This window comes from Sulfitobacter sp. 1A13496 (genome assembly GCF_043557225.1).
GTDB lineage: Bacteria > Pseudomonadota > Alphaproteobacteria > Rhodobacterales > Rhodobacteraceae > Sulfitobacter > Sulfitobacter faviae.
The window spans coordinates 57672-271497 of sequence record NZ_JBIFFP010000005.1 but is presented as its reverse complement, the minus strand read 5'-3'; the positions used below and the strand labels follow the sequence as shown (position 1 = coordinate 271497).

The window sequence follows — 213826 nt, the reverse complement described above, 5'->3', positions numbered from 1 at the left end:
GCGCGAGCAAAACACCTGGTCCCATCCCGAACCCAGCCGTTAAGTGCCGTAGCGCCGATGGTACTGCGTCTTAAGACGTGGGAGAGTAGGTCATCGCCAAACCTAATAAGTTCCTAGACTACAGTATCTCTCTACGATGATCAGAATAACAAAACCGCCGCAGCTCAATGCTGCGGCGGTTTTGCGTTGGAAGGGGGGTAATCTCCCGACCAGCAAGAACCATATGACGCCCGGTTACCGGGGCCTGCAGCTGGCATCCGCTTGACGCTGCCCGAAGCCCTGTCACAGTAGCGGCGACAGTCGACGTTGGGAGGCGGGGCATGGATATTGAGACGCTCTTTGGCTTGGAGGGAAAGACCGCTTTGATCACCGGCGGGGCCACAGGCATCGGGCGGATGGCGGCGGAGGCTTTGGTGCGGGCCGGGGCGCGGGTCCTTTTGGCCAGCCGGAACGGAGAGGGCTGCGCGGCGGTGGCCGATGAGCTGAATGCGCTTGGCGCGCGGGGCAGCGCCGAAGGGTTCGCGGGCGATGTGGGGACTGAGGCTGGCGTGGATGCGCTCGTGGCTGAGGTTCAGGCGCGTAGCGATCGGCTGCATATCTTGATGAACAACGCGGGCGTGACTTGGGGTGCGCCCTTGGGGCAGTTCCCTTACCGGGCTTGGGATAAGGTCATGGGCGTCAACGCCGCCGGGCTTTTCGATCTTACGCAAAAGCTGTTGCCGCTTCTCAGCGCCGGGGCCACGGCGGATGATCCCGCGCGGATCGTCAACGTCGGGTCGGTCATGGGGGAGCGCGAGATGGGCGACGGCGCCTATAGCTATGCCGCGTCCAAAGCGGCGGTCATTCATTTGAGTAAAATCCTCGCCAAGGAATTGGCGGGGGAAGGGATCACCGTGAACGCACTGGCGCCGGGGCCCTTCGTTTCGCGCATGACGGCATTCGCCACGGGCGATGAGAAGACGCGGGCCGCGGTGGGGCAGGATGTCCCGCTTGGCCGTGTTGGGCGGGATGAAGATATCGCGGGCTGCATGTTGTTTCTTTGCGGACGCGGCGGCGCCTATGTCACCGGGGCCGTGATCCCGGTCAGCGGCGGCATCAATGTGATGTCGGGACCGAATATTTTTGAAAAGGCACTGTGATGCCGAACGATAGACCCCGAACGGAGACCCCATATGCGTGACGACAGCCATCTACCCCAAGCCCTGCGCGGCCTGCGCCTGCCGCTGGTCGCCTCGCCGATGTTTATTCTCTCGGGGCCCGAGCTGGTCATCGCGCAGTGCAAGGCCGGGATCGTCGGGTCTTTCCCGGCGCTGAACGCGCGGGAGGCGGAGGGTGAGCCGCCCTTGTTGGATGCTTGGCTGACCCAGATCACCGAAGCCTTGGACAAGCACAATCAAGAGAACCCCGACCGGCCCGCAGCCCCTTTCGCGGTGAACCAGATCGTGCATCGGTCGAACGCACGTTTGGAGCGTGATCTTGAGATTTGCGTCAAACATAAGGTGCCGATTTGGATCACCTCGCTCGGCGCGCGTGTCGAGGTGAACGAGGCCGCACATTCCTGTGGCGGGGTGACGCTGCATGACGTGATCAACAACCGTTTCGCGCGCAAGGCGATCGAAAAGGGCGCGGATGGGCTGATTGCCGTGGCGGCGGGGGCCGGGGGCCATGCGGGGCCGCAGTCGCCCTTCGCGTTGATCCGTGAAATCCGCGAATGGTTCGAGGGGCCGCTTTTGCTGTCGGGCGCTTTGGCCACGGGCGAGGGGCTTTTGGCAGCTCGCGCCATGGGGGCCGATCTGGGCTATATGGGCTCGGCCTTCATCGCCACGCGAGAGGCGAACGCCGTGCCGGGGTACAAGGATATGATCGTCTCGGGCGGGGCGGATGACATTGTGACATCGTCGCTCTTCACCGGGGTGTCGGGCAACTATCTGCGCCCATCGATCGAGGCGGCGGGGCTCGACCCGGACAATCTGCCATCGGCGGATGCCTCTTCGATGAATTTCGGCTCGGGCTCGTCCAAGCCCAAGGCGTGGAAGGAAATTTGGGGCGCGGGGCAGGGGATTGGCGCTGTCAAAGAGATTGGTGGCGCGGCCGACCTGGTGGACCGTATTGAGGCGGAGTATCGCGCCGCTGGCGCAAGGTTGGCAGCGGAGTTCGCACAGTGAGCACGGATACCCAAACCCTGAATGAGGACGCCGTTTGCCGCTGGTTGGAGGCGAACCTGCCGGGTTTCGCCGGGCCGCTGGAAGTCACGAAGTTTCAGGCCGGGCAATCCAATCCGACATTCCTGCTTTCGACCCCGGCGCATGACTATGTGCTGCGCCGCAAACCCCCGGGGGTGCTGTTGAAATCGGCCCATGCGGTGGATCGGGAGTTTCGGGTGCAGAAGGCTTTGGCGGGCAGTCAGGTGCCTGTCGTGCGGATGCATTTATTCTGTGAGGATGAGAGCGTCATCGGCTCGATGTTCTATGTCATGGACCATGTCCCGGGGCGCAACTTCAACGACCCCACGCTGCCGGAGCTTACCCCGGCAGAGCGCGGCGCGGTCATGGATGAGATGAATGGCGTGCTGGCCGCGCTGCATGAGGTCGATATCGACGCGGCGGGGCTGTCAGACTATGGCCCGCCGGGTAACTATTTCGAGCGGCAGGTGGCGCGCTGGTCGAAACAATACCGCGCGTCGGAGACCGAGCCGCAGCCGGATATGGATAGGCTGATGCAGCGCCTCAGCGCCGAGCTGCCCGAGGACGACGGGCAGCGCACGTTGGTGCATGGTGATTACCGGATCGACAATATGATCTTCGACACCCATGGCACCGCTTGCCGCGCGGTCTTGGATTGGGAGTTGTCGACCATTGGCCACCCCTTTGCCGATCTCGCCGCTGTCATCATGCAGTGGCAGATGCCCGTAGGGGCTGAGGGGCGCGGCTTGGCCGGGGTGGACCGCAAGGCGCTTGGCCTGCCCACCGATGCCGAATTCATCGCCGCCTATTGCCGCAGGCGCGGGCTGAAGGGCATCGACAACTTCGGCTATTACCTCGCCTTTTGCTTTTTCCGCATGGCGGCGATCATCCAAGGTGTGTTGAAACGCGCTTTGGAGGGCAATGCCTCAAACCCTGAATACGGGTTGAAATTAGGGCAATATGTCCCGGTTTTTGCGCGTCACGGGCTGGAAGCGCTGGATCGCGACCGCTGAGCGGGCGGCGGGGCGTTTGGCGCTTGAGCTTTGCGGTGAAAACCTGTTGCTAGGGCCGAAACACCCCCGGCCCGAAAGGATGACCCATGACCAATGCTGCGCGGCAATTGCTTGATCTGTTGGATATCGAACAGCTTGAGGTCGATCTGTTTCGGGGCACGGGGGCTGGCGGTGAGACCTCGATGCGAATTTTCGGCGGTCACGTCATCGCGCAGGCGCTGATGGCGGCTTACCGGACGGTACCAGACCGGGCGTGTCATTCGCTCCATGCCTATTTCATCCGGCCCGGCGACCCGAAAATTCCGGTAATCTATCAGGTCGACCGCGCCCGCGACGGGGGCAGTTTCACGACCCGGCGTGTGGTGGCGATCCAGCATGGCAAGCAGATCCTGAACCTCTCCGCCTCTTTTCAGGTCGAAGAAGAGGGGTTCGATTGGCAGCATGAGATGCCGCAGGTTTCGGCCCCTGAGAACTGGCCCGACCGGCCTGAATTGCGCGAGGCTTTTGCCGAGAAGCTGCCCGAGAAATACCGTGGGGACTTCCTGCGCGAGCGCCCCATTGAGATCCGTGAGGTCGAGCCGCGCGATTTCATGACGCCGGAAAAAGTGAGCGACCGCAACTATCTGTGGTTCCGCATGGGGGCCGCCGAAGGGCAAAACCCGGTGATGCAGCACGCGTTGCTTGCCTATGCCTCGGACATGAACCTGCTCGGCTCCTCTCTGCGGCCTCATGGTCTGACGTGGTTTCAGGGCAAGGTGATGACGGCCAGCCTTGACCACGCCATGTGGTTTCACGCGCCGATCCGCTTTGACGAATGGCATCTCTATGCGCTCGACGCGCCGTTCACCGGCGGCGCGCGGGGGTTCAATCGTGGGATGATCTACAATCAAAACGGGCAGTTGGTGGCCAGCGTGGCGCAGGAGGGGCTGCTGCGCCCGATTCGGCCCAAGGGGGAGAGCTAGGGGCCGCTAGCTGTCTTTCGCCGCCCCAAAGCGCCGGTTCAGCTTGCGCATTCCGCCGATCCAGCGGTCATAATCCTGCGCCTTGCCCTGCATATAGTCGCGCACCTGCGGATGCGGCAGCACCAGAAAGACCTCATCGCGGATCGCCTGCACGCAGGCTTCGGCCACCGGCTCAGGCTCCAACATGCCGTCAATCGCGGCGACATGATCTTCAAACCCGCGCATCATCTCGGTCCGGACCGCCTGCGGGCAGAGCACAGAGACCTTGATCCCGTCATCGCCATAGCTCATCGCCAGCCATTCAGCGAGGCCGACGGCGGCGTGTTTCGTCACCCCATAGGGCGCCGCGCCGACCTGATTGAGCAGCCCCGCCGCCGAGGCGGTGTTGAGCAGATAGCCACCCCCGCGCGCCCGCATCAGCGGCACCAGATGCCGCGCTGCGCGCACATGGCTCATCACGTTGATCTCCCAAATGCGCTGCCAGTCGGCATCTGGCACCTCGACGCCGCCCTCGACCGAGATACCGGCGTTAGAGCAGAAAAGATCAATCGGCCCGATATCACGCTCGACGCTGTCGATCAGCGCGGCGATCTCCGCCTCGCGCGCGACATCGACGCGGAAGGCCGTGCCGCCGACCTCAGCCGCCGTCTCCTCGGCCCCCGCGCTGTCGATGTCCACGCAGATGATACGCGCAGGCGCTTCCCTAGCAAAGCGCAGCGCCAAGGCCCGCCCGATGCCGTTGGCGGCCCCGGTGATGACGATGACGCGGCCCGCGAGATCCATATCAGCTGTCGCTGCCAGAGCCGCGCGCGTTCGACGCCTGAAAGGCCTTCACCTCGGCCCGGGCGATCACCTGATGGTGCACCTCATCCGGCCCATCGGCAAAGCGCAGCGCGCGCTGCCACGTGTACATGCCCGAAAGCGGGCTCCACTGGCTCATCCCCGTCGCCCCATGCACCTGCATAGAGGCGTCGATGATCTCGCAGGCCTTTTCCGGCACCAGCGCCTTGATCATGCTGACCCAGATGCGGGCCTCTTTATTGCCCAAAACATCCATCGCCTTGGCCGCTTTCAACACCATCAGCCGCATGGCTTCGATGTCGATCCGTGCGCGGCTGATCGTTTCCATGTTCTTGCCGAGGTCGATGATCTTCTTGCCAAAAGCCTCGCGCCCGAGCCCGCGTTCGATCATCAGGTCCAGCGCCTTTTCCGCCGCACCAATAGAGCGCATGCAGTGGTGAATCCGCCCCGGTCCCAAGCGAACTTGACTGATCTCGAACCCACGCCCTTCGCCCCAAAGCACGTTTTCGCGCGGCACGCGCACATCGGTGAAACGGATATGCATATGCCCATGCGGCGCGTCGTCATGGCCGAAGACATGCATCGGCCCGAGGATCTCCACCCCCGGCATGTCCATCGGCACGAGAATTTGGCTCTGCTGGCGGAAAGTCTCGGCCTCGGGCGAGGTTTTCACCATGACAATCATGATCTTGCAGCGCGGATCGCCGGCGCCGGAGATATAGAACTTTTCGCCGTTGATCACCCACTCGTCCCCATCCAGCACCGCGCTGGTGGAGATATTGCGCGCGTCCGAGGAGGCGACATCCGGCTCCGTCATGGCAAAGGCCGAGCGGATCTCGCCCGCCAGCAAGGGCTTCAGCCAGCGCTCTTTCTGCTCGGGCGTGCCGACACGCTCCAACACCTCCATATTGCCGGTATCCGGGGCGGAGCAGTTCAGGCTCTCCGGCGCCAGCGGGCTTTTGCCCAATTCGGCGGCGATATAGGCGTAATCGAGGTTCGCCAGCCCTTCACCGGTTTCGGCATTGGGCAGGAAGAAGTTCCACAATCCCGCCTCCCGCGCTTTTTGCTTGGCCCCGTCGAGCAATTCCAACTGACCGGGCGCATAAGACCAGCGGTCGGCGCGGCCTTCGCCAAGGCGAAAGAACTCTTCGGTGATCGGATCGACATTCTCGCGGATGTGCTTGATGACCGCCGCCAGCAGTGGCTTGGCCTTCTCCGACATTTCGAGATTGTTCATATCCAAGGTCTGATCGATCATCCTATGCTCCCGGTGATGATGGTTCGCGGTTCTGCCCGGTTCCTCCACGGGCGGCCCTTTGGGGCGAGCCTATGCAATCGCCGCGGCCTTGCCAATCGCGGGCAGGGGGCGGCAGGCTTTACGCCACGTCATTAAGCCGTTGTAACCCGCGCGCAGGCGCTTAAGTTCAGCCTATGACAGATGCATTGATCAAAGACGTTCTCACCCGCACCCGCCGCATTGCGGTGGTCGGTGTTTCCCCCAATCCGGCGCGGCCCAGCCACTATGTCGCTGAATACCTTGCGCAAAAAGGGTATGACGTGGTGCCGGTAAACCCGGTGCACGCGGGCAAGGAAGTCTTTGGCAAGACCATCGTCGCCACTCTGGCCGAGATCGACCCGCCGGTGCAAATGGTCGATATTTTCCGCCGCTCCGAGGATGTGCCCCCCGTCGTGGACGAAGCGCTGGAGGCTTTCCCCGAGCTTGAGACCATCTGGATGCAAATGGGCATCACCAATGCCGAAGCGGCGGCGAAGACCGAAGCACGCGGCGTGGATGTGATCCAAGACCGCTGCCCCAAGGTGGAAATCCCACGCCTGCTGGGCTGATTATTTCCGCGCGGCCTTTTCGGCGATGCCGGAGGTCGATTGCCGCCGCGCCAACTCATCCAGCACATCGCTCAGCGGCACATCCCGCACGGCCAGCATCACCAAAAGGTGATAGAGCACATCAGCGGCTTCCGAGGTCAGACCTTTGCGGTCATCCTTCACCGCCTCAATGATTGCCTCGACCGCCTCTTCGCCGAACTTTTCAGCGCATTTCTCTGGCCCCTTGGCCAGTAGTTGCGCGGTCCAACTGCTTGACGGATCAGCGCTTTTGCGGCTCAGGATGGTGGCGTATAGGTCATCAAGCGTCATGAAAGCCTCATTGGAATGCCAGCGGCGGCCATATGCTGTTTGGCCTCCTGCACTGTATATTCGCCAAAGTGAAAGATGGAGGCGGCCAGCACCGCCGAAGCGCCACCTTCGATCACCCCATCGACAAGGTGATCCAAATTGCCGACCCCACCGGAGGCGATCACCGGCACAGACACGGCATCGGAAATGGCGCGGGTCAGCGGCAGGTTGAACCCCTGTTTGGTGCCATCACGGTCCATCGAGGTCAGCAGGATTTCACCTGCGCCCTTGGCGGCCACGGTGCGGGCGAATTCCACGGCATCGATGCCCGTGGGCTTGCGCCCGCCATGGGTGAAAATCTCCCATTTGCCGGGGCTTACGGTCTTGGCGTCAATCGCGCAGACGATGCACTGGCTGCCAAAGTGATCCGCCGCCTCGGCGATTACATCGGGGTTTGCCACAGCGGCGGAGTTGAAACTGACCTTGTCGGCCCCCGCCAACAGCAAGGCCCGCACATCCGCCACGGTCCGCACGCCGCCGCCCACGGTCAGCGGGATATAGCAATGCTCGGCGGTGCGGGTGACCAGATCGAACATCGTGCCGCGGTTCTCATGGGTGGCGTGGATGTCGAGAAAGCAAAGCTCGTCCGCCCCCGCCGCATCATAGGCAATCGCGGCATCCACCGGGTCGCCCGCATCACGCAGGCCGACGAAGTTCACACCCTTCACCACGCGGCCATCGGCCACGTCGAGACAAGGGATGATGCGGGTCTTCAGCATGGCTCAGCCCTTCAACATCTTCATGGCTTCGGCCAGATCAATCGCGCCATCATAAAGCGCGCGCCCCGAGATCGCGCCCTCAATGACCCCGGTGTCCCGCAACGCGCCCAAGTCTTCGAGCGATGACACCCCGCCCGAGGCAATCACCGGGATCGAAACGGCCCGCGCCAGATCGGCTGTCGCTTCCACATTCGGCCCGCCCATCGCGCCATCGCGCATGATGTCAGTGTAGATGATTGCGGCCACGCCCGCGTCCTCAAAGGATTTCGCAAGGTCGGTGGCCATCACATCGGTCTCCGTCGCCCAACCCTTGGTCGCGACCTTTCCATTCCGCGCGTCGATCCCCACGGCAACTTGCCCGTGAAAGGCGCGCGCCGCCTCGCGGACCAGTTCGGGGTTCTCAACCGCGACGGTGCCCAGAATGACCCGCGCGAGCCCCTTATCCAACCAGCCCTCGATCGTCGCCATATCTCGAATGCCCCCGCCCAATTGCGCAGGCACTTTGCAGGCTTTCAAAATCGCCTCCACCGGGGCGGCGTTCACCGGGGTCCCGGCAAAAGCGCCATTGAGGTCAACGAGATGCAGCCAATCACAGCCCGCTTCGACAAAGCTAAGCGCCTGTGCGGCGGGATCGTCGTTAAAAACGGTGGCACGGTCCATGTCGCCATGCACAAGGCGCACGGCCTGACCGTCTTTGAGATCGATAGCGGGGTAAAGGATCATGGCCGGGCCCTTGTTAGAGAAGTCGCTTTCCTTTTGCACGTCGCCAGGGATTTTGCAACGCGACCCTAGGTCAGTCTTGCCCGAAAGAGAGTTGTGGCTAACACTAAAGCCAGATCGGGAGGAGAGATCATGAAACAGCTTTTTGCAGCGGCCCTTCTGGGCCTTGGCCTGACCGGTGCCGCCCATGCCGCGGACCCGGCAATCGGTACGTGGCAAACCCAAGTGGATGACGGCGCCTACGCCCACGTGAAAATGGCCCCCTGCGGCGGGGCGATCTGCGGGAAAATCGCGCGGACCTTCGACGACAGCGGCGAATACAAATCCCCCAATATCGGCAAGACTCTTGTTATCGACATGAAGCCTCAGGGCGGCGGCAAATACGCCGGTAAGGTTTGGCGCCCGTCAAACGGCAAAATTTACATCGGGAAGATGAACGTCTCAGGCAACTCGCTGAAACTCTCGGGCTGCGTCGCGGGTGGGCTGATCTGCTCGAAACAGACCTGGGCGCGCATCAAGTAAGGGCCGTGCATCTCTGCGAAGGTTTGAAGGCGCGGGGCTAGTCCTTCGCGCCTTCATTGCGTTTTGCGCGAGGAAAGCGCAGCGCAGAGGTATTTGTAAAAGGATGAAGTTGAAGAGGAACTTTCTTCATCTTCATCCTTTCTTAAATACCTTCCGACGTTTCAACAGGCGCGGCGCGGGTTAAGGCGCCCAAGTCAGGAAGTTCGAGATCAGCCGCAGGCCGGTGGTTTGGCTTTTCTCCGGGTGAAACTGCATGCCCAGCATCGTTTCGCGGCCGATAATCGCCGTGACTTCGCCGCCGTATTCGACATGGGCCAGACGTTCGGCGGGGTTAGCGACGGCCATGTGGTAGCTGTGCACGAAATAGGTGTGATCACCGGTTTTCAGCCCGTCGAAGACCGCGTGGTCGTGATCGATCACCAAGTCGTTCCAGCCCATATGGGGGACTTTGAGCTTCGGGTCTTTCGGGGTGATCTGGGTCACCTCGCCACCGATCCAGCCCAAACCGGGGGTGTCTTCATATTCGCGGCCCATGCTGGCCATCAGTTGCATGCCGACGCAGATTCCGAGGAAGGGGCGGCCCTTTTCCTCGACTGCCTCGACCATGGCGTCATAGAGGCCGCCGGCCCCTTTCAGGGCGGCCATACAGGCCGGGAAAGCGCCATCGCCGGGCAGGACCAGACGGTCGGCGCGGGCCACAACCTCGGCATCCGAGGTCACGATGATTTCGCCTGCGTCATGCTCGCGTGCCATACGTTCGAAGGCTTTATGCGCGGAGTGCAGATTGCCGGATTCGTAGTCGATGATCGCTGTCAGCATTGGCTTACAAGGCACCCTTGGTCGAGGGGATGGCGTCCGCTTTGCGCGGGTCGGTCTCGACCGCTTCGCGCAGGGCGCGGGCGACGGATTTGAAAGCGGCTTCGGCGATGTGGTGGCTGTTGAACCCGTGGAGCGCGTCGACATGTAGGGTGATGCCGCCATGGGTGCTGAGCGCTTGGAAGAACTCGCGGACCAGTTCGGTGTCGAACTTGCCGATGCTGCTGGTGGGGAAATCCACGTTCCAAATCAGAAAGGGCCGCGCGGAGAGGTCGAGCGCGCAGCGGATTTGTGCGTCGTCCATCGCCAGCAGGCAGGAGCCGTAGCGGCGGATGCCGCGTTTGTCGCCGAGTGCTTGGGTCAGTGCTTGGCCCAGCGTGATGCCCACATCTTCGACGGTGTGGTGATCGTCGATGTGCAGATCGCCCTTGGCACGCACCTTGATGTCGATCAGCGAGTGGCGCGAGAGTTGGTCGAGCATATGGTCAAAAAAGCCGACGCCGGTTTCATTGTCATAGCTGCCGGTGCCGTCGAGGTTGATCTCGACCGTGATGTCGGTTTCGGCAGTGGTGCGGGTCAGGGTGCTGCGACGCATGGGGCATCTCCGAAGGCAATTGCTGCGCCCTTATAGCAGGGCCTGCCGCCGCGCCAAGCCCAAGCGGTGAAACGCCTTTGAGCAGGGACAGCGCGATCGGGGATTGCGGGGGCAGGGCCCATATGTCAGCTTGAACCAAATCCCAGAAAGAGGCGCGACATGACCACCTGCGTATTCATCCAGATCCGCTGCCGACCGGGCACGACCTATCGTGTGGCCGAAGAGATCGCCCTGCGCGAAATCCATTCCGAACTTTATTCCACCTCAGGCGAATATGATCTTTTGATGAAGCTTTATATTCCCAAGGGCGAAGATGTGGGCGTCTACATCAATGATAATCTGTTGGACATCGAAGGCATTGAGCGGTCTTTGACCACGATGACCTTCAAGGTCTTTTGAGGTGGCGCGCCAGCTCATCCTGACAGCAGCCCTCTGTTCTGTTTTGTCGATCGCCGCGCTCGTGGCCTTTCCCGGCACGGCCACGGCGGGTACGCGGGTCTATGAGGGGCGCGAAGCCGCGGCCCTGCGCTGCGCCAATACGCTGGCGCTGACGGCCGTGGCACTTTCCGCGGCGGAGTTGATTGGCGAGGGGGAGAAGAATGTGATGCTGGGCGTGACCGTGCGCATTCTCGACCGCCATGTTGAGGGGACCTGGGCGCAGAAACGCGCTGCGATGGAGGTGATGCGCGACCGGCGCAGCGTGCCTGACACGCTTGAGGATTACCGCCGCATCGCCGAACGCTGTTTGGTGCAATTCCCCATCAACTGAATGCGAAAACCCGCCCATGAGGCGGGTTTTTCTTGAGGCGATTGCCTTGTCGTCAATGGGCGGCGGAGACCGAGGGTTTCTCGGTCGGTGGGGTGTCGAGCTTGACCTTCTGCCGCATCGCCACGCGGCGAATGGCGCGGTCGAATGTCTTTCTGACCCGCTGAGTGCGGCTGGCATTGGGCTGGATCGGGCCACCGACAGAAAGCATCACCGTCATCGGGCTGTTGTCGTCATGGCGCAGGTCCATGCCGTCCAGCTCCCCTTGGATGAGCACCTCGATCTCGGGCCAAGCGGGCAGGCTGTCACCTGTCACGATGCACAGAAGCGTGCCAGATCCGTTATGGGTCATCAGCAGTTGGGGGCAATCGACCACGCGCGCGATGGCCTCGGCCGCAGCGGCGATGGCGCGGGCGAATTCGGCGGTGTTGCAGGTCGCGTAAAGCTCATCGATATGTTCGATCTTGGCCGCGAAGACTTGACAGATATCAAGGTGTTGGCGTGAAAGCTGCGACAGGTAATTGCCCAAGGAGAAGGGCAGCACCAATTGATCGACCCCATTGATATGCACAGGATCGGCCAGCGCAAAATCGTGGACACCGGGCTCGCCCGCGTCTTTCAAATGCTGCGGATCAAGGCGCGGGGCGCGCTGGGTGTTCTCCAACATCCGCTCGGCGATATGCACGCGGGTTGCAATGTCCTTCACGTCAAAAGGTTTGGTCACATAGTCGTTGGCCCCGGCGGCAAAGGCGCTTTCGATCGCAGTCGCGTCGGCGCGTGAGGTCACCATCAGGATCGGCGTGTCTTGATAGGCTTCCAGCTTGCGAATGCGGCGGCATAGTGTGATGCCATCCATCTCGGGCATCTCGATGTCCAGGAGAAGGCATTCGAAATGTTCTTTGGTGGTTTCAAGCAGTTCCAGAGCGGCAGCGCCGGAGGCGGCCAATGTCAAATGGGGGTAATCGGCTTCGCGGAAAACAACGGGCAGCAATTCGCGGATAAATGGGTCATCGTCGACAGCAAGAATTTTCATTTTTGGCACCTCTTTCGTGGGGCAGACGGGCAGTCCGGGTGTCTTTATAATCTGTTCATATCTAGTCGTATAAACCCGGCGAAATTGTGACGCTTCTGCACCAATACCTTGTGCCGTTGCATAAATTATTAACCATATTTTGAAGCCTCGCGAAACCATTGAATTGGCGAAGAGAGATGGCCGTGGCCCCTTGCTTTCCCGCATTGCGGGAGGCGATTGGGCAAGAATTGTGCAGGCTTTCAGGCGCTATTGGGCGCGTGAGGGTGCGAAATCGGGGCGAGAATTTGCTGTTCTTGTGATCGCGCGAATTTCGCGCTGCGACTCGCTGGTCGAAAATGAGCGGTCGGGGGAACTTTATCGGCTGTGGTGCGTAACGCCCAGTTGACGCTTTGCCCGTCGCGCGCTCAACTGCGGCGCGATACGTGAAGAGGATGAGTTAAATGCGTTTGCCCGATGATGTTTTGGCGGAATTCTTGTTGCCCACGCGAGAGCTTAGGGAGGATTTGCCTTTCTTCACCAAAGTGCTGGGCATGCGGCTTGAGACGATCTTTCCCGCGGATGATCCTTCGGTGGCCAGTTTTTCGGGCCATGGGGTGCGGGTGAGGCTTGAGCGGGGGGCGGATGTGGCGCCGGGGCATCTGCGCCTGCTCACCGATGCGCCCGACAGCATCGCAGAGGGCCAGCGGGAACTCACTGCGCCCAATGGCACGAAGATCGAGATCCTGCCGCGCAGCCCCCGCGTGGACCAGCCCCAGACGCAGCATGAGTTTGCCGTGCGGCGGCTGGCGGATGAGGCCCCTTGGGTGATTGGTCGCGCAGGGATGCACTACCGCGATTTGATCCCCTCGCGCCTCGGCGGCTCGATCATCGCCAGCCATATTCGCATCCCCGACGGCGGCCCGGTGCCGGATATGGTGCATTACCATACCGTGGGCTTCCAGCTGATCTATTGCTACCGGGGCTGGGTCGATATCCTCTACGAGGATCAGGGCGACGTGATGCGCCTGCACGCGGGCGACTGCGTGACCCAGCCCCCGGGCATCCGCCACCGCGTGGTCGAGGCCTCGCCCTCGATCGAGGTAATCGAGATCGGCGTGCCTGCGGAACATGTCACCACCATCGACCACGAGATGACCCTGCCCAACGGCAAAGGCGATCCGGCGCGCGAATGGGACGGCCAGACCTTCGTGCATCACGTGAAGGAAGGCGCCGAGTGGCAGCCCTTCCGCATCCCCGGCTTCGTCGCGCGCGACACCGGGATCACCAAGGGCACCAAGGGCGTGGCCGGCATTCAGGTGGCCCGTTTCGACGGCGGCACGCCGCCGCCCGCGAAGCACGACGCCGACATTCACTTCAGCTTCGTCATGGAAGGCAGCATGACCCTGAACGCCGAAGGGCAGGAGCCGCGCAAACTGGAGGCAGGCGATGCCTTCGTCATCCCGCCGGGCATGGTGGCGCAATATAGCGATTGCTCGCCCGACCTCGAATTGCTCGAAGCCGGGCTGCGCGGCGATTTCTCGACGACGCTTTTAGCCTAGGCGCGCGGCCACTTCGGCCTGCACCTTCTCGGCTGCGGCCTCTTTCACGGGGCCGTAGCCGCGGATTTCCATCGGCGCGGAAAGCACCGCCAGCGCCGCATCATGGGGCAGGGCGGGGGCCTTTGCCATGACCTCCTCGTACCAGCCGATCAGGGCGACCTCGAGCTTGCGGTCGGCGCCGTAGCTGAACGGGTCGGCCCATGTGCCGCGCAGCGGTTTCATCGCCGCCAGAAGGTCAAAGGCACGGCCCATCCAGGGGCCGAACTTGCGCTTGTTGGGGCGTCCGCGGCCATCCGTGCCAGTGGGCCAAGCGGGCGGGGCGAGGTGATAATTCACCTTGTAGTCGCCCTCGAAAGTATCGGCGATGCGCTCCTCGAAACCGCCTTGACGGTGCAGGCGCGCGACCTCGTATTCGTCCTTATAGGCCATCAATTTGAACAGCGATTTCGCCGCCGCGCGCATCAGGTCGTCGGAGCCTTCGGGCAGCTTGCCCGCCAGCGCGTCGAGCTTCTCCTTGTAGCGCTGGGCGTAGGCTTCGTTCTGGTAGTCGGTGAGGAACTCCATCCGCCGCGCGATCAGGCTTTCGACACTGTCGTCGGGCGCAGGCGCGGGGGCGAAATGCGCCTCGATCGCCTGCGGATTGCCCGCCATGACCCGGCCAAAGCCAAAGGCGGCGCGGTTCTTGTCCGGAACAACACCGTTCAATTCGATCGCCTGCTCAAGTGCTGTGAGCGAGACCGGCACCAGCCCCTTCTGCCAAGCGAAACCGAGCATCATCACATTAGCAAAGACCGCGTCGCCCATCAGTTTCTCGGCCATTGCGTTGGCGTCGAAGGCGGCAAGGTTGTCGGCCCCCACGGCCTGCGCGATCACCGCCTCGCGGTCGTCGATGCGCAACTCGGCGTCGCGGTTCAGAACCAGATCGCCCGTGGGCATTTCGGCACGGTTCAGCACGATCCGGGTGCCGCGCCGGTAGTGGGCCGAGGCCTTGGGCGCGGAACTCACGACCATGTCGCAGCCGATCACCGCGTCGGCGCCGCCCTGATCGATGCGCACCTGATGCACCTCCTCGGGGCGTTTCGCCAGACGAACATAGCCCAACACCGTGCCGAACTTCTGCGCGAAACCGGTGAAGTCGAGCACGCTAGAGCCCAGCCCCTCGAGATGCGCGGCCATGGTGATGAGCGCGCCCACGGTCACCACGCCGGTGCCGCCGACGCCGGTCACCAGCAGGTTGAACGGCTGGTCGAGCTTGGGCAATTCCGGCATAGGAAGCTGCGCCGACAGCCCCGCCACGTCCAGCCCCGCACCCGAGCGTTTGCGGCGGCTGCCACCCTCGACGGTGACGAAGGAGGGGCAGAAGCCGTTAAGGCAGGAGTAATCCTTGTTGCAGGTGGACTGGTTGATCTGCCGCTTGGTGCCGAACTCGGTCTTCTTGGGCTCGACGCTCAGGCAGTTCGACTCGAGGCTGCAATCGCCACAGCCCTCGCAGACTAGATCGTTGATCATCACGAATTTCTTCGGGTCGTCCATCAGCCCGCGCTTGCGCTTGCGGCGCTTCTCGGTGGCGCAGGTCTGTTCGTAGATCAGCACGGTGACGCCCGGAATCTCGCGAAGCTCGCGCTGCACGCGGTCCAGATCGCCGCGGTGGTCGAATGTGGTGCCATCCGGGAAGTCGCCCTTGAGCAGCAGTTCGGGCCGGTCCGAGACCAGCGCGATGCGTTCCACCCCTTCGGCGCGGCAGGCCTGCGCGATGGCGGCGACGGAGACGGGGCCGTCCACCGGCTGGCCGCCGGTCATCGCCACCGCGTCGTTGTAAAGAATCTTGTAGGTGATGTTGGTCTTCGCCGCGACCGCCTGCCGGATCGCCAGCGAGCCGGAGTGATACCACGTGCCCTCGCCAAGGTTTTGGAAGACGTGCTTGTTCCCGTTGAACATCGAAGTCGCGATCCACGGCACGCCCTCGCCGCCCATCTGGGCGAAACCGGCCGTCTCTCGGTCCATCCACGAGGCCATGACATGGCAGCCGATGCCGGAGTTCGCCTTAGACCCCTCGGGCAGCTTGGTGGAGGAGTTATGCGGGCAGCCCGAACAGAAATAGGGGGTGCGGGTGGCACCCTCGACGTTCAGCAGCACGGGGGGCTGGTCGGTCAAGGCGCGGGCTTTTTCGAGCAGCTTCTCTTCGGGGAAGAAGGCATCGAGACGTGCTGCGATGATCGGCACCAGCTTCAGCGGCGACAGCTCCCCTGTCCAGGGCACCAGTTCCTCGAGGTTCTCGTCATGTTTGCCGACCATCCGCGCGGGCTTGGAGCCGGGCCAGTCGTAGAAGGCCTCCTTGAACTGGCTTTCGATGATGCCGCGTTTCTCTTCGATCACGAGCACTTCGCGCTTGCCCTTCACGAAGTCGAGCGCGTCGTCCAGCGCCAGCGGCCAGACCATGCCGATCTTGTAGATGTCGATGCCGAGACGACGGCAGGCGGCCTCGTCGAGGCCCAGAAGCCGGAGTGCCTCCATCGTGTCGAGATGGCCCTTGCCGGTGGTGACGATTCCGAAGGAGGCGTCCTGCGTCTCGTAAATATGCCGATCGATCGGGTTGGCGCGCATGAAGGCCTGTACGGCGTCGAGCTTGTGATGCAGCCGCGTCTCGATCTCGGGGGAGGGGAGATCGCCCAAGCGCACATGCAGCCCGCCCGGGGGCGCGGTGTAGTCAGGCTGCTTGAACACCCGGTCCGGGGTCAGCTCGACCGAGGCGCCGCTCTCCACGGTTTCCGAGATCGCCTTGAAGCCGACCCATGTGCCCGAGAAACGCGACAGCGCGATGCCGTATTCGCCGAAAGCTTGGTATTCGGCGACGGAAGCGGGGTTCAGCGTCGGCATGAACCACGACATGAAGCCCACGTCGGATTGATGCGGCATGGACGAGGAAACGCAACCATGGTCATCGCCTGCCACCACCAGCACACCGCCCTTGGGCGCGGAGCCATAGGCGTTGCCGTGTTTCAGCGCGTCGCCTGAGCGGTCCACCCCCGGCCCCTTGCCGTACCACATGGAAAAGACGCCTTCGACCTCCGCCTGCGGGTCGAGATGCGCCTGCTGCGCGCCCAAGACCGCGGTGGCGCCGAGGTCTTCGTTCGCCGCCGGAAGGAACTTCACGCCCGCCTCGGCCACGCGGTCCTTGATGCGCCAGTATTCCAGATCGAGCCCGCCCAGAGGCGAGCCACGGTAGCCTGAGACGAAACCGGCGGTATTTAACCCAGCCGCGCGATCACGCCGGGCCTGATCCAGCATAATGCGCACCAGCGCCTGCGTCCCGGTCAGGAACACGCGACCTTCGGTCTGATCATAGCGGTCATCAAGTTTATAAGTGGTAAATTCGCGCGGTTGTTCTGTCATGGGGGTCTCCTCATTGGGAAGTATACCGCAGGATGCGCGAATTTTTGCACCAGTTTTACTGGCTTTGCCCCGGATGCCTGAATAAATTATCCGAACGAAATTCATATAATGAAAGATTTATCCGATGACTGAAATGGACGCCACGGACCGGCAGCTTGTGTTTCTACTCCAACAGGATTCGCGCCTGCCCAACGCACAACTGGCAGAAAAGCTGAACATTTCTGCCTCCGCCTGCTGGCGGCGGGTCAAGGCGTTGGAGCAGGCGGGGGTGATCAAACGTTACGCCGCCGTGGTCGACCCCAAGGCGATGGGGCTGGCCTTCGAGGCAATGGTGCATGTGCATCTGACCCGGCATGATGCCTCGGCCCTCGCCAGTTTCATCCGGGCGATCCAAAGCCGGACGGAGGTGACAGAGTGTTTCGCCACCACGGGCCAAGCGGATTATCACCTGCGCGTGCTGTGCCGCGATATCGACGCCTATAACGCCTTTTTGGAGAGCTTTCTGTTCCTGCATCCGGCGGTGAATTCGGCCACGACGAATGTGATCCTGCGGCAGATCAAAGCCGACGCGCCGATTACTGGTTGAGGCGATCAGGGCAGCGTTTTCTGCGTTGGACATTTGCCGCATGCGTGCTTCATAAAGCAGCAGAGATCACACCCGAAGGAGAGACCCATGATGAGAACCCGTGCCGCCGTTGCCGTGGAAGCCGGCAAACCGCTTGAAATCATGGAGGTGAACCTCGAAGGCCCGAAACGGGGCGAGGTCTTGGTCGAGATCAAGGCGACCGGCCTGTGCCATACCGATGAGTTCACCCGCTCGGGCGACGATCCCGAAGGCATCTTCCCCGCCATCCTCGGCCACGAGGGGGCGGGCGTGGTGCTGGAAGTGGGCGAGGGCGTCACCACGCTGGAGCCGGGCGATCACGTCATCCCGCTCTACACGCCAGAATGCCGGGAGTGTGAATATTGCCTCAGCGGCAAAACCAACCTCTGTCAGGCGATCCGCGTGACCCAAGGCCAAGGCAAGCTGCCCGATGGCACGACCCGCTTCTCCATGCTGGATGGCACGCCGATCCACCACTACATGGGCTGTTCGACCTTCGCCAACCACACCGTGGTGCCCGAAATCGCGCTGGCCAAAGTGCGCAAGGACGCGCCTTTTGACAAGATTTGCTACATCGGCTGTGGCGTCACCACCGGCATCGGCGCGGTGATCAACACCGCCAAGGTTGAGCTTGGCGCGCGCTGCGTGGTCTTCGGGCTGGGCGGCATCGGTCTGAACGTCATTCAGGGCCTGCGCATGGCCGGGGCGGATCAGATTGTCGGCGTTGACCTTAACGACGACAAGGAAGAGGCCGCGCGCTATTTCGGGATGACCGATTTCGTGAACCCCTCGAAAGTCGACGGCGATCTGGTGGGGCATCTGGTTGAACTGACCAAGGGCGGCGCCGATTACTCTTTTGACGCCACCGGCAACACCAAAGTCATGCGCGACGCGCTGGAATGCGCGCATAAGGGCTGGGGTGAGAGCATCATCATCGGCGTGGCGCCTGCCGGGGCCGAGATTTCGACGCGGCCTTTCCAACTGGTCACCGGTCGGGTCTGGCGCGGCACCGCCTTTGGCGGGGCCAAGGGGCGGACGGATGTGCCCAAGATCGTCGATTGGTACATGAACGGCAAGATTGAGATCGACCCGATGATCACCCACAAACTGACTTTGGATCAGATCAACGAAGGCTTCGATCTGATGCACAAGGGTGAATCGATCCGCGCAGTCGTCGAGTTTTAAGCGTTGGGCTGGAGGGCCGCGCGTTCTCCAGCCTAGACCTCTGCCGCGAGGGCGAGGAACAGGTCGACATCCATATAGGTCTCGACATGATCGGCCAGCGCGTCCAGCGCCTCTTCCACGCCGGTTTCAAAATCCAGCGATGAGGTGACGCCGAAGCCGCCAAGATAGGCGCGGCGGAAGGCATCCGAGCTGAAAATCCCGTGCATATAGCAGCCCTGCACCCGGCCCGAAGGGGAGGCCGCGCCCTCGGGCGTGCCGTCGAAAGTCAGCCACGCGCGGGCGCAATCGGGGCCGGTGGACTCTCCGATATGGATCTCATAGCCGGTGAGGGCGGTGCCGCTCGCCGGGTGCTGGCCGGACTTTTCCGCCAGATGTTTCAGCGGAGCCATCGTGGTTTCGACGTCCAAATGCCCCAGCCCCGCCACCCGCGCCGCCGGGCCTTCGATCCCCTCGGGATCGGTGATGGTCTTGCCCAGCATCTGATAGCCACCGCAAAGGCCCAGCACATGGCCGCCGCGCCGGATATGGGCGGCAAGGTCGATGTCCCACCCCTCGGCCCGGAAGGCTTCGAGGTCGGAGATCGTGGATTTACTGCCGACCATGAGCACCAGATCGGCCTCGGCGGGGAGGGGGCTGCCAGGCATGATCATCCGCAGGTCAACGCCCGGCTCAGCCGCCAGCGGGTCGAGGTCATCGAAATTTGCGATCCGGGGCAGGCGTGGCACGGCGATAACACAGCCCGACCCGCCCGAGCGGGCGCGGGCGGGCAGGTCCATCACGTCTTCGGCGGGCAGACGGTGGGCGGCGTCGAACCACGGGATCACCCCAAGGCTCGGCCAGCCGGTACGCGCGGCGATGTCATCGCGCCCCGCGTCAAAGAGGCTGCGGTCGCCCCGGAATTTGTTCACGGCAAAGCCGCGGATCAGCGCGTTGTCTTCGGCGTCGAGCACGGCCTGTGTGCCGACGATCTGCGCGATCACCCCGCCGCGGTCGATGTCGCCCATCAGCACCACCGACACCCCGGCGGCGCGGGCAAAGCCCATATTGGCGATGTCGCCCGCCCGCAGGTTCGTCTCAGCCGGAGAGCCCGCGCCCTCGATCACGATCAGGTCGCAGCTTTCAGCCAAACGGTGAAAGGATTGCAGCACCGCGGGCATCAGGCTGGCTTTGTTGCGGCCAAATTCCCGCGCCTCTTGCTGGCCTGCGATTCTACCCTGCACCACCACCTGCGCGCCGGTGGCGCTCTGGGGTTTCAGCAGCACCGGGTTCATATCCGTATGCGGGGCCACGCCCGCCGCGCGGGCCTGCAACGCCTGCGCGCGGCCAATCTCGCCCCCGTCTTCGGTGACGGCGGCGTTGTTGGACATGTTCTGCGGTTTGAAAGGGCGCACACGCAGGCCACGCCGGGTGCAGGCACGGATCAATCCGGCGACGATCATCGACTTGCCGACATTGCTGCCGGTGCCTTGGATCATGATGGCTTTGGTCATGTCTGCTTGCCCTTGGTTTCGCGCAAATTGGCGCAAATCAGGGGCAGGGGAAAGCCCATCGCCGAGGGGCAGACACAAAAAAACGCAGCCCGAAGGCTGCGTCAATTGCGCCGCTTGGCGAATATGTCTTAGGCGGCTTCGGCCTGAAGCGCGGCATTGCGGCGCTCGGATTCTTCACGCGACAGGGCGACGGAGGTCCGCACGCCTTTGCCGACGAATTCCATCAAACCTTCGACGACCCGCTCGTTGGGGTCGATACCGGCACAGCTCAGAACCTCGCGGCCATCGCGCGAGCGGGCCCAGCGGGCGATCTGTTCAGGGCCGTTGCCATATTTCTTGTCATCGGCAATTGCGTCATCCAAAGCAGCTAGCACCACAGCAGCAAAGAGCTTGCGTGCGCGGTTGCCTTGCTCGTTGTTGAAAGCGGTGCCATCAACGAAATCTTTCATCTCGTCGTCCTTTCGATTATTCTTGCTCTTGTCATTCGGGCGTGGAGGCCCTTATGACGGATATCTTTTGATTCGGATACCTCTATTTAGCATATCTCCCATGCAGCTTGCGCATATCTAGTTGGTGTGGCAGCAGAGAATAACGCCTGCTTGCAGGGGACCATCCCTCCCGATATAGACCCGAACATCATATCATCAACCTTATGTCGTGGTTTTGTCACATGCCCAAGATTAACGGAAACGAGATCCGCCCCGGAAACGTCCTTGAACATAACGGTGGCCTCTGGGCGGCTGTGAAGGTCGATCACGTGAAGCCCGGCAAGGGCGGCGCCTTTGCCCAAGTCGAGATGCGCAACCTGCGCAACGGCTCCAAATTGAACGAACGCTTCCGTTCCGCCGACAAGGTCGAGCGCGTGCGTTTGGAGCAAAAAGACCAGCAATTTCTGTATGAAGACGACGGTATGCTGGTGGTGATGGACACTGAAACCTATGAGCAGGTGCAGCTGCCTGCCGAGCTTTTGGGTGAACGTCGCCCCTTCTTGCAGGACGGCATGATGATCGTGGTCGAATATCACGAGGAAGAGGCGCTGAACGCCTCGCTGCCGCAGAAGGTGACCTGCAAAGTTGCCGAGACTGAGCCGGTGGTGAAGGGCCAGACAGCGGCGAATTCCTTCAAGCCTGCCGTGCTCGACAACGGTGTGAAGATCACCGTGCCGCCCTTCGTGGGCCAAGACGAAGACATCGTCGTGAACACGGAAACCATGGAATATGTCGAACGCGCCTGACGCGACGTCATCTTTGGTAAAGTAGATCAGCCCCGGTTTTGCCGGGGCTTTTTGTTTCGTGGGGGCCTTTCAGCGGCGCGCGGTGTTCAGGTCGCGGGGCCGGGCCAAGTGACCTCTGCACCTTCGGCCTGCATCGGGCCTTTGGCGCGGTCGAACCGCAGATGCGCCAAAGCCTGACCGCCCGCTTGGGTGTAGAGCGTGCCCGCGGGTTTGCCCTCTGCCGTGATTGCCGTGCCGGGGGCGGCGCTGCCGCTGACCTCGACCCGGGTCAGCCCTTTGCGCAACTCGGTCTTGTGTTTCATCCGGGCGGTCACCTCTTGGCCGACATAGCAGCCTTTGCGGAAATCCAACCCGTTGATCCGATCAAACCCCGCCTCAAGGATAAAGGTATCGGGGGTAAGTTCGATCCCCGTCTCAGGGATCAGATGCGCCACGCGCAGAGCGTCCCAATCGGTCGCGTCCTCGGTTTGCGGCATGTCGCGATAGGCCCGCCAGCCCATCTCAGGATGCCGCGGATCGGCTAAGGCGTCGTCGGGCGCAGGCCCGGTGCCGCGGTGCAGGTGCAGATCGCTGGGGGTGATCGTTACCTTGGCGCGCAGTTTGTACATCGACAGCCGCTGGGTCAGCATATCGCCAAGGCTTTCATCCACGTCCAGCAGAACGTCTTCGCCCTCGGCGATCAGAAAGAAGTCGGCCATATATTTGCCCTGCGGCGTCAGCAGGGCGGCATAGACCGGGTCTTGGTCCAGTTTGCCGACGTCATTGGTCACGATTCCTTGCAGAAAGTCGCGGGTGTCGGGGCCGGAGAGGCGCAGAATGCGGCGCGGGGTCATGCGGGTGTCCTTTGATTGCTGGCCATGACATATAACCTGTCAAAGCCACCCAAAAGGGGCAACCATGCGCGCGCCGATCTCTGTCGTCATTCCCACCCTCAACGCGGCCACGGCGCTGCCCGCTTGCCTCGCCGCGCTTGTCGAGGGCTTGCAGGCCGGGCTGATCCGCGAGGTGATCCTAAGCGATGGCGGCTCCACGGATGGCACGCGTGCGCTGGCCGAAGGCTGGGGGGCTGAGGTCGTCTCGGGCGCGCCCTCGCGGGGCGGTCAGTTGCGGCGTGGGTGTGATGCGGCGCAGGGCGCATGGCTCTTGGTGCTGCACGCCGACACGGTGCTGGCCCCGGGGTGGAGCGATGCGGTGCAGGATCACATGGCGCACAGGGCCGAAGGCGCGGGGTGGTTCCGCCTGCGCTTCGATCAGCGCGGTTTGGCGCCGCGTTTGGTGGCGGGCTGGGCGAACCTGCGCAGCGCTCTTGGCCTGCCCTATGGCGATCAGGGGTTGCTGTTGCCCCGCGCGCTTTATGACGTGGTGGGCGGCTATCCCGATCAACCGCTGATGGAGGATGTGGCGCTGGCCCGCGCCCTGCGCGGCCGCCTGACCCAACTGGATGGGGTCGCCGTGACCAGTGCCGAGAAATACCGCCGTCAGGGCTGGCTGCGGCGCGGGGGGCGCAACCTCTGGACGCTGGCGCGCTATGCGATGGGGGCCAGCCCCGAGGCGCTTGCCGAAAGCTACCGGCGTTCGTGAAAGGGGCGCGGGTTTCCCCACGCCCCGCGCATTCAGTTAAAGAACGCCGCGCCGATCCGCTGGAGCAGATTGGGCTGGCGCGCCCTTTCGCGGCGTTTCTTCGCGGAGAGGGCGCTGAGACCGCGGGCATCCGATACGGTCTTTCCGTCGCGATATTGCAGGCGGTAGAGATCGGCATAGATGCCGCCGCGCTCCATCAACTCGTCATGGGTGCCCTCGTCGGTGACGCGGCCCCGGTCCATCACCACGATCTTATCCGCGCTGCGGATGGTCGACAGTCGGTGCGCGATGACGATGGTGGTGCGCCCCTTGGCGAGGCGATCAAGCGCGTCCTGCACGACCTGTTCCGATTGCGCATCCAAGGCGCTGGTGGCCTCATCCAGCAGTAGGATCGGCGTGTCGCGCAGCAGGGCGCGGGCGATCACCACGCGCTGGCGCTGCCCGCCCGACAGGGCTGAGCCGCGTGGGCCGACGCGGGTTTCCAGCCCCTGTTCCAACTGCGGCAGGAAGTCCGCCACATGGGCGGCTTTCAGCACACGGTCGAGCTCTTCATCGGTGACATTCTCGCGGCCCAGCACGATGTTTTCGCGCAGGGTTTCATCGAACAAAAGCGCTTCCTGTGTCACGACAGAGAAGAGGCCGCGCAGGTCCGGTATGGTCATTGCACTGGTGTCGACCCCGCCGATCCGCACGCTGCCGCTTTGCGGGTCCACCAGCCGGGTGAGCAGGTTGAAGATGGTCGATTTCCCAGCCCCCGAGGCCCCGACCAGCGCGGTGGTCTGGCCCGCTTTCGCAGTCAGGTCCAAGCCGTTCAACACCTTCGTGTCACCATAGGAGAGCGAGACATCCGTCAGGGTCACATCGGGCGGGCCATCGGGCGCGGCCTGCGCTTTGTCGGGGCTGCGCAGGTGCAGGGGCGCATCGAGCAATTCCTTGATACGTTCCAGCGCGGCGGCAGCCATCTGCCATAGGCCGCTGATCGCCCCGAGACGCCGCAGGGGGGAGAACATGAACCCCAGCGAGGTGAAGAAGGTCATGAACTCACCAATGGTCTTATTGCCCGCGATGATCTCGGACCCGCCGTAGACGATCACGGCCATGAAGCCGATGCCCGACATGATGTCGATCATCGCCGGGATCGCGGAGTTGCCAAAGGCGGCACGGACTTCGGTGCGAATAAAGGTGCGCGTCAACTCGCGGTATTGCTGGGCTTGGTAGTCTTCCAGCGCGTTGAGCTTGATCTGCACGATGCCGTGAAAAACCTCGTCCAACCGGGTCGAGAGGCTGGCCCCGATATCCCGCGCCTCGCGCGAGCGGGCGCGGACGAAACGCTGGGCGATGGCGGCGGGCAGCACCATCAGCGGCACGCCGACCATCGCCAAAAGTGCCCAAATCGGGTCAATCGCGATGGCCACGCCCATGAGGATCACCAGCCCCACCAGATCGCGCCCCGCGCCGGTGATTACCGCGCGCCAGACATCGCTGACCGCATTCACATCCGATTGCACGCGCTGGACAAGAAAGCCGGGCGGGTGGCTTTGGTGAAAGGCACCGTCTTGCTGCATCATCCGGTCGAGCAGGTCGATGCGCAGGTCCGCCGCCGTGCGCTGTGCCACGCGGGTCAGCAGCACCTTTTGCACCACCGTGGCGAGCGCCCGCAGCGCAAAGATCGCCACCAGCACCAGCCCGACCCAAACCAGCGCCCCGCGGTCACCACCGACGAAGACGCGGTCGAACATCGGCTCCATCAGTTTGGCCAGCACGCCCAAGGTGGAGCCTTCGATGATCATGAAGATCACCGCGATGGCCATCAGACCGGTGTGTTTCTTTAGATAGTCCCGCCAAAGCCAGCGCATCAACTGCGCGGAGGTGTAACTGTCATCATTCATACCGGTGCCTGATCCTTTTGGGCAGTCGGATCCCGTGTACGAAAGCCGCGCAGGCAGGGCAAGCCGTCGCGCAGGTCGGGCAAGGCGGGCAGGGGGTGGCCTGCGCGCGTGGAAGGGTGGCGCGGGGGCGCACCTTACCTAAGGTCCGATCGCGTGTTGACCCCGGCCTGCCGGGCAGTAAGCTGCGCCCGACCGTCCCCCGGTCACGCATTTTCAAAACGGCAGCCAATATCATGACAAAGCAGAATAAACTCGCCCCCGGTCGTTCGTACCTCGCCATTCCCGGCCCCTCGGTCATGCCCGACGCGGTGCTGAGCGCGATGCACCGCGCGGCTCCCAATATCTATGAGGGCGAGTTGGTCGAGATGATGCCTGCGCTGGCCGCTGACCTGAAGCGCGTGGCGCGTACAGATCGTCATGTGGCGATGTATATCAGCAACGGCCACGGCGCTTGGGAAGCCGCGCTGAGCAATGTCATAGCCCCCGGTGACCGGGTCTTGGTGCTGGCCACGGGGCGTTTCGGCCATGGCTGGGCCGAAATGGCAACGGGGCTGGGGGCGGAGGTGGATATCCTCGATTTTGGCCGCAACGCGCCTGTCGATCTCGCGCAGGTGGCCGAGCGTTTGAAGGCCGACAGCGGCCACCAGATCAAGGCGGTGATGGCTGTCCATGTGGACACCTCAAGCTCGGTCCGCAACGATGTGCCGGGCCTGCGCCGCCTGTTGGATGAGGCGGCCCACCCCGGACTCTTGATGGCCGATTGCATCGCGTCACTGGGCTGTGAGCGCTTTGAGATGGACGCTTGGGGTGTTGATGTCATGGTCACCGCCTCGCAAAAGGGGCTGATGGTACCGCCGGGCATGGCCTTCGTCTTCTTCAACGACCGAGCTGAGGAAGCCCGTGCGCGTCTGCCCCGCGTGAGCCGCTATTGGGACTGGTCGCCACGCGCCCATGCGCAGGAGTTTTATCAATACCACGGCGGCACGGCACCGACGCATCACCTCTACGGCCTGCGCGCCGCCCTCGACATCATCCATGAAGAGGGGATCGAGCAGGTCTGGCAGCGCCATGAAACGCTGGCCCGCGCGGTCTGGGCGGCCTGTGAGGCGTGGTCGGCTGAGGGCAGCCTGCGGTTCAACATCGAAGACCGCGCCCTGCGCAGCCATGCCGTCACCGCGCTGCGGCTGCAAGCGCCCCATGCGACCGAGTTGCGCGATTGGGTGCAGGGCAATCTCGGCCTGACACTGGGCGTGGGGCTGGGCATGGCCCTGCCGGGGGAGCCCGCGTGGCACGGGTTCTTCCGCCTTGGCCATATGGGCCATGTGAACGGCCATATGATCATGGGGCTGCTTGGCGGGATCGAAGCCGGGCTTTCCGCGCTGAAAATCGACCACGGCCCGGGCGCCTTGCAGGCCGCGGCGGAGGTGATCGGCGGGGCTTAAGCCCCGCGCGCGTCCGCTAAGGCGTCGGGCAAGGCGGCGGCGAAGTGATCCAGCTCTTCCGCCGTGCTGCAACTGATGCGGATGCAGCGGTTCTGCGGCGCAGCGAAGGGCATCCGCACGAAGATCCCCCGCGCCACCAGCGCGTCGAGAACCGCCTTCGCGAAAGCGCCATCGCGGCCACAGTCAACGGCGACGAAATTGGCGGCAGAGGGGAGGGTGCTGAGCCCGTTTTCTTCGGCGATTTGGGCGATCCGGCGGCGCGCCTCGGCAATCTTGGTCTGAACCTCCTTCAGGTAGCTCTGATCCTGCACCGCCGCCAAAGCCCCCGCCTGCGCCGCGCGGTTCAGGCCAAAGTGATTGCGGACCTTGTGAAAGGCGGTGATCAACTCGGGCGCGGCTATGGCATAGCCGATCCGCGCCCCGGCAAGGCCGTAGGCTTTGGAGAAGGTCCGCATCCGGATCACCCGCGGGTCATCGGCGGAAAGCGCGGGCGCGGTGCCCTCGGGGGCGCATTCGATATAGGCTTCATCCAGCAACAGCAGGCTGCCTTGGGGCAGGTCGTCCAACGCGCGCGCCAGTGTCGCGCCCTCATGCCATGTGCCCATCGGGTTGTCGGGGTTGGCGAGGTAGACGAGCTTGGCATCCACTTCCGCCGCCTTGGCGAAGAGCGCTGCCGGGTCTTCGTGATCGTCGCGGTAGGGCACTTTGTGCAGCACGCCGCCAAAGCCTGCGACATGGTAGTTGAAGGTAGGGTAGGCTCCTTCGGAGGTCACCACCGCGTCGCCTTCGCCCACCAGTAGGCGGACGAGATAGCCCAGCAACCCGTCGATGCCTTCGCCGACGATGACGTTTTCGGGGGTGACGCCATGCAACTCGGCCAGTGCCGCGCGCAACTCCACGCTTTCTGAATCGCCGTATTTCCACATCTCGGTCTCCGCCATGGCCGCGATGGCGCGGGGCGAGGGGCCAAAGACGTTTTCATTGGCGCCAAGCCGCGCTTTGAAGGGGCGGCCGAGGACACGCTCCTGCGCTTCGGGGCCCACGAAGGGGACATTGGCGGGCAGGCGTTGGGCGAGGGGGGTAAGGCGTGTATATGTCATGCGCAAAGGTGTAGGGGCGGGCCCGTGAGAGGGCAAGTGCCGCAGCACCTGCCGCCACGTTTTGCTGGTGCCGCGCGATGATCTGCGCTGAACTGCGCCAAACATTCAGGAGAACAGCCATGCCCCGCGTCACCACCCGGATCGAAGACCATATCGCCCATGTGACCCTCACCCGCGCCGACAAGATGAACGCGGTGGATGATGAGATGATCGAGGCGATCATCGCGGCAGGGCAGGAGGTTGCGGCCTCGGATGCCCGGGTGGTGCTGCTCTCGGGCGAGGGCAAAGGCTTTTGCGCGGGCATTGATATCGGCGGGCTCTCGGGGATGCTGGGGCAGGATGTCGAGGCGTTGATCATGCCCCGCAGCCATGGCGAAGGCACGACGAACAAATGGCAAGAGGTGTCGATGGTTTGGCACCGTTTGGAAATCCCGGTGATCGCGGCGCTGCATGGGGTGGTCTTCGGCGCCGGGATGCAGCTGGCGCTTGGGGCGGATATTCGGATTGCCGCGCCGGATACGAAGCTCGCGGTGATGGAGATGAAATGGGGCATCGTGCCGGATATGGGCGGAATGGTGTTGCTGCCGCGGCTGGTGCGATCGGACGTGTTGCGCCGGTTGACCTATACCGCCGCGCCCGTGGATGCCGCGCAGGCGGAGCGTTGGGGGCTGGTGACGGAAGTCGCCGAAGACCCGCAGGCGGCGGCGCTGGAACTGGCGCAGGTGATCGCGGGCAAGGGGCCGAATGCGATCCGCACGGCGAAGCGGTTGATCGGATATGCGGAGACGGGGGCGTTGGATGCGGATGTGCTTTTGGCCGAGTCGCGTGAGCAGGCGGCGCTGTTGGGCAAGACCGAGCAGATGGAGGTGATCGCGGCGGAGTTCGGCAAACGGCCCGCGGTGTTCAAGTAAGCCGGCTTGCGAACCGGTCACGTTGAACGAAACAGCCCGGAATCAAGGCAGCAGGCCGCCGGGCAGCGCCAGACCGCCCGGACGGGCTGGCGCTTTTGCTAACGCAGTACATTCCTGCGAACTTGGCATAAACGTGGAGAGATAAACTGCCCCCTTTGCAGCGCCATCCCGCGGTCTGGCGCTGCCCGGCTTGTTGGTCTCAGCCCAGTTCCGCCAGCCGGTCCAAAGCGGCCTGCAATTGGTCCGCCTCTTCCTGACGCGCCGCGAGGTTTGCCTGCGCTTCGGCCACGACCTCTTCCGGCGCGGAGGCGGCGAACTTGGGGTTGTTCAAACGCCCCTTCAGCCCACCGATCTCCTTACCCAGCTTGTCGAGCGATTTCTGCAGACGCGCCTTCTCAGCATCGATGTCGATGAGACCGGCCAAGGGCAGGCCGAAGCTCGCCCCCGGGGCGGCGATCGAGACGGTGCCTTTCGGGAAGCTGTCGGCTTTCTCAAGGCTCTCGACCCGCGCCAGGCGCTTGATCATCACCTCGTTGCGGTCCCAAGCGCCTTGTGCTGCCTCGTCCATCTCGGTCACCAGCATCGGCACCTTCAGCCCGGCGGGCACATGCATCTGTTGACGCGCGGAGCGGATGCTCTCAATGAGGCCGATGACCCAGTTTAGCTCCCGGTCCGCGTCGGCATCGAGCAGATCGGCGGTCGTGTAGGCGGGCCAATCGGTGAGGGCCAGAAGTTTATCGCGCTTGGCGGTGGTCTGCCAGAGCTCCTCGGTGATGAAGGGCATGATCGGGTGCAGCAGGATCAGGCATTGCTCCAGCACCCAGGCCATGGTGGCGCGGGTTTCCGCAGCCTCGGGCGCGTCGTCCTGCAACAGAGGCTTCGACAGCTCGACGTACCAGTCGCAGACCTTGCCCCAAACAAAGGCATAAAGCGCATTGGCCGCGTCGTTGAAGCGGAAGTTGCCAAGTGCGGCGTCAACCTCCTCGCGCACGCGGGCGGTCTCGCCCACGATCCATTTGTTCAGCGTGGCGGTGGGCCGCGGCATCCCGGCGGGCATCGCGTCGAAGACGCCGTTCATCTCGGCAAAGCGATGCGCGTTCCACAGCTTGGTGCCAAAGTTGCGATAGCCCGCGATGCGCTGCGTCGAGAGCTTCAAGTCGCGGCCCATCGCCGCCATCGAGGTCAGGGTAAAGCGCACCGCGTCGGCGCCGTAGTCGTCGATCAGCTCCAGCGGGTCGAGCACGTTGCCCAAGCTCTTCGACATCTTCTTGCCCTTCTCGTCGCGCACTAGCGCGTGGACATAAACGGTGTCGAAGGGTTTTTGATCGACCACGGCATATTGCATCATCATCATCCGGGCGACCCAGAAGAAGATGATGTCGAAACCGGTGACCAACACGGAAGTGGGGAAGTATTTCTCAAGCTCAGCCGTTTGCTCGGGCCAGCCCAGCGTGCCGATGGGCCAGAGGCCGGAAGAGAACCATGTGTCGAGCACGTCGGGATCGCGAAAGACAGGTATCTTGCTTTTCTTTTTCTGCCAGTCGTAGAGCCTATCTTGCCCGGCTAGGTTAATTACAGCACCTTCAAATAGTTTCTCTGCTTCTTCGCGAGCTTCGTTGAAACCCTGTACGATCACAATGTCCAAACCATAGTAGTTGGACATCTTTTCTACGGCTTCTGATTCTGAGGAAGCACAGAAGCGTTCGTATTCGTCGAAGGCAAAAACTCGATTGCCTTCTTCGTCAGTCTTAGCTTTGGGCCCGTACCACACCGGGATCTGATGCCCCCACCAAAGCTGGCGCGAGATGCACCAAGGCTCGATGTTCTCCAGCCAGTGGAAGTACACTTTGCGGTCCTGCTCGGGCAGGATGGTGACTTCGCCCGAGCGCACCGCATCAATGGCAGGCTGCACGATCTTGTCGGTGGCGACGAACCACTGGTCGGTCAGCATCGGCTCGATCACCACCTTGGAGCGGTCGCCGAAGGGCTGCATGATCTTCTTGGCTTCAACCAGCGGCACAAGGTTCTCTTCCTCGGCGCGCATCTCGCCGCCTTCGCCGGGCTCGACGGGGGCCTTCTTGGCGGCGCGGCCAAGGCGGGGATCGGTCGCCTCGGTCATCACGGCAAGGCCCTCGGCGGTCACGTCCTGAACCACGCGCTTGCGGGCCTCGAAACGATCCAAGCCGCGGTAGGCGTCCGGCACGAGGTTGATCTCGGTCGCGTCCTCGGGCGCGGCTTCGGAACCATCGGCGATGGCCTGCGCGCGCGCGGCGGCTTCATCGTAGGGCAGGCCATCGGCGCGCATCCGGCCTTGGGTGTCCATCAGCGCGTAAAGCGGGATGCCGTTACGCTTGGCCACACCGTAGTCGTTGAAGTCATGCGCGCCGGTGATCTTCACCGCGCCCGAGCCGAAATTCTTGTCGGGGTATTCATCGGTGATGATCGGAATGAGGCGGCGTTGCTCTTTCGGGCCAACGGGAATTTCGCAGAGTTTCCCGATGATTGAGGCATAACGCTCATCCGATGGATGAACCGCGACCGCGCCGTCGCCCAGCATGGTTTCGGGCCGGGTGGTGGCGATGGAGATGTAATCGCGCTCTTCCTCAAAGAGCACGTTGCCGTCCTCGTCCTTCTCCACATAAGTGTAGGTCTCACCCCTCGCCAGCGGGTATTTGAAGTGCCACATGTGGCCGTCGACCTCGGTGCTCTCGACCTCGAGGTCAGAGATCGCGGTCTCGAAATGCGGATCCCAGTTGACCAGCCGCTTGCCGCGGTAGATCAGCCCCTTGTTGTACATGCCCACGAAGACCTTGATCACGGCATCGTGGAAGTTGCCTTCCTCGCCCTCGGGGGCACCCGGCGCGCCGGACATGGTGAAGGCGTTGCGCGACCAGTCGCAAGAGGCGCCCAAACGGCGCAGCTGGTCGATGATCGTGCCGCCGGATTTCTGCTTCTGCTCCCAGACCTTGGCGGTAAACGCCTCGCGGCCCAAGTCGCGACGGCCCGGCTGGCCGGTGGCGGCCAATTCGCGCTCCACCACCATCTGCGTGGCGATGCCCGCGTGGTCTTGTCCCGGCTGCCACAGCGTGTCGAACCCCTGCATCCGGTGCCAGCGCACGAGGATGTCCTGCAGCGTGTTGTTGAAGGCATGGCCCATGTGCAGCGAGCCTGTGACATTCGGCGGCGGGATCATCACCGAGAAATGCTCATCCCGCTGCGCATTCGCGCCCGCTTTGAACGCGCCCTTGGTCTCCCAATCGGCGTAGATGCGGCTTTCCGCCTCGGCGGCGTTGAAGGTCTTTTCGAGTGCCATGGTCATGATCCCTTTTGTTGCGCCCCGTTTAGCGCTCTGGCGCGGTAAGGGAAAGACCCCTGACAGGGGGGGAGGCGCGGGGGCAGGGCTCAGCCGCTGCGGTCGATCTTGGTGCTGAGGTGGATCAGGCTCTCGCTCCCCTTGACGCCGCGTGTCTCGCCGATGCGGTCAAGGGTCTCGTCCAACTCCTGCGTGGTCTGCGCCGCGATCTGCACCAGCAGGTCAAAGCGGCCCGAGGTGGTGTGCACCACCTGCACCGCCGGAAGGCTGCGCAGCCGCGCCAATACGGCGGGGCCAGCACGCAGCTCGATATTGACCAGAGCCGTGGCATGCAGCGGCGCGCGGGCCGCTTCGCCCAAACGCAGCGTATAGCCGAGGATGGCGCCGCCGCGTTCCAACCGTTCCAGCCGGGCCTGAACGGTGGTGCGGGCAAGGCCAAGGCCGCGCGCCAGATCGGCGACCGGCTGGCGGGCGTTGGATTGCAGCGCCGCGATCAAAGCGCGGTCGGTATCGTCAAGTTGTGCTGTCATGTCGTCACTTCGCCCAAAGTTCGCGCCACTTTAGGCGGTATGACACGATGAATCGACCAAAATCCGCGCTTCACTGGGGAAAAGCAGTGAAGAGGCCCCTATGCAGCATATCGCCCCCCTTTCCGACAGTCCCGCCGCCTATTTGGCGAAACACAGCCCCGATAAGCCGGTGTTGTTTCTGGCCCCTTCGGTGCTGCAAGCCACCGCGCGGCGGTTTCAGGCGGATTTCGACGGGCTGGTAACCTATGCGGTCAAGGCCAACGACCGGGCCGAGGTGCTGTCGAACCTTGTCGCGGCGGGGATCACCACCTTCGATGTCGCCTCTCCGGCTGAGATGGCGGCGGTGCGGGCGGTCTGTCCGCAGGCGGTTTTGCATTACAATAACCCCGTGCGCTCGGCTTCCGAGGTCAAGGCAGGGATCGCGGCGGGGGTCTATAGCTGGTCGATCGATGACATGTCGGAATTGGCCAAGCTGCGCGACGTGCCGCGCGATAATGAGGTGGCGGTGCGCTTCGCCTTGCCGGTGAAGGGCGCGGCCTATGACTTCGGCTCGAAATTCGGCGCGGCCCCTGAAGAGGCGGCGGCGCTCCTGCGCGCTGTGGTCGAGATGGGGTTCACGCCGTCGATGTGTTTCCACCCCGGCACGCAGTGCAACGATCCGCACGCTTGGGCGCAATATGTCCATGCGGCGGCGGATATTCTGCGCATGGCCGGTGTTTCGATCGACCGGTTGAACATCGGCGGGGGCTTCGCCGTGGACCGTGGATTTGACGCGCCAGACCACCGAGCCGTCTTTGCCGCCGTCAAAACGGCGCTGGATGACAGTTTTGGCGCGGATGCCCCTGTGCTGCTTTGTGAGCCGGGCCGGGCGATGGTGGCCGATGCCGCCGTGCTGGCCACCCGCATCAAAGGGATACGCAATGACGGGCGCACCGTCTTTCTGAACGACGGCATCTATGGCGGGCTGCCCGATCTGCGCGATATGGGTCTTTCGGGATTGGTCGATGTGATCGGCCCCAATGGCATGCGGCGTCAGGGGGCGACCAAGCCGCGCGTGGTTTTCGGCCCGACCTGCGATTCGCTGGACCGTCTGCCCGATGGCCTGCCGCTGCCCGAGGATGCGCAGACCGGGGATTACCTCCTGTTCGGGGGCATGGGTGCCTATTCCATCGCCATGTCGACTGCCTTCAACGGCTATGGGTTGGCGGGGGTGACACTGGTCTCAAGCCTTGAAGGCGCGCTTACCCGCAAGGCGGCCTGAGCCTCTGGACACTGGCGGCGCGCCCGCTACTGTTGCGCTGGAACAGGCAGGGCAGCAGGGGCGGCGTCAGATGGAAAAGTTCGGGAAAAGCCAGCCGGTCAAACGGGTGGAAGACCACCGCTTCCTGACCGGAAAGGGCCGCTATGTCGATGATATCGCCCCCGCCGAGGCGCTGCATGGCGTCTTTTTCCGCGCGCCCGTGGCCCATGGGGTGATCACTGAGTTGGATGTGACGGACGCCCGCGCGGCGGATGGCGTGCATCTGGTGCTGACCTGCGCCGATCTGGAAGCGGCGGGGATGAATATCGCTCTGCCCCATACGGTCGTCGACAACCGCGATGGTAGCAAAGGGGCGGCGCCGCTGCGCCCGATGCTGGCCAAGGACCGCGTGCGCTATGTGGGCGAGCCGGTGGCGCTGGTGGTGGCCGAGAGTTTGCAACAGGCCCGCGACGCGGCGGAGATGATCCTTTTCGAGGCCGACGATCTGCCTGCCAAAATGGATGTCGCCCCGGGCGGTGAGCCCCTGCACGCAGAGGCCCCCGACAACCGCGCCTTTGACTGGCATATGGGCGATGAGGCCAAGGTTGAGGCGGCTTTTGCCAAGGCCGCCCATCGCGTCAAGCTGGAGGTCGGGGACAACCGCATCATCGTCAACTCCATGGAGCCGCGGGGCTGCTATGCCGAATGGACCGAGGGCCGGTTGCATGTGGCGCTGGGCGGGCAGGGCGTCTGGGCGCACAAGGGGTTTCTGACCAAAGCCTTTGGCCTGCCCGAAGACGCGGTGCGCGTCACCAATCCCGATGTCGGCGGCGGTTTCGGCATGAAGGCGATGACCTACCCGGAGTATTTCTGCGTGGCCCAAGCCGCGCGGGCGCTGGGCCGTCCGGTGCGCTGGATGTCAGAGCGAACCGAAGCCATGCTCACCGACAACGGCGGGCGCGATCTGGTGTCTTGGGCCGAGTTTGCCTTTGACGAAAACCACAAGATCACCGCCTACCGCGTCGACACGCGCTGCAACCTTGGGGCTTATAACAGCCAGTTCGGCCAGCCGATCCAGTCGCAGCTCTTCTCCAAGGTCTTGATGGGCGTCTATGACGTGCAAGACACCTATCTGCATGTCGAAGGGTTCTACACCAACACCGTGCAAGTCGACGCCTATCGCGGGGCCGGGCGGCCCGAGGCGATCTATGTGCTGGAGCGGCTGATGGACCGCGCGGCGCGAGAGTTGGGCGTCGATCCGTGGGAGTTACGGCGGATCAACTTCATCAAGCCTGAGCAATTCCCCTATACCACTGCCACGGGCGAGCTTTACGACGTGGGCGATTTCGCGCGGCTGCTGGCCCGGGTGGGGCAAGAGGCCGACGGCGACGGTTTTGCCGCGCGCCGGGCGGCGGATGCCAAGCGCGGCCTGCTGCGGGGGCAGGGGCTGTGTTACTATATCGAGAGTATTTTGGGCGACCCCTCCGAAGGGGCCAAAGTGGTTTTCGAGGGCGATGGCCGGGTGACGATCTATGTCGGCACCCAAAGCAATGGGCAGGGGCATGAGACGGTCTATGCGCAGTTCCTCTCGGACCAGACTGGCATCCCCGCCGAGCGGATCGACGTGGTGCAGGGCGACAGTGATCTGATCAAGAAGGGTGGCGGCACCGGCGGCTCGCGCTCGGTCACCACGCAGAACACGGCGACCTTGGCCACCGTGGCGAAGATCACCGAAGTCTTCACCGGCTTTCTGGCCGAGAGTTGGGCGTTGCCGCTGCGGATATCACCTTTGACGACGAACGCTTTCGCGCGGAAGGGTCGAACATCAGCCCGACCATGCTGGAGGTGGCCGAGATGGCCCGCGCCAAGGGCCGCGACGATCTGCTGAGCCACCACGAACGCGCCAGCCTGCCGGGGCGCAGCTATCCCAACGGGGCGCATGTGGCCGAGGTGGTGATCGACCCCGAGACGGGGGTCGTGACGCTGGACCGCTACACCGTGGTCGATGATTTCGGCAATCTGATTAACCCGATGCTGGCCGAGGGGCAGGTCCATGGCGGCGTGGCCCAGGGCATTGGCCAAGCGGTGCAGGAGCGGGTGGTCTATGACGAGGACGGCCAGCTTTTGACCGCCACCTTCATGGACTACGCCATGCCCCGCGCGGCGGACCTGCCGATGATCTCTTTCACCTCCGAACCGGTGCCCTCCACGGCCAATGTCATGGGCATGAAGGGCTGCGGAGAGGCGGGCACCGTTGGTGCCTTGGCAGCGGTGTCGAATGCGGTGCAAGATGCCCTGTGGGAACGCGGCGTGCGGCAGGCGGATATGCCGTTCACCCCGCACCGGGTCTGGGAGATGCTGCAAGGTGCCGCAATCGCAGCCGAGTAAAACCCTGTTCCAACGGCTTTTCGGGCGGTTCTGGCGGCGGCCTGAAAGCGACTTCGGCCCGCGCCGGGGGGCTGTGACCCATGTCATCATCCTTGATGGGACCATGTCCTCGCTCGAACTGGGGCGCGAGACCAACGCGGGCATCGCCTATGGCCTCTGCCGCGAGATGGGCAGCGCCCTGTCGATCTATTACGAGCCGGGGCTGCAATGGCGCGATTGGCGCAGCGCGTTGGATGTGATCCTTGGGCGCGGGATCAACCGGCAAATTCGGCGCGCCTATGGCTATCTCGCCTCGCGCTACCGACCCGGAGATCGAATTTTCCTGCTGGGCTATTCGCGCGGCGGCTATGCGGTACGCTCCCTCGCCGGGGTGATCGACCGGGTGGGGCTCCTGCGCGCCGAAGTGGCGACAGAGCGTAACATCCGCGATGTTTACCGCCATTATGAGGCGCACCATCTGAGCAAGGCGGGCGAACTCTTTGCCCGGGCCAACTGCCACCCCGAGGTCGAGATCGAGGCGATTGGCGTTTGGGACACGGTCAAATCGCTGGGCCTCAACGCGCCGCTGTTCTGGCGGTTTTCGCAGCCGCTGCATATGTTCCACAACCACGACCTGAGCCGCAACGTGAAGAACGGCTTTCAGGCGCTGGCCCTGAACGAGACCCGCGTCGCCTATGCCCCGGTGCTATGGACCACGCCCGCGGGCTATGACGGGCGGCTTGAGCAGGTCTGGTTCCCCGGCACCCATGGCGACGTGGGTGGCCAGTTGGGCGGGCATGAGGCCGCGCGCCCCTTGGCCAATATCCCGCTGGTCTGGCTGCTGTCGCGGATGGAGGAAAGCGGCCTGCCGCTGCCCGCAGGCTGGGCTACACGCTTCGATCAAGACCCCGCCGCGCCCTCCATCGGGCGCTGGCGCGGCTATGGCAAGATGCTGGTGACCCGCCGACGCCGGGTGGTGGGCGCGGATCCGTCCGAGCGGCTGCACGAAAGCGTGGAGCAGCGCCGCGAACAAGCCGCGCCGCAACCGGGGCTGCTGGCCCGGATGCAGGGGGTGATTTCCAGCCTCTAACCGGGGTCGCGGTCCGAAGGGTGGTCGATGCCATCGCTATAGGGCAGCGGCTCCATCTCCCAAGGCAAGACCTCTTCGATCGCACCAAGGTTCACGCCGCATTCATCGGGGTTCGAGCGGCGGCGGTGGTGGGTGTAGATGCCGCAGGTCTTACAGAAATAGTGCTTTGCGGTATGCGTGCCCCAAGTGTAGAGCGTGAGGTTCTCGGCCCCTTTTAACACGGTCACCGTCCCGGCCAGCGCCGTCACCGTGGCGGCGGCACGGCGGCGACAGAAGGAACAGGTGCAGCGCGCGGCCGAGGCCAGACCGCGCGGAAACAGCGCTTCGATCACCACGGCCCCGCAGTGGCACGAGGCGCGGCGGGTTTCGGAGGTTTCGGTCATTTGCGTCTCACTTTCGGAATGCGGCTTTCGCTCAGGTCATAATCGGCGGCGGCATGGGGCGGATGGCCATGGGTCTGCCGCCAAAAGGCAAAACCGCCCCGCCGCAGCCAGAGCGGCAGGGTCAACACAAGCCCCGCGATGAACCCGCCCGCATGGGCCCAGTAGGCCACCCCGCCAGTGCCGGGCGTGGCCCCGATCCCGCCGATGAATTGCATGCCGAACCACAGGCCCAGCATGATCCACGCCGGGATCGCGAAGATGCGGAAAAACACGATGAAGATCACCAGAATGTCGACCTTGGCACGGGGGAAGAGCAGCAGGTAGCCCCCCATAACCCCCGCAATCGCGCCCGAGGCACCGACCATTGGCACCCACGACAACGGCTCTGTCACAACTTGGCCCAGACCCGCGGCGATGCCACAGGCAAGGTAGAACAGCAGATAGCGCCCGTGGCCCATCTCATCCTCGACATTGTCGCCGAATATCCACAAAAACAGCATGTTACCCGCCAGATGCATCCAGCCGCCATGCAGGAATTGCGAGGTGATGAGGCCGAAATACCCCTCCCCATGGCTCAGCCGCGCGGGCAGCAAGGCGTAGCTGTAGTAAAACTCGGCCAAGGCGCGCTCATCCGCCATCAGCGACAGGGAGGACAGGAACACCCCGATGTTGAGCGCCATCAGCGCATAGGTGACGAAGGGCGTGCGGCCCGAGGGGTTGTGATCGCGGATCGGGAACATGCGGGCCAGCCTTTGCCAAGTCGTCCGCAGCGTCAAGCGGCGCGGGGGATCGTCATGACCTTAGCTGCGCCCGCGGGGGCTTCTGTCAAGCAGAACCGAGCAAATCCCGCGCGATCCGCTCAAAAATTCCGGCGCCCACCGGGATCAGATCATCGGGGAAATCGTAATCAGGGTTGTGCAGGGCGGCATAGCCCTCGCCGGGGCCGAGGCAGAGCATCGCGGCCTTGGCATCGCGCCCGAACAGGCCGAAATCCTCGGAGGCGCGCATCGGCAGGTTTTTCTGCCCATGCGACACGCCGAGCGCGTCCATCGCCGCGGCGGCGATCGCGTAGGCTTCGGGGTGATTGATGGAGGCGGCGAAATGGTCGGATTCCGCGAAAGCTGCCGTCAGACCATGGGCCTCGGTCACGCGCGCGACTTCGGCGTGCAGGGCCGCTTCGATCTCGGCCAGCGCATCGTCGCGGGTGCTGCGCAGGGTGGCGTAGAGCGCCGCTTCGCCCGGGGCGACGCCAAAGGTCGGCTCACCCATGCGCAGATGGGTGAGGGTGACGAGGCGGAAGTGATCATCAAGCGCCCCGCCGGGGCCGAGCGCTTGCAGCGCCGGGATCAACTCGGCCAGCGCAGGTGCGGGCGAGGTGCCGTCTTCGGGGCTGGCGGCATGGGCGGTCTTGCCGTGTAGGGTGACGGAGATGCCTTTCGAGGCGCAGTTGATCAGCGCGGGCGCGGTGTCGACATGGCCAAAGGGGCGGCCCGGCTCGACATGGATGGCAAAGGCGTAATCGGCGGCGATCTCGGCATAGGTGGGATCGTTCACCACCGCCCGCGCGCCGCTGCCATCCTCCTCGGCCGGTTGGAACATCAGCACCACGCGGCCCTTTGCGACGGGGCGGCGCGCGATCATCCGACCGAGCGCCAAGAGCATGGTCATATGACCGTCGTGGCCGCAGACGTGGGACTTGCCCGGCACCTTAGAGACCCAAGGAATGTCATGTTCCTCGGGGATCGGCAGGGCGTCGAGTTCCGCGCGGAAGAGTACCGTGGGGCCGGGCGCGTCGCTGTCGAAAACCGCCGCTACCCCATGCCCGCCAAGGCCGGTGAGGATGCGCGTAGGGGCGAGATTTTCCAGTTCCGCCGCGATGGTCCGGGCGGTTTCCACTTCCTCGCCCGAGATCTCGGGGTATTGGTGGAGCGCCCTGCGAAACTGCGTCAACTCTTCGATATCGCGGTTCGTCAGCATGGCGCTCCCCCTATTTGCGAGCCCGTTCAGGCCATCATCCCCAAGAGCTGTGCATTGCCGCCCGAGGCGGTGGTGTCAACACAGACATGGCGCTCGGCGCGGACGCGCGCGGTGTCGGGCTTGCCGCGCAGAAGCGGGATGATCGCCCCCTCGCGGGCCGCCAGCGCCTTGTCGATCTGCCGCGCGGTTTCTTCATCGCCCCACCAGAGCACACCGCCATAGGCCGGGCCGGTGGTGAGCGCTTCGGGGTCGATCCGGCCTGTCGCCTCGACCGCAACGCCGCCGAGGGCGCGCACGGCTTTGGCTTGCGCCGCCGCCGTCTCGGCCCCCGGTCCCATGCAGAGAAGCGCAGGACGGGGCAGTGTGGACAGGCGGTTGCTCTCGCCGGTGGGGCCGGGCATCGACTGGGTCTCCAGCACGGTCGGCTGATGCGCGGGCAGGGCGAGCAGGCTCTGCTGCGCGCTGTCCCATGTGCCCGAAGCTTGCTGATGATCCGGGGCGGCGAAACGCGGCAGGTAGTTCGGCCCACCCGCCTTCGGCCCGGTGCCCGAAAGCCCCTCGCCGCCGAAGGGCTGGCTGCCGACGATGGCGCCGATCTGGTTGCGATTGACGTAGATGTTGCCCGCCTCGATCCGCTCGGACACATGCTGCACCCGGTCGTCGATCCGCGTGTGCAGGCCGAAGGTGAGGCCGTAGCCGGTGGCGTTGATCGCGTCGATCACCGCGTCGAGCTCATGGCTCTTGAAGGTTGCCACATGCAGTACCGGGCCGAAGATTTCCCGCTTCATGTCGCTGATCCCGTTCACCCGCAGGATCGCGGGGCCGACGAAGGTGCCGCCTTCGGGTGCTATCAATTCGGCGATCAAACGGCCTTCCGCGCGGGCGGCCTCGACATGATCGACGATGGTTTGGCGCGCAGCATCGTCGATGACGGGGCCGACGTCGGTCGACAGATGCCACGGATCGCCCATGCGCAGCGCCTGCATTGCGCCCTTGAGCATGGTGATCAGGTCCTCGGCGATGTCCTCTTGCACGTATAGGCAACGCACGGCGGAGCAGCGCTGGCCCGCGGATTGGAAGGCGCTTTCGACGATGGCCTGCACGGCCTGCTCGGGCAGGGCAGTGCTGTCGACGATCATGGCGTTGAGGCCACCGGTCTCGGCAATCAGCGGGGTGCCGGGGGCGCAGTGTTCGGCCATATTGGCGCGGATGCGCAGGGCGGTGGCGGTTGAGCCGGTGAAGGCCACGCCGTTGACGCGGGCGTCGCCGGTGAGCGCGGCGCCCACCTCGCCGCCGCCCGGCAGCAGTTGCAGCGCTGCGCGCGGCACGCCGGCCTCGTGCAGCACCTTGACGGCAAGCTGTGCGATCAGCGGGGTTTGTTCCGCCGGTTTGGCCAGTACGGCATTGCCTGCGGCCAGTGCTGCCGTGACCTGCCCGCAGAAGATGGCGAGCGGGAAGTTCCACGGCGAGATGCAGGTGAAGATGCCCGCGGGCGGCTCGTTGGTGGCCTGACCGGCGTAGTAGCGCAGGAAGTCCACCGCCTCACGCAGCTCGGCCACGCAATCGGGCAGACCCTTGCCAGCCTCGCGAGCGAGGATGGCAAAAATTTCGCCGTAGCGGTCCTCGAGCATGTCGGCGGCGCGGAGAAGCGTGGCGCGGCGGGTGCTGAGAGGCGTGTCCCAAGGCGCAGCGTTGTCGAGCGCCGTGGCCACATCGGCCTCCGAGGCCGGGCGCACCGTGCCGGGGGAGGTGCCCCCGGTGGGATTGGCGACGGTTTCAGCCGCCTCCGGCGCAGCTTCGCCCGCCAGCAGCGGTGCGGCTTCCCATGTGGCGTCCGCAAAGGGCGCACGGGCTTCTTCGATCGCAGCGAGGGTTGGGGTATGCGCAAGATCGAAGCCCCGCGCATTGGCGCGCTGCGGCTGGAACACCTCCGGCCCTTTCGGGATCGTTGGGGCATTGTCGTTCAACTGATCGAAGGGATCGGCGGCCACGACTTCTGGCGGCACGTCCTCGTCTACGATCTGGTTCACGAAGCTGGAGTTCGCCCCGTTCTCCAAGAGACGCCGGACGAGATAGGCCAGCAGATCACGGTGCGCACCCACGGGGGCGTAGATGCGGCAGCGGGTGCCGTGCTGGCGCATGACGATGTCATGCAGCGTCTCGCCCATGCCGTGCAGGCGTTGGAACTCGTAGGCCTCGGGATCGTCGGCCATATGCAGCACCGCGGCGACGGTATGGGCGTTATGGGTGGCGAACTGCGGGTAGATGCGGTCGGTCATGCCCAGCAGTTTGCGGGCGTTGGCGATATAGCTCACATCCGTCGCGGCCTTGCGGGTGAAGACGGGGAAGCCGTCGATCCCCTCGACCTGCGCTTGCTTGATCTCGGTGTCCCAATAGGCGCCTTTCACCAGCCGCACCATGATGCGGCGGTCATGACGCTGCGCCATGTCGTAAAGCGTGTCGATCACCACGCCCGCGCGGGGGCCGTAGGCCTGCACGACCACGCCGAAACCGTGCCAGCCGGCCAAGGCAGGCTCGCCCATCACCGTGTCGATCACCTCGAGCGAGAGTGCCAAACGGTCGGCCTCCTCGGCGTCGATATTGAGGCCCATTCCGGCGGATTTCGCCAAGAGCGCCAGCGCCCGGAGGCGCGGCACCAGATCGCGCATTACGGCCTCTTCCTGCGCCAGCTCGTAGCGCGGGTGCAGGGCCGAGAGCTTGACCGAAATGCCGGGGTTCTTGCGGATGTCGTCATGGGTACAGGCATCTGCAATGGCCGAGATCGCGCGGGAGTAGCTGAGGTGATAGCGCTTGGCATCGGCCTCGGTCCGTGCGGCTTCGCCCAGCATGTCGTAGCTGTAGGTGAAGCCCTTCTTCTCCATACCCTTGGCGCGTTTCATCGCCGCCTGAATGTCTTCGCCCAAAACGAACTGGCGGCCCATCTCGCGCATGGCGCGGCTGACGGCGGTGCGGATCACCGGCTCGCCCAGACGTTTGATCGCCGCGCGCAGGTGGCGCACCGGGCCGGGCTGGTCGTCGTCGAGCACGCGGCCCGTCAGCATCAGCGCCCATGTCGACGCGTTGACGAGGCTTGAGGTCGAATGCCCCATGTGGCGGCCCCAGTCCGACGGCGCGATCTTGTCCTCGATCAGCGCGTCGATCGTCTCGGCATCTGGCACGCGCAAGAGCGCCTCGGCGAGACACATGAGCGCCACGCCTTCCTCGGTGCTGAGCCCGTATTCGGCGAGGAAGACTTCCATCATGCCGGGGGCCGAGGTGCCGCGGATGTCACGCACCAGACCCGCCGCATCGGCGGTGATCTTGGCGCGGTCCTCGGGCGAAAGATCGGCCTGTGCCTTGAGCTCGGTCAGCAGCGCGTCAGGCTCGGCATAGGTGCGCGCGTCGATGGTTTGGCGAAGGGCGGGGGCGTGATCGAGGGCCATGGCAAGCTCCAGTTGATGTTTCGACCAGAATACCGCATGTTGAGAAGGCTAATCGACCTAATATGTATTGTATCATGGTCGTTATGAAAAAATTAGATGGGTATCGCATGTCAAATGAACTTTTCAATCTGGACCGGTTCGACAGCGCGATTCTATCGGTGTTGGCCGAGGACGGGCGTATCAGCATCACCGATCTTGCCCGCCGCATCGGCCTGTCGAAATCCCCCACCCAAGCGCGTCTGCGCCGGTTGGAGGAAAGTGGCGTGATCCTTGGCTATCGCGCCCTTTTGGACCCGATCCGGCTGGGGCTGGATCACGTCGCCTTTGTCGAGGTGCGCCTGAACGACACGCGCGAGGCGGCCTTGCGGGCCTTTAACCTTGCCGTGGCCAAGGTGCCCGAGATCGAGCAGGCCCATATGATCGCGAGCCATTTCGACTATCTGATCAAGGTGCGCACGCGGAACATGTCGGAATATCGCCGCTTTCTGGGGGAGGTCATCTCAACCCTGCCGCATGTGGCCAGCACCTCGACCTATGTGGCGATGGAGGCGGTGAAGGAAACCATGCTGGCCGATACGGCCTGAAGCATCGTGCCAGAACCATGGGGCCGGGGGCATTCGCCCATTTACACCGCCCGCGTGATGCTTATTGTGCGCCCCGATGCGGGCGTGATGGAATGGTAGACATACCAGACTTAAAATCTGTTGGGGCGTAGCCCCGTGTGGGTTCGAGTCCCACCGCCCGCACCACTGTTTTCAAAGACTTAGCTTGCCTTCGCCAGCGTCGCAGGCTCTGCCAATTGCGTGGCGCCGGGGATGAAGACGGTAAAGGTCGTCCCCTGACCGAGCGTGCTTTTGACCGTGATGTCGCCACCATGGGCAAGGGCCAGTTTCTTGCAGATCGCGAGCCCCAGCCCGGTGCCGCCTTCGGCGCGGTCATCGGCATCTTCGATCTGGGTGAAAGCCTCGAAAATGCGGTCTAGATCCTGCGCGGCGATGCCAACGCCATTGTCTTCGACCTCGAAAACAAACCCGCCCGCGTGCAGGCGCGCACGCAGATAGATGTCCCGCGCCTTGGAGAATTTCAGCGCATTGCCGACGATATGGCCCAACAGTTGCAGGCTGCGGCGGCGGTCAGCGGTGACGGTGAGCGGCGGGGTGTCGATATGCAGCGTGGCCGTCTTATCATGCGCGGCGCCGTGGTGCTCTTCGACCACTTCCTCCAATAGCGTGCGGGTGTCGAAGGCGGTCTTGTCGAGCGCGAGGTCGTTTAACTCCATATTCGTATAGTCGAGGATGTCGTTGATAATGGTCAACAATTGCCCGCCCGCGAATTTGATGCGCTGGCCGTAGAGTTCCGCCTGATCGCCCATCTTGGAGAAATGCTCGGTCTCCGGTTTTTCATCCGGGCCGAGCTTGGCGAGGTTGTGGCGTTTGAGTTCCGACAGGAAGCTGGCGTAGCCGATGACGATGGTCAGCGGGGTGCGCAATTCGTGGCTCAGCACGCTCATGAATTCCGATTTCGCCCGGCTGGCGCTTTCGGCGGCATCGCGGGCCTGACGGAGTTCTTCGATGCTTTCGTTGCGGGTGCGGTTTTCGACGACGTAGCTGAAAAGAGCGGCCAGCGCGATGATGGCCGCGGTACCGGCCACGATCAGCGCGATTAATTTGTACTCGACGGGGTTGGCATAGAGCGGCTGTGCGGCGACCGGGGTGACCTGAAAGGCAGCCATGCCCGTGAAATGGAGCAGGATGATCGCCAGCGCCAAAAGCGCGGTCATCCACAGCACGCTGCTCTTGCCCCCACGGCCCGCTGCGCCAAGCGCGAGGGTTGCAAGGACAACCGCGATGATGACGGAGGCGGTCAGATAGCCCATGTCCCAATGGATCGCACCCTGCACGCGATAGGCTACCATGCCGGTATAATGCATGGCCGAAATCGCCAGCCCAAAGATCGTCCCGCCCAGAACCGTGGCCCGCCGGGATTTGAGCAGCCCGGCGATGACGACGCCCAGAATCGAGCCGACGATGGCGATGATCAGCGATAGGAAGGTGAGCGAGAAATGGAACGTCGCCGGCGCGTCGAGCTGATAGGCGAGGATTGCGATGAAATGGGTGCACCAGATCGTCACCCCCGCTGTCATCGCGGTCAGATAGCACCAGATCAACGCTTGGCGACGCGGCTGTTCAAGCACATGCCGATAGAGCCGAGCCACCACCCAGCTGCCGAAGATACAAAGAAGTGCCGCAAGCAGCACGAGCCCGAGGTCGTGATCGTGATGAATTGTATGGGCGACCCGGAACATCTTTATCCTATCTGATATTAACACTTGGTTAATTGCTGTCGGAATAGGGCGAAAATAAGTCTCTCGCAAGTTCACACTGTGCCTACATTTTTTAACTCCGTGGTAAGACCTTGCCGCTAATCCTCCCCCAAGGTCGGCAGTGGGGCGGGATGAGGCAGAGGTGGCAGATGGCATGTTCAGGGAAAGGAGGGCGATCGTTTAACCTCTTACGGCGCATGGTTTTTTGCCTGCGGGGTTATGTTGCTCGGATGCTGGGCTCCGCTGTGCGGTGCGGCGCGTCGGGACCCAACGGGCCGCGTGAGAGGGTGAGCATGTCAGCCGGGAATACCGCTGCTGTAGAGGACAGCCTTACCTCGGGGCAGCTCCCGCTGATCTCCATCGTTTTCGCGGCAGAGCGGCGCATGTTTAGGCAGAACCTTGATGGCCGACCCAAAGCCGGGCTTCGCGGGGCGCTTATGCCCTCTCTTGGCCCCGCGGGCGGGAAGGGGACGGCGGGCAATCGCCTCTTATCCCCGGTCAAGGCCGATATGGCCGAAATCGACGTGGTCTTCACTCCCGATGGGCGCGTTTGCCGCGCCAATGAGGCGGCCTGCGGTGTCACCTATGGGCTGGGGGATTGTCTGATCGGGCAACATATCAGCGATCTGTTCGGGCCGCGGCTTTGCGATGGGGCTGAGATCGGCACGCTTTGGGCGCAGGCGCTTGAGGGGCTGGCCCCGCAGGGCGGCTTTCAAATGCACCCGGGGGAGGAGACGGCCCGCATTGTCCACGGATGGCTCACGGCGGAGCGGGATCCCGAAGGGCGGGGGCATGGCCTCCGGTTTCGGGGTGTCGAAGCGGCGGCGAATGGCGTGGGGCCAGTGCGCGCGGTCTCAGGCGGAAAGCGCGCGCGGCGCGGTTAGCCGAGCGCCTTCGCCGTAGAACGAAACAGCGGCGCATAACCCGCGCCGCTGTTCCTAGATTTCTGATCAGTCGCGCTTACCGGCGAAACGTTCGGCCCAGCTTTCCCGGTCCTCATCGCTGATCTTAGCAAAAAGCACCTCGGGCACTTCAAAGCCGCGGCCGGGGGCAAGCTTGCCCAAGGCCGCGGGCACATCGTCGGGCCAGGGCATGTCGTCGACCTTCATCGCCGCCAGCATCGAGGCCGAGGCCGTGGGGATGAAGGGTGCCGAAAGCACGGCGTAGAGCGGGATCAGGTTCAACGCCAGCCGCACCTGCGCCGCCGCGCGGTCGGGGTCAGTCTTGAAGGTGGTCCAAGGCGCTTGGGCTTGCAGATATTCGTTGCCCGCCGCCCAGATGCCGCGCAGTTCGGCGGCGGATTTGCGGACCTCCATCGCCTCCATCAGCGTCTCGTAACGGGCGACGCGGGCGGTGATGTCTTCGATCAGCGTCTGCTCCGCCTCGCCGTATTCACCGGCCTCGGGCACCGCTTCGCCGAATTTGGAGCGGCAGAACTTGGTGATCCGGCTGACGAAATTGCCCAGCACGTCGGCCAAGTCTTTGTTCACCGAGGCTTGGAAGTTCTCCCAAGTGAATTCGGCATCCGAGGTCTCGGGCGCATGGCTCAAGAGCCACCAGCGCCAGTAATCCGCCGGCAGGATTTCCAACGCCTGATCCATGAAGACGCCACGCCCGCGCGAGGTGGAGAACTGACCGCCGTCATAATTGAGGTAATTGAAGGACTTGATGTAATCCACCAGCTTCCACGGCTCGCCCGAGCCCTTGATCGTGGCGGGGAAGCTGAGCGTGTGGAAGGGGACATTGTCCTTGCCCATGAACTGGGTGTAGCGCACGTCTTCGGCGCCCTTGTCGGTACGCCACCAGCTTTCCCAATCGGTCCCCTTGCCCGCATCGACCCATTCCTGCGCGCAGGCGATGTATTCGATGGGCGCGTCGAACCAGACGTAGAAGACCTTGCCTTCCATGCCCGGCCAATCCTGATCGCCGCGTTTCACCGGCACGCCCCAGCTGAGGTCGCGGGTGATGCCACGGTCTTGCAGCCCGTCGCCGTCATGCAGCCATTTCTTGGCGATGGAGGTGGTCAGCACGGGCCAGTCGGTCTTGCTGTCGATCCAAGCGTCGAGCTCGTCCTTGAGTTGGCTTTGCTTGAGGAACAGGTGTTTCGTCTCGCGCATCTCCAGATCAGTAGCGCCCGAGATGGTCGAGCGTGGGTTGATCAGGTCCTCGGGGTCGAGCTGTTTGGTGCAGTTGTCGCATTGATCGCCGCGCGCATCCTCGAAACCGCAGTTGGGGCAGGTGCCCTCGACATAGCGGTCGGGCAGGAAGCGCCCGTCGGTCGGCGAATAAATCTGCCGTTGGGAGACCTCTTCGATCAGCCCCTGATCCGCCAAGGCACCGGCAAAATGCTGCGTGAGCTTGCGGTTCTGCGTGCTGGACGAGCGGCCAAAGTGATCGAAGGAGAGGCCGAACCCTTCGGCGATGCGAGCCTGTGTTTCATACATCTCGGCGCAATATTCATCGACCGGCTTGCCCGCTTTCGCGGCGGCAAGCTCGGCGGGGGTGCCGTGCTCGTCCGTAGCGCAGAGGAACAGAACATCCTGCCCCCGGCCACGCTGATAGCGCGCGTAGAGGTCCGCAGGCAGCTGGCTGCCCACGAGGTTACCCAGATGTTTGATCCCGTTGATGTAAGGAATGGCGGAGGTGATGAGGTGGCGTGTCATATAAATATTCCCGTGCTTGGCGCAGCCTTATCGCAAGGGCTGCGCCAGTTCCAGCAAAAGACGGGACCGGTCAGTCGCGGTCCCGCGCGCGGCCCAAGAGCCGCCCGATGAGAAAGCTGGTCCGTGGCGCGTAGACGTAGGGCGTCCGCTCGACCAAGGTGGGGCGCGCGCGCATCCGGGCAAGGCCAAAGACCACCAGCCCCCCATGCGCCGCCGCGATCATCGCGAAAAGCGCCGCCGCGCCGAAATTGTCGATCAGGACCGAGGCGAGATAGGGCGCGCCGATGGCGCCCAGAGCGAAAAAGAACATCAGGGCGGCGGAAAGCTCTACCCGCTCGTCGGAACTGGCAAAGTCGTGGGCATGGGCGGCAGAGACCGAATAGATCGGAAAGGTCGTGGCGCCGAAGAGCCCGGCCGAGAGCATGATCCCCGCCGTGCCATAGCCCGCGCCCATCACGGTGACCACACAGCCGCCCATCGCGGCGACCGAGAGCCAGATCAGCACCCAGCGGCGGTCGAACTTATCGGCCAGCATCCCCATGGGATATTGCGCAAGCGCACCGCCCAGCACGAAGGCGGCAAGGAACCACGCGATCTGCGGCGCGCTGAGGCCGACTTCTTGGCCGTAGATCGGCCCGACCATCCGGAAAGACGCGCTGGAGACGGCGGCCACGATGACCCCCGCCGCCGCCAGTGGCGAGCGGTCAAAGGCGAGGCGCGGGCGCAGCCGTGGCTGGCTGGGCGTTTCGGGCGGGCGGACCTTGGTCAGCGTCAGCGGCAAGAGGGCGGCACAGCAGCCGATGGCCAGCAGGTTGTAAGAGACGTAAGACGCCGGGGCGAGTACGCCCACGATCAACTGCGCGGCGAGAGAGCCGCTCATGTCCACCACCCTGTAGATGCCCATGGTGCGCCCGCGCGTCTCATTGGTGACCTTGGCCTGCATCCATGCCTCGATCACCGTATAGCAGCCCGCCACGCACATGCCTGACGCGACACGCATCAGCCCCCATGCCTAGGGGTCCACCACCATCATATGCGCCATCAGGCCGATTGATCCGGCGGCGGTGAAGGCCGCAAAGGCGCGGCTGTGGCCGACGCTGCCCATCAACCGAGGCGCCCACCAGCAGCCGATGAAGAACCCCAGAAAATGGGCCGAGCCGAGCATACCGATTTCCTGTCGGCTGAACCCAAGCTGCGCGCCCGACAGCACGTCGATCGGCCCCACACCTCCGGTGGAGAGTTGCAGAAGGATGACCGAGAAGAACAGGGCGGCGAAGGATATGAGCAGGCGCATGGGCGCAGATTGCGTCCATTGCTGCCCAAACGGAAGGCCGAAAGCACCGGGACCGCGCTTTTGTCGGGGTGCTAGGATCGGCGCGGGGCAATTGCCCTTGCGAAGGCCGGGCAGGCGGCTAGGTTGCGGGCAAATCACAAGCGAGGACCACAAGATGAAGATGAAAAAGCTCGGCTCTAGCGATATCGAGGTCTCGCATTTCTGTTTGGGCTCCATGACATGGGGCACCCAGAACACCGCCGAGGAGGGCCATGCGCAGATCGACCGCGCGCTGGAGGCCGGGATCAACTTCATCGACACTGCCGAGATGTACCCCGTGAACCCGATCAGCGCCGAGACGATTGGCCGGACGGAAGAGATCATCGGCCAGTGGTTCGCCCGCGACAAGCGCCGGGACGAGGTGGTTCTGGCCAGCAAACACTCCGGCGAAGGGATGCAGCACGCCCGCGACGGCGCGCCGATTTCCTCCGACACGATCCCGGGCGCCATCGAAGGCTCGCTGAAGCGCTTGCAGACGGATCACATCGACCTTTACCAATTCCACTGGCCGAACCGCGGCAGCTATATGTTCCGCAAGAATTGGCACTACGACCCGTCGAGCCAGAACCGGGCCGAGACCATTGCGCATATGGAAGACACGCTCGGCGCGCTGCAACGTGAGGTCGAACGCGGGACGATCCGCGCCTTTGGCCTCAGCAACGAAAGCGCTTGGGGGCTGACCCAATGGGCCGCCGTGGCCGAACGTGTGGGCGGGCCGCGCCCGATCTCGGTGCAGAACGAATATTCGCTGATGTGCCGACTGGCCGATACCGATGTGTCCGAGACCTGCGTCAATGAGCAGATCGATATGCTGGCCTTCTCTCCGCTGGCCGCGGGGTTGCTGACCGGGAAATATCAGGGCGGGAAGATCCCCGCCGGGTCGCGTCTGTCGCTGAACGAAGATCTGGGCGGTCGGGTCACCCCCCGCGCCTTTGAGGCGGTCGCGGCCTATCTCGATGTGGCCGAGAAACATGGGCTCGACCCGGTGCAGATGGCGCTGGCATGGTGTGCGACACGGCCCTTCATGGGCTCGGTCATCTTTGGCGCGACCAGTCTTGAGCAGCTTGACGTGGCGCTTGGAGGGGCGGAGCTGAGCTTGAGCGATGAGGTGATGGCCGACCTCGACGCGGCGCATAAAGCCCATCCGATGCCCTATTGATGGGCCGCCTTGGGATGCATTTGGCGCGGCGGGGGGCCATGTTGCTGCTCTTGGTTGCCCTCGCGGCGTGTAGCGGCGGCGAGGCGCCGCCCGCACAAAGCGGGTTTCGCGATGCGGAGGCTTTGATCGGGGCCACCAGCCGCTATGACGCGGCACGTTTTGGCGGCGATTGGCAGGTCCGGGCGGCATTCCCCGGTGACGCCGATCTGCAAGCCGTGACCTTCGCGCCGCAAGGGCCGACCCTGATCGAACAGCGCCAGATCTGCGACAGCGCCGGATGCCGCAACACCCGCACCCTTTGGGCGCTGAGCGCAGAAGGGCCGGGCCGTTACACGATGCGCGCCGCCGTCGGCGGGGCCGAGCGGCCTTTCTGGGTGCTCTGGGTCGACGAAGGCTTCCGCACAGCGGTCATCGGCAGCCCCGATGGCGGATATGGCTGGATCCTTGACCGTCAGGCGACAGGCGGGGCGGACCGGATCGCCGCAGCACAGGAGATCTTGGCCTTCAACGGCTATGACCTCGGGGCCCTAAAGATGAGGCCCTAAGGCACTGGCCCTGCCGCCCGCCTTCGGCCTATAGGCTGTTATGGACAGTGCTTTCGCCCCCGATCTGTGGATCCTCGTCACCCTTGCCGCCGCCGTCTTTCAGACCGGGCGCTTCATGCTGCAAAAGCATCTGGCGACCGATACGCTCTCGGCAGGCGGGGCGACGTTTTCGCGGTTTCTCTATTCCGCGCCCTTCGTGGCGCTGTTGCTCCTGCTTTATCTGGCGCTAAGCGGGCAGGGGCTGCCGCCGCTTGGGGCGGGCTTCTGGCTGTACGGGCTGATGGGCGGCACGGCGCAGATCATGGCGACGGTCTGCGTGGTGCTGTTGTTCAAGCAGCGCAATTTCGCAGTGGGCATCACTTTCAAGAAGACCGAGGTGATCCAGACCGTTCTGATGGGCTGGATCGTGCTGGGCGAGGGCGTCTCGGGCGCGGGCTTTGCGGCCATCGCCCTTGGCGTGCTGGGGCTGCTGTTGCTGTCCGGCGGGGCCGAGGCGCGGGGGCTGCAACTCGGCGATCTGCGCAACCGTGCGGCGGGGCTGGGCATCGCCTCGGGCTTTCTCTTCGCGATCTCGGCAGTCTGTTATCGCGGCGCTTCGCTCGCCGTGGCCTCGGGCGATCCGCTGTTGCGTGCGGGCGTGACGCTGGCGGCGGTGGTGCTGATGCAGACGCTGATCATGGCCCTTTGGCTGCGCCTGCGCGAACCGGGGCAGATGCGCCGGGTCTGGGCCGCGCGGCGGGTGGCGGTTTGGATCGGGCTGACTTCGATGGGCGGGTCGCTCTGTTGGTTCATCGCCTTCACCCTGCAAAACGCGGCCTATGTGAAGGCCTTGGGGCAGGTCGAACTGATGCTGAGCATCGCGGCCACGACCCTGTTCTTCCGCGAGCGGATTTCGCGCCGGGAGTGGGCGGGCATGTCGGTGCTGGCGGTCTCGATCTTGATGCTGGTTTTGGTGACCTAACCCGACATCGGGCGGCCATGCAGGCGCAGGAACAGGCTTTCTTCGTCGTTGTTCTTGAAAAACGGGACCGAGGCGGGCGGGCTGGTGTCGCGCGCGCGCGCGGCGACCTCGGCCAATACGACTTCGGTGATGAAGGGCATGTCGAAAGACCGCGCCCGGCTCAGCGGCACCCATTGCAGATGTGACAGCTCATCACAGGCGGCGTCGAAATCATCGGGGTCGCTGGCGATGTTGTCGGCATCCACTAGAAAGAAACGCGCGTCGAAGCGGCGCGGGCGGCCCGGCGGTGTCAGGGCGCGAAACACGAATTGCAGGGCAGAGGCATCGGGCAGGTGGCCCGTGGCGGCAAAGCTCTGCCAGTCGGACGGCACACCCCCCTTCCACGCGCCCTTGCGGCCCAGCACCAGACCGGTTTCTTCCCATAGTTCACGAATGGCAGCGACGGCGATGGCATGGGCGAGCGTCGGCTCGGCATCATCACAAAGCCTGCCGTGGCAAAGCGCGTTCACCGGGGCGGCAAGGGGTACATGGGCATCGCCCGCGTCCACCGCCCCGCCGGGAAAGACGAATTTATTCGGCATGAAGGCCGCCTTGGCCCCGCGTTGCCCCATCAGGATATGCGGGGTCTCATGGCGGTCACGCAGCACGATCACCGTGGCGGCGTTGCGGATTTTGGTCTTGTCGATGGTCATGCGGCGATGCTCCGGCAGTCAGGGGCCGAAGGGCGGGCCGCCTTAGTTTGACCGGCCGAAGCCGCCCATCCTTTTGGCCCATTGAAAGCCGATCATGGCCCCCTTCAGTCTGGGCAGAAGGTAAAGCGACAGCGCCGTGCAGCCAACCGCAAAAATGGTGAACAGGGTCAGAGGTTCGGGCCGCCAGACCACATAGGCGATGTGCAGCCCCGGTGCCAAAAGGTGACCGACCAGCAGAATGGTCAGATAGGCCGGGCCGTCATCGGCGCGGTGGTGGTGGAACTCCTGACGGCAAACCGCGCAGTCGTCGTTCACTTTCAGATAGCCATGCAGCAGCTCTCCGCCCCCGCAGGAGGGGCATTTGCCACGCCAGCCGCGCAGCATGGCAGGCAAGCGGGGCCGCTCTTCGCTGGCGTCGGTCTCTGCGGTGTCGGGGGACAATTGCTGGGTCTGTGACATGGGGCGATCCTCTGGTTGAGGGATAGATGCAGTCTGGGGCGTGAAATGAAAAGACCGGAGGTTGCCGTTGCGGCGCCATGTCGCGCAGGGCGGGGCTTTGCCGATTTTTCCGAAAAAAGTTTGAAAACCTGCGACGGAAGTTTCTCGCCCCGCCGTTTGACCCTGTGATCGCGGCGCAAAAGCGTGAGACGATCTTTAAAAAACGAGGAGTATCAAGATGACCATTCGTACCAATATGAAGATCGCAGCCCTCAGCGGATTGTTGGCCGTGGGTGCCGTGGCCGCCACCGCGCAGCCAAACGGGCAGGACCGGTTTCAGCAGCTTGACGCAGATGGCAACGGTGCGATCACGCAGGCAGAGTTTCAGGCCCATGCCGAAGCGCGTTTTGCCAAGGTTGATGCCGATGGCGACGGTTTCGTGACCGGCGAAGAGCTGAAGGCCGCGGGCGATGCACGCCGCGCCGATCGCGCCGCCAAGATGGTTGAGCGTTTCGACACCGATGGCAACGGCAGCCTCGACGCTTCCGAATTGGAAGCCATGGGCGACAAACACGGTGGCAAGCGCGGCGGCAAAGAGGGCGGCAAGCACGGTCATAAGGGCGGTGATAAGGGCGCCCGCATGATCGAGCGTATGGACGCCAATGACGACGGCAAACTCTCGATGGAAGAGATGACACAGCGCCACGATCCGGCCAAGATGTTCGAGCGTCTGGACAAAGACGGTAACGGCAGCGTCAGCGCCGAAGAGTTCGAAGCGGCGAAAATGCATGGCAAGCGGCACCACAAGGGCCACAAAAAGCACCATGACAAGCCGCAGCAGGACTAAATGAAGCTTTGGGCGCGCTTGATCATGGCGCGCCCGGACCTTAGCCATGGACGGGATGCAGGATTTGCCCAACGCGCAGCAAGATGCGGATGCCGAGTTGTTGCAACGCTATGCCAATGGCGATGCGGCGGCGGCGCGGTTGCTGACCGCGCGGCTGGTGCCGCGCCTCCACGGCCATGCGCTGCGGGTGCTCGGTGACCGGGCCGAGGCCGAGGATGTGGCCCAAGAGGCGATGCTGCGGCTCTGGCGTCAGGCGCCGAAGTGGCGCAGGGGCGAGGCCAAGGTGACCACTTGGCTCTACCGTGTCGTGGCCAACCTCTGCACCGACCGGCTCCGCCGCCGTGGGGCGGGCGTGGCCGGGCTCGATGATGTGGCAGAACCTGCCGATCCGACCCCCGGTGCCGCGCAGCAGATGCAGCAGGCCGCCCGTGTGGACGCGCTGCAAAAGGCGCTGGCCACTTTGCCCGACCGCCAGCGCCAAGCGGTGGTATTGCGCCATATCGACGGTATGGCCAATCCCGAGATCGCAGAGGTGCTGGGCATCGGGGTCGAAGCGGTGGAAAGCCTGACCGCGCGGGGCAAACGGGCATTGGCCGCGCAACTGTCGGCACAACGGGACGCATTGGGGTTTGAAAATGAGTGACGTCGACGATCTGGAAGATTTCTTTGCCGCGGCCCGGGCCAATCCGCCACAGGTCTCGGCCGATTTGCAGGCCCGCGTTCTGGCCGATGCCGAAGCGCATATGCCCAAAGCACCGCGCCAGCCGTGGCATCAAGCGCTCTGGCAACTCTTGGGCGGTGCGGCGGGGCTGAGCGGTCTTGCCACTGCCGCGGCTGTCGGGGTTTGGGTCGGAGTGGCACCGCCCGAGGGCATGCCGGATTTGGCCGGGCAGTTCGTGACCGGCACATGGGAGACCGAGACTTCGGACCTCACGGCGGCTGACACAGGCAGCGAATTCGGTGGATTTGGCTGGGACATGGAGGAAAGTTGAGATGACACAGGATCCCACAACACGGCGCAGGCGCCTCATGCGATTGGCGCTTGGTCTGTCGCTGGCGTTGAACGTGATGATCCTCGGCGCGCTTGGCGGGGCGATGTGGCGTCATGGCGGGCCCGGGCCGCGTGGCGCTGGCGATTTGCCGGGGCTGCGCAGCTATGCCTCGCCCTACGTACAGACACTGCCGCCCGAGACGCGGCACGAACTGCACAGCAAAATGCGCGCCAGCGGCAAGGCGCATCACCTCGACCGGGAAGCGCGGCGCGCGCTTTACGACGAAATGCTTGCTGCGCTTCGGGCCGAGCCCTTTCAGGCGGATGTGGCCGCCGCGGTGCTCGCCGCCCAAGGGGAGGCTGCCGCGGGTGTTCAGCAGGTCGCCCATGACGCTTGGTTGGCCGAGGTCAGCGCGATGGATGCCGCCGCCCGTCAAGACTATGCCGACAAGCTGCAACAGCGGCTGGAAGCGGGGCCGCCCCGCAAGAAAGGCAAACGGGAACGCTGAGCGGCCCGGTGCCCGGTCTTGCCCTTTGCCGGACGGCGGGCTAGGCCGAGGGCGAATGACCCCGGCAGGGGGCGGCGTTAACCGGCCCCTTGCCCCTTAGAAAGCCCGGCCCATGACCGACACCTCTCAGATGATGCACAGCGACGCGGAGACCGTGCTGGCCACGGCCAAGGCGTCACCCGCGCGGCGGGCGGTGGGGCTGTTGTCACTGGCAGGGCTGGGGCTGCTGCTGATCTATTCCGCGCTGACCCGCTCGCCTGATCCGGTCTGGCAGAGCGTTCTGGTGCTGGTGGGATTTGGCTTTATCGCGATTGCCGAGGTGATGCGCCGCGCCACCGCCAGTGCGGTGGAACTGACCGAAGAGGCGCTGCGCGATGCCGATGGCCGGGTGATCGTCCGCATGGACGAGATCGCGCGCATCGATCAGGGCGCTTTCGCGGTCAAACCCTCGAACGGTTTCCTGCTCAAGACCAACCGCCGCGTGGCGCGGGGCTGGCGCTTGGGCCTGTGGTGGAGCCTTGGCCGCCGGATCGGCGTGGGCGGCATGACCCCGGCCAATGAAACCAAGCTGATTGCCGAGATCATCCGCGCCAAACTGGCCGAGCGTGAGGCCGCTTAACCGTCTGACCAGACCGTGCGTGGCGCATAGCGCGGGCGGGTGAAGACGAAGTTGTGAATGTCGCGCCGCTCCAACCCGGTTTTGAACAGCGGCTCGAAGTCGCGCCAAGTCTCGACCAGCGTGACGCGTTCGTTGTTGGGCATGACGGGCAGTTTGTCATGCCAATTGCGCACATCGTCGCTGGTCAACGGCTCAACCGTGCCGCGTACCTGCGACCAATCGGCCTGATAGCGGTTGTTTTCCGCGTCATACCAAAGCGAGCTGACCCGTATCGCGGTTTGCCCGGTGCCCCGGGTGAGATACTCGAACAGTTCTTGCATCCCTTGGAGATAGTCCGCGTCAATCGCCTGCGTCTCGCGCGAGATGGCATCGCCCACGGTGTAGGCCGCCGTCTGGTTGAGGTTGTACATCCGGAAGGTGTCAAAGGTCGAATACATGGCCAGATAGGCCCAGAACATCAGCGGCAACATGATCACCGTCTCAACGGCGATGGAGCCGTCCTCGCGCCCTTTGAACCGGGCCAGCAAACTGCGGAAAACGCGCATCAATTCGGCTCCTGTACAAAGGCTGCGCTTGAGACCATGGAAACACGGCCCGCGCCGTCTTTCTCAAGGGCATAGCCAAGGCCGGTGGTCGGAAAGAAGGGCTCAAACCGTGCGCAGGCGCGCAGCAGCATCAACTGATGCTCGACCCCAAGGGTCCAGCCGCGCACCGGTCTGGGGTCTTCGGAAGTGTCGACGCAATCGGGCGACTGGTCGAAGCTGGCGAAATTGCGCGGGTCCACGCGGATCATCTCAAGGCGCAGGGTCTCTTCGCAGTCATCCAAGAAGATCGCGGCCTCGCAGATTTTGTCCTTGATGGTCTGATGCGTCATCGGGGTATTGGTGTTCAGCCGGATGTAGCGCACCGTCATGTCGAGCCCCCGGTCAAGGAACATGTGGCGGATGGCGTAAAAGCTCATCTCGACAGACATGAGCAGGCAGCCGAAGAGCAGCGGCGACAGGATGGCGAATTCCATCAACATGGCCGAGCCATCCTCATCGCCGCGAAACCGGCGCCATGCCTTGATGCAGCGCTGTATCATTGCGTCAGCCTCAACTGGTTGATCTGGCGGGCGATGGCCTCGAATGCGCTGACGATTTCCACCCCTTCGACGCGGAAGAAATGGCTGTCGGAGGAGGCGCAGTTCTTCATTACCGATGCGCCATGGTCGGTCACTTCAAAGCCGATCGACCAGATTACGATGCCCTTGGCCTTGGCCGCGTCGCAGATGTTGTCGAGCAGGGTATCGGCCTGCGATGCGCTGTATTTCGTCCAGTACCAGCGGTGACGCTCGCTTGAGCGGACATTACGGTTCAGCCACCAGTAGAAGGGGTAGTCGCTCCAGTGGCGGTAGTGGTCCCGGTTGGCATAGACTTGGCGGTTGATCCGACGGGTGGTCACGTTCACCCCATCGGTCATCAGGATCACCGTTTTCAGCGTGTCGATATCGCCGTAATCAGCCGGGCGCCCTTGGAAGGCCGCATCGCCGCCGATGGCTTGATTGATCGCGCGGAAGGACGGGTCGAGCAGAGCCACGCCCCATTTCATGCCCAGATGAATGGCGGTGTTCGCGCGGGGCTGGAAATTGGAGATCCGGGCTTTCAGCGCGGCGGCGTTCTGCGAATAGGGCGCGACTTCTTCGTAATCCTGCTTCGGGCAGCCGGGGTTGTAGATGTTGTCATAACGGCCGGTGTTGTCGCGGTGATAACCGTTCCAGCTATAGCCCGCCTCGAAGTGCTGCATATGCTCATAGCTGCGGGTCTGGCTGATGGCGGTGAGGTCAAACTCGCTGTCGTCGAAATCAACGCAATGGGAGAAAGAATGCAGCTGGGTGACGTTCAACTCATCCATGATGTCCTTCCCGACGTTGACCTGCGCGGTATAGGGCACGACGGAGATCGAGATCAGGTCCGCGTTCTCGGGCTTCAGCACGGTGTCGATGAAGGCGTCGCTCGCGTCATGGAGGTTGGCCATCTTGCCATTCTCCCGCATGGAGCCCGAGATATCGAGCACCATAGAAATCTCGACCTTGTTCACCTTTTCCTCCGCCGTGGATCTGGCAGGGACATGCAGCCGGTCTTGGCCGAATTTACTCATGAACATCGTGTTGAGCGTGCGCGAGGCATCGACGGTGACGCGGCGGTAGTTCAAGCCTTCGTCGACCGTTACGCTGGATACATATTCGGCCAGCCCCGCCTTGTCGAAATAATCGCGGGCCACGGCCTCGGGGCTGAGCGTCTGGTCGAGGTCCGCCGCCGCCAACACGGCGCGGTCGGCCACGGCCTGCACCCTTGCGCGTTCGCGCTCATGGCGCATCAGGTCCACGCCGATGCCCCCCATGAGGATCATCAGCAAAATCATCAGAATGGCAAAGACCGTGACCAGCCCGTCTTCTTCGCGCGCGAAGCGGCGCAGCAGCGCGGGCAGGGACTGCGAGGGATTTTCCGAACTGTGAGTGCTATCGCGCATCGTCATCAACCTCTCTTCCTGTGGCGTCCTGCGGGCGCCAAAGGGAATGGGCGGCATTTGCCTTGCCCTGTTGTGCTGCGGGAAAGTGTCCAGAGTTTGGCGCGTCTGGGGCAATAGGCGGCGCTTGGGGCCGGTTTTCGGGGGCGTTTTGGGCCGATTTCCACCGGGCGGGGAGGGTGGCGCGGGCCGCCCCTACCCACAGTTGATAAAGTTTCGCAAATCGCGAGGAATTGGGTCGCGCCCCGCCATGAGGCGTCCTACGGTGCGACTGCATGCCCCTAGGGCAGCCAGATGAGTCGCGCCCGCAAACAAAGGAACCGCGACTGGACAAGAAGAGGAGAGACCGATGAATCCAGCCAATGAGCCGAGTTTCCGCGACAGTGTGGACCTGATGTTCAATCGCGCGGTCGCGCTGATGGATTTGCCGCCCGGTCTCGAAGAAAAAATTCGCGTTTGCAATGCCACCTACACGGTGCGTTTCGGCGTGCGTCTGCGGGGCCGGATGCATACGTTCACCGGCTACCGTTCGGTCCATTCCGAACATATGGAGCCTGTGAAGGGCGGTATCCGCTATTCCATGGCCGTGAACCAGAACGAGGTCGAAGCGCTGGCCGCGCTGATGACCTATAAATGCGCGCTGGTAGAGGCGCCCTTTGGCGGCTCCAAAGGCGGGCTGTGCATTGATCCGCGTGAATATGATGAACATGAGCTTGAACTGATCACCCGGCGTTTCGCCTATGAGCTCATCAAGCGCGACATGATCCACCCCGCGCAGAACGTGCCCGCCCCCGACATGGGCACCGGCGAGCGTGAGATGGCTTGGATCGCGGACCAGTACAAACGCATGAACACCACCGACATCAACGGTGTGGCCTGTGTCACCGGCAAGCCGATCAACGCGGGCGGCATCCAAGGCCGGACCGAGGCGACAGGCCGGGGTGTGCAATATGCGCTTCAAGCCTTCTTCCGCGACCCCGAGGGGCTGAAGAAAGCGGGCCTTTCCGGCAAGCTCGACGGCAAGCGGGTCATTATTCAGGGTCTCGGCAACGTGGGCTATCACGCCGCCAAGTTCCTCAGCGAAGAAGATGGCGCGAAGATTACCGCGATCATCGAACGCGACGGCGCGCTGCACAGCGAAGACGGGCTGAACGTCGAAGCCGTGCACAAGTGGATCGAAAAGCATGGCACCATCAAAGGCTATGCCGATGCGAAGTTCGAAGAGGATGGCGCCAAGTTTTTGGAAGCGGACTGCGATATCCTGATCCCCGCCGCGCTGGAGGGGGTGATCAACCTCACCAATGCCGAACGTATCAAGGCACCATTGATCATCGAGGCCGCGAACGGTCCGGTGACCGCCGGGGCCGATGAGGTGCTGCGCAAGAAGGGCACGGTGATCGTGCCTGATATGTATGCCAACGCGGGCGGTGTGACGGTCTCTTACTTCGAGTGGGTCAAGAACCTCAGCCACATCCGCTTTGGCCGCATGCAGCGCCGTGCCGAGGAATCGCGTCACCAACTGGTGGTGGATGAGCTTGAGCGGCTGAGCGCGGATAAGGACCTCGGCTGGACGCTGAGCCCCGACTTCAAAGAGAAGTATTTGCGCGGTGCGGGGGAGTTGGAACTGGTCCGTTCCGGTCTCGATGACACGATGCGCACGGCCTATGAGGCGATGGCCCACGTTTGGCACAGCCGCGACGATGTCGATGATCTGCGCACGGCGGCCTATCTCGTCTCGATCGAAAAGGTCGCGGCGAGCTATCACGCCAAGGGGCTTTGAGGGGCGTATCGCCTCTCTTGAAGTGACCGAAAAAGGGGCGTCCTGCGCCCCTTTTTGCCGCCTGCGGGCGTAGGGGCCGGGGGAAGCGTTTTCGGTCATTGATACTTGCGCCCCAAGTTGCTTGACTGCGCCAAGACCGGGGGAGGCGAATGATGCGATTTTCAGGACTGCGGGTATTGCGCGAAGGCTTGACCGGCAATCGGGGTTGGACGGCGCAATGGCGCGATCCAGAGCCGCAGGCGGAATATGACGCGGTGATCATCGGCGGCGGCGGGCATGGGCTGAGCACGGCTTACTACCTCGCCAAGAACCACGGCATGACGAATATCGCGGTGCTCGAAAAAGGCTATCTCGGCGGGGGAAACGTGGGGCGCAACACGACCGTGGTGCGCGGCAATTACTTTCTGCCCGGCAATTCCGAGTTCTACAGCCATTCGCTCAAACTCTGGGAGGGGCTGTCGGAAGAGTTGAACTATAACGTGATGTTCAGCCAGCGCGGCGTGATCACCTTGTTTCACTCAGACGCGCAGCGCGATGCCTCGGCCCGGCGCGGCAATGCGATGATCAATCAGGGCGACGATGCGGAATTGCTTGACCGCGAGGGTCTGCGCAAACTGCTGCCCTATCTGGACTATGACAACGGGCGCTTTCCGATCCACGGCGGGTTGCTGCACCGACGCGGCGGTACGGCGCGCCATGATGCGGTGGCGTGGGGCTATGCGCGCGGCGCGGACCAGCGCGGCGTCGATCTGATCCAGCAATGCGAAGTCACCGGCATCGACATCGAGAACGGCCGCGTGCGCGGCGTGCAGACCACGCGCGGGGCGATCCGTGCCAAGAAGGTGGCGATCGTCACGGCGGGGCGCTCGGGCCAAGTCGCCGCCATGGCGGGGATGCGCCTGCCGATCGAGAGCCATGTTTTGCAGGCTTTCGTCTCCGAAGGGTTAAAGCCCGTGATCGACCATGTGATCAGCTTTGGCATGGGGCACTTCTATATCAGCCAGTCCGACAAGGGCGGGTTGGTCTTTGGTGGCGATCTGGACTTCTATGCCTCCTACGCGCAGCGCGGCAACCTGCCGATGATGGAGCATGTGATGGAGGCGGGGATGACCCTGATGCCGATGATCGGCAAGGCCCGCGTGCTGCGCTCTTGGGGTGGGATCATGGACATGACACCCGATGGCAGCCCGATCATCGACAAGACCGAGACGGAGGGTTTGTTCGTCGATTGCGGCTGGTGCTACGGCGGCTTCAAGGCGGTGCCCGCCTCGGGCCATGCGCTGGCGCATCTGATGGCCACCGGGCAGCCCCATGAGACGGCGGCGGGCTTCAGGCTCGACCGGTTCCGTTCGGGCGAAGGCCTGATGGATGAAGAGGCCACCGGGTCTCAGCACAACTTGCACTGAGGGAGGGCCAATATGCGGATCGAATGCCCCATCTGCGGCAGCCGGGATCGGCGGGAGTTCTATTATCGCGGCGATGCCATCGCCTTGGCCCGGCCTGCGCCCGATGCCTCGGATGAGGACTGGGACGCCTATCTGCACCTGCGCGACAACCCGGCGGGAGAGACCCGCGACCTGTGGCAGCATGAGACCGGCTGCGGCGCCTGGCTCGTCGTCACCCGCGATACGGTGACCCATGCGGTGCGGGCCGTGGAATTGGCATCGGATGTGAAAAGGGCCATGGCATGAGGATTGCAGGGCGCGGATTGATCGACCGGGAGACGCCGGTCAGCTTTACCTTCGACGGGCGGCGCTACGACGGCTTTGCGGGCGATACGGTCGCCTCGGCCATGCTGGCGAACGGGCAGCGGCTGATGGGGCGGTCGTTCAAATACCACCGCCCGCGCGGGGTGCTGAGCGCAGGCAGCGAAGAGCCGAACGCGTTGGTGACTACCGGCGTCGGCCCCGCGTCAGAGCCCAATGTCCGCGCCACCATGCAAGAGATTTACGAAGGTTTGCAGGTGCGCAGCCAGAACGCTTGGCCGAGCCTCGATCTCGACCTCATGGCGGTGAACGATCTGGCGTCGCCGTTCCTCGGGGCGGGGTTCTATTACAAGACCTTCATGTGGCCGCGCAATTTTTGGCGGCGCGTCTATGAGCCGGTGATCCGCCGCGCGGCGGGTCTGGGGCTGCTGAGCGGCCAGCCCAATGCGGACGCCTATGAGAAAGCCTATGCCTTTTGCGATCTTTTGGTGATCGGTGCAGGCCCGACGGGTCTGATGGCGGCGCTGGTGGCGGCGCGGGCGGGGGCGGATGTGATCCTTGCCGATGAATATGCGCTGATGGGCGGGCGGCTGAATGCCGAGAACGAGCGTGTCGATGGTGAGCCGGGCCATGTATGGGCGGCGGGCGTGGTCGCGGAACTCGCGGCGATGGACAATGTGCGGCTGATGCCCCGCACGACGGTGACCGGCGCCTATGACGGCGGGATGTTCGGCGCGTTGGAACGGGTCAACCAACACCGCGCGCGGCGGGGTGAGGGCGCGCCGCTTGAGTGTTTCTGGCGCATCGCAGCCAAGCAATCCATCCTCGCGGCAGGTGCTTTGGAGCGTCCCGTGGCCTTCGCCAACAACGACCGCCCGGGCATCATGACCTCGGGCGCCGTGCGAGCCTACCTCAACCGTTGGGGCGTGGCCCCGGGTAAGCAAGTCGCGGTCTTTGGCAACAACGACGACGCGCACCGCACCGCGCGCGATCTGGCCGCGGCAGGCGTGCATGTGGCCGCACTGATCGACAGCCGCGAGGGCGTCAGAATTGAAAACGCGGATTTCCCGGTGCTGAGCGCGGCGGTGGTCTGCAACACCTCGGGCGGCAAGGAGCTGGAGGCGGTGTCGATCCGCACGGCCGGGGGCGTACATAAGATACAGGCCGACTGTCTGGCCATGTCGGGCGGTTGGAACCCATCGCTGCATCTCACCTGCCATATGAACGGGCGACCGACATGGTCGCCGGAGATCCATGCTTTTGTGCCCACCCCCGGCGCGGTGCCGGGGATGCATGTGGCGGGGGCCTGTAACGGCAGCTTCTCGACCCACGGCTGCCTTGCGGCAGGTGTGGCGGCGGCAGGGGACGCGCTGGCGGCTTTGGGCCGCAAGCCGGAGCCCATCGATCTGCCGCAGGCCGATGACGCGCCCTACCGCCTTGCCCCGCTTTGGGCGGTGCCGGGCAAGGGCCGGGCGTGGCTGGATTTCCAGAACGATGTCTGCGTGAAGGATGTGCAGCAGGCGGCGGCAGAGAGTTTCCGCTCGGTCGAGCATATGAAGCGCTACACGACCCAAGGCATGGCCCCCGATCAGGGCAAGAACTCCAACGTGGCGGCGCTGGCGGTGCTGGCCGATGCCACCGGGCGCGGCATTGCCGAGACGGGCACGACCACCTTCCGCCCGCCCTATACCCCGGTTGCGATTGCAGCGATGGGCGCGGGCGGGCAGGGCAAGGGCTTTGCGCCCGAACGGCTGACCACCAGCCACGCGGCCAGCCTTGCCATGAACGCCCCGATGGTGGAGGCGGGGCTGTGGTATCGCCCCAGCTATTTTCCGCGCGGGCAGGAGCGAAACTGGCGTCAGTCCTGTGACCGCGAGGTCGGCTTTGTCCGCAAGACGGTGGGCATCTGCGATGTCTCGACCCTAGGCAAGATCGACATTCAGGGGCCGGATGCGGCCAAGCTGCTCGATCTGGTTTACACGAACAAGTTCAGCACCTTAAAGGTCGGTAAGGTGCGCTATGGGCTGATGCTGCGCGAAGACGGTTTCGTCATGGACGATGGCACCTGCGCGCGTTTGGGTGAGACGCATTACCTGATGACCACCACCACTGGCGCTGCCGGTGAGGTCATGCGCCATCTGGAATTCGTCACGCAATGTCTGCATCCCGAATGGCAGGTGCATCTGTCTTCGGTCACCGAACAATGGGCGCAATTCGCCGTGGCGGGGCCGAAGTCTCGTGAATTGCTGAACGGGCTGCTGGCGCAGCCGATCGACAATGACAGCTTCCCCTTCATGGCCTGCGGCGATGTGCGGCTCGGCGGGGTCGCGGCGCGGCTGTTCCGCATCTCCTTCTCGGGCGAACATGCCTATGAGATCGCCGTGCCCGCGCGCTATGGCGCGGCGCTGTTCGACCTGCTGGTCGCGCGGGCCGAGGCGTTGCAGGGCGGCGCCTATGGGATGGAGGCGCTCAACATGCTGCGGTTGGAAAAGGGCCATATCACCCATGCAGAGATCGACGGCCGCGCCACGGCAGAGGATATCGGCATGGGGAGGATGCTGTCGGATGCCAAGGACTGTATCGGCAAGACCATGTCCGAACGCCCCGGCCTGCGCGACCCAAACCGCGCGCAACTGGTCGGGCTGCGGCCCGTCGGCGCGGTGAAACAACTCACCGCAGGGGCGTTTCTGTTCGAGGCCGGGGCCGAGGCCAGCCGCGAGAATGCGCAAGGCCATACGACCTCGGTCGGCTTTTCGCCGGATGTTGGCACTTTTATCGGGCTGGGCTTTGTCACCCGGGGCCGCGCACGGCATGGGGAGGTGATGCGCATGGTTGACCATCTGCGCGAAATCGAGGCGGAGGTGGAGATCTGCGCCCCGGTCTTTGTGGAACCTGAAGGAGGGCGCGCCCGTGGTTGAAGTGAAAGCGCAAACACCGTTCGGCGATCTGCTCCCGCTGCACATCGGTGAGATCACGGTGGCGGCCCGCGATCTGGGCCAGTTGACCGTGCTGGGCGTGTTTGATCCGGCGGCCCTCACCAAGGCGCTGGAGACGGCTCATGGGGTTGCCCTGCCGGAGCCGCTTCAGAACACCGCCAAGGGCGATGTCCAATGCTTGTGGTTTGGCCGGGAAGAGGCGCTGCTTGTCGGGCCCGTACCGGATGAGGCGCTCGCGAAACATGCAGCCCTTGTCGATGTCTCGGACGGATGGGCAGTGGCGGAGTTGCAGGGGCCGGGGGCCGAAGATGTGCTGGCGCGGCTGGCCCCGTTGGACCTGCGCGCGGCGGCGTTCAAGCCCGGTCAGACCCTGCGCAGCGCATTGCGCGACATGCCCGCCGCGATCACCCGCACCGACACCGGCTTTTTGTTGATGGTCTATCGGTCGATGGCCGCCACTTTGGTGCAGGAGTTGCGCCGCGCTATGGAAGCGGTGGCATCGCGGCGCTAGGTTGTGCGGCAGGGGCCCGAATCCCCGTTAGGCAAACAACGGAGCATAGACATGAACAAAACGATATTCGCCGCATTGGCCGCGATCAGCATGGCGGTCTCGGGCCCGGCGCTGGCGGCCTCGAAGAAAGAGACGAGCTGCATGCATCAGGCCGCCGTGGTCGCCGCCGTGCAGCAGGCCCGCCTCGACCGCGTAAAAGAGCGCCAAGTCCCCGCCGCCGTGAAGGCCAAGGCGACATGGCCCGAGAGCTTTAACACCGCGATCCCGCTGGTGACCCCTTGGGTCTACGAGATGAAGATGCGCGACGTGAAAAAGAACGATCTCGCCGCCGCTTGGAAAGAAATGTGCCTCGCCCAATAGGCTGACCAACGCCGTGTCGGGCAGGGGGCGCTGCCCGGCAAGAGGGGCGTTTTACCGCCCGCTGCCGCTCTGCCTCCTCTGGACTCTGAACTGCCCCAGCCGGTATATGAAGCCATGAGCCTGCCCCCCGGATTTTTGGAAGAACTGCGTGACCGCGCCAGCCTGTCTCAGGTGGTGGGGCGCAAGGTTGTTTGGGACAACCGAAAGTCCAATCAGGGAAAGGGCGACATGTGGGCGCCGTGCCCCTTCCATCAGGAAAAATCCGCCAGCTTTCACGTCGATGATCGCAAAGGGTTCTACTACTGCTTTGGCTGCCACGCGAAGGGGGATGCGATCTCTTTCGTGCGCGAGACCGAGAATGTGAGCTTCATGGAAGCGGTGGAGATCATCGCCCGCGAAGTCGGCATGACGATCCCCAAGCAAGACCCCCGCGCGCAGGCCAAGGCCGACAAGCGCACGCAATTGGCCGAGGTAATGGAGCAAGCGGTGCAATGGTTCCGCCTGCAACTGCGCACCGGGGCGGCGGGGGCGGCGCGCGATTATCTGGCCAAGCGCGGGTTGTCGGAACAGGCGCAGGCCCATTGGGAGATTGGTTTCGCCCCGAACAGTTGGCAGGGGCTTTGGGATGCGCTCAAGTCAAAGGGCGTGGCGGATGAGTTGATCCTCGGCGCGGGGCTGGCGAAACCCTCCTCCAAGGGCGGCAAGCCCTATGACACGTTCCGGGGGCGCATCATGTTCCCGATCCGCGATGCGCAGGGTCGGGCGATTGCCTTCGGCGGTCGCGCGATGGACCCCGAGGATAAGGCGAAATACCTCAACTCGCCCGAGACCGAACTCTTTGACAAGGGCCGCAGCCTTTACAACGTCAAACACGCCCGCGCCGCCGCAGGGCGGGGGCAGCCGCTGATCGTGGCCGAAGGCTATATGGATGTGATCGCCCTGCATGGGGCGGGGTTCGAAGGGGCCGTGGCCCCCTTGGGCACCGCGATCACTGAGAACCAATTGCAGATGTTGTGGCGGATCGCGCCTGAGCCGATCATCACTCTGGATGGCGACGCGGCGGGCCAACGCGCCGCGCTGCGCCTGATCGATCTGGCCCTACCGCTGTTGGAGGCCGGGCAGAGCCTGCGTTTCGCGGTCATGCCCGAGGGGCAGGATCCTGACGATCTGCTGCGCGCGCAGGGGGCGGGGGCCTTGCAAAAGCTCTTGGACAATGCCCTGCCCATGGTGCGCCTGCTGTGGCAGCGTGAGACCGAGGGCAAGGTTTTCGACAGCCCCGAACGCAAAGCGGCGCTGGACAAAAGCCTGCGCGAAAAGATCAAACTGATCCGCGACCCGTCGATCCGCAGCCACTATGGGCAAGAGATCAAGGATCTGCGGTGGGAGCTGTTCCGTCCGCAAAAGAAACGGCCCGAATTCCGCCCCGTCGGGGGCAAAGCGCCGGGCAAGGGCAAAGGCGGGAAGGGCGCTGCTTGGGGCGCGCCGCTGGCCCCGCTGGCCAGCACCAAAGCCTCGGCCCTCGTGGCGATGAGCGATGAGCAGGTGGGCATGCATCTGCGCGAGGCGGTGATCCTTGTGGCCCTCGTCGATTGCCCGCAGTTGATTGAGACCTTCGAGACCGGGTTGGAGGCGATGCGCTGCGATGACCCTGATCACGCGCGGCTGCGCGATCTGCTGCTGCGCTTTGGCCATGCGGGCGAAGAGATGCTGCGCGAGGAGATTTCCTATTCCCTCGGCTGGGAGACACTTGAAAATATGAAGGGGCAACGCCACGTTGCCATCACGCCCTGCATCCGCAATCCTGGCAATGTGGACATGACCCGCCTGACCGTGGCCGAGGAACTGGCCAAACTGGATGCTGCCCGTGGGCTGAACGAAGAGATCGCCGAAGCCGTCGAAGACCTCAGCGGCCCGGCGGATGAGGGGGTCACCTGGCGTTTGAGCGAAGCGGCCCGTGCCGCCGATCTTGCCCGCCGCAGCGCACAGGAAGAAAGCAACGGGGAATTCGACGTGGGCGACAACGGCATGACGATGGACCGCGATGAGCGCAGCGCATTGGACGCGCTGTTGGGAACGATTAAATATGACAAGTCAAAGGGCCGCGGATAAGCATCGGCGTGGCCCATTTGCAGGACTTTTTGAAAATGCTGGGCAACGGGTTTAAGAATCACCCATAACCCCGCATGATTCGGAAAACCGAATCGTCTGCGGATGATTCGCGCTGACGCGCTGAAGGAGCATGAGATGGCTGCCAAAGATACGAATGACGACGCAAAGAGCAACGATTCAGAGGCCGGCCACTCGCTCGACATGAGCCAAGCCGCCGTGAAGAAGATGATCGGTGAGGCCCGCGAGAAGGGCTATATCACCTACGATCAGCTCAACACGGTCCTGCCGCCCGATCAGGTCAGCTCGGAACAGATCGAAGACGTGATGTCGATGCTCTCGGAAATGGGCATCAACATCATCGAAGACGAGGAAGCCGAAGAGGAAGAGAACAAAGGCTCGACCGAGGTTGCGACCACTGAGTCCAACCGCGATGTGGCGCTGTCCTCCGGCACTTCCGAGAAGCTTGACCGCACCGATGACCCGGTGCGCATGTACCTGCGCGAAATGGGCAGTGTCGAACTGCTGAGCCGCGAGGGCGAGATCGCCATCGCCAAGCGCATCGAGGCTGGCCGCAACACGATGATCGCCGGGCTTTGCGAAAGCCCGCTGACCTTCCAGGCCATCACCATCTGGCGTGACGAACTTCTCTCCGAAGACATTCTGCTGCGCGATGTGATCGACCTTGAAGCCACCTTTGGCACGCAGATGGGCGATGAGGAGGAGACCTCTCCGGTCGTCGCCCCCGCCGCCGGGGGCGAGACCAAGACCGAAGAATCCAAGCCCGAGTATGACGCCGACGGCAATCCGATCTCGTCGGATGACGACGACGACGAGGACGAACAGGCCAACATGAGCCTTGCGGCCATGGAAGCGGCGCTGAAACCGCAGGTTCTGGAAGCGCTCGACATCATCGCGGATGACTATGAAAAGCTCAGCGCGATGCAGGACAGCCGCATCTCGGCCACGCTGAACGAAGACGGCTCTTTCACCAAGGAACAGGAAGAGACCTATCAGAAGCTGCGGTCGGAAATCGTGCTTTTGGTGAACGACCTGCACCTGCACAACAATCGTATCGAAGCGCTGATCGACCAGCTTTACGGCATCAACCGCCGCATCATGCAGATCGACAGCGCCATGGTGAAGCTCGCCGACCAGGCGCGCATCAACCGCAAGGAATTCGTCGACAACTACCGCGGCTATGAGCTTGATCCCAACTGGATGGAGCGGATGGCCGAGAAGTCCGGTCGTGGCTGGCAGATGTTCATCGAACGCTCCTCCGAAAAGGTCGAAGAACTGCGCGCCGACATGGCGCAGGTCGGCCAATACGTCGGCCTAGATATCTCGGAATTCCGCCGCATCGTGCAGCAGGTCCAGAAGGGTGAGAAAGAAGCCCGTCAGGCCAAGAAGGAAATGGTCGAGGCGAACCTGCGCCTCGTGATCTCCATCGCCAAAAAGTACACGAACCGTGGCCTGCAATTCCTTGATCTCATTCAGGAAGGCAACATCGGCCTGATGAAGGCCGTGGATAAGTTCGAGTATCGCCGCGGCTACAAGTTCTCCACCTACGCGACATGGTGGATCCGTCAGGCGATCACCCGCTCGATTGCTGACCAAGCACGCACCATCCGCATTCCGGTGCATATGATCGAGACGATCAACAAACTGGTCCGGACCGGGCGCCAGATGCTGCACGAGATTGGCCGCGAGCCGACGCCCGAGGAACTGGCCGAGAAGCTGCAAATGCCGCTCGAAAAGGTCCGCAAGGTGATGAAGATCGCCAAGGAGCCGATCAGCCTTGAGACGCCCATCGGCGACGAGGAAGACAGCCAGCTGGGTGACTTCATCGAGGACAAGAATGCCGTGCTGCCGCTCGACAGCGCCATTCAGGAAAACCTCAAGGAGACCACGACGCGGGTACTGTCCTCGCTCACGCCCCGCGAGGAACGTGTGCTACGGATGCGTTTCGGTATCGGCATGAACACCGATCACACGCTCGAAGAGGTCGGCCAGCAATTCTCGGTCACGCGCGAACGTATTCGCCAGATCGAAGCCAAGGCACTGCGCAAGCTCAAACATCCGAGCCGCTCGCGCAAGCTGCGCAGCTTCCTTGATCAATAACCCAAAACGCGGCCCCGGTGGCCGCGTTTTCTTTTGCGGGGCGGGTCTTTGACCTGCCGCCCGCGCCGCTTACATCAAGGGGGTATCCCAAGAAGGTTCCCATGATGCGCAAAACTGTCCTTACCCTTCTTTGTCTTATGCTGCCGCTGCAAGCCGCCGCACAGGCCTACCGGGCCGAGAACCGGCTGATCGTCGTGCCCCTCACCGCGCAGGAGTTCGAGGTGATCGAAGACCACGGCGCAGGCGCGCGTCACATTTGGTGCGCCGCGGCGGAGTTTGCGCAGGACGTGCTGGGCCTTCCGCGCGGGGAGCGGCTTTATATCAAAACCCCCCGCGGCCCGTCGGTGAGCGGTGTGGGCCGTACCGGCGTCGTTTACACCACCAATCCTGAGCGGGCGAGCGGCGACAGGGGGCAGTCCTATTCCGTCACGATCAACCACGCGGGAGAGAACCTGCCCAGCCATCATGCCCGGCAGTTCTGTCTGGATCGCATAATTGAGTTGCGGGATTTCTGAGCCGGGGAAGCCGTTGTTTTCACGCGGTGGCAGGCTTATTCTGCGGGTATTGTTACGACGGATTTTTCTCATGCGTTTTCTGCTCGCCAGCTTGTTTCTGACCCTCGGCACCAGCCAAGCCCTTGCCCACTGCCACCAGCGCAGCGCCACGGTTCTAACCTGCACGATTGACCAAGGGGCAAAGCAGTTGGAGGTCTGCCTCGACGGGGAAGAGGTGATCTACCGCTTCGGCCCGGCTGACGCGCCCGGTCTGACCCTGAGCGCTCCGATCACGGAGGTGGCGCATCAGCCTTGGCCGGGCATAGGTCGCGCCATTTGGGAAAGCACGACCTTTCGGAATGGCAATTTTACCTATGAGGTCCATAGCTCTTTCGACAAACTCGATCAGATCAGCGATGGCGGGGTAACGGTGCGCGAGAATGGGCGCGAGATCGCCTCGCTTTCCTGCGACAGGGGGTCAGCGGAACTGGGCCTCTTTGCCATAAGCGACGCGAAAGAAGCCGCAGGCCAATGTTGGGACGCAGAGGCGCAGCACTGGGGAGCCTGCTGAGATGCAGACAGTCTTTACCATTCAAACCCGCGGTCAGGCGCTCTACGAGTTCACGGAGGACGTGGCCCGCTGGATTGCGGGGCAGGGGGACGGGCTGCTGACGCTCTTGGTGCAGCACACCTCGGCCTCTCTGCTGATCCAAGAGAACGCCGACGCGGATGTGCAGCGCGACCTCTTGGCCTATTTCGCCCGGCTGGTGCCGCCCGCCGATGCGCCAGAAATGCGCTATCTCACGCATCTGATGGAAGGGCCGGATGATATGCCCGCGCATATCAAGGCGTCGGTCCTGCCGGTCAGCCTTAGCATCCCCGTCGAGCGGGGGCGGATGATGCTGGGCACGTGGCAAGGCATTTACCTGTTCGAGCATCGCGACGCCCCGCATCAGCGGCGCATCGCGGCGCAATTCCGGCCGACTGACGCCGGACCGGGCAGGGGTCACCCTGTCGGCATCAGGTGAATTTCACGCACCGCGGCCCGCGCAGGCGCTTCGAGCGCATGCATCACCGCATCTGCCACATCCTCAGGCTGCAACTTGTCGGGTTTGGCCTCATCGAAAAAGGCGGTGTCGACCATGCCGGGTGAGACCACCATGCAGCGGCCACCCCATTCGGCCATCTCATCCGCCAAGTTACCTGCGTAGCCGTGGATAAACCACTTGGTCGCCCCGTAGATCGAGCCTTGGATATGACGCCGCCCGGCGGCAGAGCCAGTGACGACATATTGCCCCGTGGTCTTGCGTAGATGCGGCATGGCGGCATTGGCGGTGTAGAGCGCGCCCATGATGTTCAGGTCCACCATCGCCTTCCAATCCTGCGGGTCGCCATTCTCCGTCCCCGCGGGGCTGGTGCCGCGACCGGCATTGGCGAAGGCGGCGTCAACTTGTCCGAAGTGGTCGGCCAGTTTGTCGATTGCCTGTTTCTGCCCGTCGTAATCTGTGGCGTCGCCCACTAGCACCAACGCCTGATCGCCGATCTCATCAGCGAGGGCGTTCAATTTCTCTTCGCTCCGGGCAAAGAGGCCGATGTTCCAGCCCGCTTTCGCGGCGGCGCGGGCGGTGGCGGCGCCGATCCCGCTGGAGGCGCCGGTCAGGAAAAGTGTCTTGGTCATGGTATGCTCCGTTTATAGCCTTCGCTGACCAACGCAGGGGCATGGCGTCGGGTCCATGACACATTTTTGAACGCAAGATATAGCTGTGGAAATCTTCTCTACCCAAAACCTCGCGGCTCCCCTATAAGTTTTGACAAGAGGGCCGCGCGCCCCACAAGTGAGGCAGGATGAAGAGGGGGACGGCCGATGCGCTGCCCGTTTTGCGGAAATATCGACACCCAAGTGAAAGACAGCCGCCCGGCCGAGGATCACGTCTCGATCCGGCGCAGACGGTTCTGCCCGGCCTGCGGGGGCCGCTTCACCACCTACGAACGGGTGCAACTGCGCGACCTTGTGGTCATCAAAACCTCCGGCAAGCGCGAGGATTTTGACCGCGACAAGCTGGAACGCTCGATCCGTATCTCCATGCAGAAACGCCCCATTGATCCCGAACGTATCGATCAGATGATCTCGGGCATCGTGCGCCGGTTGGAAAGCATGGGCGAGACCGACATCAGCTCGAAACATATCGGTGAGATCGTGATGGAGGCGCTGGCCCGGATCGACACCGTGGCCTATGTGCGTTTCGCCTCTGTTTACAAGAACTTCCAAGCCGCGGACGATTTCGACAAATTCGTTCAGGAACTGCGGCCCGACGCCCTGCCGGAAGAGTGACCGGCGAGAGGGTGAGCGACGCGCGGTATATGGCGCTGGCGCTGTCCTTGGGGCGGCGCGGGCAGGGCAACGTCTGGCCCAACCCGGCGGTGGGCTGTGTCATCGTGCAAGGCACGCGGATCGTCGGGCGCGGTTGGACCCAGCCGGGCGGGCGTCCCCATGCCGAGCCGCAAGCGCTGGCGCAGGCGGGTGCGGCGGCGCGGGGGGCGACGGTCTATGTCACGCTTGAACCCTGCTCCCACCACGGCAAAACGCCGCCCTGTGCGCAGGCGCTGATCGACGAAGGCGTGGCCCGCGTGGTGATTGCGACGCAGGATGACGACGCGCGGGTCAACGGGCGCGGCATCGCGATGTTGCGAGATGCCGGGATCGAGGTCTCGGTCGGGCTGCACGAAGACGCGGCCCGCGCGGATAACGCCGGTTTCTTCTGCCGCACCGATCTGGGCCGCCCGATGCTCACGCTGAAGCTGGCCAATTCCTTTGACGGGCGCATCGCCACCGGCACGGGCGAAAGCCAGTGGATCACCGACGCCCCCGCGCGGCGGCTGACCCATGCCATGCGCAGCCGCCATGACGCGGTGATGGTCGGGGCAGGCACCGCCCGGAAGGACGACCCGAGCCTGACGGTGCGTGGTCTCGGGCTTGCCCAGCAACCGGCGCGCGTCGTCGTCTCCCGCAGGCTCGACCTGCCGTTGATGGGGCAACTGGCGCGCACGGCGGCTGAGGTGCCTTTGATCCTCTGCCACGGTGCGGATGCCGATCCGGCTTTGGTCAAAGCTTGGGCGGATCTGGGGGCGACACTGCTGCCCTGTGCCGCACGCGGGGCGCAGTTGGACCCGCAGGATGTGATGCGGCAATTGGCGGCGCATGGCCTCACAAGGATTTTCTGCGAGGGGGGAAGCGCCTTGGCCGCTTCGCTTATCGAGGCGGATTTGGTCGACCGGCTGGTGGGGTTCACCGCCGGGCTGGTGATCGGGGCCGAAGGTCTGCCCGGCATCGGGGCGCTTGGCCTGTCGCGGCTGGCCGAGGCGCCGCGCTTCGCGCTGCAATCCAGTCAGCAGATTGGGCCGGACCTGCTGCACATTTGGCGTCGCAACGCAGCCGATTGAGCGCTACCGCCGCCAGAGGTGGCTCTGGCTGGCAAAGACCCCTTGGAGTTTCGACAGCATTCGGTTGCCCAGGCCGGCGCGGGGCAGGCGGCCCGTGGCCAGCCGTTCGACGACCACCTCAACGGGGCAGGGCAAGCCGCTGACCGGGTCGCGGTAGCGCGGGTAATCGATGAGCGCGGCATGAACGAGCCCTTCGAGCGTCGGTGTCGCGCGGCGGCGGGGCGGGACATCGCCCCGGTCTTCGGTCAGCCCCCAGCCCGCGTAGAAGGGCGCGCCCAAGGTCACCACCGGCACCCGGCGTAGGAGGGCTTCGAACCCCAGGAGGGAGGTCATGGTCCAAACCGCGTCGACTTGGCCCAGAAGCGCCACCGGGTCGGCCCGGTGCAGGATCAGATCGGCCTCGCGCGCCTCGGTTGGGCCTTTGCGCAGGCCCGCTTCGACATCAGGGTGGGGTTTGTAGAGGATCACGGCATCCGGGTTTGCGGCGCGTGCGGCGGCCAGCAGGGCCGCGTTGCTGCACACATCGCCCGTGCCGGTGAGGATGGAGGCGTCGTCTTCGACCTGTCCCGGGACGAGGATGCGCCGCCCCGGCGGCAGGTCGGGCGCGGCACCGCCGAGGTTGTATTTGCTGAGGCCCGCCCCGGTAAGCGCCGCGATCAGCGCGCGGGCGCGGGCCAGTTGATCGGGGCGCAAGTCTGCGCGTTTCGCGATCCATTTCTCCAACCGGCTCGGCCCTTGGGGATCGTAGTAGATGCCCAGATCGTCGCAGACCAGCGACAGGGGCGGGACCAGTTCGGCCCCCAGCCCACGCGAGCGCAGAAACCCGTCCTCGACCCGCAGCGCATCTTGGGGCGCGGCCTCGGCCTTGCTGGCCCAGACCATGGCGCGGCGGGGCGGCTTGGGGGTTTCTGCGGGGCCTTTGCGAAAGCGAAGGGGCATGGTCGTTCCGAAGAACTGTTGCAGCGGGCGGCGCTTCCACAGGCGCATGCCCCATGCGTCCCAGCCGCGATGATCCTCTCGCCACGCGCGGGCCTGCGCGGCAAGGGCGGTAAGGGCCGTCTCGAAACTGCCGAGTTCGTCGCGATAGGGGTCGTACCAGGTCGGATAGAGGATCATCGCGGCGGCGAAGAGTTGCGCGCGGCTGAGGCGGCGCTGGCGGCGTTGGACGGGGAACTCATCATCCGTCAGCCCCCAACCGGCATAGAAGGGCTGGCCGAAGACACGCGGCCTGTGGCCGGCAAAGATCGCCTCGAACCCCAATTGCGATGAGACGGTGTAGACACCCACCGCCCCTTCGAACAGCGCCCAAGGGCTGATGGGATCGGTCAGCAGGGTGATCCGCTCGTTGGTATCCTCGGGGCCGTAATGCCCGGCGCGGAAGCCCTGTGCCGTCTCGGGGTGGCTCTTGATGATGACCCGCGCGCCGGGGTGTTCCTCTTGCGCGAAGACGAGCATTTCCAGAAACCGTGCACGATCCGCGCCCGAGGCGGTGACCGAGGCGTCGCCGCGAGTCTGGTCGATCACCAACACATAGCCCGGCTCCGGCGCGGGCATGTCGGGGTCAAAGCCCGCATATTTCGTCAGATGCGCCTCGGCCATCTGCGCAATGCCGCCCCGGGCGCGGTCCAGAAGGGCGGTATCGTCCAGCGGGTGATGGGCGAGCAGTTCTTCGAGGTCCGAGGGCTGGGCAGGGTCGAAATGCGCCCCCCGGCTGTCGATCAGCAGGCCCAAGGGCGGCTCGCCCGCGCGTCCGGGGTGGAGCGAGCGCAGCCATGCGTCCTCCACCCTGACCACAGGCACGCCGCGTTTTGCGGCCACGGCCAGCCCCCGGTGCGCGGTGGGGGAGTTGCCCCAGACCGCCACGGCGTCATCGGGGCCGGGCAGGCCAAGGCGCAGGGAATGGCCCGAGAGTTGCAGGATGCGCCGGACCCGGCGCTGCGTCAGAAACCCGCCGTTATATACGAAAAGCCGCCGGCTCCTTTCGGGACCGGCGGCAGGGTATTGGTATGGGTCAGCTTCGAATGCCACCGGGGTGGCTCATTCGGTCAGCGAGGTGATACTATCCGCCGAACCTGCCGTGCCGGTGATGGCCGAGATCACCTTGCTCCACTGGGTGAAGGGCGCTTCGGTCACATAGATCGTGTCGCCGTCGCGGATCACGAAATCGCGTGCCATGAACATGCCGTTGGGCTGGGTCAGATCGGTGACATAGACCATGCGCTGTGCGCCGGTCAGATCGCTGCGGCCCAGCACCTGTTCGGCGACCTCTTCCGGCTCGTTGCGGAAGACGAAGACGCCGGTGGGGTCCGCCGAGATCGGACTTAGGCCGCCAACCTGCGCGATACCTTCCAAAAGCGAGAGGTTTTGGGATTCAAAGGGCACGCGGGCCTGTCCGCCAGTGGCGCCAAGCGCGGTGAAAGAACGTGTGTCTTCCTCGACCAGAATCCGGTCGCCCGGACGCAGGGCGATGTCGAGCTCGGGGTGGTCATAGAGGTCTTGGAACCAAATCTTACCGCGCTGCCCGCCGCGGATCACGGTGACCTGCGCGATTTCGGGGATGATGGTCACACCGCCCGCGCGCGCCAGCATGGCGGCCAACGTGCGGGTCGGCCGTTCGATCGGGTAGACGCCCTGCGCCCCGATGGAACCGATGAGCGAGACGGTCGAGCCGTCACCGGCGGCGCGACGCACTTCGACCTGCGGGTCGGGGGTCTGTTCGCCCAGCTTGTTGGTGATGATGCGCCGGATCGCCTCGGGCGTGTTGCCCGCGGCGCGGATGCGACCTGCGTAGGGGATAAAGATAAAGCCCGCGCCGTCGACCTGCACCTCTTCCAGCATGGTGGCCGGGGCGCCTTCGACGCCGAGAAGCGGATCGTCCACGTTCTCATAAACCGTGATGCCAAGGATGTCGCCCGGCTGGATCGTGTCGGAACCGACCCGGCCCGCGTTCTTGAAGCTTTCCGAAAAGCCAAGCGCCGGGGCCACAGCGGTGGCGCGGGTCACACGGTCATTCACGCTGACGACAAAGGCATCGCCTTCGCGCTGAACGGAGCCTGCGTAGATTTGCCGTTTGTTCGGCCCGACCTGCGGCAAACCACATGATGAGACGACGGCCACCGCCGCCAGCGCTGCGATGGGGCGCGCCCACCGGAAAGATACGGATTTCACTGCCCGGTCTCCTCGACCTGAAATATCTGCCTCGAAATCGCCAATTGTCTTGACGTATTACTTTGCAACTTAGCGCAGCCTAGCGAAAAAATCTACAGGGCGGAATGGGTTAACTCAGGTGACGACCCGCAACTGTTGCCGAGGGGCCGCGGTGCCCTGTTCCAGCGCATCATAGGGATCCTCGGTGGCGAGCATCATATCGACCACTTGGCGCAGCAATTGCCGCCGCCCGCGTGCGGCATAGAAACCGCCGGGAACCTGAGAGGTTTCAAGCAGATAGCGGCGATAATCCTTATAGGCGCGGTTGTCGGGGCGGTTGGCGGTGGCAAAGAATTCCGGCAGCGGCTGGTCCGAGACAAACTCAGGCTGGGAGTAGACCGCGCGGCCAAAGACCTTGAGGGGGATGCCGCGCCAAAGCACCTGTTGCCCGGCGGTAGAATTCACCGTGACAGCACTGCGAGTGTCATTGAGAAGCTGTGCCAGCTTGCCGCCGCGCACGAAATGCACACGGTCGGAAACCCCATGCGCGCGGGCCAGCCGTTTGACATCGCGCCGCACCGGCACGCGGCCATCCTCCAGCGGATGCGCCTTGATGACGAGGTGGTGATGCTGCGGCGCGCCCTTGGCAAAGCCTTCGATCACCAGTTCAAGGAAATCGGCCATTGTGTTGAAGGGCGAGTGTTTCTGGAAAGAGGAGTCATGCTCCAGTTGTAGCAGCGCCAGATGATAGGGAAACCCGCCCAGCCGGATTTTGAGCGTGGACAGCAGGCGGTCAGCGGCCAGCACCGGCATGAGCAAAAGCCGCTTGAGGTAGAGGCGGAATTCCTTGGTCACAGGCAGGCTGCGATGCGGTTTGAAATTGCGGTATTCGCCATTTCGGAACATCACGAACCAATGGTAAAGTGCGCCGTAAAAGATATGGTGTCGCATGTCGCCCCAATGGCCGGGGGGCAGGGGCGCTTCCATGTCTGAGCGGGCGAGGGCGGCCTGCATTTGGGGAATGGTCATCTCCATCAGCCGCGAGTTGCCGTTCGATCCGCCGCGCTCATAGGTGACCCAATAGGGCCGCATATAACCTTCCTCGAAGACATGGACGGTGATGCCACGGCGCTTGGCCTCGGCCACCGCTTCGGCGTGGATGGGACGGGTGTCGCCGTAAAGCACGATGTCGGTGACCTGCTTGTCGTCCAGCAGGCTGGCGAAGACGCGCGGCCAATCCTCGGCCCCGCCGCGAAAGGGGATGTAGGTCGACGGGTGAAACCAAAAGGCCCGGTCGCCCGCGTTGAAGCCCACCCGCCAGACCTCGGCCCCCGCACGGCGCAGCATCTTGCCCAGACTGTTAAAGAAAGGGCCATGCGGTCCTTGCAGGAACAAGAAGGTTCTGGTCGGGGCGGCGGTCACGGTCATTCTGGTCCTTCGGTGGGTCTTTGCCCCCCTTAACCACCATATAATAGGGGCGACAATGTGGCGTCACCCGCTCTTGCCTGTGGCGGTGACCGGGTTTACCACTGCGCGGAACCAGCAAAGGAGCCTACCCCATGTTCACCGGCATTATCACAGACGTTGGCACCGTGACCAAGCTGGAGCAGGAAGGCGACCTGCGCGCGCGCATCCAGACCGGCTATGACACCAGCGTCATTGACATGGGCGCCTCCATCGCCAGCGACGGCGTCTGCCTGACCGTCGTGGGGCTGGGCGAGGATTGGTATGAGGTGCAGATCAGCGCCGAGACCGTGGCTAAGACAAACCTCGGCCAGCACTGGCGCGAGGGCAAACGCGTGAACCTTGAACGCGCCTTGAAGGTGGGTGACGAGTTGGGCGGGCATATCGTCTCCGGCCATGTCGATGGCGTGGCCGAGATCATCGAGATGAAAGACGAGGGCGACAGTACCCGCGTGACCCTGCGCGCGCCTGAGGAACTGGCGCGGTTCATCGCGCCGAAAGGATCGGTGGCGCTGAATGGCACCTCGCTGACGGTGAATGATGTCGACGGTTGCGATTTCGGCATCAACTTCATCCCGCATACCAAGGAGGTGACGACGTGGGGCGATGCAGGCGTCGGCGATCTGGTGAACCTCGAAATCGACACGCTGGCCCGTTACGTGGCGCGTTTGAACGAGATGTGACGCCGCGCCCTTCGGGGCGCGCTCTGGCCAAGCGGCGCGGGTCAGGCTAAGAGCCGGGCAACAGATAGATGGAAGCAGCGGATGCAATTTGACAAACCCGGACCGGTCGAGACAGGGCTGAGCGATGCGATCTCGCCCATCGAAGAGATCATCGAAGACGCCCGTCAAGGTCGCATGTTCATTCTGGTGGATCATGAGGACCGCGAGAACGAAGGTGATCTGGTGATCCCGGCTGAGTTTGCCGATGCTGCGGCGATCAATTTCATGGCGACCCATGGGCGTGGGCTGATCTGTCTGCCGATGACGGCGGAGCGGGTCGATCACCTTGGCCTGCCGATGATGGCGGTGAACAATTCCTCGCGGCATGAGACGGCCTTTACCGTCAGCATCGAAGCGCGGGAGGGGGTCAGCACCGGCATCTCTGCCGCCGACCGTGCGCTGACCGTGGCCGTGGCGATCTCGGAACAATCCGGTTCGGCGGATATCGCCACCCCCGGCCATGTCTTCCCCCTGCGCGCCCGCGATGGTGGCGTGCTGGTGCGGGCGGGCCATACCGAAGCCGCGGTCGATATTTCGCGCCTCGCGGGGCTGCACCCTTCGGGCGTGATCTGCGAGATCATGAAGGACGACGGCGAAATGGCCCGTCTGCCCGATCTGGTGAAATTCGCCGCCGCGCATGGGCTCAAGATCGGGACGATCAGCGATCTCATCACCTACCGCCACAAGCATGACAATCTGTTGGTGGAGCGCGACAGCCGCACCGTAACTTCGGCCTATGGCGGCGACTGGCAGATGCGGGTGTTCTCCGACCAGATCACCGGCACCGACCATGTGGTGCTGACCAAGGGCGACATCTCAACCCCCGAGCCGGTGCTGATCCGCACCCATGCGATCAACGCGCTGGAAGATATTCTCGGCCTCGGCCCAAGTCCGGCGGATGAGTTGCCGCGTGCCATGCAGATCATCGCCGAAGAGGGGCGGGGGGCCGTGGTGCTCTTCCGCGATCCTTACCCGCGCCTCAAACTCGACCCAGAGGATGACGACCGCCCGCGCACGATCAAACGCACTGGGCTTGGCGCGCAGATCCTCTCGACAATGGGGCTGCATGAACTGGTCCTGCTGACCGACAATCCCGACACGCGCTATCTGGGCCTCGACGCCTATGCGTTGGAAATCGTGGGCACCCGGCCCATCACTACGGAGTAATCGCCATGGCATCCGCCGAAGAGCATACCATCCTGCCGCGTCCCAGCTTCGACGAACCGGTGAAGCTGCTGATCGTCGTCTCGCCCTATTACTCGGACATCGCGAATGGCCTGTTGACCGGCGCCAAGGCCGAGTTGGAGGCTGCGGGCGCCAGTTATGAGGTGATCGAAATGCCCGGCGCGCTGGAGATTCCCACCGCCATCGGCATTTCCGACCGGGGCAGCAATTTCGACGGCTATGTCGCGCTTGGCTGCGTGATCCGTGGCGAGACCACGCATTACGAGACCGTCTGCAACGACAGCAGCCGCGCCTTGCAACTGCTTGGCTTGCAAGGGCTTTGCATCGGCAATGGCATTCTGACGGTCGAGAACAAACAGCAGGCCGAGGTGCGCGCCGATCCCGAAGGGCAAAACAAAGGCGGCGGCGCGGCCGCTGCGGCCTTGCATCTTATCGCGCTCGCTCGTAAATGGGGCCGCCAGAGCAAGGGCATCGGGTTCAAGCCATTCGGGCAGGACACTTTGATGGCCGGCGACACGGATGGATCAAACATCGCATGACCAGCAACGGGCCTTCGGGCAACCAGAAACGTAAGATGAAGTCGGCCTCGCGGCTCTATGCCGTGCAGGCGCTGTTCCAGATGGAGCATTCCGCGCAGACGGTCGATGTCGTGCGTCACGAATTCATCGACCACCGTTTCGGTGCCGTCTATGAGGGCGACGAGATGCAGGAGGGGGATGTTGATCACTTCTCTCGCGTGCTCGAAGATGCGGTGAACTATCAAGCGCCGATCGACCAGATGGCCAACCGCGCCATCGTCGCCAAATGGGCCATTGCCCGGATCGACCCGACCCTGCGCGCGCTGTTCCGCGCCGCCGGGGCCGAGTTCCGCCATGACGACACGCCGCCGCGCGTGGTGATCAAGGAATATGTCGACGTGGCTCATGCCTTCTTCCCCGATGGGCGCGAGCCGAGCTTTGTCAACGCCGTGCTTGACCATATGGCCCGCGAGGCGCGCCCCGAAGCGTTCTAAACGCGCGGGAAAGTGGCCCCGAGGGGGCCATCTATCGCATCAATGTCTTGGGAAAGTGACGGGAACCGCGCCTGCCGCTGCTGTTTTATATTCCCGAGGACCTGTATGTACAGGTGGGCGCCAGGTAACCGAACCAAGGCTCGGACAGAGCCAGCTCCCTCGGATTTGCTTAAGGCCACTGGAATGTAACGTTCACGAACAGGGCAGAACCCGTCGACCCCCGATGTAGGGGCCAAGTGGGGCTGCGGCAAGGGGGCGGAAGTGGATTTGCAAAACTTCTCTGCCCCGCTCAATCTTCGGCGGGGATAAAGCCATAGCGGCGCAATTCTTCGGGCAGCAGCACATAGATTTCATCGGGTGGCGTGACCAGCGCGTGCTGCATCACCAGCGGATCAATGCCCATATCATCCAGGTATCGCATCACCTCACCTTGGCCGCGCTGGATGTCTTCCACAGCGACAAAGGCGGGCAGAATCGTGCTTTCGCCAAAGTAATGCTGATGCACCCCGACCGAGGCGCTCTCGGGCACCGTCCGTGTCGCGCCGGCGGCCAGGAGATAGGGGCAGGCGGAATAGCAGATGTCACCCTCCCGCAGCGCGGTGTTCAGCCCTTTGCGCCGAAGATAGCGGCCCAGTTCCAAAGCGTCGCGGACCGATCCGCCGGGGGAATTGAGATAGATTTCCTCGGGCGCGGGGGTCAGTTCGCTCAACTGTTTGACGATCCGCTCCGCATCGCCCGCGTCGATGGCCCCTTCCAGCAGCGCCGCCCGCCCGCCGGAGACGGGGGTGAGCACTAGCCTGTCGGGAAGGGCGGTCTCGGGCATCGGCTGGCCGGGGGTCGGCGCGCGTTCGGGGCGGAACCGACGGGTCTGGTCGCCGGGGCGGATCGGCTCGGTCAGTTCCGGGGCGCGCGGGCCGAAGCCCGGCAGGCGCAGCCCTTCCCCTAGGTCTCCCCAGAACAGCAGCACCGCAAGGCCAAGTTGAAAGATCAGCACGCCGATCAGCACCCGCCCGACAATCGGCTTCCGGTGGGGGGCCTCGGCTTCCGGTGGGGTCTCCTCGCTCATGTGCTTTTGATCGATGTGACGGGGCCGGGGGCCGGTTCTTCGGGCGCATCCGCGGCGGGCGGCGCTTCGGCGGCGGGGCGTTTGTGGGCGGGGCTTTCCTGCATCGCCACATCGACATCACGCACGGCAGCAAGCGCGGCACGCAGTTCTGCAAGGGTCAGCGTGTCTTCGACGGCAGCCCCCTCACGGCCCGAGCGGATCGCCCCTTGGGTGATGGCGAGGATCAACACCAGCACGGCGGGCAACAGGTCAATCGCGATGGCCCCGGCCCAAGAGGGCACGAAATTGCGCGCATAGAGGATCACCGCATCGGCGCTGGAGATCGGCGTATAGGTCGTGTCGGCGGCGGGCGGCATGGCCTGCACATCCTGCGCCGCGCGCTCCAATGTCGCTGCACGCTGGGCCAGCACCTCCAGAACCGAGGTTATCGTCGCCCCTTGCGCGCCACGTTGCTCTTCGTTGCTGCCGTCAAGCTCAGGCAGCACGACGGAGGCCGACAAATCCTGCGCCGCGCGTTCCACCAGCGGGGCCACGGAAAGCTGCCGCAGCCGGGTGATCAGCCCTGCAAGCCGCACGGCTTGTTCGGAAAACTCAACCGAGCGCGCCTGGACCGGGCCGGGCTCTACCGTCAGGGCGCGCATGCGGCTGAGGATCTGGTTCCCCTCGGCAAAGGCGTCATTCACCAGCGGGGTCTGGGTGGCGATCTGCGCCTCCAGCGCGCCCAGTTCCGCCGATTTCTGCCGTAGCACCCGGAACACCGCGCCGCGCCCGGCAAGGCCCGACAGGCTGCCTGCCGCCTCTTGCTCGCTCAGGTCTTCGAAGCTCTGTCTGACCCGCGCCACGTCCCGCTCAAGCCCCTGAGCTGACAGGGCAATCTCATGCGTGCGCTCCAACGCGCCTTGGTAGTCTTGCACCGTCTCGGCCAGGTGCTGTTCGACCGCCGCCGATCCGGCAAGCGCGGCGGCGTTCAGCCAGCTCGACATCGCGATGATCGCGACGGAACCGAGCCCCATGGCCCCCAAAAGCCCCATCCGCGCGCGTGTGGTGCGCACAGCGGGGAAAAGCCGCAGCAGATAGGACCAGAAGACAAAGATACCCACCGAGACCGCCACCGAATAGGCGATCGCGGCAAAGGCCGACATGGCGCCATTGTCATCCAGCAGCGACGAGACGCCAAGATAGGTGTAAATGCCCGAGGCCACGGCCAAAACGCCAAGCGCCGTGCCCGAGAATGTATCGAGCCATGTCAGGTGGCCCTCCAATTCACGGGCGTAACGCACCCCGCGCGCCTGCGTCTCACTCATCGGTTCGCGTTGTGCCATGGGCCTCCCTCGCTTTGCTGGAGTGAAGATAGGGGGTCACGGGGGAATTACCAAACTTTCCGGTGCTGCCCCTTGTGGATGTTCATCAAATGTTCATATTTGTCGCCATGATGGAGAATGACATACGACAACTCCAACCCGGCCAATTATTGGCGCGGGGGGTGATGCGGCATCTGGCCGATCTTGGGTTCGCCTCGGTCGAGGAACTTGTGCCGACGCGCGGTTTGCGGGTCGACGTGATGGCGCTCGGCCCCAAGGGGGAGATTTGGATCGTCGAATGCAAATCCAGTCGCGCCGATTTCATGGGCGACGCAAAATGGGAGGGCTATTTGGAATGGGCCGACCGGTTCTTTTGGGCCGTGGACAGTGATTTCCCGGTAGAACTGCTGCCCAAGGAAAGCGGCCTCATCATCGGTGACGCCTATGGGGCCGAGATTGTGAGGATGTGCGATGAGACCAAGCTTGCGCCCGCCCGGCGCAAGGTGATGGTGCAGAAATTCGCGACCCATGCCGCCCGGCGCCTGCATCGCCTACGCGATCCCGACATGGCGCCGAACTGGTCTTGAAAGGGGGGGGAGTGAGGTTGTTCGCCCATATCCCTAAGGCGGGGCGAACCCGCGTTTGGGCGGCTTAGCGCCCTTTTTTGCCCGCGCGGTTCGCGGCGGCCATGATCTCTTCCGCGATTTCGCGGGCTTCTTCCGGGGTGAAATCCATCGGAATTTCAACGCCGCCGCCTTCGACGAAAAGGCGGACCATGCCCTTGTCTGTCGGGCCGATTTGCAGGTTTGCTTCGATGTCGCGTTCGGTGTCGATGCCCATGGGAGCCTCCGGTTTGGTGGGGCTTATCGCTAGCGCGGCATGGGCGAAAAGGCAAGATATCTTGGCGGGTTGCGGCGCAGGGCAGAGGGGGCGCGTTGGCCTTAGGTGACGGATGCGTCATCACCGTTCTGGAAGAGAGTGTGGTGCCGTTCTGGCGGATCGGGAGATTGCCGCGACGCGCAGCTTGGAGATCGAGGGTGAAATCGCCGCGTCATCCACCCGCGTTTCCCGCATGAGTGCCGATGACACAGGGCGCGCGAAAAATCTGACGGAAACCGGCATTTCTTATGACTTTGAGGTCTTGCATTCCTCCGCCACGGGCGCTAAATCCGCCCCAGTGCCGCCTTAGCTCAGTTGGTTAGAGCGCTTGATTGTGGATCAAGAGGTCCCTGGTTCGAGACCAGGAGGTGGTACCACCCCCCCAATTCATTCTATCTGCGCCTTGGGGCGAACGGCTGGATTGCGCGGCGCGTCGCATGATGCTGCCAGCGCGCTGGCACCCTAACCCATCGTAAATTTTAGATTTTCTGGAACGTTCTGTCCGAGCTTTCGTTGTGACCATAGCAAATAACGAAGAGGAGAGAGACATGAAAACGCTTACAGCCAGCACCCTTGCCCTGACACTCGCAGGCACCGCCGTTCTCGCTGAAACGCATATGACCGACTATTCCAACGTCGACAGCATGCAGATGAACGAAATGCGCGGCGATCTGATCCGCTCGCGCGATATCACTGGTGGGGAGATCTACACCCTCAACGAAGCCGGCGACGAATGGAGCCCCAACACGGCCTATAATGAAATTGGCGCCGACTGGAACGAAATTGGTGAGATCGAAGACATCGTTCTGTCGAAGAACGGCCAGATGGTCGGCATCGTGGCCGAAGTCGGTGGTTTCCTCGATATCGGTGACAAACACGTCATGATCTCGACACCCGATGTGAACCTCGTAGCCGTCGATGACCAAACCTACGCCTATGTCACGCGTCTGAGCGAAGAAGAGCTCGAAGCGCTGCCCGGCGTTGATGAAGGCTTCTGGGACTAATTTAAGCGGTTGACGCTTAAGCTAAATTCTCAGACCCCGGCGTGGAGCTTTCCGCGCCGGGGTTCTTTGTGAATGGGCTTAGGCCAGCTTCATCACGATGCAGGTGGTGGAGCCTGTGGCGTAGAGTTTGCCATCTTCGACGCCGCGAATCTCTCCATGCGCGACACCGGTCGAACGGCCCACATGGTCGGTCGCCCCGATACAGTCGATCTTCATCCCCAGGGGCAGGCCGCGCAGGATATTAATTTTGTATTCCAAAGTGGTATAGACCGAGCCGCGGGGGATTTTCGTCATCACCGCGCAGGCCATCGCTGAATCGAGCAGCGTGCCGTACCAACCGCCGTGCACCGTGCCCATTGGGTTGGTCATGGCAAAGCTCGGCGCGCCGCGAAAGACGATGCGGCCCTCTTCGACCGAATGCAGCGCATAGCCCATGGTTTGGCCGATGGGCGGGCCGGGGTTGGTGCCGTCGAGAATGGCCTGCATGAACTCCAGCCCCGAAAGCTTGAGCGCGTCGGATTGGGACAAAAGGTCGGCAGGGCTTTGGGCGATGCGGGGCATGGTCTTCTCCGGCAAGTAAGTTTCGCCGGAGGATACGCTCGCGCGGGGCAGGGGCAAGCCCCCCTTGCCAGAGAGGCGGCGCTTACGCGACGTCCGAGAGATCGACCTGCTGGCTCACACCGATGGCGCGGCAGACATCGCGGGTGAGTTCCGCGCGGTTGAGCGTGTAAAAGTGCAGCGCATCCACGCCTTCATCGATCAACTCGCTGCACAGTTCGGTGCACATGGCTTGGGCCAGCAGATCGTGCCGGTCATCGCGGATCGCGGCCTCATAGGCTTGGTCGACCCATTCTGGGACCGGCGTGCCGCATTTGACGGCGAATTTACGGGCCGAGGTCCAGTTCACCACCGGCAGGATGCCCGGCGTGATCGGCTTGTCGATGCCTGCTTTAACACAGGCATCGCGGAAACGTAGGAAGGTCTCCGCCTCAAAGAAGAACTGGGTCAGCGCCTCATCCGCGCCTGCGTCGAACTTGCGCTTGAGCCAGTCGATATTCGCCTGCTGGTCCGCCGCTTCGGGGTGCGGGTCGGGGTAGGCGCCGACGCGGATGGTGAATTTGCCGGTTTTCGCCAGCGCCTCGATTAGCTCGCAGCTGTCGGCGAAGCCTTCGGGATGCGGCACGAACTTGTCAGTGCCCGCTTGTGGGTCACCGCGCAGGGCGACGATGTCTTTGATGCCCGCCTCGGCGAATTTATCGGCCACGTCCAGCGTTTCCGCCCGGCTGGCGCCAACGCAGGTCAGATGGCCCGCGACGGGCAGGCCCGAGGTGCGGTGCAGCACATGGGCCGAATCATGCGTCAGATCGCGGGTGGTACCGCCCGCGCCATAGGTGACGGAAAAGAAACGCGGTGCCAGCGGGGCCAATGCCTGCGCCGCATCCCACAGTTTGAACGCCGCGCCGACGGTGCGGGGCGGGAAGACTTCGAAGGAAACGGCAGGCGTGGTCATTGAGAGATCCTTTTGGCGGTTTCACGTCTTGTCTCACATCTAAGCTTGTGAGACAAACTCATAACATTCATCTTGAACATGAGTAATGCCTCAAATGCACATTGAGTTCCGTCACCTGCGCACAATCCAGGCCATCCACGAGGCGGGCGGCTTGGCCCGCGCGGCGGATCAGATGAATATCACGCAATCGGCGTTAAGTCATCAGGTGAAGGGGTTGGAGGATCAGGCGGGGGTCGAACTCTTTGTGCGGCGTTCGAAACCGTTGAAGTTGTCGCCCGCCGGGCAGCGGCTGTTGAAGCTTGCGCAGCAGGTCTTGCCGCAGGTCGAAGCCTTGCAGGACGAGTTTTCGGGCCTGCGGGCGGGCAGCACGGGGCGGATGCATATCGCGATCGAATGTCACGCCTGTTTTGAGTGGCTCTTCCCTGTGTTGGAGCAGTTCCGCCGCCATTGGCCGGATGTGGATGTCGATATCCGCCCCGGTCTCGCTTTTGACGCGCTGCCCGCGCTTTTGCGGGAAGAGGTTGATTTGGTGGTCTCCTCGGACCCTGAGGAATTGCCGGGCGTCGAATTTGTCGAACTTTTTGATTACAATCCGGTTTTTGTGGCCTCGCAGAACCACCCTTTGGCGGAAAAGTCCTTTGTCGAGGCGGCTGATTTTCGCGGGGAGACATTGATTACCTATCCGGTGGAACGGACCCGGCTGGACGTGTTCAGCCAGTTGTTGATCCCCGCCAAGGTCGAGCCTGCGACGATCCGGCAGGTAGAGCTGACGGCGGTGATCCTGTTGCTGGTGGCATCCAACCGCGGGGTCTCGGTCCTGCCGGATTGGGTGGTGCGGGAGGTGAAATATTCCTCCGATTACGTCACGCGGCCTTTGACGGCCGAGGGGATCACACGGCGGCTTTATGCAGCGGTGCGGCGGGATGATCTGGGCAAGCCGTTCATGGATGAGTTGCTAAAGCTGGCCGGGCAGGAGGCGCGGAAGTTGCAGCGGGCCTGAGCGGGGTGCCGAGGGCCAGCGCCTGCCCGTGGGTGGGCGATCTGACCGTGGTTCATGCCGCTTTATGGTTTAGCCATGACGCACGGTCGCGAAGTCGTGCCAAGCCTTTCTAAATCGCCTACCCGGGGACGGGCAGGCGATGGCCCGGCCTCTGCGGCTTGGCTCCGGGCGGGTGGGTGAACGCGCCGTTCCACAAGGCGGAACGACGCATTCCAAAGCTTACTTCACCTTAACGATAGCCTTGCCGGTGTTCCCGCCGTTCAGCATGTCGATGAAGGCCTGCGGTGCATTCTCCAGCCCTTCGGTGATGTCCTCTTTCACCTTCACGCGGCCATCGGCGACCATTGGCGCCACTTCGCGCTGGAACTTCGGCATCTGGTCCCAGTGGTTTGAGATGATGAAGCCGCGCACGGTGAGGAAGTTCACCAAAATCGTGCGCCACAGCCGCGGCGCGGTGAGGCCAGCGCCTTCGGCATCGGCACCCAGCCCACCTGCGTTATACCAAGCGATCATGCCGCATAGCGGGATGCGGCCATGCGGGTTCATCAATGGCAGCACCGCATCCAGTACTTTGCCGCCGACGTTTTCGTAATAGATATCAATGCCATCCGGTGCGGCCTCTTTCAGGGCGGTGCGCAGGGATTTGGCATCGTCATAGGCGCGGTGATCAAGGCAGACGTCAAAGCCGAAATCGCGGGTGGCGATCTCGCATTTCTCGGCGCCGCCTGCGATGCCCACAGTGCGCAGCCCTTTGGCCTTGGCCAATTGCCCCACGATCGAGCCGACGGGGCCGGTGGCTGCGGCCACGACGAGGGTCTCGCCCTCTTTCGGTTGGCCGATGTCGTTCAAACCGTACCAGCCGGTCAGGCCGGGCATGCCCAGCACGCCGAGGGAGGCGGTGATCGGCACGCCTTCGGCATCGACCTTCTGACATTGTTTCGCCGGGGCGACGCCATGCGTGGCCCAGCCGAAGGCGCCAAAGGCAAAGTCGCCTTCGGCAAAGCTGGGGTCATTAGAGGCGATCACTTTGCCCACACTGCCACCTTCCATCAGTCCGCCGATGGGCACAGGTTCGGCATAGGATTTCGCGTCGTCCATCCGGCCCCGCATATAGGGGTCGAGCGACATGTAATGCACTTCGACCAGAATTTCGCCGTCGCCCGGCTGGGGGATATCTGCGCTTTCAAGGCGGAAGTTGTCGGGCGTCGGCGCGCCATCGGGGCGGCTGGCGAGGACGATTCTCTGCATCTGGTCGGACATGGGGTTTCCTTCGTGCTGATTGCTACAGCGTCCAAGGTGTTACCTCGCGCCCCGAATGCAACCCGTGAGGTGCGCAAGAATCAATAAGCGGTGCAGGTTTCTGCCCCCTTGGCAATTGCGCTCTTGCGCCCTATACGTCCCGCCTTATCCATCAAAGGGCGCGAACAATGATCGGCAGTGCGAATCTCAACATCATGATCAAGGCGGCACGCAAAGCGGGGCGTGCATTGGTCAAGGATTTCCGCGAGGTCGAGAACCTTCAGGTCTCGGTTAAGGGCGCGGGCGATTTCGTGACCAAGGCCGACATCGGCGCCGAGAAGATCATCAAAGACGACCTGATGGGCGCGCGCCCGACCTATGGCTGGCTGGCCGAAGAGGGGGGCGAGGAAGAGGGCCAAGACCCGACCCGTCGCTGGATCGTCGACCCGCTGGATGGCACAACCAACTTTCTGCACGGTTTGCCGCATTGGGCGATCTCCATCGCGTTGGAGCATAAGGGCGAGATCGTCGCCGGTGTGGTCTTTGACCCCGCCAAGGACGAGATGTTCTTTGCCGAGAAGGGCACCGGCGCTTGGATGAACGAAGGCCGCCTGCGGGTTTCTGGCCGTCACCGCATGATCGAGTCGATCTTTGCCACGGGTCTGCCTTTCGGGGGGCGTGCCGATCTGCCTGAAACGCTCAAGGATTTGGGCCGCTTGCTGCCCGTCTGCGCCGGTGTGCGCCGCTGGGGCGCGGCATCGCTCGATCTCGCCTATGTCGCCTCGGGCCGTTACGATGGCTTCTGGGAACGTCGTCTGAAGCCGTGGGATGTGGCCGCGGGCATGTTGATCGTCAAAGAGGCCGGTGGCCTTGTCGAGCCGATCCGGCCTGAGCGCAACATCTTGCAACATGGTGAGATCATCTGCGCGAACGAGCCGATCTATTCGACCTTTGCCAAGACGATCCGCGGCTGATCACTCGATCGCGACCGTCTGGCGCAATGCGCCGGTCAGCTGGTCAAAGATCAGGATCTCATCCGCATCCGTCACCACCGCATACCAGCCGCGGCCTTGCGTGAACGCTTGGGCGCTGCTGCCATCGGGCAGGGTGATGCTGCGCGGCATGGTCGGGCCCTGATCGCTCAGGCGGGTGACAAGCACGAAGATCAGCACTAGAACCCCGCCAATCATCACGACGGTCATGACCGTCACCATCCGCCGCAGAAACCGCAGGTTTGCCGGTTCATCAGGGTTGTCCGTGTCCATGTCTCACCGCCGCATTGATTTCATTCTGAACGATAGCCCGCCCGCCCGTCTTGATAAGGCGCTGGCCCGCGATGTGCCAGAGGAAGCGAACCTGTCGCGCACCCGTTTGGGCCGTTTGATCACCGAGGGCGCCGTCACGCTGGACGGTGTGGTGGTCGAAGACCCCCGCGCCAAAGTGGCCGAAGGGCAGGCGGTGCAGATCACGGTCGAAGAGGCGGCGGAAAGCCACATCTTGCCCGAAGACATCCCCCTTTCGGTGGTCTTTGAGGATGACGACCTGATCGTGATCGACAAACCCGCGGGCATGGTGGTGCACCCCGCGCCGGGCTCGCCCTCCGGCACCCTGGTCAACGCATTGCTGGCGCATTGCGGCGATGATCTCTCTGGCGTGGGCGGAATGAAACGGCCCGGCATCGTGCACCGGATTGATAAGGATACCACCGGCCTGCTCGTCGTCGCGAAGTCTGATGCGGCGCATCACGGGCTGGCGGCGCAGTTCGAGAAACATACCGTCGAGCGTTATTACCAGACCCTCGTTTACGGCGTGCCGGATGCCAATGACCCGCGCCTGCGGGGCGTCAAAGGCGCGTCTTTCGAGGCGGGGAATATCCTGCGGATGACCACCCAACTGGCGCGGCACAAGACTGACCGCCAGCGGCAGGCGGTGCTGTTTCAGGGCGGGCGGCACGCGGTGACCCGCGCCCGCACGGTTGAGCGTTTTGGCACCCCGCCCGTACTGGCGCTGCTGGAATGCTGGCTTGAGACGGGGCGCACGCACCAAATCCGCGTGCATATGTCCCACGCGGGCCATGGTTTGGTGGGGGATGCGACCTATGGCGGGCGGCGCAAGCTGGCCAAGACGGCCTTGCCTGAGGCCACCGCCGAAGCAATCCGCGCCTTCCCTCGGCAAGCACTGCACGCCGCCGTTCTGGGGTTCGAACATCCAGTAACCGGTGAAAACCTGCGTTTCGAAGCACCCCTGCCGCCCGATATGGCCGCCCTGCTGGACCTGCTGCGCGACGGCCCCACCGCCCCATCGGCGTGACCCCGCCACCCGGCGGAACCGCCTAAGGATCGGTTACGTTTTGTTCACAGAAACTGTGCAGTCATGAACAAAAGCGTGAATGCTTCTGTCTTGAAAGCACGAAGGGGGCCGCCCATATTGCATGTTAAGCGAAATAACATAGGCCCCAATTAAACTGGGGAAAGGGACAAGACATGGCAAATTATGCAAATCTGCCCGCACCAACGCCCGAAGGCGGGCTGAACCGCTATATGCAAGAGATCCGCAAGTTCCCGCTGCTGGAGCCTGAGGAAGAATACATGTTGGCCAAACGCTGGGTCGAAGAACAAGACACCGAAGCCGCGCATAAGATGGTCACCTCTCACCTGCGCCTCGCGGCGAAGATCGCGATGGGGTACCGGGGCTATGGGCTGCCGCAGTCCGAGGTGATCTCGGAAGCGAACGTCGGCCTGATGCAGGCGGTGAAACGTTTCGATCCTGAGAAGGGCTTCCGCCTTGCCACCTATGCGATGTGGTGGATTCGCGCCTCGATTCAGGAATATATCCTGCGGTCGTGGTCGCTGGTTAAGCTCGGCACGACCTCAGGTCAGAAAAAGCTGTTCTTCAACCTGCGTAAGGCCAAGAACAAGATCGGCGCGCTGGAAGAGGGCGATTTGCGCCCTGAAAACGTGAAGGAGATCGCGACCCAGCTTGGCGTGACCGAGGATGAGGTCGTCTCCATGAACCGGCGGATGTCGGGCGGGGATGCCTCGCTCAACGCGACTGTCGGGTCCGAAGGCGAAGGCACGATGCAGTGGCAAGATTGGTTGGAGGATGAAGACGCCGACCAAGCCGGCGACTATGCCGAGCGTGACGAGCTGGAGACCCGGCGTGAGATGCTGGCAGAGGCTTTGGACGTGCTGAACGAGCGCGAGAAGGACATTCTGACCCAGCGTCGCCTGTCGGATGAGACGGTCACGCTCGAAGATCTCTCGGCGCAATACGATGTCAGCCGCGAGCGGATTCGCCAGATCGAAGTGCGCGCCTTCGAGAAGCTGCAAAAGCGGATGCGCGACTTGGCGAAGGAAAAGGGCATGTTGGCGGCCAGCTAACGGCTGATCCCGATGATGCAGAGGGCCCCGCTTCTTTGGAGCGGGGCTTTTTTTTATTAAATTCGGGGTTCGACAAGCTGGCTTTCGAGCCTTGCGAGTTCTTCGAAACAGGCGGCGATCGTGCCCGACTGCATCGCCCGGGCAGCGGCTTGCAGCACCGCCCGCAGATGCACGATCTGAGGTTCCGGCGCGGTGTCGAAATCTCGCAGGGACCATCTGATCAGCCGCCAATAGGCCGCGCGAAAGGCGTCGCTGAGGATCGGGTTCTCGATCATCTCCGATAGGGCGTTCAAAAGCCGGGCGCGGATGTCGAAGAAGGCCTCGGCATTGTTCAGCGGGGCGAGGTCCATCATGCCCATAATCCCGGCGAGTGACATGAAGTGCGCCGTTGGGGCGGGGGAGGGCGGTGCACATTTGGCGGCAGCTTCGATAATCACCACAGCCGCGCGAATGTCATCCGCGCGCATGGGCGCGTCCAAAGGGGTCACAACAGACCCCACGCCGGATTTCACGGCGATCATGCGTTCATAGGCCAAACGTTGCAACGCTTGCCGGATGGGCGTGCGGGACACACCGAAACGCTGGGCGAGGGCCACCTCATGCAGCATGCCGTCGGCGATGTTCCGGTTCAGGCAGATGTCCGTCCGAAGCGCTTCTGCAATCGCGGCGCTGGATTTGACTTGGGTAGACATTGCCCGGCATCCTTCGTCTGTACGATTTTACCTATTTAACATGTATACAGGTGCTCCTGCCGTTACTCAAATTCTATGGGTGTTTTTATGTCTCGTGATGTGCCTGTTTTCGATCCTGAAGCGACCTCGATACGCGCCGTTATCCCCACGCCCCGCGGCGGGTATCTGGCGATGACGGGCTTTCCGGGGCTGTTGACCCATGTGGATGGCAGCGCTTACCTCGATCCTCAACAGATGCGGGAAACCTTGGAAGGCCTGCGCGCGGCTGGGGCGCGGGAGTTGCTTGTTCTTACCGAGGAGGCCGAGCTTCCTGACAGAACTTTTCCTCTGATTTCAAAGACTTCACAGTCTCTTGGTTTAAGGCTCTCCTTCGCGCCGATCGAAGATTTCAGCGTCCCCTGCAACAGATTCGTAACCGAATGGCCTGCACACCGGGTGCGTTTCGAGGCGGCGCTAGAGGCGGGAGAGACGGTTGCCCTTTCCTGCCAATACGGCGCGGGGCGCAGTGGGCTGATCGCGGCGTGGTTGCTGATCGGGGCCGGAATGCCCGCCGCGGAAGCCATCGCCTTGGTGCGCAGTCATTTCCCCGAAGCGATCGAAAACCAGCTTCAGGAGAACTGGCTGCTAGAGGTCGAAAAGGAGAGGTAGACCTCCCTTTCGCATAGGAAATGTGAAAAAAGTTTGGCGAATTATACGTTTGCACCATTGTCGGCAAGTTCTTGCCCCATTTCTGCCACAATTGAGCCCGACAACATGTATACAGGTTGGGTAAAAGCGGCACCTCAGAGAACGCAAAGGCCCATAGAAAGGGAAGATAAGCAACCAGACGATTAGGAAGAGGATCAGATATGCCAAGCCGCTCCACCGCGCCAGAAACACTCGGCCCCATCACGTCCCTCAATGCAGGTGATATTCTCCGCCGCAAACGCAGCTATGATCCCGTCACCGTTGGTCACCCGTCCGATGAATGCCCCGTCACACTTACCATCTGCGACGCCCGATTTCACAGTGTACAGTATGCCCGCGACTTTGGCCGGGTCGAGGCGATGGTTGAAGTGACCTATACCTGCCATCCCGCCGCCATGCCGCAAAGGGTCTACCTGCGCACCATCGTTCCGCTGCGCCCTGCCGGCCAGCGACAAGAGCTTCGCCGACGGCTTATTCAAAGCGCCGTCACCCTGTCCACCCTGCTAAACTGCTTGAATGGAGGAGATACGACCCTGCGTGCTGCTTGACTCACAGCCCAATGCCTAGCAACTGCACCCCCTTTTGGGGGTGTTCTTTTATTTGCGCGACCCCATCAAATGACCCTTGGGGCGGGGGCCATATCCCGGGTGAAGCCGTGACAAGCTGCCGCTGCGCCCCATATCTATGAAGTGAACCGCATGAGGAGGACGCAACATGGCAGGTGGATGGACACGCGATGGCGCGGTGAGCGAGCAGATCGAAGCCTCCATTTCCGACGAATTGGCGCGGCTAAAAGCGCGCCGCGCGCCAGTGGGCGAGAGCGGCACCCATTGCGCGGAATGCGAAGAGCCGATTCCAGAGGCGCGGCGCATGGCGCTGCCGGGGGTAAAGCTTTGTATCGACTGCGTGCGGGAACGAGACGGGCAGGCGCAGATGCGCGGCGGAATTAATCGGCGAGGCTCGAAAGACAGCCAGTTGAAGTGACCTCAAGGCCGTTCTGCCCGCCGTCTGCGGCGAAGGGAGCGCCAGCGCCGAAATAGCCGCACATCCATCGCCGCCACCATGAGGCCAAGCGGCAGTATCCAGAATCCGAGGATCGGCAAGAACCCGAGGATGCCGCCGCATATGAGCAGCAGGCCGAGCGCAAATCTAAATCCGGGCGGCACCCGCCGCTGAATCCAGACGAAGAAGGGTGCGAACCTTTCTTTCATGCGCTCGGCGCGGGACATCAGTCCTCCATCGCTTCCAATTCGTCGATCATGTCAGAGATCATCGACAGGCCCTTGTCCCAGAATGCCGGGTCGCTGGCATCAAGGCTAAAGGGGGCGAGCAGTTCTTTGTGGTGCTTCGATCCGCCCGCTTTCAGCATGTCGAAATACTTCTCTTCAAAGCCCTCTTCACCTTCCGCGTAGACGGCGTAGAGCGCGTTCACGAGGCCGTCGCCAAAGGCATAGGCATAGACGTAGAAGGGCGAATGCACGAAATGCGGGATATAGGCCCAGAAGGTCTCGTAGCCTTCCATGTACTCGAACGCCGGCCCGAGGCTCTCGGCCTGAACGCTCATCCATAGCGCGTTGATGTCGTCGGGCGTCAACTCCCCGCCGCGGCGCGCCTCGTGCAATTTGCACTCGAAGTCATAAAAGGCGATCTGGCGCACGACCGTGTTGATCATGTCCTCGACCTTGCCCGCCAGCAGCACCTTGCGCTCGGCCTGGGTCTGGGCCTTGTCGAGCATCTTGCGGAACGTCAGCATCTCGCCGAATACTGAGGCGGTCTCGGCCAATGTCAGCGGGGTGGAGGAGAGCATTTCGCCCTGATCGGCGGCCAGCACCTGGTGCACACCGTGGCCCAGCTCATGCGCCAGCGTCATCACGTCGCGCGGTTTGCCGAGGTAGTTCAGCATGACGTAAGGGTGCACGTCCGTCACCGTGGGATGCGCGAAGGCCCCGGGCGCTTTGCCGGGTTTCACGCCTGCGTCGATCCAGCCCTTGGTGAAGAAGGGCTTGGCCAGTTCGCCCATGCGCGGATCGAAGGCGTTGTAGGCCTCCATCACGGTCGCTTCGGCCTGCGCCCAGTCGACGACCTTGGGGTCTTCCATCGGCAGCGGCGCGTTGCGGTCCCAGACCTGCATGACGTCAAGGCCCAGCCACTTGCGCTTGAGCTCGTAATACCGGTGGCTCAGCTTCGGATAGGCTTCGACCACCGCGTTGCGCAGGGCCTCGACGACCTCGGGCTCGACGTGGTTGCTGAGGTGACGGCCTGTCTGCGGCGTCTCCATGCCGCGCCAGCGGTCGATCACTTCTTTCTCTTTCACCTGTGTGTTGTGCACGCGGGCGAAGGTGCGGATGTTGCGGCCCAGCACATTGGCCAACTCCCGCGCACCCGCCTCGCGCTTGGCGCGGTCGGGGTCGGTTAGCAGGTTCAGCGTGCCTTCGATGTTCAACGTCTCGCCATCGACCTCGAACTCCAGCCCGGCGATGGTCTCGTCGAACATGCGCTCCCATGCGTCGCCGACGACGCCGAGGTCGTGCAGGAACTTTTCCATCTCGTCCGACAGCTGGTAGGGCTTCATCGCGCGGATGCGGTCGAAGACGGGCTTGTAGCGCGCAAGATCGGGGTTCTCATCCAGCAGTTTGGCGAGGTGATCGTCGGGCAGCTTGTTGAGCTCCAGCGTGAAGAACACCAGCGGCGTGGTGTAATCGGTGATTTTCTCCTGCATGTCGGACATGAACTTGGCCCGGCCCGCGTCGGTGGTCTGCTGGTAGTAGCGCAGACCGGCGAAGGACATGATGCGCCCGGCGACCTGATTGATTTTCTCGTTGCGCAGCACGCAGTCGAGCAGACCCTTGGCATCCAGCGTGGCCAGATTGCCTTCGTAATCGGCGGCGAAGCTAGCGCAGGCTTCCTCCAGCCAGTCGAGGTCGCGTTTCAATTCGGGCGCGTCCTCACTGGTGTAGAGATCGCTCAGATCCCATTCCGGCAGATCGCCAAGGTCTTTGCCCCCGGCGCTGGTGTTGGCATCGTGAAGCGAGAAGGGAAGCTGAAACATCGGTGTACCTCATTTGCGTTTCGTCACATCTATGCCTCCGGGCGGGCCGGAACAACCTATCCGTAGATGCGCAGCATTTCTTTCAGATCGTCGAGGGTGTTGGCCTCTTGCAGCGGCTTGTCCTTGCGCCAGCGCAGCATCCGGGGAAAGCGCAGGGCGACGCCGGATTTGTGGCGCGGGCTGGGCTGGATGCCCTCGAAGGCGATTTCGAAAACATGGTGCGGGGTGACTTGGCGCACGGGGCCGAAACGTTGCTGCGTGTTTTTGCGCACCCATGCGGTGATCTGGCGGAACTCGGCGTCGGTGAGGCCGGAGTAGGCCTTGGTGAAGGGCACCAGATCGTTGCCGTTCCAGACCGCGAAGGTGAAATCGGTAAAGAGGTTCGCGCGGCGGCCCGAGCCCGATTGCGCGTAGATCATCACCGCGTCGATGGTCAGCGGGTCGAGCTTCCATTTCCACCAGTCGCCCTTCTTGCGGCCCGAAAGATAGGGGCTGTCCGCGCGTTTCAGCATCAGCCCCTCGGCCTGCGCCTCGCGCGCCGTTTCGCGCAGGCTGGCGAGTTGATCCCAGTCGGTGAATTGGTGTTGGGGAGAGAGACGCACGGGTGCGTCTTCGGGCAAATCGGCGGCGGCTTCTTCCAGCAGCGCACGGCGCTCGGCAAAGGGGCGGTGACGGATGTCTTCGCCCCGCCATTCCAGCAGGTCGTAGGCATGCAGGACGACAGGAGCCTCCTTAAGCAGCTTCTTCGGCACCGTCTTGCGTCCGATGCGGGCTTGCAAGGCATTGAAGGAGGAGGGGAATTCCGCGCCGGGCTGCCAAACCAGCAATTCGCCATCGAGCACCGTGCCCGGCGGCAGGTGATCGGCGGCGCGGGCCAGTTCGGGGAAACGGTCGGTCATCAACTCCTCGCCGCGCGACCAGACGAAATAGTCGCCATCGCGCAGGATGAGCTGGCCGCGGATGCCGTCCCATTTCCATTCCGCGCGCCAGTCTTCGGGATCGCCTAAGCCCTCCGGCCCGTCCTCAAGCGCGTAGGCGAGGTAGAAGGGGTAGGGGCGCGAGGCGTCGGCGCTGGCGTCCTCCGCCTCGATCAGGCTGTGCCATGTCACGTCGTCGGGGTGCCAGTTGCCCATCAGGCGGTGCGCCATCTCCGCCTCGGGCCGCCCGGTGGCGCGCGAGAGCGCCCGGGTCATCAGCTTCTGGCTGATGCCGATGCGAAAGCCGCCGGTGATGAGCTTGTTGAACAAAAACCGCTCGGTGCCGCCGAGTTGTCGCCAAGCGGAAAGGACAAATTCCTTGCGTGCCGCATCGTCGACGTCTTTCAGCCCGCGCAGGGCGTTGATCCATGAGGTGAGTGTGCCGGTGTCCTCGCTTTCCACCGGTGGCAGGACCAGCGCGATGGTCTCGGCCAGATCGCCGACGATGGCGTAGCTGTCCTCAGAGAGCCACAGCGGCACGCCGGATGCCTCAGAAGCCCATTCGCGCAGGCGGGTCGTGGTCACGGCGCGTTTCGGGCGGCGGCCCGAGAAGAGCGCCACGGTCCAGAGGCGGTCATCCTCGGCGGCCGTGGTGAAATACTCGGCCAGGGCGGCCACTTTGACCGTGGTCTTGGTGGTCTGGTCGACGGCGTTGAAAAGCGCGGCAAAATCCTTCATTCGCTGTCGCCCCCGTCACCTTCGAACTGGGTGGGCACGACTTCGGCGTTCCAGCCCTGATCGTTCAGGTATCGCGTGAAGATATCCGTGTAACCATGCGTGACATATATATTTTCTGCGCCTGTTTCGCGGATCGCCCAAAGCAGCCCATGCCAATCCGCATGGTCCGAGATGACAAAGCCTCGATCCCCCGCGCGCCGCCTGCGCACCCCGCGCAGCGCCATCCAGCCAGAGGCAAAGGCGCTCTCCTGCGCGCCGAACCGCCGCGCCCATTGGCTGCCAAGCGCGGAAGGCGGGGCCAGCACCAGCGCGCCGGGATGCTCCTTGGGGTTAAGTTCGTGCGTGACCAGCGTGGTCTCGGGCAGCGCGATGCCTTGGCCGCGCAGCACCTCGTTGGTGTTCTCCACCGCCGTATGGGTCAGGATCGGCCCGAGCTCGGGGTCGAGCATCGACAGAAGCCTCTGAGCCTTGCCCAGTGAATAGGCGCCGAGGAAGGCAGTCTTTCCCGCCGCCTTGCAACCCGCCCACCAGTCGTTGATCTGCGCTGCCACCTCGGCCTGGGGCGCCCAACGGAAGACCGGCAGGCCGAAGGTGCTCTCAGTAATGAAATGGTGGCAGCGGACCGGCTCGAAAGCTTCGGACATGCCATCGTCGATCACCTTGTAGTCACCCGAGGCGACCCAGACCTCGCCACCGACCTCAACCCGGATCTGCGCGCTGCCGGGGACATGGCCCGCGGGGTGGAAAGAGACCGTGGCCCCGCCGATCTGGCGCGTCTCGCCATAGGCGATGCCCTCGATGGCGATCTCGCCCAACCGGTGGCGCATTACGGGGAGCGCGGCATGGGTGGCCAGATAGCTGCCCATCCCGTCGCGGGCGTGGTCGGCGTGGCCATGGGTGATCAGCGCCCGGGCGACGGGGCGCCAGGGGTCGATGTAGAAGTCACCGGTAGCGCAGTAGATGCCGTTTTCGGTGAAGCTGAGGACGGGTTCGCGTGTCATCACAAGCAATCTAGGCGGCGCGGGCGGATTGCACAGGAAAATGACGCGGGCGCGGGGTTAACCGGTAATATTGCCCAGATAGAGCTTTTCCAGCCCGTCGAAGATCGGCTTGCGCAACTCTGGCCTCTCCAACAGCACCTCATGCTCACCGCCCGGCACGATCTCCAGCCGCCCGCCTTTCCACTGCGCCATGCGCTTGTGGACGCGGTCGGTGGCGACGATACGCTCGTTGCTGCCAAGGTAGGTGATGCAGGGAATGTTGGGCGCCGAGCGTCCGGCGAGGTGTTTGGTCTCGGCCAGTGCCTCGCGCAGCCAGACGAAGCTCGGGCCGCCGAGGCTCAGCTCCGGATGGGCGGCCAGTTGATCGCGCATCATGTCGTACATCTGCGGATCGGTGGTCAGCAGGTTGTCCTCGAAAGGGGCGATGGCGGGATAGGCTTCGATCTTGGTGCCCGGGGGCAGGCGGTGGCCCTGTCCGACCCGGGGCATGAACTGCGCCAAGGACCACGCCAGCGCGCGCAGATGCGGGACAACATAGATGCCCCACATCGGGCCGGTGAAAGCGACGGCCTGCACCGGCAGGCCTTCCATCACGGCACGCAGGCCGATGCAGCCGCCCATGGAGTGGGCCAGCAGGAAATAGGGGCGCGGCAGGTTCAGGCTGCGCGCGGCGCGCAGCATGGCGGCGACGTCTTTCTGATAGTCGCTGAAAACATCCACATGGCCGACGCGCGCGTCCGGTAAAAGCCGGTCCGACAGTCCCTGACCGCGCCAGTCAATCGCCATGGTGGCAAGGCCGCGCTGCGCGAAATCGGCGGCGCAAAGCCCGTATTTTTCGGTATATTCGGTCCGCCCGGGAAAGAGCAGCACCGTGCCCCGCGCGCCTGCGCAGGGCCAATGACCCAGCCTGATCCGCTTGCCATCCGATGTCTCGGCCCAATGGGCTTGGCCCCCATCGGGGCCGGGGGCGATATCGGTGTAAAGCGGGGCCGGGTCCAGGTGCATCAACCGAGAACAGCGGCGAGCTTCATCGCCATGCCCATGTCGCCGTCGATCTTGAGCTTGCCGGTCATGAATGCGGATGTGGGGTTGGTGTCGCCTTCGAGGATGGACTGGAAGGTTTCGGCATCCGCGCTCAGCGTCACGTCGGCCTCTTCGTCCGCCGCGCGCGCGCCGTTTTCGTCCATCATCACGGTGCCTTCACCTTCGATGTCGAACTTGGCCGTGCCGTCAAAATCGCTGCCGGCCAGCTTTTCGTTCAGCACCACTACCGCTTCGTTCACAATATCGCTCATCGCTCGCCCTTTTTTGGCATTTGGCCCCGCTACGTCTGGAATTGCGGCGGCAGCCTGTTACATTCAGTTTTGTTATGCGCATCATACCCGTCAACCTCAAACATACCGTTGCGGCAGTTGGTAGCTTTGTGTTGCTTGCGGGCATGGCCGTGGCCGAGAAGGCCCCGCCCGAGCTGATGCAAAAGCTGCGCGAGGCCCCAGCGGAGGAGGCCCCCAGAATCGCCCATGAGATCGAGGCGCATTGGCAGCGCTCCGGTTCGGCTGCGATGGATTTGCTGCTGACACGGGGACGGGAGGCGATGGCGGATGGCGATGCACGTTTGGCGATCGAGCATTTGACCGCGCTGACCGATCACGCCCCCGGTTTCGCCGAAGGGTTTCATGCGCGGGCGCAGGCCTATTACGGGGCCGACCTCTATGGTCCTGCGTTGGATGATCTGGAGCGGACGCTGGCGCTGAACCCCGACAATTACAACGCGATCTTCGGCCTTGCCGTGATGATCCAGGAGTTCGGAGATCTGGGCCGTGCGGCCGCACTTTACCGCAAGACGCTCGCCCTCAACCCGCATCACGAAGACGCCCGCGCGGCCCTTGAAGGGCTGCGCCGGGACGGCATCGGGCGCGAGCTTTAATTCAAGGATAGACAGGTGGCAGGCAACAAGCGCGTCGTGGCCGTTCTCGGCCCGACAAATACCGGCAAGACGACCTATGCAATCGAACGGATGCTGGCCCATCGGACCGGGGTGATCGGCCTGCCGCTGCGGCTTTTGGCGCGTGAGGTCTATGACCGGATCGTCAAGGCGCGCGGCCCCTCGGTGGTGGCGCTGGTCACGGGCGAAGAGCGGATCGTGCCGCCGCGCACGCAGTATTGGGTGTGCACTGTCGAGGCGATGCCGCAGGAGATGGGCGCGGATTTCGTGGCCATCGACGAGATCCAGCTTTGCGCCGATCCCGAGCGTGGCCATGTCTTTACCGACCGCCTGCTGCGCGCGCGGGGCCTGCATGAGACGCTGTTCATGGGGGCCGACACCATGCGCGGCACCATCGCGGCGCTGGTTCCGGGCGTCGATTTCATGCGCCGCGACCGGATGAGCGAATTGATCTATGCAGGTCAGAAAAAGATAAGCCGGATGAAACCCCGCAGCGCAATCGTCGGCTTTTCTGTTGAGAATGTATATGCCATCGCCGAGCTGATCCGCCGCCAGAAGGGCGGTGCGGCGGTGGTGATGGGCGCACTCTCTCCGCGCACGCGCAATGCGCAGGTGGCGATGTATCAAAACGGAGAGGTCGACTATCTGGTTGCCACCGATGCCATCGGCATGGGGTTGAACCTTGATGTCGATCATGTGGCCTTCTCGGCGCTCAGTAAGTTTGACGGGCGTCGGATGCGGCCCTTGGCCCCGAATGAACTGGCACAGATCGCTGGCCGGGCAGGGCGCGGGTTCAAATCCGGGACTTTTGGCACCACCGGGGACGCGCCTGCGCTGGACGAACACGTTGCCCGCGCGATCATGGATCACAACTTTACCCCGCAGAACAAGATCAACTGGCGCAACCACGCTTTGCAATTCGGCAGCATCGATCGTCTGATCAAGACCTTGGAAATGCCGCCCGAAGATGAGCGGCTGGTCAGGGCGCGGGAATCCGACGATCTGCGCGCGCTCAAGGCGCTGGCGCAGGTGGATGAGGTTTTTGCCCGGGCCACGGATGGCGCTTCGGTGCGGCTCCTGTGGGATGTGTGCCGGATTCCCGATTTCCGCGGCATCAGTCATGCGGAACATGCGGGGCTCTTGGAGACCATTTTCAACGATCTGCACCAGCGCGGATATATCCCCGATGATTGGCTCGCACGACAAATCAAACGAATTGATCGAACCGATGGCGACATTGATGCGTTGTCCAAACGACTCGCGTTTATTCGCACATGGACCTACGTTGCGCAGCGCAAGGGCTGGACAAAGGACGAAAGCCATTGGCGCGACACGACGCGTGTCGTAGAAGACCGCTTGTCGGACGCTCTGCACGAGCGTTTGACTCAAAGATTTGTAGATCGGCGCACGAGTGTATTGCTGCGCCGGCTTGGACAGAAGGAAGCCATGGTGGCCGATGTAAACGAGACCGGTGAAGTCACCGTTGAAGGTGAATTTGTAGGCAAGCTGGACGGGTTCCGCTTTCGGGTGGACAAGGGCGCGGGTGCGGCTGAAGACAAAACGGTGAAAACCGCCGCATTGCAGGCCTTGGCTCCGCAGTTCCATCTGCGCGCCGACCGGTTCTACAACGCCCCGGACACCGAGATTGACTTCACCGAACAGGGCGGCCTCATGTGGGGCAGCGCCGCGGTGGGCAAACTGACCGCTGGCAGCGACGCGCTGAAGCCGCAGGTCGAAGTCTTTGTCGATGATATCGCCGGGCCTGAAGTGGCCGAGAAGGTGAAACGCCGCCTCCAGCACTTCATCGACCGCAAGGTCGCGGCCCTGTTCGAGCCGTTGCTGGGGCTGAGCAAGGATGACACGCTGACCGGGCTGGCCCGTGGCTTTGCTTTCCAACTGGTTGAGAATTTCGGCATTCTGCCCCGCGCCCAAGTGGCCGAGGATGTGAAGGCGCTGGATCAAGACGCCCGCGGTGCGCTGCGCAAACATGGCATCCGGTTCGGCCAGTTCACCATCTTCATGCCGCTGATGCTCAAACCCGCGCCGACACGTCTGCGTCTGGTGCTGTGGTCGCTGGCCAAAGGGTTGAACGAATTCCCTGAATCGCCCCCTCCCGGTCTGGTGACCATCCCGGTCGAGGCCGAAGCACCCGCCGGGGCCGACACCATGTCGGGCTACCGCAACGCAGGCAAACGCGCGATTCGCATCGACATGCTGGAACGTCTCGCCGATATGCTGCGTGCCGAAGATTCCCGTGGCGGGTTTGAAGCCAAGCCTGACATGCTTTCGATCACCGGCATGACGCTTGAGCAATTCGCCGACCTGATGGAGGGCCTTGGCTATAAGGCCGAGAAGGATGAGCGGACTAAGGTGAAACCCGTTGATGTGGTGATGCCCAAAGACGGCAGCCACGACGCGATGGCCTCTTCCGCCGATACCGTAGTGCCCGAGAAACTCGACAGCGATCTTCCCGGTGACGATGCGGCGGACAAGCCGATCATGGATGTCGCTGCCGAGGAACCTGCGGGCGGTATCATCGAGACTCCTTCAGATGAGACCAACCCCGACGACCGCCCCGCAGATGTGGCGCAGATGCCCGACGACGGCATCGCACCTATCGCGGACGTGGCATCGGAAGACCCCGAGGTCGACACCAACATCCCCGAAGTGCCAGCGGAAGAAATCCCGCAGGGCACCGCGCCCGATGCCGATGTCGCCGGGCCGGAGATGGAGACCTATTACATCTTCACATGGGCCCGCAGCCCGCGCGGCAATGGCGGTAGCAACCGTCGCGGCGGGGACCGCAATCAAGGGCAAGGCAAGCCGCGTGGCAAGCCTGCCAAAGGCAAAGGGCGCAAGCCCGGCGGGGACAAGGGCGGCAAGTCGCAGAACTTCTCCGCCCGTCCTCCGCGCAAGGAAAAGCAGATCGACCCTGACAACCCCTTTGCCGCAGCACTTATGGGGCTGAAGGACGACAAGTAAGTGGAGGCGGGCGCGAAACTGCGGCTGGACAAATGGCTGTGGCACGCCCGCTTTTTCAAAACACGTTCGCTCGCTGCCGCGCAGGTGGCGGGCGGCGCCGTTCGGATCAACGGCATGCCGACGCAGAAACGCGCCAGCAATGTCGGCCCCGGCGATGTGCTGACTTTTCCGCAGGGTGACCATGTGCGGGTGATCCGCATCGAGGCGATCGGCCATCGCCGCGGCCCGGCCCCCGAAGCGCAGACGCTCTACACCGATCTGTCCCCGCCGCAGCCCAAATCAAAGGACAGACAGCCCGAAAATCCCGGTTTTGAGGGAAAGGGCCGCCCGACCAAGCGCGACCGCAGGCAGCTTGATCTTTCTAAGGCGCGCCACCTTGAATGATCCCGCGCCCCGGTTTAGCTAGTCCCTCACATATCCAGCCAGAGTTTCCGCATGACCTATATCGTGAATGACGCCTGCATCGCTTGCAAATACACCGACTGTGTCGAAGTCTGCCCGGTGGACTGCTTCTATGAAGGCGAGAACATGCTGGTGATCCACCCCGATGAATGCATCGATTGCGGCGTTTGCGAGCCTGAGTGCCCCGCCGATGCAATCCGCCCGGACACCGAACCGGACATGGAAAAATGGGTGGAGTTCAACCGCAAGTATTCCGAACTTTGGCCCGTCATCATCACCAAGAAAGACCCGTTGCCCGAAGCAGAGGAGATGGACGGCAAAGAGGGCAAGATGGAGCTCTTCTCCGAAAAACCGGGCGAGGGCGGCTAAGGCACGGCGATTCGCGCTTTGTTGCGCCTCTGTGACCTCAACTTTAAGTGTTAACCCGCTGAATTGACCGGGAAACCGCCGAGGCTGGCTTGGGGGCGCTTCCGAAAGGCGTGATTCTGTGCTATAGTGTCTTCAAGCTGTAACACACGAGCCTGAAAATGTTTCGACCCTGCTGCCAAGGTTGACCTCACATTTCTAACTCAAACGCACCCGAACGCAGACCGCTCAGGCTGCGCTTCGCATGCGTTTTACGTGCTGTTCAGGTGTCTGAGTTAATGGCGGGGCTTCCCCCGCGCGCCAAGGAGCGATCTATATGACCAAATCGAAAAAGCTTGATTTCCGCCCCAATGAATTCGTCGTCTACCCTGCGCATGGCGTCGGGCAGATCGTCTCGATTGAGGAGCAGGAAGTTGCCGGCATCGCGCTGGAGCTCTTCGTAATTTCCTTTGAAAAAGACAAAATGACCCTGCGGGTGCCGACCCATAAGGCGACCGAAATCGGCATGCGCGCCCTGTCGACACCCGATGTGATCAACCATGCGATGAAAACGCTCAAGGGCAAGGCCAAGGTCAAGCGCGCCATGTGGTCCCGCCGCGCGCAGGAGTATGAGCAAAAGATCAACTCCGGCGATCTTATCGCCATTGCCGAGGTCGTGCGCGACCTGCACCGCACCGACGACCAGCGCGAGCAGAGCTATTCCGAGCGTCAGCTTTACGAAGCAGCGCTTGAGCGCCTGACCCGTGAAGTGGCCGCTGTGTCGGGCGGCGATGAACTCGCCGCCGCAAAACAGGTTGGCGACGTGCTGGAAAGCCGTGTGGCCGCCTAAAGGTAGCAGGATTTAGGATAATGCCGCGTCCCTTTCGGGGGCGCGGTTTTTTTATGGAATGGCCTGCCAGCCGTAGGCCATCATCTGGCAACCGGTCAGCAGGGCGATCTCGGTCACCTGTTGGGTCGCACCCAAAACATCGCCGGTCTGCCCGCCGATCTTGCGTTTGGCGATCTGGCGGACCACCAATGCGGCAAGCAGCGCCAACAGGGCCAAGCGCCATGCGGAATAATGCGGCGCCAGCACGATCACGACCACGCCGATCAGCACCGCCACCGCCGTCGCCAGTTCCCCGGGGCGGCCCGTGCGGTCAGACAGCCCATCGCGGCGGGCGGTGGGCAGGCTGTCCATCACCCAGACCATCGCCGCCCGCGATCCGCAGGAGGCGACGACCAGCGCCCAGATCAGCGCCTCATCCGTAATCAATTCGCTGATGAGATACCAACGCAGCAAAAGCGACAGCACCAGCGCCACGACGCCATAGGTGCCGATCACGCTGTCTTTCATGATTTTCAGGCGCTTTTCGCGGGTCCAGCCGCCCCAGAAGCCATCGGCGCAATCGGCAAGGCCATCCTCATGCATCGCCCCGCTTAGCATCACGAGTGTCAGCAGCACGAAGGCGGCGACCAGCGGCGGCGTCGCGCCCATGCGCGTCAGCGCCACACCGATGGCCCCGGCAATCAGCGCCAGCACGATCCCGACCAAGGGATAGGCCCATGCGCTGCGGGCCGGGGGGCGGTGCGCCACCGTCGGGAAGTGGAAATGCGGCAGGGGCAGGCGGGTCAGCAGGGCAAAGGCCACGGCGATGTCGTGGGGCCGGAAGGCCTGCCTCAGGGCGGTGGTGTCGGGAATGGCCATTATTTCGCCCCTTCGGCACTTTCAGCGCCGACAGGCTAAGGCTAGAAACGATTGAATATCAATCCGCAAAGGGCCGCATATGAACACGTCTTTCGCCAGTCTTACCGAATTTCGCAGCCTGCTGCGTGCGATGCCCGCCTGCGACGACGCGGCGATGGCAGAGGCGCGGGCCCATGACGCCATGCTGACCAAACCCCCCGGCGCGCTTGGCCGGTTGGAGGAGCTCGCGGTCTGGTATCGGGGCTGGCGCGGCGGGGCGCGCGCCGAGATCGCAGCGCCCCAGATCATCGTGTTTGCAGGCAACCATGGGGTCGCCGCGCGGGGCGTCTCGGCCTTCCCGGCAGAGGTGACGGCGCAGATGGTGTCGAACTTCGAACAGGGCGGGGCGGCGATCAATCAGATCGCACGGGTCAATGGGGCGAGCCTCGACGTGGTGCCGCTGTCCTTGGACAGGCCCACCCAAGATTTCACGGTCGCGCCCGCAATGGCGGAAGACGAATTCGTCGAGGCGCTCCGGGCGGGCTGGGAGGCGGTGAATCCCGAGGCCGATCTGCTTGTCGTGGGTGAGATGGGCATCGCCAACACCACCTCGGCGGCGGCACTTGCCACGGCGCTTCTAGGCGGCGAGGCGGAATTCTGGACCGGGCGCGGCACCGGGGTGGATGACGCGGGCTTGTCGCTGAAGACCGAGGTCGTGGCCGAGGGGGTCGCCCTGCATGCGGACAAGGGCGATGGGTTAGAGCAGCTGCGCCGTCTCGGGGGGCGGGAATTGGCCGCGATGGCCGGAGCTTTGGCGCGGGCGCGGGCCCTGCGCATCCCGGTGATCCTCGACGGTTTCATCTGCTGTGCCGCCGCGCTCAGCCTCGCGCGCACGGCACCCGGCGCGCTGGATCACTGCGTCGCGGGGCATCTCAGCGCGGAAAGCGGTCACCGGCGGCTCTTGGGCGCGTTGGACAAGGAGCCGCTGCTGGAGTTGAACCTGCGTCTGGGGGAGGGCTCTGGCGCGGGCTTGGCGATTGGCATCCTCAAGACCGCGCTCGCCTGTCACGCGGGCATGGCCACCTTCGCCGAAGCGGGCGTCAGCGACGCATAGGGCGGTGCTGGTGGCCCCCCGAAAGGGGCTGCCCGGTTCAGGCGCTTTCCTTGCCCTTGTCTTCGCCAAGGTTGAGAAAGGCGGTCTCCAAATCCTTTTGCAACTCCTTCGCCCGGGCCACATAGGCGGCGTTTTGCGAAGGCGGCACATCGGGCCGCCAAAGCGCCGCCAATTCGCGGACCGAGACCCGGTCATGGGCGTAGAAAAGCTTTTGCGCCTCATTCGCCTCGAAGTCTGAAAGCCCCATGTTTTCCAACACATAGCGCCCGGCCCGAAGCGAGCTGTCGAACATCTCGCGCACGATGTCATTCGACCCGGCTTGATAGTGGCGGTACACTTCCTCGCGGTCGCGCGCGCGGCTGACGATATGCAGGTTCGGGTTCTCTTTGCGCGCGTAGGAGATGAGAGAGACCGCGGATTTCGGATCATCGAGGGCCACCACCAAGACGCTGGCCTCTTGCAGCCCCGCCTTGCGCAGGATGTCGGGCCGCGTGGGATCGCCTAGAAACCCTTTGAAGCCAAAGCGCCGCATGACAGCAATGGTCTCGGGGTTGTGGTCCAGCACGACGGTTTGAAAACCGCTGGCTTGGACCATCCGGTTCACCATCTGACCAAAGCGCCCGACGCCCGCGATGATCACCGGGCCGCTGCTGTCGATCTCATCAGCGATGACGGGGCCGCCGTCGTCAAGGCGTCGGCTGATCAGGTCGTGCAGGATGAAAAGCAGCGGCGTGATCAGCATGGTTAGGGCCACGACCAGCAAAAGCGTCTCGCCAATCGGGTCGGGCATGACGCCGGTGGCAAGGGAAAAGCTGACCAGCACAAAGCCAAATTCCCCGGCCTGCGCCAGCGCTAGCGTGAAAAGCCAACCGTCGCGGCCTTTGAGGCGGAAGAGGCGGCCCAGCACCATCAGGATCAGCGCTTTGACGATGATGACCAACAGCGCCATGCAGATCAGGATCAGCGGTTTTTCGAACAGCAAAACAAAGTTGATGCCCGCCCCCACGGTGATGAAAAACAGCCCCAAGAGCAGCCCCTTGAAAGGTTCGAGGTCGGTCTCCAACTCATGGCGGAACTCGCTGCTGGCCAGCACCACGCCCGCCAGAAAGGCGCCGAGCGCGGGCGACAAGCCGACCACGGTCATCAGCGAGGAAATCCCTACCACGATCAGCAGCGCCAATGCGGTGTACATCTCGCGCAGCTTGGCGAGGTGGATGTAGCGGAACACCGGACGGGTCAGGTAAATGCCCACGAGGATGATCGCGGCGACCGCTCCGATCGTGACCAGCGTAACGCCCCAGCCCGGCAGGCTTTGCACAAAGGTCTGCGCGGCATGGGCGACCTCTCCGGCATGGCTGCCCTCGGCCCCGTGATGGGCATTCTCCACCGCCTGCGGGTCGAGCGAGATTGAGCCATCGGGCAAAAGCCCGCCCGGAATGCCCGTGGCGAGCAACGGCAGGAAGGCGAGGATGGGGATCACCGCGATATCCTGCGTCAGCAGGACAGAGAAGACGGAGCGCCCGCCTTGGGTTCGCATCAGCCCTTTTTCCGATAGGGTTTGCAACACGATGGCCGTCGAAGACAGCGCCAGCGTCAACCCGATTGCTAGCGCCACGCGCCACGGCTGGTCGTAAGCCATGGCGATGGCCATGAGCGCCGCGGTCGACAGCAGCACTTGCAAGCCCCCCAAGCCCAGCAGACGGTGGCGCATGTCCCACAGCGCGCGCGGCTCCAACTCCAGCCCGATCAGGAAGAGCATCATCACAACGCCGAATTCCGCGAAATGCTGCACGTCTTTCGTCTCGGACCCGACAAGGCCCAGCACCGGCCCGATCAGAATGCCCGCCGCCAGATAGCCCAGCACCGACCCCAGCCCCAATCGCGCGGCAATCGGCACGGCGATCACCGCAGCAGCCAGATAGACGGAGGCTTGGAACAGGAAACTTTCCATTGCGGTCCTCTTTCAGGGTCAGGTGGGCAGCGGCCCGTCCTGTTTCAGTTGGTCCATGACAATCTGGCTATGCACCCGGCTAACAGCTTGATGGGGCAGAAGAACGTCGTGAATGAGCCTGTTCAGGCTCGGCAGATCGTCACAATAGACCCTCAGGAGGTAGTCCGCATCCCCCGTCATCGTCCAAGCGCTCACAATCTCGGGACGGGTGGCCATGAGCCGGGCAAAGCTCGCCGAATGTTCCGGTCCGTGGGTGCCCAGATGGACCTGCACGAAGCCCTGCACGTTCAGCCCCATCCGCACCGGATCAAGCCGCGCGTGATAGCCGCGAATGTAGCCCTCCGCCTCCAACCGCTGACGCCTGCGCCCGGCTTGGCTGGGGGAGAGGTTCAGCTCTTGCCCCAACTCCTGCGCCGTGAGGTGGGCGTTCTTTTGCAGCGCGGTTAGCAGCCGCCTGTCGATCTCATCGAGCATGATGCGCAATCTCCGCATGGTTTGGAGGTACTATGCGTCGCTTCCGCGATATTGACCAGATGAATGCTGTGATACGCGCAATTCGCGCGGCGGTTGCGGCGTAGACTGGGGCAAATCCCAAAGCAGAGGAGACTGACATGGGCCCTTTCCCGCATGACGCCCCGAAATCGCAGATCACGGCAGAGAACCCCGCCGGCACCGATGGTTTCGAGTTTGTCGAATTTGCCAGCCCCGACCCGCAGGCGCTGCGCGATGTCTTCACCAAAATGGGCTATGCCCATGTCGCCAATCACAAGACCAAGAAGATCGAGCTTTGGCAGCAGGGCGACATCACCTACGTTCTGAACCACGACCCCGAGAGCTTTGCCGCGCGTTTTGTCGAAAAACACGGCCCCTGCGCCCCCTCGATGGGCTGGCGCGTCGTGGATGCGCAAAAGGCGCTGGAGCACGCGGTGGCCAATGGCGCCGAGGAATATAAGGGCGATGGCAAGGTGCTCGACGTGCCCGCGATCATGGGCATCGGCGGCTCGCTGATCTACTTCGTCGACCAGTATTACGACACCTCGCCCTACAACTGGGAATATGACTGGATCGCCACATCCAAGCCCGAGGGCGTGGGGTTCTACTACCTCGACCACCTGACGCACAACGTGCACAAGGGCAATATGGACGTTTGGTTCAAGTTCTACGGCGACCTGTTCAACTTCCGTGAAATCCGGTTTTTTGACATTGAGGGCAAATATACGGGGCTTACCAGCCGCGCGCTGACCTCGCCCTGCGGGCGCATTCGCATCCCGATCAACGAAGACCGGGGCGAGACCGGGCAGATCGTGGCCTATCTCAAGAAGTACAACGGCGAGGGCATCCAGCATATCGCCGTCGGCGCGCGCAACATCTATGACGCCACCGATGCGATTGCCGACAATGGGCTGAAGTTCATGCCCGGCCCGCCCGAGACCTATTACAAGATGTCGAAAGAGCGGGTGACCGGCCACGAAGAGCCGCTGGACCGCATGCAGAAACACGGCATCCTGATCGACGGCGAAGGCGTGGTCGACGGGGGCGAGACGCGCATCCTGTTGCAGATTTTCTCGAAAACCGTGATCGGGCCGATCTTCTTTGAGTTCATCGAACGCAAGGGTGACGACGGTTTCGGTGAGGGCAACTTCAAAGCGCTCTTTGAATCGATCGAGCAAGAGCAGATCGACAATGGTGAGCTTGAGGCCACCTAGTCAGAAGTACATCCGGGGGAGGGAAAAAGGGGCGCTGCGGCGTCTCTTTTTATGTGGTGAGACCTAGTTCGGCATCTTCAGCACGACATTCCGACCCCGGCGCACATAGCGCAACTCGCTATCGCCAATGGCCGAGACGCGGCCCCCGTCGATCCGGTCGCCGACCTCAACCTTTTGATAGCGCCCGTTGCTGAGCCGAACCAGAGCGCGGCGGTTCGAGGGTTTGCCATAAACGCCGATCAGATTGACGTCGCGCAGGTTGATCGCATTCTTCACCGTGGCCTGTTTCGCCACGGAGGTTTTCGATGGAAAGCGGGGCTGCACGGCCTTGGGTGCCACGCTCGCGACCTGCGCAGGCGCAGCCCGGCGGGCGGCGCGTTTCACGATCCGGTCGAAATTGCGGGGCCGGGTATCGGGGCGGCGCGACTGGGTTGTGGCCTGTTTCGTCGCGTTCTGGATTGCGGGCGGCGTGGCGAGGGCGGCGGCGACCGCGCCGCTGGTGTCGATGGGGGCAACCTCGGGCTCAGGCGTGGCAGCGGCGAGCGCTTCCTGAGCGATTTCTTGAACGGATTTGGGCCGCAGTTGCGGGCGCAGATCGGCCAATTCGGAACGTGTCAGCCCGCCAAGCTGGGCGCGTTCGGTCGTCTCTGCCAAATCGTCGGGGCGCAGACGGGGCCGGGCCTCGGCCAAGGCGCTGTCGACCTCGGGCTCAGCCGGTTCGGCGTCTGGCCGGGTCAGAGTGGCGGGGGGCTGCACGGCGGGGCGTCCGAGGTAGACCAGATGGCCATCGGGGCTGAGCGCCCCCTGCGTCGTGGGCTTGACCAAGCCGCGCGCGTCCAGCGCAAAGCGTGTGCCCGCCGCCGCCGGAGAGCTGACCGCGCCGGGGGCAATGTCGGTGCCGAACCCATCGGCGGGCGGCAGGGCCACGGCGTCTGTCGTGCTGCTGATCGGGTCGATGCTGGTGAGGTAGAGATCGTCGATATCAATCGCCGCCGCCGGGGCCGGGGGCACGTCGGGGGCGCGGGCCCAGATGCCGGTGGTGGCATATTTGGCGTCGATCTCGGCCTCGGTCATCTCTGACAGGGGGCGCGGCTCAGCGTCGCGCAGCGCGTCGAGCACGGCACCGTCTTCATCAGTCAGACCGGCGTCCAAGGCGGCGGTTTCGATCGCGTCAGGCGCTGCCGGTTCGGGGGGCAGAACGGCGATGTCATTCTCGATTTCAGGGGTTTCCGCAGGGGCCAAGGCTTCGGCTGTGCTGCGCGGGCTGCGGTCGCCAAAGAGCCGCGAAAGCGCGCTGCCCTCGTCGAGGAAAATCGAGGCCCAAGCCGCGACACCGGCCAAGAAGACCAAAAGCGCCGCCGTCAGGATCAGGCCTAGGAAACGCGGCTTGCCGCCGACTTCGTTCCGGCGGCGCGCGCCGAAAACGGTCATTCGCTCGGCCTCTGATGCCGGGGTGGCCGCGGCGGGGCTGGCAGGGGCGGTCCGGCGGTCTTTCGACGCTTTCGGTTTGCGGCGGCTGAGGAAGGTGCCGGTGGAGGTGGTCGCCTCGGGCGTCAGCGAGCTGCTGTCGGGCTGGGGGGCTGCAGCCTCTGTCGCGGCGGCGGCGGTGGCCGGTTCGACGGGCATCTGCGGCGCAAGCGGGGCCGCAGCGGGCGAAGGTGCGCCGACGGGCAGGGAGGCTGTGCTGGGGGCGGGCGCGGGCGTCGCTTCCGCCTTGGCGGCAGGCGGGGGCGGGGGTGCCTCCCGGCTCGCGCCGCCAAGGCTGGGCGCGTTGTCTGACCCGCCACGGCGGCTCGCAAAACCGGCGGCAGGGGCACTGCGCGAGGGCGGTGCCGAGAAATCAACCTTGCGCGAAGGCTCGGGCTGCGACGCGGTCTGCGTGCTGGCCGCCGCCGCGAGGGGGGCTGCGGATGCCGCAACGCTGCCCGTGGGGGCGGGCGGCGCGTCCGCCTCCGTCTCTGCCGGTTCCTCGCTTGGCGCGGCGGTCTCCAACGCGGGCAGGTCCTCCGCAAACGGCGGTGGGGTTTCCTCTGGAGTGGGGGGCAGTTCGGCCTCTGCCGGGTCTCCCGTCGCCTCCGTTTCCGTCGCAGCGTCCAAGGCGGGCAGGTCTTCGTCCAAGGGCGGTGGCGTGTCTTCGGGGGTTGGCTCCAACGCGGGGGAGGCTTCCGAAACGTCCTCGGTCGATGCCAAATCTGGCAGGTCTTCCTCTACCGGCGGCGGGGTCTCCTCCGGCGTCGGGGCAAGTTCAGGCTCGGCGACGGGGGTCGTCTCATCCGTGTCCACGACCGGCCCTTCGGGCGCGTTCATCACGCCGGAAATCACGATGGGGGCCGTTTCAGGTTCCACAGTTTCGCCGGGTTCCAGCAGGTCCGACGCAGCTTTCGTCATGCCGAAATGCGGCGCGCCATCGAAGCTCTCATTGGCCGGGGCGGCGGCGAAGCTGACCGGGTGGAAACGATGCTCCACCGCGAAGGCCTCGGCTTCGTCCAAAGTCTCGCGGGCCACGGCGGCCACATGGCTCTGCCCGCCATCGGCATGCACGTCGAACACCAGATCGGAAACCGGATAGGGCGTGGCCCCCTCCAGCGCCTCTGCCGCTGCGGCACGGCGGGCGGCGGGGTCCATATCCGGCGTGTCGAGGGTGAGGTATTTGATCTGCGCGTCGGGGATCAACAGCAGGCTGCGCAGCCCGCCGGGCTCCAACGCCGTGGCGGTTTTGCGCAAGACCGCCAGTTCCGCCGCCAGATCGGCACTGTCGAGCGCCACTTCACCAACAAGCTGCCATCCGCCCGATGTGCGGTGGAGCAAACGAATGCCGTCGAACGACAGGGAGAGGGTAAAATTCGGCTTCATCGCGGTCGACTTTAGCATGGGGTCGGGCGCACTTACAGACGCGCCGCAGTCATGGCAAAGGATAGAGCAGGAGTTCGCCCAAGGGAAGGGTGCCCACCGCGCAGCTGCTTGTCAGAACCGGCCCGCGATGGGCAAATGGCGGCGCATTGATGCACGGAAAGGAACGAACATGCGACTGATGAATTGGGTGGCGCTGGCGTGGATGGCGGGGGCCGGATTGGTCTCGGCCCAGCAGGGACCGGAAGAGGGGATTATCGTCACCGGCCAAGGCAGCATCGCCGCCGCGCCTGACATGGCGACGATCACTCTGGGCGTGACTGAAGAGGCCGAAACCGCCAAGGCCGCGATGGACGGGGTGAATGCCGCCGTAAGCGCGATCCTCACCCAGCTCGACGCGCAGGGCGTCGCGGCGAAGGACCGTCAGACCAGCCGTTTCTACCTGCGCCCGGTGCATGACCGCCGCGGGAATGAAAACGGCCAGCCGCCGCGCATCACCGGCTATCAGGCGGGCAACTCCGTAACGGTCAAAGTGCGCGATCTGGAGCGCTTGGGTGCGATGATGGATGCGGTGATCGATGAGGGCGCGAATGATTTCAACGGCTTGGACTTTGGTCTTCAAGACCCGAAAGATGCGCTGGCCGAGGCACGCAAAGCCGCCGTTGCGGATGCCACCGAACGCGCGCGGCAGTTGGCCGAGGCGGCAGGGGTAAAGCTGGGCACGTTGATCCGCATGACCGAAAACTCCCACGCGCAGCCCAAGATGTTCGAATCCGCCCGTATGGGGATGGCGATGGACAGCGCCGTGGCCGAGGGCGAGGTCGAGGTGCAGGCGCAGGTCTCGATGACCTTTGCGATTGCGCCGGGGCAGTAAGCTGCCGCAGATGGAAAACCCCCGCCGAGGTAATCGGCGGGGGAAGGTGGTTTAGCTGGTCGCCTTGGTCAGCGCCTGATCGAGATCGGCGATCAGATCGTCAGCGTCCTCCGTCCCGATGGAGATGCGCACGACGCCCGGACCGGCCCCCGCCGCTTCCTGCTGCTCTGCCGTCAGTTGCCGGTGGGTGGTGGAGGCGGAGTGAATGATCAGCGAGCGCGTATCGCCCAGGTTCGCGACATGGCTAAAGATCTCAAGGCTATTGACCAGTTTCACACAGGCGTCATAGCCGCCCTTGACCGCAAAGGTGAAAAGCCCGCCGGCGCCTTTGGGGCAGACCTTTTGCATACGCTCGTGATAGGGTGAGGATTTCAACCCGGCATACGTAACATACTCAACCCGGTCGTCCTGTTCGAGCCATTCGGCCACCTTCACCGCGTTTTGCACATGCCGCTCCATGCGCAGCGACAGGGTCTCGATCCCCATCAGTGTGTAATGGGCCGCCTGCGGGTTCATCGTCATCCCCAAGTCGCGCAGCCCGATGGCGATGCCGTGGAAGGTAAAGGCCATGGGGCCGAAGGTCTCATGGAACTTCATGCCGTGATAGGCTTCCTCGGGCTGGCTGAGCGAGGGGAATTTGTCATTCGCGGACCAGTCGAACTTGCCCGAATCCACGACGCAGCCGCCCATCACGGTGCCGTTTCCGGTGAGGTATTTGGTGGTGGAATGCACCACCAGCGTCGCGCCATGCTCAATCGGGCGGCAGAGGTAGGGCGTGGCGCTGGTGTTGTCGATGATCAGCGGGATGCCCGCCGCATCGGCCACATCCGCAATGGCGCGCACGTCCATGATATAGCCGCCGGGATTGGCGATCGCCTCGCCAAAGACCGCGCGGGTGTCATCGTCAATCGCATCGGCCACGGCTTGCGGATCGTCGAAATCGACGAATTTGCAGGACCAGCCAAAGCGCTTGATCGTATGGCTGAACTGGGTGACCGTGCCGCCGTAGAGACGGGTAGAGGCGACGATATTCTTGCCCGGCCCCATCAGCGGGAACAGCGCCATGATCTGCGCCGCGTGGCCCGATGAGCAGCAGACCGCGCCGACGCCGCCTTCGAGCGTGGCGATACGCTCTTGCAGGACCGCGTTGGTCGGGTTGGTCAGGCGCGAATAGATATAGCCGACTTCCTCAAGGTTGAACAAAGCCGCCGCGTGATCGGCATCGCGAAAGACATAGGCCGTGGTCTGATAAATCGGCGTCTGCCGCGCGCCGGTGGCCGGGTCGGGGCTGGCGCCTGCGTGGATTTGCAGCGTGTCGAAATGTGGGGTGGGGCTGTCGGCCATTGGTCTGTCCTCTCAGAAAATGGTTCTCGCGCAGCCTAGGCGCAAAGACCCGTCCAGACAACGGGGCAGGCGGGGCTCAGCGCATCCAGAAACCGTTTGATTTGATCCGGTTGCGGATCGCCTGTTCCCGGCGCGGCAGGTTGTCTTGATCGAAAAGCGCGCGCACCTTGGCCCCGCGGCCCTGATAGACCATCCGCTTGATCGCATCGCGCTGCTTGAGCAGCTTTTTCATTCGGTGGGGGGCGGTGATGGCCTCTAGCACCTCGATCGCATGATCGCTCTCTCGCGCGTAGAGCAGGGGCAGAAAACGATAGTGGCAGGAGACCGTGCCATCCAGCAGACCAGCGGGCAGGGTGGCGCGCCCGCCGCCAAGGGCGTGGATCACCAGCGGCAGCACGATTTGGTCGAGCCAAGGGTCAAAGCTCTGCGCGCAAAGCTCGACCGGAGGATCGTCGCGCACCACAAGTGCGTAGCGCAGAAAGAGATCACCGAATTCCCGCGGACAGCGGTAGTAGAAGAACCCAGCGTTAAAATAGAGATAACGCCGCCAATATTCATCCGGCTGGCTCAGGTCGAGGCTGCTGGCGAAGTCGAGGCCGAACTTGTCGTAAAGCGACTTCCACAATGCGCTATAGCCCGGCCCGTAAAGCTGCGGCTTGGGCCATGTGCCCTCGCGTTTGAGAGAGGCTGAGGGGCGGTCAAAATCAAACGGCACCGCCGACAGATCGCCGGTGATCAGCGTATCGGTGTCAAAGAAAACAAAGGGTTCGCCCGCGGGCAGGGCGCTGAGCATCTCAATCTTATTGCCATTGGGGTAGGCGCTGCCGAAATGCTGATTGTCAAAGGGGACGAACTCCGCCCCAAGCTCGCTCAGCGCCTCGCGCAGCGCGCTGTCGGTGATGCGCGGATCACGATCCCAAAGCGGGCCGGGCTGCGGCTCGGCGATCAGCAGGCGGCCTTGGAACTCCGGGCAGGAATGGCGCAGGGAGGCGGCGAAAAGCAACGCCTCATAGGCCAGCCGCCCCTCTTGGCCCACGATGACGACGTTGAAAATTTGCGGGATACGCGAATTGCGTGTCATACTTAACTGCGGCCTTTGGTTTTCGGCCAGTATAGGGGCAGGGCTCTGTCGGCAAAAGCCAGCAATTTGAGCGGCCTGCGAAAGGGGTTCGAATGTTCGATTTTGTCTTTGCCGTGATCGCGATCAGCTTGGGCGGCCCCTCTGCGCCTTCGGACGGGGTAGGCCGACCGGATGCGCCGATGACGGTGCAGGCTCCGGCACGCCCTGCGGCCCCCGCCAGCCCGGCGGCGCCCCCGGCGCCCGCGGCCCCGCCGCCTGCATTCTACATGGATGCCGTGCCCCCCGGCTTGGTCTCCGAAGACCAGACGCCCACGGGCCGTTTCACCACCGCCGCAGAGGTGCGGCCGATCCTGAACGCCACCCGCGGGAATTGGATCGCCGTGCGGGAGTATGATGGGCGAGACTTCCTCTATGTGACCCACCTGTGGAGCTGGCGCTGCGGGCTTGCCGCCATGGCAATCGCGGTGAACGACGCGCCGATGCAGAATCTGCCGATGCCGCCCTGTCACGATTTAGTGCCGACGCCGAATGGGATTTTGGAGGGGGACCCGCAGCCTTATCTGACGTTTGACCTTGGGTCGGTTGAAAGGGTTCGGGTTCAGCTGGTTTACGACGATTTGGGAATGGCGCTTGAGGGGTTTTTGCGGAGCGATGTGCTGATCCCTTGATAGCCATCTTGCGCGGCATTGATCGGTCGCCACGAGCGCGCCTTATCGGCGAACACTAACTATCGAGAGGGGGGGAGAAAGTGGTGGGCGACCCTGGAATCGAACCAGGCGTGCGTCTCCGCGAGGGAGTTACAGTCCCCTGCCACACCTTGCGGCCTGTCGCCCACTTTGTCCCGGTGCATTGCACCTGACGTGGGGGCGTGATTACAAGCGAGCCAAAGAAGCGTCAAGGCGAATTCCTGAGAAATCTTGGGGAAATCGCACGAAAGGATAAAGAGATGAAGAAACCCAAATGGGTCGTGCAAAAAGAGCAGGACAGGAAGGCCGAAGCGGCGCAGACGGTCTGGCTGTTCGGCCTGCATGCGGTGCGCGATGCGCTGATGAACCCGCGGCGTGAAAAATTGCAGTTGATGGTCACGCCGAACGCGCAGGCGAAGCTGGAAGAGGCCATCGCCGAAGCGGGAATCACGCCGCAGGTCGTGGACCCGCGCAAGTTCCGCCCGCCGCTCGATCCGAACTCGGTCCACCAAGGTGCCGTTCTGGAGGTGAAGCCGCTGAACTGGGGCCGGTTGGAAGATGTGGCCATCGGTGATTCCGCGCCGCGGCTTTTGCTGCTCGACCGGGTGACCGATCCGCATAACGTCGGCGCGATTCTACGCTCTGCCGAAGTGCTTGGCGCCTCGGCGGTCATCGGCACCAAACACCATTCCGCGCCCGAGACCGGGGCGCTGGCCAAAACCGCCAGCGGTGCGCTGGAGCGGCAGCCCTATCTGAGGGTCCGCAACCTTGCCGATGCCATCCGGGCCTTGCAGGAGATGGGCTATCTGGTGTTGGGGCTTGATGGCGAGGCGACGCAGACCATCGAGGAAGCCGTCGAAGGCCGCCGTGACCGCCCCGTGGCGCTTGTTCTGGGGGCCGAGGGGCCGGGGCTGCGGGAGAAGACCCGCGAGACTGTAGACGCGCTGGTGCGGATCGATGCGGCGGGCGGATTCGGCTCGCTCAACGTCTCTAACGCGGCGGCCATCGCGCTTTATGCCAGCCGGGTTGGCGGCTAAGAATCGGCAAGAACTGGCTCAAAACCGAGCAGGGGGCAGGGCGGCCGGGCCCGGCCCCTTTGAAAACGGCTAAGGCTTCCTAAATTTAAAGGTGACCGCAGGCCCGGAACGCCTGCCGGCCACCTACTGTCCCTCGTTCCGTACCTTACGCCCCGTGTTCGTCATGGGGCGTTTTTTTATGTTGGGCTAGATACACAAAAGCCGCCCTGAAGGGCGGCTTTGCGTTTCCTACGGGGTGGTAGGATCAACCTGGAGCGGGCGAGGCGATTCGAACGCCCGACCCTAACCTTGGCAAGGTTATGCTCTACCCCTGAGCTACGCCCGCATCCGGTTGGTGAGGGGGGGATACCCATTCCCGTTAGGGGCTGCAAGTGGGAAATGAAGCGATCTGAGCATCGCGCGGCAATTTTTTTCGCGATGGTTTCGAGGGCGGAAAACACAAAGGGCCGCATCCGAAGATGCGACCCTGTGAAGTCCAGATGGAGCGGGCGAGGCGATTCGAACGCCCGACCCTAACCTTGGCAAGGTTATGCTCTACCCCTGAGCTACGCCCGCTTACCGTCTGGTGAGGGCGAGATACCTATTGGGGCGGGGGGCTTCAAGAGGGAAATGTGGTTTTTGGTGGAAAAATTTGCGTAAGGCGGGGGCTCTGCCCCCGGACCCCCGAGGGTATTTGAGAAAGGATGAAGTTAGAGGGGAGGGGCGGCTGTCAGAGGAGTGGGGGCAAAAGAAAAGGCCCCGCGGGGAGCGGGGCCTTTGTGGTTTGGGTCAGCTTAGTGGCTGTGCTGCTTGTCCCAGTCTTCCTGTTTCGGAAGCTGCTCGAAGGTGTGTTCGGGCGGCGGGCTGGGCAGGGTCCATTCCAGCGTATCCGCGAATTCGTTCCACGGGTTGTTTGCTGTGGAGCGCGCGCCGCGGGTCAGCGTGTAGGCCATCACCCCGAAGAAGAAGAGGAAGGAGGCGAAGCTGAGGAAGGCGCCGATCGAGGACCACTGGTTCCAGTAGGCAAATGCCTCCGGGTAGTCGATGTAGCGGCGCGGCATGCCCTGACGGCCCAGGAAGTGCTGCGGGAAGAAGGTCAGGTTGGCACCAATGAACATCGCCCAGAAGTGCAGCTTGCCGGCCCATTCGGGGTACATGCGGCCCGTCATCTTGGGCAGGTAGAAGTAGATGCCCGCGAAGATGGCGAAGACGGCGCCGAGCGACATCACGTAGTGGAAGTGCGCCACGACGTAGTAGGTGTCATGGTAGGCACGGTCCACGGCGGCCTGGCTCAGCACGATGCCGGTGACGCCACCGACGGTGAAGAGGAACAGGAAGCCAAAGGCCCAGAGCATCGGTGTTTTGAACTCGATCGAGCCGCCCCACATGGTGGCGATCCAGCTGAAGACCTTCACCCCCGTTGGCACCGCGATGACCATGGTGGCCAGCATGAAGTAGGCCTGCTGGTTCAGGGTCATGCCCACGGTATACATGTGGTGCGCCCAGACGACGAAGCCCAGAGCACCGATCGCGATGATCGCCCAGACCATCGGCAGGTAGCCGAAGACCGGTTTGCGCGAAAAGGTCGCGATGACGTGGGAGATGATGCCGAAGCCGGGCAGGATGATGATGTAGACTTCGGGGTGGCCGAAGAACCACAGGATGTGTTGGTAGAGGATCGGGTCACCGCCGCCTGCGGGGTCGAAGAAGGCGAAGCCGAAGTTGCGGTCCATCAAGAGCATGGTGATCGCGCCCGCCAAAACCGGCAGGGACAGGAGGATCAGCCAGCTTGTGACGAAGATCGACCACGCGAAGAGCGGCACTTTAAACAAGGTCATGCCGGGGGCACGCATGTTCAGGAAGGTGGTGATCATGTTGATCGCGCCGAGGATCGAGGAGGCGCCGGAGACGTGCACCGCGAAGATCGCGAAGTCCATCGACATGCCCGCTTCGCGGACCGAAAGCGGCGGGTAGAGCACCCAGCCGACGCCGGAGCCGAGCTGGCCGTTGCCGCCGGGTGTCAGCAGCGAGCAAACCGCGAGGGTGGTGCCCGCGACATAGAGCCAGAAGCTAAGGTTGTTCATCCGCGGGAAGGCCATGTCCGGCGCGCCGATTTGCAGCGGCATAAAGTAGTTGCCGAAACCGCCGAAGAGCGCGGGAATCACAACGAAGAACATCATCAGGATGCCGTGGCCGGTGATCAGCACGTTCCACAGATGGCCGTTGGGCGTACAGGCGGCAGAGCTATCCGCAATGAAACGCGCGCCTTCCATACACATGTATTGAACGCCGGGATCCATGAGCTCGAGGCGCATGTAGACGGTGAATGCCACCGAAACTAGGCCGACCAAGGCCGAGACGATCAGGTACAGAATACCGATGTCTTTGTGGTTGGTGGACATGAACCACCGGGTAAAGAACCCCCGGTCGTCGTGATGATCTTGGCCGTGAATGGCTGCGTCTGCCATGCGGTGCCTCCTGCAAATGAATTGGACACATGGCGCCATAGGCGGCACATGCGGTGTCGCGCCCGTTTTAGAGCGACCGTCTCGCGGGGGCAATGGGCGCGATGGTCGCAGGGTGGGTATTTTTTGCGCTGTGGCTGTCGCCGTAAAATCCGGCCTTTGGGGCGCTTGGCGCGTGCTTTGCTGCTGTTAGGGGGTGATGTCGCAACTGCCTGTGGGGTCGCTGGCAAAGACCTCATCAAAGGTGGCGCGCAGGGCGAGATCGACATCGTCCATCGTGACGGGCAGGCCCAGATCGACCAGCGAGGTCACGCCGTGGTTCGTGATGCCGCAGGGGACGATGCCGCCAAAATGGCTGAGGTCCGGCTCCACATTGATGCTGATGCCGTGGAAGCTGACCCATTTGCGGAGCCTGATTCCAATGGCGGCGATCTTGTCTTCGGCGGGGCTGCCATCGGGCTGGGCGGGTTTCTCGGGCCGTTGCACCCAAACGCCGACGCGTCCGGGGCGGATTTCGCCGCGCAGGTTGAATTGATCCAATGTGGCAATGACCCAGTTTTCGAGCTGGCGCACGAAACAGCGCACGTCGCGCCCGCGGGCGGCGACGTTGAGCATCACATAGGCCACCCGCTGGCCTGGGCCGTGGTAGGTGTACTGCCCGCCGCGCCGGGTGGGGTAGACGGGAAAGCGGTCAGGCTCCGTCAGGTCTTCGGCCCGCGCCGAGGTTCCGGCGGTGTAGAGCGGGGGATGCTCGACCAGCCAGATGCATTCCTCGGCCTCACCGGCGGCGATGGCGGTGGCACGTGCCTCCATCCACGCCTCGGCGCTGCGGTAGTCGGTCAAGCCGTCAGTGATGATCCATTCAACCATGGGGATGCCTTAGCAAGACCCGCGCCACACCGCCAGAGGCACAGTGTCAGGCGGCGGCGTCGCGTTCCTCCAAGACCTTGCGCAGGATTTGGGCATAGTTTTCTGCCCCCTGCGCCCCGGTGATGAGGTATTTGCCCTCGAAGATCATCGACGGCACGCCGGAGATGCCGCGAGAAGTCCAGAATTGCTGCGCTTCGCGGGTCTGTTCGGCAAAGCTGCCGCTGCGGAGCACCTCAAGCGCCTCATCCCGGTCCAATCCGACGGAAGCGGCAACATCGGCGAGCACATCGGTATCGTTCACATTGCGTTCTTGGGTGAAATGCGCGTCGAAGAGGGCCATCTTCAGCGGGTGTTGCAGCCCTTGGACCTGCGCCCATGTCAGCAGTTGATGCGCGGCAAAGGTGTTTTGCATCCGCGTGTCGTCGGAAAAGTTGAAGGTGAAGCCGAGGTCTTGCCCCATCTGGGTCAGCCGTTTGCGATTCTCGACCGATTGGGCAGGGGTGGAGCCGTATTTCTCGGCCAGATGTTCGGCCATGTTCTGGCCTTCGGCTGGCATCTGCGGGTTCAACTCAAAGGGGTGCCAACGCACGAAAGCGCCGACGCCAACCGCGCCGAGCGCTTGCTCAAGTTGTTTGTAGCCCACGATACACCAAGGGCACATCACATCCGATACGATGTCGATTTGTACGGTGGCGGTATCTGCGGGGGTGGCGGTGTCTGCGGGCATGGCGTGTTCCTTCTTGCTTGCGTCACAGATGGCCCGCCGAACGCGCGCTTTCAACGGCTGAGCCGTCAGATTGCAGGGCGGTAAGGGGATTGTGATCGGGGGTGCGGCTGCGGAAAATCGGGGGCTGAACCCGCTTTCTGAAACGCATTGAAAAAATTTGCAGATTGCCTCTTCACAAGCCCTTGGTCTTTGGCTAAACCCCGCCCACCAACCATGGCGTGCGGTCGTGGCGGAATGGTAGACGCGCAGCGTTGAGGTCGCTGTGGGGTAACACCCGTGAGAGTTCGAGTCTCTCCGACCGCACCACCATGCTTTGCAATGCAAAGCGATGGTCGGACCCCCTGAAAGAAAAATCGTTTTTACCCTCGTCTCGGGCCGTGGTCAGCCTACACTCTTGCTGCGCGGTATCTCGCCGATTCCGCGCGTGGCACCTGCGCGGGGCGGGGGCAGGCCGTTCTCATCGCGCGATTCCCCCGGCAGAGTGTTTGCAGCCAAGGCGGCAATGCCGTTTAACGGTTGCTAAGAATAAGGCCCGTTTGGGCGGGCAAAGGAGAACCGGCGCGAAAACCGGGGTGACGAACGCAAGGAGGGTAGCGCGTGGCGCAACAAGGGCAGACTCAAGGGGCGGCGCTTTGTCTCGCTCTTGGACTACTTCTTGGCGGGGGGGCTGCGGCACAGGCCGCGGAACTGGCCATCACCGGCATCGCGGCGGATTCGGACCTCTATGCCACCCTGCGCGATGGGTCCTTGCTGGCCGAGCAGACTGATGAGGATGCCGAGCCTGCCACGCCGCAGGAATTGGTTGCCGCGGCGCAGGCCGATTATGGGCGGCTTTTGGCGCTTCTCTACGACAACGGGTATTTCGGGCCGACGCTCAAGATCACCTTGGATGGCGTCGATGCCGCCGCGATTCCCCCTGTGCAACCGCCGCGCCGCATCGACCGGGCCGTGATCACGGTAGACCCGGGGCCGAAGTTCCGCTTTGGCGCGACCCGCATCGCGCCCATAGCCCCGGGCACCGAGTTGCCGGACGGATTTGCCGCGGGGGAGACCGCGAGCCTTGGCGTGCTGAAGGAAACCGTCTCGGCCGGGGTCAGCGGTTGGCGTGACGTGGGCCACGCGAAAGCGGCATTGGCAGATCAAGATCTTGTGGCCAAACACCGCGAACGCCACATCGACGCTGCCCTGCGGCTGGCTCCGGGGCCAAAGCTGCGTTTTGGCGCGCTGACTGTGACCGGCAACGAAGACGTGCGCACCGCGCGGCTGATCGAAATCGCAGGGCTGCCACAGGGGGAGGTCTTCTCGCCCGAAGAGTTGGAACTGGCCACTGAACGGCTGCGCCGCACCGGCGCGTTCGACGCCGTGGCGCTCATCGAAGCGGATCGCATTGGCCCTAACGACACGCTGCCCATCACCGCGCAGGTGACCGAAGCGCCCAAGCGGCGCTTTGGCTTTGGTGCGGAACTGTCTTCGCTCGAAGGGCTGACGCTGAGCACTTTCTGGCTGCACCGCAATCTGCTGGGCGGGGCCGAACGTCTGCGCCTCTCGGCTGAGATCGAAGGGATCGGCGGCAATTCGGGCGGCGAAGACTATACGCTCTCTGCCCGGTTCGAACGTCCGGCGACCTTTAACGAAGACACCGATTTCTACGCTCTGGCGACGTTGGAGCAGCTTGATGAGGTGAATTACTTCTCCCGCCAGTTGGATCTGGAGGCGGGGATCGAGCGGATTGCCAACCAGAACCGCACCTATTCCGCGGGTCTCGGCCTGCGCGTGGCTGAGACCGAGGATGCCTTCGGCACCAACCAATATACCCTGCTGACCCTGCCGCTGGGGGCGGAGTTCGACTACCGCGACAATGAGTTGGACGCGACCGATGGCTATTACATCGACGCCAGCATCACGCCTTTTGTGGCGCTCTCGGGCTCAGAAAGCGGGCTGCGGACCTATCTGGATGCACGCTACTACCGCAGCTTCGGGACGGAGCGCCCGGTGACGCTGGCCTTCCGCGGGCAGCTTGGTTCGGTCGCGGGGCCGGACCTGTCGGAAGCGCCGGCGGATTACCTCTTTTACTCCGGCGGGGGTGGCAGCGTGCGCGGGCAGCCCTATCAAACGCTCGGCGTCGAGCTGCCGAGCGGCGACACCGTGGGCGGGCGCAGTTTTGTCGGGCTCTCGGCAGAGGCGCGCGTGGCCCTGACCGAGAAGATCGGCGTCGTGGGCTTTGCCGATGCGGGCTATATCGGGTCGGAAGAATTCTACGACGGATCAGGCACTTGGCACTCGGGCGCAGGTCTGGGGCTGCGCTATGCCACGGGCATCGGGCCGATCCGGCTGGACGTGGCCGTGCCCACATCGGGGCCGGAAGTGGATGAAGATTTCCAGGTCTATATCGGGATTGGACAGGCGTTTTAATGCGACAGTTTTTGCAGTTCCTCACCGCCAGCCTTGTCTATCTGGCCTGCCTCACACCGGCTGCCGCACAGGATGACGACAAGGGCTTTCTCACCCGGACCATTCAAGACGCGCTGAGCGGCGCGGGCCGCACCGTTAGCATCGACGGATTCGCAGGGGCGCTGAGTTCGGAGGCCTCCTTTGACCGGATGACGATTGCGGATGACGATGGCATCTGGCTGACGCTTGACGATGTGGTGCTGGATTGGAACCGTTCGGCCCTGCTGCGCGGACGGCTGGAGGTCGAGCAACTCACCGCCGGGCGGCTCGATGTCGAGCGTCTGCCGGTCAGCAATGAAGTCGATCTGCCCGATGCCGAGGCCAAACCCTTTGCCTTGCCCGATCTACCTGTCTCCATCGAAATCGCGGATTTCTCGGTGGATGAGATCAACTTGGGCGAGCCGATCTTGGGCGAGGCGGCGCAGCTTTCGGTAAGCGCCAATGCACGGCTGACCGATACGGTCGGCATCGTCGATTTTCAGGCCCGCCGCACCGATGGCAAACGGGGCGAGTTCGACATTCAGGCCGATTTTGACCGCACCGAAAATGTGCTGGACCTGTTGTTGAACCTGACCGAAGACCCCGAAGGCATCGCGTCGAAACTGCTGAACCTGCCGGGGCAGCCTTCGGTGCAGATGACCGTCGAAGGCGCAGGGCCGCTGGATGATTTTGCGACCGACGTGACCATCGCCACCGATGGGCAAGAGCGTTTGGCGGGGCAGGTGACCCTTGGCACGCAGGCCCCACGCCGCGCCAGCGATACACCGGACCGCCGCATTCAAGCCGATATCGGCGGCGACATCACTGCGCTGCTCGCCCCGCGCTACCGCGACTTCTTCGGCGAGGACGTGCGGCTGGCGCTGGATGCGCTGCTGGAAAGCAACGGTGCGGTTGAGGTCAGCAGCTTTGCCCTTGCCGCGAATTCCGTCGATCTGCAGGGGCAGGTCACGTTGAACCAAGAGAAATGGCCGACACTGATCGACATCTCAGGCCGGATCGCAAACCCAGATGGCACCTCGACCCTTCTGCCGGTCTCGGGTGAGGGCACGCGGGTCGAAGCTGTGACCCTGCGGGTGGATTACGATGCTGCCGATGGCGACCGTTTCGACAGCGCCTTCGACATTACCGGGCTGGACACGGGCGCGCTGCAAATCACGCAGACGCAACTGGCGCTCGACGGTATTCTCGAAGGCAACCTTGGCAGTCTGGGGCAATTCCTCGGCGATGTGACCTTTGCAACCGAGGGGTTGACGCTGACCGATCCGGCAAGTGCCGAGGCCATCGGCGATGCGATCACCGGCAGCGCCGAGATCCGCTTTGTCGAAGGTGAACCGATTGAGATCAACGGGCTGACCCTATCGGGCGAAGACTATGGCCTGACCGGCGAAGCCGCGATCGACGGGGTCGACACTGGGCTGCTCACCCATTTGAAGATGACCCTCGAAGCCCAAGATATCAGTCGCTTTTCCGCGCTGGCGGGTCGCGATATCGCGGGGGCCACGGCGCTGGCGCTGAACGGCACGGTCACGCCTTTGGGCGGCATGTTCGATCTGGCGATTGCTGGGGGCACCGATGACCTTGAGATCGGGATCGAACAGGCCGATGCGGTTCTCGCGGGGCGGACCAGCCTCAGCATGGTGGCGAAACGCAACGAGACGGGGACTTTCCTGCGCGATCTTGAGTTGAAGAACGATGCGCTGGACCTGACCGGCGACGTTGAGCTGCGCAGCGAAGACAGCCGCGCGGCCTTGGACTTCACGCTCGCCGATGTTGGGCTGGTGTTGCCGCAATACGAAGGCCCCATCGCGGTCAAAGCGACAGCGGTGCAAGAGCCGCGCGGCTGGGTTGTCGACGCGGTCACCGATGGCCCCTATGACGCGGCGCTGACCGTCTCGGGCTTGGCCACGGGCGAGGATGCGCAAATCGACTTCACCGCCGATATCCCCCGGATCGAAGATTTCCTGCCCGAGGCGGATATCACCGGCCCGGTCACCGCCAAGGGCGCATTGCGCCAGACGCCGCAAGGGTGGGAAATCGACACCGAAGCCAGCGGCCCGCTGGAGGCGCAGGCCTCGGTCGAAGGGTTGGTCACACCGCGGGTCGATGTGGCCTTTGACCTGTCTCTGCCCGATATCCAACCCCTCGTCCCGCAGATCAACGGCGGGGTCGCGGCCAGCGGCACGTTGGAGCAGACCGAGCAGGGGTTTGTCGTCGATACCATTGCAAACGGCCCCTACGACAGCCGCGTCGCGGTCGAAGGTTTGGCGACGGGGCCCGACATGGCGCTGCGCTTTGACCTGACCTTGCCGGATGTCAGCCCGCTCGCCCCCGGGGTGAACGGGCCGCTGGCGGCGCAAGGCACGGTGCGACAGCAGGAGAGCGGCATTGCTGTGGATGTCGCCGCGCGTGGCCCCTATGGCAGCAGCGCCGTGGTTGAAGGGCTGGCCACCGGCCCGAATATGGCGCTCAGCTTTGACCTCTCAGTGCCCGACGTCACCCCCTTCGCACCCGGTGTAAATGGCCCGCTTTCGGCCACGGGCGACATCCGTCAGACCGATGACGGAATCGCCGTGGATGTCAGCGCCGATGGCCCCTATGGCAGCAGCGCCATGGTCGAAGGGCTGGTGACCGGAGAGGTCTCTCTTCGGTTCGATGTCTCGGTGCCCAATGTGAACCCGCTGGTGCCCAGTGTCTCGGGCTCTTTCGCGGCCAACGGCGTGGCGCGTCAGACCGAGAACGGCGTGGTCCTCGATGCCAGCGCCAGCGGCCCCTATGGCGCACGGGCGACGGTCGAAGGCTTGGTCACCGGCCCCAATGCGGCGGTCGATTTCCAGTTGAATATGCCTGACATCGGCGCCTTGGTGGAACAGGTGACCGGCCCGCTCAGCGTCGCAGGCTCGGCCCGGCGCGAGGGGGAGGCCTGGCGCATCGACACCAGTGCCAATGGTCCCGCGGGCACACAGGCGACCGTGGCGGGGCTGGTGAACTCCGATGGGACGCTGAACCTCGATATCGCGGGCAATGCGCCGCTTGGTCTGTCGCGCCCCTTCCTTGCCCCGCGTAATTTGCAGGGGCAAGCGCGGTTCGATTTGCAAATCAACGGCCCGGCGGCACTGTCCTCGGTCAGCGGTCAGATCACCACCAGCGGCGCGACCTTCACGGCGCCGAACCTGCGGGTGGCGCTGCGGGGGATCGACGCGGATGTTCAGCTTGGGGGTAACCGGGCGCAGCTGAATGTGACCGGTCAGGCCGTCGATGGCGGAGAGCTGCGCGTGGCGGGGGCGATCACCCTGACACCGGCCTTGCCTGCGGATATCAACGTGACCCTGCGCAACCTCGTCTATGCGGACCCGAGCCTTTACAGCACCACGCTGAACGGCGATCTGCGGCTTGCAGGTCCCTTGGGCGGGGGGGCGCAGATCACCGGGGTGATCAACGCAGGCGAGACGAATATTCAGGTGCCAGCAACGGGTCTGACCTCGATCGGGGACATCCCGCAGATCACCCATGTCAACGCCCCCGCCGATGTGCTGGCCACCCGCCGCAAGGCGGGGTTGGAGGGGGGCGAGGCCGGGGATGATCCTGCGGCGGAGGCCTCCGGCCCCGGTTTCGGACTGGACCTGCAACTCAACGCGCCGAACCGGATTTACGTCCGGGGCCGCGGGCTGGATGCGGAACTGGGCGGCGCGCTGAACCTCAGCGGCACCACCAACCGCATCATCTCGGCCGGGCGGTTCGAGTTGATCCGCGGGCGGCTCGATATCTTGGGCAAACGCTTCTTGCTCGACGAAGGGTCGATCCAGTTTCAGGGCGATTTCATCCCCTATATCCGTTTCGTCACTTCGACCGATACCGAAGCGGGGGAGGTGCGTGTCATCGTGAGCGGCCCGGCGAATGAGCCGGAGGTCACTTTCGAATCCACCCCCGCCGCGCCGCAGGACGAGGTGCTGTCGCAGCTGCTCTTTGGGCGCAACATCTCGGAAATCTCGGCCTTTCAGGCGCTGCAATTGGCCAGTGCGGTAGCGACCCTCGCAGGGCGCGGCGGCGACGGGGTGATCGGCAACCTGCGCGAGGGCTTTGGTCTGGACGATCTGGACGTGACCACCACCGACGATGGCGAGACGGCGTTGCGGCTGGGGAAATACCTGACCGACAACATCTATACCGATGTGACGGCGGCCTCGGATGGCACGGGGGAGGTGTCGCTCAACCTCGATATCACCGAAAGCCTGACGGCCAAGGGCACCTTGGGCTCGGACGGCGACAGCAGTATCGGCATCTTCTTCGAGCGGGACTATTGATTGAAAGGGGCGCCTCGCGGGGCGCCCTTTTTCTTAGCTGTCGTCGCGGGGGGTGAAGTGGCCGTAACGGCCTTGGTCGAACATCAAGCCCGCCGCGCCATCCTCGCGCAGGGCGACCTGTTGCACATGGCCCAAGATCAGCGAATGATCGCCCGCCGGATGCACGGCATAGGTCGCGCAGTGAAACCGGGCGAGGCAGCCTGCGAAAGTGGGCACACCGGCGGCGTCCTCCGTCCAATCGAAACCAGAGAAATCATGGCCTTGGCTTGCGAAACGCTGGGCCAAATCCTCCTGATCCGCGCCCAAAACGTGAATGCAAAAGGATGCCGCCGAGGTGAAACTATCGTGCCGTTTGGAAGAGATCGCAGGCGACCACAGCACCAAAGGCGGGTCGAGCGAGACCGAGGCAAAGGAATTCGCAGTCATCCCCAAGGGGCCTTGGGCGGTTTTCACGGTCACCACGGTCACGCCGGTGCCGAAACGCCCGAAGGCACGGCGCAGCGCCGGGGCATCGCCGCTGTCGGGCGCGAAGGGGATCAGATCATCACTCATAGCGACAAGCGGTGCCATGTAGCTGCTGATTTGTCCAGCGGTGCCGGTGCGTTGTGCATGGGCTTCGCTGCGCGGAATTTTGCCCCTCCGGGCGCTTGCAGGAACCGCTGTCAATGGCACACGTTGGGCCAGCGATGGGAGGCATCATCGGCCCCAACCGGTGTCGATGCTGGCTGTCTGAAAGGGGCGGCGCAGGAGGTCTGCGCCGTCTGTCCAAGGCACCCGAATGCCGTTCACAGCAGAAAAGGCGCGTCTCGTCGCGCCGGAAAGTGACAAAGATGATGTATGCAAGCAAACTCACCCTCGGCGCGGCCCTTCTGAGCGCCACCGCCTTCGGCTCCACCGCGATGGCCGATGACAATGAGACCGTCGACCATGTCGAGATTGGCTCCCTGTCTTGCGATGTGGGCGAGGGCACCGGCTTCGTTTTCGGCTCCACCCGTGAGCTGACCTGCACCTTCAACCCCATTCAAGAAGGTCTCGAAGATGAGACCTATGTGGGCGAGATCAACCGCTGGGGCGTCGATATCGGCAAGACCGAGAATGGCCAGATGTCATGGCTGGTGCTGGCCCCGACCGAGCAGGAATATTCCGAAGGCGGGCTGAACGGCAGCTATAAAGGCGTTTCCGCCGAGGCGACCGTCGGTGTCGGCGCGGGGGCCAACCTGATGACGGGTGGTTCCGAGAACACATTGGCGCTTCAGCCGCTGAGCGTGAATACCCAGAGCGGCGTGAACTTTGCCGTGGGCGTGGGTGAGATCAACCTTCAGCGCGTCGAAGGCTAAACCCGCGCGAAAACGCTTGAACTGACGATCCGGGCCGTCCCTTGGGGGCGGCCCATTTCTATGTGAGAGGCGTCAGAGCTTGGTCAGCCGGTCCCCACGGCGAACGGTGCCGTCTTGCACGATTTTGCACAGAACGCCGCGCAACCGATGCGGGCGGTTTTCCTTTCGGTTGATCCAACGCAGGCTGTCTTGGCCATAGCGGTCGCGCCATTTGATGCAGCCGGTGTTGAACTTATCGCTCACCTCCAGCACCGCAGACCCGGCTTGCAGACGTGTGCCGACGGGCAGGTTCTCATGGCCGAGGTCCATGTCCACGATCATCGTATCGCCGGGGTGCGGCGTGTTTGCGCGGTCGCGCCAGCAGAGGTCCATCACGCGTTTGGGCAGGATGGAGACCTGTATCCGCGGATCGGGGCTGCCGTCAGGCAGGGTCAGCCAAGGTTTCTCGGTCCAACGTTCGCCAAGGATGCCTTGGGCCACGGTCAACTCCAGTTCATCACGGAAATCCCGCTCCCCATAGTCAGGGCGAAAGCAAAGTTCTTCGATCACGGCGCTATCCTTGGGCGCGGCGAGGATATCCGGCAGGGCGGCGTCGCATTCCGCCGCGGAGGCGGGCGGCGGCACTTGGGGGGCGGTTTGGTCCATGTCTCTCTTTCTCATGCAACGCGGTGCGGGGGCAGGTAGCCGCCCGCGCCGCGCAGGGTGTCAGCGGTTCATGCGGTTGCCGATCAGATCGTCCACCACGCCGGGGTCCGCCAGCGTCGAGGTGTCGCCCAACGCGCTGTAATCATCCTCGGCGATCTTGCGCAGGATGCGGCGCATGATCTTGCCCGAACGTGTTTTCGGCAGGCCCGGCGCCCATTGGATCAGATCGGGCGAGGCGATGGGGCCGATCTCTTGCCGAACCCAATTGCGCAACTCGGCCCGCAACTCTTCGGAAGGTTCCTCACCGGTCATCAAGGTGACATAGCAATAGATGCCTTGGCCTTTGACGTCATGCGGGTAGCCGACCACGGCGGCTTCGGCCACTTTGTCATGCGCGACAAGGGCGCTTTCCACCTCGGCGGTGCCCATGCGGTGGCCCGAGACGTTGATCACATCGTCGACGCGGCCCGTGATCCAGTAGTCGCCATCGGCATCGCGTTTGCAGCCGTCGCCGGTGAAGTAATAGCCCGGGTAATCGGCGAAATAGGTCTTTTCGAACCTTTCGTGATCGCCCCAGACGGTGCGCATCTGCCCCGGCCAGCTGTCGGCGATGCAGAGCACGCCCTCAGCGGGGTTGCCGTCGATCTCTTGACCCGATGTCGGATCCAACACCACCGGTTTGACGCCGAAGAAGGGCTTCATCGCGGCCCCCGGTTTCATGTCATGCGCGCCGGGCAGGGGGGTCATCAGATGGCCGCCGGTCTCGGTCTGCCACCACGTGTCGACGATGGGGCAGCGGTTCTGGCCGACGACCTCGTGATACCAGTTCCACGCCTCGGGGTTGATCGGCTCGCCCACTGTGCCAAGGATGCGCAGCGACGACAGATCGCTTTTGGTCACATAGTCATTGCCTTGCCCCATCAGCGCGCGGATCGCGGTGGGGGCGGTGTAGAACTGCGTGACCTTGTGCTTTTCGCAGACCTGCCAGAAACGGCTGGCATCGGGGTAGGTGGGCACACCTTCGAACATCAGCGTGGTGGCGCCATTGGCCAGCGGGCCATAGACGATATAGCTGTGCCCGGTGACCCAGCCCACATCCGCCGTGCACCAGTAGATGTCACCGTCGTGGTAATCGAACGTCACCTCATGGGTCAGCGCCGCATAGGTGATATAGCCGCCGGTGGTATGGACCACGCCCTTGGGCTGACCGGTGGAGCCTGAGGTGTAGAGGATGAAAAGCGGGTCTTCGGCGCCCATCGCCTCCGCTTCGCAAGTCTCGGCGGCATCTTTGATCAGTGCGTTGTAATCACGGTCGCGGGCATCGTCCCATGCCACGTCACCGCCCGTGCGGCGCACCACGAGGCATTGCACGGACGCATCGCATTGCGCCAGCGCCTTGTCGGCATTGGCCTTAAGCGGTGTGGCCTTGCCGCCGCGCGGCGCTTCATCCGCGGTGATCACCACCTTCGCCTCGCAGCCGTTCACCCGCGCGGCCAAAGCATCGGGGGAGAAGCCTGCGAAAACAATTGAGTGAATCGCCCCGATCCGCGCGCAGGCCAGCATGGCATAGGCGGCTTCGGGGATCATCGGCATATAGATGATCACGCGGTCGCCTTTGCCCACGCCCAAATCGCGCAGCACATTGGCCATGCGGCAGGTGGCGCTGTGCAGCTCACGGTAGCTGATGTGTTTGGCGTCATCTTCGGGGCTGTCCGGCTCCCAGATGATCGCGGTCTGATCGCCGCGCGTCTCAAGATGGCGGTCGATGCAATTGGCGCTGACGTTCAGCTCGCCATCCGCGAACCAATTGATGCTGACCGACCCAAGGTCGAAGTTCACGTCGCGCACTTGGGTGAAGGGTTTGATCCAGTCGATCCGCTGCGCCTGCTCGCGCCAGAACCCATCGGTGTCGGTAACCGAGGCTTGATACATCTTGTCATAGGTCTGCGCGTCCACATGGGCCCGGGCGGCCATGTCGGCGGATGGCGGATAGGTCTTGGCGGTGGCGTCGGACATGGTGGTTCCTCCCTTGATGTTCGCATCACCACGGGGCGCGGGTCTAACCCGGTGGCCGTGGCGTCCTCCTCAGCCGGATCATAGCGGCCCGTGAAAAGAAGGGAATAAGCAACTGGATTACAAGGGCTTGCCTGTAAAGGTTTTTCCCGAAGGGGGCGAATTCTGTAAATTTTCCACTTGCCCCCTGTGATTGGCACGGTTTTTCAAAGCCTTGCCAGTCAAACTTGGCGCTACTGTCTTGCGGCTGTCGTATTTGCGCGGCATGACGGGGTTGGCAGGCCAGCCCCCGCGGGGTAGCCTGTGCGCCAATCCGCCCACCCAAGGGCGGCAACTATGGGAGAGAGCCATCATGAAAAATTTGCTGAGCGGTGCCGCCGCCTGTGCGCTGACTGTCGCTTTTGTAAGCGAAGCTGCCGCGACCGAATGGAATGCCTCGGTCTGGGGCAAGCGCCGCGCCTTCACCGAACATGTGGAAAAGATTGCCGAACTGGTCTCTGAGAAGACCGGCGGTGAATTCACTATCAATGTCAGCTACGGCGGCCTGTCCAAGAACCGCGAAAACCTCGATGGTATCTCCATCGGCGCTTTCGAGATGGCCCAGTTCTGCGCCGGCTACCACGCCGACAAGAACCGCGCGATCACCGTGCTGGAACTGCCGTTTCTGGGGGTGAGCAACCTTGAAGAGGAAGTCGCGGTTTCCAAAGCGGTCTATGACCACCCCGCCGTCGCCAAAGAGATGGCGCAGTGGAACGCGAAAATGCTGATGACCTCGCCCATGCCGCAGTACAACCTTGTCGGCACCGGCGATCCGCGCACCACGCTGGAAGATTTCGACGGCATGCGCGTCCGCGCCACCGGCGGTCTGGGCAAAGCCTTTGAAGCTGTCGGCGCCGTGCCCACATCCGTGACCGCGACCGAAGCCTATAACGCGATGGAATCGGGTGTCGTCGACACCGTGGCCTTCGCCCAGCACGCGCATCTGTCCTTCGGCACCATCAACAAGGCCGACTGGTGGACCGCGAACCTCAACCCCGGCACCGTGAACTGCCCTGTCGTGGTGAACATCGACGCCTATGAGATGCTGAGCGACGAAGAGCGCGAAGCGCTCGACAGCTCGGTCGATGAGGCGCTGGATCACTATCTCGCCAACTATGCGGAACTGCTGGAGCGTTGGGATTCCGTTCTCGAAGAAAAAGGCGTGGAGAAGGTTGAGTATTCTCCCGAAGTCATCGCCGAGTTCAAAGAGAAAGCCGCCGATCCCGCGCGCGAAGCATGGATCGAAAACATGGAAGCGCAGGGCATCCCGGGTCAGGAACTTTATGACCTCGTGATGGAGACGCTGGAAAAAGAGCGTGCCTCGAACTAAGCCAGCCGGGCATGACTGTGAGGGCCGTGCGGATTGACCGCGCGGCCCTTTCGACTTCCAAAACGCAACAAACAGACTTTCTGAAAAGGAGAGCCGATGGCCGGATCATCCGCCGTGCTGGAGGACAGCAGCCTCCTCAGCCGCCTCGACCGGGGCCTGCTGAAGCTGGAAACCTTCTTTGCCCTGATCTCGGGGCTTGCCGTTTTCTCACTGATGATACTGGCCGTCTGGTCCGTGGGGGGGCGCAAGTTCTTTTCCACGCCGCTGGCGGGCTATGTCGACTGGATCGAAGCGGCGATGCCTTTCATCGCCATCATGGGCATCGCCTATACCCAACGGATGGGCGGCCATGTGCGCATGGACATCCTGATCGGCCAGCTGAAGGGCCGCGCGCTTTGGGCAGCGGAACTGCTTTCTGTCGTGCTGATCCTTTTGCTGATGCTGGCGCTGACATGGGGCGCTTGGGCGCATTTCGACCGCAGCTTTGACATGAACGCCCCGATGTGGAGCCGTGATAGCTCGATCGACATCGGCCTGCCGATCTGGCCCAGCAAACTGGTGGTGCCGGTGGCTTTCGTCGTGATCTCCTTGCGGCTTTGCCTGCAAATTTGGGGCTATGGCCGGGCCTTCGTGCTGGGGCTGGAGCGCCCCGTGGCCGTGCCGCTGGTGCAATCGGCGGCGGAACAAGCAATGGCCGAGGCCGAACAACTGGATGGACGTGACTGATGGATCCTATTGAAATCGGCCTTTGGGTCTCGGGCGGTATGCTCGTCATGGTGGTGCTTGGCATGCGGGTGGCCTTTGCCGCGGCCATGGCTGGGCTTGTCGGCCTGATCTGGATTTTCTGGGCCAAGAAGGGCATGGAGTGGGACCAGCTTGGCTGGGCGCTGACCGTGGCAATCAAGACCGCGGGCCAAGTGCCGCACTCTAAGGTATCGAGCCAGACACTCTCGCTGATCCCGACCTTCATCCTGATCGGCTTTTTGGCCTATTACGCGGGTCTGACCAAAGCGATCTTCGAGGCGGCGAAACGCTGGTTCGCTTGGGTGCCGGGCGGTCTGGCGGTCTCGACCGTTTTCGCCACGGCGGGCTTTGCGGCGGTGTCTGGCGCGTCGGTCGCGACGGCGGCGGTCTTTGCCCGTATCGCCATCCCCGAAATGCTCAAGATCGGCTATAACAAGCAATTCGCAGCCGGTGTCGTGGCGGCAGGGGGCACGCTGGCCTCGCTGATCCCGCCCTCGGCGATCCTTGTGATCTACGCCATCATCGTTGAGCAGGACGTCGGCAAGCTACTGCTGGCAGGCTTTATCCCGGGTGCCTTCTCGGCGGTGGTCTATGCGGTGTTGATCATCGGCATCGCGATGATCTGGAAAAGCGTCGGCCCGCCGGTGCGCGGCTTTACATGGGGCGAGCGTTTTGCCTCGCTCCCCGCTGCGATGCCGATTGTCGCCGTGGTCGTGATCATCATCTTTTTCGTCTACAACCCCTTCGGCGACGCTTGGGGCACCCCGACCGAGGGCGGGGCCGTGGGCGCCTTTATCGTCTTCTGCATGGCTGTTTTCCGCGGCATGCGGCTGGCCGAGTTGAAGGACGCGCTGCTGGAGACCGCGAAGCTGACGGTGATGATCTTTACCATCATCTGGGGCGTGCTGATCTATGTGCGCTTCCTTGGCTTCGCCGATCTGCCGGGCGCTTTTGCCGATTGGATTTCATCGCTCGAAACCTCGCCGATGATCATCTTGATCTGCATTCTGCTGGCCTATGCGGTGCTCGGCATGTTCATGGACGCCATTGGCATGCTGCTGCTGACACTGCCCGTGGTTTACCCGGCGGTCATGGCGCTCAACGGGGGCGAATTCGTCTCTGCAGCTGACAGCGCCTTCGGCATGTCGGGCCCAATGTGCGCGATCTGGTTTGGCATTCTGGTGGTGAAAATGGCGGAGTTCTGTCTCATCACCCCGCCGATTGGTCTCAACTGCTTTGTCGTCGCGGGCGTACGCCCTGATCTCAGCGTGCAGGACGTGTTCCGCGGCGTGATGCCTTTCTTCGTCGCTGACGCGGTGACCATCGGTTTGCTGGTGGCCTTCCCCCAAATCGTGCTCTGGCTGCCGTCCCTCGCGGGCTAGGCAGCTCTAGGCACCGGGCTTTTCCGCGGCGGGTTCGTCCGCCGCGGTTGCCGTTATATCGGGGGAGGATTTATCCAGAAAATGCCCGATCATGTTGAGCGCCGTCACGTTCTCGCAGATCACCTTGAAAACCACGAGGAAGGGCACCGCCACCAGCGCGCCCGCAATCCCCCAGAGCCAGCCCCAGAAGACCACGGTGAGGAACACGGCGACCGTGTTCAGCTCCAACCGCCGCCCGACGAGGTAGGGCGTGATGAACTGCCCCTCGATCCCGGTGAGGATCTGATAGCCAAGCGGGGCGAGGATGGCATAGCCGACACTGTCGAAGGTCGCGATGGCATAGGCCCCCACCAGCACCGCGCCGATCACCCCGCCGATATAGGGCAGGAAGTTCAGCAAGAACGCCGCCAAGCCCCAGACGTAAGGCACGGGCAGCCCAAGCGCGAAAAGGTAGAGCCCCACCGAAATGCCCAGGCCTGCGTTGATGATGGTGATGGTCAGCAGGTAGCGTGACACGCGGCGCTCCACGTCATAGACTGCTTTCAGCGCGCGTTTCTTGCCTGTGAAGGTCTGAAAGGACTGCACGAGTTTGAGGTAGAACAGATCGCCCGAGGCCAGCAGGAACAGCGCCAAGACCAAGGCCACCGCCACGGTGCCCCCGATCCGCGCGCCGGTATTCATAGCGTTGTCGAGCAAGCCGGGCTGTTTGACTACCACCTCTTCGGGCTTCCCGCTGCCATTCTCGGTGCCGATCTGTTCGACCTGTTCAGTGGCCGAGCGGACATCCTCGACCGTTTGCGCCCAGCCCTGCAGCTTGCGCCGTATCTCATTGCCCATGGTGGGAATTTCGTCAGACCAAGTCGCCACGGTGCCCGCCGACAGGCCAGCCAGCACAAAGATGATCAGCCCGACACAGCCAATCAGCAGCACGGCACCCAATGGGGCGGAGATGCCGAATTTCTCGAAAGAGCGGATCAGTGGGCTGAGCGTCAGCGCGAGGAGAAAGCCCAGCAGGATCGGCAGCAGCAAGTCCTTGGCGAAATAGGCCGTCACGAAGAGGGCGATCAGAACCAGCACCTCCAGCAGCCGTCTGATCGCGGCGATATCGTTCAATGTCTTCCCCCCAGATGCCCTGCGCATACGTCAGGAGGCTAACGCGGAACCGGGGAAAAAGTTCATTCGCGGCTAGGGGGCCACCGCTTGCAGACGCAAAGCCTGCCCGCCAAGGGCGCGAAAGGCGCGTTGGCGGCAGGTCAGGACGATGATCTGCATATCCCCCGCTTGCCGGTGCAGCGCGTCGAACATCCGCTCGATCCGGTCGTCATCGGTAAAGACCAGCGCGTCGTCCAAGATCACCGGCGCGATACGCCCCGCCCGGGCCAGCATCCGCGCAAAGGCCAGTCGCACCAGCAGGGCCACCTGTTCCTGCGTGCCGCCCGAAAGCACCTCGATCGGCTCTTCCCGGCCCTCACGGATCAGCGCATGGGGCAGGAGCGATTCCTCGCCCCATGTTAGTTCCGCATCGGGCCAAAGCAGTTGCAGCAGCGGTTTCAGTTCCTTGACGATGGGGGTGAAATAGCGCTCTCGCGCCTCGTTCCTTGCCTCCTGCAAGGCCTCTTGCAGCCGGGTCAGCACCGCGACCTCATGGGCGATCCGGGCAAGGGCCGCTTCGGCGGCTTGCAATTGGTCTTCGGTCTCGGCCAGCCGTTCCTCCACCGCGTCGCCCGAGGCGCGGGTGATGCGTTCGCTCAGCCGGGCGAGCAGGGGGTGCAGGCGGGCGATCTCTTCTCGGGCCTGTGTCTCGACCGATTCCGCGCGGGTGAGCGCGGCCTGAAGGCTGGCCGCATCCGGCGCGTCCTTGGCCTTCTCTGCATGGGCGAGGCGGGCGGCCTCCAGCGCGGCGGCAGTGGTGACGGCTTGGGCGGCGAGGTCTTTTTCGGTGACATCGCCCAGCTTGGCCTGCTGCGCCTCGGTGCGCTGCAGCCGGTCGGTGAGCGAGGCAAGCTGCGCTTCCTTGCCCGCCGCATCGGCCTTGGCATCGGCCAGCGCCTCGGCGGCAGTCTCACGCGCGATGCGGCAGCGCTCATGTACGGTCTGCGCGGTTTGCAGCGCGTCTTCGGCCTGCGCGAGATCCGGCGCGCCCGAGACCTCTTCCGGCGCAGGAATGGCGGCGAGGGCTTGGTGCAGCGCGTCGATCCCATCGGGGGCGAGGCTGGCCAGCACAGCTTTCGCCTCTCCCTCCCGCGCGGCGGCCTCGACACGCGCAGCACCGGCGGCGCGGGCCTGCGCCAGATCAGCCGCGCCGATCTCGTCGAGGGCGGTTTGCAACCGGGCCGCGGCGGCGTCGACGGAGCCGTCCTCGCCGCCGTCCGCGCCCGGCTCGATCTCCAAATCGCCGATCCCGTCGATCCGCAGGGTGGTGCGGCGTGGCAGGGGCAGGGGGGTGCCATCGGCCAAGGGGCCGTCATCTCCGTGGATGGCGCCTGATTGGCCGGGGGCGTAGCGGACTGTCACCTGCGGGGCCGCAGCGTCGCGGGCGGCGCGGCTGGCAGAGAGTTCGGCGGATAGTCTTTCCAACCGTTGCAGCGCCGCGGCGTCCGGGCCGGATTTGGCGGCGGCTCTGGCGCTCTCCATCCGGCGGCGGGCGTCTTCGGCCTCTTTGATGCGCGCTTCGAGCGCTTGGCGTCGGTCAGCACCATCGCGGGCCGCACGGGCGCGGAGGGCGTGGCGGTGGTCATCCTCGGCGGTTTCGAGCGCCGTTCGGGCCTCGGCGGCGGCGGCCTCTGCGGCCTCCAACGTGGCGCGACGGTCTGACAGGGCGGCGCGGGCCGCCTCCGCCGCTTCGCGTGCTGCGGCCTCAGCGCGGCGGGCGGCCTTTTGCTCGGCCTCTCCGGCGCGGTAGTTGTTGAGACGCGATGTGGCATTATCGGCGTTGAGACGGGCCAGTTCCACGGCCCGGCTCAACGCTTCCATCTCTTCCGCATGGCGGGTCGCGGCGGCATGGGCGGCGCGGGCGGCCTCCAGTTTTTCGCGGCGTTCGGCGACCACCTCGGGCGCTTCAAGCTCGGCCAAGGCGCGCCGCGCGCGCTGGCGTTCGGCCAAAGCGTCTTGCAACGCGCCTGCGGTCGCGGCCAATTGATCGCGCGTGGCCGTCAGCGCCTCGACCTGATCCTGCGCCTCTTTCCACGGCCCACCGGTGCGCGGCCGTCCGGTGCTGGTGGCGTATTGGGCCAACTCTTCGCGGCATTGCGCCAGCGCCTTGTCCATGCGCCGCCCGCCGGTCATCGCCTCTACCTCGGCCCCGACCGAGGTCATCAGATCGCGCCGCGCCTCCAGCGCCAGTTTCTCTTCCTTGGTCGAGCCGCCGGTCAGCGCGGTCATCCCCTGCCGCACCCAGATCAACCCCGAGGGGCCGCCCGCATCGCCGCCCAAAAGCTGCGCGATCCATGCTTCGGCCTCATCCGCCTGCGCGATCAACTTGCCCTCGCGGTGCACGGTGGCGAGGGGCTTTTGAAACCAGCGTTTGTGCAGGGCGAAACGGCCCGCCTCGGTCTCGACCTCGATGGTCACCTCAGGCGCGCCGCCTGCATGGGGGCGCAGGGCCGATACCTCTTTGTCGCGCGAACCGAAGGGTTTGAAAAACAGCGCCTGTATCGCGTCGAAGAGGGTGGATTTGCCGTGTTCATTCGGCTCGCTCAGGACGTTGATCCCATCGCCGATTCCGGTGACCTGCGCGGGGTCGGTGAAACGGCGCACGTTGTTGAGGGTGATGGCGCGGATTTTCATGTTTTTGCCCCTTGCACATAGGCGTGAAGCCGGGCCAGCGCATCGGCGGCCACGTCACGGTCGGATTGGGGAAGGGTCTCGGACTGCGCCTCGCTCACCAAGGTTTCCGCCGCCATGCGCAGCGCGCCGCCGCGGTCGATCTCATCAAGGTCCGCGGCCTCATACTGCGTGCCCAGCCCCTCAGTCAGCAATTCGAAATGGGCGAAATCGGGCGCGCAGGCTTGGGCCGCGTGGGCAAGAGCCGCGCGGTCGGGAAGGCTTGCCCAGCCCCCCGCCTTGACGCGCAGGAGGTGGTCCCGGCGGCCTGTCTCGGGCAAGAGCGCCTGCAAAGCCGCCGCGACATCTTGCCGGGGATGCAGCGTGACCTCGGCCTCCGACCACAGGAAACTGCCGGTCTCGACCTCTTCGACCTTGGGCCGCGCGCCGGAGCCTGCGAGCTCGACCGCAAGGCAGACGCCACGGCGCCCGTGTTTGAACCGATCCTGCTCGGGCGTGCCGCAGTAGTGCACCCGGTCCGAGACGGCCATCCGACCGTGCCAGTCGCCAAGGGCGAGGTAGTCAAGCCGCGCGCGCTGGTCCCGGTCCGGCGCGATGGCCTCTCCGCTGTCGGTAAAATCGGTCACCCCGCCATGGGCAAGGCCGATGCGCAGATGGCCCTCGGGGCTGTGCATGCGGTCCAGGGGGGCGCTTGGGTCACTGGCGCCCGCGCGAAAGGCGACGGGGCAGGGCAGCAGGCTGACACCGTCGACCATTTCGATCGGGGCGGCTTCGGTGAGGGCGCGCAGATTGGGCGGCGCATCGCGGGCGATGACCTCCCACAGGGGTTCGGCATCGCGCAGGTTGTCGTGGTTGCCGGGTAGGAGCCACCACGTCACCTCCGCCGCCTCGCCCATGGCGGTGAGCGCCTGCCGCAGCACGCTGGCCGAGGGCGTCGCGGTGTCGAACGTATCGCCCGCCAAGAGCACATGCGCCGCCCCGTGATCCCGCGCGGCCTGGGCCAGTTTGGCAATGGCGCCATGCCGCGCTTCCATCAGACGCCCCCGGATATTGCCGTCAGGCGCTTGCGGAATATTCGCGAATTTGCGCCCGATATGCAGGTCGGACGCGTGGATGAAGCGGAATGTCATGCGGGGGTCCTGAATGGCTTTGGCGAAGGGCGGGGGTGAAATAGGCAGAGGGCAATGGTCGATCGGCTGCGCGGCCAGCCGGGGCGGCCCATCGCTGCCACCCCATTCATCGCAAACTCAGCGCGGAGTGCAAGGCCATGCAAAATATGCGTGAATTTCTGGCCCCCGGCAGATTGCGCGCTAACTATGCCCGAAACGCGTTTAAAACGCAGCGGCGCCATTGCCCAAACCCGACAGTTCCGAGATAGGATACCATGTAGACCCGCATTCGAAATCCGCCCCCGCGTGGCGGGCACCGCTTGTCAGCTGCGGGCGTCCTCGCGCCCTTCGGCCTGTCGATCAGCACTTTCCATTGGATAGAAGACCCCTCAAGATGAACCACGACTTTGAAAGAATCCTCCAAGCTGCGCCGTCGCCTTTTGTCTTGTTGGACAGTGAGCTTCGGGTGGTCTGGGCCAATGACGCCTATCTGCAGGTCACGGACCGCCAGTTGGAACGGCTTATCGGGAAAGTGCTGTTCGAAGAGTTCCCCTCCGACCCCGAAAGCGAGTCGGGGCGGATGTTGCGGGCGTCTTTCGAGCGGGTGTTTCGCGACGGCACCACCGATCACCTGCCTGTCATTCCCTATCCGATCGACACGGCCGACGGCACAACCGAAGACCGCTATTGGAGTGCGACCCATACGCCGATCTTGAGCCCGGAGGGGGAGGTCGAGTTCCTTCTACAGCACACGCAGGATGTGACCGAAGCCTATATCGCAGAAACCCCCGGCGAAGAACGAGCGGGCTCTGCCCATGCCGCCGTGATGCGCCGTGCACATGAAGTGACGCAGCAGAACCTAGAGCTTGATACCGGCATAAGCCTTTTCAAGATGATCTTTGAACAGGCGCCGAACTTCATGGTCACCCTTATGGGGCCGAACCACGTCTTCCGGACGGTCAACGCCGCCTATATGCAATTGGTCGGCCAACGCGAGCTAATTGGCAAACCAATCCGCGAAGCCTTGCCAGAAATCGCGGGACAGGGCTTTTTCGAAATGCTGGACGAAGTCTATCGGACCGGCAAGGCCCTTAGCCAGCATGGGGCCGAGGCGTGGCTGCAACGCAGCGCTGATGGCCCGGAGGAGCGTGTCGTCGTCGATTTCGTTTTCCAGCCGCTCGACAATGTGCGGGGCGAGACCATCGGCATCATGATCCAAGGCAATGACGTGACCGCCCATAAGCTTGCCGAAATCCGGCTGCGCGAGGCCGAGAAACGGTTCCGCACCATGGCGCATACCATGCCGGTTCATGTCTGGACCGCCACCGCCGATGGACATTTGGACTGGATCAGCGATCAGGTCTATTCCTTTTCCGGGGCCGAGCCGGGCAGTCTGGTGGGGGATGCTTGGCCGACGATCATTCACCCCGATGACCGTGCGAAGGCCTTGACGACTTGGGCCCATGCGGTGGAAACTGGATCGGTCTATCAAACGGAATTCCGGCTGCGGCGGGCCGATGGGGCCTATTGCTGGCATCTGGTTCGGGGCGCACCGATTAAGGATGAGCATGGCGCGCTGATCCGATGGGTCGGCACGAACTCCGACATCCACGAGCAGAAAGAACTCTCCCGCCAACTGGCCGATTTGAACACGACGTTGGAAGAACGTGTCGAGAAACGCAACCGCGAGCTGGAAGAGCTGCATGACCGATTGGCGCAGAGCCAACGGGTCGAGGCGGTGGGCAATCTTGCCGGGGGCATCGCGCATGACTTCAACAATCTGTTGCAGGTGATGACCGGCAGCCTGACCATGGCCGCGCGCGAGATCGCCGCGGATTCGCCCGCGCGGGTGCGGATCGATGCGGCGATGCGCGCGGTGGAGCGCGGTGCCTCGCTCTCTTCGCAATTGCTCGCCTTCAGCCGCCGCCAGCCGTTGCAGCCCCGCTCGATCGACCTGCGCGATCTGCTGCGGGATATCGACGACATTATGCGCAGCGCCTTGGGCGAGGGGATGGAGGTCGAGATCGACACGCCCGAGGCCCTCTGGCCCGCCTATGCCGATGCCGCCAGCACCCAGAATGCGGTGCTGAACCTCGTGATCAATTCGCGCGACGCGATGGAGGGGCGCGGCAAGCTGAGGATTGCTGTCGAGAACCGGCACGTCGGCCCCGACGAGCTTTTTGGTGAGCCTGACATGGTGGCGGGCGACTACGTCGAGGTCAAAATCATCGACCACGGGCCGGGCATCCCGGCCGAGACGCTGGCCAAGGTCTTTGACCCTTTCTTTACCACCAAACCCGTGGGTAAGGGCACCGGGCTGGGCCTGTCCACCGTCTATGGCTTTGCGCGGCAATCGGGCGGGCGGGTGACCATCGCCAGCCGCCCCGGCGCGGGCACGACGGTGACGTTGCTGCTGCCGCGGGCCGAGACGGCGGCGGAGCCATTGCAGTGGCATGACCCATCGGAGATCGCAGGCGGGAGTGAGACCGTGCTGCTGGTCGAAGACGACGCCGAGGTGCGCGACGCCACCGCCGCCTTGCTGACAGACTTGGGCTATAGCGTGCGCACCGCAGAAGACCCCGCCGCGGCGCTCAGATCAGCGCGGCAAGCGCCGGACTTCGACCTTGTTATATCGGATGTCGTCATGCCCGGCGAGTTCAGCAGCCGCGAGATGGCCGAAACCCTTCAGGCCGAGCGGCCCGATCTGCCGATCCTGTTCATCTCGGGCTATTCGCGCGATGCAATCGTGCGCGATGGCCGGGTCGACGCCGGGGTCCAGTTCCTCGCCAAACCCTTCACCAAAGACGCTTTGGCGATCAAGGTGCGCGATGCGCTGTCGTCGGCTCCGGTCACCTCGACCAAGACCGAGACCCCGGCGCAGGAACTGCCCGACCGGCCCCGTCACGTGCTGCTCTGCGAAGACGACGCGCTGATCCGGCTCGATCTGGCGGATATCCTCAGCGGGCTTGGCACCGAAGTCACGGAAACCGCCTCGGGGCAGGAAACCTTGGATAGGCTGCAGGCTGGCGAATACGACGCACTGCTGATCGACGTGGGCCTGCCAGATATCTCAGGCGAAGAGGTGGCGACCCGGGTCCGGGCAACGCATCCCGATATGCCGATCATCTTTGCCACCGGCCAAGCAGAAGTGCCCGCCGCCGAGGCGCTGGGCCGCTGTGCCGTGGTGCAGAAACCCTTCGGTGACCGCGACCTTGAACGGGTTTTCACGCGTTTGGGCATTTTGGCGGAAACGGCGACGGCGGTGTGACGCGGCCAGCCGCGCTTCGCGACATCCCGCGCGGGGGCGGCTGCGGCATAAGAACAGCTTGCGCCACCCCTGCAAAGCCGTGCAGAAGGCCGTGACCAAAAGACGGAGCCCGCCGCATGCGCGACCAAAAACTCACCCACGCCGAGGTTTACCGCGCCGCGCGCTTAAGCGTGGCGCCGATGGTCGATCGGTAGGACATTCTTTTTATCGTTTTTATTTAGTGACTTACAGGCCGTTTCAGAGGTTTTTAGCGCTCTAGTAGCAGAGTTGGGCGCTCAAAGGTTTGAGCTTAGTTTCCAAAATTGATCGCCGCACCGGATGGGGCTCGATGCCGTCGAGGGCAATGGCTGGGGGAGGCTCGTCTGAGGCTTAGAGCAGGAACTCGGCCGGGAAATCGCGATGCGCGCAACATTTTTCTGCGCCGGCGCGGCCTGTGCGGTTTTGCTCACCTACGCATCGGCGATACTTCGGTTGGAATAGCTAAGTGGAACCTTTCTGCCGTTCGCTGCAGGCGCTCAGTTTTCTCTGCGGATGTGAGAACTTGGGGATAGAGGGCGGTTTGCCGACCTTCGCTGCAGGTGCGCAATGCGGTGCCAAAGTGCATGATCGGCAGGTGGAACCACAAAGTTGAAGCTGTGTCAGCCGCCAAAACCAGCAACCGAACCGGACATCACCCATGCGCTGGAGCACTTGCCGTCATAGGCAACATTCGGCGGCCAGTTAGCCTCGTTCAGACCGCAGGCGACAAGACGTGCGTCGAAATCGAGCATGGACCACGGAAGGTCATCGCCGCGCTTGTCCCTATCGGGCCAGACGATGCCGCTGAAACCGTTTTCATTCCAGCACTCGAAGGCTCCTGTGGCGTCGTAGGGGCTGAGATAACCCATGATCGCGGCGTCCTCAAAGGCGGCGGTGTAAAGCGCAATTTGACCCGCGTCAGAGCCTTCCTTACTTTCGACCAGACCGACTTCGCGGCAAGCATAGCCGCCATAAGGCGTATCTCCAGGCAGTCGTTGGCGCGGGATGTAAAAGGGGCGGCTGTCTGCGGAAGGGCCGGTGCGCGCGCCATTTGGCGCAATGCCGCGTGTCGTCAGCAGAGCGTCAATTTCAGCGCGCAGGGCGGGCACCATACAGGTTAAAGTGCGCTGCGGTTCGGCCCCGCGCCCGAACAGGTCGAGCGAGATTTCAACGTGACTGTTATCTACGGCATCAATCGCACGGCGCAGGTTGAGCACGGCGTGTCCGCCTTCGTCCAAGAAAGTCAGGCCATAACTGTCCCAAGGGTAGCCACCTGTCCCGAGTGTCATCGCAAAGGGAATATCCCGTGCCACCTCGCTGTGTGGTCCCTTAGAGATCGCCGGATCGACGTTAAGAGTCAAAATCTCCATCTCGGTCATCGGGTGGACCGTGCGGCAGAGTTTGATTTCTTCTGCCTTTTCGGTCACACAAAGCACATCGGTTTCCAGAATGCCTTCGTCGCAAAACGCAGCGGCTTGGCTCGCAGCCAGCACAGCTGCAATTGTCATAGTTTTCCGCATCTTCCCCCCACTGCGCTCAAAATTGAAAATGTCATGTGTTTTGTCTGTGTCGTAGATTAAAGCGTCGGCGATCCGTTACTGGATCATCTGTAGATACTGCTGATCCACCCAGCCCGTGGCACTGGGGCCGTTGTAGGGATGCCCGATGTCTTCAGGGCGAATTACGCATTCACTAACGCCGATCGGGATCGCCACCGCGCGAAAAGCGCCTTGCACGGCCAGCACCTCAACTTCATCACCGTCATATAGCTGCCACCACACGGGTGTTGCGGCATTGGGGCTGCTCCACTGGTAGACAGACACCGTTGTATCGGTCTGCACGCGTGCGCGACCGACTGTCTCTGGGGTCGGCACGATTTCATCACCCGAGAAAAACAAGCCCACAGGCCCGCGATCCACAAACCCAAGCTCCATCGTGGCAAGGTCGGCGTAGACGGTTTGCGGCAGGCACAGTTCTTGTTCAATCGGCATCTGCCAATCAGCGGTTTGCAACCAGGCTTCGGAGGGCAAGTCCAGCCGCTGTTCGTCCTCCTCTTCGTTCCACGGCACCGCCATATGAAGAATGCGCGGCATAGCGTAGGGTTCGTCCCAAAAGCCCAGTTCGACCTTGATCGTTTCCTCGTCGAGCCAGCCAAAAGTGTAGTGGGTCTGCGCCCCATCGGCGGTCAGAGGAACGTCATAGCGCAGCTCACCGGAGGCCAAGTGGTTCCGCACCATTTCAAACCGCGCATCAGACTGACAAACAGTGATTTGCTCCCGCTCCGCCTCGGGCGCGTTGGTGGCGCATTGAAACACCACCTCGCCCGAACACACCCCCTGCGCCTGTGCAGCAGAGCCGAGGCCCGCCGCGATCACGGCCGCAGCCCAAGGTCTCATGGGGAGACCTGCGCATTGTCGATCATCATGATGAACTCACCAAGGCTTTGCTGAACAGACCCCGCATCGCAGGACAGGTCGGCAATCTCGTTGCCGTCCTGATAAACGGTGAGGCCACCGCCGACCTCGGCGTCGCCCCGTTCGGCCCACCAGTATACCTCGTAGCCATAGCCGTCTTCGGTTTGGAAGGTGACCGACTCGCTCATCATCGTGCCCATGCCCGTGCCCTCGTTGTAAAGCAGGGAGGCTTTGTCGACGATGATTTCCTTCTCGAGTTCACCGCTGGTTTGGAAAAAGCCATAGGAGGCCATATCGCCGTCCATCCAGAAGGCATCGCAAACCTCAACGGCCTTTGCGCCACCGTTAAAGGTGCAGCTGAACATCTCCGACCCGTCCAGTTCGCAGTAAGAGCCGGCCATCGCGGCAGAGGAGGTCATCATGGCCAAAGTCGTCAGAAGTGCCCGTTTCATGGGAATATCCTTTTAAGAAGTTAGAGTAATTGGGAATGTGTCGTTTGAACCTTGCGGCGGACCTGAAAAGCCCCATGAGCGCGAAGCCGATAAATGCCACCCCGAGCCCGACATCCTTCAGGGCCTTTTTTACGCGCGACCGAAGCTCGACATGCGTGGTTTGAGTAAGCTTGCTCATGGAGAATACGCTCCGAATTATACGTTCTGAAACGCTGCCGCGGCAAGGCGCGATCCACACATAGGCGGAGCCTAATGGTCTGAAAGTAGTACTTAAAAATCTGTTTTTGCTTTGCGCGAAATTGATAATTGCAACAACGCTACAAGGCAAGTCGGCGCGTCCGCGAAAAAAATCTCCTTGGTTTGCTTCCCGACTTCCCTGGTTCAGACAGAGAAGCAAGGGAGGCGGCGCGCGGGGTGAACACGGGCGGAATAAGTGGCGGTGTTCTGGCAGTTCAGATGTGCTAGACGGTAGCAATCCTGAATCGAAAACCCCGGAAAACCGGGGGAAACCCCCGGAAATCCACGCCAAGCGTGCTACATCAAGCTCATTCGGAGATGAGGTTAAGCTATTGAAAAGTAATGTTGAAAGAGCAGCACGGCTGAGCGTGGCACCCATGATGGATTGGACCGACCGCCACTGCCGCTACCTCCACCGTCTGCTCAGCCGCGAGACCCTGCTTTACACCGAGATGGTGACCGCCCCCGCCTTGGTGCGCGGTGGCGCGTTGCATCTGCTGGATCACGACCCTGCAGAACATCCCGTTGCATTGCAATTGGGCGGGTCGGACCCGCAGGAGCTGGCGCAGGCGGCGCGGTTGGGGGCCGCGGCGGGCTATGATGAGATCAACCTTAATTGCGGCTGCCCCTCTGACAGGGTGCAATCGGGCGCATTCGGGGCCGTCTTGATGCAGCAGCCGGGGCTGGTTGCCGATTGCGTCGACGCGATGCGCACGGCCTGCGATGTCGAGGTGACGGTGAAATGCCGCATCGGGGTGGACGATCAGAACCCCGAAGAGATCCTCCCCGAGTTCCTGTCGCGGATCGTGGCGGCGGGCTGTACCCGTGTGACGATCCATGCGCGCAAGGCGTGGTTGCAGGGGCTAAGCCCCAAGGAAAACCGCGATATTCCGCCGTTGGATTATGACCTCGTCCATCGGATGAAGGGGCTGTTTCCGAACCTGCATATCTCGGTCAATGGCGGGATCACCTCGCTCGATCAGGCCGAAGCCTTTCTCGATGCGGGGCTCGATGGCGTTATGGTAGGGCGCAGCGCCTACCACGCGCCCGCGGATATCCTCGCCACGGCAGACCGGCGCATCTATGGGCAGGGCGGCGACAGCAGTGCGGAGGCGGCGGTGCAGGGGATGTTGCCCTATATCGAGGCGCATTTGTCAGACGGCGGGCGGCTGGGGCAGATCACCCGGCATATGCTGGGGCTTTTCGCCGGGCGGCCCGGTGCGCGGCAGTGGCGGCGTATCCTTTCCGAAGGGGCGCATAAGCCCGGCGCGGGTCCAGAACTGGTCGAGGCTGCCTTGGCCGAAGTCGCCGCGGCACAGGACGTCGCCGCGGCGGGGTAGGGTCAGACGCTGGGTTCAGCCACAGGGCGGGGCCGCAGCAGCGCCAGCGTGAGCAGGGCCGCCATCAAACCGCAGGCTGCGATGGCCCCCAGCATCGGCGTGACGCTGCCGTCGAAAAACGGCCCGGCCAGCGCGATGGAAAGGCCCCCGGCCACCATCTGCAAGGTCCCGCCTAAAGACGAGGCCAGCCCTGCGATATCGCCGTGGTCATCCAGCGCCACGACCATCACCGTCGGCACCACCACGCCAAGGCAGGCATTGGCGCAGAACAGACCCGCCATCACCAGATAGAGGCCCGGCTCGGTAACCAACGCGGTGACAAAGATCGCGGCGGAGAAGAGCACGAAGCCCGCGACCCCGCGCCGGACGAGGCTGCGCATGCCCCAGCGTTCGCCCAGCCATCCCGCCAATTGCGAGGCCGAGAAGAAGCCCACCGCGTTGACCGCGAAGGCCAGCGAGAACCCCGTCGGCCCCAGCCCGTATTGCCCGGTATAGACGAAGGGCGCGAAGGCGATGAAGACAAAGAAAGACCCCATGGCGAAGCCGCCGATAAAGGTCAGCCCCATGAAAATCGGATCGCTCAGCAGCACTTTCGCCCCGCGCCAAAGGCTGCGCGGGTTGATCCGAACGCGGCGCTCTGCGGGCAAGGTCTCGGGCTGGGCGGTGGCGGTGAGGGCCAGCGCGGCAACCGCCAGCACGCCAAGGGCGATGAAGATCGCGCGCCAATCGGCCAAGGCCAGAACCGCGCTGCCCGCCAGCGGGGCCAGCATGGGCGAGATCGAGATCACCAGCATCAACATCGCCATCAAGCGTGTCGCTTGCGTGCCGGTATATTGGTCGCGGATGATCGCGCGGGGCAGCACCATCAGCACCGCGCCGCCCAGCCCTTGCAGGGCGCGCCAACCGGTCAGCGCCGCCATCGAGGGGGCGAAAGCCGCCCCGAAAGAGGCGACCAGAAACAGCGCGAGCCCGACCATGATCGGCAGCTTGCGTCCCGCCTGATCGGCCCAAGGGCCGTAGAAAAGCTGCCCCAGTCCGAAGGCGATGAAATAGGCGGTGATCGTCGCCTGAACCGCCGTCTCAGAGGCGCCATAGCTGGCGGCGATGGCAGGCATGGCGGGCAGATACATATCAATGGCAAAGGGGCCGACCAGCCCCAGCAACCCGAGAATGAGCGCTGAACGTAGCACGAGATGTCCTTTCGGATGGGATGGCCGGGGCCATATGGGGCAGGCGGCAAACGGTCGGTGCGCTTGGGGGCCCACAGTCGCGGGCAACCTAACTGGCCTTGGGCAAAGTGCAACCCCGGCGTTATCGCCTTGAACCCTCTGCGCGAAACGGCTTGATAGAGCCAAAGACAGCCGGGGAGGGGCTCATGCCAGAATTGAACGATCTATTGCCGATGCTGATGCTGCTCGCCCTGATCGGCGGTTTTGCCGGGATTTTGGCAGGGCTTTTGGGCGTCGGCGGGGGCATTGTCTTGGTCCCGGCGTTCTTTTATGTGCTGCAATCGCTGGGCTACGGCGGGCCGCAGTTGATGCAGATTTGCCTTGCGACCTCTCTGGCGACGATCATCGTAACCTCGGCGCGTTCGGTTCATGCGCATAATAAGAAGGGCGCGGTGGATTGGGAAATACTGCGCACTTGGGCACCGGGGATCATGCTGGGGGCCATTCTGGGCGTGCTGCTGGTGTCGCAACTGCGAACCCAGACGCTACAGGTGATCTTTGGCGGGTTGGCGCTTTGCGTGGGCCTCTACCTTGGCTTTGGACGCAGTGAGTGGCGCTTGGGGGAGACCATGCCCCGCGGCCTCAAGCGCGCGCTCCTGTCGCCGATGGTGGGCTTTCTGTCGGTGCTCATGGGGATCGGTGGCGGCAGTTTTGGCGTGCCGCTGATGACATTGCACGGGCGGCCCATTCACAAGGCTGTGGCCACGGCGGCGGGCTTTGGCCTCCTGATCGCCGTGCCTTCGGTGATTGCCTTTCTGTTTGTCGATATCGGCCAGAACCGCCCGCCGCTGACCCTCGGCGCGGTCAACCTCGCAGCCTTTGGGATCGTCGTGGCGATGACGCTGATCACCGCGCCTTGGGGCGTGCGGCTGGCCCATGCGATGGACCCCAAGCCGCTGCGGCGGGTCTTTGCCGTCTTCCTTGTGCTGGTGGCGCTGAACATGCTCCGAAAAGCGCTTTGGGGCTGAGGCGACCCGGTTTTGACCTTACTCCTGCCGGAATGCGGCTCTTTCTGCCCAATTTCGGACAATGTTCACTGAATTGCCGCAATCTCGACACAAACTGCGGGCTAAATGCCATAACAAACGCAGAATCATCCGAACCAAGGGACGTGACGAGATGCGCCGAAGTGGGACCAAAGCGATCATTCTCAAAGGGCAGGGCAGCGACCTTGCTTATTGGAAACCTACGCGCCGGGGTCGTCGGGCGTTTCGGTTCGATGGGATGTTCACCCGTGAGACCAGCCTGACCTTCGCCCGCGCCTCTGTGTCTGCCGCCAACTACAACGGGGCCCCGATGGGGCATCAGGATGTCACCCATGGCGAAGCGGCCCTTATTTTCCTGAACCAGATCGTCCAGCGCCGCGGCGCCTGAGCCCGCCTTAGTCGCGCCGCCGGGCCAGCCGCGCCGCGCGGCCCCCGCGCCGTTTCGCATGGGCGCTTTCGCGTGAGGGCAGTTCCGCCATGATGGCGCGACGTTCTTCAGCGCTCATCGCGGACCAGCGGCCAATCTCGTCGATCGAACGCAGACAGCCGGTGCAGAGACGGCTTTCGGGATGCACCACGCAGATGTTGATGCAGGGGCTTTCGACCTCATCACGTTGCCAGACCTTCTTAGTCACGGCGCATCACCTGCAAACGGTCCAGAAGCCCCTGCAGGATATAGCCCGCCGCCACATGGTCGATGACCTCGGCGCGGCGTTTGCGGGTGGTGTCGGCCTCAAGAAGTGCGCGTTCGGCGGCCACGGTCGACAGGCGCTCGTCCCAATAGGTGATCGGCAGCGGGCTGAGCCGGTCGAAGTTGCGCGCGAAGGCGCGTGTCGACTGGCAGCGCGGCCCCTCGGTGCCATCCATATTGCGCGGCAACCCCAGAACCAGCCCGCCGATGCGGCGTTCGGCGATGATCTCGGTCAGCCGGGCGGCATCGACGCCGAACTTCTTGCGCCGCACGGTTTCCAGCGGGGTGGCGACGGATTGGAAACTATCGCTCACGGCCACGCCGATGGTTTTCTCACCCAAGTCCAGCCCGATCAGCGCCTGCATCGGGGGCAGGGCGGCGATGAAATCTGCGGTTTCGTCGTAAATCATCCTGCCACCCCTGCGCGTTCCCCGGCGCTGCGGATCATGTCCAGCGCCGCATTGTCGTCTGAGAAGACCTCAAGCGCGTTGTCATAGACCGCTCTGGCCTGATCGGTATCGCCCAAGACCCCCAGCGACGTGATCAGCCGCGCCCAGTCCTGCGGCGGGCCGCCTTCGCTGGCCAGACGGTCCGACAGCCCTGCGACCATGCCGCCGATCATCTCCATCCGGTCATCCGCGCTCATCTCCGAGGCGGCTTCGATGTCTTCGGCCGAAGGGCCGCGCGCGGGGGTGCCAGTGCCAATCTGCGGCATCTCGTAATTCACCCCGGCAAGTGCGGCGACCTGAGCGATCTGCGCACGGATCGGCTCGATCCACGGGGCATCGACAGGCCCACGCCGCAGCAGCGCGTCCCAGATGCGAAAGCCCACATCGGGCCGTCCGGTCTGCACCATCATCAGGCCGAGGTAATAGCGCGCCCGGCCATCCTGCTCATCGCGGTTCAACACCTCGCGCAGGGCGGTTTCCGCCTCGGGCGAGACATAGCCGCCCGCCGCCAGCACCAAGAGTTCGGCATAATCCGCGATATCCTTGGCGGTGCGGTCGGCCCCTTTGAGACGCAGCACATTGGCCTGCGCCTCGGCGGCGGCGGCGAAATTGCCGATGCGGGCTTCGTTCTGCGCCAGAAGGGTTTGCCCTTGCAGGTCTTCGGGCCGGTCTTTGACCGTGGCGCGCAGCTGTTGCATCAAGGCGAGGTAATCGGCGCTCAGCCCTTCGGTGGCGGGGCTGGGGGGCAGGCTCTCCACCGCGCTTTGCTGGCTGGGTCGGTTGCGGCGCATATCCTCGGCAAAGGCGATGCGGTCAGCGAGGGCCAAGTCGCCATAGCCGGGCTGCCCCAGATGCCAATAAAGCGCCAAAGACCCGGCGCCCAAAGCCACGACCCCGGCGATCAGCACCAAGGGCGCGGGGCGCGCGGCGGTGTGCGGGCCACCATCGCGGGCGGCATCGGCCGCGAGGATGCGGCGCGAAATCTCGGTCCGGATGCGGGCGGCGTCGGCCTCGGGGACAATGCCGCGCGCCACGTCGCGCTCAACCTCATCCAACTGGTCGCGGTAGACCTTCAGATCATAGTCCGCCTGAGCGGGCAGGGGCGTATCCGCGCCGCGCCAAGCGGCCCGCGCCAAAAGACCGCCCACGACAAGCGCCATCGCGCCAGAGAGAAACCAGAATATCATGGCCTCTACCTAACCTTTGACCGGCCCCGACAAAAGCCCGCAAATGCCGCGTGCCCTGCGGCATTTTTCACCAATCGCGCCGCATGTCGCAAAACCGCGTCCAAATGCCGTGGTGGTCATTTCGCATATCTGCTCCTAGGCTCAGAACTGAGCACAGCCGCCCGCGCGGCCCGAATCCTTGCCGGGAAGTGACGTGATGAAGAAATACTCCGTTTTCGCAGTGGCCCGAGAGGCAATGCGCCATCATACGGGCTGGACCCGCGCATGGCGGGATGCACAGCCGAAAAAGCGCTATGACGTTATCATCGTCGGCGCGGGCGGGCATGGGCTGGCGACGGCGTATTATCTGGGCAAGAACTTCGGCATCACCAATGTCGCGGTGCTGGAAAAGGGCTGGCTTGGCGGCGGCAACACCGGGCGCAACACCACCATCATCCGCTCGAACTATCTGCAAGACCCTTCGGCTGCGATCTACGAAAAGGCGCGCAGCCTTTACGAGACGATGAGCCAAGACCTGAACTACAACGTCATGTTCAGCCCCCGTGGTGTCATCATGCTGGCGCAGACCGAGCATGAGGTGCGCGGCTACAAACGCACGGCCCATGCCAACGCCCTGCAAGGCGTACAGACCGAATTTATCGGGCCGGACCGGGTCAAACAACTGGTGCCGATCATCAACATCGACGGGCCGCGCTACCCGGTGCTGGGCGGGCTCTGGCAGGCCCGCGGCGGCACCGCGCGGCATGATGCGGTGGCTTGGGGCTATGCGCGGGCCTGCTCGGATATGGGCATGGACATTATCCAGAAATGCGAGGTCACCGGCGTGCGCCAAACGGGCGGCAAGGTGACCGGCGTCAGCACCACACGCGGCGATATCGACTGCGACAAGCTGGGGATCGTCGTGGCCGGGCATTCGGGGCAGCTGGCGAATATGGCGGGCTTTCGTCTGCCGATCGAAAGCGTGGCCTTGCAGGCACTGGTCTCGGAGCCGGTCAAACCCTGTATGGATGTCGTCGTCATGGCCAATACGGTGCACGGCTACATGAGCCAGTCCGACAAGGGCGAGATGGTCATCGGGGGCGGCACGGACGGGCATAACAACTACACCCAACGCGGCAGCTTTCATCATATCGAAGAGACGGTCCGCGCGTTGGTTGAGACCTTCCCGATGATCTCGCGGCTCAAGATGCTGCGGCAATGGGGTGGCATCGTGGATGTGACGGGCGACCGCTCTCCGATCCTCAGCAAAACCCCGGTCGAGGGGGTCTTTATCAATGGTGGCTGGGGCACGGGCGGCTTCAAGGCGATCCCCGGCTCAGGCTGGGGCTTTGCCGAGTTGATGGCCAAGGGGCATTCACCGCTGACCGACGCCTTCGGGCTTGAGCGTTTCGCCGAAGGCCGCTTTATCGACGAATCCGTGGCCGCCGGGGTGGCGCATTGATGTTGTGGATCGGCCACAATTCGCCGCTGCTCAGCACGGGGGGGAACGCCAGTGCCCGGCTCGGGGTTACCCGTTCAGACATTGAATATAACGGAGCTGAACAATGGCAACCCCGGATCACAACCGCACGGATCACGTCGATCATACCAACACCACCACAACCACGACCACGACGGATCGTGGCGGCAACAGCGGCCTTGCCTTCATCGTGGGCGCGGTCGTCGTCGTGGTGGCTTTGCTGGCCTATTTCCTCTTCGCGGGGGGTGACCTTGATGGCGCGAATGACGTCAACGTCAACATCGAAGGTGCTGCCGAAAGCACTGGCGAGACCATTGAGGGCGCGGCCGAAGGCACGGCAGATGCCGTCGATGAGGCCGCAACCCCGAGCGAGTAAAACCCCCTCGGCCACGCGCGCAGCGTCGCCTTTTCACGATTCACGCCGCTCCGCGCAGCCGCGCCGGGGCGGCGTTTTGCCGTTCTCTACCCGCGCAGGAGCCTGCCCATGCTGATCCTCACCTGTCCTTGCTGCCATGTCACCGCCGAAGAGACGGAGTTTCACGGCGGCGGGGAGGCGCATTTGAAACGTATCGGCCCCGGCGGCTCCGAAGAGGATTTCGAGCGCTACCTCTTCATGCGTGAGAACCCCAAGGGCGTGCATCTTGAGCGTTGGCGGCATGTCTACGGCTGCGGCAAGTGGTTCCACATGGCCCGCGATACCGCCACGCTCGAAGTCTTTGGCAGCTATCTCGCGCAGACCCTCGCCCCGCCGGATCACATCCTTGAGGCGATCCGCAAACGCCATACCGATTGGCAGTGGCAGCGCGCCAGCTAGCCCCCGACCTCGTTTCTCGCCCCGGTATTCACCCCATCCTCAGCCCCCAAGGTTTTCCACGATGAGCACAAGACTGGCCACAGGCGGCCGCCTGCTGAACAAAAGCAAACCGCTGAGCTTTACCTTCAACGGCAAGCAGATGCGCGGCTATGAGGGCGACACGCTGGCCTCGGCGCTGTTGGCCAATGATCAGGTGCTGGTCGGGCGTTCGTTCAAATACCACCGCCCGCGCGGCATCGTGACCTCCGGCCCCGAAGAGCCCAACGGTCTGGTCGGTCTTGGCCAAGAGGGGCATTTCGAGCCCAATGCCCGCGTCACCACGACCGAGCTTTGCGAGGGGTTGGCCGCGGAAAGCCAGAACCACTGGCCGAGCCTTGAGTTCGACGTGGGCGCGATCAACAAACACCTCAGCCGCTTTCTGCCGGCGGGCTTCTACTATAAGATGTTCATGCATCCGCGTCCGCTGTGGAAGCATCTCTATGAGCCGATCATCCGCCATTCCGCCGGTCTGGGCAAAGCGCCCAAGGCGGCAGATGCCGACACCTATGAACACTTCCACGCCTTCTGCGACGTGCTGGTCATCGGCGGCGGGGTCGCGGGGCTTCAGGCCGCCTTGGCCGCGGGGTTGAGCGGTGCGCGTGTCATCGTGATTGAGCAGTCGGCCCATTGGGGGGGGCGGGCGCCGGTTGACGGCGGCACGGTCGACGATGCGCCGGTGGAGGACTGGATCGCGCAAACGCTCGACCGTTTGCGCGGCATGGAGAATGTGGACCTGCGCGACCGGACCATGGGGGCAGGGGTTTACGATCACGGCTATGTGCTGGGCTATGAACGGCTGCGGGATCATACGCCCCAGAGCGCAGGCCCGCGTCATCGGCTTTGGCGCGTGCGGGCGGCCCATGTGATCACCGCAACCGGCGCGATCGAGCGGCCGCTGAGCTTTGCGGGCAATGACGTGCCGGGCGTGATGCTGGCCTCGGCCATGCGCGACTATGTGGCGAATTACGGGGTGTCACCGGGTGATCGCACCGTGGTGGTGACGAATAACGACAATGCCTATCTCACGGCGATTGCGCTGAAACAGGCGGGGCTTGACGTGCCCGCCGTGCTGGATGCCCGCGTCTTGCCGCAAGACAGCGAATTGGTCGCCCAAGCCCGCGCGCTTGGCATTCGGGTGGTCATGGGCCATGCGGTATCCTCAGTTCATGGGGGCAAGCGGGTGACCGGTGTGGCCGTCTGTTCGCAGGCGGGCGAAGGGGCCGTGCTGGAAGAGATCGCCTGCGATGCGGTGGCCATGTCGGGCGGCTGGTCGCCGGTGGTGCATCTGTGGTCGCATTGCGGTGGCAAGCTGACGTGGGACGATGCAAAAGCCTGTTTCCGCCCCGATCAGGACCACCCGCCCACCGGGGCAGACGGCCATGGTTTCGTGACGCCAGCGGGGGCGGCGGCGGGGGTCTTTGCCCTCGACGATGTGCTGCATGACGCCCATGCTGCCGCAGATGGGGTGGCAACGTCGCTCGGCTTCAAACTGCCGCGCGATCTGGCGGCACCCACGGCGGCCCGGCGCGAGGAAGCGCCGATGATGCCGGTCTGGCAAATGCCACAGGGCGCCAGCGTCAAACTGCGCGAGAAGACCTTTCTCGATTACCAGAACGACGTGAAAGTCTCAGATGTGCGTCTGGCCGCGCAAGAGGGCTTCGTCTCGGTCGAACATGCCAAACGCTATACCACGCTCGGCATGGCGACGGATCAGGGGAAGCTTAGCAATATCAACGGGCTGGCCACGCTCGCCGGGGCGTTGGATGCAGAGATCCCCAGCGTCGGCACTACCACCTTCCGCCCGCCTTACCACCCGATTTCGATGGGCGCGATTGCGGGGGCGGCGCGGGGCGATACCTTCCAGCCGATCCGCCGCACCCCGCTACATGACTGGCACGAAGCGAATGGCGCGGTCTGGGAGCCGGTCGGCCAGTGGCAGCGGCCCTATGCCTATGCGCAAGACGGTGAAAGCACCCATGACGCGGTGATGCGTGAAGTGACGAACACGCGCCAGAACCTCGGCTTGCTGGATGCCTCGACCCTTGGCAAGCTGATCGTCCGTGGCCCGGATGCGGCGCGGTTCCTCGACATGATGTACACCAATATGATGTCGACGCTGAAACCCGGCAAATGCCGTTACGGGCTGATGTGCAACGAAAACGGTTTCCTGATCGACGATGGCGTCGTGGCGCGGCTGGATGAGCAGACCTTCCTCTGCCACACGACCACCGGCGGGGCCGACAGCATCCATGCCCATATGGAGGAATGGCTCCAGACCGAGTGGTGGGATTGGAAAGTGCATGTGGTCAACGCCACCGAACATTACGCGCAGGTGGCCGTGGTCGGCCCCAATGCGCGCAAATGTCTGGAAAAGCTCGGCGGCATGGACCTCAGCCGCGAGGCGCTTGGCTTCATGGAATGGACCGAGGGCGAATTGGGTGGTTTCAAGGTCCGCGTCTTCCGCATCTCTTTCTCTGGCGAGCTGAGCTATGAGATCGCCGTTGAGGCAGGGCAGGGGCAGGCCTTCTGGGACGCGCTGCTGATCGCCGGGCATGACTTGGGCGTGATGCCCTATGGCACGGAATGCCTGCACATCCTGCGCGCCGAAAAGGGCTTCATCATGATCGGGGATGAGACCGATGGCACGGTGATCCCCCAAGACCTTGGTCTGAACTGGGCGATCTCGAAAAAGAAGGACGACTACCTTGGCAAACGCGCGCAACAGCGTAGCCATATGCAAGATCCGACCCGGTGGAAACTCGTGGGGCTTGAGACCACGGATGGCAGCACCCTGCCGGATGGGGCCTATGCGCTTGGCGAAGGTGAGAATGAGAACGGCCAGAAGGTGATGCAGGGGCGGGTGACCTCCTCCTATCACTCCCCAACGCTGGACCGGGGCATCGCCATGGGGCTGGTGCTGCATGGACCGGACCGGATGGGCGAGGTGCTGACCTTCCCCGGCACCGATGGCAAGACCTATGAGGCGCGGATCGTCGATCCGGTGTTTTATGATCCCAAGGGGGAGAAACAGAATGTCTGAACCCGTAAGCGCATTGAAGAACGCCCGCTATAACGCTGGTATCGCTGTGATTTCCGAAGTGGCACCCATGGGCATGATTACGATCCGCGGCGATCTTGATGCGCCCTATCTGCGCAAGGTGACCAAGAAACTCGCCGGGGTGGAGCGCCCCGAGCGGGGGCAATGCCGCTTCGCCGGGGACGCCGGGACGGCTTGGATGTCGCCCGATGAATTGCTGCTCTTTTGCCCCCACGCGCAGGTGCCCGAGGTGTTGGCGCGGCTGCATGCGGCCTTTGAGGATACCCATACCACCGCCATGGATGTCTCCGGCGCGCGCGCGGCGTTTCGTGTCGAAGGCCCCCATGCGCGGGAGGTGCTGGCCAAGCTCGCCCCCGTCGACCTCGCCCCGGATGAATTCACCCCCGGTATGTTCCGCCGCACGCGGATGGGGCAGGTGCCCGCCGCCTTTTGGCTGCGCGACGATGGCGCCTTTGAGGTGATCTGCTTTCGATCGGTCGCGCGGTATATGTTCGACCAGCTTTGCGTCGCGGCCCAGCCCGGCAGCGCGGTCGGCCATTTCCAAACGGCTTAAGTCGAGAGAAAAACTGACTATTTCTCTCGGAACGGATGTGATTTGCAGACGTTGACCTTGACGTTGCCGCTTGATCAACATCAAGTGGCCGCAGCGAAATTTCCAAACGAGGAGGCCCAGAAATGGCTTTTGAACTTCCCGATCTCCCCTATGCCCACGACGCGCTTGCATCCAAGGGCATGTCCAAGGAAACGCTGGAATACCACCACGACAAGCACCACAACGCCTATGTCGAGAACGGCAACAAGGCGATTGAGGGCACCGAGTGGGAGGGCAAGACCCTCGAAGAGATCATCAAGGGCACTTACGACCCGAACGCCGTGGCCCAGTCCGGCATCTTCAACAACATCTCTCAGCTGTGGAACCACAACCAGTTCTGGGAAATGATGAGCCCCGAAGACAACAAAATGCCCGGTGAGCTGGAAAAGGCGATCACCGAAAGCTTTGGCTCCGTCGACAAGTTCAAGGACGAGTTCAAGGCTGCGGGCGCAGGCCAGTTCGGCTCCGGCTGGGCATGGCTGGTGAAAGACAAAGACGGCAGCCTGAAGGTCACCAAGACCGAGAACGGCGTGAACCCGCTCTGCTTCGACCAGACTGCGCTGCTCGGCTGTGACGTGTGGGAGCATTCCTACTACATCGACTTCCGCAACGCGCGCCCCGACTACCTGTCGAACTTCCTCGACAACCTTGTGAACTGGGACAACGTCGCGTCGCGCATGTGATCCAGCGGCGGCGCGTGCGAGAGCCGCTCGCGCTTGATGCGTGTGGCGCTCTCCCAGTCACCGACGCCCACGGCTACGCCGCAGGCTGGGTGAACTGGGACAACGTCGCGTCGCGCCTGTGATGTTACAGCGCGGCCTTACGGCCAGCCCGAACGAGACAGAAACCCCGCAGCCTGCTGCGGGGTTTTTCGTTGGAACCCAAGACCCTTCGCGGATGTTTTTCTCCTGAGACTTCACGTCAAAAAAGGAGGACAACATGGCCGAGCGGAAGCGATCCAATGACGGTAGCAAGGAGACGGAAAAATTCCTCTCCGATACCGAGACGCCAGACCAAGGTGGCCGCGCCGGGGGTGATCTGCAAAAGGACGTTGGCACCCAAGACGCCATGCGCCGCGCCGAAAAGGGCGAAGACGGCGTGACCCGCGTTACCGGCGAAGACAAACGCAACCATGGAGAGCCTTCATGACCAAACTCAGCCAAGACACATGGGTGCTGATCGCGGATGGCGAAAAGGCCCTTTTCCTGCAAAACCACACCGATGGCGAAGACCCCTATCTTCAAGTCGTGCGCAAGGAAGAGCAGGAGAACCCACCGGCGCGGGAGCAAGCCGCCAACCGCCCCGGTCGGATGAGCGATGGTCCGAGCGGGCACCGCTCTGCCTTTGACGACACGGATTGGCATGAGCTGGAAAAAGAGCGCTTTGCCAAAGACTTGTCGGACATCCTTTACAAACTGGCTCACAAAGGCCGCTTTGATCGGATCGTTTTGGTGGCCCCTCCGGCAGTGCTGGGGGACCTACGCGATGACCTCCACAAAGAGGTGCAGAGCAAGGTGGTGGGGGAAATCCCCAAGACCTTGACCAACCACCCAATCGACGAGATCGAAAAGATCGTGGCCGGGGAATTGGCCCAAGCCTGACTTTTCCCTTGGCGCGGGAATTGATTGCCTTCACAAGGAAGCAGTCTACCGCGCCAAGGATTTCCCATGACCGACACCACCAAGGGTTTCGCCGCCATGATCGCGGCCTGCTGTATCTGGGGGCTGTCGTCTATCTTCTACAAAATGCTGTCGCATGTGCCCGCCGCCGAGGTGCTGGCCCATCGCACCCTCTGGTCGCTGGTGTTCTTCGTGATCGTGTTGGCAGTGCAGCGGCGGTTGCGCGCGATCCTTGACGCGATAGCCGGACCGCGGGCTTTTGGGCTGCTTGCTTTCGCGGCGCTGGTGATTGCGACGAATTGGTATCTTTTCATCTGGGCGGTTCAGAGTGGGCAGGCGACGGAGGCGGCCTTGGGCTATTACATCTTCCCGCTGGTCTCGGTCCTGCTGGGCCGTCTTGTCTTTGCCGAGCGGTTGAGCCCCGTACAGCTTTTCGCGGTGGGGTTGGTGACGGTCGCGGTCTCGCTGCTCACCTATGGCTTGGGCACTGCGCCTTGGCTCGCCATGGCGCTGGCGGCGTCTTTTGGGCTTTATGGGCTGGCGAAAAAGCGGTTGGCGGTGGGGCCGGTCGTCTCTGTCACCGCTGAGGTGCTGCTGTTATCGCCCCTTGCGGTGCTCGTGCTGTGGCAAACGGGTGACAATGGGGCGGGGGCCTTCGGGGCCTCCTTCCGCGATACGGCGCTGCTGATACTCGCCGGGCCGATCACCGCGACGCCGCTGATCCTGTTCAGCTACGCGGCGCGGCGATTGTCGATGGCGACGGCCGGATTGCTGAGCTACATCAACCCGACCTTGCAGTTTTTCTGCGCCGTAGTCCTGTTTCGCGAACCGTTCACGGGCTGGCATGTGCAGGCCTTTGTGCTGATCTGGTGCGCGCTGGCGGTCTATTCCGTCAGCACCTTCCGTCAGGACAAAGCGCGGCGCAGAGCGCTGAGAGCGGCCTCGGCATCCGGCACCACGGTGACGTAATCCAGCAGCGTCGCATCGGCAAAGCCATGGGTCACGACATGGTTCATGAGCGACATGAAAGGATCCCAGTATCCATTTGTGTTCACAAGGAAAATGGGTTTCTCATGCAGGCCCAACTGGCGCCATGTCAGCACCTCGAACAGCTCGTCCAATGACCCCGCGCCGCCGGGCAGAACCGCCACGGCATCGCAGTTCATGAACATCACTTTTTTACGCTCATGCATCGTTTCGGTCACGATATAGCGGGTCAGATCGGTCTTGCCGACTTCCCATGCCACGAGATGCGCGGGGATCACGCCGAAGGTGTCGCCGCCTGCCGTTTGAGCGGCGCGCGCAACGCTGCCCATCAGCCCGACATCGCCCGCGCCATAGACCAGCCGCAGCCCGGCCTCGGCCAGACCGCGGCCCAATGTTTCGGCGTCTTGGATGAAGGCTTCGTCGTCGCCGGGGCGGGAGCCGCAATAGACACAGACAGAATGTTGCATGGTAAAGCGTCCTGTTGATTAGGAAAATTCTGCGCGGATCGTCTGCGCTTTTGACCCCTGTTAGCCTGCTTGCTAAAAAGGCTCAACCACAGGGGAAGTAGAGAATGTTCAAGGGATTTGGCCGGTTTGGCGGCATGGGGGCGATGGCGGCGGGCGCCTTTGCGGCGGCGGTGCTGGCGCTTGGCGCTTGGATCGGCAGCAAGCGCGGCGCGCCGGAGGAGGCAGCCCCCGAAACGGTGGCCGTGCTCCCCGAACGCGATGCCACCCCTGAGAATGCCACGCTGGTGCCGGATGCTGTGAAAGGTGTCTCGGTCGGCCCTGAGGGTGAGGCGGCAACCGAGCCCGAGACAGCGCCGCAGGCCCCGGCCTTTGACGAAGTGCGCCGCGAAAGCGACGGGATGACGGTGATCGCGGGCCGCGCGGCGCCCGGCAGCACCGTGGCCGTGTTGAAGGATGGCGAAGAGGTGGCCCGCGCCACCGCCGATGGGACCGGGAAATTCGCGACCCTCGCGATGATCCCGCCCGATGGCAAGGGGCATGTGCTGACGCTTTTGGGGAAGAACGGTGCGGCAAAGCTTGCTTCGGAAGAGGAGATTATTCTCACCCCTCGGGCAGCGCCCGTGCAGTTGGCGGAGGCCGATATCGCGCCGGAGGAAAGCCCGGTCGCCTCGGTTGAGGAGGGGGCCACACAGCCGGACGAGGCGGCGGAGCCTGAAACCTCCGAGACCACGATGGAAGAGCCGATCCCGGCAACTACGAACAACGCTGAAGAGGAGAGCGCGGCAGCGACGGGTCAAAACCCAGCCGCTGCGCAGGCGGAGCAGGCGACCCCTCTGGCCGGAACGGCCACAGCCGAGGCGGAGCGCGCTGCGTCCGACAATGCGGACGTGCAAGACGTCGAGGCGGACCGAGGACAGTCGACGCAAGACGAGGCTGACACGGACGAAGACACCGTATCGACAGAGCAAGACCTGGCTATCGCCGAAGAGGAGGTCGCCTCCGCCCCCGCTCAGGCCACCCCACTTTCCGATACTGGGACCGCTAACGTGGAGAGCAGAACGTCGGAGCAACCCTCTCAAGCGAGGCCAATGGCGGGAACAGGCACCGCGGAGGACGAGAGCGCGGCGGCGTTGGATGAAGACGGTGCTGCCGAGCAGGGCGCGGATAGCAACACCGCGCCGTCCCAAGCCACGCCGATGGCCGGAACAGGCAGCGCCGAAGACGTGAGTGCCGCGACCGTAGAGCAAGACGATGCCGCCGAGCAGGGCGAAGATACCAGCACCGCTCCGGCCCAAACCACAGCGATGGCGGGGACGGGTACGGCTAAAGACGTGAACGCCGGGCCGTCGGAACAAGACGGTCCCGCCGATCAGGGGGCAGACACCAGCGCCACGTCTTCTCAAGCGACGCCGTTGGCGGAAACCGGCACCGATGAGGGCGACACCGCCGCGCCAAACGCTGACGGTGAGGCGCCATCTCAAGCCACACCACTGGCAGAGACGGGAACTACTGAGAGAGACGCCACCCTCGCGCAAACACCGCCCGCAGCCGTGACCGAGGCCCCGAACCTCGCCGACCGCAGCCCATCGCCGCCGGAAACCACAACCCCCGCCCCTGCGGAGGAACCCGACACCATCACCGCACCGGCGAAGCCGCCCGCGCCCTCTCCGGTGTTGAAATCCACCGCCGAAGGGGTCGAACGGCTCGACACCGCGCCGCCGCAGGTGATGACCAATGTGGCGCTCGACACCATCGGTTACTCCGATCAGGGCGATGTGCAACTGGCGGGCCGTGCCCAGCCGGACACCCGTGAAGTGCGCGTCTATCTGAACAACAACGCCGTGATCAGCTTGCCGGTCGATCAAGAGGGCCGCTGGCGGGGCGATCTGCCCAATGTCGATGAGGGCGTATATACCCTGCGCGTGGATGAGCTTTCCCGCGGCGGCGATGTGACCAGCCGGGTAGAGACCCCCTTCAAACGCGAATCCCCCGAGGTGCTGGCCGCCGCCACCGAAGGGCTGACCGGCCCGCTCAGCGCGGTGACGGTGCAAAAGGGCGATACGCTCTGGGCGATCTCGCGTGCGCGCTATGGCGATCCTCTGCTCTATGTGAAGGTTTTCGAGGCCAATAGCGCCAATATCCGCGACCCCGATCTGATCTATCCCGGGCAGGTTTTCGACCTGCCCGAAGACCCGGCATCGGAGTGATCTGAGCGGCCAAAACCGGGGCGGCATTCGCAGCGCGCAGAGCGGCTGTGCGCCGCCCGGTACTGGCAACCCAAGGCCATGGGGCCTATGTAGCCTGTAATCACTTCAGGAATTTCCATGCCAGCCGATACAGAACAATCTAACGCCGCGCGGCGGCGCGACCGCAAGGCGCCCAAGCCCGAACGCATCCCCACAGAGGCCGAGATGATCGACGCCGCCGAGCGGCAGTCGGGCTTTTTGGTACTGCGCAAGGTCGCGCCCTACCTCTGGCCCAAGGATATGCCATGGGTGAAACGCCGGGTGGTTCTGGCGATGCTGGCGCTGCTGGTGTCGAAGCTGATCATCGTCGCCACGCCGTTCTTCTACCGCGACGCGGTGGATGCGCTGGCGAGCGAGGGGGCGCCGATGCTGGCGCTTGGCGCGATTGGTCTGACCGTGGCTTACGGCATGGCGCGACTGATGGGGGTGGGCTTTCAACAGGTCCGCGATGCGGTGTTTGCACGCGTCGGGCAGCGCGCCCTGCGGATGCTGGCGCTTGAGACCTTTCAGCACATCCACAGACTCTCGATGCGCTATCACATCACCCGCAAGACCGGGGGGCTCAGCCGGATCATCGAGCGGGGGGTCAAAGGTGTCGACTTTCTGCTGCGCTTCCTGCTCTTCTCCATCGGGCCGCTGATCCTTGAGCTGATCCTCGTGGGCGTGATCCTCGCCGTGCTCTTTGACGTCTGGTATCTGGCGGTCGTGGCGGTGACCATTGCGCTCTACGTCTGGTTCACCTTTGCCGTCACCGAATGGCGCGTGCGCCTGCGGCGGCAGATGAATGACAGCGACACCGACGCCAACCAAAAGGCGATCGACAGTCTGCTGAACTATGAAACGGTGAAATACTTCGGCGCAGAGGGGCGTGAGGCCGCGCGCTATGACGCCGCGATGGCCGATTATGAGAACGCGGCGATCAAGACGAACTATTCGCTGGCCTTTCTGAACTTTGGCCAAGCTCTGATCATCACCGCAGGGCTCGTAGGGGTCATGGTCATGGCGGCGATGGGCGTGCAAAGCGGCGAGCTGAGCGTCGGCGACTTCGTCATGGTGAACTCCTACATGATCCAACTGACCGTTCCGCTGAACTTCCTTGGCACCGTTTACCGTGAGATTCGTCAGGCGCTTGTGGACATGGGGCAGATGTTCGGCCTGCTCGAACAACCGGCTGAGATTGACGACAAGCCAAACGCGCCGGACCTCAAGGTCGCTGGCGGCCATGTGACGCTTGAGAACGTGCGCTTTGCCTATGACACCGACCGCGAAATCCTCAAAGGCATCTCGCTTGAGGCGCGTCCGGGAGAGACGGTGGCGATCGTCGGCTCGACCGGCTCGGGCAAATCCACCATCGGGCGGCTGTTGTTCCGATTCTACGATGTCGCGGGCGGGGCGCTGAAGATCGACGGGCAGGACGTGCGCGACGTGACCCAGCATTCGCTGCATATGGCGATCGGTGTGGTGCCGCAGGATACGGTGCTGTTCAACGACACCATCGGTTACAACATCGCCTATGGCCGCGATGGGGCGACGCAGGAAGAGGTCGAAGACGCCGCGCGCGCCGCACAGATCCATGATTTCATCATGGCGCTGCCGCAGGGCTATGAAACCATGGTCGGCGAGCGGGGGCTGAAGCTTTCGGGCGGCGAGAAACAGCGCGTGGGCATCGCGCGGACCCTGCTGAAAGACCCGCCAATCCTGCTGTTGGATGAGGCCACAAGCGCGCTCGACAGCGAGACGGAGCATGAGATCCAAGACGCGCTGCGCCGCGCGGGCCAAGGGCGCACGGTGCTGACCATCGCCCACCGCCTCTCGACCATCGCCGAGGCCGAACGCATCGTCGTGTTGGAGAAGGGCGAGATCATTGAACAGGGCAGCCATGAGGTGCTGCTCGCCCAAGGTGGGCGCTATGCCCAGCTTTGGCAGCGCCAACAGGCGGAAGAAGAGTAGACGGGGAAACTGGCCCCGCCTTCTGTTTCGGCAGGCAGCCGGGGCATTGCCGCCGAGGGGGGCATTTGCGGGCGATCTGCTCTTGCACTGTGCGGGGCGGCGCATGATATCTACCGCCATGACCGATCTTTCGACCCCCTCGCAGACCTCGCTGCGCGCCCGCGCCGCCCGGCTGGCCGACCGCCCTTCGTTCCAGAATTTCATTCTGGGCGTGATTCTCTTCAACGCCGTGATCTTGGGGCTTGAGACCTCGGACGAGGTGATGGCGCAGGCCGGGCCGCTGATCCTGCTGCTGGACCGTATCTGTCTCGCCATTTTCGTCATCGAAATTGCGATCAAGCTTTTCGGGCGCGGGCTTGATTTCTTCAAACGCGGGTGGAGCATATTTGACTTCGTCATCGTCGCCATCTCGCTGATCCCGGCCACCCAAGGGCTCAGCGTTCTGCGGGCCCTGCGCATCCTGCGGCTGTTACGCGTCGTCTCAGTCGCGCCCTCGCTGCGCCGCGTGGTCGAGGGATTGGTCAACGCGCTGCCCGGTATGGGCTCGGTCTTCTTGCTGATGGGGGTGATCTTTTACATCGCCTCCGTCATGGCCACCAAACTTTTTGGCGCGGATTTCCCGCAGTGGTTCGGCACGCTGGGCCAGTCGGGCTATTCGCTGTTCCAGATCATGACGCTCGAGTCTTGGTCCATGGGCATCGTGCGCCCGGTGATGCAGGTCTATCCCTATGCCTGGATGTTCTTCGTGCCCTTTATCATGGTCACCACCTTCGCGGTGGTGAACCTTTTGGTCGGCCTGATCGTGAACTCGATGCAAGACGCGCATCATGAGGAAAGCAACGAGCAGACCAACACCTACCGCGATGAGGTCATGTCGCGGCTGACCGATCTGGAAAACCTGATCAAGGCGCAGAATACCCCGCCCGAACGCTAAGCCCGGACGGGGAGGGGCGTTATTCCTCGCCGATCGCCTTGGCGGTGAGATTGTCCAGCGCCTTGGTCATCTTGGTGAGATATTCCGCCTCTTCGGGCAGGCCGTGGGCGGTGACCAGCGTTTCAGGCGCGGCATAGGTCACATGCACGGCCCCCTCGCCATCGGCGTAGACCAGTACCCGCATCGGCAGGTCCAGCCCGGCGGTCTGGGCATCTTGCATCGCGGGGGTGCCGAGCTTTGGGTTGCCAAAGATCAAAAGCTGCGTCGGGCGCAATTCCATTTCGACCTTTTCGGCCCCGGCGGCGTGATCGACCCGGGCAAAGACCTCGGCCCCTGCCGCCTCAACCGCGCTTTCCAGCCGGTCCATCGTCGTGGGCACGTCATGGGGTGAGACTTTGGCCACCAAATCCTGCGCCAATGCGGGCATGGCCGCCATCACGACACCTGCCGCCAGTGCAATCGCTTTCATCATCGTCTCCTTTCGCTGCATTCTGCCCCTGACCTAGCGTGACGCGCCCCCGGGCCAAGCGGTCGGCGAAAAGGCGCTGCGGTTCGCTGGGTCTTGGCTTGGCTGGCCACGCGCGGTAAGAGGGGCAAAATCAGGCCGGGGGCAGGGCGCGATGAGCGATACCGACAGTTTTATTGACGAAGTGAACGAAGAGGTCCGCCGCGACCGGCTATACGGCTACCTGCGCCGCTATGGTTGGATCGCCGTGCTGGCCGTGGTGGCCATCGTCGGCGGCGCCGCGTGGAACGAATACAGCAAAGCACAGGAGCGGGCCGAGGCAGAAGCTTTGGGGGATGCGATGCTTGCCGCACTCGAAGCGGATGCCAGCAATGCCCGCGCCGAAGCGCTCGCCCCGATTGAGGCCGATGGCCCCGGTGCCCGCGCCGTGCTGAACTTCATGCGCGCCGATGCGCTGGCCGAGGCGGGTGAAACCGATGCCGCCGTGGAACAGCTGGATGCTATCGCGCTCGACGGTGACCTCGCGCCGATCTATCGGGCCTTGGCGCAGTTCAAGATCGTGACCCTTCAGGGCCAATCCGTGCCCGTGGCTGAGCGGCGTCAGGCGCTCGAAGCGCTGGCCCAGCCCGGTGCCCCGCTGCGCCTGTTGGCAGAAGAGCAACTGGCCCTGATCGACATCCAAGAGGGTGAGACCGACAAGGCCGTGGCGCGCTACCAGTCCATTCTCTCCGATGCGGAAACCACCCCGGACTTGCAACAACGCGCCCTTCAGGTGATTGTGGCCTTGGGTGAAGAACCGGGTGACGAGAGCGCCGCCGCAGAGGCCGCGCTGGAGATCCCCGAAGCAACGGGTGACTGACACATATCCACCCGCCAAAAACGGCGGGGGCGTGAAGGTTGAGGAAAGACAGAAAGTGAGCAGGTCCATGACGAAGCATCGCGAAACCGAACCCGGGCAAGCGGGTCTGCGGGGTCTGGGCGTGGCGGGGGCCATTGGTGCCGCGCTGCTGCTGACGGCCTGCGCGGATGAGCAGACCTATCTGCCGGGCAAACGCGAAGACGTGCGCGCGGTGCTGCAAAACCCCGGCGTGCAAGACCCTGCCTTTGACGCCGCCACTGGCCCCGTGCCAGAGAATACCAGCCGCGCCATCGCTCTGGGCGGCATGGTGAACAACGCCAATTGGACCCATAGCATCGGCACCGCCGCGACCCGCATCAGCCATCCCGCGTTGCGGACCGCGTTGCAGCCGATCTGGAGTGCCGATATCGGCGCGGGCGACAGCCGCAAACAACGTATCACCGCCGATCCGGTGGTGGCGAGCGGGCGTGTCTTTACGCTCGACGCCGGGGCGCAGGTCACCGCGACCTCGACCTCAGGCCAAACGCTCTGGACCCGTGACCTCACCCCCGCATCCGACCGGGAAGGCCAAGCCACCGGTGGTGGCCTCGCCGTGGATGGGGAAACGCTCTATGTCTCCGTGGGCTTTGGCGTTCTGGCCGCGCTTGATGTGACGACGGGCGGCGTGCGCTGGACCCAAGACCTTGACGCCACCGGTTCGGGCACGCCGACCGTCTCGGGCGATCTGGTCTATCTCACGGCGGGCGACGATACCGGCTGGGCGCTCGACAAAACCACTGGCCGCATCCAGTGGCAGACCGGCGCTGTGACCAGCCTCAGCAACGTGCTGGGCGCGCCTGCGCCTGCCGTCACCAGCGATCTGGCGATCTTTGCCTTCGGCTCGGGCGAGGTGCAGGGGCTGTTCCGCCAAGGCGGGCTTGAGCGGTGGTCGACCTCCGTTCTGGGCAAACGTCCGGGCCGCGCGCTGAGCTTTGTGGGCGATGTGACAAGCGCGCCTGTGGTTTCGAACGGGACTGTCTATGTGGGCAACCATTCGGGCCGTCTGGCCGCACTGGATGTCAACAGCGGCGACCGTAAGTGGGTCGCGCGCGACGGGGCGATCGGTCCGGTCTGGCCTGCGGGCGATTCTGTCTTTGCGGTGACGGACCTGAACGAATTGGTCCGGCTCGACGCCAGCACGGGCCGCCGCATCTGGGGCACGCCGCTGCCGAATTTCGTCAAGGACAAGCCCAAGAAACAATCCGAAGTGGTGGCCCATTACGGCCCGATCATCGCCGGGGGGCGCGTGATCGTGGCTTCCAACGACGGGGTGCTGCGCAGCTTTGACCCCGTAAGCGGCGGGCTGACCGGCACCACCCGAATCCCCGGCGGGGCGACAACCGCCCCCGTCGTGGCGGGCGGCACGCTTTATGTCGTCTCCACCAAGGGGCAATTGCACGCTTTCCGTTAGGCCGCAAATAGGCTAAGGCGCGTGTCTGAACTGGCCCAACCGGGGCCCGGAGCCTGAATTATGTCCTTTACCCTTGCCATCGTGGGCCGTCCCAATGTCGGGAAATCCACGCTGTTCAACCGCCTTGTTGGCAAACGCCTTGCGCTGGTCGATGACCAGCCCGGCGTGACCCGCGACCTGCGCGAAGGCGCGGCCAAATTGGCCGACCTGCGCTTTACCGTGATCGACACCGCGGGGCTGGAAGAGGTCACCGACGACAGCCTGCAAGGCCGGATGCGCCGCTTGACCGAACGTGCGGTGGACATGGCCGATGTCTGTCTCTTCATGATCGACGCCCGCGTCGGCGTAACCCCCTCCGACATGGTCTTTGCCGAGATCCTGCGGAAAAAATCCGCCCATGTGATTCTCGCGGGCAACAAGGGGGAGGGTAAGGCCGCCGACGCCGGCATGATCGAGGCCTATTCGTTGGGGCTGGGCGAGCCCATTCGCATGTCCGCCGAACATGGTGAGGGGCTGACCGATCTTTACACGGCCCTGATGCCGCTGGCGGATGAATATGCCGAACGTGCCACCCAAGACGCGCCCGAGACGGATGTGGACCTGCCCGAGGATGACGCCGATCTCGAAGCCGAATCCCTGCCGATGCCGACCCGCGACAAGCCCTTGCAGGTCGCCGTGGTGGGCCGCCCCAATGCGGGTAAATCGACGCTGATCAACCAGATTCTGGGTGAGGACCGCCTGCTGACCGGGCCAGAGGCTGGGATCACCCGCGATGCGATCTCGCTGACCACCGAATGGGCCGGGCCGGATGGTGAGCCTGTGCCGATGCGTATTTTCGACACCGCCGGGATGCGCAAGAAGGCCAAGGTGCAAGAGAAGCTGGAAAAACTCAGCGTTAGCGACGGTCTGCGCGCGGTGAAATTCGCCGAGGTTGTGGTGCTTCTGCTCGACGCCGAAATCCCGTTCGAGCAGCAAGACCTGCGCATCGCCGATCTGGCCGAGCGTGAGGGCCGTGCCGTGGTCGTCGCCGTGAACAAATGGGACATCGAAGAGAACCGGCAGGAGAAACTGCGCGATCTCAAAGAAAGCTTCGAGCGGCTCTTGCCGCAGTTGCGCGGTGCGCCGCTGATCACCGTGTCGGCCAAGACGGGCAGGGGCCTCGACCGGCTTCAGGCCGCGATCATGCGCGCCTATGAGGTCTGGAACCGCCGAGTGACCACCGCGCAGCTCAACCGCTGGCTTTCGGGCATGTTGGAGGCGCATCCGCCCCCCGCACCGCAGGGCAAGCGCATCAAGCTGCGCTATATGACCCAAGCCAAGACCCGCCCGCCGGGCTTCGTGGTGATGTGCAGCCACCCTGACAAGGTGCCGGACAGCTACACGCGCTATCTGGTCAACGGGTTGCGGTTGGATTTCGACATGCCCGGCACGCCGATCCGTCTGTGGATGCGCGGCCAGTCCGACGCCAACCCCTATAAGAACCGCAAGAAAGCGGCACCGTCGAAGCTGCGCAAGCACACCGACGGTCGCCGCAAGGACTAAGCGCGCTCAGCCGCGCCGGAATGCCCTGACGGTGGGCAGCGCCACGATGACGCTGCCCCCGAGCGCCAGATAGGCGACCAAGGCCGTCTCGCCCCAATTGGTCACGACCACGCCCACCAGCCCCCAGATCACCGCGATGCCATAGGTCGGTGTCCGCCCCAGAGCGGTCTGGACGATGGTGCCGATTGCAATTGCCAGTCCGACAAAGACCACCGCTGCTGTCTGCTCTTCCAAATAGCCGTATCCTGCGGCCAGCAGCGCCAGCGACACGCAGGAAGCGGCAGAGAGCCAGCCTGCGTAGAGCCCCACCGGCGCGGCGGCCCAGAGCGGGTCTTCGACCGGAGCAAGGAATAGGGCGATGAGGGCGGTGACCAGCATGATCCAGATCAGTATCGCCGCCCAAACGGGGCTCATGGTGGCCACGGCGAGCCATGTGGTCCCCACGGCGAGCGACAGGCAGAGCGGCACGCGCATGTCATGCCACTGCCCGTCCCGCGGCGCGCGCAACAGGCCATAGCCAAGGCCCGCGATCAGCCACAGGTAAATCACCCCCCAGATGGAAAAGGCATAGCCCGCAGGCTGCGCGGGCGGGTTGCCCTGCGGAATGGGGAATTGGTTCGGATCAAAGCCCGAGAAGCTGGGAACGAAAAAAGGCGAGATCGCGAAGGCGATGCTGAGTAGCAGCGCAAGCACGGCGATCAGGGTGCGGGAGGATTTGGGCAAGGTCGGCCTCGCGGAATTAGCAGTTGCGTTACAGCTAATCCTAGAGCGCCCGCGCGCCACGGCAACCGGGGGCCAGCGCCTACCGGGTCGCACCGCAATTGCGCCCCACATAATCTTGCATGCCCCCGGCGTGACGGGGCGGGCAGGCGATGGCCCGGCCCCCGGCGGCGCGGATCGGGCCTAGCGGTGGCTCACCCTTAGGCGAGCACACCTTCCGCAGTGAGGGTCGTCTTCCCCCCAAGATAGGGCGCAAGCGCCTCGGGCAGTTTCACCGACCCATCCGCCTGCTGGCCATTTTCCAGCACCGCGATCAGGCAGCGCCCCACGGCCAGCCCCGAGCCATTCAGCGTATGAACGAACTGTGGCTTGCCACCGCCCTCGGGTTTGAACCGCGCGTTCATGCGCCGCGCCTGAAAATCACCGGTGGTCGAGACCGAGGAGATCTCGCGGTAGCAATCCTGCCCCGGCACCCAGGCTTCGATGTCATAGGTCCGCCGCGCGCCGAACCCCATGTCGCCGGTGCAGAGGATCACCGTCCGGTAGGGCACGCCGAGTTTTTCGAGGATGCCCTCGGCGCAGGCGACCATGCGCTGCTGTTCGGCGTCGCTCTCATCCGGGTGGGTGATCGAAACCATCTCGACCTTTTCGAACTGGTGTTGGCGCAGCATCCCGGCGGTGTCGCGGCCCGCGCTCCCGGCCTCGGAACGGAAGCAGAGCGTATGCGCGGTGAGACGGATCGGCAGGGCGTTTTGCTCCAGCGTGTCGCCGCCCACCGAATAGGTCAGCGGCACTTCGGAGGTCGGCACCAGCCACCAGCCATCCGTCGTCTGATAGCTGTCCTCGCCGAATTTCGGCAGTTTGTCGGTGCCATACATCGCTTCGTCGCGCACCAGCACGGGGGAGTTCACCTCCGTCAGACCGTTTTCATCCACATGGGTGTCGATCATGAACTGGGCCAGCGCGCGGTGCACCCGCGCCACGGCACCTTTCAGCATGACGAAACGCGCGCCCGAGGTCTTGGCCGCGGTCTCGAAATCCATACCGGGTTTGACGCCTGCGATCTCGTAATGCTCGACCGGTTTGAAATCAAAGGCAGGCTTCTCGCCCCAGCTTTTCACCTCGACATTGTCATTCTCATCATCGCCTTGAGGCACGTCATCGGCGGGGTTGTTGGGGATGCGGGCGAGCATGTCGGTCAGCTTCGCGTCCAACTCCTGCGCCTCGGCGTTCATTGCGGCGACTTCGGCCTTCTTGTCGCTGACCAGCGCGCGCAGACGCTCGAACTCGGCCTCATCCCCACGGCCCTTAGCGGCGCCGACTTCCTTGCTGGCCTTGTTCTGCTCGGCTTTGGCAGTCTCGGCGGCGGCGATCTTGGCGCGGCGCGCGGCATCGAGGGACAGCACCGCCTGCGACATCGCCGCCTCGCCCCGGCGGGCAAGAGCGGCGTCAAAAGCCTCGGGATTGTCGCGGATGGCGCGGATGTCGTGCATGGGTTTGTCCTCAAGATCGGGTGAGTCGGTTTTGCTGCCTTATGCCTTAATGTGCGGTGCGGGGGTAGGGGCCGCAACCATGCGGCGATTGGCCCCGCGCGAGCGGGCAGGCGGCATCGGCTTTCCACCTTGCACCCCGCTGCCACCGCGCATAGGTTCTGGCCAAATTCTCAAGGCCCATTTTGTGGCCAAATACCCATCGAAAAGGACGACCCCCATGGAAGGCATCCAGCAATTCGTGCCGCTGATCCTGATCTTCGCGATCATGTATTTTCTGCTCATCCGCCCGCAGCAGAAGAAGGCGAAGGAACATCAGGCCATGGTGGCCGGTCTGCGCCGGGGCGATCAGGTCGTGACCCAAGGCGGCATCATCGGCAAGGTCTCCAAGGTCAAAGACGACGGTGAGCTTGAGGTGGAAATCGCCGAAGGCGTGAAAATTCGCGTGGTGCAGGCCACCATCGCCACCGTGGTCTCCAAGACCGAACCGGCGAAATAAACCCTACCCCGAGGCCGCAACCCAAAGGCGGAACTATGCTACAGATTGATCTGTGGAAGCGGATTGTCATTGTCCTGACCTGTCTGGCAGGGCTTTGGCTGGCGCTTCCCAATGCCTTTTACGCTCCTGTCGAAAAGCACAATGACGCCGTTGCGGCCATCGAGGTTCAGGGCAGTACGCCCGAACTGGAAGCGCAGCGCGCGCTTTGGCCCGAGTGGATGCCCTCGGGGCTGGTGAACCTTGGCCTCGATTTGCGCGGCGGTGCGCATCTGCTGGCCGAGGTGCAACTGGCCGATGTCTATGCCTCGCGCATGGAAGCACAATGGCCCGAGGTCCGAGACGCCCTGCGCAGCCTGACCCCGGTTCGCCGGCAAGAGGCGCCAGCGGGGGAATTGCGGGTCCGCCTGAACGATCCGTCGAAAATGGCCGAAGCGCTGCAAATTACCCGTGATCTGGCCCGCCCCGTCACCACCGTGACCGGCGCAGGCGGCAGCGACATCAACGTAAGCGGGGCCGATGGCGTCATCACCATCACCCTGTCGGATGCCGAAAAACAGGCGACCGACGAACGCACCATGCAGCAGAGCCTCGAAATCGTGCGCCGCCGCATTGACGAAGTCGGCACCCGTGAGCCGACGATCCAGCGTCAGGGCGCGGACCGCATTCTGATCCAGGTGCCCGGCATCGGTTCGGCGGCCGAGTTGAAAGCCATCATCGGCACCACGGCGCAGCTGACCTTCAACCCGGTGGTGAACCGCGGCTCGAATGAGAACGACAACCCCGGCATCGGCAACGCCATCCTGCCCGCGGCGGATGAAGAAGGCGTCTTCTACACAATCGAGACCGCCCCCGTCGTCACCGGCGAGCAATTGGTCGACGCGCAGCCCAGCTTTGACCAGAACGGCGCGCCTGCCGTGTCTTTCCGCTTTGACACCTCCGGTGCGCGCAAGTTCGGCGATTACACGGCAGAAAACATCGGCTCGCCCTTCGCCATCGTGCTCGACGATGAAGTCATCAGCGCGCCGACGATCCAGAGCCATATTCCCGGCGGGTCGGGCATCATCACCGGACGCTTCTCGGTCGAGGAAAGCACGAACCTTGCCGTGCTGCTGCGCGCAGGTGCACTGCCTGCGGGTCTGAGCTTTGTCGAAGAGCGCACCATCGGGCCGGAACTGGGCCAAGACAGCATCGACGCGGGCAAGATCGCGACTGTGGTCGCCTTTGTCGCCGTGCTGTTCTTCATGTGGGCGTCCTACGGGCTGTTCGGCTTCTTCGCCAATATCGCGCTGATCATCAACGTCGGGCTGATCTTTGGCCTGCTGAGCCTGATCGGTGCCACGCTGACGCTTCCGGGCATCTCCGGGATCGTGCTGACGGTCGGCATGGCGGTCGACGCCAACGTGCTGATCTTCGAGCGTATCCGCGAGGAGCAACGCAATGCCAAGGGTGCCGCGCGGGCGATCTCACTGGGGTATGAGCGTGCGCTCAGCGCCATTCTGGATGCCAATATCACCACATTCATCGTGGCGGTCATCCTCTTCGCTCTCGGCTCCGGTCCGGTGCGCGGCTTTGCCGTCACGCTGGGGCTGGGCATCGTCACATCGGTCTTCACCGCCTTCTTCGTCACCCGTTTGCTGGTGGTGATCTGGTTTGAACGCCGCCGTCCCAAGACAATCGAGGTTTGACATGCGACTGAAGCTGGTACCCGACAACACGAACTTCGATTTCTTCGGCTATGCCAAGATCACCTTCGGCGCCTCCGTGGTGTTGATGGTCCTGTCCCTGATCGCTTGGGGCGTGATGGGGCTGAACTTTGGCATCGACTTCCGCGGCGGCACCACGCTGCGGACCGAAAGCACCCAAGCCGTCGACGTGGGCGAATATCGCGATGCGCTCGCGCCGCTTGAATTGGGCGACGTCACGATTTCCGAGGTCTTCGATCCCGGTTTCGGTGCCGACCGCCATGTGGCGATGATCCGCGTGCAGGCTCAAGAAGGGCAGCAGGCGGCGACCTCAGACACAATTGAAACCATCGAAGCGGCGCTGCAAAGCGTTGCCCCCGATATCAAGTTCACCTCCGTCGAATCCGTGGGGCCCAAGGTCTCGGGCGAGTTGATCCAGACCGCTTTCCTTGCCGTGGGCGGGGCGCTGGCGGCGATCCTGATCTACATCTGGTTGCGCTTCGAATGGCAATTCTCGGTCGGCGCGGTGGTGGCGCTGTTCCACGACGTGGTGCTGACCATCGGTTTGTTCTCGCTTCTGCAGATCCGTTTCGACCTGCCGGTCGTGGCGGCGATCCTGACCATCATCGGCTATTCGATCAACGACACCGTGGTGATCTTTGACCGCCTGCGAGAGAATCTGCGCAAATACAAAAAGCGCCCCCTGCGGGATGTGATGAACCTCAGCGTGAACGAGACGCTAAGCCGCACCCTGATGACCTCGGGCACCACCTTGCTGGCGCTGATCGCCCTGCTGATCTTGGGCGGCGATGTGATCCGGGCCTTCGTCTTTGCCATCACATGGGGCGTGATCGTGGGCACCTATTCTTCGGTCTATGTGGCCAAGAACGTGGTGCTCTACCTTGGCGTGAAGCGCGACTGGTCCAAGCCCGACGCGGGCGCGGGCACGCAATTCGCCAATATTGATGCCTGACCTGCTGGCGCAGGCCATGGCCACCCCGGGGGTGGCATGGCTTGCGCTGGCCGTGATCGTGGCGGGGCTGGTGCGCGGCTTCGCCGGTTTCGGCTCTGCCATGATCATCATGCCCGTCGCGGCCTCTGTCCTTTCCCCGGTCGAAGCGATTCTGTTTCTCACTGCTGCCGAATTGATCGGCCCCCTGCCAAACCTCCCCGATGCCCTGCGCGAGGGCGCGCCCCGCGAAGTGGGGCGGCTGCTCCTCGGCGTGCTGATCGGGATGCCACTGGGGCTCTGGGGGCTGTCGCTGATCTCACCCGAAGGGTTCGGCTGGATCGTCTCGGGCGTGGTACTGGGGCTTCTGGCGCTGCTGCTTGCGGGCTGGCGCTATCACGGCCCGCTTGGCGCGAAGCTGGTGACGGCCACCGGCGCTCTGGGTGGCTTTATGACCGGTTTTGCGGGCATCGCCGGGCCGCCGGTGATCCTGCTTTATATGGCGAGCCGCAGGCCCGCTGCGGTGATCCGGGCGAATTTCCTGCTCTATCTTCTGGGGCTCGACCTGATGCTCTTTGCCATGCTGGCGGCGACGGGGCAGGTGGTCTGGCCGGTGCTGTGGCTGGGCCTGCTGGCCGGGGTGCCGAATGTCATCGCCAATATCATCGGGGCGCGGCTATTTGACCCAAAGCGAGAGCGGCTTTTTCGCACGGTGGCCTATATCGTCATCGCCGCATCGGCTATCCTTGGCCTGCCGCTGTGGAATATCTGAGCCTGAGAGGGACATGACATGCGATTGAACGAGATCACCTATACCGACGCCAAACCGATCGACGGCTACGGCCCCGGCTTTTTCCGCATCGATGGCGAGGTCGTCGAGGGTGCGCAGGTGATCGGCCCGGAGGGCATCACCGGCTGGGGCGGTCTGGCCGATCCTGCGCCGGTGTCGGCGCTGGCGGGCAAGGTGGATGTCGTCTTTCTCGGCACCGGGTCGGAGGTGGCGCATATCCCCGATGACCTGCGCGAGACCTTGGAAGAGGCCGGGCTGGGGGTCGAGGTCATGTCCTCTCCCGCTGCCTGCCGCACCTACAACATTCTGCTGAGCGAGGGGCGGCGCATCGCGCTGGCCCTCTTGCCGGTCTAAGGGCGGAGCGGCGCGGCCAGTGCAAGTCAGTAACCTTAGCGTCGCACGCGGCGGGGTGCCCGTGCTTTCGGGCCTGTCCTTCGCGCTGGCGGCGGGGGAGGCTTTGGTGCTGCGCGGCCCGAACGGGGCCGGGAAGACGACGCTGCTGCGCTGTATCGCCGGGCTGCAAGCGCCGCTCACAGGGCAGATTGAGGGGGCGGAGGACCGTGTCGCCTATGCCGCCCATGCGGATGGGCTGAAATCCATGCTGACCGTGCGCGAGAACCTGAGCTTTTGGGCGCAGGTCTTTGGCAACACTGACATTTCCGCAGCACTTGATGGCTATGCGTTGCGCCCTTTGGCTGACCGTTTGGCTGCGACCCTTTCCGCCGGGCAAAAGCGCCGTTTGGGCTTGGCGCGGCTCTTGGTGACGGGGCGGCCGATCTGGGTCTTGGATGAGCCGACGGTCTCGCTCGACGCGGATGCGGTGGCGCTGTTCGGTGCTGTCCTGCGCGGGCATTTGGCGGCGGGTGGATCGGCCCTCATGGCCACGCATATCGATCTGGGGGTGGAGGCGCGGATGCTCGACATCAGCGCCTACCGCGCGGCCCCCGATGCCGATCTCGGCGCCAGCGATGCGGCCTTTTTATGAAAGCGTTGCTGCTACGAGACCTGCACTTGGCGCTGCGGGCAGGCGGGGGCTTTGGCCTTGGCTTGGCGTTCTTCCTGATTGTGACGATGCTGGTGCCTTTCAGCGTCGGGCCGGAGGCCACGCTGCTGCGCGCGATTGCGCCCGGCGTGCTTTGGCTCGGGGCGCTTTTGGCCTGCCTTCTGTCGCTCGACCGTCTGCTGGCGCTCGACCTCGAAGACGGCTCTTTGGAGCTGCTGCTCACCGCACCTTTGCCCCTCGAAGGGGCGCTGGCGATCAAGGCTTTGGCGCATTGGCTGACCACTGGGTTGCCGCTGGTTCTGGCGGCGCCCTTTCTGGGGGTGATGCTGCAACTCGCAGCGCCGGGGCATCTGTGGCTGCTGCTCTCGCTGGCGCTCGGCACGCCTGCGCTGTCGGTGATCGGCATGTTCGGCGCGGCGCTGACGGTGGGGATCAAACGCGGCGGGCTGCTGTTGTCGCTACTCGTGCTGCCGCTCTATATCCCGACGCTGATTTTCGGGGCCGAGGTTGCCCGGCGCGGGGCGGCGGGCTTGGAGGCCACGACGCCGCTTTTGATGCTGGCGGGGCTGACGCTGGCCGTGGTGGCCTTGATGCCATTTGCCGCAGCCGCCGTGCTACGGATGGGGTTGCGATGACCCGGGTAAATCGTGCATTGAGCACCACCCAACCGCGCGATAGGTAGTCTGCATGTCCCTTTGGCAATACGCAAACCCGGTCAAATTCCTTGCGCTTTCGCAGCGCGTGCAGCCTGCGCTTTGGGTGCTGGCGGCGGCTTTCGTAAGTGTGGGCTTGCTTTGGGGCTTTTTCGGCACGCCTGATGACGCGCGGCAAGGCAGCACGGTCAAGATCATCTACCTGCATGTGCCCGCCGCCCTGATGGCGATCAATGCGTGGTTCATGATGCTGGTGGCCTCGCTCATCTGGCTGATCCGCCGGCATCACGTCAGCGCATTGGCGGCCAAGGCCGCGGCCCCCGTGGGGCTGGTGATGACGCTGATTGCGCTGGTCACGGGGGCGATCTGGGGCCAGCCGATGTGGGGCACATGGTGGGCGTGGGATCCGCGGCTTACGTCCTTCCTGATCCTGTTCCTCTTCTATCTCGGCTACATCGCGCTGTGGCAGGCGGTGGAGGATCCGGACACCGCTGCCGATCTCACTTCGGTTCTCTGCCTTGTCGGCTCAGTCTTTGCGGTGCTGTCGCGCTATGCGGTGCAGTTCTGGAACCAAGGGTTGCATCAAGGCACCTCGATCCCCGTGGCGACGGGCAACCGCAGTGTGGCGGATGTTTTCTTTTACCCGCTTGTGCTGGCGATGCTGGGCTTTGGTCTGCTGTTTCTGGCATTGGTGGTCTACCGCACGGGCACCGAAATTCGCTTGCGCCGTACGGCAGCGCTCAGGGCGCGGATGAACAGGGGGGCGTGATGCCGGATCTTGGAAAATACGCGGCCGAGGTGCTCTCGGCCTATGCCGTATCTCTGCTGCTGCTGGCGGCGCTGATCGGCTTGACCCTCTGGCGCGGTCGCGCAGCGCGCCGGGCTTTGGAAGAGACAGAGCAGGAGGCCGGACGCCGTGGCTAAACTCTCGCCCATGATGATCGCGCCGCCGGTGATCTTTGCCGCCTTCGTCGCACTGGCCGCCGTTGGCATGTACCGCGATGATCCCGAGGGGCTGCCCTCGACGCTGGTGGGGCAACAGGCGCCTGCCATGCCCGAAGCCACGCTGCCCGGCTATCCGCAGGCCACGGATGACATGCTGCGCGCAGGGCAAGTGAGCTTGGTGAACTTCTGGGCCAGCTGGTGCCCGCCCTGCCGTGCCGAACACCCCAAACTGCTTGAGATGCAGGCCGAGGGGATGAACATCATCGGCGTCAATTTCAAGGATACTGAGAAGAACGCGACCGCCTATCTTGAGGACGAAGAAAGCCCCTTTGCCGGGGTCGGTTTCGACCCGCAGGGGCGTGTGGCAATCGACTGGGGCGTGACCGCCCCGCCGGAGACTTTCATCGTCGACGGGGATGGCACGGTGTTGTTCCGCTTTGCCGGGCCGCTGGTTGGCAGCGATTACGAACAGCGGTTCCTCCCGGCGCTGCGGGATGCGATCACCCGCTGATCTTGGCGGCGTATTCAACCAAACGTTTCGCCTGATATGTGACGGATTTCTTACCAGTGTCGCTCAGCGGACCGGGTTCGCAGGAGTATCCGTAGGGGTTGCCGCCATCTTCGAATTTGATGCCATCGGCATAGCCCGGCGGTACGATGATCGCCCCCCAGTGCATCGCAGTGACATAGATCGACTGAAGCGTCGTCTCCTGCCCGCCGTGCGGGTTCTGGGCCGAGGTGGTCGCCGTGATCGCCTTATTGGCAAGCGCCCCTGACTGCCAGAGCGGCCCCAACGTGTCGATGAAGGCGCGGAACTGGCTGGCGGCGACGCCAAAGCGGGTGGGGGCAGAGATGAAATAGCCATCGGCCCATTCCATGTCCTCGGGTTTGGCCTCGGGGATGTCTTGCATCTTGTCCAACTGGGCGCGCCACGCGTCTTGGCCATCGACAACGGCCTGCGGGGCGGTCTCGGCGCAGCGGCGCAGGCGGACCTCGGCGCCTGCCTCTTCGGCGGCGCGCGCGGCTTGCTCTGCGATGGCGTGGTTGGTCCCATAGGTGGAGTAGAACAGAACGGTGATTTTCGGGCTCATGGTTTCTCCTTTTACGAGGTGCTTCGGGATCAACGGGAGTTCCCGGTCTTCTGTTCCTCGGGGTCAGAGGGAATAGGGCCGCGCCCATTCGCGCAGGCGGTCGATAAACTGGGCGTTGGTCAGTTGGTCCAAGCGGCCCTCGGGCGCGGTGAAACCGGGCAGCGGCTCAAGCGCGATGCGCAGGCGGCGCATCTGTTCGGGGTAGGGGGCGACCCGCTCGGCCAGTTCCACCATCCCCGCGGGCACCCGGCGGGCGGGGTGTTCGGCGCTGTAGTAAAGCGCGAATTGCATCGCATTGAGGTTCGACACCAGATCGGCGAGGGCGGGCATGATGACCGTGTTCATCTCATCGCTGTCCGCCGCGAACATCGACGCCTTGCTCAAAAGCCCCCGCGCTTGCGCGACGGTGGTGGTGGTCGACAGCACGAAACTGACCGAGAGGGTGAGGATCACCATACCGTTGACCCCGACGAGCACCGACATCACCTGCCAGAAGGCGCCTTGCGTTTGCAGCGGCCCGCCCCCGAGGGTGGAAAGCAGATGGCCGACAAAGGCGGAATCGCGGATGAAACCCGCAGGCTGCGTGCTGTCAGACATCACCACCGCGTAGCGGCTGAGTTGAAACACCAAGGTCCATCCGAGAGAGACGAGCAGGATCCACGTCGCCGCGATGGCCGTCATCACCACCGGACCTGAGAGGCGATGGCGCGTATCTCCCTTTGGCATCACCTTGGAAAAGAGGAAGAAGGCTGCCCGCGCGACCCGTTCCGACAGGGGAGCCACAGGAGCCGCGCCAATGGCGGTATAAAGAAAATCCAGCAGGACAATAACAAGGATCACCGCGCCCAAAGCGCCTAGCGCGTAACCTGTTATCATTCCTGTGCCTTCCTCGAACGCGATCGTCTTAGGAAGGCAACCCTTGATGCGCGGGCAGGTTCCCGCGCAGCGGCGCGCGGCAAATGAAAAGGAGCGACCCGATGGGGCCGCTCCTTGAATGGTCTAGCGGTGGCGATTGGCGCTTAGGCCGATTTCGCCAAGTTGCGCAGCACATAGTGTAGCACGCCCCCGTGTTCGATGTACTCGATCTCGATCGCGGTATCGATGCGGCACTTCAGAGTAATCTCTTTGGTGCTACCGTCCGCCATGGTGATCTCGCAGCGCACTTCCTGCAGCGGCTTGATGGTGTCGAGCCCTTTGATCGAGACGCTTTCCTCACCGGTCAGACCCAGCGATTTGCGGGTGTCGCCGCCGGTGAACTCAAACGGGATAACGCCCATGCCAACGAGGTTAGAGCGGTGGATACGCTCAAAGCTCTCGGCGATCACGGCCTTGACGCCCAGCAGAGCGGTGCCCTTCGCGGCCCAGTCACGCGAGGAGCCCGCGCCATACTGCTCACCACCAAAGATCACCAGCGGGGTGCCGTTCTCCTGATGCGCCATGGCGGCATCAAAGATCGAAGTCTGCTCGCCATCGGGGCCTTTGGTGTAGCCACCTTCGACGCCGTCCAGCATCTCGTTCTTGATGCGGATGTTGGCGAAGGTGCCGCGCATCATGACTTCGTGGTTACCGCGACGCGAACCGTAGGAGTTGAACTCCCGCACCGGCACCTGACGTTCGATCAGATACTGACCTGCAGGCGTGGTTTCTTTGAAGGAACCGGCAGGCGAGATGTGGTCGGTCGTGATCATGTCACCCAGCACCGCCAGCACTTTCGCGCCTTCGATGTTCGAGATGGTGCCCGGCTCGGGCGACATGCCTTGGAAGTAGGGCGGGTTCTGCACGTAGGTCGACTGCGGCGGCCAATCGTAGGTCTTGCTGTCGGTGGTCTCAACCGCCTGCCACTTTTCATCGCCTTTGAAGACGTCGGCGTATTTCTCTTGGAAGGCTTCGCGCGTCACGGTCTGTTCGACCAGTTCAGCGACTTCCTGCGTCGAGGGCCAGATGTCTTTCAGGTAGACGTCGTTGCCGTTCTTGTCCTGACCCAGCGGGCTGTTGGTCAGGTCGTGGTTCATGTCACCCACCAGCGCATAGGCCACCACGAGGGGCGGGGAGGCGAGGTAGTTGGCGCGCACGTCGGGGCTGATGCGGCCCTCGAAGTTGCGGTTGCCCGAAAGCACCGAGGTGCCGATCAGGTCATAGTCGTTGATCGCCTTGCTGATCGGCGCTTCCAGCGGGCCGGAGTTGCCGATGCAGGTGGTGCAGCCGTAGCCCACGAGGTTGAAGCCGATGGCGTCGAGATCGTCTTGCAGACCCGCGGCCTCAAGGTAATGCGACACGACCTGCGAACCCGGTGCCAATGATGTCTTGACCCAAGGCTTGCGGGTCAGACCCAGCTCACGCGCCTTGCGCGCCACAAGGCCCGCGCCGATCATCACATAGGGGTTCGACGTGTTGGTACAGGACGTGATCGAGGCGATCACGATGGAGCCGTCATGCAGCTGGTAATGGCCGTCGTCGGTCATCACATAGCCGCGGTTGTGGTGGCCCTCGTCACCGGGAATGTCCTGCGGCTCGGGCTGGCCGCCTTCGCCTTCCCAACGGATTTCGGAGTTTGCGGAGGTGTCTTTGCCTTCGCGGATGCCTTTGACGTATTCGGCGAAAGCGGTGTGCGCCTTGTCGAGTGCGATGTAGTCCTGCGGGCGCTTGGGACCCGAGATCGCGGGAACGATGGTGCCCATGTCGAGGCTCAGCGTGTCGGTGTAGACCGGCGCGTAATCCGCATCGCGCCACATGCCGTTTTCCTGCGCATAGGCTTTGACCAGCGCCACGCGATCCTTGTCGCGGCCGGTGTTGGTCAGATAGCGCAGCGTCTCATCGTCGATCGGGAAGAAGCCACAGGTCGCGCCGTACTCAGGCGCCATGTTGGCGATGGTCGCGCGGTCTGCCAGCGGCAGGTGATCGAGGCCGTCACCGTAGAATTCCACGAATTTGCCGACCACGCCCTTCTCGCGCAGCATTTCGACCACTTTCAGCACGAGGTCGGTGCCGGTGGTGCCTTCCATCATGCGGCCCGTCAGCTCAAAGCCCACGACCTCGGGGATCAGCATGGAGATCGGCTGACCCAGCATCGCGGCCTCGGCCTCGATCCCGCCGACGCCCCAGCCCAGAACGGCGGCGCCGTTGACCATGGTGGTGTGGCTGTCGGTGCCCACCAGCGTGTCGGGGTAGGCCACTTCCTCGCCATTCTGGTCCTTATCGGTCCAAACGGTCTGGCTAAGGTACTCAAGGTTCACCTGGTGGCAGATGCCGGTGCCGGGGGGCACAACGCGGAAGTTGTTAAACGCCTTTTGGCCCCACTTGAGGAAGGTATAGCGTTCGATGTTACGCTCATACTCGCGGTCCACGTTCATCTGGAAGGCGCGCGGGTTGCCGAACTCGTCGATCATGACCGAGTGGTCGATCACGAGGTCGACGGGGTTCAGCGGGTTAATCTTGTCGGCGTCGCCACCAAGCGCCACCAGACCGTCGCGCATCGCGGCAAGGTCGACCACCGCTGGCACGCCGGTGAAGTCTTGCATCAGCACGCGGGCCGGGCGGTAGGCGATCTCACGCGGGTTCTTGCCGCCCTTGGTCGCCCATTCGGCGAAAGCCTTGATGTCGTCCTGGGTGACGGTCTTGCCGTCCTCAAAACGCAGCATGTTTTCCAGAACGACTTTCAACGCCGCTGGCAATTTCGAGAAATCGCCCAGACCAGCCGCTTCGGCGGCGGGGATGGAGTAATAGGCGACGTTCTGGCTGCCAATGGAGAGGGTTTTCCGTGTCTTGGCACTGTCGTGACCGACTTGGATTGTCATGGCGGGCTCCCTTCGGGGTCTGATGGGTGGCTAGATTGCCGTCTCAATGCCACTACGGGCGCGGCGGTTCAACTGTTATCGGGCGGTTTCGCGCGATTTTGTATACCATTGTGTACCGACTTGGAAGGGGGCATCATGCGCAGCATGCGGCTGTGGGCGCTAACGGCCGTTTCAACAAAGGTTGATTGGTATTTTACCCTCCCAGCCGTTAGACCAAACCCATCACCGCGATATTGATCCGTCTGGAATTTTATGAAGCCCCTGATTTTTCCCGTCCTTGCCGCATTTTCGCTGCTGGCCGAGCCCTTGCAGGCTCAGCAGGAGCAGCCTGTGGTGGTCGAACTCTTTACCTCTCAGGGCTGTTCCTCTTGCCCCGATGCTGATGCGATGCTCGCCGAATTGGCCGAGCGGGAGGATATCATCGCGCTCGCGCTGCATGTGGATTACTGGGATTACATCGGCTGGGAGGATCCCTTTGGCGATCCGGCCCATGCCGAGCGTCAGCGCGGCTACGCCGCTGTCGGCGGGCGGCGCAGCGTCTATACGCCTGAGCTGATCGTGCAGGGGCAGACCGATATCGTCGGCGCGAAACCGATGAAACTGATGGACGCGGTCGAACGTCACGCAGAGGCCGCGCCGCAAGTGGCGCTGACGGTCGCGCGGTCAGGTGCAGCGGTTGAGATCACGGCAGATCCTTTGGCCAAAGGCGTGGGGCCGATGCAGGTCCACATCCTGCGCTACTCCCCGATGGAGCGGACCAAGGTCACCCGGGGTGAAAACGCGGGCCATGTCATGGAGCACAGCAATGTGGTGCAGGGCTGGCAGGTCTTGACGGAGTGGGACGGGGCCGCGCCGCTGTCACTGCGTGCCGATGCTGAGGGCGATCTGCCCGTCGTGGTCATCGTTCAGCGCAAAGAGCAGGGCGGCCCAGGGGCGATCCTTGCCGCCGCGCGAGCCAAGTAAGGCGCGCCGTTAGGTTTCGTAGGGCCGCCAGCGGCGGTGCACCCAGAACCACTGCTCCGGCGTCTTGGTGACCTGCGCGGTCAGACTGTCGTTGAGCGCCTGCGTCATGGTCATCGGATCGCTATGCGGCACCGGCGCTTCGAGCACCACGTCAAAGCTGACGCCATCGTCCTGTCGAATGCCGTAAAAGGGGATCAGCAGCGCATCATAGCGCAGCGCCAGTTCCGCCGCCGAGATGGCGGTGCGGGCAGGCTTGCCGATGAAATCGAGGATCGGCGCGCGGATGACATGCTGGTCGAACAGCAGCACCAGCCGACCGCCCTGTTTCAGATGCCGCACGAACCCCGCCGTGCCGCGCCGCCCTTGCGGAAACACCGGCCCACCGAAGGCTTCGAGTGTTTTGACGTAATGTGCGTTGAAATAGGGGTTTTTCATCTCGCGGTAGAGCCCGCCGATGTCATAGCCCCGCGCCACGAGGGAGGCCCGCGCCGCTTCGTAATTGCCGTAATGCCCGGTGACGAGGATCACCGGCTGGCCCGTGCGGTTGGCCTCTTCCAGCGCCGCCATGCCCGGCCCCTGTGGGGCGATCTCGGCCATGCGTTTGGGAAAATCCTCGGCAGAGTAATTCTCGATAAAAGACCGGCCGAGATTGTTGAGACAGCGGGTCGCGATTTCCTCACGCCGGGCAAGCGGCATCTCGGGCCAGACATGCTCAAGATTGTCCAGCGCACGGCGGCGGTAGCCCGCGAGCGGGGCCAGAATATGCTGCACCAATCCGCCGACAAAGCCGACCCGCGTCTTATAAGGCAGGGCCAAAGCCGTGCGGATGATGCCGACGATCAGCAGGTTGCTTAGGTAATGCCGGGCCCGGCGACCGAAGGGATAGGGCTTTTTGGCTTTGGTGGCTGGGTCCGACATGGGCTCTGACAGGCTGTTAAACTTTTCCTGACATAGCCTGCGCCGACGCGCGCAACAAGCCATGCCGGGCGGCATAGGCCGGGGTCAGCCGTCAGAGGCCCGGGCAGGGGGCATTGTACTTTGCCGCCGGTGGAAAGCTCAGGCGGTGGCGTCCGGCACGCAGGTGCCGCTGCTGATGTCGAGTTTCATACCCTCCGCGCAGGTCATGACCTGTTTGTCATGGACGCAGCCCGAGGCGAGGGCGAGGGAGGGGGCCGTGAGCGCCATGAGGGCGCCGAGTGTCAGTGCGAGTTTCATGTCGTTTGCTCCTTTGACAGGCGCGGATAGGGTACACCCACCCGCGCCAATCTCAAAGCAATAGGAGGAACGCCTTACGCGCCGAAGACGCGCTTAAAGATCGTGTCGACATGTTTGGTGTGGTAGCCCATGTCGAATTTCTCATTGATGCCGTCTTCGCCCAAGGCCGCGACGACCTCTTCATCGGCCAGCAGCAATTCGCGGAAATCGAGCCGTTCTTCCCAGACCTTCAGCGCGTTGCGCTGCACCATTGAATAGGCATCCTCACGGCTCACGCCCGCTTGGGTCAGGGCCAGAAGCACCCGCTGGCTCATCACAAGGCCGGGGAATTTGTTCATGTTCTCCAGCATGTTGTCGGGGAAGATCAGCATTTTGTCGACGACGCCCGCCAGACGGTGCAGGGCGAAGTCCAGCGTGACGGTGGCATCGGGGCCAATGCCGCGCTCGACAGAGGAATGCGAGATGTCGCGCTCGTGCCAAAGCGCCACGTTTTCCATCGCCGGGATCACCGACATGCGCACGAGGCGGGCCAGACCGGTCAGGTTCTCGGTCAGCACCGGGTTCTTCTTATGCGGCATGGCCGAGGAGCCTTTTTGCCCCATGGAGAAGAATTCCGCCCCTTCCAGCACCTCGGTCCGCTGCATGTGGCGAATCTCGATCGCCACATTTTCGATGCTGCTGGCGATGACGCCGAGCGTGGCAAAGAACATCGCATGACGGTCGCGCGGGATGACTTGGGTCGAGATCGGCTCGGGGTTGAGGCCCAGTTTCTCACAGACATGCTCTTCGACGCGCGGGTCGATATTGGCGAAAGTGCCGACAGCGCCCGAGATTGCACCGGTGGCAATCTCCTCACGCGCGGCGACGAGGCGGGCGCGGTTGCGGTCCATCTCGGCATAGAAACGGGCAAAGGTGAGGCCCATGGTGGTGGGTTCTGCGTGGATGCCGTGGCTGCGGCCCACGCGCACGGTGTCTTTATGCTCAAGCGCGCGTTTCTTCAGCGCGGCGAGCAGCTTGTCCATACCGTCGAGCAGCAGGTCGGCGGCACGCGTCAGTTGCACGTTGAAACAGGTGTCGAGCACGTCGGAGGAGGTCATCCCCTGATGCACGAAACGCGCCTCGTCGCTGCCGACATGTTCGGCCAGATGGGTGAGGAAGGCGATGACGTCATGTTTGGTCACGGCTTCGATCTCGTCGATGCGGGCCACGTCGAATTCGACGTCCTTGGCTTTCCACACGGCTTCGGCGTTTTCGCGCGGGATGGTGCCCAGATCGGCCATGGCGTCGCAGGCATGGGCCTCGATCTCAAACCAGATGCGGAATTTCGTTTCCGGCGACCAGACGGCAACCATATCGGGACGGGAGTAGCGGGGGATCATGCGCGCACCTTTTTAGGACAGGGGATGGGTCAAGGGCGGCATAGACTGACTTGGGGTTAAGGACAAGTCTGAGGGGGGAGGGTGACGAGGGCCATCGCCTGCCCACGGGTCGGCGATCATACGTAAGTCGGTGCCACTTGATGGCTTAACCATGATGTGCGCTCGCGAGGTTACGCCCAGCCTCACCAAATCGCCTACCCGGTCGCACCAAAGGTGCGCCGATGTATATCGGCACGCCTTCGGCGTGACGGGCGGGCAGACGATGGCCCGGCGCCTGCGGCTTGATTCTGGGCCGGGATGGTGAACCTGTTGTAGCTAAAGCAGTTCGGTCACCACCGTCGAACTCCGCTCCAATGTCCGATGCACGGGACACTTGTCCGCGATCTCCAACAACCGCTGGCGCTGCTCCTCGGTCAAATCCCCCTCCAGCCGGATACGCCGCCGCCAAGTGTCGATCTTCTCTGCCGCGCCGGTGCATGCGTCCTGCGCGTGCACCTTGTCGTGGCAGACATCCACGCTCACGCCGTCGAGCGGCCAGCCCTTGCGCCGCGCATACATGCGGATGGTCATCGAGGTGCAAGCCCCCAATCCGGCAGACAAAAACCCATAGGGCGACATGCCGCGGTTGGTGCCGCCATAGGCCCGAGGCTCATCCGCCAGTGCGTGGTGATGCGGGCCTGCGTTCACGTCTTGCAAGAACCCATCGGCATCCGCTTCGGTTACGCGCACGATCCCTTCCGGCGCGCCGGGGGGCGGGGCGGGGGATTTCAACGACATGTAGCGATCCGCCCATGTGGCGATGATCTCGGCCGCATATTCCGCGTCGCGCGGGCGGGTGATCAGGTGGTCGGCATCGTCGAGGGTCACGAAGCTTTTGGGGTGTTTCGCGGCCATGAAAATCTGTCCGGCATTGTCGATGCTGACGATCTCGTCGCGCGGCGCGTGCATCACCAGCAGGGCGGCCTTTAGCCCCGCGATATCGGGGGCGAGCGTGGCCCCCTGCAGATCGTCGATGAACCCCTGACTGATGGTGAAGGGCCGCCCACCGAGATTGACCTCGGCACTGCCATTTGCCGAAATCTCGGGCAGACTCTCGGCGAAGTTATGTGTCACATGGGCCGGATCGAAAGGCGCGCCGAGCGTGGCGACGGCGCTGACATGGGGCAGTTGTGCGGCGGCTTTAAGCACTGCCGCCCCGCCCAGTGAATGGCCGATTAAAAGCGCGGGGGCCATGTCACGGCCCGACAGATAGCGGCAAGCGGCGAGCAGATCATCGGCGTTGGACGAGAACGACGTCTCTTCGAAATCGCCCTCTGAATGCCCCAGCCCTGTGAAGTCAAAGCGCAGCACTGCAATCCCCATCGCCGCCAAACGGCCCGCGATGCGCCGCGCGGCGGGGATGTCTTTGCCGCAGGTGAAACAATGCGCGAAAAGCGCGGTCGCTAAATGCGGCCCCTCCGGCATGTCCAACCGTGCGGAGAGTTCCGTGCCGCCCGGGCCGGGAAAGGTGATGCGTTCGATGGCCATGAGGCTCTCCAATTTGCTTGGGGTAAAGGTGACATCTCTAGCGGGCGGATCAAGGGCCGGGGCCGCGCGCTCACCCAAGCGTGACGCGAAAGCACTGCGCGTGATCGCATTTGCCCCCGGTTGTTGCTTTGTATACGACTTGTGCAAAACCCCTGTCGGAGACATATCTTGGCCCAGCCCCCCAAACCGAACCTGCACCCTGCCACCATCGCGGCCCAAGCCGCGGGCGCCGTCGATCCCGCCTCGGGCGGTGTGGTGCCGCCGGTGCAATTCGCCACCACCTATCTGCGGGACGAGAATTACGATCTGGTCAATCCCGACAACGTCTATTTGCGCTCGCATAACGAAAATACCCGTGTGGCAGAGCGTCTGCTGAACGCGCTCGAAGGGGCCGACGAGACGCTGATCTTCCCCTCGGGCATGGCGGCCATCGCGGCGGTCTTTCGCACCGTGCCCAATGGGGCGAGCGTGGTGGTGCAGAGCCAGATTTACTGGGGCACGACGAAATGGATCCGCGATTTCTGCGCCCGGCGCCAGATCGCGCTGCATGAGGTGGACGCAAGCGACCTTGATGCCTTTGCCGCCCTGTGCCGCGCCGAAAAGCCTGACCTCTGCCTGATCGAGACGCCGTCGAACCCATGGTTGCGGATCACCGATATCGCCGGGGCCGCCGCCGCCGCGCATGAGGTGGGCGCGACGCTGGTGGTCGACAGCACCGCAGCCTCGCCGGTGCTGAGCCACCCATTGGAGCATGGCGCGGATATCGTGATGCATTCGGCGACCAAGGGGATCAACGGCCATTCCGATGTTTTGGCCGGATCGCTCGCCACCAATGACGCCGAGACACCGCGCTGGCAGATGATCCGCGACGACCGCAATGAGGCGGGCGCGGTGATCGGCCCGATGGAGGCATGGCTGCTGGCGCGTGGGATGCGGACCCTGCCGCTCAGGATGCGCGAAATGTCACGCAATGCCATGGCCTTGGCCGAGTTCCTGTCGGATCATCCGCAGGTGGAACAGGTGATGTACCCCGGCCTGCCGGACCACCCCGGCCATGCGCTGGCCGCGCAGCAGATGCGCGGGGGTTATGGCGGGCTGTTGTCCTTTGTCGTCAAAGGCGGGGCCGAGGCGGCGTTGAAAGCGGCGGGGCGGTTGCAGCTGTTCCACCGCGCGACCTCGCTCGGCGGGGTGGAAAGCCTTGTCGAGCATCGCCACACGATCGAGCCCCATACCGGAATCCCCGAAGGGCTGTTGCGCCTGTCGGTCGGGATTGAGGATGTCGAAGACCTTGGCGCTGATCTGGGCCAAGCGCTCGGGCAGTGAAACGAAATTGGCCGCGCACCCTCGCGGCCAATCTTGCCTCACTTTTCAGACCATTCCTGCAACTTATCGATCACCCCATCGGTCAGCGATTGCAGATCCTCCTGCACCGTCAGCGCCGGGCAGGGCTGATCCAGCCGCGCGGCCATATCGCCCATGTGGAAGCCATTCGCGCTGTCGAGCGTCTCTAATTCCTCCCAAGTCACCGGCACGGCAACCGGCGCACCGGGACGCGCGCGGAGGGAGTAGGGCGCAATGGCCGTAGCACCGCGTTCATTGCGCAGCCAGTCGATGAAAATTCGGCCCTTGCGCTTGGCCTTGGACATGGTCGCGACATAGCGGTCGGGGTCTTGCGCGGCCATGACATGGGCAAAGGTCTTGGCGAAAAGTTTGACCGTCTCCCAACCGCGCGTGCGGCGCAGGGCCAGCCAGACATGCACACCCTTGCCGCCGGTGACGATGGCCCCCGATTGCAGGCCGAGGGCCGCCAGCGCATTGCGCAGCTCAAACGCTGCTGCGCGGACTTCGGCCCAGTCCAGCCCTTCATCGGGGTCGAGGTCAAAGACCAGCCGGTCGGGGCGGTTCAGCCGATCCACCCGCGCGCCCCAGATGTGATATTCCAAACTGCCCATCTGCGCTGCCGCGATCAGGCTTTCGGGGCGCGTGGCATAGAGGTAATCCGCCGCGTCGCCATCGCTTTCCTCGATCGAGACGCGCGACAGCGCGTCGGGCATCCCGCCGCTGTCGTGTTTTTGAAAGAAACATTGCCCGTCAATCCCCGAAGGGCAGCGAAAGAGTGACAGCGGGCGGTGGCCCATGAGGTCGATCATCCGCGCCCCGACACGTTCGTAATGCCGTGCCACATCACCTTTGGTGCAGCCCGCATCGGGGAAGACTCTGCGGTCGGCGTTGCTGATCTGCACGCCGCCGATCTTGCTGTCGCTATCCATTTTAGGCTCCTCTTGCGGTTCCTCCAAGGTCACGCTGCCCGCGTCCTTATCCTCGCGCAGGCCCAGAAAACTGCCGTGCCGGATCACGCCATCGGCGGTAAACTCGGCAAAATCGACCTCGGCCACCAGATCGGCGCGGACCCATTTGGCATCGCGCGCCACCTCCGTTGGCACATCGCTCGCGGGCGGGGTCTTGCGGGCGGTCATGGCGCGGGCGAGGTCGGCCATGCCCTCCTCAGAGAACCCCGTGCCGACGCGGCCCTTGTAGCGTATTTCGCCGCCCTCATGGCTGCCCAGCAGGAGCGAGGCAAAGGCCCGGCCCTTTTTGTCGGAGGGGGAATAGCCGATGATGATGAATTCCTGCCGCCGGGTGCATTTGACCTTGAGCCAGCTTTTGCTGCGCCTGCCGGAATAGGGCGCGTCGATGCGTTTGGAGATGATCCCCTCGGCCCCGGCTTTGCAGGCGCGGTCGAAGACTTCGGAGCCATGGCCGACGATATGTTCACTCAGCCGCAGCGGCCCGCCTGCGGGCACGCCGGATAGCAACTGCGCCAGACGCGCGCGGCGGTCCAACTGCGGCGCGTCGCGAAAATCCTCACCGTCGAGTGACAGCAGATCGAAGGCGTAAAAGACCAGCGGATGTCCCTCTTTCAGCGCCTTTTGCAGCGAAGAGAAGGCCGAGCCGTTGATCTTGGCCGCCATGACCTCTCCGTCCAAGAGCGCCCGGTCGCAGGGCAGCGGGTCAAAGGCGGCCCCAAGCGCGCCGAACTTATCGGTCCAATCCTTGCCGGAGCGGGTGAAAAGCCGCGTGCCGTTCTTGCCCAGGGACACCAGACAGCGGTAGCCGTCGAACTTCGTCTCATGCATCCAACCGTCCCCCTCGGGCGCGTCGGCGACAAGGGTGGCAAGCTGGGGTTTGACGAAAGCGGGGTTCTTGTTTTTGCGTTTGGGGCGTGGGTCGGCGACCTTTTTGGCGGGGGCGTCTTTGGCGATCTCGGCCATGGTGCGGCCCGTGGTGATCGACCGGGCGGTGCGTTTGGTCAGCCCATCGGGCAGGTCGCGGGCATAGTCGTCACGCTCCTTGATCAGGAGCCAGTTCTCTCGCTTTTCCCGGCCACGCATCCGCACCAGCGTCCAACCGCCCTGCATGTGCTGGCCCTGCAGCGTGAACTTGAGCTTGCCGTCTTCCAGCCCCTTGGCCACATCGCCCTGCGGCATCCATGTGCCCCGGTCCCAAAGCATGACCGTACCGCCGCCATATTGCCCCTTGGGGATCGTCCCCTCAAAGCCGCCATAGTCAAGCGGATGGTCCTCGGTCCGTACGGCAAGGCGTTTTTCCGACGGGTCGGGGGAGGGGCCTTTGGTGACGGCCCAGCTTAGCAGCACCCCCTCCCATTCAAGGCGAAAATCATAGTGCAGGCGGGTGGCATCGTGTTTCTGAACGACAAAGCTTTGCCCCGCACCGCTGCCGATCTGACCGCGCGGTTCCGCTGTCGCCTCGAAATCGCGTTTGGCGTTGTAGCTGGCCAGCCTGTCGGGGGATTTGGCCATCACGAGGCCTTCTTACGCGGCGCCTTTTTCTTGGCGCTGGATTTCCCGCCGCCCGCTTCTTTCAGGCTCTCTTTCAGCGCGTTCATGAGGTCGATCACATTCTCGCCTTCGGCGGCGCTGTCATCCCCGGTCTGCACGCGCGGGGTCTTCTTGTTCTTCACCTTCGCATCCAACAGCTTTTGCATCGCCTCGGCATATTTGTCGGTATAGGCGGAGGCGTCGAAGGGCGCGGTTTTCTTGTCGATGAGCGAGGTCGCGACATCGAGCAACTCCTTGTCGGTCTTGTCGTCCTCGATATCGGTGAAGATCTGATCCGCCTCGCGCAGCTCATCGGCATAGTGCAGCGTCTCCATCAACAGCCCGTCGCCGCAGGGTTTGACACAGGCCAGATATTCCTTGCCGCGCATGGTGACCTGCCCCAAACCAACCTTGCCAGACTGGCGCAGCGCATCGCGCACCACGCGGTAGGCGTCTTGGGCCAGATCGTCGGAAGCGGTGATGTAATAGGGTTTGTCGAAATAGAGCGGAGAGATTTCGCAGGCATCGACGAATTGCACCAACTCAAAAGTCTTTTTCGTCTCCAGCTTGATCTCATCCACCTCATCGGGGTCGAGCAGGATATATTCGTCGCTGCCGACCTCATAGCCTTTGACGATATCCTCGGCCTTGACCGGGCCGATGCCGGGCACGGATTTCTCATAGCGGACCCGCTTGCCCGAGGGTTTGTGAATTTGCCGAAAAGAGACTTTGGAACTGGTCTTGGTGGCCGAGAATATCTCGACCGGGATCGACACCAGCGAGAGGCGAAGTTGACCTTTCCAAAGTGCGCGCGGTGCCATGAGAACTCTCCTATTTGCCCTTCGCCCGGCCCAGCTTATCGGCCTTGACCGCGTCGCGTTGGCCCATAGGCTCATCCGGGCCGGTGGTGCTGTCCTTACGGGTCTGGGCCTCCATCTCGGAGTTGAACTCGGCCCCCAAGAGCACGATGAAGGCCGAGATCCAGAGCCACATCAGCAGTATGATCGCCCCGGCCATGCTGCCGAAGCTTTCGTTGTAGCTGCCGAAGTTGCTGACGTAGATCGAGAACCCGATGGAGGCGACGATCCACAAGATGCAAGCGATGATGGAGCCGGGGGTGAGCCATTTCCATTCCGCATCGTCGCGGGCAGGGCCGTAGCGGTAAAGCACGGCCAGAGCGAGCGCGGTAAGTGCGGCAAGCAGCACCCAGCTGCCATAGGTGAGCAGCGTCTCGACCCAATCGGGCAGGGCGAGAAAGGCGACCACAGCGGGCACGGCCAGCGTGGCTGCAAGGCCCAAAAGCAGCACGCCGATCAACATGAGGGTGAGGCCAAGCGTCCAGATCAGTTTGGAGACGAAACCGCGGGTCTCATCCTCGTCATAGGCGACGTTCAGACCTTCCATCAGACTGCCCACGCCCTTGGACGCGGAGTAGAGCGCGAGGGCCAGACCGATCAAGAAGGCCCAGCCCAGACCCGTCTCTTCCGACCCGGTCACGGCGACGGCTTGGCCGAGGATGATATTGGCGGCTTCTTCGGGAATGAGGTTGGTCAGGGATTCAAGCTTCGCGGTGACCTGCGCGGGCTCCATCACTAATCCGGCGAGAGCCATCAGAGCGGTCACGGCAGGGAAAATCGCCAGCAGCGCGTAAAAGGCGACACCAGCGGCGACAAGCGACACATGATCGGCGGCGATCTCATCCTTGACCCGCAACAGGATGTCTTTCCATCCGGGGGCCGGTATCTCCATCGGCGTTTCCGCTTTCCGTCCGCGCGCCATATCTGGTCCTTTGACGTTTAATTCGTATCGTAAAATATGCCCGCCCCCGAGGCCGGGAGCGGGCGTGGCTTGGCTTAGCTCTTCACGTCGCCGAGCTTTTGCTTATCGGCTTCGCTTTTAGCCGCGTCCGCGACGCGCTGACCGCTTTCCTTTGCCTTTTTCACGGCGGCATCGGCGGCAGTCTCTTCGTCGGCGGCGGCATCGGCATTGTCTTTGGTCTCTTTCAAGACCTTGCCTGCCTCATCCGTCGCGGCCTTGGCGACCTTGCCCAGCTTGTCACGCTCTTCCGCGTAGATACGCTCGGCTTCGTTAAAGAGCGCATCGCTGTGCTCGCCCATATAGGCGTCTTCGGTGCGGCTGCGGGGCAGGGCGGCACCGATTGCGGCACCCACTGCGAGGGCCAAGGCACCGGCGACCATCGGATGCTCTTCGAACATGTCCGAGGCACGCTCACCGCCCTGACGGGCATAGCGGCCGCTGGCGTTCCACGCATCCACGGCGCGGGCACGGGCCATCACGATGCGCTCACGCGCTTCGGCGGTCATGTTTTCAGTGCCTTCCGACAAACGGTCCCGCAGGGCATGGGCACGCTCATTGGCGGCATTCGCGCTGTCGCGTACGCTGTGGGCCGCGCCGCTGGCGGTGCTGCGGATGCTGTCCACAGCGGAACGGGTGCCATAGGAGGCGCGGTCACGGGCATAACGAGCGCCGCTGGCGACCGAGGAACCGGCGGAGCGGGCACGCCCGGCGGCCGAGCTTGCAGCGCCCTTGACGCTACCGGCGGCAGAGCCTGCCGCACCGGATACACCGCTCGCGGCGGAGCCTGCGGCCCCTTTCACGCTGCCTGCGGCAGAGCGGGCACGATCGCCGAAGCCGCGGCCATCATCGTCGTCGTGATGCACGTCACGGGCCCAAGCGGGCACCTCATCGGCAGCGCCGCGTTCGGAGCCATAGCTTGTGGCATAGGCGCTCGCGGGGGCAGAGGAACGGCGCGCATCGCGCACGGCGGGGCGGTTTTCGGTATTGGTCACGGGCACCGGCACGGGATGTGCGCGGTCGCGGTCCAGACCTTCGTAGCCCCGGCGGTCACGGTTGTTGCCGCTGCCGAACATCATCCACGCAAGGCCCGCACCTGTCAGCGCCAATGCGACCGGGTTGCGCTTGGCCGCGTCAGAGATGGAGCGACCCCAGTCGCCGCCATGCTCGCGGAACTGGTCAGAAAACTGACGCGCGATACCTTCGACGGAAAAGCGGTCTTGCAGATCGTCCAGCGTATCGGCCAGACCGGCACGCTCCCGCTCGATTTCGCGTTCAATTTCTTCGGGGTTTCTGGAGTCATTTGTCATCGTAGACCTCCTTCATGGTCGCTGCGTCACGCTTGACGTTTTTGGCGGTGCGGCTCGGTGCAAGGCTGCTGAGCTTCAGATCATTGGTGCCTTTCTGGATCATCACATAGGCGACGATGGCCAGAAGAACGCCCACGATCACGGCGGACCAACCAGCGGCGATGCCAGCTTCGGTCAGGGCAGCCACGAGGGCGGCGCTCAGCACGTTCAGGGCGGTGAGGGCCACAACCACGGCGCCAACGATCAGGCCGATGGCCACGCCCGCATGTTTCAGGTTCTCATTCACTTCGGCGCGGGCCAGATCGACCTCTTTGCGCATCAGCGAACTGACGTGGGAGAGGGCTTCGGTCAGCAGGCTCCCGGCGGATTTATTGCTTTCGGTGGTCATACTTTATCTCCTGTAACGACGTTGGGCGCGGCAGGCTGAGTTGTCGGCTGAGCGGCGGTGCGGCCGGGCACGGTGCTGGCAGCACCGGTGGGCGGCGTGCCGGTCATCGGACGGTCGATGCGGTCATCGTCGTCATATTCGACGCCGGTGCCGCCGTAGCCGCCCTGAGGCCGATCGCTGGAGGCTTTGGCGAAACGGGTCGCCACGAAGCCCAGAAGGGCAGCGCCACCAAGGAAGACCAACGGGTTACGCTTGGCGAAACCGTTCAGGTCGCCCATCATTTCGCCCAGATCCTTGTCGCGCATGCTGTCAGAGACATCGGCGAGACCATCGGCCAGCTGGCTAAAGCTGCGCTCCTGCGGGGAGCCGCTGCGCAGCTCATCAGCCGCGGTGCGGAGGGCAGAGGCCACGCCTTTGACCTCGTCAGCGGCGGTGTCGCGCGCTTGGTAGGCATAGTTGGTCGCTTCGGCGGACACGGTGTCGGCCACGTCGCGGGCCTGCGCCTTGGCGGATTCAGCGGCGTTGCTCGCGGCGGCGGCAGCTTTGTCTTTTGCAGCGGTCGCCTGCTCTTTGGCAGCGGCGCTTTGGGTCTGTGTGGTGTTGTTGTCGGGCATGGTAACCTCCTTTAAAATACGAGATTCAGGATCGCGAGAACGACCACGATCAGGCCGATGAGGTAGAAAATTCCGTGCATGGGTCCCTCCATTCGTCTGCAGCAATTATCTTATCTACAGTCCAACGACTGACGCCGCGGGCGGTTCCCCCGCCGGGGCAAAAGAATGCTGGGAACCCTTTGGCCTGTAGGAATTAAACGGGCTCAGAAGCCCGCCGAGGCCACAAACGCAATCGGCGCGCCCCGATTGGGACGCGCCGCCGTTTAACATAGTTTAAGTGGGTTATTATCCGTCGATGCGGCTGGCCATGATGGCGATAGCCTTTTGATAGACCCCTGCCGCGTTCCACGCTTGGATCACCCGGAAGTTCGGCTGTCCCTCTTGATAGCCCGCCCCCGGCTGCCAGCCTTTCTGGCGCAGGAAATTGGCGGTGGAGGCCAGTGCGTCGACCTGATTGTAAAAATCGACCCGACCGTCGCCATTGCCGTCAACGCCATAGCGCAGCGCGTTGCCGGGCAGGAATTGCGTATGACCCAATTCACCATGTTTCGCGCCTTGGGTGTTAGAGGTGATGGCCCCGCGGTCGACCAGTTTCAGCGCGCCAATGGCATGGGGCACGAAAAAGTCGGAGCGGCGGCAGTCATAGGCCAGCGTGGTGATGGCCGAGACGACAGCGCTATTGCCCATGAAACCGCCAAAGCCCGTCTCCATCCCGTGGATCGCCAGCAAGACCCCCGCAGGCACGCCATAGCGCTGCTCAAGCGCGTTATAGAGCGCGGCGTTGCGGGCTTTACGTTTGCGGCCTTGCGCCACGATCGTATCGGCGCCGCGTACCTGCATGAACTTGGACAGGGAGTATTTGAAGGATTTCTGGTTCCGGTCGGCGGCGATGGTGCCATTGGCGTAGCGCGCGCTTGCCAAGGCGTCCAAGCCGCGCCGGCCGACGCCTGCGGCGCGGGCCTCTTGGGCGAAAGCGCCTTTCCATGCTTCAAAGCCATTGGCCGTATTGCCGCATTGCGCGGCCAATGTCGGCGCGGCCATGAAGGTGCAGATGGCCGCGGTGGTGGTGAAAAGTGTTCTGAACATGAGTTTGACCCTCTGCGTCTATGTGTCGTGCAAAGGTTAGCCCATATGGAAAACGGTTCAACTAGGTTGGCAAAGGAAAGAGAAATCTTTGGCCTTCACCGTGGCAGAAGGGCGCGGATATATTCCATGGCGGTGCCCGCCCAGACGTTGACCTGCGGCGCGCTGTCTTGGGCAAAGCTCGCCCCGCCGAATAGCAGGCCGACTGTGACCAGAAACATCAGCCCTTTGCGGCTACGCTTGGCGCGGCGGTGTTTGTTGTCGGCGCGTTTGGCGCGCTGTTCGATGCGCAGCAGCCGTTCATTAAATGTCGTCGTGGAAATCGCCATCTTATCCGGTTCCTCTGCAGGGTCTTGGTTAAGACTGCTTGGGTGCTATGGCCCTTTTATGGCGATGGTGGGGCGCGGGGCGGTCAGCCGCCCAGAAAATAGGAGGCACCTGCAAAAGCCGCGATCCCGGCGCCGATAAAGCCGAGCAGCATCAGTAGACCGTCGCGATAGAGCAGCGCCAGCCCGAAGATGGAAATCACGATCATCGGCGCGGAGGTGGCGAAGGGCACAACCTCAAGCGGGGGGACGGAAAAGCACAGGCAAAGGATGACGACACAGGCGACCTTTTGACCGGTGGCGCCTGCGATGCGCGACAGCCGGGCCTGTAGCTTGTCGTCAATCCATTTCGAAACAGGCCGCAGCCATTCAACGGATTTCAGCACCTTGTCGGTATCCAATGTGCGCTTGCGCAGCCAGTTCGGGGCCCAGAAATGCTCATACCCCAGCAGCATCCGCAGGGCGAGCAGCCCCACCAGAAGGGCCAGTGCAGTGGGAAAGCCGGGAATGCCGCCGAGGGGGGTAAGCTCCATCAGGGGCAGCACGGCAAGGGCGGGGCCATAGCCGCGCTGGTCAAGCGCGTCGATCAACTGGCCAACTTCAACGGTCTCTTTCCCCTCGGAGGCGTCTTTCAACTCATCGACAACATCCGTCAGCGCCGTTGAATCCTCGGCCATGATGCGCACCCCTTTCTTGCTGCTCTGCTCTTGCTGCTCTGCCAAGCCAACGCGGCAAGGCAAGCTCTGTTCCGGGGGGCGCCAAGCAAAAGGGCGCGGAGTGAACCGCGCCCTTTCGAATTTCTCCAGCCGTCCCGCGGGGACGAACGTCGCATCAGCAGCTGTAGTACATGCCGAATTCAACGGGGTGCGGGGTCTGTTCGAATTTCAGAACTTCTTCCATCTTCAACCCGATATAGCCTTCGATCTGGTCGCGGGTGAACACGTCACCGGCCAGCAGATAGTCCATGTCGTTGGACAGCTCGTCCAGCGCCTCGCGCAGCGAACCGGCCACTGTCGGGATGTCCGCCAGCTCTTCCGCGGGCAGGTCATAGAGGTTCTTGTCCATCGCCTCGCCCGGGTCGATCTTGTTCTTGATGCCGTCAAGGCCGGCCATCAAGAGCGCCGAGAACGCCAGATAGGGGTTCGCCGCCGGATCGGGGAAACGGGCCTCGACACGCTTGGCCTTGGGGCTTTCGGTCCACGGGATACGCACGCAGCCCGAACGGTTACGCGCGGAGTAGGCGCGCAGAACCGGCGCTTCGAAACCCGGGATCAGACGCTTGTAGCTGTTGGTCGTCGGGTTGGTGAAGGCGTTGAGCGATTTGGCGTGGGCCAGAATGCCGCCGATGAACCACAGCGCTTCTTGGCTGAGGTCGGCGTATTTGTCACCCGCAAACAGCGGCTTGCCGTCTTTCCAGATCGACATGTTCACGTGCATGCCCGAGCCGTTGTCGCCAAAGACCGGCTTCGGCATGAAGGTCGCCGATTTGCCATAGGCGTGAGCCACGTTGTGGATTACGTATTTGTACTTCTGGATTTCATCCGCTTGTTTGGTCAATTCACCAAAGATCAGACCCAGCTCGTGCTGGCAGGAGGCAACCTCGTGGTGGTGCTTGTCGACCTTCATGCCAAGGCGCTTCATGGTCGAGAGCATCTCGGCGCGCAGGTCTTGCGCTTCGTCCACCGGGTTCACCGGGAAGTAGCCGCCTTTGAGGCCCGGGCGGTGGCCCATGTTGCCCATCTCATAGTCGGTGTCGGTGTTCCACGAGCCGTCGGATGCGTCAACTTCGTAGGATACCTTATTGACTTCGTTCGAGAATTTGACGTTGTCAAAGAGGAAGAACTCGGCCTCGGGACCAAAGTAGGCGTTGTCGCCAATGCCCGAGGAACGCAGATAGGCTTCGGCCTTTTCAGCGGTGCCACGGGGGTCACGCTCATAGCTTTCGCCGGTGTCGGGCTCAACGATGGAGCAGTGCAGGCAGATCGTGGTTTCGGCATAGAAGGGGTCAACATAGGCGGTGCTGACGTCGGGCATCAGCTTCATGTCGGAGGCTTCGATGCTTTTCCAACCTGCGATGGAGGAGCCGTCGAACATGAAGCCTTCTTCGAGGAAGTCTTCGTCGACCAGATCGCTCACGATGGTAACGTGCTGCAAGGCGCCGCGGGTGTCGGTAAAGCGGATGTCGACATACTCGATGCCTTCATCTTTGATTTTGCTCAGGAATTCCTGGGTATCCATCGTGTAGGTCCTTTATGGTCTATTCGTAGTCTGGGCCCGAAGGCCGTTGTCACAGTGCGTCTGAACCGGACTCACCGGTACGGATGCGAATTGTTTGTTCAACAGGGGAAACGAAGATTTTGCCGTCACCGATTTTCTCCGTCTTGGCGGCGTCGACGATGGCCTCGATAGCGGCATCGACCTGATCGTCATCCAATACCACTTCAACCTTCACTTTGGGAAGGAAATCTACAACATACTCCGCACCGCGATAGAGCTCGGTGTGGCCTTTCTGGCGGCCGAAGCCTTTCACTTCAATCACACTCAGACCTTGAACACCCACGTCTTGAAGGGCTTCTTTGACTTCGTCGAGTTTGAACGGCTTGATGATGGCTTCGATCTTTTTCATGGTAATCCCCTGACAATTCCCGCGCATTTATGCTCTGGTTTCGACAGAGCATCCCGCCCGCGTAACGTCCAGCGCCGGGCAGGGGGTAACATGGCGCGGCGGATGCATTTGCCAAGGGGCGCTGAGAATTTGCGCAACGCGCCTAAAAAATGAGCATTCGTGAATCGGCCCCGGGCTGTACCTTTGGGCGGCAGTTGCTAGATCCCTGTGCATGCGTATTTCCGAGATCACCCGCGAGAGCCTGAACGTCGATTTGCTGCGCAAAGAGCCGGGGCATAAATATGACCACGGCCATGCGCTCGTCCTGTCGGGCGGGCCGGGCCAGACCGGGGCCGCGCGTATGGCGGCGCGCGGGGCGCTGCGGATCGGGGCAGGGGCTGCGACCTTGGGCGTGCCGCCCGCCGCGCAGCTTGAAGCGGCGATGCAACTCACGGCGGTCATGCTGCAACGGATACCAGATGGCGCGGCACTGTCCGAAACGCTCGAAGACAGCCGGATCAACGCGCTCTGCCTCGGGCCAGCCTTGGGATTGGGCGCGCGCGCAGCGGGGCTCGTCAAAGCAGCCCTCGCCGCGCCGCATGTCGTGTTGGACGCCGATGCGATCACCCTGCTGTCGCAAGACGCGGATCTGCGCGACGCGCTTCATGAAGGCTGCGTTTTGACCCCGCATATGGGGGAGTTCGCCCGGCTGGCCCCAGATCTGGCCGAGGCTGCAAAGGCCGAGGAGGAGGGGGCCAAGGCGCAGGCCACGCGCGAGGCTGCCGCGCGGTTCGGTTGCGTGATCCTGTTGAAAGGCCCGGAGACGATCATCGCCACACCCGAGGGGGAGGTGCGGCGCCACCATGCGACCCAAGACCGGGCAACCCCCTGGCTGGCCACCGCTGGGGCGGGCGATGTCTTGGCGGGGCTTATCACCGGGCTGCTCGCGCGGGGGAGCGCCCCGGTCGAAGCAGCCTCCACCGCGGCATGGATACATGCCGAGGCAGCGCTGCTGCATGGGCCGGGGCTGATCGCCGAGGACCTGCCTGACCTGATGCCGCAGGTGCTGCGGGACTTGGGGGTTTAGGCCGCGTGCAACACCGCGCCGCGGGCGCGGGCGGCATCGGCGGTGCCAAGCTCCAGGCCATCGGCGTAGATCACATGCGGGCCGTCGCAGAATATCTGGATCAAGGTCGTCTCTTCCTCGCCCAGATCGGTGATGAATTCATCGTCGACCAAGGCCCGCGCCGCGACCAAGGCGCGTTCGGAATTGAAAAGCGCCCGCGCGCGCCAATCGCGTACCAGCACCATCTGATCCCCGGCGAGGGCCACGTCGCGCTCGGGCCGCGTATGGCCCAGCGATCCCGCCGCCAGCGCGATGCGCCGCACGCTGCGGGTTGTGCGTTGAATATGAAGGATTTTTGCAAAGCCACTATCGCGCGTAATGACCCGATCCCCGACCGAGAGATACTCAACCGGGATCTCACCATCCAGCGTCAAAATAAGGGCGCCCTGCACAAGACCGGTGTCCAGCGCAGCGAAAGGGGAAAACTGCCCCCCATGGCGATCTTTGCCGCCTACGCACCCGACCGTATTCGGTTTCATGGGCGTCTCTTTCTATTGTACCTGCCTCAGGTATCACCAACCATATGCAAACATCCGGTTAATGTCTTGTGCTTTTTTGCTCTCGCATCTGCCGCGCGGGTTTGCTAATCAGCGCGGGCACCGGTTGGTGCAGTGCGGGTGTGGCGGAATTGGTAGACGCACCAGATTTAGGTTCTGGCGCCTTTGGCGTGGGGGTTCGAGTCCCTTCACCCGCACCACTTTCCCCAGGAAATCACAGATACCGCAGACTTTTCGCGCGTGCCCCGCTCAGCCCAGCACCGTGAGCCAAAGCCATACCGTCAGGATCGAACTGCCCGTCGCAATCAGCACGGAGCTAGCCGCCACACGGCGCGCGCGGCCGTACATATTGGCGAAAATATAGGCGTTGAACCCCGGTGCCATGGCCGCGGTCAGCACGCCGGACCGGAAACCGGCCTGCGGCAGCGACAGCATGGTGCCAAAGCTCCAGACCAGCGCGGGATGCACCAGAAGGGCGATGGCGCAAACCATGAGGATCGCTTTCATATCGCCTTCGGGCTTGTATTGCAGCAGCACGCCGCCAAGCGCGAAGAGCGCGGCGGGCAGGGCGGCGCGGACAATGAGCGACAGCGCGTCATCCACCACGCCGGGGATCGGCAGACCGCTGAGGTTAACGGCAAAGCCCCCGAGGATCGCCAGCACCAGCGCGTTGCGAAACATCGCCCGGCTGACATTGCGCAGCAGCGACAGGCCCGATTGCCCGCGGTTGCGCACGAATTCCATCACCGTGATGCCCAAACCGTAGCAAAAGGGCGCGTGGAACGACAGGATCGCATAGTTCCCGGCCAGCGCTTCGGGCCCGTAAGCGCGTTCGGTGATCGGCAGGCCCAGAAGGATCGAGTTCGAGAACAGGCAGCAAAATCCGATCGCCACGCTGTCTTCCCAATCGCGGCGGAACAAGAGCCGCGCGCCAAGGATGCCAAGCGCAAAGCAAAGCGCCGCGCCGCCGTAGAAACTGCCCAAAAGGCGGGGGTCATAGCTGCTCGACAGGTCAATGCGGGCGATGGCTTGGAACAGCAGACAGGGGATCGCGAAGTTCTGGGTGAATTTCATCACCCCATCGATGCCAGACACGGGGAAGAGCCCGCGCCAGACCGCAACATAACCAAAACCGATGACCAGAAAGACCGGCAGAATGACGTCTAAAAGAGTTTGCACTTGAAAGGGGCCTTATGGGGTGCGGCGGGGGCGCCGACCCTCAGGCCCGCGCCCGGCGCTGCCTAGTCTGAATGGGGAAGGGGGAAATGAAGGGTCAGCCCGTCATAGGCCGGTTGAATGTGATCCGGCGTCTCTGCGGCGACGGTGTGGTAATCAAGGTCGTTGTGCATATTGGTCAGGACCGCCGTTTCGGGCGCCACGCGGTCGATCCAGCCAAGGGTCTGCGCCAGATGGCTATGGGTCGGATGCGGCTCCCGCCGCAGGGCGTCGACGATCCAGCAGCGCAGGTTGTCCATCATCGGCCAGCACGCCTCGGGGATGGCCGAGACATCGGGCAGATAGACGATATCGTCAAAGCGAAAACCGAGCGCGTCGATATTGCCATGGGTGACGGTGAAGGGGTTGAATTTCAGGGTGCCACCCGGGCCGTCGATGCTGACCTCGCCAGTGATCTCATGCATGTCGAGGATGGGCGGGTAGCTTGACCATTCGGGCTGCACGAAGGCATAGCCGAACCGTTCGATCAGCGCGTCCCGCGTGGGCGCATCGGCCCAGACCGGCAGCCGCGCGCGCATGTTCATCACCACCATGCGCAAATCGTCCAGCCCGTGAACGTGATCCGCGTGGGAATGGGTGTAGATCACCGCATCGAGCCGCCCGATGCCTGCGTCCAACAGCTGGCTGCGCATGTCGGGGGAGGTGTCGATCAAGACGGCGGTGGTGCCCGCATCCGTCACCCGCTCCACAAGGATTGAGCAGCGGCGGCGCGCGTTCTTGGGCTCATTCGGGTCGCAAGCGCCCCAGTGGCCGCCGATGCGCGGGACACCCCCGGAAGAGCCGCAGCCCAATATGGTCACTCGCAGGTCGGCCATCAGCGCGCAGGCTCCCAAGCGGCGGCTTTCGCGAAGAGACGCTCAAAATTTTCCTGCGTGTGGGCGGCGAAATCGGCGTAGTCGAGGCCAAAGGTCTCAGCCGCGCGGCGGGCGGTATGGGCGGTAAAGGCAGGCTCATTCGGTTTGCCGCGATGCGGCGGCGGGGCGAGATAGGGCGCGTCGGTTTCCACCAGAATACGGTCGAGCGGGGCGGCGGCGAAAATATCGCGCAGATCCTGCGATTTGGGGAAGGCGGTGATGCCGGACATCGACAGGTAGAACCCCAGATCAAGCGCGGCACGGGCCAGTTCAGCGGAGGAGGAGAAGCAATGCATGACGCAGCTATAAGCGCCATTCGCATGTTCTTCGCGCAGGATGCGGGCCATGTCGTCATCCGCATCGCGGGCATGGATGATCAGCGGCAAGCCACTTTCCCGCGCCGCGGCGATATGGATGCGCAGGGAGGTCTTTTGCACCTCGGCACTCTCGGCGGTGTAGTGGTAGTCGAGGCCTGTCTCACCGATGCCGACCATTTTGGGGTGCTGGGTCAGGGCGAGAAGTTCGTCGACCGTAGCCATCGGCTCTTCCGCGGCGGACATCGGATGCGTGCCTGCGGCGTAGAACACCGGCTCATGCGCCTCGGCAATGGCCCGCACGCTCGGCTCGTTCTTTAGCCGGGTGCAGATGGTGACCATGCGGGTGACGCCAGCCTCCGCCGCGCGGGAGATGACGCCGGGCAGGTCTTCTTGCAGGCTCTCGAAATCGAGGTGGCAGTGGCTGTCGGTGATCTGGGGCGTGTCGGTCATGCTGTCCTTTCGGCTATCTTGGCGCCGTCTGGCCTATCTGCCGCAGGGTATCTAGGACCAGCGCGGCAGGGTCAAGGTTCACCGCCAGCCCGTGACGGGCGCGGTCGGATATCTGCTGCGCCGCGTCGGCCCATGCGCGCCCCTGTGCGGGGCTGGGCGAAAGGCGTTGCAGCACGGCAATCTCATCGGCGCAGGCGGGCTGCGCGGGCGGCGCACCGGTGGCGCCGGTGCGGGCCAGACGCACCAGCAGCAGGTCCAGCAGAGTAAAGAGCAGGTCGAGTTTCGCCTCCCCCCCGCGCTGTGCTGCGGCTTCGGCCAGCTTGATAGCGCGGCCCCGGTCGAGTTGCGGCAGCGAAGAGATCAGGCCGACGAGATCGGCATAGGTTTTGACCCCGCCCATTAGCGACAGGCGCAGCGCCCCGCCGACCGACCCGCCGGAAAGCTCGGCCAGGGCGGCGGGATCGTCTTCGACCTCCACGCCTGAGCCGGCCAGCGCCTCGGCCATCTGACCCGCGTCGAGCGTGCCGAGGCGTAGGGTGCGGCAGCGCGAGCGGATGGTGGGCAACAGGCTGGAGGGCTGGTGGCTGAGCAGCAGCAGAACGGCGCGCTCCGGCGGCTCTTCCAGCATCTTCAGCAGCGCGTTGGCGGCATTGGGGTTCATCTCATCCGCGTCGTCGATGATGACCACGCGGCGGCCCCCGTCGGCGGCGGACATCTGGAAGAAGCCGTTTAGCGCCCGGATGTCGTCGACGACGATCTGCTTGCGCATTTTCTTGGTGTCGGGGTTCAGCGTGCGGGTGACGGATTTCAGCCCCGCTTCGGCCCCGGCGGCCACACGGCGGGCGACGGGGTGTTCTGGGTCGATCTCAATCGTTTCAGCCGGGGGCAGGTCGAACATCCCGCCATCCGGGTCGGGGGTCGCCAGAAGGAACCGTGCGATGCGCCATGCGAGCGTCGCCTTGCCCACCCCGCGCGGGCCGGTCAGCATCCATGCGTGATGCAATTTGCCGCTGTTGAAAGCGTCGAGAAAGGCAGCCTCGGCGGCGCTTTGGCCGATCAGTTTCGGCGTGTCGCGCGGGTGGCGGGCACCTTCCACACGGTCTGGCTGGGGGGCGTCGTCTGTCATGGTCTCGGTCTAGCATGTTTCGCCGCAGAGGGAAGCGGGCAGGGCGCGTGGATCAGCCCAATCGCCCGGTCACGCAGGCGGTCACGTCGCGGGTCACGCTGTCGATGTCGCGGCCCCCGTCGATCACATGGAAGCGGTCGTTGAATTCCTTGGCAAGGCTCAGAAAGCCCCCGCGCATCTTGGCTTGAAGTTCCACGCCGAAATCCTCGAACCGCTCCTCTGCCGTCTGGCGCGAGAGGGCGCGTTCAAGGCCATGGGCCGGATCCATGTCGATCAAGAGGGTCAGGTCAGGCTCCACCCCGATCATCAGCGCATGCAGGTCATCGACCATCTGCCGCAGATCGCCGCGCGAAAGGCCCTGATACATCCGCGTGCTGTCGGCGAAACGGTCGCAGATCACGACCTTTCCGGCGTCGAGCGCGGGGCGAATGGTGCGTTCAAGATGATCGCGGCGGGCGGCGGTGAAGAGCAGGATTTCTGTCTGCGCCGACCAGCGGTCGGGGTCACCCTGCAAGACAAGCGCACGAATTTCCTCGGCCCCCGGGCTGCCGCCCGGTTCGCGGGTCAGCACCACGTCATGGCCCTGTGCTGTCAGATGATCCGCCAAAAGCCGTGCTTGGGTGGACTTGCCAGAGCCATCAATGCCTTCGAAAGTCACGAAGAGGCCCGGCGCGCGGGCCTTCTCTGCGCTGGTCACGAAGTTTCCGCTTCCACGGTGGGGGCTGCCTGCGGCCCGGCGTTGAGGCGGTTCATCAGATGCAGGGCGGCGGCGGTCATCTTGACCATGAACCCGCCCGGCGCGATGGAGGTTGAGGCTACCAGCGGCACGCGCATGGCAGGCAATTCGCCCCGGTCGACCACCAGTTCGCCCAATTCGTCGCCCTTGCTGATCGGCGCTTGGAACGGGCCAGTGTAAATCACCTCGGCCTCGACCTCATCGCCGCCGGTGACGGGCACCAGCATCGAGAGATCGTCTTTCAGCTCAAGCCCGACCGATTGGGTCGTGCCAAGGGCCACGGGGGCTTCGGCAATGCGGGTGCCCGCTTCGCCCAGATCGCGCTGCGTGAACTGGCGGAAGGCCCAGTTGACCACCGATTCAGCCTCCTGCGCGCGGGCAGCGGCACTGTCGAGACCCGAAAGGACAAAGATCACCCGGCGGTCGCCCTGTTTGGCCGAACCGACCAACCCATAGCCCGCCTCATTGGTATGGCCGGTTTTCAAGCCATCCGCGCCGATGCCCAGACCCAAAAGCGGGTTGCGGTTGGTCTTGTTCTGCGGCGCGCGGCCATCAAAGGCGAACTCCCGCTCCGCGAAAAGCGGATAGAACTGCGGGAAATCGGTGATGATCCGGTTGGCCAGCAGCCCCAGATCGCGGACCGACATCAGATGCCCCGCCTGCGGCCAGCCGTTGGAATTGGCGAAGGTGGAATTGGTCATCCCCATCTGCTGCGCGCGCTGTGTCATCAGCCGGGCAAAGCCGTATTCGGTACCATCGGGGCTGAGCGCTTCGGCAATCACGGCGCTGGCGTCATTGCCTGACAGCACGATGATCCCGCGAATGAGGTCTTCGACCGAGACGCGGTCGGTGGTGTCGAGGAACATGGTCGAGCCGCCATAGGACATGGCGTGTTCGGACACGGGCAGTTTCTCAACCAAATCGAGCCCGCCGTTCTGCTTGCCGCGCTCCACGGCCTCGAAGGCCATGTAGAGCGTCATCAGCTTGGACATGGAGGCGGGCGGCAGCGGCTCATCCGCGTTCTTGGCCAGCAGCACGGTGCCGGTGGTCTGGTCCAACACATAGGCGGCGGTGGCGCGGGTATCGAAAGCGGCGGCGGGCTGGAGCGTCAGCACCAGCGCCACGGCGGCGGCAAAAAGGCGGATCATAGGAAGCATTTCCTCCGGTTTGTCAGTTCGACACGGCGTAGGCGTCAGTAAAGCCCTCGGCCTTGACCTTCTTGAGAAGGGTATCGAGTTCGGATTTGCTGGTGGCGGGGCCGATCACCACGCGCCAGAAGGGTTTGTTGTTGATCGCGCTTTGCTTGACGGTGGGCACCATGCCCGCGCTGCGCATCTGTTTGGCGGTGCGGGTGGCATTGGCCTCCACGCTGAAGATGCCCAGTTGCACGTAGGGTTTGGACAGTTTCGCACCAGCCGCCGGGCGCGCCGGTTTCGGGGCCGCAGGGGCGGGCGGTTTGGCTGCCGGTTTGGCGCTCGCGGTGGCAGTGGCAGCGGTGCTGGCCGTCGGCGCAGGGGCCAGCGCGGTGGCGGTGACAGGGGCAGGGCTGGCAAGAGTAGCTGCAGCGTCACCGCTATTCTCGGCCTCAAAGCTCTCTTCCGGGGCGGCGCTTTCCTCGCGCCGCAAGGCGGTTACGTTCAGCGGCGTCGGAGCGCCCGCCAGAATGCCAAGCGCGGCGGCGGCATCCGAAGAGATTTGCAGCTTCGGCCCCGGCAGCTCCCGCTCGCGCCGGAACAGGGCACCGATGACGAATTTGCCGTTCGCCTCATTGCGCACGATCACGCGTTCAGGTTCGGTGACGTCCGGATGGGCCACCCAGACCCCGCCGAGCGAGGGGCGCCCGTCCCAAAGACCCTCATCCGTGGCTGAGAAAACCTCAGGCGCTTCGACATCACGTTCCACGAGTTTGGTTGAAGTGCTGCGCGGCGCGCTGGCGCCTTCGTTTGCACCGAAGGGAAGTTTGAAATCACCGCCCTCGCAACCGGCCAGCAAACCAACTGCCAGAATGCCCACGCCCAAGCCCGCCGCGCGGCTTTTCTTGATGCGCAACGGTTGATTGTCCCTGCTCATGCCTTTGATGTCCTTGCCTGCTGTCGTCGCGCGCCGCGACCCATGTCCCGCGAGAATGTCGCGCCGTTGGATCGGCACGCCCTGCGCCCCTCTGAAAGGGGCTTTGGCGCAGAGTAACCCGACCGGGCGGCGCTTGAAAAGACCGCGCAGGGCAGATCGGCGAATTTCCCCAAAGGCGCGCGGGGGGCTGGCCGCGAAAATGTGCGTTTGCCGAATCGATCCCGGCGCTCTAGGAGGAGCGTGCTGCGGAGGAGTGGCAGAGTGGTCGAATGCACCGGTCTTGAAAACCGGCGTGCGTGAGAGCGTACCGTGGGTTCGAATCCCACCTCCTCCGCCACCATGCATTCCTATTGGATTTGAACGAGACGAATTTAGCGACCTGTTGTCCTGGCTGCGGAGAAATATAGCTGCCTATCGTTTCTCTTGTGTTTCTTTCGGACACGTCTGAATCCTTCCATTGACTGATACCGAATGTGGTATTTGGGAATGGCCCTGCCTGGCTCTGAGACAGAGCTGTATTTGAGCGGCGAGCCGATGCGGCTTTGCGTATCTCGGAGTTAAGCTTCTGAAGGTGAAAACGGTAATCGATCTGCCTTGGAACGGTTTTCAAGAAGCCAATCACGGAACCGCAGCGCTGCAGGGGATGAAGCCTTCAAGCGCGGCAGGATAAGATGATAAGCATATGATGTTTTGAAATCTCGGCAGAAAGGACTAACCAACGCGCCACTTTCCA

At 63.5% G+C, this 213826-nt stretch carries 199 protein-coding genes, 8 tRNA genes, 1 rRNA gene, 1 other RNA gene and 2 pseudogenes (1 of these 211 running past the window's edge); 108 read left to right on the top strand and 103 right to left on the bottom strand.

Going from position 1 to position 213826, the window contains the following annotated elements:
* The 5 genes from rrf to ACGYLX_RS13615 form a co-directional block, all read left to right on the top strand.
* Positions 1 to 102 (top strand): 5S ribosomal RNA (gene rrf, locus ACGYLX_RS13635); the annotation flags it as partial.
* A gap of 218 nt (positions 103 to 320) precedes the next feature.
* Positions 321 to 1139 carry an SDR family oxidoreductase gene (locus tag ACGYLX_RS13630; protein WP_394450158.1) on the top strand — a complete coding sequence of 273 codons (819 nt, stop codon included), beginning with the start codon at positions 321 to 323 and terminating at the stop codon, positions 1137 to 1139.
* 33 nt (positions 1140 to 1172) lie between these two features.
* Positions 1173 to 2165, top strand: coding sequence for an NAD(P)H-dependent flavin oxidoreductase (locus ACGYLX_RS13625; protein ID WP_394450156.1), 993 nt, complete (start codon positions 1173 to 1175; stop codon positions 2163 to 2165).
* Positions 2162 to 3196 carry a phosphotransferase family protein gene (locus tag ACGYLX_RS13620; protein ID WP_394450154.1) on the top strand — a complete coding sequence of 345 codons (1035 nt, stop codon included), beginning with the start codon at positions 2162 to 2164 and terminating at the stop codon, positions 3194 to 3196. Before ACGYLX_RS13625 ends, ACGYLX_RS13620 begins: the two co-directional genes overlap by 4 nt.
* 86 nt (positions 3197 to 3282) lie before the next feature.
* Positions 3283 to 4158 carry an acyl-CoA thioesterase II gene (locus ACGYLX_RS13615; protein WP_067265201.1) on the top strand — a complete coding sequence of 292 codons (876 nt, stop codon included), beginning with the start codon at positions 3283 to 3285 and terminating at the stop codon, positions 4156 to 4158.
* A gap of 6 nt (positions 4159 to 4164) precedes the next feature.
* Here ACGYLX_RS13615 and ACGYLX_RS13610 read toward each other — a convergent pair whose 3' ends face one another.
* Entirely contained in the window at positions 4165 to 4941 is a 777-nt protein-coding gene (locus tag ACGYLX_RS13610; protein ID WP_394450152.1) for an SDR family oxidoreductase, read from the bottom strand.
* A gap of 1 nt (position 4942) precedes the next feature.
* The gene (locus tag ACGYLX_RS13605) at positions 4943 to 6217 is read right to left on the bottom strand and encodes an acyl-CoA dehydrogenase family protein (RefSeq protein ID WP_394450150.1); all 1275 of its coding nucleotides are present in this window, start codon (positions 6215 to 6217) and stop codon (positions 4943 to 4945) included.
* Between the two features lie 173 nt (positions 6218 to 6390).
* Between ACGYLX_RS13605 and ACGYLX_RS13600 the strand changes: the two genes are divergently transcribed.
* Positions 6391 to 6804 (top strand): CoA-binding protein, encoded by a 414-nt coding sequence (locus ACGYLX_RS13600; protein ID WP_394450149.1) that lies wholly within the window; start codon positions 6391 to 6393, stop codon positions 6802 to 6804.
* Here the strand turns inward: ACGYLX_RS13600 and ACGYLX_RS13595 are convergent, their stop codons facing one another.
* Genes ACGYLX_RS13595 through hisA form a run of 3 tightly spaced genes read right to left on the bottom strand, consistent with a single transcriptional unit; the run spans position 6805 to position 8594 of the window.
* The gene (locus ACGYLX_RS13595; RefSeq protein WP_394450147.1) at positions 6805 to 7113 is read right to left on the bottom strand and encodes a phosphoribosyl-ATP diphosphatase; all 309 of its coding nucleotides are present in this window, start codon (positions 7111 to 7113) and stop codon (positions 6805 to 6807) included.
* Complete coding sequence (gene hisF, locus ACGYLX_RS13590; protein ID WP_067265192.1) at positions 7110 to 7871, bottom strand: imidazole glycerol phosphate synthase subunit HisF; 762 nt, start codon at positions 7869 to 7871, stop codon at positions 7110 to 7112. The genes ACGYLX_RS13595 and hisF overlap by 4 nt, the downstream gene beginning before the upstream one ends.
* 3 nt (positions 7872 to 7874) lie before the next feature.
* Positions 7875 to 8594 (bottom strand): 1-(5-phosphoribosyl)-5-[(5-phosphoribosylamino)methylideneamino]imidazole-4-carboxamide isomerase, encoded by a 720-nt coding sequence (gene hisA / locus ACGYLX_RS13585; protein WP_394450145.1) that lies wholly within the window; start codon positions 8592 to 8594, stop codon positions 7875 to 7877.
* 129 nt (positions 8595 to 8723) lie between these two features.
* Between hisA and ACGYLX_RS13580 the strand changes: the two genes are divergently transcribed.
* Positions 8724 to 9113 (top strand): DUF2147 domain-containing protein, encoded by a 390-nt coding sequence (locus tag ACGYLX_RS13580; RefSeq protein WP_394450143.1) that lies wholly within the window; start codon positions 8724 to 8726, stop codon positions 9111 to 9113.
* A 180-nt stretch (positions 9114 to 9293) separates the two neighbouring features.
* Here the strand turns inward: ACGYLX_RS13580 and hisH are convergent, their stop codons facing one another.
* Positions 9294 to 9932 carry an imidazole glycerol phosphate synthase subunit HisH gene (gene hisH / locus ACGYLX_RS13575; RefSeq protein WP_394450141.1) on the bottom strand — a complete coding sequence of 213 codons (639 nt, stop codon included), beginning with the start codon at positions 9930 to 9932 and terminating at the stop codon, positions 9294 to 9296.
* A gap of 4 nt (positions 9933 to 9936) precedes the next feature.
* Positions 9937 to 10524 carry an imidazoleglycerol-phosphate dehydratase HisB gene (gene hisB / locus ACGYLX_RS13570; protein ID WP_067265185.1) on the bottom strand — a complete coding sequence of 196 codons (588 nt, stop codon included), beginning with the start codon at positions 10522 to 10524 and terminating at the stop codon, positions 9937 to 9939.
* Between the two features lie 159 nt (positions 10525 to 10683).
* Here hisB and ACGYLX_RS13565 point away from each other — a divergent pair, with 159 nt between their 5' ends.
* Entirely contained in the window at positions 10684 to 10923 is a 240-nt protein-coding gene (locus ACGYLX_RS13565) for an Lrp/AsnC family transcriptional regulator (RefSeq protein ID WP_007120503.1), read from the top strand.
* Position 10924: 1 nt separating this feature from the next.
* A complete protein-coding gene (locus ACGYLX_RS13560; protein ID WP_394450139.1) occupies positions 10925 to 11293 on the top strand; it encodes a hypothetical protein in 369 nt (122 codons plus the stop codon).
* Positions 11294 to 11345: 52 nt separating this feature from the next.
* Here ACGYLX_RS13560 and ACGYLX_RS13555 read toward each other — a convergent pair whose 3' ends face one another.
* A complete protein-coding gene (locus tag ACGYLX_RS13555; protein ID WP_394450137.1) occupies positions 11346 to 12323 on the bottom strand; it encodes a PleD family two-component system response regulator in 978 nt (325 codons plus the stop codon).
* A gap of 440 nt (positions 12324 to 12763) precedes the next feature.
* Between ACGYLX_RS13555 and ACGYLX_RS13550 the strand changes: the two genes are divergently transcribed.
* Positions 12764 to 13861 (top strand): cupin domain-containing protein, encoded by a 1098-nt coding sequence (locus ACGYLX_RS13550; protein ID WP_394450135.1) that lies wholly within the window; start codon positions 12764 to 12766, stop codon positions 13859 to 13861.
* On the opposite strand, the gene ACGYLX_RS13545 is transcribed toward ACGYLX_RS13550, so the two are convergent.
* A complete protein-coding gene (locus tag ACGYLX_RS13545; RefSeq protein WP_394450133.1) occupies positions 13853 to 17254 on the bottom strand; it encodes an indolepyruvate ferredoxin oxidoreductase family protein in 3402 nt (1133 codons plus the stop codon). The two genes, ACGYLX_RS13550 and ACGYLX_RS13545, sit on opposite strands and share 9 nt — an antisense overlap.
* Positions 17255 to 17378: 124 nt before the next feature.
* Here ACGYLX_RS13545 and ACGYLX_RS13540 point away from each other — a divergent pair, with 124 nt between their 5' ends.
* Together ACGYLX_RS13540 and ACGYLX_RS13535 are read left to right on the top strand one after the other, a co-directional pair.
* Positions 17379 to 17840 carry an Lrp/AsnC family transcriptional regulator gene (locus tag ACGYLX_RS13540; protein ID WP_394450131.1) on the top strand — a complete coding sequence of 154 codons (462 nt, stop codon included), beginning with the start codon at positions 17379 to 17381 and terminating at the stop codon, positions 17838 to 17840.
* 90 nt (positions 17841 to 17930) lie between these two features.
* Positions 17931 to 19043, top strand: coding sequence for an S-(hydroxymethyl)glutathione dehydrogenase/class III alcohol dehydrogenase (locus tag ACGYLX_RS13535; protein WP_271689939.1), 1113 nt, complete (start codon positions 17931 to 17933; stop codon positions 19041 to 19043).
* 32 nt (positions 19044 to 19075) lie between these two features.
* Here ACGYLX_RS13535 and ACGYLX_RS13530 read toward each other — a convergent pair whose 3' ends face one another.
* Both ACGYLX_RS13530 and ACGYLX_RS13525 read right to left on the bottom strand, forming a co-directional pair.
* Positions 19076 to 20533 carry a cobyric acid synthase gene (locus ACGYLX_RS13530; protein WP_394450129.1) on the bottom strand — a complete coding sequence of 486 codons (1458 nt, stop codon included), beginning with the start codon at positions 20531 to 20533 and terminating at the stop codon, positions 19076 to 19078.
* Positions 20534 to 20661: 128 nt separating this feature from the next.
* Positions 20662 to 20982: a DUF6280 family protein gene (locus ACGYLX_RS13525; protein ID WP_007120494.1), complete on the bottom strand. Its 321-nt coding sequence runs from the start codon at positions 20980 to 20982 to the stop codon at positions 20662 to 20664.
* Between the two features lie 221 nt (positions 20983 to 21203).
* Here ACGYLX_RS13525 and efp point away from each other — a divergent pair, with 221 nt between their 5' ends.
* Positions 21204 to 21767, top strand: a complete 564-nt coding sequence (efp, locus tag ACGYLX_RS13520) for an elongation factor P (RefSeq protein WP_067265157.1) — start codon at positions 21204 to 21206, stop codon at positions 21765 to 21767.
* Positions 21768 to 21853: 86 nt separating this feature from the next.
* On the opposite strand, the gene ACGYLX_RS13515 is transcribed toward efp, so the two are convergent.
* On the bottom strand, positions 21854 to 22600 hold the full coding sequence (locus tag ACGYLX_RS13515; RefSeq protein ID WP_394450127.1) for a YgfZ/GcvT domain-containing protein: 747 nt from the start codon (positions 22598 to 22600) through the stop codon (positions 21854 to 21856).
* Positions 22601 to 22664: 64 nt separating this feature from the next.
* Here ACGYLX_RS13515 and ACGYLX_RS13510 point away from each other — a divergent pair, with 64 nt between their 5' ends.
* A complete protein-coding gene (locus ACGYLX_RS13510; RefSeq protein WP_394450125.1) occupies positions 22665 to 23348 on the top strand; it encodes a TIGR04283 family arsenosugar biosynthesis glycosyltransferase in 684 nt (227 codons plus the stop codon).
* A gap of 32 nt (positions 23349 to 23380) precedes the next feature.
* Here the strand turns inward: ACGYLX_RS13510 and ACGYLX_RS13505 are convergent, their stop codons facing one another.
* Complete coding sequence (locus tag ACGYLX_RS13505) at positions 23381 to 25237, bottom strand: ABC transporter ATP-binding protein (RefSeq protein WP_394450123.1); 1857 nt, start codon at positions 25235 to 25237, stop codon at positions 23381 to 23383.
* Between the two features lie 233 nt (positions 25238 to 25470).
* On the opposite strand from ACGYLX_RS13505, the gene ACGYLX_RS13500 reads away from it, so the two are divergent.
* A complete protein-coding gene (locus tag ACGYLX_RS13500) occupies positions 25471 to 26679 on the top strand; it encodes a pyridoxal-phosphate-dependent aminotransferase family protein (RefSeq protein WP_394450121.1) in 1209 nt (402 codons plus the stop codon).
* On the opposite strand, the gene ACGYLX_RS13495 is transcribed toward ACGYLX_RS13500, so the two are convergent.
* Positions 26676 to 27779, bottom strand: coding sequence for a pyridoxal phosphate-dependent aminotransferase (locus tag ACGYLX_RS13495; protein WP_394450119.1), 1104 nt, complete (start codon positions 27777 to 27779; stop codon positions 26676 to 26678). The genes ACGYLX_RS13500 and ACGYLX_RS13495 overlap by 4 nt on opposite strands.
* Before the next feature lie 119 nt (positions 27780 to 27898).
* On the opposite strand from ACGYLX_RS13495, the gene ACGYLX_RS13490 reads away from it, so the two are divergent.
* Positions 27899 to 28690, top strand: coding sequence for a crotonase/enoyl-CoA hydratase family protein (locus ACGYLX_RS13490; RefSeq protein WP_394450117.1), 792 nt, complete (start codon positions 27899 to 27901; stop codon positions 28688 to 28690).
* Between the two features lie 199 nt (positions 28691 to 28889).
* Here ACGYLX_RS13490 and ACGYLX_RS13485 read toward each other — a convergent pair whose 3' ends face one another.
* On the bottom strand, positions 28890 to 32003 hold the full coding sequence (locus tag ACGYLX_RS13485; protein WP_394450115.1) for a valine--tRNA ligase: 3114 nt from the start codon (positions 32001 to 32003) through the stop codon (positions 28890 to 28892).
* An 89-nt stretch (positions 32004 to 32092) separates the two neighbouring features.
* Positions 32093 to 32533, bottom strand: coding sequence for an Lrp/AsnC family transcriptional regulator (locus tag ACGYLX_RS13480; protein WP_067267498.1), 441 nt, complete (start codon positions 32531 to 32533; stop codon positions 32093 to 32095).
* Positions 32534 to 32633: 100 nt separating this feature from the next.
* On the opposite strand from ACGYLX_RS13480, the gene ACGYLX_RS13475 reads away from it, so the two are divergent.
* The 3 genes and pseudogenes from ACGYLX_RS13475 (at position 32634) to ACGYLX_RS13465 (ending at position 37230) form a co-directional block, all read left to right on the top strand.
* A complete protein-coding gene (locus ACGYLX_RS13475; protein WP_394450113.1) occupies positions 32634 to 33794 on the top strand; it encodes a type III PLP-dependent enzyme in 1161 nt (386 codons plus the stop codon).
* Between the two features lie 70 nt (positions 33795 to 33864).
* Positions 33865 to 36161: pseudogene (locus tag ACGYLX_RS13470) on the top strand (xanthine dehydrogenase family protein molybdopterin-binding subunit).
* Complete coding sequence (locus ACGYLX_RS13465; RefSeq protein WP_394450111.1) at positions 36139 to 37230, top strand: DUF2235 domain-containing protein; 1092 nt, start codon at positions 36139 to 36141, stop codon at positions 37228 to 37230. Before ACGYLX_RS13470 ends, ACGYLX_RS13465 begins: the two are co-directional and overlap by 23 nt.
* Here the strand turns inward: ACGYLX_RS13465 and ACGYLX_RS13460 are convergent.
* The 4 genes from ACGYLX_RS13460 to putA form a co-directional block, all read right to left on the bottom strand.
* Entirely contained in the window at positions 37227 to 37613 is a 387-nt protein-coding gene (locus ACGYLX_RS13460) for a GFA family protein (RefSeq protein WP_394450109.1), read from the bottom strand. The genes ACGYLX_RS13465 and ACGYLX_RS13460 overlap by 4 nt on opposite strands.
* Complete coding sequence (locus ACGYLX_RS13455) at positions 37610 to 38353, bottom strand: rhomboid family intramembrane serine protease (RefSeq protein WP_271689547.1); 744 nt, start codon at positions 38351 to 38353, stop codon at positions 37610 to 37612. The genes ACGYLX_RS13460 and ACGYLX_RS13455 overlap by 4 nt, the downstream gene beginning before the upstream one ends.
* 85 nt (positions 38354 to 38438) lie before the next feature.
* Positions 38439 to 39590: an amidohydrolase gene (locus tag ACGYLX_RS13450; RefSeq protein WP_394450107.1), complete on the bottom strand. Its 1152-nt coding sequence runs from the start codon at positions 39588 to 39590 to the stop codon at positions 38439 to 38441.
* Positions 39591 to 39616: 26 nt separating this feature from the next.
* The gene (putA, locus tag ACGYLX_RS13445) at positions 39617 to 43033 is read right to left on the bottom strand and encodes a bifunctional proline dehydrogenase/L-glutamate gamma-semialdehyde dehydrogenase PutA (RefSeq protein WP_394450105.1); all 3417 of its coding nucleotides are present in this window, start codon (positions 43031 to 43033) and stop codon (positions 39617 to 39619) included.
* 107 nt (positions 43034 to 43140) lie between these two features.
* On the opposite strand from putA, the gene ACGYLX_RS13440 reads away from it, so the two are divergent.
* Positions 43141 to 43617 (top strand): Lrp/AsnC family transcriptional regulator, encoded by a 477-nt coding sequence (locus ACGYLX_RS13440; RefSeq protein WP_067267484.1) that lies wholly within the window; start codon positions 43141 to 43143, stop codon positions 43615 to 43617.
* A 78-nt stretch (positions 43618 to 43695) separates the two neighbouring features.
* Positions 43696 to 43782 (top strand) — tRNA-Leu (locus ACGYLX_RS13435).
* Positions 43783 to 43796: 14 nt separating this feature from the next.
* Here the strand turns inward: ACGYLX_RS13435 and ACGYLX_RS13430 are convergent.
* Positions 43797 to 45338 carry an MHYT domain-containing protein gene (locus ACGYLX_RS13430; protein ID WP_394450103.1) on the bottom strand — a complete coding sequence of 514 codons (1542 nt, stop codon included), beginning with the start codon at positions 45336 to 45338 and terminating at the stop codon, positions 43797 to 43799.
* Positions 45339 to 45649: 311 nt separating this feature from the next.
* Here ACGYLX_RS13430 and ACGYLX_RS13425 point away from each other — a divergent pair, with 311 nt between their 5' ends.
* The gene (locus ACGYLX_RS13425) at positions 45650 to 46240 is read left to right on the top strand and encodes a PAS domain-containing protein (RefSeq protein WP_394450101.1); all 591 of its coding nucleotides are present in this window, start codon (positions 45650 to 45652) and stop codon (positions 46238 to 46240) included.
* Positions 46241 to 46306: 66 nt separating this feature from the next.
* Here ACGYLX_RS13425 and metG read toward each other — a convergent pair whose 3' ends face one another.
* Both metG and ACGYLX_RS13415 read right to left on the bottom strand, forming a co-directional pair.
* Complete coding sequence (gene metG, locus ACGYLX_RS13420; RefSeq protein ID WP_394450099.1) at positions 46307 to 48019, bottom strand: methionine--tRNA ligase; 1713 nt, start codon at positions 48017 to 48019, stop codon at positions 46307 to 46309.
* Between the two features lie 70 nt (positions 48020 to 48089).
* A pseudogene (locus ACGYLX_RS13415) lies at positions 48090 to 49313 on the bottom strand (MFS transporter).
* 154 nt (positions 49314 to 49467) lie between these two features.
* Here ACGYLX_RS13415 and ACGYLX_RS13410 point away from each other — a divergent pair.
* Genes ACGYLX_RS13410 through ACGYLX_RS13400 form a run of 3 tightly spaced genes read left to right on the top strand, consistent with a single transcriptional unit; the run spans position 49468 to position 52017 of the window.
* Positions 49468 to 50511 (top strand): aldo/keto reductase, encoded by a 1044-nt coding sequence (locus tag ACGYLX_RS13410; RefSeq protein ID WP_394450097.1) that lies wholly within the window; start codon positions 49468 to 49470, stop codon positions 50509 to 50511.
* A 38-nt stretch (positions 50512 to 50549) separates the two neighbouring features.
* Positions 50550 to 51056, top strand: coding sequence for a lipocalin family protein (locus ACGYLX_RS13405; protein ID WP_394450095.1), 507 nt, complete (start codon positions 50550 to 50552; stop codon positions 51054 to 51056).
* Between the two features lie 40 nt (positions 51057 to 51096).
* On the top strand, positions 51097 to 52017 hold the full coding sequence (locus ACGYLX_RS13400; RefSeq protein WP_394450093.1) for an EamA family transporter: 921 nt from the start codon (positions 51097 to 51099) through the stop codon (positions 52015 to 52017).
* Here ACGYLX_RS13400 and ACGYLX_RS13395 read toward each other — a convergent pair.
* Positions 52014 to 52709, bottom strand: coding sequence for a DNA mismatch repair protein MutT (locus tag ACGYLX_RS13395; RefSeq protein WP_394450092.1), 696 nt, complete (start codon positions 52707 to 52709; stop codon positions 52014 to 52016). The genes ACGYLX_RS13400 and ACGYLX_RS13395 overlap by 4 nt on opposite strands.
* A 42-nt stretch (positions 52710 to 52751) precedes the next feature.
* Positions 52752 to 53168, bottom strand: a complete 417-nt coding sequence (locus tag ACGYLX_RS13390; protein WP_247744700.1) for a DUF983 domain-containing protein — start codon at positions 53166 to 53168, stop codon at positions 52752 to 52754.
* Between the two features lie 217 nt (positions 53169 to 53385).
* Here ACGYLX_RS13390 and ACGYLX_RS13385 point away from each other — a divergent pair, with 217 nt between their 5' ends.
* The 5 genes from ACGYLX_RS13385 to ACGYLX_RS13365 all read left to right on the top strand — a co-directional run bounded on the left by ACGYLX_RS13385 (position 53386) and on the right by ACGYLX_RS13365 (position 56113).
* Complete coding sequence (locus tag ACGYLX_RS13385; RefSeq protein WP_394450090.1) at positions 53386 to 53994, top strand: calcium sensor EFh; 609 nt, start codon at positions 53386 to 53388, stop codon at positions 53992 to 53994.
* 46 nt (positions 53995 to 54040) lie between these two features.
* Positions 54041 to 54637 carry an RNA polymerase sigma factor gene (locus ACGYLX_RS13380; protein WP_394450088.1) on the top strand — a complete coding sequence of 199 codons (597 nt, stop codon included), beginning with the start codon at positions 54041 to 54043 and terminating at the stop codon, positions 54635 to 54637.
* Positions 54630 to 54986 (top strand): hypothetical protein, encoded by a 357-nt coding sequence (locus ACGYLX_RS13375; RefSeq protein WP_271691757.1) that lies wholly within the window; start codon positions 54630 to 54632, stop codon positions 54984 to 54986. The genes ACGYLX_RS13380 and ACGYLX_RS13375 overlap by 8 nt, the downstream gene beginning before the upstream one ends.
* Before the next feature lies 1 nt (position 54987).
* A complete protein-coding gene (locus tag ACGYLX_RS13370; protein ID WP_394450086.1) occupies positions 54988 to 55494 on the top strand; it encodes a periplasmic heavy metal sensor in 507 nt (168 codons plus the stop codon).
* Positions 55495 to 55606: 112 nt separating this feature from the next.
* Positions 55607 to 56113, top strand: coding sequence for a hypothetical protein (locus tag ACGYLX_RS13365; protein WP_394450084.1), 507 nt, complete (start codon positions 55607 to 55609; stop codon positions 56111 to 56113).
* Here ACGYLX_RS13365 and ACGYLX_RS13360 read toward each other — a convergent pair.
* Genes ACGYLX_RS13360 through ACGYLX_RS13350 form a run of 3 tightly spaced genes read right to left on the bottom strand, consistent with a single transcriptional unit; the run spans position 56110 to position 58624 of the window.
* Positions 56110 to 56658: a TadE/TadG family type IV pilus assembly protein gene (locus ACGYLX_RS13360; RefSeq protein ID WP_394450082.1), complete on the bottom strand. Its 549-nt coding sequence runs from the start codon at positions 56656 to 56658 to the stop codon at positions 56110 to 56112. The two genes, ACGYLX_RS13365 and ACGYLX_RS13360, sit on opposite strands and share 4 nt — an antisense overlap.
* The gene (locus ACGYLX_RS13355; RefSeq protein ID WP_168612391.1) at positions 56658 to 57197 is read right to left on the bottom strand and encodes a TadE/TadG family type IV pilus assembly protein; all 540 of its coding nucleotides are present in this window, start codon (positions 57195 to 57197) and stop codon (positions 56658 to 56660) included. Before ACGYLX_RS13355 ends, ACGYLX_RS13360 begins: the two co-directional genes overlap by 1 nt.
* On the bottom strand, positions 57194 to 58624 hold the full coding sequence (locus tag ACGYLX_RS13350; protein ID WP_394450080.1) for a pilus assembly protein TadG-related protein: 1431 nt from the start codon (positions 58622 to 58624) through the stop codon (positions 57194 to 57196). The genes ACGYLX_RS13355 and ACGYLX_RS13350 overlap by 4 nt, the downstream gene beginning before the upstream one ends.
* 346 nt (positions 58625 to 58970) lie before the next feature.
* On the opposite strand from ACGYLX_RS13350, the gene ACGYLX_RS13345 reads away from it, so the two are divergent.
* The 11 genes from ACGYLX_RS13345 (at position 58971) to ACGYLX_RS13295 (ending at position 71663) form a co-directional block, all read left to right on the top strand.
* Positions 58971 to 60401 (top strand): Glu/Leu/Phe/Val dehydrogenase, encoded by a 1431-nt coding sequence (locus tag ACGYLX_RS13345; protein WP_394400518.1) that lies wholly within the window; start codon positions 58971 to 58973, stop codon positions 60399 to 60401.
* Positions 60402 to 60553: 152 nt separating this feature from the next.
* Positions 60554 to 61807, top strand: a complete 1254-nt coding sequence (locus ACGYLX_RS13340; protein ID WP_394450166.1) for a sarcosine oxidase subunit beta family protein — start codon at positions 60554 to 60556, stop codon at positions 61805 to 61807.
* Between the two features lie 12 nt (positions 61808 to 61819).
* Positions 61820 to 62092 (top strand): sarcosine oxidase subunit delta, encoded by a 273-nt coding sequence (locus ACGYLX_RS13335; protein WP_067264779.1) that lies wholly within the window; start codon positions 61820 to 61822, stop codon positions 62090 to 62092.
* The gene (locus tag ACGYLX_RS13330; RefSeq protein ID WP_394450078.1) at positions 62089 to 65025 is read left to right on the top strand and encodes a sarcosine oxidase subunit alpha family protein; all 2937 of its coding nucleotides are present in this window, start codon (positions 62089 to 62091) and stop codon (positions 65023 to 65025) included. The genes ACGYLX_RS13335 and ACGYLX_RS13330 overlap by 4 nt, the downstream gene beginning before the upstream one ends.
* Entirely contained in the window at positions 65018 to 65554 is a 537-nt protein-coding gene (locus tag ACGYLX_RS13325; protein ID WP_394450076.1) for a sarcosine oxidase subunit gamma, read from the top strand. The genes ACGYLX_RS13330 and ACGYLX_RS13325 overlap by 8 nt, the downstream gene beginning before the upstream one ends.
* 51 nt (positions 65555 to 65605) lie before the next feature.
* Positions 65606 to 65914 (top strand): hypothetical protein, encoded by a 309-nt coding sequence (locus tag ACGYLX_RS13320; protein WP_209219329.1) that lies wholly within the window; start codon positions 65606 to 65608, stop codon positions 65912 to 65914.
* A gap of 114 nt (positions 65915 to 66028) precedes the next feature.
* Positions 66029 to 68023 carry a DNA primase gene (dnaG, locus tag ACGYLX_RS13315; RefSeq protein WP_394450074.1) on the top strand — a complete coding sequence of 665 codons (1995 nt, stop codon included), beginning with the start codon at positions 66029 to 66031 and terminating at the stop codon, positions 68021 to 68023.
* Positions 68024 to 68158: 135 nt separating this feature from the next.
* Complete coding sequence (rpoD, locus tag ACGYLX_RS13310) at positions 68159 to 70141, top strand: RNA polymerase sigma factor RpoD (protein ID WP_394450072.1); 1983 nt, start codon at positions 68159 to 68161, stop codon at positions 70139 to 70141.
* A gap of 101 nt (positions 70142 to 70242) precedes the next feature.
* Positions 70243 to 70656: a hypothetical protein gene (locus ACGYLX_RS13305; protein ID WP_394450070.1), complete on the top strand. Its 414-nt coding sequence runs from the start codon at positions 70243 to 70245 to the stop codon at positions 70654 to 70656.
* A 70-nt stretch (positions 70657 to 70726) separates the two neighbouring features.
* Positions 70727 to 71206 (top strand): hypothetical protein, encoded by a 480-nt coding sequence (locus tag ACGYLX_RS13300; protein WP_394450068.1) that lies wholly within the window; start codon positions 70727 to 70729, stop codon positions 71204 to 71206.
* Between the two features lies 1 nt (position 71207).
* On the top strand, positions 71208 to 71663 hold the full coding sequence (locus ACGYLX_RS13295; RefSeq protein WP_394450067.1) for a secondary thiamine-phosphate synthase enzyme YjbQ: 456 nt from the start codon (positions 71208 to 71210) through the stop codon (positions 71661 to 71663).
* On the opposite strand, the gene ACGYLX_RS13290 is transcribed toward ACGYLX_RS13295, so the two are convergent.
* Positions 71642 to 72313: an SDR family oxidoreductase gene (locus tag ACGYLX_RS13290; RefSeq protein WP_394450065.1), complete on the bottom strand. Its 672-nt coding sequence runs from the start codon at positions 72311 to 72313 to the stop codon at positions 71642 to 71644. The genes ACGYLX_RS13295 and ACGYLX_RS13290 overlap by 22 nt on opposite strands.
* A gap of 186 nt (positions 72314 to 72499) precedes the next feature.
* Between ACGYLX_RS13290 and nrdR the strand changes: the two genes are divergently transcribed.
* Both nrdR and ribD read left to right on the top strand, forming a co-directional pair.
* Positions 72500 to 72967 carry a transcriptional regulator NrdR gene (nrdR, locus tag ACGYLX_RS13285; RefSeq protein ID WP_067264800.1) on the top strand — a complete coding sequence of 156 codons (468 nt, stop codon included), beginning with the start codon at positions 72500 to 72502 and terminating at the stop codon, positions 72965 to 72967.
* A gap of 29 nt (positions 72968 to 72996) precedes the next feature.
* Complete coding sequence (gene ribD / locus ACGYLX_RS13280; RefSeq protein WP_394450165.1) at positions 72997 to 74076, top strand: bifunctional diaminohydroxyphosphoribosylaminopyrimidine deaminase/5-amino-6-(5-phosphoribosylamino)uracil reductase RibD; 1080 nt, start codon at positions 72997 to 72999, stop codon at positions 74074 to 74076.
* A 3-nt stretch (positions 74077 to 74079) separates the two neighbouring features.
* Here the strand turns inward: ribD and ACGYLX_RS13275 are convergent, their stop codons facing one another.
* The 3 genes from ACGYLX_RS13275 to ACGYLX_RS13265 all read right to left on the bottom strand — a co-directional run bounded on the left by ACGYLX_RS13275 (position 74080) and on the right by ACGYLX_RS13265 (position 78651).
* Complete coding sequence (locus tag ACGYLX_RS13275) at positions 74080 to 76104, bottom strand: capsular polysaccharide biosynthesis protein (RefSeq protein ID WP_394450063.1); 2025 nt, start codon at positions 76102 to 76104, stop codon at positions 74080 to 74082.
* A gap of 9 nt (positions 76105 to 76113) precedes the next feature.
* Positions 76114 to 77244 (bottom strand): polysaccharide biosynthesis/export family protein, encoded by a 1131-nt coding sequence (locus tag ACGYLX_RS13270; protein WP_394450061.1) that lies wholly within the window; start codon positions 77242 to 77244, stop codon positions 76114 to 76116.
* 114 nt (positions 77245 to 77358) lie between these two features.
* Positions 77359 to 78651, bottom strand: a complete 1293-nt coding sequence (locus ACGYLX_RS13265; RefSeq protein WP_394450059.1) for a capsule biosynthesis protein — start codon at positions 78649 to 78651, stop codon at positions 77359 to 77361.
* A 131-nt stretch (positions 78652 to 78782) separates the two neighbouring features.
* Here ACGYLX_RS13265 and ACGYLX_RS13260 point away from each other — a divergent pair, with 131 nt between their 5' ends.
* From ACGYLX_RS13260 to nusB, 4 genes are all read left to right on the top strand, one after another.
* The gene (locus ACGYLX_RS13260) at positions 78783 to 79370 is read left to right on the top strand and encodes a riboflavin synthase (protein WP_394450057.1); all 588 of its coding nucleotides are present in this window, start codon (positions 78783 to 78785) and stop codon (positions 79368 to 79370) included.
* 81 nt (positions 79371 to 79451) lie between these two features.
* Positions 79452 to 80576 (top strand): 3,4-dihydroxy-2-butanone-4-phosphate synthase, encoded by a 1125-nt coding sequence (gene ribB / locus ACGYLX_RS13255; RefSeq protein WP_394450054.1) that lies wholly within the window; start codon positions 79452 to 79454, stop codon positions 80574 to 80576.
* A 5-nt stretch (positions 80577 to 80581) separates the two neighbouring features.
* A complete protein-coding gene (locus tag ACGYLX_RS13250; RefSeq protein WP_209219320.1) occupies positions 80582 to 81133 on the top strand; it encodes a 6,7-dimethyl-8-ribityllumazine synthase in 552 nt (183 codons plus the stop codon).
* The gene (gene nusB, locus ACGYLX_RS13245; RefSeq protein WP_067264814.1) at positions 81130 to 81606 is read left to right on the top strand and encodes a transcription antitermination factor NusB; all 477 of its coding nucleotides are present in this window, start codon (positions 81130 to 81132) and stop codon (positions 81604 to 81606) included. The genes ACGYLX_RS13250 and nusB overlap by 4 nt, the downstream gene beginning before the upstream one ends.
* A 58-nt stretch (positions 81607 to 81664) precedes the next feature.
* Here the strand turns inward: nusB and ssrS are convergent.
* The 3 genes from ssrS to ACGYLX_RS13230 form a co-directional block, all read right to left on the bottom strand.
* Positions 81665 to 81819: non-coding RNA, 6S RNA (gene ssrS / locus ACGYLX_RS13240), on the bottom strand.
* Between the two features lie 76 nt (positions 81820 to 81895).
* Positions 81896 to 82672, bottom strand: a complete 777-nt coding sequence (locus tag ACGYLX_RS13235; RefSeq protein ID WP_394450052.1) for a hypothetical protein — start codon at positions 82670 to 82672, stop codon at positions 81896 to 81898.
* Positions 82669 to 83994 carry a hypothetical protein gene (locus tag ACGYLX_RS13230; protein WP_394450050.1) on the bottom strand — a complete coding sequence of 442 codons (1326 nt, stop codon included), beginning with the start codon at positions 83992 to 83994 and terminating at the stop codon, positions 82669 to 82671. Before ACGYLX_RS13230 ends, ACGYLX_RS13235 begins: the two co-directional genes overlap by 4 nt.
* 89 nt (positions 83995 to 84083) lie before the next feature.
* On the opposite strand from ACGYLX_RS13230, the gene ACGYLX_RS13225 reads away from it, so the two are divergent.
* Entirely contained in the window at positions 84084 to 84560 is a 477-nt protein-coding gene (locus ACGYLX_RS13225; protein ID WP_394450048.1) for an MmcB family DNA repair protein, read from the top strand.
* 64 nt (positions 84561 to 84624) lie between these two features.
* On the opposite strand, the gene ACGYLX_RS13220 is transcribed toward ACGYLX_RS13225, so the two are convergent.
* Complete coding sequence (locus tag ACGYLX_RS13220; protein WP_209219317.1) at positions 84625 to 84813, bottom strand: DUF6324 family protein; 189 nt, start codon at positions 84811 to 84813, stop codon at positions 84625 to 84627.
* Between the two features lie 339 nt (positions 84814 to 85152).
* Between ACGYLX_RS13220 and ACGYLX_RS13215 the strand changes: the two genes are divergently transcribed.
* Both ACGYLX_RS13215 and ACGYLX_RS13210 read left to right on the top strand, forming a co-directional pair.
* Positions 85153 to 85229, top strand: a tRNA-His gene (locus tag ACGYLX_RS13215).
* 171 nt (positions 85230 to 85400) lie between these two features.
* Positions 85401 to 85856 carry a PRC-barrel domain-containing protein gene (locus tag ACGYLX_RS13210; protein WP_394450046.1) on the top strand — a complete coding sequence of 152 codons (456 nt, stop codon included), beginning with the start codon at positions 85401 to 85403 and terminating at the stop codon, positions 85854 to 85856.
* 78 nt (positions 85857 to 85934) lie between these two features.
* Here the strand turns inward: ACGYLX_RS13210 and ACGYLX_RS13205 are convergent, their stop codons facing one another.
* Both ACGYLX_RS13205 and ACGYLX_RS13200 read right to left on the bottom strand, forming a co-directional pair.
* Positions 85935 to 86417: a PaaI family thioesterase gene (locus ACGYLX_RS13205; RefSeq protein WP_394450044.1), complete on the bottom strand. Its 483-nt coding sequence runs from the start codon at positions 86415 to 86417 to the stop codon at positions 85935 to 85937.
* Positions 86418 to 86499: 82 nt separating this feature from the next.
* Positions 86500 to 87366: a methylenetetrahydrofolate reductase gene (locus ACGYLX_RS13200; protein WP_394450042.1), complete on the bottom strand. Its 867-nt coding sequence runs from the start codon at positions 87364 to 87366 to the stop codon at positions 86500 to 86502.
* Between the two features lie 94 nt (positions 87367 to 87460).
* Between ACGYLX_RS13200 and ACGYLX_RS13195 the strand changes: the two genes are divergently transcribed.
* Positions 87461 to 88366, top strand: a complete 906-nt coding sequence (locus ACGYLX_RS13195; RefSeq protein ID WP_394450041.1) for a LysR family transcriptional regulator — start codon at positions 87461 to 87463, stop codon at positions 88364 to 88366.
* A gap of 219 nt (positions 88367 to 88585) precedes the next feature.
* Here ACGYLX_RS13195 and ACGYLX_RS13190 read toward each other — a convergent pair whose 3' ends face one another.
* Entirely contained in the window at positions 88586 to 89626 is a 1041-nt protein-coding gene (locus tag ACGYLX_RS13190) for an NADP-dependent oxidoreductase (RefSeq protein WP_394450039.1), read from the bottom strand.
* 167 nt (positions 89627 to 89793) lie between these two features.
* Here ACGYLX_RS13190 and ACGYLX_RS13185 point away from each other — a divergent pair, with 167 nt between their 5' ends.
* Positions 89794 to 90579: an inositol monophosphatase family protein gene (locus tag ACGYLX_RS13185; RefSeq protein WP_067264836.1), complete on the top strand. Its 786-nt coding sequence runs from the start codon at positions 89794 to 89796 to the stop codon at positions 90577 to 90579.
* Here ACGYLX_RS13185 and ACGYLX_RS13180 read toward each other — a convergent pair whose 3' ends face one another.
* A complete protein-coding gene (locus ACGYLX_RS13180; protein ID WP_394450037.1) occupies positions 90580 to 90870 on the bottom strand; it encodes a DUF6476 family protein in 291 nt (96 codons plus the stop codon).
* Here ACGYLX_RS13180 and ACGYLX_RS13175 point away from each other — a divergent pair.
* Together ACGYLX_RS13175 and rpoH are read left to right on the top strand one after the other, a co-directional pair.
* Positions 90869 to 91915, top strand: coding sequence for an RluA family pseudouridine synthase (locus ACGYLX_RS13175; protein ID WP_394450163.1), 1047 nt, complete (start codon positions 90869 to 90871; stop codon positions 91913 to 91915). The genes ACGYLX_RS13180 and ACGYLX_RS13175 overlap by 2 nt on opposite strands.
* Positions 91916 to 92088: 173 nt before the next feature.
* The gene (rpoH, locus tag ACGYLX_RS13170) at positions 92089 to 92985 is read left to right on the top strand and encodes an RNA polymerase sigma factor RpoH (RefSeq protein ID WP_067262445.1); all 897 of its coding nucleotides are present in this window, start codon (positions 92089 to 92091) and stop codon (positions 92983 to 92985) included.
* Between the two features lie 56 nt (positions 92986 to 93041).
* On the opposite strand, the gene ACGYLX_RS13165 is transcribed toward rpoH, so the two are convergent.
* Positions 93042 to 93677: a GntR family transcriptional regulator gene (locus ACGYLX_RS13165; RefSeq protein ID WP_394450035.1), complete on the bottom strand. Its 636-nt coding sequence runs from the start codon at positions 93675 to 93677 to the stop codon at positions 93042 to 93044.
* A gap of 87 nt (positions 93678 to 93764) precedes the next feature.
* On the opposite strand from ACGYLX_RS13165, the gene ACGYLX_RS13160 reads away from it, so the two are divergent.
* The 3 genes from ACGYLX_RS13160 to ACGYLX_RS13150 all read left to right on the top strand — a co-directional run bounded on the left by ACGYLX_RS13160 (position 93765) and on the right by ACGYLX_RS13150 (position 95348).
* Positions 93765 to 94325, top strand: a complete 561-nt coding sequence (locus ACGYLX_RS13160) for a hypothetical protein (RefSeq protein WP_394450034.1) — start codon at positions 93765 to 93767, stop codon at positions 94323 to 94325.
* 200 nt (positions 94326 to 94525) lie between these two features.
* Positions 94526 to 94912 (top strand): hypothetical protein, encoded by a 387-nt coding sequence (locus tag ACGYLX_RS13155; protein WP_394450033.1) that lies wholly within the window; start codon positions 94526 to 94528, stop codon positions 94910 to 94912.
* Positions 94913 to 95078: 166 nt separating this feature from the next.
* The gene (locus tag ACGYLX_RS13150) at positions 95079 to 95348 is read left to right on the top strand and encodes a DksA/TraR family C4-type zinc finger protein (RefSeq protein WP_394450031.1); all 270 of its coding nucleotides are present in this window, start codon (positions 95079 to 95081) and stop codon (positions 95346 to 95348) included.
* A gap of 2 nt (positions 95349 to 95350) precedes the next feature.
* Here the strand turns inward: ACGYLX_RS13150 and ACGYLX_RS13145 are convergent, their stop codons facing one another.
* The 6 genes from ACGYLX_RS13145 to ACGYLX_RS13120 are packed head-to-tail and all read right to left on the bottom strand — an operon-like array spanning position 95351 to position 101364.
* Positions 95351 to 95593, bottom strand: coding sequence for a hypothetical protein (locus ACGYLX_RS13145; protein WP_394450029.1), 243 nt, complete (start codon positions 95591 to 95593; stop codon positions 95351 to 95353).
* On the bottom strand, positions 95593 to 97413 hold the full coding sequence (locus ACGYLX_RS13140) for a M3 family oligoendopeptidase (protein ID WP_394450027.1): 1821 nt from the start codon (positions 97411 to 97413) through the stop codon (positions 95593 to 95595). Before ACGYLX_RS13140 ends, ACGYLX_RS13145 begins: the two co-directional genes overlap by 1 nt.
* Positions 97414 to 97469: 56 nt before the next feature.
* Positions 97470 to 99068, bottom strand: a complete 1599-nt coding sequence (locus ACGYLX_RS13135; RefSeq protein WP_394450025.1) for an ATP-dependent DNA ligase — start codon at positions 99066 to 99068, stop codon at positions 97470 to 97472.
* The gene (locus ACGYLX_RS13130) at positions 99065 to 100069 is read right to left on the bottom strand and encodes a ligase-associated DNA damage response exonuclease (RefSeq protein WP_394450023.1); all 1005 of its coding nucleotides are present in this window, start codon (positions 100067 to 100069) and stop codon (positions 99065 to 99067) included. The genes ACGYLX_RS13135 and ACGYLX_RS13130 overlap by 4 nt, the downstream gene beginning before the upstream one ends.
* 57 nt (positions 100070 to 100126) lie before the next feature.
* Positions 100127 to 101074, bottom strand: a complete 948-nt coding sequence (locus ACGYLX_RS13125; protein ID WP_394450021.1) for an alpha/beta fold hydrolase — start codon at positions 101072 to 101074, stop codon at positions 100127 to 100129.
* Positions 101074 to 101364, bottom strand: a complete 291-nt coding sequence (locus tag ACGYLX_RS13120) for an SCP2 sterol-binding domain-containing protein (protein WP_067262473.1) — start codon at positions 101362 to 101364, stop codon at positions 101074 to 101076. The genes ACGYLX_RS13125 and ACGYLX_RS13120 overlap by 1 nt, the downstream gene beginning before the upstream one ends.
* 74 nt (positions 101365 to 101438) lie before the next feature.
* Here ACGYLX_RS13120 and ACGYLX_RS13115 point away from each other — a divergent pair, with 74 nt between their 5' ends.
* The 5 genes from ACGYLX_RS13115 (at position 101439) to ACGYLX_RS13095 (ending at position 106593) form a co-directional block, all read left to right on the top strand.
* A complete protein-coding gene (locus ACGYLX_RS13115; protein ID WP_067262476.1) occupies positions 101439 to 101996 on the top strand; it encodes a hypothetical protein in 558 nt (185 codons plus the stop codon).
* Positions 101997 to 102011: 15 nt separating this feature from the next.
* Positions 102012 to 104996, top strand: coding sequence for a helicase-related protein (locus tag ACGYLX_RS13110; protein WP_394450019.1), 2985 nt, complete (start codon positions 102012 to 102014; stop codon positions 104994 to 104996).
* Positions 104997 to 105380, top strand: coding sequence for an RNA-binding S4 domain-containing protein (locus ACGYLX_RS13105; protein WP_394450017.1), 384 nt, complete (start codon positions 104997 to 104999; stop codon positions 105378 to 105380).
* Between the two features lie 51 nt (positions 105381 to 105431).
* Entirely contained in the window at positions 105432 to 105767 is a 336-nt protein-coding gene (fdxA, locus tag ACGYLX_RS13100) for a ferredoxin FdxA (protein WP_067262482.1), read from the top strand.
* Positions 105768 to 106080: 313 nt separating this feature from the next.
* The gene (locus ACGYLX_RS13095; protein WP_007120274.1) at positions 106081 to 106593 is read left to right on the top strand and encodes a CarD family transcriptional regulator; all 513 of its coding nucleotides are present in this window, start codon (positions 106081 to 106083) and stop codon (positions 106591 to 106593) included.
* A gap of 51 nt (positions 106594 to 106644) precedes the next feature.
* Here the strand turns inward: ACGYLX_RS13095 and cobS are convergent, their stop codons facing one another.
* Positions 106645 to 107451 (bottom strand): adenosylcobinamide-GDP ribazoletransferase, encoded by an 807-nt coding sequence (gene cobS, locus ACGYLX_RS13090; protein ID WP_394450015.1) that lies wholly within the window; start codon positions 107449 to 107451, stop codon positions 106645 to 106647.
* A 79-nt stretch (positions 107452 to 107530) separates the two neighbouring features.
* Between cobS and cobT the strand changes: the two genes are divergently transcribed.
* On the top strand, positions 107531 to 108544 hold the full coding sequence (gene cobT / locus ACGYLX_RS13085; RefSeq protein WP_394450013.1) for a nicotinate-nucleotide--dimethylbenzimidazole phosphoribosyltransferase: 1014 nt from the start codon (positions 107531 to 107533) through the stop codon (positions 108542 to 108544).
* 37 nt (positions 108545 to 108581) lie between these two features.
* Here the strand turns inward: cobT and ACGYLX_RS13080 are convergent, their stop codons facing one another.
* The gene (locus ACGYLX_RS13080) at positions 108582 to 110495 is read right to left on the bottom strand and encodes a monovalent cation:proton antiporter-2 (CPA2) family protein (RefSeq protein ID WP_394450011.1); all 1914 of its coding nucleotides are present in this window, start codon (positions 110493 to 110495) and stop codon (positions 108582 to 108584) included.
* A gap of 18 nt (positions 110496 to 110513) precedes the next feature.
* On the bottom strand, positions 110514 to 110969 hold the full coding sequence (locus ACGYLX_RS13075) for an Lrp/AsnC family transcriptional regulator (RefSeq protein ID WP_271689612.1): 456 nt from the start codon (positions 110967 to 110969) through the stop codon (positions 110514 to 110516).
* A 137-nt stretch (positions 110970 to 111106) separates the two neighbouring features.
* Here ACGYLX_RS13075 and hppD point away from each other — a divergent pair, with 137 nt between their 5' ends.
* The gene (gene hppD / locus ACGYLX_RS13070) at positions 111107 to 112201 is read left to right on the top strand and encodes a 4-hydroxyphenylpyruvate dioxygenase (RefSeq protein ID WP_394450009.1); all 1095 of its coding nucleotides are present in this window, start codon (positions 111107 to 111109) and stop codon (positions 112199 to 112201) included.
* 63 nt (positions 112202 to 112264) lie between these two features.
* On the opposite strand, the gene ACGYLX_RS13065 is transcribed toward hppD, so the two are convergent.
* On the bottom strand, positions 112265 to 115072 hold the full coding sequence (locus tag ACGYLX_RS13065) for a hypothetical protein (RefSeq protein WP_394450007.1): 2808 nt from the start codon (positions 115070 to 115072) through the stop codon (positions 112265 to 112267).
* A 151-nt stretch (positions 115073 to 115223) separates the two neighbouring features.
* Between ACGYLX_RS13065 and ACGYLX_RS13060 the strand changes: the two genes are divergently transcribed.
* Positions 115224 to 115925, top strand: a complete 702-nt coding sequence (locus ACGYLX_RS13060) for an SIMPL domain-containing protein (protein ID WP_394450005.1) — start codon at positions 115224 to 115226, stop codon at positions 115923 to 115925.
* A 51-nt stretch (positions 115926 to 115976) separates the two neighbouring features.
* Here the strand turns inward: ACGYLX_RS13060 and ACGYLX_RS13055 are convergent, their stop codons facing one another.
* On the bottom strand, positions 115977 to 117269 hold the full coding sequence (locus ACGYLX_RS13055; protein ID WP_394450003.1) for an O-acetylhomoserine aminocarboxypropyltransferase/cysteine synthase family protein: 1293 nt from the start codon (positions 117267 to 117269) through the stop codon (positions 115977 to 115979).
* A gap of 76 nt (positions 117270 to 117345) precedes the next feature.
* Positions 117346 to 118350: a hypothetical protein gene (locus ACGYLX_RS13050; protein WP_394450001.1), complete on the bottom strand. Its 1005-nt coding sequence runs from the start codon at positions 118348 to 118350 to the stop codon at positions 117346 to 117348.
* A gap of 92 nt (positions 118351 to 118442) precedes the next feature.
* On the opposite strand from ACGYLX_RS13050, the gene ACGYLX_RS13045 reads away from it, so the two are divergent.
* Positions 118443 to 119018, top strand: coding sequence for a hypothetical protein (locus tag ACGYLX_RS13045; protein WP_394449999.1), 576 nt, complete (start codon positions 118443 to 118445; stop codon positions 119016 to 119018).
* A gap of 81 nt (positions 119019 to 119099) precedes the next feature.
* Here the strand turns inward: ACGYLX_RS13045 and ACGYLX_RS13040 are convergent.
* Positions 119100 to 119183 (bottom strand) — tRNA-Tyr (locus tag ACGYLX_RS13040).
* A gap of 113 nt (positions 119184 to 119296) precedes the next feature.
* On the opposite strand from ACGYLX_RS13040, the gene rlmB reads away from it, so the two are divergent.
* On the top strand, positions 119297 to 120073 hold the full coding sequence (gene rlmB / locus ACGYLX_RS13035) for a 23S rRNA (guanosine(2251)-2'-O)-methyltransferase RlmB (protein ID WP_394449997.1): 777 nt from the start codon (positions 119297 to 119299) through the stop codon (positions 120071 to 120073).
* 250 nt (positions 120074 to 120323) lie between these two features.
* Here rlmB and ACGYLX_RS13030 read toward each other — a convergent pair.
* The 5 genes from ACGYLX_RS13030 to ACGYLX_RS13010 all read right to left on the bottom strand — a co-directional run bounded on the left by ACGYLX_RS13030 (position 120324) and on the right by ACGYLX_RS13010 (position 124114).
* Positions 120324 to 120398 (bottom strand) — tRNA-Gly (locus ACGYLX_RS13030).
* Between the two features lie 155 nt (positions 120399 to 120553).
* A tRNA-Gly gene (locus tag ACGYLX_RS13025) sits at positions 120554 to 120628 on the bottom strand.
* Positions 120629 to 120846: 218 nt separating this feature from the next.
* Complete coding sequence (gene ctaD / locus ACGYLX_RS13020; protein ID WP_394449995.1) at positions 120847 to 122520, bottom strand: cytochrome c oxidase subunit I; 1674 nt, start codon at positions 122518 to 122520, stop codon at positions 120847 to 120849.
* Between the two features lie 186 nt (positions 122521 to 122706).
* On the bottom strand, positions 122707 to 123387 hold the full coding sequence (gene lipB, locus ACGYLX_RS13015; RefSeq protein WP_394449994.1) for a lipoyl(octanoyl) transferase LipB: 681 nt from the start codon (positions 123385 to 123387) through the stop codon (positions 122707 to 122709).
* Positions 123388 to 123433: 46 nt separating this feature from the next.
* A complete protein-coding gene (locus tag ACGYLX_RS13010; RefSeq protein ID WP_394449992.1) occupies positions 123434 to 124114 on the bottom strand; it encodes a DsbA family oxidoreductase in 681 nt (226 codons plus the stop codon).
* Between the two features lie 220 nt (positions 124115 to 124334).
* Between ACGYLX_RS13010 and ACGYLX_RS13005 the strand changes: the two genes are divergently transcribed.
* From ACGYLX_RS13005 to ACGYLX_RS12995, 3 genes are all read left to right on the top strand, one after another.
* Positions 124335 to 124420: transfer RNA gene (locus ACGYLX_RS13005), tRNA-Leu, on the top strand.
* Positions 124421 to 124711: 291 nt separating this feature from the next.
* Complete coding sequence (locus tag ACGYLX_RS13000) at positions 124712 to 126526, top strand: autotransporter assembly complex family protein (RefSeq protein WP_394449990.1); 1815 nt, start codon at positions 124712 to 124714, stop codon at positions 126524 to 126526.
* Entirely contained in the window at positions 126526 to 130866 is a 4341-nt protein-coding gene (locus tag ACGYLX_RS12995; protein ID WP_394449988.1) for a translocation/assembly module TamB domain-containing protein, read from the top strand. Before ACGYLX_RS13000 ends, ACGYLX_RS12995 begins: the two co-directional genes overlap by 1 nt.
* Before the next feature lie 33 nt (positions 130867 to 130899).
* Here the strand turns inward: ACGYLX_RS12995 and ACGYLX_RS12990 are convergent, their stop codons facing one another.
* On the bottom strand, positions 130900 to 131436 hold the full coding sequence (locus tag ACGYLX_RS12990; RefSeq protein WP_394449986.1) for a flavin reductase family protein: 537 nt from the start codon (positions 131434 to 131436) through the stop codon (positions 130900 to 130902).
* Positions 131437 to 131696: 260 nt separating this feature from the next.
* Here ACGYLX_RS12990 and ACGYLX_RS12985 point away from each other — a divergent pair, with 260 nt between their 5' ends.
* Entirely contained in the window at positions 131697 to 132203 is a 507-nt protein-coding gene (locus ACGYLX_RS12985) for a DUF992 domain-containing protein (protein WP_271689624.1), read from the top strand.
* A gap of 72 nt (positions 132204 to 132275) precedes the next feature.
* On the opposite strand, the gene ACGYLX_RS12980 is transcribed toward ACGYLX_RS12985, so the two are convergent.
* A complete protein-coding gene (locus ACGYLX_RS12980) occupies positions 132276 to 132848 on the bottom strand; it encodes an MOSC domain-containing protein (RefSeq protein WP_394449984.1) in 573 nt (190 codons plus the stop codon).
* Positions 132849 to 132908: 60 nt separating this feature from the next.
* On the bottom strand, positions 132909 to 134864 hold the full coding sequence (gene acs / locus ACGYLX_RS12975; protein ID WP_394449982.1) for an acetate--CoA ligase: 1956 nt from the start codon (positions 134862 to 134864) through the stop codon (positions 132909 to 132911).
* 349 nt (positions 134865 to 135213) lie between these two features.
* Between acs and ACGYLX_RS12970 the strand changes: the two genes are divergently transcribed.
* The 3 genes from ACGYLX_RS12970 (at position 135214) to ACGYLX_RS12960 (ending at position 138356) form a co-directional block, all read left to right on the top strand.
* Positions 135214 to 136230 (top strand): C4-dicarboxylate TRAP transporter substrate-binding protein, encoded by a 1017-nt coding sequence (locus tag ACGYLX_RS12970; RefSeq protein ID WP_394449980.1) that lies wholly within the window; start codon positions 135214 to 135216, stop codon positions 136228 to 136230.
* Between the two features lie 96 nt (positions 136231 to 136326).
* Positions 136327 to 136956 carry a TRAP transporter small permease subunit gene (locus ACGYLX_RS12965; protein ID WP_394449979.1) on the top strand — a complete coding sequence of 210 codons (630 nt, stop codon included), beginning with the start codon at positions 136327 to 136329 and terminating at the stop codon, positions 136954 to 136956.
* The gene (locus ACGYLX_RS12960) at positions 136956 to 138356 is read left to right on the top strand and encodes a TRAP transporter large permease (RefSeq protein WP_394449977.1); all 1401 of its coding nucleotides are present in this window, start codon (positions 136956 to 136958) and stop codon (positions 138354 to 138356) included. The genes ACGYLX_RS12965 and ACGYLX_RS12960 overlap by 1 nt, the downstream gene beginning before the upstream one ends.
* Before the next feature lie 6 nt (positions 138357 to 138362).
* On the opposite strand, the gene ACGYLX_RS12955 is transcribed toward ACGYLX_RS12960, so the two are convergent.
* From ACGYLX_RS12955 to ACGYLX_RS12945, 3 genes are all read right to left on the bottom strand, one after another.
* Positions 138363 to 139469, bottom strand: coding sequence for an AI-2E family transporter (locus ACGYLX_RS12955; RefSeq protein ID WP_394449975.1), 1107 nt, complete (start codon positions 139467 to 139469; stop codon positions 138363 to 138365).
* A 72-nt stretch (positions 139470 to 139541) separates the two neighbouring features.
* Entirely contained in the window at positions 139542 to 142142 is a 2601-nt protein-coding gene (locus tag ACGYLX_RS12950; protein WP_394449973.1) for a chromosome segregation protein SMC, read from the bottom strand.
* Positions 142139 to 143269, bottom strand: a complete 1131-nt coding sequence (locus ACGYLX_RS12945; RefSeq protein ID WP_394449971.1) for an exonuclease SbcCD subunit D — start codon at positions 143267 to 143269, stop codon at positions 142139 to 142141. The genes ACGYLX_RS12950 and ACGYLX_RS12945 overlap by 4 nt, the downstream gene beginning before the upstream one ends.
* Positions 143270 to 143642: 373 nt before the next feature.
* Here ACGYLX_RS12945 and ACGYLX_RS12940 point away from each other — a divergent pair, with 373 nt between their 5' ends.
* Positions 143643 to 146516: a response regulator gene (locus ACGYLX_RS12940; protein WP_394449969.1), complete on the top strand. Its 2874-nt coding sequence runs from the start codon at positions 143643 to 143645 to the stop codon at positions 146514 to 146516.
* Between the two features lie 638 nt (positions 146517 to 147154).
* Here ACGYLX_RS12940 and ACGYLX_RS12935 read toward each other — a convergent pair.
* The 3 genes from ACGYLX_RS12935 to ACGYLX_RS12925 form a co-directional block, all read right to left on the bottom strand.
* A complete protein-coding gene (locus ACGYLX_RS12935) occupies positions 147155 to 148042 on the bottom strand; it encodes a hypothetical protein (RefSeq protein WP_394449968.1) in 888 nt (295 codons plus the stop codon).
* Between the two features lie 87 nt (positions 148043 to 148129).
* Complete coding sequence (locus ACGYLX_RS12930) at positions 148130 to 148930, bottom strand: hypothetical protein (protein ID WP_394449966.1); 801 nt, start codon at positions 148928 to 148930, stop codon at positions 148130 to 148132.
* On the bottom strand, positions 148927 to 149400 hold the full coding sequence (locus ACGYLX_RS12925) for a hypothetical protein (protein WP_394412710.1): 474 nt from the start codon (positions 149398 to 149400) through the stop codon (positions 148927 to 148929). The genes ACGYLX_RS12930 and ACGYLX_RS12925 overlap by 4 nt, the downstream gene beginning before the upstream one ends.
* Before the next feature lie 569 nt (positions 149401 to 149969).
* On the opposite strand from ACGYLX_RS12925, the gene dusA reads away from it, so the two are divergent.
* Positions 149970 to 150977 carry a tRNA dihydrouridine(20/20a) synthase DusA gene (dusA, locus tag ACGYLX_RS12920; protein ID WP_394449964.1) on the top strand — a complete coding sequence of 336 codons (1008 nt, stop codon included), beginning with the start codon at positions 149970 to 149972 and terminating at the stop codon, positions 150975 to 150977.
* A gap of 2 nt (positions 150978 to 150979) precedes the next feature.
* Here the strand turns inward: dusA and ACGYLX_RS12915 are convergent, their stop codons facing one another.
* Complete coding sequence (locus ACGYLX_RS12915; protein WP_394449962.1) at positions 150980 to 152167, bottom strand: multidrug effflux MFS transporter; 1188 nt, start codon at positions 152165 to 152167, stop codon at positions 150980 to 150982.
* Positions 152168 to 152352: 185 nt separating this feature from the next.
* On the opposite strand from ACGYLX_RS12915, the gene ACGYLX_RS12910 reads away from it, so the two are divergent.
* Together ACGYLX_RS12910 and ACGYLX_RS12905 are read left to right on the top strand one after the other, a co-directional pair.
* Positions 152353 to 153174, top strand: coding sequence for a sulfite exporter TauE/SafE family protein (locus ACGYLX_RS12910; protein ID WP_394449961.1), 822 nt, complete (start codon positions 152353 to 152355; stop codon positions 153172 to 153174).
* Between the two features lie 151 nt (positions 153175 to 153325).
* A complete protein-coding gene (locus ACGYLX_RS12905; protein ID WP_394449959.1) occupies positions 153326 to 153580 on the top strand; it encodes a hypothetical protein in 255 nt (84 codons plus the stop codon).
* Between the two features lie 7 nt (positions 153581 to 153587).
* On the opposite strand, the gene ACGYLX_RS12900 is transcribed toward ACGYLX_RS12905, so the two are convergent.
* Genes ACGYLX_RS12900 through ccmI form a run of 3 tightly spaced genes read right to left on the bottom strand, consistent with a single transcriptional unit; the run spans position 153588 to position 155519 of the window.
* Complete coding sequence (locus ACGYLX_RS12900; RefSeq protein WP_067264719.1) at positions 153588 to 153827, bottom strand: DUF1289 domain-containing protein; 240 nt, start codon at positions 153825 to 153827, stop codon at positions 153588 to 153590.
* A complete protein-coding gene (gene ruvX, locus ACGYLX_RS12895; RefSeq protein ID WP_067264722.1) occupies positions 153820 to 154293 on the bottom strand; it encodes a Holliday junction resolvase RuvX in 474 nt (157 codons plus the stop codon). Before ruvX ends, ACGYLX_RS12900 begins: the two co-directional genes overlap by 8 nt.
* Positions 154290 to 155519, bottom strand: a complete 1230-nt coding sequence (gene ccmI / locus ACGYLX_RS12890; protein ID WP_394449957.1) for a c-type cytochrome biogenesis protein CcmI — start codon at positions 155517 to 155519, stop codon at positions 154290 to 154292. The genes ruvX and ccmI overlap by 4 nt, the downstream gene beginning before the upstream one ends.
* Positions 155520 to 155715: 196 nt before the next feature.
* Between ccmI and ACGYLX_RS12885 the strand changes: the two genes are divergently transcribed.
* From ACGYLX_RS12885 to rarD, 9 genes are all read left to right on the top strand, one after another.
* On the top strand, positions 155716 to 156960 hold the full coding sequence (locus tag ACGYLX_RS12885) for a sarcosine oxidase subunit beta family protein (protein ID WP_322329468.1): 1245 nt from the start codon (positions 155716 to 155718) through the stop codon (positions 156958 to 156960).
* A gap of 103 nt (positions 156961 to 157063) precedes the next feature.
* Positions 157064 to 157354, top strand: a complete 291-nt coding sequence (locus tag ACGYLX_RS12880) for a hypothetical protein (protein ID WP_394449955.1) — start codon at positions 157064 to 157066, stop codon at positions 157352 to 157354.
* Between the two features lie 108 nt (positions 157355 to 157462).
* Positions 157463 to 157792 carry a sarcosine oxidase subunit delta gene (locus ACGYLX_RS12875; protein ID WP_394449953.1) on the top strand — a complete coding sequence of 110 codons (330 nt, stop codon included), beginning with the start codon at positions 157463 to 157465 and terminating at the stop codon, positions 157790 to 157792.
* 61 nt (positions 157793 to 157853) lie between these two features.
* Positions 157854 to 160871, top strand: coding sequence for a sarcosine oxidase subunit alpha family protein (locus ACGYLX_RS12870; protein WP_394449951.1), 3018 nt, complete (start codon positions 157854 to 157856; stop codon positions 160869 to 160871).
* Positions 160864 to 161442 carry a sarcosine oxidase subunit gamma gene (locus tag ACGYLX_RS12865; protein ID WP_394449949.1) on the top strand — a complete coding sequence of 193 codons (579 nt, stop codon included), beginning with the start codon at positions 160864 to 160866 and terminating at the stop codon, positions 161440 to 161442. The genes ACGYLX_RS12870 and ACGYLX_RS12865 overlap by 8 nt, the downstream gene beginning before the upstream one ends.
* Before the next feature lie 122 nt (positions 161443 to 161564).
* Positions 161565 to 162164 carry a superoxide dismutase gene (locus ACGYLX_RS12860; RefSeq protein WP_394449948.1) on the top strand — a complete coding sequence of 200 codons (600 nt, stop codon included), beginning with the start codon at positions 161565 to 161567 and terminating at the stop codon, positions 162162 to 162164.
* Positions 162165 to 162420: 256 nt separating this feature from the next.
* A complete protein-coding gene (locus tag ACGYLX_RS12855) occupies positions 162421 to 162630 on the top strand; it encodes a hypothetical protein (RefSeq protein ID WP_067266439.1) in 210 nt (69 codons plus the stop codon).
* Complete coding sequence (locus tag ACGYLX_RS12850) at positions 162627 to 163082, top strand: host attachment family protein (RefSeq protein WP_209218648.1); 456 nt, start codon at positions 162627 to 162629, stop codon at positions 163080 to 163082. The genes ACGYLX_RS12855 and ACGYLX_RS12850 overlap by 4 nt, the downstream gene beginning before the upstream one ends.
* A 66-nt stretch (positions 163083 to 163148) precedes the next feature.
* A complete protein-coding gene (rarD, locus tag ACGYLX_RS12845) occupies positions 163149 to 164069 on the top strand; it encodes an EamA family transporter RarD (RefSeq protein ID WP_394449946.1) in 921 nt (306 codons plus the stop codon).
* On the opposite strand, the gene ACGYLX_RS12840 is transcribed toward rarD, so the two are convergent.
* Positions 164006 to 164554, bottom strand: a complete 549-nt coding sequence (locus tag ACGYLX_RS12840; RefSeq protein WP_394449944.1) for a TIGR00730 family Rossman fold protein — start codon at positions 164552 to 164554, stop codon at positions 164006 to 164008. The genes rarD and ACGYLX_RS12840 overlap by 64 nt on opposite strands.
* Positions 164555 to 164658: 104 nt before the next feature.
* On the opposite strand from ACGYLX_RS12840, the gene ACGYLX_RS12835 reads away from it, so the two are divergent.
* The 3 genes from ACGYLX_RS12835 (at position 164659) to ACGYLX_RS12825 (ending at position 169684) form a co-directional block, all read left to right on the top strand.
* A complete protein-coding gene (locus ACGYLX_RS12835) occupies positions 164659 to 166761 on the top strand; it encodes a LysM peptidoglycan-binding domain-containing protein (RefSeq protein WP_394449942.1) in 2103 nt (700 codons plus the stop codon).
* A gap of 204 nt (positions 166762 to 166965) precedes the next feature.
* Positions 166966 to 168750, top strand: a complete 1785-nt coding sequence (locus ACGYLX_RS12830) for an ABCB family ABC transporter ATP-binding protein/permease (RefSeq protein ID WP_394450161.1) — start codon at positions 166966 to 166968, stop codon at positions 168748 to 168750.
* Between the two features lie 103 nt (positions 168751 to 168853).
* Positions 168854 to 169684: an ion transporter gene (locus ACGYLX_RS12825; RefSeq protein ID WP_394449940.1), complete on the top strand. Its 831-nt coding sequence runs from the start codon at positions 168854 to 168856 to the stop codon at positions 169682 to 169684.
* A gap of 19 nt (positions 169685 to 169703) precedes the next feature.
* Here the strand turns inward: ACGYLX_RS12825 and ACGYLX_RS12820 are convergent, their stop codons facing one another.
* Entirely contained in the window at positions 169704 to 170153 is a 450-nt protein-coding gene (locus tag ACGYLX_RS12820) for a DUF302 domain-containing protein (RefSeq protein WP_231886381.1), read from the bottom strand.
* A gap of 151 nt (positions 170154 to 170304) precedes the next feature.
* On the opposite strand from ACGYLX_RS12820, the gene ACGYLX_RS12815 reads away from it, so the two are divergent.
* From ACGYLX_RS12815 to der, 3 genes are all read left to right on the top strand, one after another.
* On the top strand, positions 170305 to 171009 hold the full coding sequence (locus ACGYLX_RS12815) for a tetratricopeptide repeat protein (protein ID WP_271689662.1): 705 nt from the start codon (positions 170305 to 170307) through the stop codon (positions 171007 to 171009).
* A gap of 67 nt (positions 171010 to 171076) precedes the next feature.
* Positions 171077 to 172459 (top strand): PQQ-binding-like beta-propeller repeat protein, encoded by a 1383-nt coding sequence (locus ACGYLX_RS12810; RefSeq protein ID WP_394449938.1) that lies wholly within the window; start codon positions 171077 to 171079, stop codon positions 172457 to 172459.
* 60 nt (positions 172460 to 172519) lie between these two features.
* On the top strand, positions 172520 to 174001 hold the full coding sequence (der, locus tag ACGYLX_RS12805) for a ribosome biogenesis GTPase Der (RefSeq protein ID WP_394449936.1): 1482 nt from the start codon (positions 172520 to 172522) through the stop codon (positions 173999 to 174001).
* A 6-nt stretch (positions 174002 to 174007) separates the two neighbouring features.
* Here the strand turns inward: der and ACGYLX_RS12800 are convergent, their stop codons facing one another.
* Positions 174008 to 174724, bottom strand: a complete 717-nt coding sequence (locus ACGYLX_RS12800; RefSeq protein ID WP_394449934.1) for a hypothetical protein — start codon at positions 174722 to 174724, stop codon at positions 174008 to 174010.
* A 197-nt stretch (positions 174725 to 174921) separates the two neighbouring features.
* On the bottom strand, positions 174922 to 176214 hold the full coding sequence (gene serS / locus ACGYLX_RS12795) for a serine--tRNA ligase (protein ID WP_394449932.1): 1293 nt from the start codon (positions 176212 to 176214) through the stop codon (positions 174922 to 174924).
* Between the two features lie 217 nt (positions 176215 to 176431).
* On the opposite strand from serS, the gene yajC reads away from it, so the two are divergent.
* Genes yajC through ACGYLX_RS12745 form a run of 10 tightly spaced genes read left to right on the top strand, consistent with a single transcriptional unit; the run spans position 176432 to position 183243 of the window.
* The gene (gene yajC, locus ACGYLX_RS12790) at positions 176432 to 176710 is read left to right on the top strand and encodes a preprotein translocase subunit YajC (RefSeq protein ID WP_067627241.1); all 279 of its coding nucleotides are present in this window, start codon (positions 176432 to 176434) and stop codon (positions 176708 to 176710) included.
* A 35-nt stretch (positions 176711 to 176745) separates the two neighbouring features.
* Positions 176746 to 178395: a protein translocase subunit SecD gene (gene secD, locus ACGYLX_RS12785; RefSeq protein ID WP_394449931.1), complete on the top strand. Its 1650-nt coding sequence runs from the start codon at positions 176746 to 176748 to the stop codon at positions 178393 to 178395.
* A gap of 1 nt (position 178396) precedes the next feature.
* Positions 178397 to 179365, top strand: a complete 969-nt coding sequence (gene secF / locus ACGYLX_RS12780) for a protein translocase subunit SecF (RefSeq protein WP_394449929.1) — start codon at positions 178397 to 178399, stop codon at positions 179363 to 179365.
* On the top strand, positions 179358 to 180113 hold the full coding sequence (locus ACGYLX_RS12775; RefSeq protein ID WP_394449927.1) for a sulfite exporter TauE/SafE family protein: 756 nt from the start codon (positions 179358 to 179360) through the stop codon (positions 180111 to 180113). Before secF ends, ACGYLX_RS12775 begins: the two co-directional genes overlap by 8 nt.
* An 18-nt stretch (positions 180114 to 180131) precedes the next feature.
* Complete coding sequence (locus ACGYLX_RS12770) at positions 180132 to 180485, top strand: Mth938-like domain-containing protein (RefSeq protein ID WP_394449925.1); 354 nt, start codon at positions 180132 to 180134, stop codon at positions 180483 to 180485.
* A gap of 19 nt (positions 180486 to 180504) precedes the next feature.
* Positions 180505 to 181116 (top strand): heme ABC exporter ATP-binding protein CcmA, encoded by a 612-nt coding sequence (gene ccmA, locus ACGYLX_RS12765; RefSeq protein WP_394413339.1) that lies wholly within the window; start codon positions 180505 to 180507, stop codon positions 181114 to 181116.
* Positions 181113 to 181769 (top strand): heme exporter protein CcmB, encoded by a 657-nt coding sequence (gene ccmB, locus ACGYLX_RS12760; protein ID WP_394449923.1) that lies wholly within the window; start codon positions 181113 to 181115, stop codon positions 181767 to 181769. The genes ccmA and ccmB overlap by 4 nt, the downstream gene beginning before the upstream one ends.
* Positions 181770 to 181821: 52 nt before the next feature.
* Positions 181822 to 182556 (top strand): heme ABC transporter permease CcmC, encoded by a 735-nt coding sequence (gene ccmC / locus ACGYLX_RS12755; protein WP_067266389.1) that lies wholly within the window; start codon positions 181822 to 181824, stop codon positions 182554 to 182556.
* Positions 182556 to 182711: a heme exporter protein CcmD gene (gene ccmD, locus ACGYLX_RS12750; RefSeq protein ID WP_067266382.1), complete on the top strand. Its 156-nt coding sequence runs from the start codon at positions 182556 to 182558 to the stop codon at positions 182709 to 182711. Before ccmC ends, ccmD begins: the two co-directional genes overlap by 1 nt.
* 13 nt (positions 182712 to 182724) lie before the next feature.
* The gene (locus tag ACGYLX_RS12745; protein ID WP_394443989.1) at positions 182725 to 183243 is read left to right on the top strand and encodes a DsbE family thiol:disulfide interchange protein; all 519 of its coding nucleotides are present in this window, start codon (positions 182725 to 182727) and stop codon (positions 183241 to 183243) included.
* Here ACGYLX_RS12745 and ACGYLX_RS12740 read toward each other — a convergent pair.
* From ACGYLX_RS12740 to acnA, 3 genes are all read right to left on the bottom strand, one after another.
* On the bottom strand, positions 183233 to 183823 hold the full coding sequence (locus ACGYLX_RS12740; protein ID WP_394449921.1) for an NAD(P)H-dependent oxidoreductase: 591 nt from the start codon (positions 183821 to 183823) through the stop codon (positions 183233 to 183235). The two genes, ACGYLX_RS12745 and ACGYLX_RS12740, sit on opposite strands and share 11 nt — an antisense overlap.
* A gap of 63 nt (positions 183824 to 183886) precedes the next feature.
* On the bottom strand, positions 183887 to 184699 hold the full coding sequence (locus ACGYLX_RS12735) for a hypothetical protein (RefSeq protein WP_394449919.1): 813 nt from the start codon (positions 184697 to 184699) through the stop codon (positions 183887 to 183889).
* 143 nt (positions 184700 to 184842) lie between these two features.
* On the bottom strand, positions 184843 to 187617 hold the full coding sequence (gene acnA, locus ACGYLX_RS12730; protein ID WP_394449917.1) for an aconitate hydratase AcnA: 2775 nt from the start codon (positions 187615 to 187617) through the stop codon (positions 184843 to 184845).
* 252 nt (positions 187618 to 187869) lie between these two features.
* Here acnA and ACGYLX_RS12725 point away from each other — a divergent pair, with 252 nt between their 5' ends.
* A complete protein-coding gene (locus ACGYLX_RS12725) occupies positions 187870 to 188580 on the top strand; it encodes a DUF1223 domain-containing protein (RefSeq protein ID WP_394449915.1) in 711 nt (236 codons plus the stop codon).
* A gap of 9 nt (positions 188581 to 188589) precedes the next feature.
* Here the strand turns inward: ACGYLX_RS12725 and ACGYLX_RS12720 are convergent, their stop codons facing one another.
* From ACGYLX_RS12720 to ACGYLX_RS12705, 4 genes are all read right to left on the bottom strand, one after another.
* Positions 188590 to 189498, bottom strand: coding sequence for a lysophospholipid acyltransferase family protein (locus ACGYLX_RS12720; protein ID WP_394449913.1), 909 nt, complete (start codon positions 189496 to 189498; stop codon positions 188590 to 188592).
* A 138-nt stretch (positions 189499 to 189636) separates the two neighbouring features.
* Positions 189637 to 189795, bottom strand: a complete 159-nt coding sequence (locus tag ACGYLX_RS12715) for a hypothetical protein (RefSeq protein WP_162931827.1) — start codon at positions 189793 to 189795, stop codon at positions 189637 to 189639.
* Between the two features lie 74 nt (positions 189796 to 189869).
* Positions 189870 to 191174 (bottom strand): adenylosuccinate lyase, encoded by a 1305-nt coding sequence (gene purB / locus ACGYLX_RS12710; RefSeq protein WP_394449911.1) that lies wholly within the window; start codon positions 191172 to 191174, stop codon positions 189870 to 189872.
* A 315-nt stretch (positions 191175 to 191489) separates the two neighbouring features.
* Positions 191490 to 192701, bottom strand: a complete 1212-nt coding sequence (locus ACGYLX_RS12705) for an alpha/beta fold hydrolase (protein WP_394449909.1) — start codon at positions 192699 to 192701, stop codon at positions 191490 to 191492.
* Between the two features lie 168 nt (positions 192702 to 192869).
* Here ACGYLX_RS12705 and ACGYLX_RS12700 point away from each other — a divergent pair, with 168 nt between their 5' ends.
* Positions 192870 to 194024, top strand: coding sequence for a trans-sulfuration enzyme family protein (locus ACGYLX_RS12700; RefSeq protein ID WP_394449907.1), 1155 nt, complete (start codon positions 192870 to 192872; stop codon positions 194022 to 194024).
* A gap of 38 nt (positions 194025 to 194062) precedes the next feature.
* Here ACGYLX_RS12700 and ligD read toward each other — a convergent pair whose 3' ends face one another.
* The 11 genes from ligD to ACGYLX_RS12645 all read right to left on the bottom strand — a co-directional run bounded on the left by ligD (position 194063) and on the right by ACGYLX_RS12645 (position 204702).
* Positions 194063 to 196522, bottom strand: coding sequence for a DNA ligase D (gene ligD / locus ACGYLX_RS12695; RefSeq protein WP_394449905.1), 2460 nt, complete (start codon positions 196520 to 196522; stop codon positions 194063 to 194065).
* A complete protein-coding gene (locus ACGYLX_RS12690) occupies positions 196522 to 197361 on the bottom strand; it encodes a Ku protein (protein WP_394449903.1) in 840 nt (279 codons plus the stop codon). The genes ligD and ACGYLX_RS12690 overlap by 1 nt, the downstream gene beginning before the upstream one ends.
* 10 nt (positions 197362 to 197371) lie before the next feature.
* Positions 197372 to 198319, bottom strand: coding sequence for a YihY/virulence factor BrkB family protein (locus ACGYLX_RS12685; RefSeq protein WP_394449901.1), 948 nt, complete (start codon positions 198317 to 198319; stop codon positions 197372 to 197374).
* 74 nt (positions 198320 to 198393) lie between these two features.
* Positions 198394 to 199665, bottom strand: coding sequence for a DUF3618 domain-containing protein (locus ACGYLX_RS12680; RefSeq protein WP_394449899.1), 1272 nt, complete (start codon positions 199663 to 199665; stop codon positions 198394 to 198396).
* On the bottom strand, positions 199655 to 200053 hold the full coding sequence (locus ACGYLX_RS12675) for a phage holin family protein (RefSeq protein ID WP_394449897.1): 399 nt from the start codon (positions 200051 to 200053) through the stop codon (positions 199655 to 199657). The genes ACGYLX_RS12680 and ACGYLX_RS12675 overlap by 11 nt, the downstream gene beginning before the upstream one ends.
* Positions 200050 to 200667, bottom strand: a complete 618-nt coding sequence (locus ACGYLX_RS12670; RefSeq protein WP_322329496.1) for a hypothetical protein — start codon at positions 200665 to 200667, stop codon at positions 200050 to 200052. The genes ACGYLX_RS12675 and ACGYLX_RS12670 overlap by 4 nt, the downstream gene beginning before the upstream one ends.
* A 285-nt stretch (positions 200668 to 200952) precedes the next feature.
* Entirely contained in the window at positions 200953 to 201753 is an 801-nt protein-coding gene (locus ACGYLX_RS12665; protein ID WP_394449895.1) for a lytic transglycosylase domain-containing protein, read from the bottom strand.
* 95 nt (positions 201754 to 201848) lie between these two features.
* A complete protein-coding gene (locus ACGYLX_RS12660; RefSeq protein ID WP_271691637.1) occupies positions 201849 to 202079 on the bottom strand; it encodes a hypothetical protein in 231 nt (76 codons plus the stop codon).
* An 83-nt stretch (positions 202080 to 202162) separates the two neighbouring features.
* Entirely contained in the window at positions 202163 to 202753 is a 591-nt protein-coding gene (locus ACGYLX_RS12655; protein ID WP_394449893.1) for an exopolysaccharide biosynthesis protein, read from the bottom strand.
* 154 nt (positions 202754 to 202907) lie between these two features.
* Positions 202908 to 204314 carry a type I glutamate--ammonia ligase gene (gene glnA / locus ACGYLX_RS12650; RefSeq protein WP_168613076.1) on the bottom strand — a complete coding sequence of 469 codons (1407 nt, stop codon included), beginning with the start codon at positions 204312 to 204314 and terminating at the stop codon, positions 202908 to 202910.
* 49 nt (positions 204315 to 204363) lie between these two features.
* Positions 204364 to 204702 (bottom strand): P-II family nitrogen regulator, encoded by a 339-nt coding sequence (locus tag ACGYLX_RS12645; protein ID WP_067266338.1) that lies wholly within the window; start codon positions 204700 to 204702, stop codon positions 204364 to 204366.
* Between the two features lie 211 nt (positions 204703 to 204913).
* Between ACGYLX_RS12645 and ACGYLX_RS12640 the strand changes: the two genes are divergently transcribed.
* A complete protein-coding gene (locus ACGYLX_RS12640; RefSeq protein WP_394449891.1) occupies positions 204914 to 205768 on the top strand; it encodes an NAD(P)H-hydrate dehydratase in 855 nt (284 codons plus the stop codon).
* Here the strand turns inward: ACGYLX_RS12640 and ACGYLX_RS12635 are convergent.
* Complete coding sequence (locus tag ACGYLX_RS12635) at positions 205765 to 206286, bottom strand: Hint domain-containing protein (protein ID WP_067266333.1); 522 nt, start codon at positions 206284 to 206286, stop codon at positions 205765 to 205767. The two genes, ACGYLX_RS12640 and ACGYLX_RS12635, sit on opposite strands and share 4 nt — an antisense overlap.
* Positions 206287 to 206420: 134 nt before the next feature.
* Here ACGYLX_RS12635 and ACGYLX_RS12630 point away from each other — a divergent pair.
* Positions 206421 to 206504 (top strand) — tRNA-Leu (locus tag ACGYLX_RS12630).
* Positions 206505 to 206553: 49 nt separating this feature from the next.
* Here ACGYLX_RS12630 and ACGYLX_RS12625 read toward each other — a convergent pair.
* From ACGYLX_RS12625 to ACGYLX_RS12595, 7 genes are all read right to left on the bottom strand, one after another.
* The gene (locus ACGYLX_RS12625; RefSeq protein WP_067266328.1) at positions 206554 to 207483 is read right to left on the bottom strand and encodes an AEC family transporter; all 930 of its coding nucleotides are present in this window, start codon (positions 207481 to 207483) and stop codon (positions 206554 to 206556) included.
* 62 nt (positions 207484 to 207545) lie between these two features.
* On the bottom strand, positions 207546 to 208355 hold the full coding sequence (locus ACGYLX_RS12620) for an MBL fold metallo-hydrolase (RefSeq protein ID WP_394449889.1): 810 nt from the start codon (positions 208353 to 208355) through the stop codon (positions 207546 to 207548).
* Complete coding sequence (locus tag ACGYLX_RS12615) at positions 208355 to 209161, bottom strand: TatD family hydrolase (protein WP_394449887.1); 807 nt, start codon at positions 209159 to 209161, stop codon at positions 208355 to 208357. The genes ACGYLX_RS12620 and ACGYLX_RS12615 overlap by 1 nt, the downstream gene beginning before the upstream one ends.
* Positions 209162 to 209174: 13 nt before the next feature.
* Positions 209175 to 210287, bottom strand: a complete 1113-nt coding sequence (locus ACGYLX_RS12610; protein WP_394449885.1) for a DNA polymerase III subunit delta' — start codon at positions 210285 to 210287, stop codon at positions 209175 to 209177.
* A gap of 52 nt (positions 210288 to 210339) precedes the next feature.
* Positions 210340 to 210984 carry a dTMP kinase gene (tmk, locus tag ACGYLX_RS12605; RefSeq protein WP_394449883.1) on the bottom strand — a complete coding sequence of 215 codons (645 nt, stop codon included), beginning with the start codon at positions 210982 to 210984 and terminating at the stop codon, positions 210340 to 210342.
* On the bottom strand, positions 210981 to 212171 hold the full coding sequence (locus ACGYLX_RS12600; RefSeq protein ID WP_394449881.1) for a D-alanyl-D-alanine carboxypeptidase family protein: 1191 nt from the start codon (positions 212169 to 212171) through the stop codon (positions 210981 to 210983). The genes tmk and ACGYLX_RS12600 overlap by 4 nt, the downstream gene beginning before the upstream one ends.
* Before the next feature lie 22 nt (positions 212172 to 212193).
* Positions 212194 to 213093 (bottom strand): SPOR domain-containing protein, encoded by a 900-nt coding sequence (locus ACGYLX_RS12595; protein WP_394449879.1) that lies wholly within the window; start codon positions 213091 to 213093, stop codon positions 212194 to 212196.
* Between the two features lie 247 nt (positions 213094 to 213340).
* Here ACGYLX_RS12595 and ACGYLX_RS12590 point away from each other — a divergent pair.
* Positions 213341 to 213430: transfer RNA gene (locus ACGYLX_RS12590), tRNA-Ser, on the top strand.
* Positions 213431 to 213650: 220 nt separating this feature from the next.
* On the opposite strand, the gene ACGYLX_RS12585 is transcribed toward ACGYLX_RS12590, so the two are convergent.
* Positions 213651 to 213826: the end of a LysR family transcriptional regulator gene (locus tag ACGYLX_RS12585; protein ID WP_394449877.1), read on the bottom strand. It continues 739 nt past the right edge of the window; only the last 176 of its 915 coding nucleotides appear in the window; its start codon lies off the right edge, out of view; its stop codon occupies positions 213651 to 213653.

Excerpts from the sequence above, each read along its gene's own strand:
- ACGYLX_RS13630 (WP_394450158.1), top strand. The coding sequence starts at position 321 with ATGGATATTGAGACGCTCTTTGGCTTGGAGGGAAAGACCGCTTTGATC.
- ACGYLX_RS13625 (WP_394450156.1), top strand. The coding sequence starts at position 1,173 with ATGCGTGACGACAGCCATCTACCCCAAGCCCTGCGCGGCCTGCGCCTG.
- ACGYLX_RS13615 (WP_067265201.1), top strand. The coding sequence starts at position 3,283 with ATGACCAATGCTGCGCGGCAATTGCTTGATCTGTTGGATATCGAACAG.
- ACGYLX_RS13610 (WP_394450152.1), bottom strand. The coding sequence starts at position 4,941 with ATGGATCTCGCGGGCCGCGTCATCGTCATCACCGGGGCCGCCAACGGC.
- ACGYLX_RS13605 (WP_394450150.1), bottom strand. The coding sequence starts at position 6,217 with ATGATCGATCAGACCTTGGATATGAACAATCTCGAAATGTCGGAGAAG.
- ACGYLX_RS13600 (WP_394450149.1), top strand. The coding sequence starts at position 6,391 with ATGACAGATGCATTGATCAAAGACGTTCTCACCCGCACCCGCCGCATT.
- ACGYLX_RS13595 (WP_394450147.1), bottom strand. The coding sequence starts at position 7,113 with ATGACGCTTGATGACCTATACGCCACCATCCTGAGCCGCAAAAGCGCT.
- hisF (WP_067265192.1), bottom strand. The coding sequence starts at position 7,871 with ATGCTGAAGACCCGCATCATCCCTTGTCTCGACGTGGCCGATGGCCGC.
- hisA (WP_394450145.1), bottom strand. The coding sequence starts at position 8,594 with ATGATCCTTTACCCCGCTATCGATCTCAAAGACGGTCAGGCCGTGCGC.
- ACGYLX_RS13580 (WP_394450143.1), top strand. The coding sequence starts at position 8,724 with ATGAAACAGCTTTTTGCAGCGGCCCTTCTGGGCCTTGGCCTGACCGGT.
- hisH (WP_394450141.1), bottom strand. The coding sequence starts at position 9,932 with ATGCTGACAGCGATCATCGACTACGAATCCGGCAATCTGCACTCCGCG.
- hisB (WP_067265185.1), bottom strand. The coding sequence starts at position 10,524 with ATGCGTCGCAGCACCCTGACCCGCACCACTGCCGAAACCGACATCACG.
- ACGYLX_RS13565 (WP_007120503.1), top strand. The coding sequence starts at position 10,684 with ATGACCACCTGCGTATTCATCCAGATCCGCTGCCGACCGGGCACGACC.
- ACGYLX_RS13555 (WP_394450137.1), bottom strand. The coding sequence starts at position 12,323 with ATGAAAATTCTTGCTGTCGACGATGACCCATTTATCCGCGAATTGCTG.
- ACGYLX_RS13550 (WP_394450135.1), top strand. The coding sequence starts at position 12,764 with ATGCGTTTGCCCGATGATGTTTTGGCGGAATTCTTGTTGCCCACGCGA.
- ACGYLX_RS13545 (WP_394450133.1), bottom strand. The coding sequence starts at position 17,254 with ATGACAGAACAACCGCGCGAATTTACCACTTATAAACTTGATGACCGC.
- ACGYLX_RS13540 (WP_394450131.1), top strand. The coding sequence starts at position 17,379 with ATGACTGAAATGGACGCCACGGACCGGCAGCTTGTGTTTCTACTCCAA.
- ACGYLX_RS13535 (WP_271689939.1), top strand. The coding sequence starts at position 17,931 with ATGAGAACCCGTGCCGCCGTTGCCGTGGAAGCCGGCAAACCGCTTGAA.
- ACGYLX_RS13530 (WP_394450129.1), bottom strand. The coding sequence starts at position 20,533 with ATGACCAAAGCCATCATGATCCAAGGCACCGGCAGCAATGTCGGCAAG.
- ACGYLX_RS13525 (WP_007120494.1), bottom strand. The coding sequence starts at position 20,982 with ATGAAAGATTTCGTTGATGGCACCGCTTTCAACAACGAGCAAGGCAAC.
- efp (WP_067265157.1), top strand. The coding sequence starts at position 21,204 with ATGCCCAAGATTAACGGAAACGAGATCCGCCCCGGAAACGTCCTTGAA.
- ACGYLX_RS13515 (WP_394450127.1), bottom strand. The coding sequence starts at position 22,600 with ATGACCCCGCGCCGCATTCTGCGCCTCTCCGGCCCCGACACCCGCGAC.
- ACGYLX_RS13510 (WP_394450125.1), top strand. The coding sequence starts at position 22,665 with ATGCGCGCGCCGATCTCTGTCGTCATTCCCACCCTCAACGCGGCCACG.
- ACGYLX_RS13505 (WP_394450123.1), bottom strand. The coding sequence starts at position 25,237 with ATGAATGATGACAGTTACACCTCCGCGCAGTTGATGCGCTGGCTTTGG.
- ACGYLX_RS13500 (WP_394450121.1), top strand. The coding sequence starts at position 25,471 with ATGACAAAGCAGAATAAACTCGCCCCCGGTCGTTCGTACCTCGCCATT.
- ACGYLX_RS13495 (WP_394450119.1), bottom strand. The coding sequence starts at position 27,779 with ATGACATATACACGCCTTACCCCCCTCGCCCAACGCCTGCCCGCCAAT.
- ACGYLX_RS13490 (WP_394450117.1), top strand. The coding sequence starts at position 27,899 with ATGCCCCGCGTCACCACCCGGATCGAAGACCATATCGCCCATGTGACC.
- ACGYLX_RS13485 (WP_394450115.1), bottom strand. The coding sequence starts at position 32,003 with ATGGCACTCGAAAAGACCTTCAACGCCGCCGAGGCGGAAAGCCGCATC.
- ACGYLX_RS13480 (WP_067267498.1), bottom strand. The coding sequence starts at position 32,533 with ATGACAGCACAACTTGACGATACCGACCGCGCTTTGATCGCGGCGCTG.
- ACGYLX_RS13475 (WP_394450113.1), top strand. The coding sequence starts at position 32,634 with ATGCAGCATATCGCCCCCCTTTCCGACAGTCCCGCCGCCTATTTGGCG.
- ACGYLX_RS13460 (WP_394450109.1), bottom strand. The coding sequence starts at position 37,613 with ATGACCGAAACCTCCGAAACCCGCCGCGCCTCGTGCCACTGCGGGGCC.
- ACGYLX_RS13455 (WP_271689547.1), bottom strand. The coding sequence starts at position 38,353 with ATGTTCCCGATCCGCGATCACAACCCCTCGGGCCGCACGCCCTTCGTC.
- ACGYLX_RS13450 (WP_394450107.1), bottom strand. The coding sequence starts at position 39,590 with ATGCTGACGAACCGCGATATCGAAGAGTTGACGCAGTTTCGCAGGGCG.
- putA (WP_394450105.1), bottom strand. The coding sequence starts at position 43,033 with ATGGCCCTCGATCACGCCCCCGCCCTTCGCCAAACCATCGACGCGCGC.
- ACGYLX_RS13440 (WP_067267484.1), top strand. The coding sequence starts at position 43,141 with ATGTCAAATGAACTTTTCAATCTGGACCGGTTCGACAGCGCGATTCTA.
- ACGYLX_RS13430 (WP_394450103.1), bottom strand. The coding sequence starts at position 45,338 with ATGTTCCGGGTCGCCCATACAATTCATCACGATCACGACCTCGGGCTC.
- ACGYLX_RS13425 (WP_394450101.1), top strand. The coding sequence starts at position 45,650 with ATGTCAGCCGGGAATACCGCTGCTGTAGAGGACAGCCTTACCTCGGGG.
- metG (WP_394450099.1), bottom strand. The coding sequence starts at position 48,019 with ATGACACGCCACCTCATCACCTCCGCCATTCCTTACATCAACGGGATC.
- ACGYLX_RS13410 (WP_394450097.1), top strand. The coding sequence starts at position 49,468 with ATGAAGATGAAAAAGCTCGGCTCTAGCGATATCGAGGTCTCGCATTTC.
- ACGYLX_RS13405 (WP_394450095.1), top strand. The coding sequence starts at position 50,550 with ATGTTGCTGCTCTTGGTTGCCCTCGCGGCGTGTAGCGGCGGCGAGGCG.
- ACGYLX_RS13400 (WP_394450093.1), top strand. The coding sequence starts at position 51,097 with ATGGACAGTGCTTTCGCCCCCGATCTGTGGATCCTCGTCACCCTTGCC.
- ACGYLX_RS13395 (WP_394450092.1), bottom strand. The coding sequence starts at position 52,709 with ATGACCATCGACAAGACCAAAATCCGCAACGCCGCCACGGTGATCGTG.
- ACGYLX_RS13390 (WP_247744700.1), bottom strand. The coding sequence starts at position 53,168 with ATGTCACAGACCCAGCAATTGTCCCCCGACACCGCAGAGACCGACGCC.
- ACGYLX_RS13385 (WP_394450090.1), top strand. The coding sequence starts at position 53,386 with ATGACCATTCGTACCAATATGAAGATCGCAGCCCTCAGCGGATTGTTG.
- ACGYLX_RS13380 (WP_394450088.1), top strand. The coding sequence starts at position 54,041 with ATGGACGGGATGCAGGATTTGCCCAACGCGCAGCAAGATGCGGATGCC.
- ACGYLX_RS13375 (WP_271691757.1), top strand. The coding sequence starts at position 54,630 with ATGAGTGACGTCGACGATCTGGAAGATTTCTTTGCCGCGGCCCGGGCC.
- ACGYLX_RS13370 (WP_394450086.1), top strand. The coding sequence starts at position 54,988 with ATGACACAGGATCCCACAACACGGCGCAGGCGCCTCATGCGATTGGCG.
- ACGYLX_RS13365 (WP_394450084.1), top strand. The coding sequence starts at position 55,607 with ATGACCGACACCTCTCAGATGATGCACAGCGACGCGGAGACCGTGCTG.
- ACGYLX_RS13360 (WP_394450082.1), bottom strand. The coding sequence starts at position 56,658 with ATGCGCGTTTTCCGCAGTTTGCTGGCCCGGTTCAAAGGGCGCGAGGAC.
- ACGYLX_RS13355 (WP_168612391.1), bottom strand. The coding sequence starts at position 57,197 with ATGATACAGCGCTGCATCAAGGCATGGCGCCGGTTTCGCGGCGATGAG.
- ACGYLX_RS13350 (WP_394450080.1), bottom strand. The coding sequence starts at position 58,624 with ATGCGCGATAGCACTCACAGTTCGGAAAATCCCTCGCAGTCCCTGCCC.
- ACGYLX_RS13345 (WP_394400518.1), top strand. The coding sequence starts at position 58,971 with ATGAATCCAGCCAATGAGCCGAGTTTCCGCGACAGTGTGGACCTGATG.
- ACGYLX_RS13340 (WP_394450166.1), top strand. The coding sequence starts at position 60,554 with ATGCGATTTTCAGGACTGCGGGTATTGCGCGAAGGCTTGACCGGCAAT.
- ACGYLX_RS13335 (WP_067264779.1), top strand. The coding sequence starts at position 61,820 with ATGCGGATCGAATGCCCCATCTGCGGCAGCCGGGATCGGCGGGAGTTC.
- ACGYLX_RS13330 (WP_394450078.1), top strand. The coding sequence starts at position 62,089 with ATGAGGATTGCAGGGCGCGGATTGATCGACCGGGAGACGCCGGTCAGC.
- ACGYLX_RS13320 (WP_209219329.1), top strand. The coding sequence starts at position 65,606 with ATGAACAAAACGATATTCGCCGCATTGGCCGCGATCAGCATGGCGGTC.
- dnaG (WP_394450074.1), top strand. The coding sequence starts at position 66,029 with ATGAGCCTGCCCCCCGGATTTTTGGAAGAACTGCGTGACCGCGCCAGC.
- rpoD (WP_394450072.1), top strand. The coding sequence starts at position 68,159 with ATGGCTGCCAAAGATACGAATGACGACGCAAAGAGCAACGATTCAGAG.
- ACGYLX_RS13305 (WP_394450070.1), top strand. The coding sequence starts at position 70,243 with ATGATGCGCAAAACTGTCCTTACCCTTCTTTGTCTTATGCTGCCGCTG.
- ACGYLX_RS13300 (WP_394450068.1), top strand. The coding sequence starts at position 70,727 with ATGCGTTTTCTGCTCGCCAGCTTGTTTCTGACCCTCGGCACCAGCCAA.
- ACGYLX_RS13295 (WP_394450067.1), top strand. The coding sequence starts at position 71,208 with ATGCAGACAGTCTTTACCATTCAAACCCGCGGTCAGGCGCTCTACGAG.
- ACGYLX_RS13290 (WP_394450065.1), bottom strand. The coding sequence starts at position 72,313 with ATGACCAAGACACTTTTCCTGACCGGCGCCTCCAGCGGGATCGGCGCC.
- nrdR (WP_067264800.1), top strand. The coding sequence starts at position 72,500 with ATGCGCTGCCCGTTTTGCGGAAATATCGACACCCAAGTGAAAGACAGC.
- ribD (WP_394450165.1), top strand. The coding sequence starts at position 72,997 with ATGGCGCTGGCGCTGTCCTTGGGGCGGCGCGGGCAGGGCAACGTCTGG.
- ACGYLX_RS13265 (WP_394450059.1), bottom strand. The coding sequence starts at position 78,651 with ATGACCGTGACCGCCGCCCCGACCAGAACCTTCTTGTTCCTGCAAGGA.
- ACGYLX_RS13260 (WP_394450057.1), top strand. The coding sequence starts at position 78,783 with ATGTTCACCGGCATTATCACAGACGTTGGCACCGTGACCAAGCTGGAG.
- ribB (WP_394450054.1), top strand. The coding sequence starts at position 79,452 with ATGCAATTTGACAAACCCGGACCGGTCGAGACAGGGCTGAGCGATGCG.
- ACGYLX_RS13250 (WP_209219320.1), top strand. The coding sequence starts at position 80,582 with ATGGCATCCGCCGAAGAGCATACCATCCTGCCGCGTCCCAGCTTCGAC.
- nusB (WP_067264814.1), top strand. The coding sequence starts at position 81,130 with ATGACCAGCAACGGGCCTTCGGGCAACCAGAAACGTAAGATGAAGTCG.
- ACGYLX_RS13235 (WP_394450052.1), bottom strand. The coding sequence starts at position 82,672 with ATGAGCGAGGAGACCCCACCGGAAGCCGAGGCCCCCCACCGGAAGCCG.
- ACGYLX_RS13230 (WP_394450050.1), bottom strand. The coding sequence starts at position 83,994 with ATGGCACAACGCGAACCGATGAGTGAGACGCAGGCGCGCGGGGTGCGT.
- ACGYLX_RS13225 (WP_394450048.1), top strand. The coding sequence starts at position 84,084 with ATGTTCATATTTGTCGCCATGATGGAGAATGACATACGACAACTCCAA.
- ACGYLX_RS13220 (WP_209219317.1), bottom strand. The coding sequence starts at position 84,813 with ATGGGCATCGACACCGAACGCGACATCGAAGCAAACCTGCAAATCGGC.
- ACGYLX_RS13210 (WP_394450046.1), top strand. The coding sequence starts at position 85,401 with ATGAAAACGCTTACAGCCAGCACCCTTGCCCTGACACTCGCAGGCACC.
- ACGYLX_RS13205 (WP_394450044.1), bottom strand. The coding sequence starts at position 86,417 with ATGCCCCGCATCGCCCAAAGCCCTGCCGACCTTTTGTCCCAATCCGAC.
- ACGYLX_RS13200 (WP_394450042.1), bottom strand. The coding sequence starts at position 87,366 with ATGACCACGCCTGCCGTTTCCTTCGAAGTCTTCCCGCCCCGCACCGTC.
- ACGYLX_RS13195 (WP_394450041.1), top strand. The coding sequence starts at position 87,461 with ATGCACATTGAGTTCCGTCACCTGCGCACAATCCAGGCCATCCACGAG.
- ACGYLX_RS13190 (WP_394450039.1), bottom strand. The coding sequence starts at position 89,626 with ATGTCCGACCAGATGCAGAGAATCGTCCTCGCCAGCCGCCCCGATGGC.
- ACGYLX_RS13185 (WP_067264836.1), top strand. The coding sequence starts at position 89,794 with ATGATCGGCAGTGCGAATCTCAACATCATGATCAAGGCGGCACGCAAA.
- ACGYLX_RS13175 (WP_394450163.1), top strand. The coding sequence starts at position 90,869 with ATGTCTCACCGCCGCATTGATTTCATTCTGAACGATAGCCCGCCCGCC.
- ACGYLX_RS13180 (WP_394450037.1), bottom strand. The coding sequence starts at position 90,870 with ATGGACACGGACAACCCTGATGAACCGGCAAACCTGCGGTTTCTGCGG.
- rpoH (WP_067262445.1), top strand. The coding sequence starts at position 92,089 with ATGGCAAATTATGCAAATCTGCCCGCACCAACGCCCGAAGGCGGGCTG.
- ACGYLX_RS13165 (WP_394450035.1), bottom strand. The coding sequence starts at position 93,677 with ATGTCTACCCAAGTCAAATCCAGCGCCGCGATTGCAGAAGCGCTTCGG.
- ACGYLX_RS13160 (WP_394450034.1), top strand. The coding sequence starts at position 93,765 with ATGTCTCGTGATGTGCCTGTTTTCGATCCTGAAGCGACCTCGATACGC.
- ACGYLX_RS13155 (WP_394450033.1), top strand. The coding sequence starts at position 94,526 with ATGCCAAGCCGCTCCACCGCGCCAGAAACACTCGGCCCCATCACGTCC.
- ACGYLX_RS13150 (WP_394450031.1), top strand. The coding sequence starts at position 95,079 with ATGGCAGGTGGATGGACACGCGATGGCGCGGTGAGCGAGCAGATCGAA.
- ACGYLX_RS13145 (WP_394450029.1), bottom strand. The coding sequence starts at position 95,593 with ATGTCCCGCGCCGAGCGCATGAAAGAAAGGTTCGCACCCTTCTTCGTC.
- ACGYLX_RS13140 (WP_394450027.1), bottom strand. The coding sequence starts at position 97,413 with ATGTTTCAGCTTCCCTTCTCGCTTCACGATGCCAACACCAGCGCCGGG.
- ACGYLX_RS13135 (WP_394450025.1), bottom strand. The coding sequence starts at position 99,068 with ATGAAGGATTTTGCCGCGCTTTTCAACGCCGTCGACCAGACCACCAAG.
- ACGYLX_RS13130 (WP_394450023.1), bottom strand. The coding sequence starts at position 100,069 with ATGACACGCGAACCCGTCCTCAGCTTCACCGAAAACGGCATCTACTGC.
- ACGYLX_RS13125 (WP_394450021.1), bottom strand. The coding sequence starts at position 101,074 with ATGCACCTGGACCCGGCCCCGCTTTACACCGATATCGCCCCCGGCCCC.
- ACGYLX_RS13120 (WP_067262473.1), bottom strand. The coding sequence starts at position 101,364 with ATGAGCGATATTGTGAACGAAGCGGTAGTGGTGCTGAACGAAAAGCTG.
- ACGYLX_RS13115 (WP_067262476.1), top strand. The coding sequence starts at position 101,439 with ATGCGCATCATACCCGTCAACCTCAAACATACCGTTGCGGCAGTTGGT.
- fdxA (WP_067262482.1), top strand. The coding sequence starts at position 105,432 with ATGACCTATATCGTGAATGACGCCTGCATCGCTTGCAAATACACCGAC.
- ACGYLX_RS13095 (WP_007120274.1), top strand. The coding sequence starts at position 106,081 with ATGACCAAATCGAAAAAGCTTGATTTCCGCCCCAATGAATTCGTCGTC.
- cobS (WP_394450015.1), bottom strand. The coding sequence starts at position 107,451 with ATGGCCATTCCCGACACCACCGCCCTGAGGCAGGCCTTCCGGCCCCAC.
- cobT (WP_394450013.1), top strand. The coding sequence starts at position 107,531 with ATGAACACGTCTTTCGCCAGTCTTACCGAATTTCGCAGCCTGCTGCGT.
- ACGYLX_RS13080 (WP_394450011.1), bottom strand. The coding sequence starts at position 110,495 with ATGGAAAGTTTCCTGTTCCAAGCCTCCGTCTATCTGGCTGCTGCGGTG.
- ACGYLX_RS13075 (WP_271689612.1), bottom strand. The coding sequence starts at position 110,969 with ATGCTCGATGAGATCGACAGGCGGCTGCTAACCGCGCTGCAAAAGAAC.
- hppD (WP_394450009.1), top strand. The coding sequence starts at position 111,107 with ATGGGCCCTTTCCCGCATGACGCCCCGAAATCGCAGATCACGGCAGAG.
- ACGYLX_RS13065 (WP_394450007.1), bottom strand. The coding sequence starts at position 115,072 with ATGCTAAAGTCGACCGCGATGAAGCCGAATTTTACCCTCTCCCTGTCG.
- ACGYLX_RS13060 (WP_394450005.1), top strand. The coding sequence starts at position 115,224 with ATGCGACTGATGAATTGGGTGGCGCTGGCGTGGATGGCGGGGGCCGGA.
- ACGYLX_RS13055 (WP_394450003.1), bottom strand. The coding sequence starts at position 117,269 with ATGGCCGACAGCCCCACCCCACATTTCGACACGCTGCAAATCCACGCA.
- ACGYLX_RS13050 (WP_394450001.1), bottom strand. The coding sequence starts at position 118,350 with ATGACACGCAATTCGCGTATCCCGCAAATTTTCAACGTCGTCATCGTG.
- ACGYLX_RS13045 (WP_394449999.1), top strand. The coding sequence starts at position 118,443 with ATGTTCGATTTTGTCTTTGCCGTGATCGCGATCAGCTTGGGCGGCCCC.
- rlmB (WP_394449997.1), top strand. The coding sequence starts at position 119,297 with ATGAAGAAACCCAAATGGGTCGTGCAAAAAGAGCAGGACAGGAAGGCC.
- ctaD (WP_394449995.1), bottom strand. The coding sequence starts at position 122,520 with ATGGCAGACGCAGCCATTCACGGCCAAGATCATCACGACGACCGGGGG.
- lipB (WP_394449994.1), bottom strand. The coding sequence starts at position 123,387 with ATGGTTGAATGGATCATCACTGACGGCTTGACCGACTACCGCAGCGCC.
- ACGYLX_RS13010 (WP_394449992.1), bottom strand. The coding sequence starts at position 124,114 with ATGCCCGCAGACACCGCCACCCCCGCAGATACCGCCACCGTACAAATC.
- ACGYLX_RS12995 (WP_394449988.1), top strand. The coding sequence starts at position 126,526 with ATGCGACAGTTTTTGCAGTTCCTCACCGCCAGCCTTGTCTATCTGGCC.
- ACGYLX_RS12990 (WP_394449986.1), bottom strand. The coding sequence starts at position 131,436 with ATGGCACCGCTTGTCGCTATGAGTGATGATCTGATCCCCTTCGCGCCC.
- ACGYLX_RS12985 (WP_271689624.1), top strand. The coding sequence starts at position 131,697 with ATGATGTATGCAAGCAAACTCACCCTCGGCGCGGCCCTTCTGAGCGCC.
- ACGYLX_RS12980 (WP_394449984.1), bottom strand. The coding sequence starts at position 132,848 with ATGGACCAAACCGCCCCCCAAGTGCCGCCGCCCGCCTCCGCGGCGGAA.
- acs (WP_394449982.1), bottom strand. The coding sequence starts at position 134,864 with ATGTCCGACGCCACCGCCAAGACCTATCCGCCATCCGCCGACATGGCC.
- ACGYLX_RS12970 (WP_394449980.1), top strand. The coding sequence starts at position 135,214 with ATGAAAAATTTGCTGAGCGGTGCCGCCGCCTGTGCGCTGACTGTCGCT.
- ACGYLX_RS12965 (WP_394449979.1), top strand. The coding sequence starts at position 136,327 with ATGGCCGGATCATCCGCCGTGCTGGAGGACAGCAGCCTCCTCAGCCGC.
- ACGYLX_RS12960 (WP_394449977.1), top strand. The coding sequence starts at position 136,956 with ATGGATCCTATTGAAATCGGCCTTTGGGTCTCGGGCGGTATGCTCGTC.
- ACGYLX_RS12950 (WP_394449973.1), bottom strand. The coding sequence starts at position 142,142 with ATGAAAATCCGCGCCATCACCCTCAACAACGTGCGCCGTTTCACCGAC.
- ACGYLX_RS12945 (WP_394449971.1), bottom strand. The coding sequence starts at position 143,269 with ATGACATTCCGCTTCATCCACGCGTCCGACCTGCATATCGGGCGCAAA.
- ACGYLX_RS12940 (WP_394449969.1), top strand. The coding sequence starts at position 143,643 with ATGAACCACGACTTTGAAAGAATCCTCCAAGCTGCGCCGTCGCCTTTT.
- ACGYLX_RS12935 (WP_394449968.1), bottom strand. The coding sequence starts at position 148,042 with ATGACAATTGCAGCTGTGCTGGCTGCGAGCCAAGCCGCTGCGTTTTGC.
- ACGYLX_RS12930 (WP_394449966.1), bottom strand. The coding sequence starts at position 148,930 with ATGAGACCTTGGGCTGCGGCCGTGATCGCGGCGGGCCTCGGCTCTGCT.
- ACGYLX_RS12925 (WP_394412710.1), bottom strand. The coding sequence starts at position 149,400 with ATGAAACGGGCACTTCTGACGACTTTGGCCATGATGACCTCCTCTGCC.
- ACGYLX_RS12910 (WP_394449961.1), top strand. The coding sequence starts at position 152,353 with ATGCCAGAATTGAACGATCTATTGCCGATGCTGATGCTGCTCGCCCTG.
- ACGYLX_RS12905 (WP_394449959.1), top strand. The coding sequence starts at position 153,326 with ATGCGCCGAAGTGGGACCAAAGCGATCATTCTCAAAGGGCAGGGCAGC.
- ruvX (WP_067264722.1), bottom strand. The coding sequence starts at position 154,293 with ATGATTTACGACGAAACCGCAGATTTCATCGCCGCCCTGCCCCCGATG.
- ccmI (WP_394449957.1), bottom strand. The coding sequence starts at position 155,519 with ATGATATTCTGGTTTCTCTCTGGCGCGATGGCGCTTGTCGTGGGCGGT.
- ACGYLX_RS12885 (WP_322329468.1), top strand. The coding sequence starts at position 155,716 with ATGAAGAAATACTCCGTTTTCGCAGTGGCCCGAGAGGCAATGCGCCAT.
- ACGYLX_RS12880 (WP_394449955.1), top strand. The coding sequence starts at position 157,064 with ATGGCAACCCCGGATCACAACCGCACGGATCACGTCGATCATACCAAC.
- ACGYLX_RS12875 (WP_394449953.1), top strand. The coding sequence starts at position 157,463 with ATGCTGATCCTCACCTGTCCTTGCTGCCATGTCACCGCCGAAGAGACG.
- ACGYLX_RS12870 (WP_394449951.1), top strand. The coding sequence starts at position 157,854 with ATGAGCACAAGACTGGCCACAGGCGGCCGCCTGCTGAACAAAAGCAAA.
- ACGYLX_RS12865 (WP_394449949.1), top strand. The coding sequence starts at position 160,864 with ATGTCTGAACCCGTAAGCGCATTGAAGAACGCCCGCTATAACGCTGGT.
- ACGYLX_RS12860 (WP_394449948.1), top strand. The coding sequence starts at position 161,565 with ATGGCTTTTGAACTTCCCGATCTCCCCTATGCCCACGACGCGCTTGCA.
- ACGYLX_RS12855 (WP_067266439.1), top strand. The coding sequence starts at position 162,421 with ATGGCCGAGCGGAAGCGATCCAATGACGGTAGCAAGGAGACGGAAAAA.
- ACGYLX_RS12850 (WP_209218648.1), top strand. The coding sequence starts at position 162,627 with ATGACCAAACTCAGCCAAGACACATGGGTGCTGATCGCGGATGGCGAA.
- rarD (WP_394449946.1), top strand. The coding sequence starts at position 163,149 with ATGACCGACACCACCAAGGGTTTCGCCGCCATGATCGCGGCCTGCTGT.
- ACGYLX_RS12840 (WP_394449944.1), bottom strand. The coding sequence starts at position 164,554 with ATGCAACATTCTGTCTGTGTCTATTGCGGCTCCCGCCCCGGCGACGAC.
- ACGYLX_RS12835 (WP_394449942.1), top strand. The coding sequence starts at position 164,659 with ATGTTCAAGGGATTTGGCCGGTTTGGCGGCATGGGGGCGATGGCGGCG.
- ACGYLX_RS12830 (WP_394450161.1), top strand. The coding sequence starts at position 166,966 with ATGATCGACGCCGCCGAGCGGCAGTCGGGCTTTTTGGTACTGCGCAAG.
- ACGYLX_RS12825 (WP_394449940.1), top strand. The coding sequence starts at position 168,854 with ATGATATCTACCGCCATGACCGATCTTTCGACCCCCTCGCAGACCTCG.
- ACGYLX_RS12820 (WP_231886381.1), bottom strand. The coding sequence starts at position 170,153 with ATGAAAGCGATTGCACTGGCGGCAGGTGTCGTGATGGCGGCCATGCCC.
- ACGYLX_RS12815 (WP_271689662.1), top strand. The coding sequence starts at position 170,305 with ATGAGCGATACCGACAGTTTTATTGACGAAGTGAACGAAGAGGTCCGC.
- ACGYLX_RS12810 (WP_394449938.1), top strand. The coding sequence starts at position 171,077 with ATGACGAAGCATCGCGAAACCGAACCCGGGCAAGCGGGTCTGCGGGGT.
- der (WP_394449936.1), top strand. The coding sequence starts at position 172,520 with ATGTCCTTTACCCTTGCCATCGTGGGCCGTCCCAATGTCGGGAAATCC.
- serS (WP_394449932.1), bottom strand. The coding sequence starts at position 176,214 with ATGCACGACATCCGCGCCATCCGCGACAATCCCGAGGCTTTTGACGCC.
- yajC (WP_067627241.1), top strand. The coding sequence starts at position 176,432 with ATGGAAGGCATCCAGCAATTCGTGCCGCTGATCCTGATCTTCGCGATC.
- secD (WP_394449931.1), top strand. The coding sequence starts at position 176,746 with ATGCTACAGATTGATCTGTGGAAGCGGATTGTCATTGTCCTGACCTGT.
- secF (WP_394449929.1), top strand. The coding sequence starts at position 178,397 with ATGCGACTGAAGCTGGTACCCGACAACACGAACTTCGATTTCTTCGGC.
- ACGYLX_RS12775 (WP_394449927.1), top strand. The coding sequence starts at position 179,358 with ATGCCTGACCTGCTGGCGCAGGCCATGGCCACCCCGGGGGTGGCATGG.
- ACGYLX_RS12770 (WP_394449925.1), top strand. The coding sequence starts at position 180,132 with ATGCGATTGAACGAGATCACCTATACCGACGCCAAACCGATCGACGGC.
- ccmB (WP_394449923.1), top strand. The coding sequence starts at position 181,113 with ATGAAAGCGTTGCTGCTACGAGACCTGCACTTGGCGCTGCGGGCAGGC.
- ccmC (WP_067266389.1), top strand. The coding sequence starts at position 181,822 with ATGTCCCTTTGGCAATACGCAAACCCGGTCAAATTCCTTGCGCTTTCG.
- ccmD (WP_067266382.1), top strand. The coding sequence starts at position 182,556 with ATGCCGGATCTTGGAAAATACGCGGCCGAGGTGCTCTCGGCCTATGCC.
- ACGYLX_RS12745 (WP_394443989.1), top strand. The coding sequence starts at position 182,725 with ATGATCGCGCCGCCGGTGATCTTTGCCGCCTTCGTCGCACTGGCCGCC.
- ACGYLX_RS12740 (WP_394449921.1), bottom strand. The coding sequence starts at position 183,823 with ATGAGCCCGAAAATCACCGTTCTGTTCTACTCCACCTATGGGACCAAC.
- ACGYLX_RS12735 (WP_394449919.1), bottom strand. The coding sequence starts at position 184,699 with ATGATAACAGGTTACGCGCTAGGCGCTTTGGGCGCGGTGATCCTTGTT.
- acnA (WP_394449917.1), bottom strand. The coding sequence starts at position 187,617 with ATGACAATCCAAGTCGGTCACGACAGTGCCAAGACACGGAAAACCCTC.
- ACGYLX_RS12725 (WP_394449915.1), top strand. The coding sequence starts at position 187,870 with ATGAAGCCCCTGATTTTTCCCGTCCTTGCCGCATTTTCGCTGCTGGCC.
- ACGYLX_RS12720 (WP_394449913.1), bottom strand. The coding sequence starts at position 189,498 with ATGTCGGACCCAGCCACCAAAGCCAAAAAGCCCTATCCCTTCGGTCGC.
- ACGYLX_RS12715 (WP_162931827.1), bottom strand. The coding sequence starts at position 189,795 with ATGAAACTCGCACTGACACTCGGCGCCCTCATGGCGCTCACGGCCCCC.
- purB (WP_394449911.1), bottom strand. The coding sequence starts at position 191,174 with ATGATCCCCCGCTACTCCCGTCCCGATATGGTTGCCGTCTGGTCGCCG.
- ACGYLX_RS12705 (WP_394449909.1), bottom strand. The coding sequence starts at position 192,701 with ATGGCCATCGAACGCATCACCTTTCCCGGCCCGGGCGGCACGGAACTC.
- ligD (WP_394449905.1), bottom strand. The coding sequence starts at position 196,522 with ATGGCCAAATCCCCCGACAGGCTGGCCAGCTACAACGCCAAACGCGAT.
- ACGYLX_RS12690 (WP_394449903.1), bottom strand. The coding sequence starts at position 197,361 with ATGGCACCGCGCGCACTTTGGAAAGGTCAACTTCGCCTCTCGCTGGTG.
- ACGYLX_RS12685 (WP_394449901.1), bottom strand. The coding sequence starts at position 198,319 with ATGGCGCGCGGACGGAAAGCGGAAACGCCGATGGAGATACCGGCCCCC.
- ACGYLX_RS12680 (WP_394449899.1), bottom strand. The coding sequence starts at position 199,665 with ATGACAAATGACTCCAGAAACCCCGAAGAAATTGAACGCGAAATCGAG.
- ACGYLX_RS12675 (WP_394449897.1), bottom strand. The coding sequence starts at position 200,053 with ATGACCACCGAAAGCAATAAATCCGCCGGGAGCCTGCTGACCGAAGCC.
- ACGYLX_RS12670 (WP_322329496.1), bottom strand. The coding sequence starts at position 200,667 with ATGCCCGACAACAACACCACACAGACCCAAAGCGCCGCTGCCAAAGAG.
- ACGYLX_RS12665 (WP_394449895.1), bottom strand. The coding sequence starts at position 201,753 with ATGTTCAGAACACTTTTCACCACCACCGCGGCCATCTGCACCTTCATG.
- ACGYLX_RS12660 (WP_271691637.1), bottom strand. The coding sequence starts at position 202,079 with ATGGCGATTTCCACGACGACATTTAATGAACGGCTGCTGCGCATCGAA.
- ACGYLX_RS12655 (WP_394449893.1), bottom strand. The coding sequence starts at position 202,753 with ATGGCCGAGGATTCAACGGCGCTGACGGATGTTGTCGATGAGTTGAAA.
- glnA (WP_168613076.1), bottom strand. The coding sequence starts at position 204,314 with ATGGATACCCAGGAATTCCTGAGCAAAATCAAAGATGAAGGCATCGAG.
- ACGYLX_RS12645 (WP_067266338.1), bottom strand. The coding sequence starts at position 204,702 with ATGAAAAAGATCGAAGCCATCATCAAGCCGTTCAAACTCGACGAAGTC.
- ACGYLX_RS12640 (WP_394449891.1), top strand. The coding sequence starts at position 204,914 with ATGCGTATTTCCGAGATCACCCGCGAGAGCCTGAACGTCGATTTGCTG.
- ACGYLX_RS12635 (WP_067266333.1), bottom strand. The coding sequence starts at position 206,286 with ATGAAACCGAATACGGTCGGGTGCGTAGGCGGCAAAGATCGCCATGGG.
- ACGYLX_RS12620 (WP_394449889.1), bottom strand. The coding sequence starts at position 208,355 with ATGGCCGACCTGCGAGTGACCATATTGGGCTGCGGCTCTTCCGGGGGT.
- ACGYLX_RS12615 (WP_394449887.1), bottom strand. The coding sequence starts at position 209,161 with ATGACCGACACGCCCCAGATCACCGACAGCCACTGCCACCTCGATTTC.
- ACGYLX_RS12610 (WP_394449885.1), bottom strand. The coding sequence starts at position 210,287 with ATGACAGACGACGCCCCCCAGCCAGACCGTGTGGAAGGTGCCCGCCAC.
- ACGYLX_RS12600 (WP_394449881.1), bottom strand. The coding sequence starts at position 212,171 with ATGATCCGCCTTTTTGCCGCCGCCGTGGCGCTGGTGCTGACGCTCCAG.
- ACGYLX_RS12595 (WP_394449879.1), bottom strand. The coding sequence starts at position 213,093 with ATGAGCAGGGACAATCAACCGTTGCGCATCAAGAAAAGCCGCGCGGCG.